220 protein-coding genes, 1 tRNA gene, 4 pseudogenes and 1 riboswitch (1 of these 226 cut by a window edge) are annotated in these 230,686 nt (G+C 38.3%); of the genes and pseudogenes, 130 read left to right on the top strand and 95 right to left on the bottom strand.

What is annotated here, in order from left to right; all coding sequences use genetic code 11:
* Window positions 1-328: 328 nt before the first annotated feature.
* The 8 genes from ggt (at window position 329) to R3F25_05685 (ending at window position 11,365) form a co-directional block, all read left to right on the top strand.
* Window positions 329-2,020, top strand: coding sequence for a gamma-glutamyltransferase (ggt, locus tag R3F25_05650; GenBank protein ID MEZ5496298.1), 1,692 nt, complete (start codon window positions 329-331; stop codon window positions 2,018-2,020).
* 118 nt (window positions 2,021-2,138) lie between these two features.
* Window positions 2,139-3,593 carry an aminomethyl-transferring glycine dehydrogenase subunit GcvPB gene (gene gcvPB, locus R3F25_05655; GenBank protein ID MEZ5496299.1) on the top strand — a complete coding sequence of 485 codons (1,455 nt, stop codon included), beginning with the start codon at window positions 2,139-2,141 and terminating at the stop codon, window positions 3,591-3,593.
* 1 nt (window position 3,594) lies between these two features.
* On the top strand, window positions 3,595-3,969 hold the full coding sequence (locus tag R3F25_05660) for a diacylglycerol kinase (protein MEZ5496300.1): 375 nt from the start codon (window positions 3,595-3,597) through the stop codon (window positions 3,967-3,969).
* Window positions 3,962-4,537, top strand: coding sequence for a DNA-3-methyladenine glycosylase I (locus tag R3F25_05665; GenBank protein MEZ5496301.1), 576 nt, complete (start codon window positions 3,962-3,964; stop codon window positions 4,535-4,537). The genes R3F25_05660 and R3F25_05665 overlap by 8 nt, the downstream gene beginning before the upstream one ends.
* A 220-nt stretch (window positions 4,538-4,757) precedes the next feature.
* Complete coding sequence (trmH, locus tag R3F25_05670) at window positions 4,758-5,402, top strand: tRNA (guanosine(18)-2'-O)-methyltransferase TrmH (protein MEZ5496302.1); 645 nt, start codon at window positions 4,758-4,760, stop codon at window positions 5,400-5,402.
* Between the two features lie 94 nt (window positions 5,403-5,496).
* On the top strand, window positions 5,497-7,278 hold the full coding sequence (argS, locus tag R3F25_05675; GenBank protein ID MEZ5496303.1) for an arginine--tRNA ligase: 1,782 nt from the start codon (window positions 5,497-5,499) through the stop codon (window positions 7,276-7,278).
* Window positions 7,279-7,281: 3 nt separating this feature from the next.
* The gene (locus R3F25_05680; GenBank protein ID MEZ5496304.1) at window positions 7,282-7,863 is read left to right on the top strand and encodes an SPOR domain-containing protein; all 582 of its coding nucleotides are present in this window, start codon (window positions 7,282-7,284) and stop codon (window positions 7,861-7,863) included.
* A gap of 13 nt (window positions 7,864-7,876) precedes the next feature.
* Entirely contained in the window at window positions 7,877-11,365 is a 3,489-nt protein-coding gene (locus R3F25_05685; GenBank protein ID MEZ5496305.1) for a trypsin-like peptidase domain-containing protein, read from the top strand.
* A 21-nt stretch (window positions 11,366-11,386) separates the two neighbouring features.
* Here the strand turns inward: R3F25_05685 and R3F25_05690 are convergent, their stop codons facing one another.
* From R3F25_05690 to R3F25_05725, 8 genes are all read right to left on the bottom strand, one after another.
* Window positions 11,387-13,054: an asparagine synthase C-terminal domain-containing protein gene (locus R3F25_05690; protein MEZ5496306.1), complete on the bottom strand. Its 1,668-nt coding sequence runs from the start codon at window positions 13,052-13,054 to the stop codon at window positions 11,387-11,389.
* On the bottom strand, window positions 13,054-13,881 hold the full coding sequence (locus R3F25_05695) for a septal ring lytic transglycosylase RlpA family protein (protein MEZ5496307.1): 828 nt from the start codon (window positions 13,879-13,881) through the stop codon (window positions 13,054-13,056). Before R3F25_05695 ends, R3F25_05690 begins: the two co-directional genes overlap by 1 nt.
* 51 nt (window positions 13,882-13,932) lie before the next feature.
* Window positions 13,933-15,963 carry a TonB-dependent receptor gene (locus R3F25_05700; protein ID MEZ5496308.1) on the bottom strand — a complete coding sequence of 677 codons (2,031 nt, stop codon included), beginning with the start codon at window positions 15,961-15,963 and terminating at the stop codon, window positions 13,933-13,935.
* Between the two features lie 66 nt (window positions 15,964-16,029).
* Entirely contained in the window at window positions 16,030-18,771 is a 2,742-nt protein-coding gene (locus R3F25_05705) for an ATP-binding protein (GenBank protein MEZ5496309.1), read from the bottom strand.
* A 119-nt stretch (window positions 18,772-18,890) separates the two neighbouring features.
* Window positions 18,891-21,041, bottom strand: coding sequence for a ferrous iron transport protein B (feoB, locus tag R3F25_05710; GenBank protein MEZ5496310.1), 2,151 nt, complete (start codon window positions 21,039-21,041; stop codon window positions 18,891-18,893).
* 55 nt (window positions 21,042-21,096) lie between these two features.
* Window positions 21,097-21,315 (bottom strand): ferrous iron transport protein A, encoded by a 219-nt coding sequence (locus tag R3F25_05715; GenBank protein ID MEZ5496311.1) that lies wholly within the window; start codon window positions 21,313-21,315, stop codon window positions 21,097-21,099.
* 150 nt (window positions 21,316-21,465) lie between these two features.
* Window positions 21,466-21,912: a hypothetical protein gene (locus tag R3F25_05720; GenBank protein MEZ5496312.1), complete on the bottom strand. Its 447-nt coding sequence runs from the start codon at window positions 21,910-21,912 to the stop codon at window positions 21,466-21,468.
* A gap of 13 nt (window positions 21,913-21,925) precedes the next feature.
* Window positions 21,926-22,909 (bottom strand): DUF2202 domain-containing protein, encoded by a 984-nt coding sequence (locus R3F25_05725; protein MEZ5496313.1) that lies wholly within the window; start codon window positions 22,907-22,909, stop codon window positions 21,926-21,928.
* A 258-nt stretch (window positions 22,910-23,167) separates the two neighbouring features.
* Between R3F25_05725 and R3F25_05730 the strand changes: the two genes are divergently transcribed.
* The 4 genes from R3F25_05730 to R3F25_05745 all read left to right on the top strand — a co-directional run bounded on the left by R3F25_05730 (window position 23,168) and on the right by R3F25_05745 (window position 25,806).
* The gene (locus tag R3F25_05730; GenBank protein ID MEZ5496314.1) at window positions 23,168-23,461 is read left to right on the top strand and encodes a hypothetical protein; all 294 of its coding nucleotides are present in this window, start codon (window positions 23,168-23,170) and stop codon (window positions 23,459-23,461) included.
* Between the two features lie 127 nt (window positions 23,462-23,588).
* Window positions 23,589-24,056: a hypothetical protein gene (locus tag R3F25_05735; GenBank protein ID MEZ5496315.1), complete on the top strand. Its 468-nt coding sequence runs from the start codon at window positions 23,589-23,591 to the stop codon at window positions 24,054-24,056.
* Window positions 24,057-24,058: 2 nt separating this feature from the next.
* Window positions 24,059-24,883 (top strand): hypothetical protein, encoded by an 825-nt coding sequence (locus tag R3F25_05740; GenBank protein ID MEZ5496316.1) that lies wholly within the window; start codon window positions 24,059-24,061, stop codon window positions 24,881-24,883.
* On the top strand, window positions 24,883-25,806 hold the full coding sequence (locus tag R3F25_05745) for an ABC transporter ATP-binding protein (GenBank protein MEZ5496317.1): 924 nt from the start codon (window positions 24,883-24,885) through the stop codon (window positions 25,804-25,806). The genes R3F25_05740 and R3F25_05745 overlap by 1 nt, the downstream gene beginning before the upstream one ends.
* A gap of 6 nt (window positions 25,807-25,812) precedes the next feature.
* Here the strand turns inward: R3F25_05745 and plsB are convergent, their stop codons facing one another.
* The 4 genes from plsB to hslV all read right to left on the bottom strand — a co-directional run bounded on the left by plsB (window position 25,813) and on the right by hslV (window position 31,080).
* Window positions 25,813-28,293, bottom strand: coding sequence for a glycerol-3-phosphate 1-O-acyltransferase PlsB (gene plsB / locus R3F25_05750; protein ID MEZ5496318.1), 2,481 nt, complete (start codon window positions 28,291-28,293; stop codon window positions 25,813-25,815).
* Between the two features lie 24 nt (window positions 28,294-28,317).
* Entirely contained in the window at window positions 28,318-29,127 is an 810-nt protein-coding gene (locus tag R3F25_05755) for a hypothetical protein (GenBank protein ID MEZ5496319.1), read from the bottom strand.
* Window positions 29,128-29,203: 76 nt separating this feature from the next.
* Window positions 29,204-30,529 (bottom strand): ATP-dependent protease ATPase subunit HslU, encoded by a 1,326-nt coding sequence (gene hslU / locus R3F25_05760; protein MEZ5496320.1) that lies wholly within the window; start codon window positions 30,527-30,529, stop codon window positions 29,204-29,206.
* Between the two features lie 11 nt (window positions 30,530-30,540).
* The gene (gene hslV, locus R3F25_05765; protein MEZ5496321.1) at window positions 30,541-31,080 is read right to left on the bottom strand and encodes an ATP-dependent protease subunit HslV; all 540 of its coding nucleotides are present in this window, start codon (window positions 31,078-31,080) and stop codon (window positions 30,541-30,543) included.
* A gap of 164 nt (window positions 31,081-31,244) precedes the next feature.
* Between hslV and R3F25_05770 the strand changes: the two genes are divergently transcribed.
* On the top strand, window positions 31,245-35,177 hold the full coding sequence (locus R3F25_05770) for an ATP-binding protein (GenBank protein MEZ5496322.1): 3,933 nt from the start codon (window positions 31,245-31,247) through the stop codon (window positions 35,175-35,177).
* 398 nt (window positions 35,178-35,575) lie between these two features.
* On the opposite strand, the gene R3F25_05775 is transcribed toward R3F25_05770, so the two are convergent.
* The 4 genes from R3F25_05775 to R3F25_05790 all read right to left on the bottom strand — a co-directional run bounded on the left by R3F25_05775 (window position 35,576) and on the right by R3F25_05790 (window position 40,032).
* Window positions 35,576-35,785, bottom strand: coding sequence for a cold-shock protein (locus R3F25_05775; GenBank protein ID MEZ5496323.1), 210 nt, complete (start codon window positions 35,783-35,785; stop codon window positions 35,576-35,578).
* A 260-nt stretch (window positions 35,786-36,045) separates the two neighbouring features.
* Window positions 36,046-38,775, bottom strand: a complete 2,730-nt coding sequence (gene polA / locus R3F25_05780) for a DNA polymerase I (protein MEZ5496324.1) — start codon at window positions 38,773-38,775, stop codon at window positions 36,046-36,048.
* A 227-nt stretch (window positions 38,776-39,002) separates the two neighbouring features.
* A complete protein-coding gene (locus tag R3F25_05785) occupies window positions 39,003-39,155 on the bottom strand; it encodes a hypothetical protein (protein MEZ5496325.1) in 153 nt (50 codons plus the stop codon).
* Window positions 39,156-39,546: 391 nt separating this feature from the next.
* On the bottom strand, window positions 39,547-40,032 hold the full coding sequence (locus R3F25_05790) for a hypothetical protein (protein ID MEZ5496326.1): 486 nt from the start codon (window positions 40,030-40,032) through the stop codon (window positions 39,547-39,549).
* 97 nt (window positions 40,033-40,129) lie between these two features.
* Between R3F25_05790 and R3F25_05795 the strand changes: the two genes are divergently transcribed.
* Both R3F25_05795 and hemN read left to right on the top strand, forming a co-directional pair.
* The gene (locus R3F25_05795; protein MEZ5496327.1) at window positions 40,130-40,804 is read left to right on the top strand and encodes a hypothetical protein; all 675 of its coding nucleotides are present in this window, start codon (window positions 40,130-40,132) and stop codon (window positions 40,802-40,804) included.
* An 80-nt stretch (window positions 40,805-40,884) separates the two neighbouring features.
* On the top strand, window positions 40,885-42,273 hold the full coding sequence (gene hemN / locus R3F25_05800; protein MEZ5496328.1) for an oxygen-independent coproporphyrinogen III oxidase: 1,389 nt from the start codon (window positions 40,885-40,887) through the stop codon (window positions 42,271-42,273).
* 363 nt (window positions 42,274-42,636) lie between these two features.
* Here hemN and R3F25_05805 read toward each other — a convergent pair whose 3' ends face one another.
* The 7 genes from R3F25_05805 to rpmH form a co-directional block, all read right to left on the bottom strand.
* Window positions 42,637-44,424, bottom strand: a complete 1,788-nt coding sequence (locus tag R3F25_05805) for a DUF262 domain-containing protein (protein MEZ5496329.1) — start codon at window positions 44,422-44,424, stop codon at window positions 42,637-42,639.
* 757 nt (window positions 44,425-45,181) lie between these two features.
* Complete coding sequence (locus tag R3F25_05810) at window positions 45,182-45,448, bottom strand: hypothetical protein (GenBank protein MEZ5496330.1); 267 nt, start codon at window positions 45,446-45,448, stop codon at window positions 45,182-45,184.
* 67 nt (window positions 45,449-45,515) lie between these two features.
* Complete coding sequence (locus tag R3F25_05815; protein ID MEZ5496331.1) at window positions 45,516-45,932, bottom strand: DUF1801 domain-containing protein; 417 nt, start codon at window positions 45,930-45,932, stop codon at window positions 45,516-45,518.
* Between the two features lie 41 nt (window positions 45,933-45,973).
* Window positions 45,974-47,305: a tRNA uridine-5-carboxymethylaminomethyl(34) synthesis GTPase MnmE gene (gene mnmE / locus R3F25_05820; protein MEZ5496332.1), complete on the bottom strand. Its 1,332-nt coding sequence runs from the start codon at window positions 47,303-47,305 to the stop codon at window positions 45,974-45,976.
* A gap of 2 nt (window positions 47,306-47,307) precedes the next feature.
* Window positions 47,308-48,981 (bottom strand): membrane protein insertase YidC, encoded by a 1,674-nt coding sequence (gene yidC, locus R3F25_05825; GenBank protein ID MEZ5496333.1) that lies wholly within the window; start codon window positions 48,979-48,981, stop codon window positions 47,308-47,310.
* Entirely contained in the window at window positions 48,981-49,340 is a 360-nt protein-coding gene (gene rnpA / locus R3F25_05830; protein ID MEZ5496334.1) for a ribonuclease P protein component, read from the bottom strand. The genes yidC and rnpA overlap by 1 nt, the downstream gene beginning before the upstream one ends.
* A 26-nt stretch (window positions 49,341-49,366) precedes the next feature.
* Window positions 49,367-49,501 (bottom strand): 50S ribosomal protein L34, encoded by a 135-nt coding sequence (gene rpmH, locus R3F25_05835; GenBank protein MEZ5496335.1) that lies wholly within the window; start codon window positions 49,499-49,501, stop codon window positions 49,367-49,369.
* A gap of 254 nt (window positions 49,502-49,755) precedes the next feature.
* On the opposite strand from rpmH, the gene dnaA reads away from it, so the two are divergent.
* The 12 genes from dnaA (at window position 49,756) to R3F25_05895 (ending at window position 62,466) form a co-directional block, all read left to right on the top strand.
* Window positions 49,756-51,060 carry a chromosomal replication initiator protein DnaA gene (gene dnaA / locus R3F25_05840; protein MEZ5496336.1) on the top strand — a complete coding sequence of 435 codons (1,305 nt, stop codon included), beginning with the start codon at window positions 49,756-49,758 and terminating at the stop codon, window positions 51,058-51,060.
* Between the two features lie 195 nt (window positions 51,061-51,255).
* Window positions 51,256-52,356, top strand: coding sequence for a DNA polymerase III subunit beta (gene dnaN, locus R3F25_05845; GenBank protein MEZ5496337.1), 1,101 nt, complete (start codon window positions 51,256-51,258; stop codon window positions 52,354-52,356).
* A 3-nt stretch (window positions 52,357-52,359) separates the two neighbouring features.
* Window positions 52,360-53,418, top strand: a complete 1,059-nt coding sequence (gene recF, locus R3F25_05850; protein MEZ5496338.1) for a DNA replication and repair protein RecF — start codon at window positions 52,360-52,362, stop codon at window positions 53,416-53,418.
* 96 nt (window positions 53,419-53,514) lie between these two features.
* Window positions 53,515-55,908, top strand: a complete 2,394-nt coding sequence (gene gyrB / locus R3F25_05855; GenBank protein ID MEZ5496339.1) for a DNA topoisomerase (ATP-hydrolyzing) subunit B — start codon at window positions 53,515-53,517, stop codon at window positions 55,906-55,908.
* Window positions 55,909-55,910: 2 nt separating this feature from the next.
* Window positions 55,911-56,807, top strand: a complete 897-nt coding sequence (gene grxD, locus R3F25_05860; protein MEZ5496340.1) for a Grx4 family monothiol glutaredoxin — start codon at window positions 55,911-55,913, stop codon at window positions 56,805-56,807.
* A 3-nt stretch (window positions 56,808-56,810) separates the two neighbouring features.
* Complete coding sequence (locus R3F25_05865) at window positions 56,811-57,251, top strand: DUF3465 domain-containing protein (GenBank protein ID MEZ5496341.1); 441 nt, start codon at window positions 56,811-56,813, stop codon at window positions 57,249-57,251.
* 2 nt (window positions 57,252-57,253) lie between these two features.
* Entirely contained in the window at window positions 57,254-57,682 is a 429-nt protein-coding gene (locus R3F25_05870; GenBank protein ID MEZ5496342.1) for a hotdog fold thioesterase, read from the top strand.
* Entirely contained in the window at window positions 57,669-58,439 is a 771-nt protein-coding gene (locus R3F25_05875; protein ID MEZ5496343.1) for a lysophospholipid acyltransferase family protein, read from the top strand. The genes R3F25_05870 and R3F25_05875 overlap by 14 nt, the downstream gene beginning before the upstream one ends.
* The gene (locus R3F25_05880) at window positions 58,426-59,376 is read left to right on the top strand and encodes an alpha/beta fold hydrolase (GenBank protein MEZ5496344.1); all 951 of its coding nucleotides are present in this window, start codon (window positions 58,426-58,428) and stop codon (window positions 59,374-59,376) included. The genes R3F25_05875 and R3F25_05880 overlap by 14 nt, the downstream gene beginning before the upstream one ends.
* Window positions 59,377-59,378: 2 nt before the next feature.
* A complete protein-coding gene (locus R3F25_05885; protein ID MEZ5496345.1) occupies window positions 59,379-60,143 on the top strand; it encodes an undecaprenyl-diphosphate phosphatase in 765 nt (254 codons plus the stop codon).
* A complete protein-coding gene (locus R3F25_05890) occupies window positions 60,140-60,988 on the top strand; it encodes an alpha/beta hydrolase (protein ID MEZ5496346.1) in 849 nt (282 codons plus the stop codon). The genes R3F25_05885 and R3F25_05890 overlap by 4 nt, the downstream gene beginning before the upstream one ends.
* An 8-nt stretch (window positions 60,989-60,996) precedes the next feature.
* Window positions 60,997-62,466, top strand: coding sequence for a sodium:solute symporter (locus tag R3F25_05895; GenBank protein MEZ5496347.1), 1,470 nt, complete (start codon window positions 60,997-60,999; stop codon window positions 62,464-62,466).
* A gap of 19 nt (window positions 62,467-62,485) precedes the next feature.
* On the opposite strand, the gene R3F25_05900 is transcribed toward R3F25_05895, so the two are convergent.
* On the bottom strand, window positions 62,486-67,891 hold the full coding sequence (locus R3F25_05900; GenBank protein ID MEZ5496348.1) for a C25 family cysteine peptidase: 5,406 nt from the start codon (window positions 67,889-67,891) through the stop codon (window positions 62,486-62,488).
* Window positions 67,892-67,912: 21 nt separating this feature from the next.
* Window positions 67,913-69,997, bottom strand: coding sequence for a hypothetical protein (locus R3F25_05905; GenBank protein ID MEZ5496349.1), 2,085 nt, complete (start codon window positions 69,995-69,997; stop codon window positions 67,913-67,915).
* Window positions 69,998-70,254: 257 nt separating this feature from the next.
* On the opposite strand from R3F25_05905, the gene nhaC reads away from it, so the two are divergent.
* Window positions 70,255-71,643 (top strand): Na+/H+ antiporter NhaC, encoded by a 1,389-nt coding sequence (gene nhaC, locus R3F25_05910; GenBank protein ID MEZ5496350.1) that lies wholly within the window; start codon window positions 70,255-70,257, stop codon window positions 71,641-71,643.
* Here nhaC and R3F25_05915 read toward each other — a convergent pair.
* On the bottom strand, window positions 71,633-72,484 hold the full coding sequence (locus R3F25_05915) for a neutral zinc metallopeptidase (protein MEZ5496351.1): 852 nt from the start codon (window positions 72,482-72,484) through the stop codon (window positions 71,633-71,635). The two genes, nhaC and R3F25_05915, sit on opposite strands and share 11 nt — an antisense overlap.
* 760 nt (window positions 72,485-73,244) lie before the next feature.
* Between R3F25_05915 and R3F25_05920 the strand changes: the two genes are divergently transcribed.
* The 3 genes and pseudogenes from R3F25_05920 to R3F25_05930 all read left to right on the top strand — a co-directional run bounded on the left by R3F25_05920 (window position 73,245) and on the right by R3F25_05930 (window position 75,751).
* On the top strand, window positions 73,245-73,580 hold the full coding sequence (locus R3F25_05920) for a hypothetical protein (protein MEZ5496352.1): 336 nt from the start codon (window positions 73,245-73,247) through the stop codon (window positions 73,578-73,580).
* Window positions 73,581-73,632: 52 nt separating this feature from the next.
* Window positions 73,633-74,815: pseudogene (locus tag R3F25_05925) on the top strand (IS3 family transposase).
* An 81-nt stretch (window positions 74,816-74,896) separates the two neighbouring features.
* On the top strand, window positions 74,897-75,751 hold the full coding sequence (locus R3F25_05930) for a hypothetical protein (protein MEZ5496353.1): 855 nt from the start codon (window positions 74,897-74,899) through the stop codon (window positions 75,749-75,751).
* A 328-nt stretch (window positions 75,752-76,079) separates the two neighbouring features.
* On the opposite strand, the gene R3F25_05935 is transcribed toward R3F25_05930, so the two are convergent.
* The 6 genes from R3F25_05935 to R3F25_05960 all read right to left on the bottom strand — a co-directional run bounded on the left by R3F25_05935 (window position 76,080) and on the right by R3F25_05960 (window position 80,643).
* Window positions 76,080-76,155: transfer RNA gene (locus R3F25_05935), tRNA-Thr, on the bottom strand.
* A 91-nt stretch (window positions 76,156-76,246) separates the two neighbouring features.
* Window positions 76,247-76,924 carry a hypothetical protein gene (locus tag R3F25_05940; protein MEZ5496354.1) on the bottom strand — a complete coding sequence of 226 codons (678 nt, stop codon included), beginning with the start codon at window positions 76,922-76,924 and terminating at the stop codon, window positions 76,247-76,249.
* A gap of 49 nt (window positions 76,925-76,973) precedes the next feature.
* Entirely contained in the window at window positions 76,974-77,741 is a 768-nt protein-coding gene (locus R3F25_05945; protein ID MEZ5496355.1) for a biotin--[acetyl-CoA-carboxylase] ligase, read from the bottom strand.
* Window positions 77,738-78,400 (bottom strand): dienelactone hydrolase family protein, encoded by a 663-nt coding sequence (locus R3F25_05950; protein ID MEZ5496356.1) that lies wholly within the window; start codon window positions 78,398-78,400, stop codon window positions 77,738-77,740. Before R3F25_05950 ends, R3F25_05945 begins: the two co-directional genes overlap by 4 nt.
* A 73-nt stretch (window positions 78,401-78,473) precedes the next feature.
* Complete coding sequence (locus tag R3F25_05955; GenBank protein MEZ5496357.1) at window positions 78,474-79,085, bottom strand: hypothetical protein; 612 nt, start codon at window positions 79,083-79,085, stop codon at window positions 78,474-78,476.
* Window positions 79,086-79,110: 25 nt separating this feature from the next.
* The gene (locus R3F25_05960; GenBank protein MEZ5496358.1) at window positions 79,111-80,643 is read right to left on the bottom strand and encodes an MFS transporter; all 1,533 of its coding nucleotides are present in this window, start codon (window positions 80,641-80,643) and stop codon (window positions 79,111-79,113) included.
* Between the two features lie 444 nt (window positions 80,644-81,087).
* On the opposite strand from R3F25_05960, the gene R3F25_05965 reads away from it, so the two are divergent.
* Both R3F25_05965 and R3F25_05970 read left to right on the top strand, forming a co-directional pair.
* On the top strand, window positions 81,088-83,328 hold the full coding sequence (locus R3F25_05965; GenBank protein MEZ5496359.1) for an oligopeptide:H+ symporter: 2,241 nt from the start codon (window positions 81,088-81,090) through the stop codon (window positions 83,326-83,328).
* A gap of 72 nt (window positions 83,329-83,400) precedes the next feature.
* The gene (locus R3F25_05970) at window positions 83,401-83,685 is read left to right on the top strand and encodes a zinc ribbon domain-containing protein (GenBank protein MEZ5496360.1); all 285 of its coding nucleotides are present in this window, start codon (window positions 83,401-83,403) and stop codon (window positions 83,683-83,685) included.
* 1 nt (window position 83,686) lies between these two features.
* On the opposite strand, the gene R3F25_05975 is transcribed toward R3F25_05970, so the two are convergent.
* Window positions 83,687-84,589, bottom strand: a complete 903-nt coding sequence (locus R3F25_05975; GenBank protein MEZ5496361.1) for an AEC family transporter — start codon at window positions 84,587-84,589, stop codon at window positions 83,687-83,689.
* 123 nt (window positions 84,590-84,712) lie between these two features.
* Between R3F25_05975 and R3F25_05980 the strand changes: the two genes are divergently transcribed.
* Window positions 84,713-85,309 carry a DUF937 domain-containing protein gene (locus R3F25_05980; protein ID MEZ5496362.1) on the top strand — a complete coding sequence of 199 codons (597 nt, stop codon included), beginning with the start codon at window positions 84,713-84,715 and terminating at the stop codon, window positions 85,307-85,309.
* Between the two features lie 58 nt (window positions 85,310-85,367).
* Here the strand turns inward: R3F25_05980 and R3F25_05985 are convergent, their stop codons facing one another.
* Complete coding sequence (locus tag R3F25_05985; GenBank protein MEZ5496363.1) at window positions 85,368-86,864, bottom strand: DUF4080 domain-containing protein; 1,497 nt, start codon at window positions 86,862-86,864, stop codon at window positions 85,368-85,370.
* 102 nt (window positions 86,865-86,966) lie between these two features.
* On the opposite strand from R3F25_05985, the gene R3F25_05990 reads away from it, so the two are divergent.
* The 5 genes from R3F25_05990 to eno all read left to right on the top strand — a co-directional run bounded on the left by R3F25_05990 (window position 86,967) and on the right by eno (window position 92,706).
* Window positions 86,967-88,241, top strand: coding sequence for a dicarboxylate/amino acid:cation symporter (locus R3F25_05990; GenBank protein ID MEZ5496364.1), 1,275 nt, complete (start codon window positions 86,967-86,969; stop codon window positions 88,239-88,241).
* 5 nt (window positions 88,242-88,246) lie between these two features.
* Window positions 88,247-88,846: a GNAT family protein gene (locus tag R3F25_05995; protein MEZ5496365.1), complete on the top strand. Its 600-nt coding sequence runs from the start codon at window positions 88,247-88,249 to the stop codon at window positions 88,844-88,846.
* 110 nt (window positions 88,847-88,956) lie between these two features.
* The gene (locus tag R3F25_06000) at window positions 88,957-90,591 is read left to right on the top strand and encodes a CTP synthase (protein ID MEZ5496366.1); all 1,635 of its coding nucleotides are present in this window, start codon (window positions 88,957-88,959) and stop codon (window positions 90,589-90,591) included.
* Window positions 90,588-91,430 carry a 3-deoxy-8-phosphooctulonate synthase gene (gene kdsA, locus R3F25_06005; protein MEZ5496367.1) on the top strand — a complete coding sequence of 281 codons (843 nt, stop codon included), beginning with the start codon at window positions 90,588-90,590 and terminating at the stop codon, window positions 91,428-91,430. The genes R3F25_06000 and kdsA overlap by 4 nt, the downstream gene beginning before the upstream one ends.
* The gene (gene eno / locus R3F25_06010) at window positions 91,417-92,706 is read left to right on the top strand and encodes a phosphopyruvate hydratase (protein MEZ5496368.1); all 1,290 of its coding nucleotides are present in this window, start codon (window positions 91,417-91,419) and stop codon (window positions 92,704-92,706) included. Before kdsA ends, eno begins: the two co-directional genes overlap by 14 nt.
* A gap of 31 nt (window positions 92,707-92,737) precedes the next feature.
* On the opposite strand, the gene R3F25_06015 is transcribed toward eno, so the two are convergent.
* Window positions 92,738-93,574: a sulfotransferase domain-containing protein gene (locus R3F25_06015; protein ID MEZ5496369.1), complete on the bottom strand. Its 837-nt coding sequence runs from the start codon at window positions 93,572-93,574 to the stop codon at window positions 92,738-92,740.
* Window positions 93,575-93,731: 157 nt separating this feature from the next.
* On the opposite strand from R3F25_06015, the gene R3F25_06020 reads away from it, so the two are divergent.
* Window positions 93,732-94,265, top strand: coding sequence for an SRPBCC family protein (locus R3F25_06020; protein ID MEZ5496370.1), 534 nt, complete (start codon window positions 93,732-93,734; stop codon window positions 94,263-94,265).
* 31 nt (window positions 94,266-94,296) lie between these two features.
* Window positions 94,297-95,022, top strand: coding sequence for a DUF3025 domain-containing protein (locus R3F25_06025; protein MEZ5496371.1), 726 nt, complete (start codon window positions 94,297-94,299; stop codon window positions 95,020-95,022).
* Here R3F25_06025 and R3F25_06030 read toward each other — a convergent pair whose 3' ends face one another.
* Complete coding sequence (locus tag R3F25_06030; protein ID MEZ5496372.1) at window positions 95,023-95,826, bottom strand: peptidyl-prolyl cis-trans isomerase; 804 nt, start codon at window positions 95,824-95,826, stop codon at window positions 95,023-95,025. It abuts the gene before it with no gap.
* 104 nt (window positions 95,827-95,930) lie between these two features.
* Between R3F25_06030 and arsC the strand changes: the two genes are divergently transcribed.
* The gene (arsC, locus tag R3F25_06035) at window positions 95,931-96,281 is read left to right on the top strand and encodes an arsenate reductase (glutaredoxin) (GenBank protein ID MEZ5496373.1); all 351 of its coding nucleotides are present in this window, start codon (window positions 95,931-95,933) and stop codon (window positions 96,279-96,281) included.
* Between the two features lie 3 nt (window positions 96,282-96,284).
* Window positions 96,285-96,866 carry an NAD(P)H:quinone oxidoreductase gene (gene wrbA, locus R3F25_06040; protein MEZ5496374.1) on the top strand — a complete coding sequence of 194 codons (582 nt, stop codon included), beginning with the start codon at window positions 96,285-96,287 and terminating at the stop codon, window positions 96,864-96,866.
* Between the two features lie 35 nt (window positions 96,867-96,901).
* Here the strand turns inward: wrbA and R3F25_06045 are convergent, their stop codons facing one another.
* A complete protein-coding gene (locus R3F25_06045; protein ID MEZ5496375.1) occupies window positions 96,902-98,308 on the bottom strand; it encodes a hypothetical protein in 1,407 nt (468 codons plus the stop codon).
* A 279-nt stretch (window positions 98,309-98,587) separates the two neighbouring features.
* Between R3F25_06045 and hemE the strand changes: the two genes are divergently transcribed.
* Both hemE and R3F25_06055 read left to right on the top strand, forming a co-directional pair.
* Window positions 98,588-99,634 (top strand): uroporphyrinogen decarboxylase, encoded by a 1,047-nt coding sequence (gene hemE, locus R3F25_06050; GenBank protein MEZ5496376.1) that lies wholly within the window; start codon window positions 98,588-98,590, stop codon window positions 99,632-99,634.
* A gap of 3 nt (window positions 99,635-99,637) precedes the next feature.
* Window positions 99,638-99,970: a Rieske 2Fe-2S domain-containing protein gene (locus R3F25_06055; GenBank protein ID MEZ5496377.1), complete on the top strand. Its 333-nt coding sequence runs from the start codon at window positions 99,638-99,640 to the stop codon at window positions 99,968-99,970.
* Between the two features lie 291 nt (window positions 99,971-100,261).
* On the opposite strand, the gene R3F25_06060 is transcribed toward R3F25_06055, so the two are convergent.
* Window positions 100,262-100,456 carry a hypothetical protein gene (locus R3F25_06060; GenBank protein MEZ5496378.1) on the bottom strand — a complete coding sequence of 65 codons (195 nt, stop codon included), beginning with the start codon at window positions 100,454-100,456 and terminating at the stop codon, window positions 100,262-100,264.
* Window positions 100,457-100,605: 149 nt separating this feature from the next.
* Here R3F25_06060 and R3F25_06065 point away from each other — a divergent pair, with 149 nt between their 5' ends.
* Window positions 100,606-100,932, top strand: a complete 327-nt coding sequence (locus R3F25_06065) for a metalloregulator ArsR/SmtB family transcription factor (GenBank protein MEZ5496379.1) — start codon at window positions 100,606-100,608, stop codon at window positions 100,930-100,932.
* A gap of 3 nt (window positions 100,933-100,935) precedes the next feature.
* Here the strand turns inward: R3F25_06065 and R3F25_06070 are convergent, their stop codons facing one another.
* A complete protein-coding gene (locus tag R3F25_06070; protein ID MEZ5496380.1) occupies window positions 100,936-101,373 on the bottom strand; it encodes a MerC domain-containing protein in 438 nt (145 codons plus the stop codon).
* Between the two features lie 87 nt (window positions 101,374-101,460).
* Here R3F25_06070 and R3F25_06075 point away from each other — a divergent pair, with 87 nt between their 5' ends.
* From R3F25_06075 to R3F25_06095, 5 genes are all read left to right on the top strand, one after another.
* The gene (locus tag R3F25_06075) at window positions 101,461-102,336 is read left to right on the top strand and encodes a mechanosensitive ion channel (protein ID MEZ5496381.1); all 876 of its coding nucleotides are present in this window, start codon (window positions 101,461-101,463) and stop codon (window positions 102,334-102,336) included.
* Window positions 102,337-102,481: 145 nt separating this feature from the next.
* Complete coding sequence (locus R3F25_06080) at window positions 102,482-103,039, top strand: hypothetical protein (GenBank protein ID MEZ5496382.1); 558 nt, start codon at window positions 102,482-102,484, stop codon at window positions 103,037-103,039.
* Window positions 103,040-103,053: 14 nt separating this feature from the next.
* Window positions 103,054-104,571: a hypothetical protein gene (locus R3F25_06085; GenBank protein ID MEZ5496383.1), complete on the top strand. Its 1,518-nt coding sequence runs from the start codon at window positions 103,054-103,056 to the stop codon at window positions 104,569-104,571.
* Window positions 104,572-104,645: 74 nt separating this feature from the next.
* Window positions 104,646-106,130 (top strand): hypothetical protein, encoded by a 1,485-nt coding sequence (locus tag R3F25_06090; GenBank protein MEZ5496384.1) that lies wholly within the window; start codon window positions 104,646-104,648, stop codon window positions 106,128-106,130.
* Window positions 106,131-106,239: 109 nt separating this feature from the next.
* A complete protein-coding gene (locus R3F25_06095) occupies window positions 106,240-107,733 on the top strand; it encodes a hypothetical protein (protein MEZ5496385.1) in 1,494 nt (497 codons plus the stop codon).
* Window positions 107,734-107,787: 54 nt separating this feature from the next.
* On the opposite strand, the gene R3F25_06100 is transcribed toward R3F25_06095, so the two are convergent.
* The 12 genes from R3F25_06100 to R3F25_06155 form a co-directional block, all read right to left on the bottom strand.
* A complete protein-coding gene (locus R3F25_06100) occupies window positions 107,788-108,384 on the bottom strand; it encodes a DUF4166 domain-containing protein (GenBank protein MEZ5496386.1) in 597 nt (198 codons plus the stop codon).
* Window positions 108,381-108,860 (bottom strand): DUF2269 domain-containing protein, encoded by a 480-nt coding sequence (locus R3F25_06105; GenBank protein ID MEZ5496387.1) that lies wholly within the window; start codon window positions 108,858-108,860, stop codon window positions 108,381-108,383. The genes R3F25_06100 and R3F25_06105 overlap by 4 nt, the downstream gene beginning before the upstream one ends.
* Window positions 108,857-109,648 carry an NAD(P)H-binding protein gene (locus R3F25_06110; GenBank protein MEZ5496388.1) on the bottom strand — a complete coding sequence of 264 codons (792 nt, stop codon included), beginning with the start codon at window positions 109,646-109,648 and terminating at the stop codon, window positions 108,857-108,859. The genes R3F25_06105 and R3F25_06110 overlap by 4 nt, the downstream gene beginning before the upstream one ends.
* A 95-nt stretch (window positions 109,649-109,743) precedes the next feature.
* Window positions 109,744-110,541 carry a helix-turn-helix domain-containing protein gene (locus R3F25_06115; protein ID MEZ5496389.1) on the bottom strand — a complete coding sequence of 266 codons (798 nt, stop codon included), beginning with the start codon at window positions 110,539-110,541 and terminating at the stop codon, window positions 109,744-109,746.
* A gap of 218 nt (window positions 110,542-110,759) precedes the next feature.
* Complete coding sequence (locus R3F25_06120) at window positions 110,760-111,590, bottom strand: ion transporter (protein MEZ5496390.1); 831 nt, start codon at window positions 111,588-111,590, stop codon at window positions 110,760-110,762.
* Window positions 111,591-111,598: 8 nt separating this feature from the next.
* On the bottom strand, window positions 111,599-112,720 hold the full coding sequence (locus tag R3F25_06125; protein ID MEZ5496391.1) for a PilT/PilU family type 4a pilus ATPase: 1,122 nt from the start codon (window positions 112,718-112,720) through the stop codon (window positions 111,599-111,601).
* A gap of 17 nt (window positions 112,721-112,737) precedes the next feature.
* On the bottom strand, window positions 112,738-113,775 hold the full coding sequence (locus R3F25_06130; protein ID MEZ5496392.1) for a type IV pilus twitching motility protein PilT: 1,038 nt from the start codon (window positions 113,773-113,775) through the stop codon (window positions 112,738-112,740).
* A gap of 49 nt (window positions 113,776-113,824) precedes the next feature.
* Window positions 113,825-114,751 (bottom strand): tyrosine recombinase XerC, encoded by a 927-nt coding sequence (locus R3F25_06135; GenBank protein ID MEZ5496393.1) that lies wholly within the window; start codon window positions 114,749-114,751, stop codon window positions 113,825-113,827.
* Window positions 114,748-115,452 (bottom strand): DUF484 family protein, encoded by a 705-nt coding sequence (locus R3F25_06140; GenBank protein ID MEZ5496394.1) that lies wholly within the window; start codon window positions 115,450-115,452, stop codon window positions 114,748-114,750. Before R3F25_06140 ends, R3F25_06135 begins: the two co-directional genes overlap by 4 nt.
* Window positions 115,449-116,240, bottom strand: a complete 792-nt coding sequence (gene dapF, locus R3F25_06145; protein ID MEZ5496395.1) for a diaminopimelate epimerase — start codon at window positions 116,238-116,240, stop codon at window positions 115,449-115,451. Before dapF ends, R3F25_06140 begins: the two co-directional genes overlap by 4 nt.
* Complete coding sequence (locus tag R3F25_06150; GenBank protein ID MEZ5496396.1) at window positions 116,227-116,352, bottom strand: lipoprotein; 126 nt, start codon at window positions 116,350-116,352, stop codon at window positions 116,227-116,229. Before R3F25_06150 ends, dapF begins: the two co-directional genes overlap by 14 nt.
* A 53-nt stretch (window positions 116,353-116,405) precedes the next feature.
* On the bottom strand, window positions 116,406-116,951 hold the full coding sequence (locus R3F25_06155) for a GNAT family N-acetyltransferase (GenBank protein MEZ5496397.1): 546 nt from the start codon (window positions 116,949-116,951) through the stop codon (window positions 116,406-116,408).
* 61 nt (window positions 116,952-117,012) lie between these two features.
* Between R3F25_06155 and R3F25_06160 the strand changes: the two genes are divergently transcribed.
* Window positions 117,013-117,681: an SDR family NAD(P)-dependent oxidoreductase gene (locus R3F25_06160; GenBank protein MEZ5496398.1), complete on the top strand. Its 669-nt coding sequence runs from the start codon at window positions 117,013-117,015 to the stop codon at window positions 117,679-117,681.
* On the opposite strand, the gene R3F25_06165 is transcribed toward R3F25_06160, so the two are convergent.
* Window positions 117,678-118,853, bottom strand: coding sequence for a hypothetical protein (locus tag R3F25_06165; protein ID MEZ5496399.1), 1,176 nt, complete (start codon window positions 118,851-118,853; stop codon window positions 117,678-117,680). The two genes, R3F25_06160 and R3F25_06165, sit on opposite strands and share 4 nt — an antisense overlap.
* 268 nt (window positions 118,854-119,121) lie before the next feature.
* Here R3F25_06165 and R3F25_06170 point away from each other — a divergent pair, with 268 nt between their 5' ends.
* The 9 genes from R3F25_06170 to R3F25_06210 all read left to right on the top strand — a co-directional run bounded on the left by R3F25_06170 (window position 119,122) and on the right by R3F25_06210 (window position 125,923).
* Window positions 119,122-119,925 carry a winged helix-turn-helix domain-containing protein gene (locus tag R3F25_06170; GenBank protein MEZ5496400.1) on the top strand — a complete coding sequence of 268 codons (804 nt, stop codon included), beginning with the start codon at window positions 119,122-119,124 and terminating at the stop codon, window positions 119,923-119,925.
* A gap of 114 nt (window positions 119,926-120,039) precedes the next feature.
* Window positions 120,040-120,258, top strand: a complete 219-nt coding sequence (tatA, locus tag R3F25_06175) for a Sec-independent protein translocase subunit TatA (GenBank protein ID MEZ5496401.1) — start codon at window positions 120,040-120,042, stop codon at window positions 120,256-120,258.
* A gap of 43 nt (window positions 120,259-120,301) precedes the next feature.
* Window positions 120,302-120,610 carry a Sec-independent protein translocase protein TatB gene (gene tatB, locus R3F25_06180; GenBank protein MEZ5496402.1) on the top strand — a complete coding sequence of 103 codons (309 nt, stop codon included), beginning with the start codon at window positions 120,302-120,304 and terminating at the stop codon, window positions 120,608-120,610.
* A complete protein-coding gene (gene tatC / locus R3F25_06185; protein ID MEZ5496403.1) occupies window positions 120,610-121,347 on the top strand; it encodes a twin-arginine translocase subunit TatC in 738 nt (245 codons plus the stop codon). The genes tatB and tatC overlap by 1 nt, the downstream gene beginning before the upstream one ends.
* 42 nt (window positions 121,348-121,389) lie before the next feature.
* Complete coding sequence (gene pepN, locus R3F25_06190) at window positions 121,390-124,014, top strand: aminopeptidase N (GenBank protein ID MEZ5496404.1); 2,625 nt, start codon at window positions 121,390-121,392, stop codon at window positions 124,012-124,014.
* A 66-nt stretch (window positions 124,015-124,080) separates the two neighbouring features.
* Window positions 124,081-124,248: a lasso RiPP family leader peptide-containing protein gene (locus R3F25_06195; protein ID MEZ5496405.1), complete on the top strand. Its 168-nt coding sequence runs from the start codon at window positions 124,081-124,083 to the stop codon at window positions 124,246-124,248.
* A gap of 7 nt (window positions 124,249-124,255) precedes the next feature.
* Entirely contained in the window at window positions 124,256-125,116 is an 861-nt protein-coding gene (locus R3F25_06200) for a hypothetical protein (protein ID MEZ5496406.1), read from the top strand.
* Window positions 125,103-125,483 carry a lasso peptide biosynthesis B2 protein gene (locus R3F25_06205; GenBank protein MEZ5496407.1) on the top strand — a complete coding sequence of 127 codons (381 nt, stop codon included), beginning with the start codon at window positions 125,103-125,105 and terminating at the stop codon, window positions 125,481-125,483. Before R3F25_06200 ends, R3F25_06205 begins: the two co-directional genes overlap by 14 nt.
* 2 nt (window positions 125,484-125,485) lie before the next feature.
* Window positions 125,486-125,923 carry a GNAT family N-acetyltransferase gene (locus R3F25_06210; protein ID MEZ5496408.1) on the top strand — a complete coding sequence of 146 codons (438 nt, stop codon included), beginning with the start codon at window positions 125,486-125,488 and terminating at the stop codon, window positions 125,921-125,923.
* A 39-nt stretch (window positions 125,924-125,962) separates the two neighbouring features.
* Here the strand turns inward: R3F25_06210 and R3F25_06215 are convergent, their stop codons facing one another.
* Window positions 125,963-127,543 carry a sulfotransferase gene (locus R3F25_06215; GenBank protein MEZ5496409.1) on the bottom strand — a complete coding sequence of 527 codons (1,581 nt, stop codon included), beginning with the start codon at window positions 127,541-127,543 and terminating at the stop codon, window positions 125,963-125,965.
* Between the two features lie 272 nt (window positions 127,544-127,815).
* Here R3F25_06215 and R3F25_06220 point away from each other — a divergent pair, with 272 nt between their 5' ends.
* The gene (locus R3F25_06220) at window positions 127,816-128,994 is read left to right on the top strand and encodes a phosphoglycerate kinase (GenBank protein MEZ5496410.1); all 1,179 of its coding nucleotides are present in this window, start codon (window positions 127,816-127,818) and stop codon (window positions 128,992-128,994) included.
* A 149-nt stretch (window positions 128,995-129,143) separates the two neighbouring features.
* Here the strand turns inward: R3F25_06220 and R3F25_06225 are convergent, their stop codons facing one another.
* The 6 genes from R3F25_06225 to R3F25_06250 form a co-directional block, all read right to left on the bottom strand.
* Window positions 129,144-129,581 carry a hypothetical protein gene (locus R3F25_06225; protein ID MEZ5496411.1) on the bottom strand — a complete coding sequence of 146 codons (438 nt, stop codon included), beginning with the start codon at window positions 129,579-129,581 and terminating at the stop codon, window positions 129,144-129,146.
* Between the two features lie 38 nt (window positions 129,582-129,619).
* On the bottom strand, window positions 129,620-130,387 hold the full coding sequence (locus R3F25_06230; GenBank protein MEZ5496412.1) for a phosphotransferase: 768 nt from the start codon (window positions 130,385-130,387) through the stop codon (window positions 129,620-129,622).
* Entirely contained in the window at window positions 130,366-130,968 is a 603-nt protein-coding gene (gene pnuC / locus R3F25_06235) for a nicotinamide riboside transporter PnuC (protein MEZ5496413.1), read from the bottom strand. Before pnuC ends, R3F25_06230 begins: the two co-directional genes overlap by 22 nt.
* 12 nt (window positions 130,969-130,980) lie before the next feature.
* The gene (locus tag R3F25_06240; protein MEZ5496414.1) at window positions 130,981-132,054 is read right to left on the bottom strand and encodes a GGDEF domain-containing protein; all 1,074 of its coding nucleotides are present in this window, start codon (window positions 132,052-132,054) and stop codon (window positions 130,981-130,983) included.
* Between the two features lie 147 nt (window positions 132,055-132,201).
* On the bottom strand, window positions 132,202-134,268 hold the full coding sequence (locus tag R3F25_06245) for a TonB-dependent receptor (GenBank protein ID MEZ5496415.1): 2,067 nt from the start codon (window positions 134,266-134,268) through the stop codon (window positions 132,202-132,204).
* Between the two features lie 61 nt (window positions 134,269-134,329).
* Window positions 134,330-134,431: riboswitch (TPP riboswitch) on the bottom strand.
* A gap of 114 nt (window positions 134,432-134,545) precedes the next feature.
* Entirely contained in the window at window positions 134,546-138,022 is a 3,477-nt protein-coding gene (locus R3F25_06250) for a S8 family serine peptidase (protein ID MEZ5496416.1), read from the bottom strand.
* Between the two features lie 48 nt (window positions 138,023-138,070).
* Here R3F25_06250 and R3F25_06255 point away from each other — a divergent pair, with 48 nt between their 5' ends.
* Window positions 138,071-138,697 carry an FMN-binding negative transcriptional regulator gene (locus tag R3F25_06255; GenBank protein ID MEZ5496417.1) on the top strand — a complete coding sequence of 209 codons (627 nt, stop codon included), beginning with the start codon at window positions 138,071-138,073 and terminating at the stop codon, window positions 138,695-138,697.
* A gap of 42 nt (window positions 138,698-138,739) precedes the next feature.
* Window positions 138,740-139,291 (top strand): putative Fe-S cluster assembly protein SufT, encoded by a 552-nt coding sequence (gene sufT, locus R3F25_06260; protein MEZ5496418.1) that lies wholly within the window; start codon window positions 138,740-138,742, stop codon window positions 139,289-139,291.
* A 248-nt stretch (window positions 139,292-139,539) separates the two neighbouring features.
* On the opposite strand, the gene rnr is transcribed toward sufT, so the two are convergent.
* Window positions 139,540-141,714 carry a ribonuclease R gene (gene rnr, locus R3F25_06265; GenBank protein MEZ5496419.1) on the bottom strand — a complete coding sequence of 725 codons (2,175 nt, stop codon included), beginning with the start codon at window positions 141,712-141,714 and terminating at the stop codon, window positions 139,540-139,542.
* 517 nt (window positions 141,715-142,231) lie between these two features.
* Window positions 142,232-143,415: pseudogene (locus tag R3F25_06270) on the bottom strand (IS3 family transposase).
* A 103-nt stretch (window positions 143,416-143,518) separates the two neighbouring features.
* Between R3F25_06270 and R3F25_06275 the strand changes: the two are divergent.
* Complete coding sequence (locus R3F25_06275) at window positions 143,519-143,746, top strand: hypothetical protein (GenBank protein MEZ5496420.1); 228 nt, start codon at window positions 143,519-143,521, stop codon at window positions 143,744-143,746.
* An 88-nt stretch (window positions 143,747-143,834) separates the two neighbouring features.
* Complete coding sequence (locus tag R3F25_06280; GenBank protein MEZ5496421.1) at window positions 143,835-144,263, top strand: HNH endonuclease; 429 nt, start codon at window positions 143,835-143,837, stop codon at window positions 144,261-144,263.
* Between the two features lie 6 nt (window positions 144,264-144,269).
* On the opposite strand, the gene R3F25_06285 is transcribed toward R3F25_06280, so the two are convergent.
* Together R3F25_06285 and oppB are read right to left on the bottom strand one after the other, a co-directional pair.
* A complete protein-coding gene (locus R3F25_06285) occupies window positions 144,270-145,178 on the bottom strand; it encodes an ABC transporter permease subunit (protein ID MEZ5496422.1) in 909 nt (302 codons plus the stop codon).
* Window positions 145,175-146,104 (bottom strand): oligopeptide ABC transporter permease OppB, encoded by a 930-nt coding sequence (gene oppB, locus R3F25_06290; GenBank protein ID MEZ5496423.1) that lies wholly within the window; start codon window positions 146,102-146,104, stop codon window positions 145,175-145,177. The genes R3F25_06285 and oppB overlap by 4 nt, the downstream gene beginning before the upstream one ends.
* 133 nt (window positions 146,105-146,237) lie before the next feature.
* Here oppB and R3F25_06295 point away from each other — a divergent pair, with 133 nt between their 5' ends.
* A complete protein-coding gene (locus R3F25_06295; protein MEZ5496424.1) occupies window positions 146,238-148,214 on the top strand; it encodes a UvrD-helicase domain-containing protein in 1,977 nt (658 codons plus the stop codon).
* A 112-nt stretch (window positions 148,215-148,326) separates the two neighbouring features.
* Complete coding sequence (locus tag R3F25_06300; GenBank protein ID MEZ5496425.1) at window positions 148,327-149,832, top strand: YifB family Mg chelatase-like AAA ATPase; 1,506 nt, start codon at window positions 148,327-148,329, stop codon at window positions 149,830-149,832.
* On the opposite strand, the gene ttcA is transcribed toward R3F25_06300, so the two are convergent.
* Window positions 149,829-150,647 (bottom strand): tRNA 2-thiocytidine(32) synthetase TtcA, encoded by an 819-nt coding sequence (gene ttcA / locus R3F25_06305; protein MEZ5496426.1) that lies wholly within the window; start codon window positions 150,645-150,647, stop codon window positions 149,829-149,831. The genes R3F25_06300 and ttcA overlap by 4 nt on opposite strands.
* A gap of 12 nt (window positions 150,648-150,659) precedes the next feature.
* Here ttcA and R3F25_06310 point away from each other — a divergent pair, with 12 nt between their 5' ends.
* Window positions 150,660-150,896 carry a DUF465 domain-containing protein gene (locus tag R3F25_06310; GenBank protein ID MEZ5496427.1) on the top strand — a complete coding sequence of 79 codons (237 nt, stop codon included), beginning with the start codon at window positions 150,660-150,662 and terminating at the stop codon, window positions 150,894-150,896.
* A gap of 1 nt (window position 150,897) precedes the next feature.
* On the opposite strand, the gene R3F25_06315 is transcribed toward R3F25_06310, so the two are convergent.
* Both R3F25_06315 and R3F25_06320 read right to left on the bottom strand, forming a co-directional pair.
* The gene (locus tag R3F25_06315; protein ID MEZ5496428.1) at window positions 150,898-152,130 is read right to left on the bottom strand and encodes a sodium:proton antiporter; all 1,233 of its coding nucleotides are present in this window, start codon (window positions 152,128-152,130) and stop codon (window positions 150,898-150,900) included.
* Between the two features lie 100 nt (window positions 152,131-152,230).
* A complete protein-coding gene (locus R3F25_06320; protein MEZ5496429.1) occupies window positions 152,231-153,250 on the bottom strand; it encodes a GDP-mannose 4,6-dehydratase in 1,020 nt (339 codons plus the stop codon).
* 162 nt (window positions 153,251-153,412) lie between these two features.
* On the opposite strand from R3F25_06320, the gene ppa reads away from it, so the two are divergent.
* Both ppa and tsaB read left to right on the top strand, forming a co-directional pair.
* Window positions 153,413-153,961: an inorganic diphosphatase gene (gene ppa, locus R3F25_06325; protein ID MEZ5496430.1), complete on the top strand. Its 549-nt coding sequence runs from the start codon at window positions 153,413-153,415 to the stop codon at window positions 153,959-153,961.
* Window positions 153,962-153,970: 9 nt separating this feature from the next.
* Complete coding sequence (tsaB, locus tag R3F25_06330) at window positions 153,971-154,627, top strand: tRNA (adenosine(37)-N6)-threonylcarbamoyltransferase complex dimerization subunit type 1 TsaB (protein MEZ5496431.1); 657 nt, start codon at window positions 153,971-153,973, stop codon at window positions 154,625-154,627.
* A gap of 2 nt (window positions 154,628-154,629) precedes the next feature.
* On the opposite strand, the gene R3F25_06335 is transcribed toward tsaB, so the two are convergent.
* Window positions 154,630-155,439, bottom strand: coding sequence for a DUF1338 domain-containing protein (locus R3F25_06335; GenBank protein MEZ5496432.1), 810 nt, complete (start codon window positions 155,437-155,439; stop codon window positions 154,630-154,632).
* A 121-nt stretch (window positions 155,440-155,560) separates the two neighbouring features.
* Between R3F25_06335 and R3F25_06340 the strand changes: the two genes are divergently transcribed.
* A complete protein-coding gene (locus R3F25_06340; GenBank protein MEZ5496433.1) occupies window positions 155,561-156,463 on the top strand; it encodes an LOG family protein in 903 nt (300 codons plus the stop codon).
* A 3-nt stretch (window positions 156,464-156,466) separates the two neighbouring features.
* Here R3F25_06340 and R3F25_06345 read toward each other — a convergent pair whose 3' ends face one another.
* Complete coding sequence (locus R3F25_06345) at window positions 156,467-156,775, bottom strand: DciA family protein (GenBank protein MEZ5496434.1); 309 nt, start codon at window positions 156,773-156,775, stop codon at window positions 156,467-156,469.
* Between the two features lie 43 nt (window positions 156,776-156,818).
* Between R3F25_06345 and R3F25_06350 the strand changes: the two genes are divergently transcribed.
* The 3 genes from R3F25_06350 to mutT all read left to right on the top strand — a co-directional run bounded on the left by R3F25_06350 (window position 156,819) and on the right by mutT (window position 161,007).
* Window positions 156,819-157,751 carry a M23 family metallopeptidase gene (locus tag R3F25_06350; protein ID MEZ5496435.1) on the top strand — a complete coding sequence of 311 codons (933 nt, stop codon included), beginning with the start codon at window positions 156,819-156,821 and terminating at the stop codon, window positions 157,749-157,751.
* A 100-nt stretch (window positions 157,752-157,851) separates the two neighbouring features.
* Window positions 157,852-160,602 carry a preprotein translocase subunit SecA gene (gene secA / locus R3F25_06355; protein ID MEZ5496436.1) on the top strand — a complete coding sequence of 917 codons (2,751 nt, stop codon included), beginning with the start codon at window positions 157,852-157,854 and terminating at the stop codon, window positions 160,600-160,602.
* Window positions 160,603-160,605: 3 nt separating this feature from the next.
* Complete coding sequence (gene mutT / locus R3F25_06360; GenBank protein MEZ5496437.1) at window positions 160,606-161,007, top strand: 8-oxo-dGTP diphosphatase MutT; 402 nt, start codon at window positions 160,606-160,608, stop codon at window positions 161,005-161,007.
* Window positions 161,008-161,187: 180 nt separating this feature from the next.
* Here the strand turns inward: mutT and R3F25_06365 are convergent, their stop codons facing one another.
* Window positions 161,188-161,847 (bottom strand): hypothetical protein, encoded by a 660-nt coding sequence (locus tag R3F25_06365; protein MEZ5496438.1) that lies wholly within the window; start codon window positions 161,845-161,847, stop codon window positions 161,188-161,190.
* Window positions 161,848-161,873: 26 nt separating this feature from the next.
* A complete protein-coding gene (locus R3F25_06370) occupies window positions 161,874-162,548 on the bottom strand; it encodes a ComF family protein (protein MEZ5496439.1) in 675 nt (224 codons plus the stop codon).
* A 27-nt stretch (window positions 162,549-162,575) separates the two neighbouring features.
* Here R3F25_06370 and bioC point away from each other — a divergent pair, with 27 nt between their 5' ends.
* Window positions 162,576-163,385, top strand: a complete 810-nt coding sequence (gene bioC / locus R3F25_06375) for a malonyl-ACP O-methyltransferase BioC (GenBank protein ID MEZ5496440.1) — start codon at window positions 162,576-162,578, stop codon at window positions 163,383-163,385.
* On the opposite strand, the gene R3F25_06380 is transcribed toward bioC, so the two are convergent.
* Window positions 163,372-163,803: a CopD family protein gene (locus R3F25_06380; protein MEZ5496441.1), complete on the bottom strand. Its 432-nt coding sequence runs from the start codon at window positions 163,801-163,803 to the stop codon at window positions 163,372-163,374. The two genes, bioC and R3F25_06380, sit on opposite strands and share 14 nt — an antisense overlap.
* Before the next feature lie 146 nt (window positions 163,804-163,949).
* Here R3F25_06380 and R3F25_06385 point away from each other — a divergent pair, with 146 nt between their 5' ends.
* The 5 genes from R3F25_06385 to mutM are packed head-to-tail and all read left to right on the top strand — an operon-like array spanning window position 163,950 to window position 167,129.
* On the top strand, window positions 163,950-164,663 hold the full coding sequence (locus R3F25_06385) for a DUF6776 family protein (GenBank protein MEZ5496442.1): 714 nt from the start codon (window positions 163,950-163,952) through the stop codon (window positions 164,661-164,663).
* The gene (locus R3F25_06390; GenBank protein MEZ5496443.1) at window positions 164,663-165,088 is read left to right on the top strand and encodes a polymer-forming cytoskeletal protein; all 426 of its coding nucleotides are present in this window, start codon (window positions 164,663-164,665) and stop codon (window positions 165,086-165,088) included. The genes R3F25_06385 and R3F25_06390 overlap by 1 nt, the downstream gene beginning before the upstream one ends.
* A gap of 4 nt (window positions 165,089-165,092) precedes the next feature.
* Window positions 165,093-165,413 (top strand): iron-sulfur cluster insertion protein ErpA, encoded by a 321-nt coding sequence (erpA, locus tag R3F25_06395; protein MEZ5496444.1) that lies wholly within the window; start codon window positions 165,093-165,095, stop codon window positions 165,411-165,413.
* A 21-nt stretch (window positions 165,414-165,434) separates the two neighbouring features.
* A complete protein-coding gene (nudC, locus tag R3F25_06400; protein MEZ5496445.1) occupies window positions 165,435-166,313 on the top strand; it encodes an NAD(+) diphosphatase in 879 nt (292 codons plus the stop codon).
* A complete protein-coding gene (gene mutM, locus R3F25_06405; protein MEZ5496446.1) occupies window positions 166,314-167,129 on the top strand; it encodes a bifunctional DNA-formamidopyrimidine glycosylase/DNA-(apurinic or apyrimidinic site) lyase in 816 nt (271 codons plus the stop codon). It abuts the gene before it with no gap.
* Here the strand turns inward: mutM and R3F25_06410 are convergent.
* A complete protein-coding gene (locus tag R3F25_06410; protein MEZ5496447.1) occupies window positions 167,120-168,010 on the bottom strand; it encodes a DMT family transporter in 891 nt (296 codons plus the stop codon). The genes mutM and R3F25_06410 overlap by 10 nt on opposite strands.
* Window positions 168,011-168,169: 159 nt before the next feature.
* On the opposite strand from R3F25_06410, the gene R3F25_06415 reads away from it, so the two are divergent.
* Window positions 168,170-170,023: a diguanylate cyclase gene (locus R3F25_06415; protein ID MEZ5496448.1), complete on the top strand. Its 1,854-nt coding sequence runs from the start codon at window positions 168,170-168,172 to the stop codon at window positions 170,021-170,023.
* Window positions 170,024-170,037: 14 nt separating this feature from the next.
* Window positions 170,038-171,330, top strand: coding sequence for an NCS2 family permease (locus tag R3F25_06420; protein MEZ5496449.1), 1,293 nt, complete (start codon window positions 170,038-170,040; stop codon window positions 171,328-171,330).
* A gap of 52 nt (window positions 171,331-171,382) precedes the next feature.
* Here R3F25_06420 and R3F25_06425 read toward each other — a convergent pair whose 3' ends face one another.
* Complete coding sequence (locus R3F25_06425; GenBank protein ID MEZ5496450.1) at window positions 171,383-173,854, bottom strand: acyl-CoA dehydrogenase; 2,472 nt, start codon at window positions 173,852-173,854, stop codon at window positions 171,383-171,385.
* Window positions 173,855-173,992: 138 nt separating this feature from the next.
* On the opposite strand from R3F25_06425, the gene R3F25_06430 reads away from it, so the two are divergent.
* Together R3F25_06430 and R3F25_06435 are read left to right on the top strand one after the other, a co-directional pair.
* Window positions 173,993-174,562, top strand: coding sequence for a TetR/AcrR family transcriptional regulator (locus R3F25_06430; GenBank protein ID MEZ5496451.1), 570 nt, complete (start codon window positions 173,993-173,995; stop codon window positions 174,560-174,562).
* Window positions 174,563-174,644: 82 nt separating this feature from the next.
* The gene (locus R3F25_06435; protein MEZ5496452.1) at window positions 174,645-175,469 is read left to right on the top strand and encodes a hypothetical protein; all 825 of its coding nucleotides are present in this window, start codon (window positions 174,645-174,647) and stop codon (window positions 175,467-175,469) included.
* A gap of 25 nt (window positions 175,470-175,494) precedes the next feature.
* On the opposite strand, the gene R3F25_06440 is transcribed toward R3F25_06435, so the two are convergent.
* The gene (locus tag R3F25_06440; GenBank protein MEZ5496453.1) at window positions 175,495-175,848 is read right to left on the bottom strand and encodes a hypothetical protein; all 354 of its coding nucleotides are present in this window, start codon (window positions 175,846-175,848) and stop codon (window positions 175,495-175,497) included.
* Window positions 175,849-176,073: 225 nt separating this feature from the next.
* Between R3F25_06440 and R3F25_06445 the strand changes: the two genes are divergently transcribed.
* The gene (locus R3F25_06445) at window positions 176,074-177,240 is read left to right on the top strand and encodes an IS4 family transposase (protein ID MEZ5496454.1); all 1,167 of its coding nucleotides are present in this window, start codon (window positions 176,074-176,076) and stop codon (window positions 177,238-177,240) included.
* Between the two features lie 12 nt (window positions 177,241-177,252).
* On the opposite strand, the pseudogene R3F25_06450 reads toward R3F25_06445, so the two are convergent.
* From R3F25_06450 to ftsB, 3 genes and pseudogenes are all read right to left on the bottom strand, one after another.
* Window positions 177,253-177,387, bottom strand: a pseudogene (locus R3F25_06450) (cold shock domain-containing protein).
* Window positions 177,388-177,601: 214 nt separating this feature from the next.
* Complete coding sequence (locus tag R3F25_06455) at window positions 177,602-178,021, bottom strand: MAPEG family protein (GenBank protein MEZ5496455.1); 420 nt, start codon at window positions 178,019-178,021, stop codon at window positions 177,602-177,604.
* Entirely contained in the window at window positions 178,018-178,302 is a 285-nt protein-coding gene (ftsB, locus tag R3F25_06460; GenBank protein ID MEZ5496456.1) for a cell division protein FtsB, read from the bottom strand. The genes R3F25_06455 and ftsB overlap by 4 nt, the downstream gene beginning before the upstream one ends.
* A 115-nt stretch (window positions 178,303-178,417) precedes the next feature.
* On the opposite strand from ftsB, the gene R3F25_06465 reads away from it, so the two are divergent.
* The 4 genes from R3F25_06465 to R3F25_06480 all read left to right on the top strand — a co-directional run bounded on the left by R3F25_06465 (window position 178,418) and on the right by R3F25_06480 (window position 182,761).
* Window positions 178,418-179,347 (top strand): ABC transporter ATP-binding protein, encoded by a 930-nt coding sequence (locus R3F25_06465; GenBank protein ID MEZ5496457.1) that lies wholly within the window; start codon window positions 178,418-178,420, stop codon window positions 179,345-179,347.
* The gene (locus tag R3F25_06470; GenBank protein MEZ5496458.1) at window positions 179,344-180,576 is read left to right on the top strand and encodes an ABC transporter permease; all 1,233 of its coding nucleotides are present in this window, start codon (window positions 179,344-179,346) and stop codon (window positions 180,574-180,576) included. The genes R3F25_06465 and R3F25_06470 overlap by 4 nt, the downstream gene beginning before the upstream one ends.
* Before the next feature lies 1 nt (window position 180,577).
* Window positions 180,578-181,750: an ABC transporter permease gene (locus tag R3F25_06475; protein ID MEZ5496459.1), complete on the top strand. Its 1,173-nt coding sequence runs from the start codon at window positions 180,578-180,580 to the stop codon at window positions 181,748-181,750.
* 249 nt (window positions 181,751-181,999) lie between these two features.
* On the top strand, window positions 182,000-182,761 hold the full coding sequence (locus R3F25_06480) for an SGNH/GDSL hydrolase family protein (protein ID MEZ5496460.1): 762 nt from the start codon (window positions 182,000-182,002) through the stop codon (window positions 182,759-182,761).
* A gap of 95 nt (window positions 182,762-182,856) precedes the next feature.
* On the opposite strand, the gene R3F25_06485 is transcribed toward R3F25_06480, so the two are convergent.
* The gene (locus tag R3F25_06485; protein ID MEZ5496461.1) at window positions 182,857-183,834 is read right to left on the bottom strand and encodes a hypothetical protein; all 978 of its coding nucleotides are present in this window, start codon (window positions 183,832-183,834) and stop codon (window positions 182,857-182,859) included.
* A gap of 596 nt (window positions 183,835-184,430) precedes the next feature.
* Here R3F25_06485 and uvrD point away from each other — a divergent pair.
* The 13 genes from uvrD (at window position 184,431) to R3F25_06550 (ending at window position 197,230) form a co-directional block, all read left to right on the top strand.
* Complete coding sequence (uvrD, locus tag R3F25_06490; protein MEZ5496462.1) at window positions 184,431-186,602, top strand: DNA helicase II; 2,172 nt, start codon at window positions 184,431-184,433, stop codon at window positions 186,600-186,602.
* Window positions 186,603-186,680: 78 nt separating this feature from the next.
* Complete coding sequence (rpe, locus tag R3F25_06495) at window positions 186,681-187,349, top strand: ribulose-phosphate 3-epimerase (protein ID MEZ5496463.1); 669 nt, start codon at window positions 186,681-186,683, stop codon at window positions 187,347-187,349.
* Between the two features lie 51 nt (window positions 187,350-187,400).
* Window positions 187,401-187,868, top strand: coding sequence for a hypothetical protein (locus R3F25_06500; protein MEZ5496464.1), 468 nt, complete (start codon window positions 187,401-187,403; stop codon window positions 187,866-187,868).
* Complete coding sequence (locus R3F25_06505) at window positions 187,865-188,548, top strand: response regulator transcription factor (GenBank protein ID MEZ5496465.1); 684 nt, start codon at window positions 187,865-187,867, stop codon at window positions 188,546-188,548. Before R3F25_06500 ends, R3F25_06505 begins: the two co-directional genes overlap by 4 nt.
* 5 nt (window positions 188,549-188,553) lie before the next feature.
* Window positions 188,554-189,906: an ATP-binding protein gene (locus tag R3F25_06510; GenBank protein MEZ5496466.1), complete on the top strand. Its 1,353-nt coding sequence runs from the start codon at window positions 188,554-188,556 to the stop codon at window positions 189,904-189,906.
* Window positions 189,906-190,319, top strand: a complete 414-nt coding sequence (locus R3F25_06515) for a MazG nucleotide pyrophosphohydrolase domain-containing protein (GenBank protein ID MEZ5496467.1) — start codon at window positions 189,906-189,908, stop codon at window positions 190,317-190,319. Before R3F25_06510 ends, R3F25_06515 begins: the two co-directional genes overlap by 1 nt.
* 84 nt (window positions 190,320-190,403) lie before the next feature.
* The gene (gene trxA / locus R3F25_06520) at window positions 190,404-190,730 is read left to right on the top strand and encodes a thioredoxin TrxA (GenBank protein ID MEZ5496468.1); all 327 of its coding nucleotides are present in this window, start codon (window positions 190,404-190,406) and stop codon (window positions 190,728-190,730) included.
* A gap of 268 nt (window positions 190,731-190,998) precedes the next feature.
* Window positions 190,999-192,255 (top strand): transcription termination factor Rho, encoded by a 1,257-nt coding sequence (rho, locus tag R3F25_06525; protein ID MEZ5496469.1) that lies wholly within the window; start codon window positions 190,999-191,001, stop codon window positions 192,253-192,255.
* A gap of 141 nt (window positions 192,256-192,396) precedes the next feature.
* Window positions 192,397-193,944, top strand: a complete 1,548-nt coding sequence (locus R3F25_06530) for a hypothetical protein (GenBank protein ID MEZ5496470.1) — start codon at window positions 192,397-192,399, stop codon at window positions 193,942-193,944.
* Window positions 193,945-193,998: 54 nt separating this feature from the next.
* The gene (locus R3F25_06535; protein ID MEZ5496471.1) at window positions 193,999-195,678 is read left to right on the top strand and encodes a hypothetical protein; all 1,680 of its coding nucleotides are present in this window, start codon (window positions 193,999-194,001) and stop codon (window positions 195,676-195,678) included.
* A 192-nt stretch (window positions 195,679-195,870) separates the two neighbouring features.
* Entirely contained in the window at window positions 195,871-196,305 is a 435-nt protein-coding gene (locus R3F25_06540; GenBank protein MEZ5496472.1) for a GNAT family N-acetyltransferase, read from the top strand.
* Window positions 196,268-196,651 carry a DUF5329 domain-containing protein gene (locus R3F25_06545; GenBank protein MEZ5496473.1) on the top strand — a complete coding sequence of 128 codons (384 nt, stop codon included), beginning with the start codon at window positions 196,268-196,270 and terminating at the stop codon, window positions 196,649-196,651. Before R3F25_06540 ends, R3F25_06545 begins: the two co-directional genes overlap by 38 nt.
* A gap of 3 nt (window positions 196,652-196,654) precedes the next feature.
* A complete protein-coding gene (locus tag R3F25_06550; GenBank protein ID MEZ5496474.1) occupies window positions 196,655-197,230 on the top strand; it encodes a GNAT family acetyltransferase in 576 nt (191 codons plus the stop codon).
* 19 nt (window positions 197,231-197,249) lie between these two features.
* Here R3F25_06550 and def read toward each other — a convergent pair whose 3' ends face one another.
* Complete coding sequence (def, locus tag R3F25_06555) at window positions 197,250-197,744, bottom strand: peptide deformylase (GenBank protein ID MEZ5496475.1); 495 nt, start codon at window positions 197,742-197,744, stop codon at window positions 197,250-197,252.
* Window positions 197,745-197,993: 249 nt separating this feature from the next.
* Between def and R3F25_06560 the strand changes: the two genes are divergently transcribed.
* From R3F25_06560 to R3F25_06590, 7 genes are read left to right on the top strand one after another with little or no spacing between them, the layout of a single operon-like run.
* Complete coding sequence (locus tag R3F25_06560; protein MEZ5496476.1) at window positions 197,994-199,202, top strand: LysM peptidoglycan-binding domain-containing protein; 1,209 nt, start codon at window positions 197,994-197,996, stop codon at window positions 199,200-199,202.
* A gap of 44 nt (window positions 199,203-199,246) precedes the next feature.
* Entirely contained in the window at window positions 199,247-200,374 is a 1,128-nt protein-coding gene (dprA, locus tag R3F25_06565) for a DNA-processing protein DprA (protein MEZ5496477.1), read from the top strand.
* Window positions 200,375-200,431: 57 nt separating this feature from the next.
* A complete protein-coding gene (locus tag R3F25_06570; GenBank protein ID MEZ5496478.1) occupies window positions 200,432-202,858 on the top strand; it encodes a DNA topoisomerase I in 2,427 nt (808 codons plus the stop codon).
* A 2-nt stretch (window positions 202,859-202,860) separates the two neighbouring features.
* Window positions 202,861-203,415 (top strand): Sua5/YciO/YrdC/YwlC family protein, encoded by a 555-nt coding sequence (locus R3F25_06575; protein ID MEZ5496479.1) that lies wholly within the window; start codon window positions 202,861-202,863, stop codon window positions 203,413-203,415.
* Between the two features lie 32 nt (window positions 203,416-203,447).
* Window positions 203,448-204,812, top strand: coding sequence for a lipid IV(A) 3-deoxy-D-manno-octulosonic acid transferase (gene waaA, locus R3F25_06580; GenBank protein MEZ5496480.1), 1,365 nt, complete (start codon window positions 203,448-203,450; stop codon window positions 204,810-204,812).
* Entirely contained in the window at window positions 204,809-204,985 is a 177-nt protein-coding gene (gene ccoS / locus R3F25_06585) for a cbb3-type cytochrome oxidase assembly protein CcoS (GenBank protein MEZ5496481.1), read from the top strand. Before waaA ends, ccoS begins: the two co-directional genes overlap by 4 nt.
* The gene (locus tag R3F25_06590) at window positions 204,985-205,695 is read left to right on the top strand and encodes a sulfite exporter TauE/SafE family protein (protein MEZ5496482.1); all 711 of its coding nucleotides are present in this window, start codon (window positions 204,985-204,987) and stop codon (window positions 205,693-205,695) included. Before ccoS ends, R3F25_06590 begins: the two co-directional genes overlap by 1 nt.
* 9 nt (window positions 205,696-205,704) lie before the next feature.
* Here the strand turns inward: R3F25_06590 and R3F25_06595 are convergent, their stop codons facing one another.
* Both R3F25_06595 and R3F25_06600 read right to left on the bottom strand, forming a co-directional pair.
* Window positions 205,705-206,085, bottom strand: a complete 381-nt coding sequence (locus R3F25_06595; protein ID MEZ5496483.1) for an RNA methyltransferase — start codon at window positions 206,083-206,085, stop codon at window positions 205,705-205,707.
* A gap of 102 nt (window positions 206,086-206,187) precedes the next feature.
* On the bottom strand, window positions 206,188-206,430 hold the full coding sequence (locus R3F25_06600) for an RNA methyltransferase substrate-binding domain-containing protein (GenBank protein ID MEZ5496484.1): 243 nt from the start codon (window positions 206,428-206,430) through the stop codon (window positions 206,188-206,190).
* Between the two features lie 203 nt (window positions 206,431-206,633).
* Here R3F25_06600 and R3F25_06605 point away from each other — a divergent pair, with 203 nt between their 5' ends.
* From R3F25_06605 to R3F25_06645, 9 genes and pseudogenes are all read left to right on the top strand, one after another.
* Window positions 206,634-206,924, top strand: coding sequence for a hypothetical protein (locus tag R3F25_06605; GenBank protein MEZ5496485.1), 291 nt, complete (start codon window positions 206,634-206,636; stop codon window positions 206,922-206,924).
* Window positions 206,925-206,939: 15 nt separating this feature from the next.
* Complete coding sequence (locus R3F25_06610) at window positions 206,940-207,605, top strand: nitroreductase family protein (GenBank protein MEZ5496486.1); 666 nt, start codon at window positions 206,940-206,942, stop codon at window positions 207,603-207,605.
* A 569-nt stretch (window positions 207,606-208,174) separates the two neighbouring features.
* Window positions 208,175-208,654 (top strand): NAD-dependent epimerase/dehydratase family protein, encoded by a 480-nt coding sequence (locus tag R3F25_06615; GenBank protein MEZ5496487.1) that lies wholly within the window; start codon window positions 208,175-208,177, stop codon window positions 208,652-208,654.
* Between the two features lie 194 nt (window positions 208,655-208,848).
* A complete protein-coding gene (locus tag R3F25_06620; protein MEZ5496488.1) occupies window positions 208,849-209,073 on the top strand; it encodes a nucleoside-diphosphate sugar epimerase in 225 nt (74 codons plus the stop codon).
* Window positions 209,057-209,191: an SDR family NAD(P)-dependent oxidoreductase gene (locus R3F25_06625; protein MEZ5496489.1), complete on the top strand. Its 135-nt coding sequence runs from the start codon at window positions 209,057-209,059 to the stop codon at window positions 209,189-209,191. The genes R3F25_06620 and R3F25_06625 overlap by 17 nt, the downstream gene beginning before the upstream one ends.
* A 53-nt stretch (window positions 209,192-209,244) precedes the next feature.
* Window positions 209,245-209,544, top strand: a complete 300-nt coding sequence (locus R3F25_06630) for an SDR family NAD(P)-dependent oxidoreductase (GenBank protein ID MEZ5496490.1) — start codon at window positions 209,245-209,247, stop codon at window positions 209,542-209,544.
* Window positions 209,541-209,681 (top strand): SDR family oxidoreductase, encoded by a 141-nt coding sequence (locus R3F25_06635; protein ID MEZ5496491.1) that lies wholly within the window; start codon window positions 209,541-209,543, stop codon window positions 209,679-209,681. Before R3F25_06630 ends, R3F25_06635 begins: the two co-directional genes overlap by 4 nt.
* Window positions 209,678-209,824 (top strand): hypothetical protein, encoded by a 147-nt coding sequence (locus R3F25_06640; protein ID MEZ5496492.1) that lies wholly within the window; start codon window positions 209,678-209,680, stop codon window positions 209,822-209,824. The genes R3F25_06635 and R3F25_06640 overlap by 4 nt, the downstream gene beginning before the upstream one ends.
* A gap of 44 nt (window positions 209,825-209,868) precedes the next feature.
* A pseudogene (locus R3F25_06645) lies at window positions 209,869-210,807 on the top strand (helix-turn-helix domain-containing protein).
* Window positions 210,808-211,373: 566 nt separating this feature from the next.
* On the opposite strand, the gene R3F25_06650 reads toward R3F25_06645, so the two are convergent.
* From R3F25_06650 to R3F25_06665, 4 genes are read right to left on the bottom strand one after another with little or no spacing between them, the layout of a single operon-like run.
* A complete protein-coding gene (locus R3F25_06650) occupies window positions 211,374-212,147 on the bottom strand; it encodes a tRNA threonylcarbamoyladenosine dehydratase (GenBank protein MEZ5496493.1) in 774 nt (257 codons plus the stop codon).
* Window positions 212,144-212,911 carry a TatD family hydrolase gene (locus R3F25_06655; protein ID MEZ5496494.1) on the bottom strand — a complete coding sequence of 256 codons (768 nt, stop codon included), beginning with the start codon at window positions 212,909-212,911 and terminating at the stop codon, window positions 212,144-212,146. Before R3F25_06655 ends, R3F25_06650 begins: the two co-directional genes overlap by 4 nt.
* A 6-nt stretch (window positions 212,912-212,917) precedes the next feature.
* Complete coding sequence (gene cyoE, locus R3F25_06660; protein MEZ5496495.1) at window positions 212,918-213,829, bottom strand: heme o synthase; 912 nt, start codon at window positions 213,827-213,829, stop codon at window positions 212,918-212,920.
* Window positions 213,829-214,803 carry a COX15/CtaA family protein gene (locus R3F25_06665; protein ID MEZ5496496.1) on the bottom strand — a complete coding sequence of 325 codons (975 nt, stop codon included), beginning with the start codon at window positions 214,801-214,803 and terminating at the stop codon, window positions 213,829-213,831. Before R3F25_06665 ends, cyoE begins: the two co-directional genes overlap by 1 nt.
* Before the next feature lie 88 nt (window positions 214,804-214,891).
* Between R3F25_06665 and R3F25_06670 the strand changes: the two genes are divergently transcribed.
* Together R3F25_06670 and R3F25_06675 are read left to right on the top strand one after the other, a co-directional pair.
* Window positions 214,892-215,704 carry a class II glutamine amidotransferase gene (locus R3F25_06670; protein MEZ5496497.1) on the top strand — a complete coding sequence of 271 codons (813 nt, stop codon included), beginning with the start codon at window positions 214,892-214,894 and terminating at the stop codon, window positions 215,702-215,704.
* Between the two features lie 3 nt (window positions 215,705-215,707).
* Window positions 215,708-216,049 carry a cupin domain-containing protein gene (locus R3F25_06675; protein ID MEZ5496498.1) on the top strand — a complete coding sequence of 114 codons (342 nt, stop codon included), beginning with the start codon at window positions 215,708-215,710 and terminating at the stop codon, window positions 216,047-216,049.
* Between the two features lie 131 nt (window positions 216,050-216,180).
* Here R3F25_06675 and R3F25_06680 read toward each other — a convergent pair whose 3' ends face one another.
* Both R3F25_06680 and R3F25_06685 read right to left on the bottom strand, forming a co-directional pair.
* Entirely contained in the window at window positions 216,181-216,441 is a 261-nt protein-coding gene (locus R3F25_06680) for a type II toxin-antitoxin system RelE/ParE family toxin (GenBank protein MEZ5496499.1), read from the bottom strand.
* Window positions 216,422-216,652 carry a ribbon-helix-helix protein, CopG family gene (locus R3F25_06685; GenBank protein ID MEZ5496500.1) on the bottom strand — a complete coding sequence of 77 codons (231 nt, stop codon included), beginning with the start codon at window positions 216,650-216,652 and terminating at the stop codon, window positions 216,422-216,424. Before R3F25_06685 ends, R3F25_06680 begins: the two co-directional genes overlap by 20 nt.
* Window positions 216,653-217,053: 401 nt before the next feature.
* Between R3F25_06685 and R3F25_06690 the strand changes: the two genes are divergently transcribed.
* Complete coding sequence (locus R3F25_06690) at window positions 217,054-217,560, top strand: hypothetical protein (protein ID MEZ5496501.1); 507 nt, start codon at window positions 217,054-217,056, stop codon at window positions 217,558-217,560.
* Window positions 217,553-218,437, top strand: coding sequence for a hypothetical protein (locus R3F25_06695; protein MEZ5496502.1), 885 nt, complete (start codon window positions 217,553-217,555; stop codon window positions 218,435-218,437). The genes R3F25_06690 and R3F25_06695 overlap by 8 nt, the downstream gene beginning before the upstream one ends.
* A 57-nt stretch (window positions 218,438-218,494) precedes the next feature.
* On the opposite strand, the gene R3F25_06700 is transcribed toward R3F25_06695, so the two are convergent.
* Window positions 218,495-219,061: a hypothetical protein gene (locus tag R3F25_06700; GenBank protein ID MEZ5496503.1), complete on the bottom strand. Its 567-nt coding sequence runs from the start codon at window positions 219,059-219,061 to the stop codon at window positions 218,495-218,497.
* A 150-nt stretch (window positions 219,062-219,211) separates the two neighbouring features.
* Here R3F25_06700 and R3F25_06705 point away from each other — a divergent pair, with 150 nt between their 5' ends.
* Together R3F25_06705 and R3F25_06710 are read left to right on the top strand one after the other, a co-directional pair.
* Window positions 219,212-219,967, top strand: coding sequence for a glycosyltransferase family 2 protein (locus R3F25_06705; GenBank protein ID MEZ5496504.1), 756 nt, complete (start codon window positions 219,212-219,214; stop codon window positions 219,965-219,967).
* On the top strand, window positions 219,964-220,590 hold the full coding sequence (locus R3F25_06710) for a lipid-A-disaccharide synthase N-terminal domain-containing protein (GenBank protein ID MEZ5496505.1): 627 nt from the start codon (window positions 219,964-219,966) through the stop codon (window positions 220,588-220,590). The genes R3F25_06705 and R3F25_06710 overlap by 4 nt, the downstream gene beginning before the upstream one ends.
* A 45-nt stretch (window positions 220,591-220,635) precedes the next feature.
* Here R3F25_06710 and R3F25_06715 read toward each other — a convergent pair whose 3' ends face one another.
* Window positions 220,636-220,836 carry a dodecin family protein gene (locus tag R3F25_06715; GenBank protein ID MEZ5496506.1) on the bottom strand — a complete coding sequence of 67 codons (201 nt, stop codon included), beginning with the start codon at window positions 220,834-220,836 and terminating at the stop codon, window positions 220,636-220,638.
* 10 nt (window positions 220,837-220,846) lie between these two features.
* A complete protein-coding gene (locus R3F25_06720) occupies window positions 220,847-221,050 on the bottom strand; it encodes a dodecin family protein (protein ID MEZ5496507.1) in 204 nt (67 codons plus the stop codon).
* Window positions 221,051-221,231: 181 nt separating this feature from the next.
* Here R3F25_06720 and R3F25_06725 point away from each other — a divergent pair, with 181 nt between their 5' ends.
* The 4 genes from R3F25_06725 to R3F25_06740 all read left to right on the top strand — a co-directional run bounded on the left by R3F25_06725 (window position 221,232) and on the right by R3F25_06740 (window position 226,640).
* Window positions 221,232-222,755: a cytochrome c peroxidase gene (locus tag R3F25_06725; GenBank protein MEZ5496508.1), complete on the top strand. Its 1,524-nt coding sequence runs from the start codon at window positions 221,232-221,234 to the stop codon at window positions 222,753-222,755.
* Window positions 222,756-222,859: 104 nt separating this feature from the next.
* The gene (locus R3F25_06730) at window positions 222,860-223,504 is read left to right on the top strand and encodes an arylesterase (GenBank protein ID MEZ5496509.1); all 645 of its coding nucleotides are present in this window, start codon (window positions 222,860-222,862) and stop codon (window positions 223,502-223,504) included.
* A complete protein-coding gene (locus R3F25_06735; GenBank protein ID MEZ5496510.1) occupies window positions 223,501-224,163 on the top strand; it encodes an ABC transporter ATP-binding protein in 663 nt (220 codons plus the stop codon). Before R3F25_06730 ends, R3F25_06735 begins: the two co-directional genes overlap by 4 nt.
* Window positions 224,160-226,640, top strand: coding sequence for an FtsX-like permease family protein (locus R3F25_06740; protein ID MEZ5496511.1), 2,481 nt, complete (start codon window positions 224,160-224,162; stop codon window positions 226,638-226,640). The genes R3F25_06735 and R3F25_06740 overlap by 4 nt, the downstream gene beginning before the upstream one ends.
* A gap of 96 nt (window positions 226,641-226,736) precedes the next feature.
* On the opposite strand, the gene rnk is transcribed toward R3F25_06740, so the two are convergent.
* The 4 genes from rnk to R3F25_06760 all read right to left on the bottom strand — a co-directional run bounded on the left by rnk (window position 226,737) and on the right by R3F25_06760 (window position 229,553).
* A complete protein-coding gene (gene rnk / locus R3F25_06745; protein MEZ5496512.1) occupies window positions 226,737-227,150 on the bottom strand; it encodes a nucleoside diphosphate kinase regulator in 414 nt (137 codons plus the stop codon).
* A 602-nt stretch (window positions 227,151-227,752) separates the two neighbouring features.
* On the bottom strand, window positions 227,753-227,878 hold the full coding sequence (locus R3F25_06750) for a hypothetical protein (protein MEZ5496513.1): 126 nt from the start codon (window positions 227,876-227,878) through the stop codon (window positions 227,753-227,755).
* Window positions 227,879-228,204: 326 nt separating this feature from the next.
* Window positions 228,205-228,633, bottom strand: coding sequence for a hypothetical protein (locus R3F25_06755; protein ID MEZ5496514.1), 429 nt, complete (start codon window positions 228,631-228,633; stop codon window positions 228,205-228,207).
* Window positions 228,633-229,553, bottom strand: coding sequence for an arginine deiminase-related protein (locus R3F25_06760; protein ID MEZ5496515.1), 921 nt, complete (start codon window positions 229,551-229,553; stop codon window positions 228,633-228,635). Before R3F25_06760 ends, R3F25_06755 begins: the two co-directional genes overlap by 1 nt.
* Before the next feature lie 267 nt (window positions 229,554-229,820).
* Between R3F25_06760 and R3F25_06765 the strand changes: the two genes are divergently transcribed.
* Window positions 229,821-230,084, top strand: a complete 264-nt coding sequence (locus R3F25_06765) for a hypothetical protein (protein ID MEZ5496516.1) — start codon at window positions 229,821-229,823, stop codon at window positions 230,082-230,084.
* A gap of 61 nt (window positions 230,085-230,145) precedes the next feature.
* Here the strand turns inward: R3F25_06765 and R3F25_06770 are convergent, their stop codons facing one another.
* A protein-coding gene (locus R3F25_06770) for a TFIIB-type zinc ribbon-containing protein (GenBank protein MEZ5496517.1) crosses the window boundary here: on the bottom strand, window positions 230,146-230,686 show its 3' portion. Its footprint extends 446 nt past the window's final position; the window shows 541 of its 987 coding nt (coding positions 447-987); its start codon lies off the right edge, out of view — the gene reads right to left on this strand; the stop codon is at window positions 230,146-230,148.

Raw genomic sequence — 230,686 nt, forward strand, 5'->3', positions numbered from 1 at the left:
ACTTTTGGGACACAAAAGACTGGAAACGACCATGGTTTACACCCATGTGGTGCGTGAATTAAGCCAGAAAAACCGTTTTAGTCCGTTGGATTATTTGTAATTTAGAAACAAATCTCTCTCGATAAGGAAGCATTATCGAGTATTGAATTAAATCACGGTGGATTGAGGGGATACTTCGGCTATGCTCAGTATGACAATGTTATTTTTTACCCTTTATATTTCTCTGCACCTCTGCGTCTCTGCGAGAGTCATATATCTGTTGTTAAACAACAATGCTATAAAACTATGTTATCATTACCAATATTCAAGTATTTCTGAGAGTCATAAAATGCAGGTTTCAAGATTTCTAATATTGACAGCTTTAATCGCCCATTCCTTTTGTTTTGCAGGCGATCGGGTGACAGGAAAATCATTCGTCACTCGCTCTCCAGTTATTGCACAAAATGGTATGGCGGCCACATCACAACCTTTAGCAACTCAGGTTGCTCTGGATATTCTGAAATCGGGTGGAAATGCGATTGATGCGGCAATTGCAGCGAATGCCATGTTGGGATTGGTTGAACCCACAGGCAATGGCATCGGTGGAGATTTGTTTGCTATCGTTTGGGATGCGAAAACACAAAAACTTTATGGTCTCAACGGTTCTGGACGGTCGCCAAAATCCTTGTCCAGAGAATGGTTTATTGAAAATGATTATAACAAAATTCCCTCACATGGACCTTTGCCGGTTTCAGTTCCGGGAGCTGTTGACGGTTGGTTTATGTTGCATGATAAATTCGGCAAGTTGCCGATGAAAAAAGTTTTGCAACCTACCATTGATTATGCTGAAAACGGAGCTCCTATTTCTCAGTTGATTGCTTATTACTGGAACTTATCTGTTCCGAAACTAAACAAATATCCCGGCTTTACGGAACAATTCACCATCAATGGCAAAGCCCCAAGAGAAGGAGAAATCTGGAAAAGCCCCAATCTTGCAAACACACTCAAGGCTATTTCAAAAGACGGAAGAGATGCTTTTTACAAAGGCAAAATTGCCAAAACTATTGCAAAATACATGCAGGAAAACGGTGGCTTTCTCAGTTACGAAGACTTATCAAACCATAAAGGAGAATGGGTTGAACCAGTCAGTACCAACTATCGAGGTTATGATGTCTGGGAGTTACCTCCAAACGGTCAAGGAATTGCGGCTTTGCAAATTCTCAATATTCTAGAGCAATCTGATATTGGTAAAATGCAACTGGATTCAGCGGAATATATTCATCTTTTTACCGAAGCCAAGAAACTCGCTTTTGAAGACCGTGCCAAGTTTTATGCAGACCCTGACTTTAGCCAAATACCGGTTCAACAACTAATTTCAAAATCTTATGCCAAGCAAAGAGCCAAATTGATTGATTTAAACAAAGCCGGCAAAAATTATCCTGCTGGTAATCCGGCACTGGAACACGGAGACACTATTTATCTGACAGTTGCAGACAAAGACGGCAATATGGTTTCCTTGATTCAAAGCAATTATCGCGGTATGGGTTCAGGTATGACTCCGCCGGGATTGGGCTTTATTTTACAAGACCGTGGAGAAATGTTTACGCTGGAAGAAAATCATTACAATAGCTTTGAAGGTGGCAAAAGACCTTTTCACACCATTATTCCGGCTTTTATCACAAAAGATGATAAACCGTGGATGAGTTTTGGTTTGATGGGTGGAGCGATGCAGCCTCAAGGTCATGCTCAAATTGTGGTTAATATGATTGATTTTGGCATGGATGTGCAAGAAGCCGGCGATGCTTGGAGAATTCATCACACCGGCTCATCCGAACCAACCGGAGAAAAAATGACTGACGGCGGCATTCTTAACCTTGAGTCCGGTTTTTCATATTCAACCATTCGTCAACTCATGCGAATGGGTCATAATATTCAGTTTGCCAATGGTCCGTACGGCGGTTATCAAGCGATTCAGCTCAAAGATGGCGTTTATTGGGGAGCTTCTGAATCACGAAAAGATGGACAAGCGGCTGGTTATTGATTCTCTCTTAAACCAACTTTACTATTCAAATCTAGTATTTCAATGACAATATCTTTCGCTGAATGTTTATTTCTCAACTTTTGTCGAGTAAAATCCTTCTTTTTTGTTGTATTCAATCATGTTGATATTTGAGCAATCCAGAGTAGGGCGACATGCCTCTGCACAAACACCGGAAACATCATCTAATGCCTTACAAATTCCCGAAGCATTAGAAAGAAAAACAAAACTAGGACTTCCTGAAGCATCCGAGCTTGATGTTATCCGGCATTACACACGATTGAGTCAAAAGAATTTTTCCATTGATACAAACTTTTATCCTTTGGGTTCATGCACCATGAAGTACAACCCAAGGGTTTGTAATTCGCTTGCACTTAACGATGGGTTTTTAAATGCTCATCCGCATACTCCTGATGAACACATTCAGGGAACATTGTCGTGCATGTTTCATTTACAGGAGATTTTACAAGAAGTCACCGGAATGAAGGCGGTTTCTTTAACACCGATGGCGGGGGCTCAAGGTGAGTTTTCTGGAATTGCCATGATAAAAGCCTATCACGATGGCCGACAAGATTTTGAACGCAATGAAATCATTGTTCCCGATGCCGCTCATGGAACCAACCCGGCGACAGCCATCATGTGTGGTTATAAAGTGGTTGAAATCCGAACCAACCGTGACGGAAATATCAACCTACACGATTTAGAACCATTACTGAGTGAAAAAACCGCAGGAATAATGCTAACCAACCCATCCACGCTGGGTGTTTTTGAGCCAAACATTAAAGAAATTGCCAATATGGTTCATGAAGCCGGTGGTTTACTTTATTACGACGGAGCTAATTTGAACGCTATTCTAGGCAAGGTTCGTCCCGGAGATATGGATTTTGATGTGATTCACATGAATTTGCACAAAACATTTTCCACCCCTCACGGCGGCGGTGGTCCGGGTTCCGGAGCCATAGGAGTCGGAAGAAGATTGGTTCCTTATATGCCAACACCTTTTGTTGGCAAATCCGAACATGGTTATCACTATGTTGATGAAAAACAAGCCCCCAAATCCATTGGTAAACTTTCGGCTTTTGCCGGAAATGTCGGAGTGAACTTACGTGCTTATATTTATGCTTTGCTTTTGGGCAAACAAGGAATGCCAAGAATTGCCGAGTTTGCCACTTTGAATGCCAATTATTTGATGAAACAACTGGAAAAGGTTGGTTTTGAGTTAGCCTTCCCAAAACGTCGTGCCAGCCATGAATTTATTGTCACCTTGAAAAAGCAATCCAAAGATTTAAACTTGACGGCTACCGATGTTGCAAAACGCCTGCTAGACTATGGAATGCACGCACCAACGATTTATTTTCCTCTTTTGGTTGCCGAATGTATGTTGATTGAACCAACTGAAACAGAATCGAAACAAACCATTGACCGCTTTGTTGAAGCGATGTCCGACATTCTGAAACAAGCTGAATCAGACATTGAAACCATCAAGCAAGCACCTCATACCGCACCGAACCGTCGTCTGGACGATGCTAAAGCAGTGAAACAACCAAACTTGGTATGGAGGAATCCGGCTCAATAACATGGCGGATAGTCAGCGACGAGGAATTAAGCAAATAATCAATGCCGGCAAGTGGTCCATGCAAGGTTTGCACGCAGCATTTAAACACGAAGCGTCGTTTCGTTTAGAGGTTTATTTAGCTGTTCTATTAATTCCGATAGCGATTTATTTTTCAAAATCTCCGATGCAGTTATTGTTGATGTTAGGGACTGTTCTTGTTGTTTTGTTGGTTGAAATTTTAAACTCGGCAATCGAAGCTGTTGTCGACATGGTGTGTGGAGAAGAACGTCATGAGTTGGCAAAAAGAGCCAAAGATATGGGCTCGGCTGCAGTATTCTTGGCTCAAATGCTGGTTTTGGCAAGTTGGGGAACTATTTTCTACATAAACTATGTCTGATAAAACCATCATTCGATGTCAATGGTGCGAAGGAGATGCTGTTGACGAGCATTATCATGACACTCAATGGGGCGTGCCAATTTATGATGATGTCACCTGGTTTAAATTTCTAACTCTCGAGGGTGCTCAAGCCGGTCTCAGCTGGAGAACCATAGTGCATAAAATCAGTGGTTACGAGATCGCTTTCCATCATTTCGATATTGATAAAGTGGCTCAAATGAGTGATTCTGAATTGGAACTGTTAAGAGAAGACACAAATATTATTCGCAATCGCCTGAAAATATATTCCACCCGCAACAATGCACAACAAATAAAAAAGATTCAAAAGGAGTTTGGCTCTTTTAATCAATACTTATGGAACTTCGTAGGCGGAAGTCCGATTCAGAACAAACATCAAGCGCTTTCCGAGATTCCGGGAAAAACAAACATTTCAGATGCGATGAGCAAAGATTTGAAAAAAAGAGGGTTTAAATTCGTTGGCTCAACCATTTGCTACGCTTTGATGCAAGCCGGAGGATTGGTAAATGATCATGTACAAAATTGTTTTCGTCATAATGATCTGGCATAAAAAAAGCCATGCTTAAAACATGGCTTTTAAGGGAGGTAATATTATTGTTTTTGGTTAAAGGGCAACTTAACCTGCAATAACAATAACATAGAGAATGTTTATAATGCAAAATATTATATTGTTTTTTGTTAAAAAAAACGATTTTTCCCCTTTTTATAAGAAAAACACCTCGTTTTAAGCTATATTGTCGCTCCAAGCTCTCAGTCACAAGTATTTTTTAATGACTCCAGAACGTTTTTCAAAAATCAAAGAAGTCCTCCAAAAAAGACAAACAGATCTCACTGTAATCATGGATCATGTGCACAAGCCACATAATTTTAATGCAATTATCAGAACCTGCGATGCCGTTGGAATTCAGGATGTTCATTATGTTCCGGTCAAAGATGGCTTCAGACAATTAAATTACTTTGCCAAAGGCTCACAAAAGTGGGTTGAAGCGCATAGATATGAATCCTTTTCACAAGCCGCTGAACAATTTCAAAATAAAAACTACCAATTATTAGCCGCTCACTTTTCAGATCAAGCTGTGGATTATCGCACGATTGATTACACGAAGCCGACCGCGATTGTCATGGGAACAGAGTTGGAAGGAATTTCTGAAGAAACCGCTCAAGTTGTTGATAAACACATTATTGTTCCCATGCAAGGAATGGTTGCCTCCTTAAACGTCTCAGTTGCTTCAGCAATCATTCTTTTTGAAGCTCAAAAGCAGCGACAAAATGCCGGAATGTACGAAGACAGGTCTCTTTCAGAGGAAAGGTACAAAAATTTGTTATTCGAGTGGAGTTATCCCAAAATTGCCAAAACCTTTCGAGACAAAAACTCACCTTATCCTGAGCTGGATGAAGACGGTTTTATCATATAAATTTTAAATATCGTTAAAAATAACCTATATTTATGAAACATTAATGCCTGATTTGCTAAAATCTCCCCTCTGCATAAACCATAAAAATCAAGGCATGATTAAACACTTACAAGAATTATTGGAAAAAGCACTTGAAGATTTAAAAAGAAACGGAGAGTTTCCCAAAGATTTATCTCCTGAAATTATCTTTGAGCGTACAAAAAGTAAAGAGCATGGGGATTTTGCCACCAATCTCGCCCTCACTTTAGCAAAACCATTAAAAAAATCTCCCAGAGACATTGCTCAATTACTAACAGATAATCTGATTGAGTCTTTACATGTGAGTAAGGTTGAAGTCGCCGGGCCCGGGTTTATTAATTTTTTCCTGACAGAAAATTGTCGCAGACAAGTTATTAAGCAAATCATCAAACAAGGTGACGAGTTTGGAGACAATGCCTATGGAAAAAACAAAAAAATCACTGTTGAGTTTGTATCTGCCAACCCAACCGGTCCTTTGCATGTCGGTCATGGAAGAGGAGCTGCTTATGGCGCTTCTTTAAGCAACATTTTAGAAAAGTGTGGCTATAATGTTCAGCGCGAATACTATGTCAACGACAATGGCAGACAGATGGATATCCTGGCAACTTCTGTATGGCTGCGATACGTTGAACTCTGCGGACAACCGGTGGTTTTCCCTGACAATGGATATCAGGGAGATTATATTGTCGATATTGCCCGTATTGTCAGAAAAAAATATGGAGATAAATTTTTACACACCAGTCACGAAATTTATGAAGGTGTCCCTGCTGACGAGAAAAGCGGCGGAGACAAAGAAACCCATATTGATGGTTTGATTTCCAATACAAAAAGTTTGCTTGGAAAAAAAGACTACAACAAAGTTTTCCAAATTGCTCTCAACGATATTCTTTCGGGAATCAAACAAGACCTTTCAAAGTTTAATGTCAATTATGATTCCTGGTTTTCAGAAAAACTATTGCACAGTGGTGATACCGTAGATAGAGCCTTGAAAATATTGAAAGATAACAACTATCTCTACGAGAAAGATGGCGCCATCTGGTTTATGGCAACTCACTTCGGTGATGACTTGGATCGGGTTGTCATTCGCGAAAATGGTCAAAAAACCTACTTTGCATCTGATGTGGCTTATTTACTGAATAAGTTTGAGCGTGGTTTTGAGGGAGCTTTATATCTTTTTGGTGCAGATCATCACGGTTATATTGCCCGTATGAAAGCAGCAGCCAAAGGTCTTGGAATCAACCCTGATGATATTGAAATTGTATTAACACAATTTGCGAACCTAATCGAACATGGTGAAAAGGTGCAAATGGGAACTCGTTCAGGCAAGTTTGTGACTTTGTCACAACTAATTGATGATGTTGGCGTTGATGCGGCACGTTTTTTCTATGTCATGCGCAGCCATGATCAGCATCTTGATTTCGATTTGGATTTGGCAAAATCACAAAGTAACGAAAACCCTGTTTATTACATTCAATATGCCCATGCTCGTATATGCCGAGTGTTTGAAAAACTGGAACAGGAAGCTCTACAATACAATCAGGAAATCGGATTGGCAAGCTTAAACCTGCTTGACAACGACTCAGAGCATGACTTAACTCGATTGTTATCATCATATCCGGAAATACTGACGGCTTCAGCCAGAACTCGCTCACCTCATGTGCTGGCAAACTATTTAAGAGAGCTTGCTCAAAGTTTTCATAGTTATTATAACGAACACAAAATCGGCAAACTTGATGATGAGTCCCTCAGAAACGCCCGACTTTGTTTAGCTAAGGCGGTTAAAGTTATCATTGCCAATGGATTGAAAATGCTCGGCGCGTCCGCTCCTGAGTCAATGTTTTCTGAAGACAAAGATTAAATAATGACAACCAAGAAAAAAATAACTAAGAAGAAAACCAAAAAAAGAGTCGCCGGTCGAGCAGCTCCTAAAAAAAGGTTGCCTGTCTGGTCAATTTTGTTGATTGGTATGTTGGGCGGATTAGCGGTAGCAATCACCGCCTATGTCAAAGGCTGGGTTCCGAAAATCGAATCTGTGCAACCGGAAATTACTATAAACACCGGAAAAGAATCAGAAATCGAAGATATTAGCGAACAGGTAACCATCAAGCCTAAACAGGATTATGTATTCTACGAAACACTTCAGGAAATGGAAGTCGTTGTTGATGACAACGAACTGGCTGTTAAAATTGATGAAACGCCAACCAATTATGTTTTGCAGATTGGTGCATTTAAAAACCTTAGCGATGCCGAGGAAATGAAGGCGCAGGTTGCATTTGCAGGAATCAGCACAAACATTCAGGAAACAGAAATAAAAGGAGTCAAATGGCATCGTGTCAGAACAAACCCCTATGCAGGGGCTCGAAAAGCTGATATGGTACTGAAGGAACTCAAGCGAAATGGATTTAAAGCAATCGTATTGGAAGACTCAAAACCGGAAACATAAGAGGATCAAAACCATGAAAAAGATTCTGATATTTTTATTAGCAACGGAATTCTCGCAAGTATTCGCTTTGCCCGAAATTAAACAAGCATACACCTTGCCGGAAACCGACATTTCCCTAGAGGTTGCCAAGGCTTCTCAATATACCGGCAAAGATCAACCTTTTGTTTTTGCCGCACAAACTGAAATTAGTGATTTATATGTTTCCGGCGATAAAGGCTTAGGCGGACAGTGGGATCAGATTGATAATGAAACTTGGGTTTGGAGACTGAAAGTCCAATCTAAAAATGCCAAGTCTCTTGGGTTTGGGTTTTATGATTTCTATTTGCCACCGACAGCAAGTTTGTCATTTTATAACAAAAGTGGTGTTTTGGTCAAAGGGCCATTTGACGAAAAGAAAAACAAAGATCACAAGCAATTCTGGCCCGGGCCAATAATTGGCGATACGGTAACTGTAGAATTAACTGTAGATGACGAATACAGAGATCAGGTTAGTTTTTCTATTGATAAAATTGCCCGTGGATTCCGAGCTATTTGGGAACAACCAGACTTTCTAAAAAAATCAAACACTAATAAATTCTGGGAAACAGAAGATTACAATGTCAAAAGTGGTAGTTGTAATGTCGATGTCGTTTGTAGTGAAGGCGATGAATGGCGAGACCAAATTCGCTCAGTAGCTCGATATGTTATTAATGGATCAGGACTCTGTACTGGTCAGCTTGTGAATAACACAAACAATGATGGAGACCCTTTGTTTTTAACTGCAAATCATTGTGGTTTTAACGCTCAAAATGCTGCTTCCATCAATATCTGGTGGAACTACGAGTCACCAACATGTAGAACTCCCAATTCGATATCTAGTGGAACAGCCATTCCGACATCTGGCTTTAATGACACTCAGTCTGGTGCTACTTTTCTAGCAAGTAGCTCAGCTAGTGACTTTTCACTTTTAAGATTGGATGAGCAACCTGACCCCAGCTATAATGTTTTTTATTCGGGTTGGGACAGGACCAACAATGTACCTACTTCAGCTACAGGAATACATCACCCAAGTGGTCACGCTAAAAGAATAAGTCATGATTATGACTCAACTATCACAAGTGACTATGAACCCTCACCAAGCGGAGACACCTCTACTCATATAAAAGTGGTGGATTGGGATGTTGGTACTACAGAAGGCGGATCATCGGGTTCCGGGTTATGGAACCAAAATAAGCTGTTAGTTGGTCAACTACACGGAGGATGGGCTGCTTGTGGGAATGATGACTCCGACTATTATGGACGACTTTATAGATCATGGACCGGAGGTGGAACATCTTCAACTAGGCTTAAGGACTGGCTGGACCCAGGAAATACCGGAGCTCAAACACTTCAAGGACTAGGTGCTTGTCCGACCATGACGGCAAGTATTTCTCACACATTTGCGGAAGGTGTTGTTGGTGTTGAACAAGAATATATCGCCAATGTTTCCGGTGGTGAAGCACCTTATAGCTACTCTTGGGACATCAATGGCGATGATGTTTCTGATGGTTCCAACTCATCAATTATTGTTACACACGCTCAACCATTTATTGGAGATGTTGTCGTTAATATCACCGATGCCAACGGTTGTCCGGTAGCCGCCAGTATGAATGCCCATATTGTCGCACCTAACCACATCTTATCAGAGACTGGTAACAAGGTTCAGATGTGTGGAAACGGTGATAGCAAAATTGACCCGGGTGAGCGTTGGAAGGTTCCTGTAACCATCGCTAGCAGTGGTTTTTCTCTGGATGCTGAAAGCGTCTATGTCGCTTTTAAGAAGTCATCACCAAATACCGGCTTTGAAGCGGTTGATAGTGATATTTACGGCAACCAGATAGGAGCTTGTGACAGGCAGTTTATTGATATTTCATCCTCTGGAACCTCATTGACTTTTGTACCGGTGACGAGCAACTATTCGGCTAATGACGAAGGTGTTGCATCCGTCAGCCTTTCTCAGTCTTTTAATTTATATGGGAACATTATAAGCAGCCTCTATCTAAGTAGTAATGGTTATATTTCAACCGACTCATCCGAAAGTGGCTTTGATTTTAGCAATGATTGTCCAATACCGGCATTACCCAGCAATATAAGTGAAGGAGTATCAACACGTGCAAGATTAATGCCTCTGCATGACGACTTGGTCGTTGGTGGTTTATATCATCAACATTTTAATGTTTGTCCAAGGCAATCTGAACTTGGAAGTGATTTACCCTGTGATGTCTTTATGTACGATAATGTTGAACTTTGGGAAAACAACACCAGTCCTTTTGCCTTTGAAGCGATACTTTATCCAACAGTCAATCAATGGGTTTATCAATATGAGGGAACTGGTTTTAATCCGGAAACCTCAACTGTTGGACAACAAAGCGATTCAGCAAGTGATGGATTAAGCTACTCTTGTAATAGCAACAACATCAATAATCAACAAGCCGTTTGCACCTATCATAAAAACAACTTGCCCGGAAGTAATAATGATTTAACCTTCTATAATCTTGAAACTCCGGTTCTTTCATTGGGGGATTTAGCCGTTGGAGAAAGCAAAACGGTCGATGTAGAGTTTAGCGTCAATCAAAATACAGAATGTGGCTCTCCATTAGGTATAAAGCTTGATGCGGTTGTTCACAAAAATGGTTTTGCAGAAATTAATGAAAGCATTCTTTCCACAACTGTTGGTAATAATGGCAGTTGTTCAGTTGTAAACAGTTGCTCACCAACGAGCGCAAATACAGTAGAACCTACCAGTGGACACTGGATTAACTATAATCGTGCTGGAAATGGGTTTGATATGTATAAAATTGAAAGAAGCACACATGATGAAATGATTTATATTCATTACACAGGAAAGGATGACGGTTATCCTGTTTGGTACATAACCGGTGGAGACAATCTTATGACCAATAATCAGGCAACCAGTAACATTTTACATGTTAATTATGTTGGTGGCTTTGATAGCGGACAACAAATCGTTCAAACTGTTGGTCAATCCACAACTTCTTATATTGATGAAAACAATGCTGTTATGACTAGAGTTCTCAATGGAAAATATAGTGCTGAACTTATACGTATGTATGGTTTTGGTGGAACACCCACCACACAACATACTGGACACTGGTTTAATCCTTCTGACTCCGGCTGGGGTTTATCAATTGGTACTCAAGGTATTAGCGAAGTAATTCTTTCTTATCTATATGACAATAATGGACAGCCTTACTGGATGATTGGTGCCGGTGAGAATGAACCTATAGAAGATATCGACTTATTATATGTGCGATCATTTTGCCCACATTGTCCAAAAATCGAAACAGAGTTTAGTGAGCAGGGCTCTATCAGAATCAACTATGATGTAGCACCAACTCCACCAAATAAACCAACCGGAACAATTGAAAGCATGCTTATTAACATAGACAACTCTGTTAATCCTAGCCAATGGAACAGAGCTAATGCTCCTATTCGGATGATTACTCCTCCTGTCGATCAATAAACCTAAAAACTCGCAGAAGCATCAAACTTCTGCGAGTTTATTTTTCCATAGTTCATAAGATAAACATTGCCAAAGGAGCAAATATTCGCTTTCTTTGGTATTCTCATCAGGGCTTTTCAATACTTTGTTCAAAGCCTTGGTATCAATAATGTCGCTCCAGGTCGAGTTTTTATCTGTTACGACTTGCTGAACAAAGTCAAATTCTTTTTCCATAACTCCTTTGATAAACAACGGTGAAAGAGTGGAAAGCTTTTTTCGGTTAAGAATGCTATCCGGCAAAAGTCCTTTTCCTGCTTTAGTGATAAGCGCTTTTCTTTTATCTGTTTCTCCCAATAACCAAGCCGGTAATTTCATCATGAAATCTACAATTCTTCGATCTCTGAAAGGATGCCTGATAAATACATTCTCTTTAAAAGCATATTCGTTTTCCAACCATGAAGATTGAGCTGTTGACATTCCATAAACCAATGCGAATTGTTGAGGGTGAGGATGTTGGATTTTTGTATAACTCTCAAATTCTTTTTTCAGTTCACCGTAGCTATCATGTGTCATCCAACGACTTCCTACTATTCCTGTTTTCTTGCTCCATTTTGCCGGAGCTATTTGTTGGAGAGACTTTCTGGCTCCAAAGCCTTTCAGGACTTGATAAAAAGACCTTATCGCCATTATTGGAGAATGTTTAATTTGGTCAATCAACCAATAAATCGAGCCTGAATAAAGATGATCGGCAAAAACACCAGTTAGCAACAACTGAACATTCTGACTTTGGGCTCGTTGATAGATCACTGTTTTCAAATGTCTGTATGGATTGCTGACTGGTGAGTTTAAACTAATATTCCATTCAGGCTTTAATGGCCAGTAGCTTTCTCCCACAAATGTGTTCATATCGAACCCCATGTTTCGCATACTATCAATCCAAGTTTTTTCATCGGCTTGTGGCATATTGGGAAAAAGATAGGAGTAGGTAGTAACTTTTTTTCCTGTTTTAACACTATTGGCTGCGACAAAAGTTGAGTCCATGCCACCGCTGAGTGTAATGCCAATACGCTGATGGTTTTTTGTTTGTAATCGAATGACATCTTGCATCAACTGCAATAAATGATTTGCAGCAATATTTATGTCGCTGTGTTTGAAATCCACATCAACCGAGGGTTGATAATAGTTGACCTCTTGAACTTTGTCATTTTCAACCTCAAGAAGTTTTCTTGGCGACAGTTGTTTAATTTCACTAAAAAAGCTTCCCTCACTTTGTGGCTGTGTGAGTGCAAAATAATGCAATAGGCGTTTATGGTTGATTGAGTTGTTTTGTTTGTTAAGTAATGGTTCGGGGAAATCGCTAAGTCGGATTTCATTCTCTTCAATGACATAATTAACCAGAAAATCACCGAGAATATCACTAAAAGCACAACTCCTTCCCGAATTTAACTCATAGTGGAAGATAATAAATGAACCATATAAGTCAGCCAGTGAATCATATCGCTTACGTTTTATTTTTGAGTTTACAAACTCTGCCGGACTCAAGTTTCCGTTATCCATGTCCAGAAAACCATAAAAAACTGTTATTGAGTTTTCATTAACAAAATAACTCAGTAGCTCTTTGCAATGAACAATAAACTTGAAGCGTTTTTGCGAATTTGTGAGTTTCTTTGAAAAGAGTTCTAATCCATGTTTGTCTGTAATCAGCAGCACTAATCGACAACCATTTTGGTATTGAAAAAGCCCTTGTTTTGAACCTTTTGAATGATATCAATAATGTTTTCTTCTTCAGTCAATGGACCGATGCGAACACGGTAAAGTGGACCTTGTGCTAAAGTATCAGAAACATAAACTGGCAATAGAACCAATTTGCTTAAATCGGATGCAATATCCAGAGCTTTGGTTTTATCTGAAAAGGCACCAACCTGTAAATATTTATACTCTTTGTCTTCCGGCCGGGTTGGTTGTTTCTCCGGTTTGCTTGCAAACTGCACTCCTGGAGATTGCAAAAGTTTTATTCTGACGTTCGCCAGTCCTTTAGTATCGTAATCTAGTGCTTTGGCAGCAGCCCAGGAAAGGTCAATGATTCGCTTGCTTTTGAAAGGCCCTCGATCATTCACTCGAACCACGACTTTTTTGTTATTATCTAGATTGGTGACTTCAACATAGCTGGGAAGCGGAAGAGTTCGGTGTGCCGCTGTGAGTTTGTACATATCAAAGGTTTCCATGTTAGATGTCTTGTGACCATGAAACTTTTTTCCGTACCATGATGCCGTTCCGGTTTGCTCAAACTCATGACTGGCATCTTCAAGATGATATGTTTTTCCAAAAACCACATAAGGCGAATGGTTGCCATAGCGACTTTTAGGTTCGGGTTTGATTTCCCATTGTTGCAAAGATGTTATATCGAGACTTTGATTGCTCGGAGCAGTATCTTGTTTAATTGAATAACGCCCATGATTGGTTTTTTTAACAACCTCTTTCTTTTCAGAACAACCGGTTATTAAAACCAGAATTAGAATCACATAAAACTTTTTCATGCCGAAATTATAATACTTCTGATAAATTGAGCAAGTACAGTCAATTCTTCACTAAAATAAATAATTGAAAGATGCGTGGTAATTTCTTCCGGCAGCTTCCAAACCGGAAGCATGCTCACGATATTTTTTATCGAAAATATTTTCCAGCCCCAGTCTTATATTAGCACCCGAGTTTAACTTCCATGTTGAGTATAAATTGTATGTTACAAAACCGCCGGTTCCAAACGGATTGATTCTTGGATCGCTGATATCTCTGCCGCTCAATCGGTTCTGTGTGTCTGCAAAAATAATTTTAGGGTTAATCGTCCACTTGTTTGAAAGGTGTTTTTTATATCCAATGTAACCATTTAATGGAGGTATTCTATCTGCCGGTTCTGTGAGAAGCTCACTTTTTTCTTCGCCCCAGGTGTAATTTAGTACCGCATCCAATTCAGAGTCATCAGCAAATCTGTAATTAAGATGGCTTTCTAAGCCATAAAGTCGAACATCATTTAAGTTTTGTGACTGAACGATAATCTGACCTGATTCTGTTAATTCACCAGTTTCTACACTAGCTATTTTATCGTCATATTGTGAATAAAAAACAGCTAAGTCAACTGTCCAATCTGTAGAAAAGTGTTTTATACCAAAATCTATTGTGTGTACGGTTTCCGGCTTCACATCGTTGTTAATGACATTAAAACGATTACCTGGGCGATCCCCGACTTGTCCTAAATCAAAAATATTAGGTGGTCGAAAACCTCGTCCTAGATTGGCAAACAACCTGTTTTTGCCATCTAAATAATACAACCACCCCAAATGCCAGGTTAAATCATCTAACTTTAAAACATCTTCGCTAGTAGAACTGCTGTTCAAATCGATTGAATAATCACTGTAACGTAATCCAAAAACGATATCCTGATGCTCGAAGTATCTGGTTGCATCAACAAAAACTCCCCAATGACGCATGTTTGAGTCATCAGGAAATCTTGGCTCTTGAGTTGTTAGTTCGCCTTCTGATAGTTTCTGTTTTGCACTATTTATGGTGTCTGAATAAAAATCTAACCCATAGACAAAATCCAAATGATTTACTTTTTTTGTAAATGCACTCTGAAAAGAAATTTGAGAGCTTTGATTCTGTTCATAGGTTGTTGCGTCAGAACCATAAGAAACCTTTTCTCTATAATCCTTAATTCTTTGCCAGGCAATATTATATGATGCTGTATCATAAACATTGGTAGGACTCAGGTCATCCAGTGTTAAATGTGTAAATTGACGTTCGTTTGGAGAAAACAAAAACAGAGATGAGTCCGGTTCTGCTTGACCAAACCCGGCAACCAGACTATCAACTCTTGGTGTTGATGGTTGATTCAAGTATTGCATGTTTAATTTGATGCTTTTTGAATCATTAATCTTATAAATCCATTTATTATTCAATGCTTTTGAAGTGTAGGCAGTAAAAGGAATAACGCCTCCACCGCCAATTGTTCGACTTCCAACATCCTGATAACTTAAACCGATTGTTGTCGCCAGTTTTTCATTTCCGGAGTCAAAAGTGACGTTGCTGAGTGATTTTTCATCGGCTGTATCATAGGAAACAAAAAAAGAACCCTGATTTTGCCATTCTGTACCTGAGAATGTTGGTGTATGTGAAACAATATTCACCACGCCACCCAAAGCATCTCCACCATATAAAACCGATGATGGACCTCGTACAACCTCTATTTGTTCGGTAACAAACGGGTCAACAAGTGCCAAATATTGATTAGGTGCATTCCTGAAAAAGGCTGTATTCAACCTCATTCCATCAACCATGTGAAGGTTTTCAGACCCCTTTAACCCTCTTATTATTGGTATTCCTTGTCCCGGAGTTGTTTGTTGGATGTAAATCCCTGCTTCTTCCCTGATTAAATCAGGAAGTAGAGCAAAACTTTTTTCTTGCAGTTTTTCTTTGGAGATTACTGATACTGCTGCTGATATATTCTCTTGTTTTTGCTGTTTTTTAGATGCTGTAACTATAACTGTTTCAACACTTTCATCGCTGTTGGTTTCTTCTTGTATTTGTCCAATTAATGCGATTAAGACAATTGCTTTGCTTATCATGGTATACTTTTTTCAAAAGTTGACTATGTTGCAATAACAACACTGAACCTTTGCTGAACAAAACCTTTAGATCATTTGGTTTTTAATATACTTAGCTATTTCCGGACTAGTTAAGGCATAAGCTTTTCTGATTTTGGTGTAAATTTCTTCCAACTGAGAGCCGTTGGATACTTCTGCTGCTAACTCCATTTTTCTGGCAAAAAAGCTAAGACCATTAGCGCCAATGTTTGCACTGGTTGACTTAAGCATGTGTGCCATTTTTTGAATTTCTTCAAACCTTTCACCCTTTAAAGCAATACGCATCTTTTTAATCAAATCAGGGGTTTCTTTTTCGAACATTTCGAGCAATTGTACAACTTCATCTCCCATAAACTCTTTTATATTCGTCAATGATTTTGTGTTTAACCACTTTTGGTTGATCGGTAACTTCTCAGGTTTTGAACCAACTTCTTCGACTGTCTCTTCTTGTTTTTCTTCAGTTTTAACTGATGTATCATCGCTCTTTGACGGAACGCTTTGTAAGACTTCGGCTGCTTTTGCAGCTGATTGATCAAATGGATCCCACTTTTTCAATGTTTTTTCTAGGATATATCGATTGAGAGGCTTGGACATATAATCGTCCATTCCTGCATCCAAACATTTCTCTCTGTCTCCTAACATCGCATTCGCTGTCATTGCCAGAATTGGTGTTCGACTCAAACCCTCTTGCTCTTCCATTTTTCTAATATTTTCGGTACAACGATAACCATCCATTACCGGCATCAAGCAGTCCATTAATATCATTCGATAGCGAGTATCCTTAATTTTTTCCAAAGCTTCTTGACCATTCATCGCAAAATCGTAGTCATAACCGATATACTGAATTAGCTTTTCTGCCACTTTTAAATTGATTTCATTGTCCTCAACCAAAAGAACCTTCTCAGACATTCCGGTCATTGAAACAGAGGCTGACGCTTTCACCGGAGCATCTATCGCTTGTTCAGTTTCTCCTGAGAGATCTTCTGACTGACCTTCAGGTTCTGTAACAATTCCTTCAGAGAGTTTTTCTGCTTCCGCACGGGCATCTCTGGAAGCTTGTAACACTTCAATTTTATTCAGAAGTTCTAATATTGAGTCAGTTTTCGAGACCAGTTTAATATTTGGTAGCTGAGGGACTCCTGCAATACGGCCGCTTTCGGTAATAATGCAAGCATACATTCCTTGCATGTTTTTATCTTCCACTAAATCGTTACACAAGGTTCTGACTTGTTTGCCGGCTGTTTCAAAATCAATAAACAGCAATATGTTTTCTGTAGAGCTCGAAAGTTTCTTTATAGAAGCAAAAATTTCATACGCTTGAGAAAGTCCCAGTGCTTTTTGAAAAGGAACGTTTTCTGACTTTAAGTTTTGACTCAGTTTGTTGAATAGCAATGGATTGGTGTTCACTAAAATTGCCTGATATGTTGGCTTATCATTATCGCCAACACCTGTTTCTCCAACAGATTTTAGAAGTGGCAAGTCAAAATAGAAGTTACTGCCTTTTCCTTTTCCGGACTCAACCCCAATGGTTCCGTTCATTAATTCTACAATTCGTTTACTAATAGCAAGTCCAAGACCAGTACCACCAAATTTTCTTGTACTCGATCCATCTTCTTGCGTAAATGGTTTGAAAATGTTGTCTGCTGTTTCTGTATCTAAACCGACGCCCTGATCAATCACTTCAAACCGAATAATCTCTTTTGTTGGCGAATCTTTTAACTTGGATGTTTTTAGTTTAATTGTTCCTGTATGTGAAAACTTCACTGCATTACTTAACAAATTCGACAATACTTGTCTCAGTCGGGTGGGGTCACCTCTCAATAATGGGCTAACGCCTCTGCCCATTTCAATCTCAATTTTAATTCCTTTTTTATCTGCCGCTTGTTTGTATGATGATTTTACAGCTTCCATGACACGCTGAATTTTTAATCCCTTGGTTTCGATTGTCAGATTTCCGGCCTCTACTTTTGAAAAGTCCAATAAGTCATCAATCAGTTTCTGCATTTGAATAGCAGAAACATGAGCTGTGCTCAAATAGTCTCTCTGAAAGTCTGTAATCTCAGAGTCCAACAATATATCCAAAATAGGAATAATTCCATTTAAAGGGGTGCGGATTTCATGGCTCATTGTTGCCAAAAACTCCATTTTTGCCATTTCTGCTGCAGATAAATCGACTTTTGTTTGTCTGAGCTCTTCGAGCAAGTCTCTGTTTTTTGTCTTTAACTTGTCAATTTCGGCAATCATTTCATATTTGCCGTTATCACCTTTGTCAGTAATAATGGCATCTTTTGTGACTATTTTCTCCTTCTTCTCTGCCGGTTTAAAAAACATGAATAAAACCGTCAAACCGACCAATCCAACTATTAACTCGATAACTGGTTTTGCAAAAGTGAACAGAATCAATCCACAAAGAACGGCAACCATTGGAACAATTATCATCAGACGTTTTTTGATGCTTCTGAAGAAAATCAGTCCGGCAACAATATTTGCAATTGCCGTAAGTGTGTATGCTTGAGGATAGTCCTGTAGGTCTGTCCACATAAACAAGCCCCATACAACCGAAGATATCAACAAAAAGCTGGAGATGATTTGGTCTTTTTGATCATAGGTTAACTTGTTTTCAAAAAAGGGTAATTGAGTTAATACCGGTAAGAAACTTAAACCCAATGCTGAATATAGGAATACGGAGTTATGATGTGTGAGTGAATGAATCAGAGCAATGATAATTCCTGTGAGAAAAAATTTCGCCACACTGTGTTCCTGGAAGAAATCCACAATCTTGTTTAACATGGTTGCTATTTGTGTTTTTTTGATACTACATTCTAGCAAAGAATTTCTACAGAGACAAAATTTTTGTCTTTTTACAATTCTTTACATTGTGCAATATGAGTTTTATGTTTCTTTTGTAATTACAAGGTGTTCAATTTTATTGAGTCGATTGGCTTTTTTGAATACCTTTTTAGAAATTGATAGAAACCTGTAATTACAATGACAAATAAAACCAACCAAAACAGTGCATTGGCGGGGTGCGTTGAAAACCTTGAAAGCTGATAGAAGTTTGTTGCTGAGAGATAAGCCAGTGATGTGCTCCACACAGCAGCAAATACAGCCCAACGTGAACCAGCTTCTTTGCTGATAGCAGCTATCGTAGCAACACAAGGAACGTAGAGTAAAATAAATATTAAATAGGCAAAAACAGCATATCTGTCCTGAAACTTATCTTTGATAACGCCAAATGTTTTGTTACTGACACCTTGTTGTTCTATCACGTCCTCCGTATTTGAGGAAATTGATGACAATCCTAGTGGGTCAAGTATTTGTTCGCCCAAACTGACAAAATTTGTTGCTATTGATTGAACCGATTCCAACAAATCATTTCCTATTCCTGATATGCTGATTTCCGAAGCATCTTCTTTGGCCTCACTGTATAATGAATCGAGCGTTCCAACTACCACCTCTTTAGCTAAAATTCCGGTAATGATTCCAACAACCGCCGGCCAGTTTTCTTCTTCGATACCCATTGGCTCAAAAACCGGAGTCGCTGCCTTAGCAACAACTGACAGCATCGAGTTTTCTGTGTTTGAGTTGTTCCAACTAAAGTCTTTTCCTACTGAGTTTAATATTTGCAAAATTGCAGCCATTATGACGATTATTTTTCCAGCGGAAACCAAAAAGCCTTTCAGTCTTATCCATGTACCAATAAACAAATTTTTTATCCCCGGGTTTTTCCAACTGGGTAGTTCAATCACAAACGGTTCTGCTTTTCCTTTCAACACGGTTTTATGAAGCATAACTCCGGTCAGAATTGCGACCAGAATACCCAGAAAATATAAAGCCATCACAACCAAAGAGCCAACATGTGAGAAAAATGCTGCGACCAATAGTGCATAAACAGACAGGCGAGCTCCGCAAGACATAAAAGGAGCCATCATTATGGTAATCAACCTTTCTCTTTTTGATGATAAGGTTCTTGTTGCCGCAATAGCGGGGACGTTACAACCAAAACTAATAATTAGCGGCACAAAGGTTTGCCCTGAAAGACCAAGTTTTTTCATGTATCCGTTCATAACAAATGCCGCTCTTGCCATGTAACCGGAACCTTCAAACCAACTCAGAGCCAAATATAAGAAACCAATAACCGGAATAAAAGTCGCAACTGTTTGAATTCCGCTACCAAGTCCGTCTGCAAGGATGGCAGTAATGCTTTCAGGCAACCCTATTGAAGACAAAAATAACCGTGTGCCATCAATAAATATCGCTCCGGAAGCGATATCAAAAAAATCAACAAAAACGGCTGAAATATTGATAGCAAAAAAGAACATAATGTACATCGCAACTACAAATGATAACAACCCCCAAATTGGATGTGTGGTGAAATAGTCCAGTTTGGATTTTGCTTTTTTATTGTTTGGCTCTATGGTTTGAACAGCATTTGCAATATTTTCAGCTTTTTTTAAGCGATTATTAAAACACTCTTCCAGAGACTCTTTTGTTTCTTGAGTCGTTTTATGTTGTTTGTTTTGTTTTGTTTTGAAAACTTCTTGAGGACTTCTGAGGTATTTGTTTATTGCTTCTTTTAGCTCTGTAATACCTGTGTTTTTCGTGGCTACCATTTCAATGGCTTGAACCCCGAGTATTTCTTCAAGTTTATCTTTATTGATTTGTATATTGTGCGCTTGCGCTTCATCGGCCATATTTAAGACCAACAACATTGGAATATTCAACTCCAACATTTCAAGTGTTAAGAACAGACTTTTTTTCAAACAAGCAGAGTTGATTACATTTACAATTAAATCCGGTTTGTTATTATTCAGAAAATCGAGAACATGGGCTTCATCCTCACCTTGTGAGTCTAAAGATAGCGCAAAAATACCAGGTAAATCGACCAGACTATAACCTTGTTCCTCATAATTTACTGCACAATATTGTGAGTCAACAGTAACTCCTGACCAGTTACCTGTTTTTTTATTGAGTCCAGATATCTTATTAAAAACTGTTGTCTTTCCGCTGTTCGGATTTCCTGCCAAGACAACCAGTGGCGTGTTTTCAGTATTTTTCATGGATATTTTTGTGTGGCATTGAAAACACCGCTATAGAAAACAGGAGAAAAAGCATTCATGCCATGGTGACACTAATCAGCTCGAGTAAATCTGAGCCTATTGCTATGGCTCCCGAGCCGGTTTGTATAAGTGCACCGTGCTTATAAAGAGCCAAAAGCTCGATTAAAACACCGGTTGTTAAACCGAGTATTGCCATTCGCTGCGCCAAAGAACCTAATATTTTCAGCTCTTCAACCTTATAACTTTTTCCGGTTTGTGCCTGTGACAGTTTCAAATTCTTACATCTAAATAATAATCATTCTCATTATCTGTATGAATTTAAAAAAATCAAGTGCTTTTGATTGATAATAGGATTTTCTTGATAACGGTCAATTTATCTAGGTTGTGAGGGCTGACGTAAACAGCCATCATTGCGGGGATTGTTTTACTCTTTACAAAGATTGTTATAGTTATCCTCTACCATTCTCGCATGATTGTCTTTGTTTCCTTTAGCGATATCATTCGCCCAGTGTGTGCATGGTGGTTCAAATTCTTTTTCATATAAATACGCTGCTATTTGACCCAACACTTCATCCGGTAAAGGCATTGCCGGCATTAAACCAAGCTCTCTGACCGGTCTTCTCATCAAGGCTTTATCCATAGTCGGTTGTATGACCCAATCAACAATTGCTGATATAAACTCTGCCTTATCGGAATACTCTCTGGTATAACGATTTTGTACACCAAAGAATGGTGGCGCCAATGCCGGTGTGAGTTCCGGGTTATGACAGGACATACAAGCAACTACTGCTTGCTCTCCTTTTTCTGCCTCAGGAGTTAAAGCTGTTACACTTGTACTAACAATAGCTATTAAAACTAACAATCTTTTCATAAAACTTTCTCTCTTAAGGTCTGCCGCACTGTTCTTGTTCCGTATTTAATATTGAGTCAACCATTTCAGCCAACTCAGGTATTTGAGCAATATAAGGCAACCCTGTCTCCGACTCATATCTGGCAACAAAGGAACGAAGGTGACTCCTCGAGCCGCACAAAAGGTTATCATAAACAGCAATCACATTTTCTGAAACAGAAATATCTTTATAAATCTCAATATCTCTGATATCGGTTTCTTCAATTAAAGCTCCAACCAAATAGGCTTGAGCCAAACCCTGATCCGCTATTGAAACAAGTAGCTCATATAAAGCTTGTAGCTCCAAGTTGTTATATGTTCCTTCTATACCGGTTGATGAATCAGGAATATTATATTGTTCCATCAAATCTAAAACAGCATCCATGTGAGTTTGTTCACTCGCCGCAATATTGGAAAACACATTAACACCATAATCTCTGAACAGTTTTAAATAAACGTCTCTGGCTAGCTTTTCTTCCTCTCTCATAAATTTCAATCCTTCTTCCTCAGTAACCGCGACGTCTTCATTACACTCCAAACCATCAGTTCGTGTCAACCTTATTAAGTCAACAACTCCCGAGCCGAACGCCTCATCATTAGAATTGTATGTCATTGTTCCAGAATCACAACTTGAGAAACTCAATGCTACAGTTCCCCATTCGGTGACAATCACGTCATCTGAAAGAAAGTCATCACCCCAATTTGCTCCGCTTGTAATATGCATTGGTACAGAAATTTCTGTCACACCATATTCAAAAGGTTGTGAACCCACTAACCATACCTGTTGACCATTTTGATAGGCATACCAAGTTACTACTAAACTTGGACCTGAGCTTAACTTTGCCACCTGAAAAACCGCTCCCTGTCCGGAACTATCGGTAATCCACATTCCATTTAACCCTGATTGAACCTCAACCTCTGCCTTAGCTGTATTAAAAAAAGCAATTGTAGTAATCAAAAAAACATATATCATTCTCATAACATTTCTCCTGTTATATTAGCACCTTCTAATATAATAATCTGGAGTTAAATCTTTGTTAAACAAGTGCGTTTTTTTCGGTAGATAAAAAAATAGTTCGATTTAATGATTAAGGTCAAGATTTTTTTGTGCCAACCTTCTCTAAAGAGAGTGAAGAAAAACTGTGACATTGCTCACATTTCATAACAACTTTCGTTAATTTTGTATTCACCACCTATCTATAAAATGCTCACTATGAATTAATAATTGAGGTGTAATATGAAAATTTTAGTTTTAGTTGGCGGTCTGTTGGTTTCTTCTTTTTCTTTTTCTCAAATCAACGAGCCTTTTCATAAAGAAGTGATTAAGTGTGGAAAAAACGGATGCGAAGTGGTTTGTAATGAACCCGGGCAACGTTGGGCGACCTATTTAGAGTCAAAAGGCGATATTGAGGTGACATACTTTAATAATGGTACCAGACAATTAAAAGCTGATGTGGGAGATGGCGAATATACCATTCTTGATACCAACCCGGCTTATCAAACTTGTAGAGTCACCGGAGTGGCTGAATAGTTGTTAAAAAACATAGTTGACACATTATTGACACATTTTGTCAATTATAATATGATTGTTATCGGTTTGGGATTGAGTCAATCCTGAGTTTTTTTAAATTTAAATTAAGAGAAATAGGGGAAAATTTATGCGTACTGCAGCAGGTGTTATTTTAATTATTGCGGCTGTTTTCAATTTGGTTGCTGGCCTGACTTGGCTTGGTGGTGGTGCTTTAACCCAAGGTGTTTCTACGGGCATGAGCCAAGTGGCAACACAAATGGAAAAAGAATCAGGGTCACAAATGACTGCCGAACAAAAAGCTCAAATGGAAAAATTTCAAGATGAGGTTGGTGGATCTGGTATCGGCTTTATGGCTTTTGGCGTGTTTTTGCTAGTTAGTGTTGGTATTTTAATTGCCGGTGCTGTTTTCTTGTTCCAAAACAAAAAAGCCCAGTTTATTATGATTGCTGGAGGAATTGCTGTGCTAGCCGAGGTGTTGGGTAGCTTAATGTCTAGCTTCGGGGTTACTAATATAATTGGTCTTGTTGGTGGGGTTATGGCGATTCTGGCTGCAAAGTCCATGGGAACAGGTCCGGCTCCTGAACCAGCAGAGTAATTGTGAGTTCATTTCGTCCGGGCGTATTTAACACTTTAGTTCGTCAGGACATATATTATTCATTGAAAAGCGCCAGAGGCTTATTGTTTCTGGTGTTTTTTTCTGTGTTTTGGTTGTGGGTTTTATGGAAACTCAGTAGCGGAAACGCCAAAATGCTTTCCAATGCTGAGACCGGATTTATTCTTTCCTTATTCATTGATCCGAAAGTGATTCAGTCTTTGTTTGTGAACAGAGCTCCGACTTTTTCAGCATATTTTTATCTGGCTATGTCTTCGGTTCCTATGTTTGTTCTCTTAGCTGCCTGTGATCAAACCGCCAATGATATCGGCAGTAAATATTTAAGGTTCTTGACACCAAGATGCAACCGTATCGAGATTTTTGTTGGACGATTTTTTGGAGCAACCATTCTGATATCGTTTGCCTATATTTTGGTGACGATTATTGCAGCATTGATTTCTATGGCTGTTGATAACAATGGCGTTGCTCTGGTGCTTGCAGATTTGCCGTTGGTTTTGGTTTCTTTGGTTCTCTATTTAATTCCTTTTGTTGCCTTTATGTCTTTATGCTCTGTCATTGTTGGTTCTGCCGGCTTGTCGGCTCTTATGGGAGTGAGTGTTTATGTTGTGATGCTTGTCATCATTAGCGTGATAGGAATCAAATCAAAAGATTTTGCAGAAGTCATTTCATACATCATTCCAAACTCTACCAAGTTTCAGTATTTGCAATTGAGCTGGGTGAAAATGATGGGCGCTTCACTGCTTGTTCCGATTTATGTGGTGGCATACGGCTTATTGGGCTGGATGATTTTTTCCAAAAGAGATATATGATGTCTGAAAATATTATTGAAACAAACGGACTTGCCAAAAGTTTTGGAAATCAATGGGCTTTATATAACATCAATGTCAATGTAAAGAAAGATATTACAACAGGTTTGGTAGGACCCAATGGAGCAGGGAAAACAACCTTGTTTTCATTATTTTGTGGCTTTCTAAAACCAACCAAGGGTTCAGTCAAAATTCTTAATTATGAGCCTGATCATCCGCAGCTTCGTGGGCGAATCTCAATCTTGCCACAAGATGCTTCATTATTGAAAACGATTCCTGTCGGTAAGCAACTGGCTATGTTTGCTGAACTCCAGGGCTTCAAAAAAAAATTAGCCGTTGAAGAAGCTGAGAGGGTTTTGGAAATGGTGAATTTGTCATCTTCCAGACATAAAACCGCAGACCAGTTAAGTCATGGAATGCTCAAACGAATTGCTATTGCTCAGGCATTTATCGGAACTCCTGAGTTGATTTTGCTGGATGAACCAACAGCCGGGCTTGATCCCGGAACAACGGATAATATCAAATCAGTGATTCGTTCACTCAGCAAAAGCACATCAATAATAATTACATCCCATAATCTGGAAGTCATCGAGGACTTGTGCCAACAGGTCATTATTCTCAAAGAAGGTCGCTTACACTCCGATGAAAAAGTGTCTGATTTAACGGCACGAACCAAAGCCTTAACTTTCCGATTAGAACAAGATGCGGATGATTCAATCAGGAAATTATTAAAAGCACTCGATATCGTCACAGATGTGAAACTGGGCAAACCGGGTCAACACAGACTGGTTGTTCATTACTCGAGTGACGCCGGGCAAATGGCTGAAATTGAAATTATTAAATGTTTGGCGGAAAACAACATTCCCTATCGAGAAATGATTCGAGGCGAGCGACTCCAAGAGTCTGTCACTGATAGGCTTGGCTAGGACTGTTCAGCCCTCCTTATCTTTTTCAACTGCAATTTCCGGTTCCAGTAAGTTTAAAACACTATGGCGAATTCGTTTGGATAGGAGTTGCTTGGCTCCCAAGTAAAAGGTTTTGAGGTTTTCGGTAAAAATAATTTTTCCTTCAGCATCAGTCTCTATCACTTTTTCGTCTTTCAGGTTTGTTATATAACCTTTAAATAACGACTTATCAAAAAAGTCCGGCGAGTTAAAACCGTATAACAAATTCAACTTGCTTGCGGTTTTATGACAAAGTGTTTCAAGCTGAGGTGCTGTTATTTGTTCCGAACCTTGCCGGCTCAAAACAGCTATGACAATGAAGAAACGCTCATAAGTTTGCATCACAGCATTAGCCAAAACTCGTAATTTTCCGGCCTCCAGACTTCCTCCGGGATGTCTTTCGACGATTCGACCGGCTGATTTCAAAACCTCTAATTGTTTTAGAACTTGTAAAGTTTGTCGTCCATATTCGAGAAACTCATCTGTCGTCCAGTGTAAAAATAGTTCGCTTTTGATATAAGGGTAAACAACACCCATTAACCGTAATATTTGCTTGCGGGGCAATTGTCTTTGGTTCACCAGACTCATAGCAATGAATGAGCTTGCAGCAAACAGGTGCAAAATATTGTTCCGATAATAAGTCATCAGGATTCCTTGCTCTTTTTTAACCCGAATCACATCACCTAAATCATGCGAAACCACTTCTATGAATCCTAACTTTATACCCAAATCAAAAATTTCTTCGGTGGTGAGTGTTGTAACAGTCACTCTGCCGGAGTAGGGCAACAATGTTAATAATTGGCGATAAAGTTCTATTTGTTGGGATAGGTTATCAACTGACGCAGAGTGGTTGGGGGTTGACAAAAGCGTTACAGCCAACAGGTTTATCGGATTCACATGGGATGCCGAGTTAATGCGCTCCATGATTTCTGTGCCACAAGCATCGACAAGATTTTTAAACCACTCCGGTTTTTTATTACTTTTCATTGTAATGCTTTTCCAGTTTGGCTTGAACTGATCCAATAAATCATCCAGCAATATAGGTTCAGAAAAGTTAACTGTTAGGCGTCCATAATCTTGTTTTAAAAGTTTTCTGGCTTTAAATAGTCCGCCGATTGACTCGCTTTTTTTAGATTTTCCACCGAGTTCATTTTGGTAGGAACCTCCTTCCATGAGTTTTTCATAACTCAGATTTGCCGGCTGAAAAATAACCGGCTTATTGCGTTCATTCAAATAGCTTTTTATCGTCATTGCCAGCATCCCTGCTTTTGGTTGTAGCAACCGACCGGTTCTGCTTCGAGTTCCTTCAATGAAATACTCAATGGAAATTCCATGAGTGAGTAAGGCACTCAAATATTCAGAAAAAATGGTTGAATACAATGCAGAATTAAATGAACGACGAATAAAAAAGGCTCCGCTTCGGCGTAAAAATGGACCAACCACAGGCATATTTAAATTAATTCCGGCAGCTATGTGTGGCGGAACAACTCCTCTTTCATGCAACGCATACGACATAATGAGATAATCTATATGGCTGCGGTGGCATGGTGTATAAATCACCTCATATTTTTGCGCGTCAGCTCTGAACTCTTCAAAATGGTTGAAAACCACGCCGTTATAAACCTTGGTCCAAAAGCGTGTCAGCATTTTGGCAAACAAACTAACAATTGAGTATGAGTAATCTGAGGCTATTTCACGAATGATTTTTTTAGCTTCTCTGTGGGCTTTTTCTTTGCTGATTTTTTTCCTCAGCGAGTATTTTTCAATCTCTTCTTTGACAGCAGGGCGGCTTAATATGTTTTTGGCAACTGTTCTTCGGTGCGACAAATCAGGACCAACAACAGATGTTCTGACACGATGAAAGTGAACTTGTAAAACCCTTGATATTTTTTTGGATAAATCTTCAACAGTTGATTCTTTGTCGAGCTCCTTGTTGAGCAATATTGGCTGGCTGAATTGCAGTTTGGTATTTTTTCCATGAATCAGTATGGAAAAAAACTTTCTGAGTCTCCCTCCAATTGCCCAGTTTTCAGAAAATAATATTTTGAAAAAACCACTGTTTTTGTTGGGAGCCATACCAAAAAAAACCGAGACAGGTACTAGTTGCACTTCTCTTTGTTGATTTTCCTTTAAAGCATTCAAAACATTAACAAGGTTATTTTGGAAAACGGAATACGTTGGAACTCGATTCCAAAAACCTTTTAGTCTTTTATGAGCCATCACAGAGTTGACTTTGTTCCAATCGGCTGGAATATTTTTATAAACAAAGCCTTGCTTTTGGCTTTCTGTTTTAAGAACGACTCTCGAAACAAGAGAGTTGTTATCCAAGACATAAATGATGGGCTTTTCATTATCAATTCCAAGTTTTTTTAAATCATCAGGGATGATTTTAACCTTTACTCGAAGTGATAATATTTTTGCTAAAAGAGACATGTAAATACAAAAGTGGCCGGAAGTAACTCCGACCACTTCATATCGAACTAATTCGTGTTGTTATTTTTTAGCTGTCCATTTGTCGTTGAGTTTCACCATTTCCACATTTTGGCTGAATGTTTGACCCAAAAACTCATAGGCAACTTTCATCGTTGCTGAATCACCATTTTCTTGAACATCGCTGACTTCAATTGAGTCAAGCATATCATCAATTGAAATTCCATAAGCTCCAATGACGTTTTTGAACCCGCCTAAAACAACTCCGGCTTTGCCCATTGCCTGATCAAATGACATTGCTTGAAGCTCATCCAGTGATGAAACATTCAGGCTTTTTGCTGTATCAACAGCAGCTGTAACTGCTTTTCTGGTAATTTCTTCACTCAAAACATCATTTTTGCTCAAAAAGTCAATCATTGCATTCGCAACATTAATAACTGTTTCTTTTTGATCTTCCGGAATATCAGCATTAGACTGAACGCCCTGTGCAACCATTCCTTTACCCATCATCAAAGCCATTGAAAGCTGTGGTTTGATTTGTTCCAGTTGCGGAGTTACCATTGCCATGATTTGATCAACGGCTCCCTCACTTGTTAACATTTGCATGGTTTGAGCAAATTGTGCTTTGTCGCTTTCTGACGGGTTGCCTTTTTTGTTCTCAAACTCAGAAACCGCTTTGTTATATTCTTCGTCAGTGAGACTCAGTTTCATAATGGCATTCACATCATTGTTTTTCAAAGACTGAACCATTGACATCAAAGCTCCATCAGGGCTGTTTGTGTTTATCTCTGTTTTAGATGCGTCTTTGTCTCCACAAGCCTGAAGCAAAGCGATTAATGCAACAGCAACAAACAATTGTATTTTTTGTTTCATTTTGTTTTCCTATGTTTCAAATCAATCCGTCTATTATCTCTTATGTTGTTGGTTTAACTCAAACTTTTGGTTTGTTTTATAAAATATAACGAGATAAATCTTCGTTTTGAGCCAGCTCGGCGAGGTTCTTATCAACATGGGCAGCATCAATCACATACTTCTCGCCCGAGTTGTCCGAGCTGATGAATGACACCTCATCTAACAGTCGCTCCAGAACGGTGTGTAACCTGCGAGCTCCAATGTTTTCGGTTTTTTCATTCACGGCGAATGAAACCTCGGCTATTCTTTTAATTCCTGACTCGGTAAATTCAAGCTCAACATTCTCAGTGCTCATCAATGCTACATATTGCTCCGTCAAAGATGCCTCCGGCTCGGTCAGTATTCTGGCAAAATCTTCGGCTGTCAACGCTCTGAGCTCTACTCGAATCGGTAATCGTCCTTGTAGCTCCGGAATCAAATCTGATGGCTTCGCCAAATGAAAAGCTCCTGATGCTATGAAAAGCATGTGGTCTGTTTTAATCGCTCCATAGCGAGTGTTTACAGTGCTCCCTTCAATTAGTGGCAACAAATCTCTTTGTACGCCTTCGCGAGAAACCTCTCCGCCGGTTCCATAAGATTTAGCGACTTTATCAATTTCATCAATAAAAATGATGCCGTTTTGTTCCGCATTCTGAATTGCTGTTTGTTTGATTTCATCATCATTGATTAACTTAGCCGCTTCTTCACTTTCAAGAATTGGCAAGGCTTTTTTTATGGTGAGCTTTTTGGTTTGTTTTTTCTTTCGTCCAATATTTTCAAACATCCCTTGCAATTGGTCTGTCATTTCCTCCATTCCCGGAGGAGCCATAATTTCAACCCCTAAGCTCGTTTTAACCTCGATTTCAATTTCTTTATCGTCCAGCTCTCCGTTTCGGAGTTTATCTAAAAACTTTTGGCGGGTTGAGTTGTTTTTTGATTCGATCTCTTCACCCGGAATAGGGGACGGAGATTTTGGTATTAAATAGTCCAGAACCCTTTGTTCTGCGGCCGCTTCGGCTCGTGCTTTTACCTTTGTGACCGCTTGCTCTCTGCGCATTTTGATAGAGTTCTCAATCAAGTCACGGATAATCGACTCGACATCTTTGCCGACATAACCAACTTCGGTAAATTTGGTTGCCTCAACCTTAATAAAAGGAGCATCTGCCAAAATTGCCAATCTGCGAGCAATTTCGGTTTTACCAACACCTGTGGGACCGATCATTAAAATGTTTTTTGGTGTGATTTCAGCTCGCATTTTTTCCGGAAGCTGCATTCTTCTCCAACGATTTCTCAATGCGATAGCAACGGCTCTTTTTGCAGATGTTTGCCCGACAATATGTTTATCGAGTTCTTGTACAATTTCTCTGGGCGTCATGTTTGACATTATGTTTTTCCTTATGTATTTAATTCTTCAATGGTGTGGTTTTTGTTGGTATAGATACAAATATCCGCAGCAATTTCGAGTGATTTTTCAACAATTTCTCTGGCGGATAAATCTGTATTTCTCATGAGAGCCAGGGCGGCTGATTGGGCAAAAGCACCTCCTGAGCCAATAGCTATCAAACCATGTTCAGGTTCTATCACATCACCGTTACCCGAAATAATCAAAGAGGTTTCTCTATCAGCAACGGCTAGTAAAGCCTCTAAACGTCCAAGCCTTCTGTCGGTTCGCCATTCTTTTGCCATTTCAACGGCTGAGCGAACCAAATGGCCGGAGTGTTTTTCCAGTTTAGCCTCAAAAATTTCAAATAAAGTGAACGCATCTGCGGTTGCTCCGGCAAAGCCGGCAATCACTTCGTTGCGATAGAGTCTTCTGACCTTTCTGGCGTTACTTTTCATCACTGTGTTTCCAAGTGTGACTTGTCCGTCACCGCCGATAACAACTTGATTTCCTTTTCTAAACCCAACAATTGTGGTTCCCCGATAGGCATGCATACTTTGTGACATAATGTTTTCCCGGTTTTTATTTATTTTGGCTCAATCCGCCGTAAAAATGTAATTTTGGGTTTTTGTCAGGGTTTTCAAGTTTTTGTTTTCGTCTCTAGATTATTTTGTTTTTTTTTGATATAAAACATATCTGTGACCAATATTTGATTTCTGTGATTAAAAACATTTCCACTGTTTTTGTGATTCTCTCTCTGTTGTTTGTTTCTCAAACAAAAGCAGAAAGCCTTCCCATCAAAAACATTCCGGCAAAATCTTATAACAGTAAAAGCGGTTTAGCCAACGATAATGTTCAGTATCTGATTCAAGATGATGAAGGTTTTATTTGGGTAGGAACAAAAAATGGTCTCTCCCGTTATGATTCCTCTAAATTTGTAAATTACTTTAAAGACAAGTCTGACCCGAACTCTCTTCCTGAGCCGTATATTGAACAGGTTATGTCAATGCCGGACAATAAAATCTGGTTGTCTGTTAGTTCTGTTGGTATCACAATTTTTGATAAGTTTACCAAAACTTTTAGCAGTAATGTCAATCGTGACTCAGATTTATTCAAGCTGCCTAACTCCAATCTATTCGGCATGGACAATGATCAATCCGGAAATGTCTGGTTTTCTCTTTATGGAGAAGGTATTTATATGTGGGATACCCAAAAACAGACATTCACTAAACATTTGCCATCGAATGAAAATGCTTGGCTAACATCCGATCAAACCTATGAGCTTTTAATTGATAGTCGAAACAGACTTTGGATTTCTACGGTTGATGCGAAAGTCTTTCTATACGAAATTGATACCGGAAGTTCCAAGGTGTTTGATTTTTATATGGGACAAGAGTTCGGAGATGTAACTCCCATCTATGGTTTTACAGAATCTCCTGCCGGAGAAATTTATGCCGGGGGCTTTCCGGGAGCATTTAAATATAATGAAACAACCAAAGAGTTTGATGTGCTGATATCAAAAGCCACTCTCTCCAAGTATCATGACAATACTGCGACATCCGTCCGACGAATCATGATAGACCGGCATAATAATATTTGGATAGGAACGACGTCGTCATTGGTTTTATTCACTAATAATAACCTTTATAAAGTTCAACTCTTTGAGAATGGAGAAAAGATTCGCCTTCAGGGTACGGTGAATGGGTTAGTTGAGGGTGATGACGGCAACATCTGGGTTGGCTCCGAAGATTCCGGGGTTGTAAAATTAGCTTCTGACTGGAACCGATACAACATTTATTTTCCGGCTCAAGTTGCTGATGAACAATCTTACGTTACCACTCAAAGAGCCTTTGCAAGCGATAAAAAACTTTGGATTGGAGAGTTTCCTCAAAAAGTTGAGTTATATGAGTTTATCAAAAATGAACTTAGTTTTGTCAATTCGTACTATTTTGATAGAAGCAAAGAATCTGCAAAAATAGATGCGATTTTTGCAGATAAGGAAGAAGTCGGTTTTCTCTGGGTTAGTACAGTTAGTGGTGTTGATAAAATTAATCTGGAAACAAGTGAAGTTTTCAGTGTTATTGATATAAACGGTAAGCGACTAGACAGCGCACGAAATTTATACCGGGACACTGAGTCCAATCGCTTTTATTTTAACCTGTTTGATGAAGAAACTCTGGGCTATTTTGACAAAGATGAAATGATAGCCCGCTTGATTCCAAACAAAGAGACAAACCAACTCAAAGGACATATTGTCAACCAACTTGATAAAGGTATTGGCGAAACATTATGGCTTGCAACGACCTATGGAATAGAGACCTTAGACCTTAATACGCTTCAAATTAAAGAAGTTTATCGTGACCCTGCCGGCCATCAAATTACCGGTTTCTATATTGAGTCCAATGAAAAAAATGTTTGGGCTATTATAAATGGTAGTCTTGAGCTACTCATTTGGGATGGAGTTAAACTATCAGCTTCAAATCAAAGTTACTCTCATATTTTGCCGACTGTTTCCTTATACCAAATTAAAAGCATTAAAGATGATGTAATGCTCATTCGTACTCTCGACTCAGGCGTTGTCGAGGTGGACATCAAAACAAAAAGTTACAGCGTTTACACAACTGAAAACGGGCTGCCATCAAATGCAATCGTTGACATATTATCCGTTGATGAAACACCGGTGATAGTCACAGAAAAAGGAATTGCTGTCTATAACAGCTCTTTTCAAAAACAAACGCCCAATAAGCCGAACTTAATAATTGATGATATCAAATATAATCAAACTCAAATCAAACTCAACGATGAGTTGATTCTGGACTATAACTATGGTGCCTTGAATATTGATGCAACTTTATTATCTTATACAAGCTCTTCTTCCGTTGAGTATCAGTATTTACTTGAAGGATTGAACAAACAATGGATTAGCACAGGAAATGACGGAAAATATTCGTTTTTGAATCTGGCTTCCGGAGATTATAACTTTAAAGTCCGCGGGCGCGGAAATTATGGAGCCTGGTCTGATCCAAAAGAGTTTTCTTTCAAAGTTAACCCACCTCCTTGGAAAACCACTTGGGCCTATATGCTTTATTTGTTGGCTTTGTTGAGTATTATATTTACAGCGGTTTACCTATATCGAAGAAAACTTTTATACGAAAATGAAATTGTCCGACAACAAACCCAGAAACAATTGGCAGACGACGCCAGCAAAGCAAAAAGCGAGTTTTTAGCTCGCGTCAGCCATGAGGTCAGAACTCCTCTTAATGGTGTATTAGGAATGAGTGAGCTTTTGTTATCAACAGAAATGAATGATGAGCAAAATATTTATGCAGAAACCATTATCACATCCGGTAAACACTTGCTTGATATTATTAATGACATTCTTGATTTATCAAAAATAGAGGCCGGAAAACTAGAGCTGGAAGAAGCGCCTCTTAACCTGCTTTCCTTAATTGATGAAATAGCAAACGCTTTTTCATCACAAGCGAAACAAAAAAACATTGTTTTTACATGTTGTGTTGGTCACAATTTAGACATTAAAAGATCTGGTGATCTTGTTAGAATTAAGCAAATCTTTTTTAATCTCTTAAGCAATGCTTTTAAATTTACCGACAAAGGAGAAATCAATCTTTTTGTTCAATCGGATGAGGACAATCCTAACATCATTATTTTTAGATTGGTTGATACCGGCATCGGTATCAACGCTGAGTTAATCGAAAACCTTTTCAACCCTTTTGTACAGGCCGATTCAAGCATTACCCGGAAATATGGTGGAACCGGTTTAGGACTTGCTATTGTCAAACAACTTGTTGAAAAAATGAACGGGGAAATTAGTCTTGAGAGTGAGGTCAATAAAGGTAGTGTTTTTACCGTGAAGTTGATGATGAATAAAGTAGATACACTGGAAGAGATGCTTTTACCTCAATTAAACAAACACTCCTGTCTTGCAACCAATAACAACAACATTAAACTCTGTTTACAAGAGTATTTACATTTTTGCGGGGTCACCTTTAATGAACACCCTGCTTCTACAGCAGATCTTTTATTTGTCGATTGTGTCTCAAAACTTTCCAACTCACAATCTACAGCCTTGCTAGAGGCGTGTGAAAAACAAACTCCTGTGTGTTTGATTGGTTACAGTTCTGAATATGTTGATGTCGAACTATTGAATAAACTCAATAATTGTCAGTTGCTTTCTCTGCCATTGACTCACAACAAGGTGTTATCTGCTTTTCAACCTCAACGCGTTTATGGAAAAACCTGCGAAAACGCCATACAACCTGTGGGTGTTTCCTACAAAATTCTTGTGGTAGAAGACAATCTTGTTAATCAGCAAGTGTGTATAGAGATGCTGGAGAAACTGAACCATATTGTTGATGTGGTTGATAATGTTGATGAAGCTTTGATCATGCTTCAGCGAAACAGCTATGATTTATTATTAACAGACTATCATTTACCGGGTAAGGATGGGTTGGAGTTAGTCTCGCTTTGGGATAACCCGCAAAACATTCCAATTCTTGTGATTACTGCGGATTTAACCGATGAGGTTCTCATTAGCTGCAACAAACAGGGTGTTGATGACATTGTTACAAAACCTTTTACTAAGAAGCAACTAACAGATGCCATTTCTCATGCCTTCAAGAAACGTCTCTAGTTGTGTTATAGTATAAAGAACTTTTTAGGTTTCCACTTTAATTATTAAAAATAGGAGAGTTCTGATGAATGATGATAAACGCAAAGGTATGAAACCTGTTCCTCCAAATTTAAGCAAATATCTGAATGAAGATCAAATGTATGAGCTTCGTACAATTTAAAACTTTGGTTGGAGTATAAAGTTTATTCGTCGCCCCATGTTTCAAGAACCCATTGTTGTTGTCGTGGGTCCGGATGGAAAATCAATCGGAATTCTTGAAAAAGATGGCCGCTTAAATCTTGAGCCCAATATTGAAATTAGAGATTGAAGTTAAAATATTCTTCCTTTTATGTTTTTTCTGTTTTATAAAAAGAACAGCTGAAAAAACGAGAGCTTCTTCAGCTGTTCTTAAATTTGGTTTATAGACGAACGATATTTTCCGCCTGAGGTCCTTTTTCACCTTTAGCAACTGTAAATTGAACAGCCTGACCTTCTTTCAAAGTCTTGAAACCTGATCCTTGTATTTTGCTAAAGTGAGCAAAAACATCTGCTCCGTTTTCTTGTTGAATAAAACCGAATCCTTTAGATTCATTGAACCACTTCACGGTTCCCTTAACTGTATCTGACATTTTAAATATCCTGTTGTATTAATAAAACTACGCCGATGCCGGCTTTTAAAAAAGGCTGAAATTGGAACTAGAACTTTAAAAGCTGCATGACGAAGTGTTGCAATGAATACAGCGTGATGGAGGTTTAAAAATACAAGACTCACTTTCTTGCCGACACTGATTATACTGATAATATAAAATAATGTCGATTTTTATGTTTTTTCACTGCTTTTTTTAGCAGATATCCCAATAAATAGAGCTGTTTTAGTATTTTTATAATATTAATGAGCCTCGTCCCAATTATCACCGACACCGATATCAACCTTCAACGGAATAGATAACTGAACAGCACTTTCCATCAATTTTTTAACTAACATAGCCAACTCGTCTTGTTTCTTCTTTCTCACCTCAAAAACCAGTTCATCATGCACCTGCATAATCATCCGAATATCAACGTTGTTTTTGATTTCTGCATAAACTTTGAGCATTGCTTGTTTGATAATGTCGGCAGCGGTTCCTTGCATAGGAGCATTGATTGCAGCCCGTTCGGCACCGGCTCGGATGCGCCCGTTGCGATTTTTTATTTCCGGAAAGTACAAACGACGACCAAAAAGAGTATCTACATAAGCGTTTTCTTTGGCTTGCTCTCTAATTTTTTTCATGAACTCAGCGACTTTGGGATATTGATCAAAATAGCGACTCATGTAATCCTGTGCCTCTCCACGCTCAACACCAAGTTGCTTTGCCAAGCCAAATGCTGACATTCCGTACATTAAACCAAAATTGATTGCTTTGGCTGCCCGGCGTTGTTCTTTGTTCACTTCCTCAATTGCAACATCAAAAACCTGTGATGCTGTGCGGCTGTGAACGTCCTGATCTCTGGAAAAAGAGTCCAGCAGTTTTTCATCTTTAGATAAGTGAGCCATAATGCGCAATTCAATCTGTGAATAATCCGCCGCCATGATTTTAAAGCCTTCGGGTGCTACAAAGGCCTGACGGATTTTGCGTCCTTCTTCAGTCCTAATCGGAATGTTTTGCAAATTCGGGTTAGAGCTCGAAAGCCTTCCCGTTGTGGTCACCGCCTGATGATAGGAGGTGTGTATGCGCCCGGTTTTTGGGTTGATTTCCTGTGGAAGTTTATCTGTATATGTCGATTTGAGTTTACTGAGAGAGCGGTTTTCAATAATGATTCGAGGCAACTCATGCTCTTCAGCCAGCTCCTGTAAAACATCTTCTGAGGTCGATGGTTGTCCGGTTGGTGTTTTTTTGATGACCGGAATATTTTGTTCTTCAAACAGTATTTCCTGTAACTGTTTGGGTGAATTGAGATTAAACTCCCGACCAACGAGTTCATAAGCCTGTTGTTCTAACTGTGCGATTTTAATAGAAAGCTCTTCGGATTGTTTTTCTAAAGTTTTTGAATCGACCAACACACCGGTTTGTTCCATCTTAGCCAAAACTTGGATTAACGGCATTTCTATTTCACGAAAGACTTTCAGAAGCTGTTGATGTTCTTGCAATTTTTTACTTAACTCCAAATGCAATTGCAGCGTAATATCTGCATCCTCCGCAGCATATTGGGTTGCAACATCAGCCGGCACTTCAGCAAATGAAATTTGTTTCGCTCCTTTTCCACAAATGTCTTCATACTTAATGGTTTGTTTTTGCAGATACTGCGTTGCCAATGTATCCATATCATGTCTGCCGTTGGTGTCCAGAATATACGATTCCATTAAGCTATCATCACTGAGGTTGTTAATTTCAATGCCATAATTAGACAAAACATTCATGTCATATTTAAAGTGCTGACCAATCAGTTTTATCTCGGGGTTATTTAACAAAGGTTCGATTTGTTTGAGAACGCTTTGTAATTCCAGTTGATTATCAAGTATTTTCAATTGCTCTTCTGTTTTTTCCACATGAGCGATTGGAATATAGGCCGCTTCTCCCGGTTTGCAGGAAAATGACATGCCAACAATTTTGGCTTGCATCGACTCCAGAGAGGTTGTTTCTAAATCGAAAGCCATGATTTTTTCATTGAGTATTTTTTCAAGCCATCGTTCTAAAGTTTTTTCATCACGAATGGTTGTGTAGTTTTTTTCAGGTTGTGCTTCCGCTTCTAGTGCAGGTTCAGAGCTAAGCTGTGAAAACAAGTCAGTTTGTGTTTCCCTTTGTAAAGAACGAATCCCAAACTCTTGTGCCAAAATATTTAATTGTTCGACGTCTTCACCATTTATCGTTAAGTCTTGCACCTTGCAATCAAGAGGAACGCTTGTATCTATTGTTACCAGTTGTTTGGAAAGCGGAATTTGCGGTATCGCTTCACGCAAATATTCGCCAACTTTTCCTTTGACCTGATTTGCATTATCAATAATATTATCCAATGTTTCGTGCTCTTCAAGCCACTTGACGGCGGTTTTTGGTCCAACCTTATTCACTCCGGGAATATTATCTGATGTATCACCAATCAGTGTTAAATAGTCGATGATTTGGTCAGGGCGAACACCAAATTTCTCCTTAACTCCATCAATATCCATTGACGTGTTTCGCATAGTGTCTATCAGTATCACATCATCATTAACCAGTTGTGCCATATCCTTATCGCCCGATGAAATCACCGTTTTAAAACCAGCTTGGCTTGCCATCACTCCCAGTGTTCCCATAACATCGTCAGCTTCAACTCCTTTTATTTCAAGCAACGGCACGCCGAGTGCTTTTATAATGTCTTTGGTTGGCTGAATTTGATTGCGCAAATCATCCGGCATCGGCGGGCGGGTTGCTTTGTATTGGTCATACATATCATGCCGAAAGGTTTTACCAGGAGCATCAAAGACAACCGCCATGTATTCAGGTTGGTACTCTTTAATCATGCGATTAATCATATTAATCACACCATAAATCATTCCTGTTGGTTCGCCTTTATGGTTTTTTAATCGTTGAAGTGCCGGAACAAAGTGAGCTCGGTAAAGATATGCAGATCCGTCGACCAAATAAAGTGTTTTTTCTGACATTGTGGTTGAGTTGTTTATGACATGTCAATTTTACCTGAATATTTCATACTAGAATTGAATTTAGGGATAAAATGGTGAAATAGGTTGTTTACAAATCGCTCAATTCCTAGTTGTTCTTAGGTTGTTAGCGATTTTAGGCAAACTATGAAACCATTTTGTTCATAAAACAATTCAGGTATGTTTGCATTTGCTTTATACCGATTGTATGTAATATTCAGGTAAACACTTTATTCAGCCAACGGGAGGTGGTCGGTTATTGTCCATTCTCCTAATAACGGAGCATAATGCTTGGTTTCCTCAGGAGCATTGGAGTTGATTTTATAGCTCTTTTCAGCGTGAACTGAAATGGTTAAGATTATTAATACTAAAAATGTTTTCATTTCAATCTCAATGTTTGTTTGGTTTGTGCTTAAAGATACCTTTAAATGAAGCTGTTTGCTATCAAAAAATTGCTTGTTTTTGTTATTGAGGAATAATTGTTGATGGAGAAAACCCAAAATGCTTTTTGAAGTTATAACTCAAGTGGCTATGACTGGAAAATCCAAACCTGAAAGCCAAATCCGATAGATCTTCTGTACCCTTTGCTAGTATCGTATATATTTTGTTCAAACGAATTTGGTTGCGGTACTGATTGATTCCCTGTCCTGTTATTTGTTTAAAAATCCTGCAAAGGTGATAAGGTGAGCTAAAGACATCTTTTGCGATTTCTTGCAAAGAGTGGTTTTCATGCAAATGATTGTGTAAGTTGTTTTTTATTTTCTCAACCAGACTTCAGTGTCTTGAGTTTAGGTCTTTTTGCTCAAAAGCGTTAAAAAGACAACCTCTGATTTCTTGAAAAAGCTCAAAGGTTGATTCTGTGATATCGTTTTCCTGTTGAAATCTGATGTTTTTAAGAGTTTCTTGAAAAGTTAAAAAAGTTTGCTTTGTGCATTTGATGTTTTCCGTTTTGAACCTTAGTTTGTCAGTCGACTTGCTTAGCTCACTCCAAAGTGGTTCTTTTGCCTCAACCCAAATACAATCGTCACCATTTTCGTCTATCGCAAAGCGATGATACTCCTGATCCTGGTTGTATAGGTTGATAATTGAGGAGTCCGTGACAAAAGCCTTTTTGTTTTTGTGTTGAATCCAAATGCTGTTTCCGGGAAAAACAATCAGCGGCCTTTCAACAAACCCTTTTTTCGTAAAGCAAGGGTGACTTGGACTTAGCTTGAAGTTGCCAATTTTTACAAATTGATTTTCAAAAAGTGTTTTTTCCATTGGATGACCTTTTTTAATCTCAATAACCGCTAAAAAACCATTATTTTTAATAGGTTGTGTTAGTATGTTAACCTAATTTATTTAAAACACTAAACTTATGAAACAACTTTTTGCGAAATCTTCTATTTTTATTTTCTTTTTTATTTCTTATGTTCAAGCTGAAACATACTCATATACCGGTCCAAATTTTGAAGAGTTTTACGGTGACTATTCAGCTTCTGATTTTATTACCGGCTCTTTTGATACCTCTTCTCCTTTACCAGCAAACGCAAGCTATGGAGACTTCTCGGGACTTGTTACCGGCTGGAGTTTTACAGATGGACAACAAACCCTAACCCAAGCGAACTCCTATCTTGCTTATTTCTTTATGAGCACTAACTCAAGTGGACAACCAGATGAATGGTTGGTTTCAATTTATGAAAACCAAACTGTTCCCATGGGCACTAATGCTCCCAACGGAACAACGGTTTCATTAATTGAAACATCTTTTACTCGTAACAACCTTTTCCAGGAAATAGGCTCTCAAGACTCTAATTGTTCAGAAAACAACGGGCCGAACGGACAGTGCTCTAGTTCCGCAACGACTGATGTCAATTCAGCAAGCAACTTTTTAGCTCCCTCCGGAAACACCCCTCCAGGACCAGGTTGGAGAGGAAGTCGCCCTGTTGTTTCTGTCCCTGTTTTAAGTTTTTGGAACTTAGTGGTGTTTGGTGTTCTGGTTCTATTTGTTGCTTTTTATCAAGTTCGTAGAAGAAAGTCAGAATTAAATTAATCTTATTTTCTTTTTTACCAACTTTAAAACTCCTTTGCTTTTAAAATAGCAAAGGACTTTTTTATTTATACCATTTGCAAATGAACACAGAGCTTGAATTCAATTTAGATCTTATCAAAAAATACGACAAGGCCGGACCAAGATATACATCCTATCCAACAGCAGTTGTGTTTAATGAAGAGTTTACTGCTGAAAACTATATCGAACAGGCAAGGCGGAGCAACGAAACAAACAAAGGACAACCCATTAGTTTGTATTTTCATATCCCTTTTTGTGATACTTTGTGTTTTTTCTGTGCCTGCAACAAAATAGCCACCAAAAAACGCGACAAGGCTGATTTGTATCTGGATTATCTGGAAAAAGAAATGGCAATGGTTTCGGCGCTTTATGATAAAGACCGGATTGTCGAACAAATGCACTTTGGCGGCGGCACACCAACATTTCTCACCGATGCTCAGTTTGAAAGGATGTGGGAACTGATTAAAAAATATTTTCCAATCATCAATACCGAAAACCGTGATTATTCGATAGAAATTGATCCTCGCTCCGTCACCCGTGAAAGTATGGAAAAACTCGCCGGTTATGGTTTTAACCGTTTTTCTCTTGGCGTTCAGGATGTGAACCCGAAAGTTCAACAAGCGGTGAACCGCATTCAACCCACCGAAATGACGCGAGATATCATTCAGGCTTGTCGTGATGTCAATGCCCGTTCGGTCAGTGTCGATTTGATTTATGGTTTGCCTTTTCAAACTCTGGAAAGTTTTTCGCAAACGGTGGATGCGGTGATTGAAATGTCACCGGACAGAATGTCGGTTTTCAACTATGCTCATCTGCCACATTTGTTTTCTCCACAAAAACGCATCAATGCAGAAGACCTGCCACCGGCTGAAGAAAAACTTGCGATATTGCAAATGACGATTGAAAAGCTTAATGCTGCCGGATATGTCTATATCGGCATGGATCACTTCGCCAAACCGGATGACGAACTGGCAATTGCTCAAACCAATGGTTCACTGCAAAGAAACTTTCAAGGCTACACCACACACGCGGAACTGGATTTAGTCGCCCTCGGTGTTTCCTCTATCAGCTCGGTGAATCATTCTTTCAGTCAGAATGTAAAATCTCTGGATCAGTACTACAGTATTTTGGACAACGATAAACTTCCAATTTATCGGGGTTACCAATTGAATGATGATGATTTGCTCAGAAAAAAAGTGATACAGGATATTGCCTGTCAGTTTGAACTGGACTTTAAAAAGATTGAAGACAAATTTGATATTGAGTTTGAAAGCTATTTTGCTAAAGAGTTGGATGATTTAAAAGACATGCAGAAAGATGATTTACTGCAGTTTAACGACAACGGCTTTACCGTCAGCCCTGCCGGCCGGATTTTAGTTCGTCATATTTGTATGGTGTTTGATATTTATTTACGGAAGCAATCAGAGCAGAGGTTTTCTAAGGTAATTTGATATGTTCTCGCACAGCGGGCACAAAGAACACAGAGGGTTTTATCCTCAAATAGCGCGGATTTTTGTGTGTTCGTCATATCGACTAAGCGTTAGCGCATGGAGATATCTCTAGACTTACAAAAATATCTCTGTGAGAGTAAAGGGATTAAAAAAAACATCGTCATTCCTGCGAAGGCAGGTATCTCACCAAACCATCGTGATTTTCTTTGAAAATCAAATAAGGTCTCCTCTAGAGAGGAGATACAGAAGTGTGTTTGGGTTGTTAAAAACAGATACACCTGCTTATAAACTGCCTATAGTTTAGCACTTTTCAGCCAAGCCATCATTTTTACTGAAGCTTAGCTGTTATTAGCAAAATTGGTTTTAATCCCATATGTTCTTGGTTTTTCCTTTAGCTAATTGTTCTCCTGCAGAAATGATCATATTAATATATTCCGACAACTCTTCAAATCTCTCTTTCATAAAATCAAAGTATTCTTTATCGAGAGATCCATCGAGAAGTCTTTCACCACAAGATAGGCCGTGTGACTTTAAAGACGTCAATATTTCAGGATTGGACTTTTCCTTAATTTCATTTAGATAAGTCTTTGGTGACTTGTTACTAATTTTAATATTCGATATTTTATTGATACGAATCTTATTAAGAACGGAATCAACAAAATCATATTCATCCGAATTTTCTTTAAATGTCTCTTTAATATAATTTTCAGGAAATATATGGTGTACATCGACAGCAGCACTCATCGAAACATTGTTGTTGTTCTCAAGATTTTTAAAATTAGATTTGTGCCACATAAAGTATGTTAACCCCATAAATGCTGCACTTTTTGCATTGTCAATACGCTTATAGGATTCGAAATCAGCGGTAATCCGAATCTTTGCCCAATATTCTTTATCTATGTTTTTTCCTTCTGCAAGTTTTTTCAATAGATCGCAGTCTTTTTTTATAACAACATTGGTTGAACCGTGTCCACCTCCGCCGTACCTGTTATCCATTAGGCTACCGTAAAACCAGAATTTAAGTTGATTCATTTGTTCTTGTGTAGCTTGGCTAAATTCTTTATGCTTTAAATTTTTGTAAAAACATAAAAGTGGAAGCAGCATTGTTCTGTATGGCATTTTTGTAACTTGGAACACCCAATTGTTATCTTTAAGCCAACTTTGGATATAATTAATGTCTTCTAAACATTCTTTCCAATATTCTTTGAAATGTTCACCGGATAAATCTCTTAGTATTGAATCTTTTGTTACTTCTCCGTTGGCTAAATAGTTAATATACCTAACAATAGGATCAACTAGCGAATCATCGAAATATGTGTATTTCGATTTTGCTGCACTTATTTCTCTCGACAGTTTAAAGTCTATATAAACCTTTGCATTAACGATGTCAACAAAGGATAAATTCATCCCCTGTGAGTTACTTCTCTCAAAGAAAAGACAGAATTTCTCAAGAGGCATGTTCAAGAGTTGAACAGAAAGCAGCTTTTCTTTCTTGATAATGTCAGTTTTGAAATCACTAAATAGTGCACCGGCAAATTCACGTCCTATGTTTTTTTGTTCTTCAGTCCAGGGAAAACCATCCAATTGTGGTTCAATAAATTCATTTAAAAACCTTGCCTCTCTGTAATCTAATGAAGAAAACAAATCAGAAATTTTAACGCTTAGAGTCTCCTCTTTGGGTGCTTTGATAACGACGTTTGCAATATACCTCTCAAGCCCGACTTTATTGGTTTTTTCATTATAGTCGTAGAACTCATCTGACGATAAAGTTTCAATATTTTCGAACCAGTAATAGACATGGTCGAATCCTTTTAAAGCTCTATAAATTGATGTGGTTCTCTGTTGACCATCAAGTAACGTATAAATGTCATTGTTTTCAAAAACATCGTGAGTAACAGTTTTTGGTTTTGGTTTATGCCTTTTAGATCCTCGCTCCCTTAGGTCGAATCCTTTACATGCTAAATCGAACTTTGGCCGTGAAATAATTAAAGATCCAATAAAAAGATTGCGATTTATTGAGTCGAATAAAGTAACCGTCTTCTCAATGGGCCATTTGAAGTCACGTTGAAACTCAGGTAGTACAAGTTTTTCGCTTTCAATCATCTTTACAAGATCATGAATTGATTTAGTCTCTTGAGTGTTTTCTGCCATTTTTATTTTTTAGTTACCGCCAACATCGTAATATACACTATTGCCCATACCAAGACTTTAAATCACAGATATATTACACTGAATTAAAGAATATACGCCCGGTTTCCCTTACCAGACCTTTTGAATTAAAATTTGAAAAGCGTGGTTGGGATTGTTTTTATTCTAGTACGGGTTTGAGAAAAACACTATAGAATTTTATTGTTTTCTTTTTCTAGATCTATTCGTATCATCCTGATACTCCCCATCATCCCTGATGGCTTGCGTGAAAAAAGTTTAAGGAAAACTTTTTCATGGCAACCCGTAGGGATAAATACAGGGAGGTATTTAGTAAAATTCTTTCCTGAAGAATTTTTCTCCTTGCGCTTCGCGTGGCAAAACGGCTATCCTGCCATTTAGTCCCGATCGGAGTCGGGAATGACAAGGTTCTTTTTTAGAGATACTTACGACTTCGTGTGCTTCGCACACTTCGCTCAGTATGACGGAGTGTTTGTTTTTTAATAACCCCCTTAACTCTCACCCAGATATTTTTGAAGAATTTGGAGTAAAGTTTGCTTATGTTTGAATGTCGCTTGAGACATGAGTTTTAAGCAAACGCCAAATTTAAGAAAATAGGGAGGGAAGCCATCGGCTGAGAGTTCGGGGCACCCTTTTTTGGTTACTTTGTTGGGTGGCAACAAAGTAACACAAAAACTTTCTATTGCTTTTTAAAAGCAATTTATAGATCCCCGGGTCAAGCCCGAGGATGACTGTTGTGGTTTTACATATCCTCCATAAGTTCATCCATCAAATCACAAGCTGCTTGATAATCATTGGATTTAGCCATTTCTTCAAACTTGCTCATCTTGCCAACCAACGACATCATTTTGCCCATGTCTCCGGAAGCTGTCATTTCTTCCATTTTTTTCTGAAATTCTTCGCCTTTTGCCATAACATCAGCTTCACTGCTGCAACTGGAGCCTCCACATGCTGATAGAGATATTGCTGATACCATTACAGTTGCGAGTTTTAGTGATTTTTTAAACATTTCTAACTTCCTCTTTTTTTAATTGTGTTCGGTTATCTTATACTATTTTTATTTCTTTTCCAGTTTTTTATTTTTTATGCTTGGCTCTCATATCGCCTACGGTTTTGTTTAAAAACTTTTCGAGTTTTGTTAGATCCACATCTTCCAGTTTGTTAATGTATAAACAGCTTTTTGCAGTTTTGACTTTACCGAGTTCTTTTAGGTCTTGCTGATAGTCTGCAAAGCCCTGCATGATGTAGAGTGAAAAGTTTTGTTTTCTGGGAGAAAACCCTGTAATCATCCAATCATTTGTACCGCTACTGTTGGTGTATTTATAACTATCGAATCCAATGATGGAGCTTCCCCACATCACTGGCTCGCATTCGGTTACTTTTTTAAATATTCTCAAAAGTTCTTTGGCTTCTTTTTGCTTTTTTTCAGGAGTGATGGTGTTTAAAAAATCATCTGCGCTTTTACTGTTTGCTTGGGTTTTATTTTGTGCCATGGTTATATATCTAAGATTGGTTTCTTAAATATTAGCACATTTTATTTGCCTATGCAGAATGATGAGAAAATTTCTCCCAGCAAATCATCGCTGGTGAATTCTCCGGTGATTTGATTGAGGTGTTCCTGGGCTTGTCTTAAATCCTCGGCCACCAATTCTCCCGCTTGATTGTTGAGGAAGTTATGTTCAGCAACACTTATGTTTTCAAGGGTTTTTTGTAATTGTGTGATATGGCGGGTGCGAGCGGAAAAACTGGTTTCGATTTGGCTTTGATGGCTCAGCGTGTGAATGACTTTTTCTTCCAGTTTTTCAAATCCGGATTGTGTTTTTGCTGAAAGCATCACTTCGTTATCAGCCAAGCCTTTTTCTACTTTTCCGATATCTGACTTGTTATAAATAATGATTTTTCGTTTGTTAAACGGCAGGTCTTGCAGGTTTTCTATTTGTAATTCGACATCTCTTGAGCTATCAATCACTTGTAAAATAATATCGGCTTGTTGCAATATCTCTTTGGCTCTTTTAATGCCTTCTTGTTCAATTTTATCTTCAGTGATGTGAATTCCGGCGGTATCAATAATGGTTACCGGTATTCCTTGGATATGGATGTTTTCTTTGACAATGTCGCGTGTTGTGCCGGCAATATCGGAAACAATAGCGGTTTCGTTACGGGTAAAAAGATTCAAAAGTGATGACTTTCCGACATTGGGTTGTCCGACTATGGCAATCACCACTCCTTTATTTAATAACTGCCCTTGCTGAGCTTTTTGTAAAAGCAAACCCAAATCCTGATGCAGTTGCTTCATTTTTTGCTGTTGTTCTTTATCGGCAAGAAAGTCGATTTCTTCTTCAGGAAAATCTATGGCTGCTTCTATCCAAACACGCAATTCGATGAGTTGGCGTAATATTTGGTTTATTTGTCTGGAAAACTCTCCCTGAAGTGACCTTTGTGCGGCGATGGCAGCTTGTTCCGTTGAGCTGGAAATTAAATCAGCTATGGCTTCTGCTTGTACCAGATCAATTTTTCCGTTCAGAAACGCTCTTTGGGAAAACTCTCCGGGCAAGGCTTGTCTGGCTCCGAGTTTGATAACTGTTTTTAACAGCATGTTCATAATAACAGGTCCGCCGTGAGCTTGTAATTCTATAACATCTTCACCTGTAAATGATTTCGGATTGGGAAAGTAAAGAATAAGACCTTCATCAAGCAGATTTTCACCATCATAAAACTCAGCATAGGTCGCCAGACGTGGTTTGGGTGATTTATGTGATATTTTTTCAGCAATCTCCAAAGCATTTTCACCGGAGATTCTGATGATACCAACACCGCCTGCACCCGGCGCAGTTGCGATGGCGGCGATGGTATCATTTTGTAGCATTATTAACCTTTTGCTTCGATTCGCTTAGTGATAATCCATTGTTGCACCAGCGATAAGGAGCTGTTAACCGCCCAGTACAATACCAAACCGGACTGGAAGAATGCAAACATAATTGAAAATGCAATCGGCATGATTTTCATGATTTTTTCCTGCATTGGATCCATACCAACAGTTGGCGAAAGTCTTTGAGTCATAATCATGGCAAAGGCATTGATTGCCGGCAGAATAAAATACGGATCTGGTGTGCTTAAGTCTTGTAACCACAATATAAAAGGAGCTTGACGTAGCTCTACAGACTCTAATAGTACCCAATACAAAGCAATGAATACCGGAATTTGTACCAGCATTGGCAAACAACCGCCCATTGGATTCACTTTTTCCTGTTTGTACAGCTTCATCATTTCTTCATTGAATTTCTGACGATTATCCTTGTGTCTTTCTTTCAATGTTTTGATGCGCGGTTGCAATTTACGCATTCTTGCCATTGAGTTGTATTGTTTTTCTGTGAGTTTGAAGAAAAGCAATTTAATCAATATGGTTAACACAATGATTGACCAACCCCAATTACCAATCATCGAATGAATTTTATTCAACACCCAAAATAGTGGCTTGGCAATAGCGGTAAACATTCCATAATCAACAGTTAAATCCAAGCCTTTGGATATTTTTGGTAGTTCTTCCTGAATTTTTGGACCTACATAAAGCTGAGTTGAAATTTGACCTTCAGCTCCCGGTTGCACTTCGCTATAACCGGATGTGGCACGAATAATGTATGGTGTTTCCGATGTTGGAAGATATTGTGACGAAATAGCTGAATTCGTTTCACTCATGATAAAGCCACTAAAGAAGTAGTGTTGAACCATAGCTATCCAGCCCGGAGTGTTTATTTTGACATTGATGTTTTCATCCGGATCACTGAAGTCTTCCAGTTTTAGCTTGGTATAGCCTTCATTTGGCTCAAAATAACCTGCTCCTTTGAATGACATTCTTCCTGCATCACTAAAGGAAACTTCGTTATTTAACCAAGGATTGTTTCTTTGCAGTTGCTTGTATTGTTGGCCTTGCCATACAACACTGGAGTTGTTTTGAATATTGTCGGTGATTCCCACTAAATAAGAATCTGCATCAATGCTATAGACTTTGGTTAATTTCACTCCGTTTTTCTCAATTACAAACGGAATGTCTAATTTTCCTGAAGTAACATTATATTGTGATTGGTTCACACTATAGGTTTCAGTATGAACAAATCGTTGTTGTGAGCTCAGCAAACCTGTTTGTGCATAGTAAGAGCTTTCATTGGAGTGATTAAAAAGAATGACGTTTTCTTTTGATTTCTTTGTTACCGGATAATTTAATAACTCAGCATAAATAATTGAAGCACCGACCGTATCAATTTGTAGTTTTAAGACATTGGTGGTTACTGTAACAATAGAGTCTGCGTTTCTTTGTTTTGAAATCTCCGGTGTAGCTGCATTCGGTGTGACCGCTGTTTGTTCAGGAATATCATTTCCATTTGTTAATGGAACGGTATTATCATCGGCTACAGCCTGAGATGGATTCACTCCGGTTATATTTTCAACTTGCGGTTGTGGACCGTAATCTTTTTGCCACTCGGCATAAAGCAAAAAACCTAAAAAAATTAATGCAATTAATAATAAGTTCTTGGGATTATTCATTACTGTTTCCTGATTTGTTGTATTCTACTTTCTGCCTTAATCCACAGACTTTCAAGTGAATTGAATATTTCTGCGTTTTTTTGCTCACTGATTTTTCCTCTTGCCATAACAACAAAATCACAAGCAGTTTGAAATGAGTGGTTTCGAAAACTTTCTCTGACAAGTCTTTTAATTCTGTTTCTCTGAACGGCTCTTTTATCGACTTTCTTTGAAACAATTAAGCCAAGCTTTGAATTTTCTTTTGAATTTATGTGGATCAATATAAGGAAAAATGCATCAGAAACTTTGACCGACTTGTTAAATACCTTGCTATAGTCTGCTTTTGTTAACAAACGAGCTTTTTTAGGAAAGCCAGTCAATGTCCTTTTTGAAAACTTTGAGTGTTTTAAACAGTTAGTTTATGTCTGCCTTTTGCTCTTCTGGCATTAATAACAGCTCGACCACCTTTTGTTTTCATACGTGCTCTAAAACCATGAGTTCTTGCACGCTTTAAATTACTTGGTTGAAAAGTTCTTTTCATGATACACCTTGTATTTTTATATTGAATTCAATTGAAATTTAAGAAAAAACCCAACGCGTTTTAAGTTCTTCCTTAAAAAAGGTTGGCTAGGATACTTATTTTTAACATTTTTTTCAACATTTTTAGGTTTCTTTTTATGTTATTACTAACAATTATCACTAATTTAAAAAGATTTAACAAATTCTGTAGTTATCTATTGTTAATATTGGGTGTATAATGTCCGACTTTCCTCTCAATGTTAAAGTTAATTCAATATGATTTGGAGCAAATGTCTCAAGCGTCTGCAATCCGAAGTTTCCGCGCAGGAAATTGACATTTGGCTACGTCCTTTAAAAGTTATTGAAGAGCTTAATTGTATCAATATCATCGCTCCTAATGACATTATTATGGATCGTATTAATGATAATTATTTGAAGCTATTAAAATTGGCATTAAGTGATATATCTGACATTGATTATGAAATAACAGTTAGTTATCCGATCAGCCCATTTACTCAAAATAATCACAATCAAAAAAAATCGGATGGATTTCCATCACTTCCGTCAAACATTGATAAGACTTTTACTTTTGACAATTTCGTGGAAGGCAGTTCAAACAGTCTGGCAATGGCCTCAGCGATTCGTGTTGCACAAGATGCTTCCACTGATTATAACCCTTTATTGATTTATGGCAGCACCGGATTAGGTAAAACACATTTATTACATGCAATCGGCAATAAAATTAAGGAAATTAATCCTCAAGCAATTGTTTGTTATGTTCATTCTGAACAATTTGTTAATAACATGATTAGCGCAATCAGAAATAATTCAATTGATAAATTTAAAGAGCAATACCGATCTGTAGATGCTTTGTTGATTGATGATATACAATTTTTTGCCGGAAAAGACCGAACACAAGAAGAATTTTTTCACACATTCAACCATTTGCTTGAGTACAAACAAAGAGTTATCATCACTTGCGATCGGTTTCCAAAAGAGGTCAACGGTCTTGAATCTCGCTTGAAGTCTCGATTAGGTTGGGGTGTTATATTATCAATTGATCCACCTGAGTTTGAAACCCGGGTTGCTATTTTACAAAAGAAAGCTTTACAGCAAGGAATTATCTTGGCAGATAATATTGCACATTATATTGCTGATAAAATTAAATCTAATATCAGAGAACTGGAAGGTGCTTTGAAAACTTTACTGGCCTCTGCCAGTTTAAGACATATTGATATTGATTTGGACTTTACAAAAGAGACATTAAAAGAGTTATTTAATGTTCATCAAAAACAAATTTCTGTCGATAATATCATTACTCAAACAGCTAATTATTACAATATTAAAAAGTCGGATTTACTTTCAAAAAAACGGGTTCGTTCCATCGCCAGACCTCGTCAAATGGCAATGTTTTTATCTAAGGAACTCACTGATAAAAGTTTACCTGAAATTGGTGAGGCTTTTGGAGGAAAAGATCACACCACTGTAATTTATGCTTGTCGAAAAATAAAAGAATTGATGGATGAAAACTCTGATTGGATTGAAGATAAACAGAAGCTTATTAATTTATTAACTATTTAAAATTATTTATTGTTATATAATAAGCTGTGAATAAGTTGTGGAAAAAATGTATTTAAATTTAAAAGGAAAATTATCCACAGGAAACTAACAAAAATAAAACAACTACAGATCATTGAAAACTTATTTAAATTCAATAAGTTATAAATATTTTAGTGTTTTATTTAAATACTTACTATTACTAAATTTATAAATATTATGATATTTAATATACAAAGAGAAAATCTTTTACAACCATTAACTGAAATCATTGGTGTTATCGAAAGTAAACAAACTCTAACTATTCTAGGAAATTTTTATATTAAGGCTTATAACAATATTCTTTCATTTACTGCTAGTGATTCAGAAGTTGAAATGATTGGTAGTTGTAACGCTGACGTTATAGAAGAGGGAGAAATAACGATTCCGGCAAAGAAAATGTTTGATATTTGCAAAGCTTTGTCTGATGGGTCTCTGATTAATTTCTCAATTAGTGATAATAAATGCATAATAACAGCCGGACAAAGTAAATTTAGTTTATCGACTTTGCCGGGTTCAGAATATCCATTAATTGAAAATGTTGAAACTTATGAAAACATTGAACTTGAAGCATCTGTTCTTAAGAATTTATTAAACCAATCTGCTTTTTGTATGGCTGTTCAAGATGTCCGATATTTTTTAAACGGTCTTTTATTTGAATTAGATGGAAACAAAATTCGTTGTGTTTCTGCAGACGGACATAGACTTGCTTTATCTGAAACCAATTTTGATAATAATAAACAAATTAATAAGCAGTTTTTAATTCCAAGAAAAGGAGTATTAGAGTTACAAAAATTAATTAGGGATAAAGATCAAAATGTTTCCATAAATATGGGTAAGAATCACATTAACTTTATTTGCGATGGGATTAGTTTAACTTCAAAACTGATAGATGGTAATTTTCCTGATTATCAAACGGTCATTCCGTTGGATATGGAGCAATTTTTCACAGCAGATAAAAACACTTTAAAGTCTGCATTATTAAGGGTTGCTATTTTATCCAATGAAAAATTTAAAGGGGTTAAGCTCAATATTGAGAATAATAGTTTAAATATTATCGGGCATAACCCGGAACAGGAACAAGCTGAGGAAATTGTTAATATTAACTCCAATATAAATGATATAAAAACCGGGTTTAATGTTAATTATTTAGTTGATGCAATTAATGCTATTGATAGCGATCAAATTATGTTCAGTTTTAAAAACGCTTTAAGCAGTTGTTTAATTAAACACCCTGAAGATAATAGTTGTCGATTGATAGTCATGCCCATTAGAATCTAATTTGTGTTTATTAACAAACTCAGAATATTAAACTTTAGAAATATTCTTGATAAAGATTTTAAATTTGAAAACAAAGTAAATATTTTCTACGGTGAGAATGGAGTAGGAAAAACAAGTATTCTCGAAGCAATTAATTATATTTCGTCCGGTAAATCATTCAGGAAAGGTAATTACAAAGATTTTATTAATTATAAATCTAACGAATTTACTATTTATCTCGGTTATAACAAGGATGATTTAGAAAACTCCATTTCTGTTCGTAAAGACAAAAAAGGTCAATGGAAAGCAAAAAAGAACAATACCAACATTTCTCAGCAATCCACTCTTACTGAGTCCTTGCCTGTAATTTCAATTGACCCTGAAGTTTATCGTTTAGTTGACTCAAGCCCACAATACAGAAGATCTTTTATTGATTGGTTAGTGTTTCACGTGAAACATGATTATTTACTATTGTGGAAAAAAACACATAAATGTATTAAACAACTAAATACTTTATATAAACTCAGAGGTAATACAAATGAGATAAATACATGGGAGCAAATATTAGTTAGTTGTACAGAAAAGCTCAATCAAGTCAGAAATCATTACTTTCTACAAATATCACCAATAATCACAAGTATAGTAAGAGAAATTTCACCGGATTTAGATGGTATTGTTTTGAGTTATAAAAGAGGTTGGACCGAAGGATTTTCTTTTATCCAACAACTTGAAAATGACAGGGAGAAAAATTTAAAGTATGGACAGCTTTTAAACGGTCCTCATAAGATGGATATAAAAATAACAATTAATCATACAGATGCTTCTAAAGTTTTATCGCGCGGACAAAAGAAAATGCTTTCTATTGTTTTTTATCTGGCTTATTTAAAAGTACTGGAAGTCAATCAGATTTTTCCAATCCTGTGTTTAGATGATTTTGACGCTGAGATTGATGAACATAAATTAAAAACAACGTCAGAATATTTTAAATCTTATCAGTCACAGATTTTTATAACTTCTGTTCATAAAGAAAAAATTGTTAAAGCATTTCCGAATGCCGATTTGTTTCACGTGAAACATTCATAGTTCTTGTTTTTATTGGTGTAATGAAAATTATATTGTCTTTTAGAGATGATATTAATCTGTTATAATTCCCCGTTGATATTTTAAGAGAAAATTTATATGTCAGATAACTATAATTCTTCCAATATTAAAGTCTTAAAAGGGCTTGATGCGGTTCGTAAAAGACCGGGAATGTATATTGGTGATACGGATGATGGAACCGGTTTACATCACATGGTGTTTGAGGTTGTAGATAATGCCATTGATGAGGCATTGGCTGGTCATTGTGATGATATTCAGGTTGTGATCCATAAAGATGGTTCGGTCAGTGTTTCTGATAATGGTCGTGGAATTCCGGTTGATATTCATAAAGAAGAAGGAGTTTCTGCTGCTCAAGTTATTATGACAGTTCTGCACGCCGGTGGTAAGTTTGATGATAATTCATACAAGGTTTCCGGTGGTTTACATGGTGTAGGTGTGTCTGTTGTAAATGCGCTTTCTATTAAGTTAATTCTTAGAATTAAGAGAGATGGAAAGTTATATTACCAGGAATATAAAATGGGTGAACCTTTAGCACCGCTTGCGGAAATTGGAGAGACAAATGAAAGTGGAACGACTTTGCAATTTTATCCATCAGCGGAAATTTTCTCTGATATTGAGTTTCACTATGATATTCTGGCAAAAAGATTAAGAGAGTTATCGTTTCTAAATTCAGGTGTAAAAATATGTTTGAGTGATGAAAGGGATGATAGAAATGATAAATTTGAGTACGAAGGTGGTATTTCCTCGTTTGTACAACACTTAGGACGTCGTAAGAAACCCCTTCATCAATCAGTTATCCATTTTGATGGTGGAGATGATGCAGGAACTACAGTAGAAGTTTCAATGCAATGGACAGACTCTTACCAAGAAAATGTTTATTGTTTTACCAATAATATTCCTCAGAAAGATGGGGGAACACATCTAGCAGGATTCCGAGGAGCTTTAACTCGAACAATTAATAATTATCTGGCTGGCAACTCTAAAAAAGGTGTTACAGCGTCAGGAGATGACTGTAGAGAAGGGTTGATAGCTGTTGTTTCGGTAAAAACCCCTGATCCGAAATTTTCATCACAAACGAAAGACAAATTGGTTTCATCAGAAGTGAAATCTATTGTTGAAAGTTGTGTGGGTGAAAAACTGGCAGATTTTTTCCTGGAAAACCCTATTGAAGCAAAAATAGTGACTGAAAAAGTCATAGAGGCAAGTAGGGCCAGAGAAGCAGCTAGAAAAGCCAGGGAAATGACGCGTCGCAAAGGAGCTCTTGATATTGCTGGACTTCCTGGTAAATTGGCTGATTGTCAGGAGAAAGATCCATCATTATCTGAAATATTTCTGGTAGAGGGTGATTCTGCGGGTGGATCTGCTAAACAAGGTCGTAATAGAAAATCTCAGGCAATTCTTCCGCTAAAGGGAAAAATTCTCAATGTGGAAAAAGCCCGTTTCGATAAAATGCTTCAATCCGCAGAAGTAGGGACTTTGATTACTGCTTTGGGATGTGGAATAGGTAAAGAAGATTTTGATGCGGATAAATTGCGCTATCATAAAATTATTATTATGACCGATGCTGATGTGGACGGTTCACATATCAGAACATTATTGTTGACTTTTTTCTACAGACAAACACCTGAGTTAATTGAAAGAGGTCATATTTACATTGGTCAACCACCTCTTTATAAGGTTAAATACGGCAAACAGGAAAACTATATTAAAGATGATGAAGAATTAAATAATTATTTACTGGCTCGTGCCATTGAAAACACCAGTCTTCATTATCAAAAAAACACTCCGCCATTGACAGGTCTAGGACTAGAACAGTTAATAAAACAACATTTGGATGTTAAAAGTATCACAAAAAGACTATCAATCATTCATGATAAACAAGTAATGAGATTGTTGCTGAATACGGATGTGATTGGTTCTGAAAAACTATCAAATAAACAGGAATTAAAATCTTGGTGTGAAAAAGCACAACAGTTGTTGAACAAAGAAGTAAAAGCCGGTGTGAGCTGGAGCGTCGATCTTTCAAAAGAATCTGATGCTATAGAGTTTATCGAAAATGCCAATGGATTGGTTAATACCACGACATTGAAGTATTCCTTCTTTGAATCATCGGATTACAAAGCGATTGCTGATTTAACGCAACAAACACTTGATTTAATCACAACCGATTCTTATTTCTTAAAAAATGAAAAAACATTTGAATTCAATAACTTAGAAGATGGAATCAATCAATTATTTGCAATTGCCAAAAAAGGATTGACGATTAGCAGATTTAAAGGTTTGGGTGAAATGAATCCTGAACAACTATGGGAAACCACAATGGATCCGGAAACACGCCGTTTGCTCCAGGTTACCATAGAAGACGCTGTTGGGGCAGATGAAATCTTCTCAACCTTGATGGGTGATGTTGTTGAACCTCGCAGAGAATTTATCGAACAAAACGCTTTATATGTTACCAATCTGGATGTGTAATTATGAATGAACAACTAAGACAAAGAATAGAGAGTTTGGTTAATAGCAACAAATGCATGTTGTTTATGAAGGGAAACCCCAAACAACCACAATGCGGCTTTTCAAGTAATACGGTAAAAATTGTACAAGAGTTGCTAGGCTCTGATTTTGCTACATTTAATGTTTTGGAAGATATGGAAGTCAGAGAAGGAATCAAAGAATACGGAAACTGGCCAACAATTCCTCAGTTATACATTAATGGAGAGCTTGTTGGAGGAAATGACATTGTTACTGAAATGTATAATACCGGGGAGTTGCAATCTTTACTAGGATTACCACAACCGGAAAGAACACCTGCAAAGATAACGATTTCTGAAAAAGCTAAAGAGAATATATTACAAGGAATAGAAAACATTGGCTCGAATGTATTAATGCTTTCAATAGATGGAAATTACAATACCCGTTTTTCAATTGAGCAACCAAAGGGATATGAATTATTTTCAGAAATAGGGGAAATAAAAATCTATATGGATATCGGGACAGCAAAACGTGCTAATGGGATTGAAATTGACTGGGTTGAAGACCTACAAGGTTCAGGTTTAGTCATAAAAAACCCTAATGAACCCAAAGCAGTGAACCAACTTTCTCAACAAGAATTCGCAAAAGGCTTAAAAGACGGCACGTTTAATCATATTTATGATGTTCGTACTGAAGCTGAATTTGCTCAGAAAGCCATTCCTGGTTCAAAGCGATTGGATAAATTAGCAATGCAGGAAATAGAGCAATTGGATAAAACCACACCTTTGGTGTTTGTTTGTAATGTGGGAAACAGCAGTATGGGTGCTTGTGAGTATTATCGAAAACAAGGATTTACCAATGTTAATAATCTTGCAGGCGGAATTTCTAGCTGGAAAGAATAAACATTGAAAAGTAAAAGGAACAAACTTGCCACTCAAATAGTGCCGGCAATAGTTGCTATTGTTTTTCTTTTTTTGTACAACAACTACGTTGATACAGGAAAAAACTCTCAAAAGACTAACAATGGTATTATTGAACAACTATTTAAATCTCGTAAATCCGGACAAGATGTTACAATTTCGGCGGAAGTAATAAAAACATTGTCAGATGATAACGATGGCAGCAGACACCAGAGATTTCTTGTAAAATCCGGAATGCATTCATTGTTAATAGCGCATAATATTGATATTGCTCCGAGAGTCCCAATCGAGAAAGGAAGTATCTTGGAAATAAAGGGGGTTTATGAGTGGAATGAAAAAGGCGGTGTGATTCATTGGACTCACAGAGACCTTAATCAAAAACGGCCCGGTGGCTGGATTAAATATAACAACAAAAAGTATCAATAAACATGAAAAAAATCTGGTATCAAGAGCCACCTCTGGCGAGTCTCAATCAATATAGAGCATCAGGATTAGGAGAGGTTCTTGAAATAAAAATAGTCGGTAGAGGAAAGAACTGGTTATTGGCAGAAATGCCGGTAAAAGAACAACATAAACAGCCTTTCGGTATTGTTCATGGTGGAGCAACTGCTGCATTAGCAGAAACAGTTGCCAGTATTGCCGGTTGGTTGTGCATCAACCCTAAAACGAAAGCATCTGTTGGTTTGGAGTTAAATATTAACCATTTAAAATCAGTGACTCAAGGAGCTCTGTTTGCAAAAGGTACAGCAGTTCATGTTGGAGGAACAACACAGGTTTGGCAAAGTGATATTTTTAACTCAGAGTTAAAACAGGTTTCAACATCAAGATTAACAGTAATGGTGATTGACAGAAAGTAAAATGTTATTTATTCGGTTTTTACTTCGGTTTATTGCTCTTATTCTTTCAGCGTTTGGAATATTCCCTTTTGTGGTTTTATCGTTAAGTGTCTTACAAAAAACAAACCAAAGAAAATTACAAAAAAAAGTATTGAACAATTGGTCAAAACTTTTATGTTTTGTCTGTGGATTAAAACTGGAAACCAGAGGCAACATTCAAGAAAACCCGGTTTTTTTAGTTGCCAATCATGTGAGTTGGCTCGATATTCCTGTTATTCACAGTTATAAACTGGCTGGATTCGTTGCCAAGTATGAAATTTCAAAATGGCCGCTTTTAGGCTGGGCGGTTCGCTCGGGAGAAACAGTTTTTATCAATCGAGGAAAACACGACTCTCGAAAAGTTGTACTTGAAACCATAAAAGGACGATTAAAACAAGGCCGCTCCATTGCGGTTTTTCCCGAAGGAACAGCAACCAACGGAGAGTACCTCGGTCGTTTTCATCGCCAACTCATGCAAGCAGCGATTGAAACCGAAACACCAATGCAAGCCATAGCAATCAAATTTATAAATAAAGATGGAAAAAGAAATAAGAAAATAGCGTTTGTTGAAAACGAAAACTTCTTAAAGAATGTTCTAAGAATTTTGAGTTTACCGACTAGTAAAGTTGAACTGACCTTTTGTGATGTTATCAACACAAAAGACAAAACTGCAAAACAGATAGCAATGCTTTCAGAACAACAGGTTTCAAAGGTTCTAACAGAAAATGATTATCTGTAATCCCGGAATCAAACCAAAAAACAAACACATCCAAACCATACTGGCAAGTTCAAAGGTTCGCTTGCTTCGTCTTAAAAACAAGACCTCTTTTGCAAATACAAAAAAAGAAGTCATTGAAACTCCCGATGCTAAGCTTCTCGGTTTTTATAATCAAAAAGAAAAAGCGGAAAGTTTGTATATTCTAATCCATGGATGGGAAGGCTCATCAAATTCAACATACATACAGCTTTTGGCAAACACCTTATTGACAAAAAAAAATGCCTCTGTCTTTAGGTTGAATCTAAGAGACCATGGAGAAAGTCATCACCTGAACAAGCAGATCTTCCATTCTTGCCGATTGGAGGAGGTATTAGATGCGGTTAAAGCTGTTACCGAAAAGTATAATTATAAAAACTATTTTTTGTGTGGTTTTTCACTAGGCGGAAACTTTTCCTTACGAGTGGCAGCAAATGTTTACGAAAAACAAATAAAACTCAATAAAGTTTTTGCAATTTCACCACCAATCGACCCCAAAAAGAGCATGATAGCGATAGAAGCCAGTAAAATCTATTCACGTTATTTTATGAAAAAATGGAAACGATCATTAATTAAGAAAAGAGAACTGTTCCCTGATTTATTTGAAGAAGAGGGCTTTAATAAAATCAACTCACTCAATGAGCTGACGAAAAAACTCATAGTGGAACACTCAGAATATGAAACAACAGACGAGTATTTTCAGGGATATAGCATTACAAAAGAAATACTAAAAAAAATATCAATACCTTGTGATGTCATAACATCCTGGGATGACCCGGTGATTCCATTTGAGGATTTCAACATTTTAGACAAGCAGGAAAATGTAAAATTAGTCACCTCAAAACACGGAGGCCATTGTGGGTTTATCAACAGCTGGAAAATGACAAGCTGGATTGAACAATACATTCTGGAAAATAGTTAAAAATGCAAACAGAAGAACTTATACAATGGTTGGTTTTAGCAATTGTTCAGGGCATAACTGAATATTTGCCGGTCTCTTCCTCAGCACACTTGATTTTGGTTCCTGCAATTATGGATTGGAAAGATCAAGGTCTAATGATGGATATTGCCGCACATGGAGGTTCTCTGCTGGCAGTCATGTGGTATTTTAAAAAAGAAATTTTAGAGCTTTTAACCGGACAAAAAAACAAATTATTCATTCAGCTTGTTATAGCAACCATTCCTTTGGCATTAGTCGGAGTGCTCGCTGCCGGATATATAGAGGAAAACTTAAGGTCACCAACAATCATCGCTATTTCCAGTATTGTTTTTGGTGTAATTTTGTTTTTAAGTGAAAAACTGGCAAAATCAAACAATGAAATAACAACAAAAAACGCTTTTTTAATTGGTATTGGACAGGTTTTAGCCCTGATTCCGGGAGCGTCAAGGTCAGGAGTGACAATGACAACAGCGATGTTACAAGGTTATAGCAAAACACAGGCAGCAAAGTTTTCTTTTCTGTTGGCGATTCCGGCACTGTTGATGACAACTGCTTATGGGACACTAAAAGTCTATCAAAATCCGGAAGAGTATAACCCAACAGGATTTATAATCATTTTAGTTCTCAGTTTTATCTCCTCATTGATTTCGATTAAGCTATTTTTGAAGCTGATAGAGAAAATTAAAATGTCTTACTTTATGTGGTACAGAATCATACTCGGAGCTTTAATATTGTGGTTGCTGACATGAAAGAGTTATCAATAAAATGTCGATATGGTAATAAAGCAGCGCTGAGCTGGGGAGAAGGAAATCCAAAAAAAATACTGGCGTTGCATGGTTGGTTGGATAATGCCGCCTCGTTCTATCACTTAGCACCTTTGCTTGCTGAAAAAGGCTATGAAGTTGTTGCCGTGGATTTTGCCGGACATGGTCATTCAGATTACAGAGCGCAGGGACACTATGCTCACTTTATAGATTATGTGCTGGATATTCAGGATGTTTTAACTCAACTGAACTGGAAAAAACCAATATTGCTGGGGCATTCAATGGGAGCAGCAATGTCAGTGATGTATAGCGCCGCATTTCCGGAAAAAATTGATAAAAACATAATGATTGAAAATGTTGGACCGGTACCATCTTATGGAAAAGGCGAGGCTGCAAGCAACTTAAGAGAGGCATTATTGCAATGGCAAGCTCATAGTGAAGAGCATACCAGCTTTCATAAAAACATTGATTCAGCACTACAAGCAAGATTGAAGGTAACTCCGATGGAGGCAAAATACCTTAAACCGATGGTCGAAAGAGGACTTAAAAAAACCTCCGAAGGTTATCATTGGAGAACGGATAAACGTCTGAGACTTAGAAGTTTGTTTCGTTTTTCAGAAGAAATAGTACAAGATATTCTCAGCTCACCGAAGCCGGATACTCTGTTAATTCTTGCCAAACCATTCACTTATGCATTAAGTTATCCAACGGCTCAGCAACGCATAGAGAAGTTGTCAGCAAGCAAGGTGGTTTTTATTGAAGGCAATCATCATCTTCACATGGATAAATCTGAACAGGTTTTTTCTGAAATAGAATCTTTTCTGGAATAGATAAAATTATGGGTGTTCAAATTTCACCATCAATATTATTGTTGGTTGTAGCAGCTTATTCAGCGTTATTATTTTTAATTGCGAAAATAACGTCAAAAAACTCAACGAACCTAGATTTTTTTAATGGTTCAAGACAATCTCCATGGCCGGTTGTTGCTTTTGGAATGATTGGTGCGACTTTATCCGGGGTGACGTTTATTTCGATTCCGGGGATTGTAAAAACCACGCAGTTTTCATATTTGCAAATGGTGATTGGTTACGGAATTGGTTATGCCGTCATTGCTTATGTGCTTTTGCCTTTGTATTATCGAAAAAACCTAATTTCAATTTATGGTTATCTTCAGCAAAGATTTGGTCGGCAAACACAAATAACCGGCTCGGCATTCTTTATTCTTTCCAGATTGATTGGAGCATCCTTTCGTCTGTATTTGATGGCTATGGTTTTACAGGATTTTATTTTAGTCCATTTTGGCATTTCATTTTGGCAAACGGTATTAATCAGCTTGGTGTTAATCTGGCTTTACACAGCAAAAGCAGGAATTAAAACCATTGTTTGGACAGACACTTTGCAAACTTTCTTTATGATTTTGGCTGTTGTTGTTGCAATTTTTACCATTACATCAGGAATGAATCAAAGTTTGCTCGATATGTTTTCTGTTGTCAAAAACAGTGATTTGTCGAAAACTTTTTTCTTTGAGAATGGTTGGCAAGATAAAAACAACTTTATTAAACAAGTTTTAGCAGGCGCTTTGATTGCAATTGTAATGACGGGGCTGGATCAAGACATGATGCAAAAAAACATCAGTTGCAAAACTCTTAAAGAGTCTCAAAAAAACATTAAGCTGTTTTATGTAATATTAGTATTCGTCAATATCTTGTTTCTATTTTTAGGAGCCTTGTTATATCTTTATGCGAATCAAAGCGGAATAGAACTCCCGGAACAAACAGATAAAGTTTTTCCTTTTCTGGCGTTTAATTCGATGCCGGCTTATTTCGGGATTATTTTTTTAGTGGGATTACTGGCAGCTGCCTATTCGAGTGCAGACTCAGCTTTAACCTCTTTGACAACCTCTTATTGTTTAGATATTTTAAACAACGAAAATACTTCAAAAACAACCAGAATGTTAATTCACCTCGGCTTTTCAACATTATTATTTTTGATAATACTGGTTTTTAGATATTTTTTGGAAAGTTCAGCAATAACAGGGCTGTTCACATTAGCCGGTTATACTTATGGTCCGTTGTTGGGGTTGTTCGCTTTTGGTATCTTAAGCAAGAAACAAATAAACAACAATTATGTTCCGATACTAGCAATACTTGCTCCTGTCATTACCTTTTTTATGAACAAATATTCAAAAGAATTATTTTTTGGTTATAGCTTTGGTTTTGAGCTTTTGTTGATAAACGGGTTGATAATGTTTTTGGGTTTGTTTTTACTCACAAAAAAGCCGACAGATAAAACATCGCCGGCTTTTTGATTAGCAACAGTCCTTTTAGTTAATTACTGATTTTCATCATTGGGTCTCCCAACAAAGTCCAGCCCAATAAAATATCGTAATAATCCGGATAGTTGGCTGCCATTGTTTGTTTGGAATATAAGATAGACTCACCAACGGTGAATCCCGATGTGGTCATATAAGGCAGCAATAAGTTTCCAAAAATTGCCTCATGACTACTCTCTGCTAATGTGCTGGAACCAAGCACAGCAACCGCACCTTTATTCTCCAAACTCATGAACGAATGAGACATGGTATTAAAGGTCGGAAGAACAAAGTAATTATTCCAACAACCAAACTGATTCACCAAAGTCGGTTTGCCGGCATTATTTAATGCCAAAACATCGTCATTATCAAACAAATGTTCAAACGACCATGTACTAGGGCCGGAGTGACCAAAGTAATTTGTAATGGAAACACCGGAGTTGATATTATTAAACAATGCTTGTTGAGCATCAGTTAATTCAATATCTCCGATATAAGCAGAGGTTGATGACCAACTACCAGGAAGAGAAGAGAGCATTGCATTAGAGTGTTGCTCAAAGGAGGAGTCTCTATCACTAGCGAAAATAGCTGTATTGGTATATGCTCTCGAATTATAGCTAAACATCTTGTTAATCATGTTTTGCAACTCAGAAACAGTTCTCACAGGAAGCCTGCCAATTGCCAAATCCGGAATTAAGTCAGAATCAACATCAGCAAACAGTGAGTCAACAGGAGCATAAGAAATCAGACTGTCTGTTTGATAATACATGGTCGGAATAAAGCTGATTGAACCAAGCCCAAGGTTGTCTTTATAATCATAGCTATCTGAACCCACAAGCATAACAGCACTAATATTGGAGCTGTTATAAGTATCTTTAATAAATGATTGAATGCCACGAGCATCTTTACGGAAGTTTGAATAAAGAGCATATACATCTTCAACATTAACGACCAGAACACTCAAACCGTTATTTTGATGATAACTAATTAAAGGTGCAAGCCCGGCTATAAAGTCTGGATGCGAGATAACCAAGTAGTCGTATTGTTGAGATAGGTCAATAGAAGAGGCTGTACCAAGTTCAATTTCAGGAGCAGAGACATTCGAGTTGCTACCCACATAGTATTTGTTGTTTTCAATAAAAGGAAGCGAAAGATTATAACTGCCATTGTCGAAAGTAATCCCTGCATTAGGGAACTCATACAACTCAGAGCCATTCGTCGAATAAGCAAAAAGGTCATCAACACTGAAGCCTTTGGCAACAAATCCAAGTGATTGTCCAACCTCAAAACCATTTTGGAAAATGATATCAGCAGAAACTCCATTGGTAACGACCGGAACAAAAGCCAAACCATCATTGACTGCGACAATTTCTGAAGGATATTTCAATCTGAAATAATCAAGCAACACAAGATCATAATCAGCTCCGGTATCAGCAGGCATGATAAAGTTCAAAGAACTAGCTCCCTGAATCTGAGAATGAGACAGAATTACACTATCACCCAAAACCTTAACGCCATCTGCATAAAGGTCTGAAACAGTATTGCCGTTGATAGAAACCTGTAAATGATGATCCGGATTAAAACTATCCCAAGCCGTTCCGCCCCATGCTGAGTATTCGAGTTCAGCATCAACACCGTTATTCAGAAGATTAGGTAAAGCCAATGGAAAACTCCAATTGCCGGTTGTTTGATAAACAAGCATTGAAGTGTTATACCAAGGGCTGTTAGCAGGGGATGCGAAAGAGTACTTCAAATCTTCAGTTACAGAAGCCTCAGACATGTAATACGCATCCGGATCAACAGTAACTTGTGAGGTGTTATTCACAGGAGCTTTGGCAAGAGAAGAGTCCAATTTCAAAAGATACACGTTTTCATCGGTATATAATGAATCAGCAGGCTTTCCGATAAAGTCAATGTATGAACCGGGAGCAAAAGTGCTATCAGAAGCTTTACGTGCAACCGCTTTATTCTCAAAAGAAACAGCGATATCACTAGCAGCCACACCATTCCAGTCAACACCGGCAGAAAGCAGGTCTTCATAGGTAACCCTTTGTAGTCCTTCAGAACGAACCTTTAATTTAATAAAATCAAAAGACTGAGCTATCAAAGTTTGTCTACTTTGTTGCAAAGTGTTGGAATCGTTAGAAATTTGAACCCAATCAATCGGTGTGACTTGAGGAACTTTGCCATAAGTTTGATTAACCAGATAGGGTCCGTATTTCGCTTTTGTTCCATCCGTTTTTAGCTCTTCAATTTGGTATTGTTCAACACCTTTCATGGTTGAGGAAACGTTATAACTATGTGGTTTGAGCGAGTTTATACCTTTCGCACCAACAACAGAGTTATTCAATTTTTTCCAACTGTTGTTTACCAAACCATATATGTTAAAACCAACAACCCCTGTTTCAGTAGTTGTTGAAAACTCTACAGATGTACCTGAAGCCAAAGATAAAGCCTTGGTAAAGGATAAAGTTATCGGTGTGAGTTGATTGGCACCGAAACGGTAGTCTTCAACTTCGCCGGAAGTGGCAGTACCAATAGGGCTTTCAGTGGCTAAAACAGGCTCTGAATTATAAAAACGGCAACGAGTTTCGAGAAAATCATCACCATTTTGGCCAAAAGTCGAAGAGCCAGGAATGGAAACATTAATATCAACACCTCCGGAAGCAATACTTTGAGCAACAGATTTTTCACCGGCAGCAAAAGTTCCATCATTGTTCCAGTCAAACCAACAAGCAACATATCCGGCAGCATTAGAGTTAATATTTATATTTGCGGTGAGACTACCAACTTCCCAGTTGCCACTAGCAGTAATTCCGTCATCATCAGCATCATCTCCATCCTGAGCAAAGGTGTTATCCGCTGTCCAGTTTGAACCTAAACGAGCTGTTCCACCACCTTCATGTTTTGCAACTCCGTAAGAGCTGGCTAAATCACCATAATCTGCAGGAAGAAGAGTAGCCCCTGTATCATAGGTAGCAATAACACACCATTGATTCAATGTACCTTGAATGATATTGTCGTTATCCGAAACGTTCATTGTCCAGTTTCCGTTAAGGGCTTCGGAATCAAAAGCAGATAATGGGTTGTTTGGTGAAAATGGGCCGGCTCCAATAGCAGGATTTGGTGGGTTATTTACACACTCGCTTTCCACAGGGTTAACAGCTTCGTCATCAAGAACTGTGTCAATATTGTCTCTACTACACCCATTTCCGGAGCCTGCATAGCCAGGTCTATCGATAACATCAACAGAGGTGTTTGCAGGACTGGTTACACCAACAATAAGATCACCAACCCAAGTGTGAGAGATATCTACGCTAATATTGATATCAGTTATGGTTCCTGTTGTGGCAATATTTAAAATATTATCAACACCGTTCGGGTCGTTATCAGGAATAGTTAGGTTCAAGTTGGCAGCAGAACAAAATGTATCAGTAGCAACCCCTGCTCCTCCAACTGTTTCAAACGCAGCCATAGCATAATCTGTTGAACCACAAGAGTCATTTGCTCTTACCCTCCAGTAATAAACAGTACTGTCTGATAATGAAGCACCAGGCGTGTAGCTGTTTGTACCAACATTAGCCGAAGAAACGATATTTGAGAATGCGGGATCAGTTGCAATATCAATGTCATAACTGCTGGCTCCTGATACAGCTGTCCAAGAAAAAGAAGTGTTGATTGCAACACCTGTACTGCCTTCCGTTGGAGAAGAAAGAGTCGGAGTAGATATTGGAAAAATCACATTCAAGCTTACATCAACAGATTTTGTAACTGCGCCTGTGCCGGATGCTTCAACGGTAATCGTGTTTAAACCTGCAGAAGCTGTATTGTCAACACTAAGATTTAGAATAGAGTCTGTTCCGGGAGCTGCTGCCGGTACAAAATTGTTAAGACTAAAACCACCAGTGATTCCTGTTGGCAATACAGGGTTGAAAGCCAGATTGACTGTGTTGCTATAGCCACCAACAGCGGTTGTTGTTAATGTTACAGGGGTGATGGCTGTTGGTCCTGGGTTGACGCAAACATCCTGGCTTAAATTAGTGCCAGAAAAAGAAATATCAGGGTCTGTCACACAAGTAACAGTAACGTTAGTTACATTATTACCGGAGATACTGCCTGACCCGTTTGTCACAGAGCACGTTTGATTTGGGGAACCTGGTTGAGTTAATACAGTTACTGAAAAAGGGTCTAAATCATCAAGGTAAGTTGAGAAAGTGAATGACCCATCTGCTGCAATCGCTAAATCATCTCCTCCATTGTTTTGAAGAACCAATCCGCTACCAACTAATCCTGTAACATTACCACCAACAGTAAACCCTGGCGGACAATGATTTCCTGTATTTACAAAGTTTTCAAACTCAAGCCCCCATCCGTTTAAAGAGCCGCTACCAGCACCATCGTACGGATCTCTTACGACCAATGTCCAGGTTCCATCCGCATTTTCTCCATCAAACGCACTTAAGGGGTTTGATGGTTGATAGGTTCCTCCGTTCCCTGTGGGGTTACATGGCCAAGCAGCAGCAGAGCCCTCATCATCAAGACTAATGTCAATATTGTTTAAATTCCCGCAAGCGGAGTTGTTGTCAGGCTGACTCATTACTGTTACTGTCGTACCTTGGGGAGAAATCAACTGGACGCTTACAGCGCCAACATATGTGTGTGAAATATTAAGGTCAATTACATTCACATCGTTAATATATCCAACGCCGGCAATAGTAAGTTCTGATAAATTATAAGAAGGAGGTGGAGATAAAGGAATGCTTTTTGGAACATCAACACTAGAAAAAACAGCCGTTGTTTGAGTTCCAGGTGTATAAAACCTAAATGTTGAAGAGGCTGGACCATTGCCACATAGGTTTGATGGAGATACTCTCCAGTAATAACAAGACTCGAGAGCCAGAGTGCCAGATGTGGCACTGGTTAAACCATCAACATTGGCTGTGAAGTCAATGCTTCCAAAGGCTGGGTCATCATCGATTTCAACTGTGTAGCTTTGGGCGTTGACTAATGAAGACCAAGAGACACTTGGTGCCAGTGAGGGAGCATAACTATCATTTGCAGGAGATAATAATGAAGGAGCTGAGACAGGAGTATCAAATAATTTGAGAGTTAAGCTTTCAGTATCTACCTTGCTTCCACCATCAGTTGCTGTAACAGTTAATGGATGGGCTCCTGAAGAAGCAGAATTTAAATTTGTGAATTGCAGTGTGGTTGTGTTAGGAAAAGCAATAGGGTTTGCTGAAAAGCCACAACTCGCACCAGTTGGACAACCTGCAACAGACATGGTTGTTGGAGTATTAAAATCATAGCTTAAGGCCAAGTCATAATTGGTTGTATTATCTGCCTTACAAACATTAATATCGTGTTCTGTAGTGTAATCATCAAAAAGAAGAATGTTATGTTCTTTACAGCCAGGAACCATGAAAGACCCAATATAGGTTCTTCAGTCAGCATTAGTATTGGCATTAATATACTCTGTAGTAAACCAAAAAGTACAATTATCGGCAGGGTCAACATCCATTGAAGCATAATCACCCCAACGCCCCGAGGTGTTTGTTTGAGAACCTCCGCCAGCCCTCATAGTTTGTTCTGCTTCTAACACGCCTAAGTCATCTAAGTCGTTATCATGCACAGAATATTTCATAGAAGGAAAAACAACACTAGATGTTGTAGAATACCCTATACCAATGTTTTGAGACTCATCCATTGAGATACTCGGAGAAAAGCGGTGTGTTGTATCAGGGGCATAAGTGCCCTGTTGCCTAAGAGTCCACTGCAAATCAGCAGTATATTTTCTGAATTCAAACCATCTTGGTGCTGTATGACCACCGGGAACAGCAACAGCATTTACACCCCAAACACCAACCAAAGAGCCGTAAATTCCAAAATTACGATACTGAAACCTTTGTTGCGGCCACCACGAATTACTATCGATCAAGGTAGCAGAGGTAGGTTGTTCCAAGCAATTGCCTTCAAAAAAACCACAAACGGTCCAGTTAAAAGGCTCTAATCCCTCATTTGTTGTGATGGCTTGTAGAGTAAAGGTTGAGTTAGCAGGGGTGTTCCAGTCAACATTAAACGAATAAATATCAATACTATCATTGGCGGGAGAAGGATTAAAATATGAATCACCAGAATCTCGAATAGTATAAAAATAACCAGGCTCATCATCAGGAGGAGGAAGCTCCCCATCATTATCTGCGGGTATAAGTAAGTTTTGAAAGTTTTGAAAAAACTGTGCAGGTCGAGCAGGGTTTCCCAGGAGCATGTTTTCTCGATCTATGGCATAGACATCATACCGGTTTTGTTGTCCTGAGTTTGTTCCCATAAAATAGGCATTATTACTGGCAGCAGGCCATACACCTAGCTTGTAGTAGTCGGGAAAGTCTTGTGTAACTACTTGATATAAATTGTAAGTACCCAAAGGGTCGGCAGAAGTAGAAACGGCAAAACAAACAGACTCAGGTGCTCCGGAAACAGCAAATTGAGTTAAAACCCACCGATCAGCTTGTTCATCATAAAGAGCAATAGGGTCACCATCATTATCGGACTCACAACGACCACCAAAACCGTTCCATAAATCATTAATTGGTCCCGGACCAGCCAAACTATTTCCGACTTTATCAAAAATTTGCATTTGAGAATTGACCATTTGTACAATATGATTTGGACCAACAGCAGCTTCTGTATCTGGTGGTAAAACACCATCAATTCGAGGCATCCCCTCAAAACCACCGGAAGGAGCAGGAGTTCTTAACCCTCCTAACTGAGCCTGCTGTCGGGACTGAATTGCTAATTTATCATTTTGTTTGGATCCAATAGTTCCGAACCTTCGTCCGTGTTCGTCATATAGGTTCTCATGGCGAGGTCTGTTAGTTTCTTGAACCTCATTAAAAGGAATAACAACAGAAGTAGAAAGGCTGCTAAGAGGAGCACTAAGTTTAGGCCCAAGCACTTCAATTTCGAAAGAGTTGGAAACCACATTAAAGGAGTTTGTATAGATTTCAGAAGAAAGTGTTACTGCTTGAAAAGAGGAAATGGTAGAGCGGCGTTTATATCCTTTCCAGTGAGAGCCATCATCACCAGACTTTTTGCCTTGTAAAAGTGCCGAAGACTCCTGAGAATGACCGGCAGGTAAAATCCCAACTTTAGGATATAATGCTTTGCCATCAACAACAATCTGCATTTCAACAGTGGGGTTGTTTGCAAAAAAAGCCTGTAAAGAATCAAACCTAGAGGTTTTATCTCTTTTCCCCAACCCCAAAGAGAGTTTTGCCTTGTTGTCTTGAATCGAAACTTTTTTGAATGACTCAGAATAACTGCTTTCTTCTCTATTCTTTGAAAAATATTTGACGATTACTTTGTGATTTTTCTGGTTTGAAAAGTTCTGTTTTTCAGAAAAAACCGCGTTGTACTCCAGAGTTTTCGGAAAGTGTTTTAATTCATTGAGAACACCCTCATTTTGACTGCTCGCAGCAAAAGAGGTGAAGACCAAAAAGGATAAAAAAAGACGAGTGCTGTGTTTCATAATAATTCTCCCTGACATCCTATGTTGTCAAGCCTAAAAAGTTTTTTGAGTATTTAAGCAGGTTCTAATATGCAAATGATAAATCAAATTTATAGAAAAAAGTTGATTGAAAAGTAAAAAATTGAAACAAAGAGGTATTTAGAGCAGCTTTTTAGTGAAAAAACATTTAGTGACAAATAAAAGTAAGTTCATTTCGTGGTTTATAAAGCTGGAAAGAACACGGGTTTTAATTTATGCTATTGCGAAAAAACAGTCAAATGCAAGCAAAACAAAGCTCTTTACCTCATGCCGTTCTCGTTTTCACCATGCTTGTGGTGATGATTTCGGTTGGCTTCTTCAAGATGCAAATATCTTTGCATATCGTCCTCTATTTTGTGCTGATTTGGGCAGCGTTAAATGCCAGAATGCTGGGATATAGTTTTGGCGACATTCGCCGCATGATGAAAGAAAGCATTTCTCGGTCACTTTCAGCAATCTATGTGTTTTTACTGATTGGAATGGTGATTGCTTCATTTATGAAAAGCGGTACTGTTGTTGCTTTGATTTATTATGGTCTGGATTGGATTACTGCTCAGTGGTTTTTGCCGGTTGGGTTGATTTTATCTTGCTTGATGTCTCTGGCAACAGGAACATCATGGGGAACCGTTGGAACATTGGGTGTGGTGTTTATTGGTATTGGCTCGGTATTGAATATACCGTTGCCCTTGGTTGCCGGGATGATTATTTCCGGAGCGACTTTTGGAGACAAGTTATCGCCGGTTTCTGATACTACCAATCTGGCAGCTATGAGCAGCGATACCGACTTATATGATCATATTCACTCTATGTTGTACACTACAATACCAACATTTATTTTGGTTTTCGTCATTTTTGCCTACATGGGCTATAACTCCGATCAAGCGACCTCTTTTGAACAAATCAAACAAACTCAGGATGTTCTGGCAGCTAACTTTAAATTAAATCCGTTTGTGACATTTTTGCCTTTGCTGATTTTGTTTGTTATGAGCATCAAGCGTTTTGCTCCGGAAGTGACAATGACTGCCAGTATAATAGTCGCTACAATTATTGCCATACTCTATCAACAAAAAGACGTTGTTGAAGTCACCAATGCTTTATGGGAAAACACCAAAGGAAACACGGAATCAGAAATGATTAATGACTTGATTGGCAGAGGCGGTCTTTATTCGATGGCGTGGACGCTTTTATTATCAATCATGGCGATCGCCATGGGTGGAATATTACATGGAGCCGGGTTCTTAACGGTTTTGTTAAAAGGAATCATAAAAACCATCAAACGAACCGGAAGTTTAATCTCTGCAACCATCGCAACCGGATTTGTAGGAAATTTGTCAATGGGCGAAACCTACATTGTGATAATTTTAAACAGCCAACTCTATAAAAAAGCCTATCAAGCGAAAAACATCAAAACTTCAGTGTTATCTCGATCGGTTGAGGAAGGTTCTACCTTAACAACGGCTTTAATTCCTTGGAGTACAACCAGTATTTTTTATGCAAAAACACTGGAAGTAGCAACTATGGACTATGCGCCGTATGCGTTGTTAAATTATCTCAACCCAATTCTGGCAATGGCGTTTGCCTATCTAGGAATCGCCATCTTTAAGGAAAAAGCCTCGACTAAAGACTAGCAAAGGTGTCGCATTGACCAATGTCGCCGGTTTGCATGCCTTTTTTCAACCAATGAACTCGTTGAGCCGAAGAGCCATGTGTGAAGGACTCAACATTCACTCTTTGTCCGGCATTTTTCTGCAAGGTATCGTCACCAATCGAAGCTGCTGCTTGCAAGCCTTCTTCAACATCACCCTCTTCCAACCAGCGTTTTTGATTGTGAGAAAGAGCCGCCCAAACACCAGCATAACAATCAGCTTGTAATTCCAGTTTAACCAGATATTGATTGGCATTTCTGGGGTCTTGTTGCTGCATCTGGCGCATTTTTCGTTCCGTTCCGGTGATGTTTTGAATATGATGTCCCACCTCATGAGCAATCACATAAGCCTGAGCAAAATCACCCGGAGCACCCATGCGTCTCAACTGTTGGAAAAAACTGAGAGCCAAATAAAGTTTATGATCTCCCGGACAATAAAAGGGCCCGGTTCTTTCCGAATTAACCCCGCAAGCAGACTGAACATTCCCATTAAAAATAACCATTGATGGAGTTTGATATTTAGCATTTCTTCTTTGGAATTCTGAGTTCCAGGCATCTTCAGTCGATGCCAGAATGGTTGATGCAAAGTCATAAAGCTCTTTTTCCGCCGCCGATTGCTGAACAGGGCCGCTTGACGTTGAAGCGCTCTGTTGTTGAGAACCACCAACCATTTGCAATAAAGCCAAAGGATTCTTTCCGGTGATTACAGAAATGACGATAACAACCACAATCGTTAAAACGCTCATCTTGCCACCGGCACGAACCATTCCGCCGCCTCTTCTGTCTTCTACATTGCTACTTTGTCTCTGACCTTTCCAACGCATCGCTTTTTCCAAAAAATAAACCGACGATTACTTTATCACAAATTTATAAAAACAAAAATTAACTATTGTTAAAACAGACTCACAAAGAAATTAACAAAAGACCATACTAAGCATGACCGAAGTATCTCATCATTAAAAAACATCGTCATTTTGAATTAATTTTAGTATCTCCTAAATCTTCATTGTTTTTATTTAATACTCGAAAAATTCTCCTCTTGAGAGGAGATACAGAGGTGTGTTTTCAAGTTACTTTGTTGCCACCCAACAAAGTAACCAAAAATTCATTTGGAATGAATTTTCATGCAAACCCGTAGGGCGAATATCATGGAAGATATGAGTAAAAAAGGGCGCCCCGATACACCGACCTGCGGTTTCCCTCGGTACTCGCAAAATTTGATGCTCAACAAAAACTCGCTACGCTCAGACACTTGTTTCGCATTCATCAAAATTTTCTCCGTTCCTCGGCGGTGTATAAGGGGTTTTAAAAAGAGCCCTCGTCATACTGAGCGAATTGTACGAACTCCAAGAAATCGAACTATCTCTTTCGTATAAAAACCACCATCTTTTATATAGCGTTTTTCCCAATCTTATACTAGAATAAATACAAACCCCAACCACGCTTTCAAAATTTATTTCAAAAGCCAGGTTAGGGGAGCTGGGCGTATATTCTTTAATAAATTGTAATGTATGCGTTTTCAAATTCTTTATATAAACGATTGCATGTATTGAGATGTTGTGTGACATATTATAACAATAACCTATGACAGACGAAAAGAATATCAAAGAGAACCCTAACCCATTCGACAAGTCTATTGACTCTTTTTTAAATAACATAGAAAGTTTGAGAAGCACCTTCCCTTTAATCATGGGAATTCTACAAATTCAAAAAAAGAAAACAATTGATGATCATAGTAGGTTCCTAAAAGATAATTGTGAGTTTGTTGAATTGGAAGAACACTACCTAATAAAACCGGAAAACTCCAGGAAGAACTTTAAGCTTAAAAAAGCAACCACTAATTCTCACCTTGCAGAGAAAATATTAGCAAGGAACTTCATTGTTTCATTGGTAAGCCAGTTTGATACTGTAGTGGTCTAATAAACTCGGACACATTTTTAGCCTATATAATACTGAAAACAAAGGTTAGATAATGTCAAAGAAACAAAGATTATCATTTACGGTTGAGCAGCGTCGTGATTATGCCAAATTGATGGTTGAAGAAGGTTATACCTACAAGCAAGTCATGGATATATCAGGTGCAGGTCAAACAGCGGTCAGTCGCTGGAAAAAGCAATATATTGATGAAATTCACGGAAAAACACCCCAAGGAACTCAAGCAATGACAGCTGAGCAACAAGAAATCCAAAGGCTGAAAAGAATTATGGCGTGCCAAAAGAGACAATGAAATACTAAAAAAGGCCGCAGCCATCTTTGTTCGAAAGGATTAAGTCAAATGATTAAAAAAATAAAGATGGCGCACCCAAAATATCAGACCAAAGAACTTTGCGAGAAGTGTTTAGCGTTCCAACCAGTACGTATTACGACCAAGTCAAAGAAAAGCCCATATCTGCGAAAAAGCAACAAATGCTTCGTATCATCAAACAAACGGCTATTGAAACCAATCACAGTTACGGCAAACGCAGAATGAAAAAGCAACTAAACAATGAAGGATTCAATATTGGCAAATACAAAGCAGCCAGTCTCATGAAAGAGGGAAACATTGTAGCAATCAGGCCTAAGAAAAAGCACCAATACCCTGATGGTGGCATCAGTAATACAAAAGTTGGAAACGTCTTAAATCGACAGTTTAATCAGCCACAGGCCAACACTCATTGGGTCACAGACATCACTTATATACGAAACCACCAATGCTGGAGTTACCTGGCTGCCGTACTTGATTTGGGTGCCAAAGAAATTGTAGGCTGGGCACTGTCAAAGACACCAGATGCACAGCTTGCCACCTTGGCATTGAAAAATGCCATCAATCGTAAGCGACCAATGACCAGCAACTTGCTGGTTCATTCAGATCAAGGCACGCAATACACATCAAACATGTTTGATGTGTATTGCGACCAACTCAAAATAATCAGAAGTATGAGCCGCAGAGGTAATTGTTGGGACAATGCAGTTATGGAACGTTTTTTTAGAAATCTGAAAACAGAAGGTTGAACACATTAAGCTTTATTAATCATGAAGCAGTGATTGCTGAAGTTGAGAGTTATATCTACTTTTACAACTACAAAAGGCTGAACTCAGCAATTGGATACACAACACCAAACAAAAAATATAACGAATTAAAAAAGCAGCCTAAAAATGTGTCCGGAAAAACTTGACCATTACATACATATATAGGTGACTTGATGCGGTGTGTCTTTGATATAAAGCCACATATTATTGACGCATCAGAAAGAAAATTGACATATTCTGACTTAAGAGCCTTTGATACGATTGAAAATGCTCAAGAGTATATAGTCGAAAAAGAAATTGAATCAGTTCTTCGAGATAGCCATTCTGAACAATTTAGTTGGTTTGAAAGAAAACTGAGTCTTAAACTTAGAAGTGATTTACCTGCTTGGAAAGGCTTTGTAGAACTTATACAAAGGAGAAACATATTTGTTCATAATGATGGTAAAGTTTCAACTCAATACTTAAATGTTTGCAAAGAGCATAAAGTTGATCTGTCTAAAGATTTAAAGGCTGGAGATAGTTTGCCAGTAAGCCAAAATTACTTTGAAAAAGCGTTTGACTGTTTGTTTGAAATAAGTTTAAAACTGAATCAGGTTCTTAGGAGAAACTTACAACCAGACCAGCTAGAGAAGGCTGATGAGTCATTTATGAATATAACCTTCGAACTTATCCAAAACAAACAATATAAGCTTGCAGAAATCATGTTTGAGTTTGAAGATAAGTATATCAAGAATTACTCGAATCAAGATACTGAATTAAGAATCCTTTTAAATCGAGCACAGACTTATAAGTGGCTAGGGGATTCTGATAAGTGCAATGAAATAATAAAATCTAGAGATTGGTCTGCTTGTGGAGAGATTCTGAAACTAGGAAGTTATGTCCTTCTAGAAGAGTTTGAATTAGCCTCAGAATCAATGAAAATAATTGGCGACAATGAAAAAATCATTCACAAATCTTCATATACGGATTGGCCAATATTTAAGGACTTCATTCATAGAGATGAATTCAAAACAGCATTTAAAGAAATCTACAAAACAAATGTAGAATTAAAAGAAAAAAACGCCACACGACACACTCTATGAGAACGGGCATCTTGCCAAACACTACAATCATAGCCAAACCGCAAAACCAACACTAACTTAGAAAGCAGAGGTGGCTGATTTAAACAACCTAAACACACCCTTGTATCTCCTCTCAAGAGGAGACTTTCAACGAGTTCCAGGTTAAAACAAGGAATATTGAGGAGATGCTGAAATAAATTCAGCATGACGATGTTCTTTAATATTTCTAGTTTGATAAAATGGCTAGTAAAGCAAACGGCTAATAAAAAAACATGAAACAGTGAAATGCTTGTATTTGTTGATTTATAAGGGTCTGAGAACCATCTTGAAACACCCTGAAACAGGTAGATGGTGCCGGCACGCGGAGTCGAACTGCGGACCTACTGATTACAAGTCAGTTGCTCTACCATCTGAGCTATGCCGGCATTTGAGGGGATGCAGTATAGATAAAAGCAAAATTAAATTCAACAGGTTTTTGAAATTTTATAGTGAAAAAACAGGTTTTGAATAATGCAATTACCAGTTGCATTCCACGCGGTTTAATTCGGCCTCGATATTGAGTTCGGCAGGAGTTGGCAGAACACTCACTTGATCAGCAACAACTGTAAAATCAAGCCAAAACTCGGGCCATTGTTCAATTCGTGTTTGTTTTTGGGCGTTAAAGCCATATCTTTGTAGTTCTTGGATACGGGCATCGGCATTCTGCTGTTCTCGATAAAGCCCTAAGGAAATGGCGTTTTCATCATTTCCACCGGTCACTAAATAGAAATCAGAAATGCTGTAATCTGAAAGTTTTCGGACATTTTCCAGTGCGAGTTCACGAGTGCTTGCAGGTGGAAGATAAACCCATACACCGGCTTCTTGTGAGGAAACAATTTTTCGGGTTCTAATTTTTAGCACGCTACTTTTTAGAGAGTCTAATACCGGCAGTGTTTGAGATTGTGCCGGAAATGGTCCGAGTGAAAAACACTCTTGGGAAAAAGGTTTTTCAACAGTTTCGTTTTGAGATTGCTTTTCTTTCTCGCTTTCCCAAATCGTTGATTGGGTGTCTATTTCGTTTAACAGTACAAGTTTTTGCACTCCGTTATCCGTTGCTTTAAAGACTGGTTTTTTAGGCGTGTTTTGTCGGGCATAAAGAAAGATGCCAATATTTGATAATACTGTGAGTAAAAACAAAACTCGAATGAAAAACATGATTTGGATAAAGCCTCATTGATGTCGAGATGTTAACCGATTTTATAAATTAGTCAACCTTTCTCATGCTTACTTCTCCGGCTGAAATGGTTTTAGTTTCGTTGCCTATTTTTACCAGAAGCTCTCCTTTGGAGGTGATATTGAGATATTTTGCTAGGGTATGACTGTCTCCTTGAATGATTTGAACCAGTTGATTCCTGAATTTGTCATACTGATTCCAAACAGACATGAGACGGCTCAGTCTATAGTTGTTAAATTCCTCAAAAGTTTTTTCCAGCTGGATAATTAATTGTGCAACAAAGTTTGTTTTGTCTAAATTATTCGTTGGAATGTTCATATATTTTTGGGAAATATCTTGTTGCAACGATTGATCGACACTCCAGTTTAAACCGATACCGACAATGGCTCGGCTGTTTGTTTGATTCCCGCTGGCTTCAATTAGGATTCCACCAACTTTACCGGTATCACCGTAAATATCGTTAGGCCATTTTAAAAAGAAGCCCTCGATACCAAAATGATTGAAGGTGTTGATAACAGCCACTGCAACTGCAATGTTCAACCCGGCAAGTTCCGCAAGAGGAACTTGAAACCGATGGCTCACGCTTAATGCAATGGATTGTCCACTAGGTGTTATCCAGGTTTTACCACGACGACCCCGACCGTTGGTTTGGTGATCAGCTAGAAAAATTTCATCTGAGTTTGTCTGATTTGCAAGCAGGTTGGTTGATTCAGTGGATGTATAGAAATTTATTTTTTTGTTGATGTTTTGGGCTTTTAGTAATTTTTCCAATCGAGGTAAATCATAAACATCGCTCATGACTTTGGAATAATCTTTTTCTCAATCCAAGTTTTAATATCCATAATTTCATCCATTGATGCACCATGTTGTATCGGATATTCGTGCCAATCAATCGTATAACCGGCATTTTGGAGAGTGTTTCTTGAGGATTGTCCTAATACGAACGGAACAACCGGATCAAAACTTCCGTGAGCCATAAAAATAGGTGTATTTATGTTTGCGCTATTTTTTTTGTCCAATGATTCAGGTATTGGCAAATAGCAGGACAAGGCAATAATTCCGGCTAATTTTTGCGGGTAGTTCGTTCCGATTTGTAAACTCATGGCTCCGCCTTGAGAAAACCCGGCCAGTATGATTTGTTCCTGTTTAAAGCCATCATTAATTTGTTGGTCAATAAGTTCATAAATTAGTTTTTCAGAGGCGAGAATCCCTTGTTTGTCAGGTTGTTTGCCAATATCCATCATTTTAATATCATACCAGGCACGCATAACCATTCCGCCATTGATAGTGACCGGAATCTTGGGGGCATGAGGAAAAATAAATTTGATATCAAAACCGGGGATTTTAAATTGTGGCACAACCGGTGCAAAATCATTTCCATCAGCTCCTAGCCCATGCAACCAAATAACTACGAATTTCGGGTTTTCCCCTGTTTGAGCAATGACGCTTTGTAACATTGTTCTGACCTTAATTGCGAAAAAAGCAGTTTATCTTAAAATAGCTATTTTTACACGTTCAGTATTAGAAGTTTTATTTATAAACCACATACTCGAAATAAAAATAGAGGTTTTCTACAGAGTTTTCTCCCGAAACAAGATTTGCCTTGGCGGTTGTTGGTAAGGCGGTTGAATTATCGAACTTGATTTCATACGCTCCTTCTGCGCCCAAACAGGGGTCGGAAAAATAGCGAACATGGGACTCTTTGAAATCAATTTTGCTATTCAGTTTTTTATCGAGAGACTCTTGAGTTGTGGCTAGTTGTTTTTCAAACTCAGATTGATCTTCGCTCAGCTCCTGAGCAAATGAAGTTTCTTTTTTTGAACTTTTTTCAACCCAACCCCAATCGACAAGTTTATTGTTTTCGTATTTATAAAAAGACGAACTACCCATTCGATTCAAATCATATCCGACCAAACTTCCATTAGTATCAAAAGAACTTAAGGCTTTGTAACATGTTTGAGTTGCCAGATTGGCTGTTGTTATCTCCGTTGATGCAACTGTCATACGAACGCCCAAAATCGCTTGTTCTTTGAGAGTTGCTTTATCAAAATATTGCAACTCATCAAAAGATATTTTTTCTTCAGCTTCTGCAAAAATACTAAAAACAGCAAATATAGTAAGAAAAATCAACCGCTTAATCATTTTTTCCACCTATGAATAACTGAGCCTAAGCCAGATTCTGTTTGTGCATTGAATAAATCCAACGGGCATATAAAAATAGTCCTACGCAAGTAATTATGCCGATTCCTCCCATGATATACCAAACCATACCTATATTATGAGTGTCATATAAGGTTTGTGTGAGTTGTGATGCCGGCAAATTAGTAAACTCAACTAATTTATCAAAGGCTTCGCCTTGAGGTATTTGCTCAATCAAGTTTTGAGCCATTCCTTTCTCGGCTAACAATTCTCTGGAAAAAGAGTCCTTTGAGGCAAAAGCGTGATATAAAGAAGGTCCCAACTTTCCTTCCAAAGTCCAGCCGATTCCCAGAGGCAACTGAGTGAACCCCAAATACATTGCTGTTTTATCCGGAGGAGCGATATTACCGATAAATTCAGAGCTTTTCGGACTAGACAGCATTTCTCCAACAGAAAAGATAAGAATTCCGATTACGCAAAACCATGCCCAGCTGAAAGAACCAATTAAAAATAATGCAGCTGTTGCCAGCATTGTACCAACAAGCATTGAGGTCGGTGCTCGCATTTTTGCACTGAGTGCAGCAAACAAAAAGCATGTAATCATTATTAACCCTGCATTGAGATTTAAAAGACCTTCAGGGCTGATACTTGTACTCGAGTTCATACCCAATAGAAAATTCCATGCTGAGTTTGAAGTTCCGGCTGGCCCAAAAAGATCTTGCACAATGGTACTGGTGTCAACCCAGTCATCAATATGAGCCGGTAATACATCGAACAACGCATTAAACATAAACCAGAACCCAGAAAAAATAATCATATAATAAAACAAAACCGGATTTTTTAACTCGTGAAGAGCTTCTTTCCATAATGGCTCGGACTTTTCACCTGATTGCTTTCTCCTTTTAGCAGCTTCAAGCCTTTCTTCTTTACCCGGCTCTTTGTACATTAACAAAAATAAGAAGTTAATGCTGATGATAGCGGCACAAACAAAAAACACATTTTCCCAAGCCAAAAGTCTTAGCTGAGCAGCAACCAAAGGCCCTAACCAACCACCAATATTAACTGTTTGATAAAAAACACCCCAAGCCATCGAGCTGTTTTTACGGTTGGTTGATTTGACGATGGTACCTTGTATGCCTGGTTTAAAAATACCTGTTCCTGTGGCAAGGACTACAGCACCGGCAAAGAAACCCCAGTATGTAGCGTAGAATCCCATAATAAGATAACCAATTATTTTCAATACTGTTGAAGCAAAAATGGTTTGTTTGTAACCATATCTGTCAGAAAGTCCGCCGGTAAAAACAGGGATAAAACTCTGTAAAAGAGCCCACACCATCAATATAGTACCAAATTCATTGAGGTTTATACCTAACCCTCCGGCAGAAACCGGATCTTTAGCATAAAGCGTTGCTGTTGCTTTAACGCCATAATAAGCCAGTCTTTCGACCAGCTCCATTCCGCCACAAATCCAGAAAACATAACTCAAACTCGCTAATGAAGCAAAAAGCCCCAGTTGTTTGATGTCATTTGTGCTCGTACTATTCTCATTGTGATTAGTCATAATTGGTACTTTATTATTTGAAACGCAAAAGAGGATACCTGCTCAAAAAAGAAAAGTAAATGTTTTTATTATTCAAGACATTTATCAACTCCTTTAACAAATGAAAATGTAACAACTTTCAAGAAAAACACTCAACACAAGTCCTGATGCACCTGAAAACGAGAAAAAACACTTATCGCAATCAGGTGACTACAGCTTTTTCTCGTTTCCTATGCATCAGTTACTTACACTCCTAAACGCATTTCTATATCGAGATTTGGGATTTTGAAAATGTTTCAACTTTCAAGAAAAACACTCAACAGACAAAAGATGAAAGCTGTATTTTCAGATAATCACGCTGATTTATTTATTAAAATTTGTCGCGAAAGCGGTTGATACTGGTATACTGGCTTCTTTTTTAATAAATGCACTTCATGCATTGAATATTAATTTTAGGGGATTTTTATGACTACTGAAACAACGGCAGAAAATGCTTTTGATAAAGGCGACTTGCTTTGGGGACACCCCAAAGGTCTTTATGTGTGTTTTGCTACTGAGCTATGGGAACGTTTTTCATTCTATGGAATGAAGTTTTTGCTTTTACTATATCTCACAAAGTATCACTTGTTTTCCGATGTTGGGGGGCTTGAGGTCGTCGGCTCATATGCCGGTCTGGTTTATGCTCTTCCTCTGATTGGGGGGTTGTTAGCTGACAGATATCTGGGGATGAGAAAAGCTGTGCTTTTTGGCGGCGTTTTACTTGTTCTGGGTCACTTGTTGATGGCGGTAGAAGGAACTCAGGCGTCAATGGTTAATGGCGAAGTGGTCAGAGATCAGTTCGCTATCAATGTTTTTTATTTAGCATTGTCCTTGATTGTAGTTGGCGTTGGGTTTTTAAAACCAAACATTTCGACAATTGTTGGACAACTTTATCCTGAGAATGACCCTAGAAGAGACTCGGGTTTCACTATTTTCTATCAAGGCATCAACATTGGTTCATTTGTCGCAACAATTATTTGTGCTTGGTTAGGAGAGACTTACGGTTGGTCTTATGGTTTTGGTGCTGCCGGTATGGGTATGCTCATTGGTTTAGTCACTTTTATGTGGGGACAAAAGTACCTTTACGGATATGCTGAACCTCATGACCCTGCGATTCTAAAGCAATCATTTCTCGGTCCAATCAATAAGGAATGGGGGATTTATATAGTTTCTATTTTATCTTTAGGCGTTGTTTGGTTGCTTGTACAAAAAATTGCTGTGGTATTTTTTACTCAGAATATCTTCTTAGTTGGCTCAATCGTTGGTTTGGTATTCTACTCAATGTTTTATAAAAATAACGATCACGATCAAGGATTGGCAAAAGTCTTTATGGCAATATTATTGGTATTGGGATTGATTACAATGCTGAGTGTAACAACCGATCATTTTCCAAACTCAATATTTGGAACAGTTGGAGTATTTAATACATTTGCAGAGTATATGGTTCCATTGGCATGGATTCTTTTTGGTGCAGTTGTTGGTTTCATAATTTATGGATTCATGATGACCAATCATGAAGAGTATTCAAGAATGGTTGTTTTGATTATTCTTATAACATCGACAATAGTCTTCTGGGCACTTTTTGAGCAGTCAGCAGGTTCAATGACTCTATTCGCTGATAGGGTTGTAGATAGGAAAATTATCAACTCTTCTTTTGGTTCAGCAGATGTTTGGATTTTTTACTTGGTTGGTGGAGCGTTTGTTTTTCTGGCTGCTCTTGGCTTGTTATCTGCTAATAAACACAGAAAACTTCATAATACCGGGATGAAGCCCATTGTTTTACCGATTGTAATTGTTGGTGGGTTGATTGCTGCTTTAGGTTTAGGGAAATTAGCATATAGTAGTGGTATGACATGGGTTGGTCATTTGTCATATCTTGGTATTTTTATTTTGTTGCTGGTAGCTGTTATTGTGGCGATTTCATTAGCATTTATTTTGATTGGCTTTTTCTTTGAAAAAGATAAAACAAATACAGTTACAGCAGTGGATTCAAGTACATCATCTGCAAGCCTTGGTGTACTTTCAACCACTTTGTTATTTCTTGGTGCAGGAATTATATACTATGGAGTTTCTTCATTTGGCTCTTTACCAGAAGGAGAATTAAAACCATTGGTATTTGAGCCTACAGCGGGACAATTCGGATCATTAAATGCTTTGTTTATTTTCACATTGGCTCCTGTTTTTGCGGCATTATGGATAAAACTTGGTAAAAGAAACATGGATCCTTCAACTCCTGTGAAATTCAGCTTAGGCTTGATTCAGGTTGGTCTGGGATTTGGTGCTCTTTTATTGGGAGCGATGTTCCCCGGCGAGTCTGGTAAAGTAGCGTGGTTATGGTTAGCATTGGCTTATTTGATTCATACGACTGCTGAGTTGAGCTTATCTCCTGTTGGTTTGTCTGCAGTAACAAAATTATCTATTAAGAGCGTTGTGAGTATGGTTATGGGAGTTTGGTTCCTGGCAACAGCATTGTCTGAAGTTGTTGCCGCATTGCTTGCAAAAATTGCTGCGTTAGATACCGAAGAACTCAATACCTTGACAGTCGTTGAGCAACTGGACAAATACAATGAGCTTTGGATGACCTTGATATATCTTGGTGTTGGTCTGGGCTTGTTCATGTTAATTATTTCTCCTTTCTTGAAAAAAGGCATGAAGGGCATACATTAATAAGCAGATAATTTGCTAATAGAAAGCCTGTTAGAGTTATCGTCTAACAGGCTTTATTTTTTAGGTTTTACAATGCCGTTTTATACATATCAAAACGCAACTGAAGAGAGTTGTGAATATTGCCGATTAGGCTTTGAAGTTTTGCAGCGTTTAAATGCAGAACCTGTGCAACTATGTCCAGAGTGTGGAAACAAGGTTAAGAAAGTGATTTCAGTACCGAATGTTGCTATGGGAACTAAACACTTGACAACTGATAAGAAAGCTGAAGAAAAAGGTTTTACCAAATACAAAAGAGCCGGAAAAGGGGTTTATGAAAAAACTGCCGGTAAAGGTCCGAAATATATTTCTTCTGATTAAGTTAACCAATTAAAAAATATAAACTTGGTAAAACAACAAAAGAAACTATCACACCATAAGCAACTAAGGAAGCAGATAATCTAGGCGAAAGTCCGTCCAATATCGCCAAAGCACCGGCTGAAATCATCGGTGGCATGGCTGATTCAAAAACAACGACCTGATACATTTTGCCATTGAAACCCGCAATCCAAAAAATAAAATAAATTAAAAAAGGCACGATAATCATTTTCAGAACCAATCCTGAAATCAGGGGTATAAGATGGCTGCTTTCGGGTTTAAGTTGCATTTGCAACCCAACAGCCAGCATCACGATTGGAACAAGCGTATTGGCAAGTGGAGTCAAAACCGAAAAATAAAGTGAAGATAGCTCGATATTTTGCAAAGCAAAAGCAGTTAATAAACAAAGAAAAGGAGGAAAAGTAATCACCTTTCTCAAAATCCCCTGAAACGAAATCGAGTGATTATCTTTTCCAAACATCACCAAGATAATTGAGCCATAAATGGATAAAGCCAGAAAAGAGCCCAACTGATCATAAATAACCGCATAGGAAACCGCATCCTCTCCAAAAAATGCCTTAACCATCGGTATTCCAAGAAAAGAAGTGTTGCCCAGTGGAACAAGTAGTAGCAACACTCCCTTCGTTTGTCTGTCCCAATTGAAAAAATGAGATAGCAATAGTACCAATAAAACCGATAGCAACAAAGCCAGCCAGGGAGTCAGCGCAACCATTGCAAAATTTTGGGAGAGTTGTAATTTCGGAATTGTTATCAGAATCAATGCGGGCAATGACACATAAATTACAAACTGATTAAGCACCTGAGAACTATTTTCCGGAAATACATTAAAGCGCCGAAAAGTTATTCCTGCGATCAGCATTAAAATTATGATAATAAAATTTTCCAAGAGATTGCTCAGCTAAAAACCTGTATTCTACACCGCAAATCGCGTTAATCATTGTTTACAAATTAAAAATTTATACGGAAAAAAAAGTGTTACAATGTTTGTTTTTTTACTGAGGCAATTACTATGAGCGGAATAATGGATATGATAACCCAACAACTGGGTTCAAGCATGATGCAACAAATGGCATCTAAAATTGGCGGCGACAATGACGGAATCAAACGAGCTGCGGCGGTTGCTGTTCCAATGATCATTTCAGCATTGCAAAAAAATGCAGGTTCCAGACAAGGTGCTGAATCATTGGCAAATGCTCTGGATAAAAAACACAGTGGTGGGATATTGGATAATCTAGGTAGTTTACTTGGTGGAGACTCCATGAGAGATGGTGGAAAAATTTTGGGTCATGTTTTTGGTAATCGTCAGGACAACATCACTCAGCAATTAGGAAGAGCAACAGGTCTAGGCAATCAAGGAGCCGGAGATTTAATGTCAATGTTGGCACCGATGGTGATGGGCGCATTGGGTAAAGCCAAACAACAAAGTGGAGCCGGAGTGAGTGGATTACAGGATTTACTGAGACAAGAACAACAAACCATTCAAAAACGTCAGCCTAAACAAATGGGTATGATTGAAGGAATGCTCGATAGTGACGGTGACGGCGATGTGGACTTAGGTGATATTTTGAAAAAAGGCTCAGGACTTTTGAGTGGATTTTTTAAATAAGCCTAAAACACCCAAAGTGATAAAAAACCCGTGTTTATCGCGGGTTTTTTAATGAAGATTAATGCTGAATTTGCCGTTTGTTTCTAACGCCTGATTTACCTTGTTTGTTTTGAGGGTTGAGTATATTATCCAGCTTGCCTTTTTCTCCGGTATTTTGAAAGTCTTTATTCAAAGCGTCAAAGGCTAGCTCTTCTTCAATTTCCAAAACTTCTGTCATCTGTTGATAAAGTAACACAAAGAGTCTGCGCAGGGAGATTTTCCAGGTGCTTCCTTCGGCTTCATAGAGATTATCGGATAGCTTTAAAAAGTTTTTAAAAGGAGATTCTCCCATAATTAACTCTTTGCTATTTGAAAAACGCCCCGAGTTTCCAATCATATCCCAGTAACGAGCAAAACGATTGACTCTTTGCATGGTTGCAAAGTCAATATCGCGGGTTTTGAGGATGTTGTAAGGCTGAATACGGCTGTAAACCATTTCGTATTCTTCGGTATGTCGGTTGATGGGTGCTCCTCGCAACCTTTTTAGAATGCCGAGTTGGATTTCCTGTGGGTTGAGTGCAATCAGCTTATCGAAGCTTTTGGAAAAGTTTTGCAGGCTGTCTCCAGGAAGTCCGAATATCAAATCAGCATGAATATGAGCCGTAGTGTTTTCACGCAACCACAAAAGATTTTCGACTGTCTTTTCGTTATCTTGCTTGCGAGAAATCAACTCCTGAATTATTGGATCGAATGTCTGAACACCTATTTCAAATTGCAAAACATTTTCAGGGAATTTTTCAAGAATTTTTCGCAGAGGTTCCGGCAAACGATCCGGAATCACTTCAAAATGGATGGACATATCATCTGTCAGACGATGTAGAAAAAACTCTAAAATTGCCACAGTGGTTGAGGCTTTAAGATTGAATGTCCGGTCGATAAACTTGAAATGTCTAGCTCCGCGCTGAATCAGTTTTTCCATTTCCTTCAAAAAATTATCAATGGAAAATGATTTCGAGGTTTTGTCGAGTGCAGAAAGGCAAAACTCACACTTGAATGGACAACCGCGAGAGGCCTCAACATACAAAATACGGTTTTTAATGTCTTGATCCGAATAATAGTCATACGGCATTTGCAATTGTTCCAGAGGCAAATCGATTCCGGTAATGATATTTTCCAACGGTTTTTCGTTATTCAAAAGTTGTCTGCATAAGGTTTTGAATTGTAACTCACCAGCGCCTTTAATCACATAATCGGTGAATTTTAACCAGTACGGTTGATCCGGAACATGACTCACTTCAGGACCACCAACAACGACAATGGTTTCGGGAGAAACTTGTTTCAGTAGTTTGATGCAAGCACCAGTTTCAGCGGCATTCCAGATATACACGCTAAAGCCAACTATCTTTGCTTGTTTTTGCAAAATCTTTTCGACAATATCAATCGGACGTTCATGAATTGTAAATTCAAGGATAGCCGCTTGATTTTGTATCTCTCCAAGGTTGGCAAACAAATAACGCAAGCCAAAAGCCGAGTGAATGTACTTGCTGTTGAGAGTTGTTAGGATGATTTCAGACATAGCGGACAATGATACCCAATTCATTTTGAAAGCAAAAGCTATTTATTTGTAGTTTGAAAGAAAGCACTTTATACTTGTTAATGATTAAAAAGAGTGGAACATATGACATTAACTAAAAAAATAATAATTTATATGATTGTTGGTGCTGTTGTTGGCATCATTATAAATACAACCGGATTAATGGAGAGCCCATTTGTGGGTGGAAAACTTGTTGGAGGTGTTTTTTACGTTGTTGGTAAAGTGTTTTTATACTCTCTGCAGATGTTGGTCGTACCATTGGTCTTTGTTTCACTTTTTTGCGGAACTGCTGCACTTAAAAATCCCGCCATGTTGGGAAAGATAGGTGGTAAAACACTGACTCTATATTTGATTACAACCGGTATTGCGATAACGATTGCTTTGAGTCTGGCATCGGTGATACAGCCAGGAGCGGGCTTTGATTTACCAACAGATGTTCAGTTTAGCGCAAAACAAGCCCCTCCTTTTGTTGAAGTTTTGATTGGACTTGTTCCCAGAAACCCTGTTCAGGCTATGGCGGATGGCAATATGCTGCAAATAATCATTTTTTCTATTCTTTTGGGATTGGCTGCGACTATGGCCGGAGAACCTGGCAAAAGGGTTATTAGCTTCTTTGAGGATTTCAATGTCATTATTATGAAGTTGGTCAAAATCGTTATGGAGCTGGCTCCATATGCCGTATTTGCCCTGATAGCCAAGGTTTTTGCTGAAATTGGAATCGATGCCATCAAGAACCTTTCTAAATATTTCTTCACCTTGTTTTTTATTTTAGTGCTTCATGCATTGGTGGTTTATCCTGTGTTATTGACCACACTGGCAAAGCTCAATCCTCTGACGTTCTTGTCCAAGATGCGAACAGCAATGACGTTTGCATTTGGTACAGCTAGTTCCAATGCCACCATTCCGGTTTCCATGAGAACTGTAACTGAGAGAATGGGTGTTAGTAAGTCAATAGGTTCTTTTTCCATACCCTTTGGAGCAACCATCAATATGGATGGAACTGCTATTATGCAGGGTGTGGCAACCGTTTTTATTGCACAAGCTTATGGAATTGACCTGACATTGTCACAACTGGTGACGGTTGTTATAATGTCAATTATGGCATCTATAGGCACAGCCGGTGTTCCAGGTGTTGGATTGATTATGTTGGCAACAGTTTTGACACAAGTCGGACTCCCTGTTGAAGGCATAGGAATAATTATAGGCGTTGACAGGTTGCTCGACATGACCCGAACAGTGGTCAATATCACAGGCGACTGTGCAGTGACGTGTATCGTGGCGAAATCCGAAGGGAAACTAGATGAAACAATTTTCAATGATCCGGATGCCGGAGTGATTGAAGAGGAACATGTCTATTAGCTCCGATGAATAATACTTGGCTCAAAAAAGTTACGCTCGAGTCTGAAACTGTTTCATTAGTCCCATTGCAAAAAGAGCATGCTGCTTCACTTGTCGAGGCAGCATCTGATGGAGAACTTTGGAATCTTTGGTTTACCACCGTTCCTGACGAAGCAACTATCGACTCATATATTGGTTTTGCATTATCAGAACAACAAAGAGGTCGCTCACTTCCCTTCGTTGTTGTGCATAATGAATCTCAAAAAATTATTGGTTCCACTCGTTTTTGTAATGCAGACGCCAGTAACAAAAGAGTGGAAATCGGATACACCTGGTATTCATCAAGATTTCAGAGGTCATCAGTTAACACCGAATGTAAGTTACTTTTGTTAACTCATGCTTTTGAAGAGTTATCGGCGATTGCAGTCGAGTTTCGAACGCATTGGTTTAATCAGACCTCCCGAACAGCAATAGCTCGTTTGGGAGCCAAACAAGATGGAATTCTGAGAAATCATCAGCTTATGCCGGATGGAAGTTATCGTGATACGGTTGTTTTTTCAATTATTAATAGTGAGTGGTTGGCAGTTAAATCCCATTTGATGAATAAACTGCGAAAGTATAATTAAACTTTTAGGGTTTACTATTTGGTTGATTTTGATTCTTTCAGTTATAATATCCGTCCTTTCAAGGCAGCCATAAAGTTGTTGCTATATTATATTCGGAAGGTTAAATCTCTATGACGGCTTATGTATTTGTAACCGGTGGTGTGGTTTCATCATTGGGTAAAGGAATTGCAGCAGCATCTCTCGCATCATTATTGGAATCCCGAGGATTAAAAGTTTCATTGATGAAGCTGGATCCATATATCAATGTTGATCCCGGCACTATGAGCCCGTTTCAACACGGTGAAGTTTTTGTTACTGATGATGGAGCAGAAACAGACTTGGACTTGGGACATTACGAACGATTTGTTCGTACCAAGATGGGACGCAAGAACAACTTCACCAGTGGTCAGATTTACGAACAGGTGATTCGTAAAGAACGACGTGGAGATTATCTGGGTGGAACGGTTCAGGTTATTCCACATATCACCAATCATATCAAGGAAAAAATCAAGGAAGCAGGAGTCGGATATGATGTTTTGATGGTTGAAATTGGTGGAACTGTCGGCGATATTGAATCTCTGCCTTTTTTGGAAGCCATTCGTCAATTAGGAGTTGAAGAAGGAAAGCGAAACTCAATGTTTGTGCATTTAACCTTGGTTCCTTATATCAAAGCAGCAGGTGAGCTTAAAACCAAGCCAACTCAACATTCTGTCAAAGAGCTTCGTTCGATTGGAATTCAACCGGATGTGCTTTTATGCCGTTCAGAGCTTGAAGTTCCTGAACATGAGCGCAAAAAAATTGCATTATTCACAAACGTCGCTGAAAAAGCCGTTATCAACATGGTTGATGTGGACAATATTTATAAAATTCCGGCAGTTTTGGGTAAAGAAGGCTTTGATGATTTGGTCATCGAACAATTTGGCTTGAGTTGTAACGAAGCCGATTTATCAGAGTGGAAACGAGTGATTGATGCCGAGGAGTCAGCAACTCAAGTGATTCGTGTTGGTATGGTTGGAAAGTATTTGGATCACAGCGATGCCTATAAGTCTCTTTTTGAAGCCTTGCGTCATGCCGGCATACCGAATAATGTTAAAGTCGAAATCACAGAAATTGATTCAGAGTCCTTAGAAAGAGGCAAAGACTTCTCACAGCTAGAAAAAGTCGATGCTATATTAGTTCCCGGAGGATTCGGCGACCGCGGATTTGAAGGTAAAATTAATGCAGTGAGGTATGCTCGTGAGAACAAAATTCCTTATCTGGGAATCTGTTACGGAATGCACGCGGTTGTTATTGAGTTTGCCCGTAATGTTTGTGGATTGGCCGGGGCAAATACCACCGAAAACAACATTGAAGCTGACCACCCGGTGATTGCACTGATTACTCAGTGGGAAGATCATTTAGGAAAGATTGAAACCAGAAACAGAAACTCTGACTTGGGCGGAACTATGCGTTTGGGTGCACAAAAATCGGTTTTGCTGGAGGGAACACTCGCCAGAAAAGTTTACGGAGAGGATATTATCTGTGAGCGCCATCGTCATCGTTATGAATTTAACAATACGTATCGTGAAGTGCTTCAGCAAAACGGACTCACACTGAGTGCCACATCGGAAGATGGTAACTTGATTGAAATGGTGGAACTTCCGCAATCAGAACACCCATGGTTTTTGTCCTGTCAGTTTCATCCTGAATTCACCTCAACCCCAAGAGACGGGCATCCCTTATTTGCAGGTTTTATTGCAGCAGCGAAAGAGAATAAAAAATCATGAAATTATGTAACTTTGAAGCCGGACTAGACAAGCCATTCTTTCTAATCGCCGGACCTTGTGTGATTGAATCTGAACAATTGGCAATAGAAACCTCTGGCAAACTCAAAGAAATTTGTGAAAAACTTGGCATACCATTTATTTACAAATCATCTTTCGATAAAGCCAACCGCACTTCAATCAACAGTTTTCGCGGTTTGGGGATGGAAGAAGGTTTGAGAATTCTTTCAGAAGTGAAAAAACAGGTTGGTGTTCCAGTGTTAACCGATGTGCATGAGGATACACCTATGGATGAAGTGGCATCTGTTGTTGATGTGATTCAAACCCCCGCCTTTCTCGCCAGACAAACTAATTTTTTGCTCAAAGCTTGTAGTGTCGGAATTCCCGTTAATATCAAAAAAGGTCAGTTTATGGCTCCTTGGGATATGAAAAATGTAGTCGAAAAAGCCAAATCAACAGGCAATAATCAAATCATGGTTTGCGAAAGAGGAGCCAGTTTTGGGTACAATAATCTTGTTTCTGATATGCGCTCACTTGCAGCAATGCGGGATACAGATTGTCCAGTTGTTTTTGATGCAACGCACTCGGTGCAACTTCCTGGTGGTCAGGGCGGTTCTTCGGGCGGACAAAGAGAATATATTCCGGTTCTGGCTCGTGCGGCGGTAGCAGCAGGAGTTTCAGGACTGTTCATGGAAACACACCCCAACCCGGAACAAGCAAAAAGCGATGGGCCAAATGCCATTCGTTTAAACATGATTGAACAACTTTTAAGCGTTCTTAAACAAATCGACCAAACAGTAAAATCTCAACCATTTTTGGAGAACAGCAATGACTGGAATTAAAAAAGTTTATGCCCGTGAAGTTTTAGACTCTCGTGGGAATCCTACTTTAGAAGCAGAAGTGGCACTGGATTCCGGTGCGTTTGGTCATGCAATTGTTCCATCGGGAGCTTCTACAGGAGCCAGAGAAGCAATCGAATTGCGTGATGGAGACAAAAGTCGCTATCTGGGTAAAGGTGTTAAAAAAGCTGTAGAAAATGTCAATACAGTTATTTCACAAGAGCTTCTTGGCAAAGATGCATCCAATCAGTCAGAAATCGACAATTTGATGATTGAACTTGATGGCACGGATAATAAAGGCAAATTGGGTGCTAATGCGTTATTAGGTGTTTCTCTGGCTACAGCCAAAGCGGTTGCTAATGATAAAAATCAGCCTTTGTATAAAAGCATAGCAACTGTCGATGAATTTGTTTTGCCTGTTCCAATGATGAATATTATCAATGGCGGTGAACACGCTGATAACAATGTGGACATTCAGGAATTTATGGTGATGCCGGTTGGTTTTGAAAAATTCTCCGAAGCACTTCGTTGTGGAACAGAGATTTTTCATGCCTTGAAATCAGTTCTGAACAAAAAAGGGTTAAGTACGGCGGTTGGTGATGAAGGTGGTTTTGCTCCTGATTTGAGGTCTAATGTTGAAGCTGTTGAAACTATAATGACAGCGATTGATAAGGCGGGATATAAAGCAGGAAAAGATGTTTTTCTCGCTTTGGACTGTGCAGCTTCTGAGTTTTATGAAAACGGAACTTATAACTTAGCCGGAGAAGGTAAAAAATTTGATTCCAATGGTTTTTCGGACTTTTTAGGTGGTTGGGTGAATCAATATCCGATAATCTCCATCGAAGATGGTTTGGACGAGTCTGATTGGGATGGCTGGAAATATCTGACTCAGCAACTCGGTAAGAAAATTCAGATTGTCGGTGATGATTTATTCGTGACGAATCCGAAAATCTTTGCCGAAGGTATCGAAAAAGGCATAGCCAACTCGATTCTGATAAAACTGAATCAAATCGGAACTCTAACGGAAACGCTTAAAGCTATTGATATGGCGTATCAAGCCGGATACACCGCAGTCGTTTCACATCGCTCCGGTGAAACTGAAGACAGCACAATAGCCGATTTAGTAGTAGCAACTTCTGCAACCCAAATCAAAACAGGTTCTCTATGCCGCTCGGATCGTATCGCTAAATACAATCAATTACTACGCATTGAAGATCAGTTGGGTGCTTCTGCAAAATATGCCGGAAAGTCAGCTTTTGATTTGTTGGGAATTTTGTAAAAAGATGTTGGTTTTTAAATAACTTCCGAAATTAAAAACCCGGAGGAATGTATTTAAAACGAGCCATTTGCTCTCTATGAGTATCTACTATTCTTTTGATTTGCTCCTCTGATAGCAGCTCTTTCCATTGGTTAGCTTTGCCTTTTCTGAAGAATGAGGTTGCGTTTTCATGTTTTTCGACGAAACCTTTGGTTTGTTCTTGTTTCTTAAGGTTGCCGAAAGAAGAGTCTTTGATTGCTTTGATTAGTCGTTTAGGGTCCTTTTTTAGTCCAAGTAATGACTCTACTTTTCTGAAATACTTTTTTGGATTGCTTAATAAATCTTCATATCTTAAAACTAATAGGTTACGACTGGCTTCTTGAGTCCAGCTACTAACATTTAAGGACCAGGAAGTGATAACCTGTGGAACATTTTCAGGTTCATTGGGTGTACCGGCCATATCATTTGCCATGTAATCAATGGCTTCATCAATTGTGTACCCAAAATAATTGCTCAACGATATTACAACGTCTAACGGGTTTCTGACAACATATATGGCTCCGGAAGAGACCGACCAATTATGTAAAGGATAGCCTTTATATTGACCCTGAAAATTGTGTGATTTAACAAACACAGTTCCGTTTGCGTGAGCCGCTATATCGGCATGAACGGCCGGACGAATCGAACAAACCTCTTCAAGACTAAGATCTGTGGTTTTTTGGCCATTACTTAAAAACTTTTGATAACGAAAAGCCTTAACTTCATCAATAGATTGTTGATGAATGGTGTTGATATCGACGGGTTTCTTCGCCAGATAATTATGTATAAATGTTCTAATCCAAGTATTTCCTGACTTGGGATAAGAGGCTAGCCATAAAATATTTCCCATTAAGGTTCCAAAATCAATAAAATCAGTTTTGCATTATACTTTAAAAGAACGAAATCTTAATTGTAATCACTATAAGTGCATAAAAAACACTGGTTCCTTATGAAAGCAAATCGATTAATGTAAAATGACAACCTAATCTTTATATGACAAATAGAAAATGAGAATCCTTCGTTACACGGTTTTAGCACTTATATTTTTAATTGTATTAGTGGCTATAGGCGGTTTGTTTTTACCATCTAAAGTTTCTATGTCCCGAAGTGTTTTTATAGAAAAACCGACAGAGATTATATTTAAATTCGTGAATTCGCAAAAAAACTTTAACGATTGGTCTCCTTGGTTTGGACTAGATCCAAAAGCTGTTTATACAATTTCAGGAGCTGAATCCGGTGTTGGCTCCAAAATTTCATGGCAAGGAAATGAAAAGGTTTATAAAGGCTCGAATGAAATTATAGAGTCTGAAGAAAACAAACTGGTTAGATATGAATTTTATTTTGGCAAGTCCGATCAACCGGCATTTTCAAATATGTCATTCAGTCCGGTTGGGAATGGAACAACTGTAGTATGGACATTTGAAAATGATTTTGGCTACAATGTTTTTTATCGATATTTTGGCTTGATTTTGGAAGATATGATTGCCCCTGATTATGAAAAGGGTCTATCAAATCTTAAAGTTCGTTTAGAAAAACAATAATTGCGTGTTTGAAAACTGCCAACAAGGTTTAATGTTTAGTGACATCGGTTTTTTATTACAGAAAAACTTTCCTAATTTTAAAACCACTTTAGAAGAGCAAATCCCGGCTTGTAATATTTTGAATCATGGTTTTACTCACAAGAACTTAAATGATAAAAACCTTCGATTTTTTATTCAGGATGAAACATTACCTTTTGCGGAAATGGGTTATGAGGAAAGAATATTTCTTCATGGTTTGATTGCCACACGAAAACAAAACTGGCATGATTTTTTTAATGCAATGGTTTGGCATAAATACCCTGAAACAAAAAAGGCAATCAATGCGATTCATTATCAAGAAATTCACAAACAAAAGAGTTCTTTGCGCTCTCGAAAGCGAGATTTACTAACATTGTTTGATGAAAGTGGCGTCATCGTTGTTGCCGGTGATAAGTATCTGGATATGATTCGTAATCATCAGTGGGTTGAGTTATTTATCGAAAATAAAGAAAGTTGGCTTGATGGAACTATTCAACTGTACACATTTGGGCATGCAATGTTTGAAAAATATCTGAATCCTTATATTGGTATGACAGCTCAGGCGTTGTTATTATCAAACTTTAAGAGTGAAATTGATGTGAGTTTAGCAAGAGATTTGGAAAACGGAAAAATTTTAAACTCCAAATCCGAGTTGTCTCCTTTGCCGTTATTAGGAGTTCCGGGTTGGCATAAAAATCAAGATCATGATTTTTATGCCAATAAAGACTATTTCAGATAGCTACTCTTTAATCGTTACGTTTGCTTTGGCACGAGCCAATTGTGAAAACTTGGAAAGTTTTTGTTGTTGAACCGTTTTAATAACAGCTTGTTTCACATCTTCTAGTTTTGGAGGTGTAATAGGTCTTTTTGCTTCGAGATAAACCACATGAGCACCAAATGGACTGCTGACAACAGTTTTAATAACTGAGTTTTCTTCAGCATTGGGCAAAACCTCTCTGAACTTTTCCGGCAACCGACCCAGATTGACCCAAGATATATCTCCGACATTTTTCATACCCGGATTTTCAGCCAGAAATTGTTTTTCTTTCTCAAGATAGTCTTCTACAGATTTAATTTCGTCCAAAGCTTTAATGGCTTCAATTTCATCTTTATAAAGCAAATGATGAACATGATACTCAAAGCCTCCAACTTGTTGGTTGGCAGCATCATAAGCCTGCTGAATTTCTTCATCTGTCACCGTGTTATCTTTGAGATAATCTCCTTGAGCTGCACTCACAAGAGCCTTGATTTTGATATATTCAATACCCAACAATTGTTCATCAGTTAATTTCAAACCTTTTTTGGAAGCAACATTTGCAATAGCAATCTCTGTTATTAAATTTTCAAGAGCTTGATTGAGTGTTGGTCCATCGGTTTTACTGATGCCATTAGCATTGAGATAGGCTTTGAGTAAATTGGCTGTTATGGTCTTATCTCCAACAACCGCTATTGTTTCTGAATTATCGGTGAAAGTTGTTTGCTCATCACCTTTCTGACAGGCTGAAAGAACAAAAACCAGGATAAATAAAAAGCGCGTCTTCATAAAAATCTGATTATAAAAAAGAGAGATTATAACCTAAGAAAGCCAATCTCTACGGAATAACACGAGAATACGTTAAAATACGCGCTTTGAAAAAGATATTAGTGATGAAAAAAGTAAAAATATATCATAATCCCAGATGCTCAAAATCCCGGCAAACTCTTCAAATCCTCGAAGAAAATGGTGTTGAACCAGAAATTATTAAATATCTCGAAACACCCCCGACAGTCGCAGAATTGGAAAGAGTTTTAGAGTTGTTGAATAAACAACCCAGAGAAATTATGCGGAAGAATGAAGCGGAATATAAAGAATATGATATGTCCAATGAGAACTTGTCAAAATCTGACTTGATTCGGCTCATGCGCGAGTATCCGAAAGTAATTGAAAGACCAATTGTTTTTACTAAAGACAAGGCCGCAATTGGACGACCTCCTGAGTCTGTTCTCGATATTCTATAAATCATGGCAGAAACTAATGTTTTAATTTTGTATTATTCCAAGCATGGAAATACAGCTAAAATGGCAAAGTTGATTGCTCGGGGTGTTTCATCTTGCCAAGGTGTGAATGCTGTTATTCGTAGTATTTGCCCTGCCGGAAATGAAGACTTTGTCTCAAGTGATATCTTTGTAACCGAGAAAGATTTATACGATTGCGATGCTTTGATTTTAGGCTCGCCGGTGCGTTTCGGAAATATGGCTGCTCCTATGAAAGAGTTTATTGATTCAACAGGAGGTGTTTGGGCTTCGGGAGGTCTTGAAAGCAAACCGGCAGCTGTTTTTACCTCCGGGTCGAGTTTGCATGGAGGGCAAGAATCGACTTTGTTATCAATGATGATACCGCTATTTCATCATGGCATGATTTTGATCGGTTTGCCATATAGTGAAAAACCTTTGTTAAACACCGAAAGTGGTGGAACACCCTATGGCGCCAGTCATTGGTCCGGAAATGGCTCAGACAGGATAATAGATAAGAACGAAAAGGAGCTGTGTTTAGCTTTGGGGAAAAGAGTGGCAGAAATTGCCAAAAAACAAAAAGCCGGCTAAAGCCGGCTTCAAATTTATTCGTTAGTGGATTTTATTTATTTTCCACCAACTTTTTGTTTTTGCTTTTCCAGCTCCTCTTGAAACTTTAATGTTTCTGCTTCCTTATAGTGTTTGTTTGTTGACAAAACAACCATGTGCTCCCAATCTTGACCAGACAATAGTCCTCCATATAGATTGGTTTTTGGTAGTTGCGAATTTGCGATAAAAAACAAACCTTCACCAACAACAGCCCCATAAGAAAGGTTGTTAAACTGTGGATTTGCTGCCTCAATAGGAATAATTCTATTAATTACAAATTTCTTATCATTGAGTTTTAGTCTCATGATTCTTTCCGGTTTGAAACCGTTTTGCAGAATAATCAGACTATTATCATCAAAGAGCATATCCGAAATGCCGGTTAAATTTAGATCCGGCTTATTCGAAAAATTAAATATTTGTTGATCTTTCAGGCTGAGAATAATGATTCCCTCTTCGTTATCACTGACATACAAAATTTCTCCGGTCTCATCAGATGTGATACTTCTCAAGTTTTGATATTTTTGTGTTGCAAAGGCAACAGTAATATCGTTGCTATCTTTACCAATTTTTAGGACCAGGTTTTTAATTCCATCAATAAAAAACAAGTCTCCCTTTGGCGTCAGATGCATGTCACGAATGAAAGTCGGTCTTTTATTTTCAGGAACCAAAATTGAGCTAATGAGTTTACCGGTGTCTAATTCATATTTGAAAATACCGGATAACCCTGAGGACTCTTTATCAACTTTACCGAACTGGCTAATTGCGGCACTTGCAACCCATAGCACATTATTCTTAGAGTCTGCAGCTAGACTCAATGCAGCCCAAGGACCGTTTTTCCCACCGGGAGTCGGTTCAACTAATCGAGAAATATTACCATTACTTTCAATCTTTATGACACTTCCGTCTCTGAGGCTACCCATTAAAAAAGATTGGCTTTTTTCGTCAAAAGTTAAACTTTCAAACAGTAAACCACTAAAGCTTTTATTAATATTAAATGCTTCAACACCCTCTCCATAATGTTGACCGCTGATATCCATGTTTTCTTTGATATAGTTAAAAACATTGTGAACCTTGATGGTTTCTAAATCAGGGTCGTTAGCCAAATCAAAATAAACACCCTGTTTTTGCAAGGCAATAAGAGCATTGTATGCCTCAGATTTTTTCCCCGCTAGTGAGTACGCTTGAGCCAACTTATATTGAAAAACCGGAATGCTAGGCTTCAGTTTGACCACTTTTTCCAGTGCTTTTATTAAATCATCATATTTACCTTCTTTTTTTGCAATCATTGCTACCCTCATTAGGGTTGCAACGTCATTGGCATTGTTGATTTTAAGTTCTCGATCCGTTGGGGGCTTACTTTCTAAAAATTGTGCATTTGCACTTACAAAAAAACATAAACACGCAAGCGTGAAAATCTTATTCATATAAAAATCTCTGAATGTTAAATAATAAAGTCAGGCGTTATGACCTGTAAAATGCAAGATGGTTCATCTTAATTCAAAAGAATATAGCGAACCCGCTTTCTTCAACTCGCCCTAGATTCTAGCCACAAAATTTTTTTTTGCAACTTTCTGGGGTTGATAAGAAAATAACATTGGCGAGTATTGATTGAATCTCCAATAAATCAAGTAAATTCGGTTCATCCATGTACTAAAAAGCAGCTTGAGCATAAAATACCCGTGTTTATAATATATTAGAATAAAATGAAGCTAGAAAACGACCTCTTACTGAGAGCTTTAACCAAGCAAAAAACTGAAAGAACGCCGGTATGGGTGATGCGTCAAGCCGGAAGATATTTGCCTGAATATCGCGAAGTCAGGAAAAAAGCCGGTGATTTTATGACGATGGCTAAAAACCCGGAAATGGTTTGTGAAGTGACTTTACAGCCATTGCGCCGTTTTCCTTTGGATGCAGTGATTATTTTTTCTGATATTTTGACCATTCCTGATGCCATGGGCATGGGTTTGTATTTTGTAACCGGTGAAGGTCCAAAGTTTAAAAAGCCAATATCAACCGCTGAAGATGTTGATAATTTACCTGAAATAGACGTCAATCATGACTTGAAATATGTTATGGACGGTATCTCTTTAACCTCTCAAACATTAAACAGAAAAGTTCCGCTACTTGGATTTTGTGGATCGCCGTGGACATTGATGACATATATGGTTGAAGGTGGAAGTTCGAAAAACTTTTCCAAAGCAAAATCCTTTTTGCTCAATCAACCACAAGCCTCTCATAAACTATTACAAAAAATTACCGACGCCAGTATTAATTACCTGAATGCTCAAATCGCCAGCGGAGCAAATGCTGTACAGGTTTTTGATTCTTGGGGAGGAGCATTATCACCAGAAATGTATCGAGTGTTTTCAATGGATTATATGCAGAAAATCGTACAAGGTGTGAAAAAAGAAAACCCTGAAACACCGGTTATTCTTTTCTCCAAAGGGGTTCAATATAATCTTAAAAACCTCGCAAATACCGGAGCGGATTGTTTAGGTGTGGACTGGACAACGGACTTATCGTTAGCAAGAGAATTAACTCAGGATAAAGTCGCATTACAAGGGAATATGGATCCATGTGTGTTATACGCAAAAGATTCTGTTATTGAGGAAGAAGTTAAAAAAGTTATCGATTCTTTTGGTGAAGGAAACGGACATGTATTTAATTTAGGCCATGGAATGCAGCCTGATATGCAGCCTGAAAAACTCGAGGTTTTGGTCAATGCCGTTAGAAAATTTTCAGAAAAATAGCTGATGATTGAGCTTGCCAAATTAAAGGATATTGAGTCAGGTGTATTGCGAGAATGTTCAATAGACACAGGACAGGGCCAGCTTTCATTGATATTGATTGAAAGAGAAGAAGGTTTCAAAGCATACACAAACTCTTGTCCCCATCAGGGACGAAGACTTGATTTTGCTGAAAATCAGTTCTTAATGACAGAAAACCAAGAATTGGTTTGTCCGGCTCATGGTGCTGTATTTGAGTTGAACAAAGGATATTGTCTCAGCGGCCCATGTAAAGGTCAAAGTCTCAGGCAAATAGATATTAAGGTCGATGAAGAAAGTATTTTTGCGATATTGGAATAATCCGACAACTCAATTGCTTTTTAGGTATGGGATTGTTGGTGTTTTAGCAAGTGTTGTTCATTTCTCTATTGCGCTGTTTTCTTATAAGGTTTTACAAATCAACTTTTTTGTTTCACATTTTTCAGGATTTCTCTTTGGGCTTTTTACAGCGTATTTCGGTCATTATTTTTATTCATTCAATGACAACCAAAAACATCAAAAAAGGTTTCCAAAGTTTGTAATTACCTCGTTGACAGCACTTGTTCTCCACCAAGGAGGTGCTTACACGTTAGTAAATTGGGTAAAGCTCGATTATTCTTCCAGAGTTTTACCGATGTTGGTTGTTATTGTTCCGGTCTTTACTTTTTTGCTCAATAAATTTTGGGTTTTTTCTCCAATCGATGAAGAAATGTGAAACTGATAGGCTTCAATTATCAACGGTTTAAAACTAAACCCTTTGTCAACCCAATCATTGTTAATTTCGTTTGTTGGAATGAATAACTTCATAATCTTTGTTTCATTTTTGCGAATTGAAATTATTCAAAATAAATCTGTCATAAATATGGCAAAGAGGTGATTTTTTCAGATTCTCTAAGCATCCTTTACTATATTAGAATATTTTAATATAATTCACTCATTGCACATCAATTGGCATCATGGTAGAAACTCAAGATAAACAAAAGTCCTATGAGGATTTAAAGGAACACGCATCAAAAGCAGCGAGGATGCTGAAAACTCTTTCCAGCGAGTCCCGTTTAATGATTTTGTGTGCTTTGGAAGTTAGGGAATATTCTGTAACTGAGCTTCATCAACAAATTGGACTCAGCCAATCTGCCTTAAGCCAACATTTAGCAACTTTGAGAAGAGAAGGGATGGTGAAAACCAGACGTGAATCACAAGTGATTTATTATTCTCTGGCACAATCAAACACAACTCGCATTATTGAAGTGCTCAGCGATTTGTATTGTCCGGCGAACGGATAGAGTTTATTTATTGCGAAGTTCACAGGAGCGTTCTAGTCTGAAGTTCTTCCAATGAGCAATAGTTAGCAATAATCCACCACACACGAAAATCACTGACTCAACAAGAATCGAAATCCTTTCTTCCAATAAAGTTCCTGTTACCAATAGCCCGATACCAATTAGTGCATAAATAAGAACCGGTTTTTCTTTATGTTTTAAAAATCCCCTGCCAATACTCCAAACAGCAATAACTATAATCAGGGAAATCCAAATCCAACCGTGACCAAAATGTGCCCATTTCGGGATAATAGGAGCAATACTCAACAATATCGGAGCAATAGCACACTGTATGGCACAAATCAGCGACAAGCTGATGCCAAGAATATCAGAAATGGACCGAGATTTTTTAATGTTTAGAACAGTTGTGTTTAGGAAGTGTATATATAAAGCCGCATCTAGCATTTTGCAAGTCATCATGAATATAAATTAATGTTACAGACAATTATTTTTTCGCTCAGGTTTGTTAAAATGTCACTTTAACAAAAACAAATGAGTCAAATGGAACAAAACCTTGAACAAGACAACGTCGGCATCATTGCCACTCTAAAGCAACAAATAACAGCCTTTATAAACAACCCGGATGCTATTTTAGCAATTCTAACCAAAGTAGCTATCGCACTTGTAATCTTTTGGGTTGGAAAAAGAGTTGCCAAAATAATAGTGCACTTTTTAGTAAAAGGCCTGAAAAAGTCAGGTGCAGCACCGATGCTTGTGAACTTTTTGAGAAACTTTGTTTACTTTCTGCTAATGGCATTTGTCATTTTGACAGCATTGGGTGAGCTTGGAGTGAAAACCACATCTCTGCTGGGAATGTTGGCGGCAGCCGGTTTGGCAATAGGCTTGGCATTGAAAGACTCTCTTTCTAATATTGCCTCAGGAGTGATGATTGTTATTTTCAGACCATTTAGAATCGGGGATTTTGTAGAGGTAGCCGGTCATGCCGGTAAAGTGATGGAGATAAAGATTTTTAATACAGTGTTGAACTCCGGTGATAACAAACAAATTATTATTCCTAATGGACAAATAACCTCGGGTTCAATCGTCAATTATTCTGCCAACGATACAAGACGAATCGACTTTGTAATCGGAGTTAGCTATGACGATGATTTAAAACTGGCAAGAAATACCATGTTGGAAATCATGCAGGAACATCCTTTGGTTCTTGAAGACCCTGCCCCATCAGCAGCTGTAAACAAACTGGGAGCGAGTTCGGTCGATATTAATGTTCGACCTTGGGTCAAGACTGAAGATTACTGGACGGTTCATGCTGAATTGTTAGAACGATTCAAAGTCCGGTTGGAAGAAGTTGGGTGTAGTTTTCCATATCCGCAGACAGATGTGCATTTATACAGGAATGAATCGTAATTTCTAGAAGTTAAGAAAAAAGAAACCAGATGAACCGCTTGTTATTGGTTTCAACAAGCGGTTTTTTTATTTTTTAAACATTGTCCTATCAAAATAGCCATTGTCGTGTTTGCAAATAAGCGAATAAAAAATGCGGAGAGCAAACATGATAAGAAAACTCTTTTTAATACTGATACTGGCAAACACTTCTGCTTTTTCGGCTCCTTATAATAGTGGAGCACAAATTGCAGCGAGTGTGGGATTGCCCGGAATTGATGCCAGTAACCAAATAGCAGGCCCTTTTATTGGTCAGCAAAATACGATTTATTACTTAGGAAACGCAGGGTTGATAACATATTTTCATCCAACGCAGTATTTTGCTTATTTCGGTGAGCTTCAAGGCGATATTGTTAAATACAAATACATGTTGACACCACAAGGTCAATACGTCATTAACGACTACAATCAGTCGCAACAAGTGAATGTTTTACCGAATGATGTTTATCGTTGGCCTCATGCCAATGCTGTTGCTCAGGTATTAGTTCAATATTTGATGGCAATTAAACAAGGAATGATTGCAGCACCATCTCAATCAACTGATTGGAACACTATGTCACAGATTAGTTCTGATATGCACAAATCGACAATGTCTATTCTTGGTCGTATGGGTGATGACGGATGCACACAGTATTACGATGGCGTTTATTATCTGGGTTGTTGGTGATAGTGAGGAAAAAGATGATGAAAAAAATAGTTATTCTCACGTTCTTAATATTTATCAATCAGGTATTTGCTGTGAATTTAGGTTCTTTGGATACAACATTCAGCAATGATGGAGTTAGCGATGGTTGGTTGTTGGATGGAGTCACCGGAGGAAGTGTGAGTGGACAATCAATAGCAGTGGACCGACAAGGAAGAATTCTGGTAGCTGGAGTAGAGGTCATTTTTGGGCAGGGTTTAAGAGTTATGGTCAGAAGATATTTGCCTGACGGAACCTATGATAACACCTTAAACTCAGCAGGATTGGGAAGTGTATTAAATAAGCCTTATTCAAATAATATTGTTAAAGTAGGATTGGAGCTTGATGAGTTTAATAACTTTTTCCTGGCATACTCCTATAACAGTTGTGAAGGAGTAGATACATGCATTGATACTTTTGTCTATCATATTTCAGAGTCGGGGGCTGTTTTAGGAGGAGCATCAATATCCTTTGATGCCGGTTCTGTTGTATCGTCACAAGATGATGACTTTGTAGATATGGTTTATTTCACCGTTGAAAAAAAACTCGCTGTTGCGATTGATGTAAAAGTAGATAACTCGCCTACGTACAATAAAGATTTTGGCGTTGTTCTGCTGAATGTGTTTCTGGGAGGAGGGGTCGTTGCTGATACAGGCTTTGGGAACAATAGTAAGTCCAGTTGCTTTTTTAATCAGGATGGTACAGGTCACAACAATACCGATGAGGCTCGGGCTATTACAGCTAACTTTGATGGTAATACTGTTATTGTAGGCGGTTGGTCATTTGAAGGAAATGGCTCTGCTTCAACGGGGAAAAACATGTCTTTCTGTGAGTTTAACCTGTTTCAACAAGACGGCAACCCGCCGGGAACAGTCATAGAAAAATGGTCAACCGAAACCCTGCCAAACTCTCCTTTTATATATGATGAAGAAATATTATACGATGTTAAATACAAAACTGAATATGTGGATACAGGTTCCGGTTTGGTAGGAGTGAAAACATTGTTCGCAACAGGTTTTACAAATGGTGCAAATAGCGATGACTTTGCTCTAGTTAAGTACGTTTATGACGGAATGGACTGGGTTTTGGATACAAGTTTTGGACCTTTCGGAACAGGATGGGCAATCACCGGTTTCAGTCTTTTGGATAGTAACAGCGGATTCGTTGATACTGAAGATGTTGCTAAAAGTTTATTTATTGAGTCGGAAGATGGAAGTATATTAATCGGAGGTTATTCAGAGTGGTATGACCTATCTGAAAGACGAATTAACGGGGCGTTATTGAAATTTACCAAAAACGGAATCCTGGATAAAAACTGGGGCAATAATAAGTCTGGCAAAACCATGGTTATACTAGATGACATAACTAATATAAAAACCATTAATGCTATTACAGTATCAGGTTCTGCAGAGTCTATTTTCACCACAGGCACTTATCCGTCCAGCAATAATGGAAACGATTCATTATTAATTTCCAAACATGTTAACGATTCGATTTTTGCCGAGTCATTTGATTAAAAAGTTTTAAAAAATGTCCTGATTGGCTTTTTAAGGTCGTGAATCTTAATAGGAATAATCTAACGAGAATAAAAATGAAACATATTATTATCATATTAATTTTAATCAGCACAAACTGTTTTGCTATCAACCTAGGTAGTTTGGATACGACATTTAGCAATGATGGTGTCACCGATGGCTGGGAAAGAACAGGAGCCAACGGCTATGCAACAGGAGGAACGTCTATTGTTGTTGACTCACAAGGCAGGGCACTAATTGCCGGATCCGAGTTCTTTGATAACTCTGGACTCAATGACATAAGAGTTTTTGTAGAAAGGTATTTACCAAGCGGTGTGATTGACCCAACATTTAACTCTCAGTCTATATCCGTTTTCTTAAACAGACCAGATCTTTTGGGTTTGATTCATATTCAAATAGTTCTGGATGAGAATGATGGTTTCTTTCTGGGTTATAGCTATGATAATTGTGCTGGATCAAATTGTAACGACACCATTATTTATCATTTTAATGACAGTGGCTCTATACTTGGAGTACAAAATATCGCCTTTGATTTAGGACCAGATGTGAACTCTAAAAATGATAAGTTTTCAGAAATGGTTTATATACCAACACTGGATAAACTGGTGGTTGCTTTGAGCGTAGATACTTTAGCAATGCCTTATTATGATGTTGATTTTGGTGTCGCTGTTCTTAATGTGGCAACAGATGGTTCTTTGACACTGGATACAAACTTCAATGCAGATGGCCTGAATACTTGTGCGTTTAATCAAGATCCAAACTTTACCAATGAGGTTGATACAGCATCTGCAATAGTCTTTAACTCTCAACAAAATACAGTTATTGTTGCAGGAGAATCCTTTGAGGGTAACGGAGCGTTTTCCAGCGGTTTCAATATGGCATTTTGTGAGTTCAGATTAACTGATATAGTTGGTGAACCCTCAGGAACACTGATTGAGCAATGGTCAACAGAGCCGCTTCCTAATAGTATTTTTGGTGATGATCAGGAGTATCTTAGAGATGTTTTATTTAATAACGATGGAGATTTAATTGTTGCCGGTATGTTAACAAGCGCAAGTGATACCAATGACTTCGCATTAGTTAAGTATCACTTTGACGGCATGGATTGGATCATTGAAAACAGTTTCGGTCCAAATGGTACCGGTTGGACAACAGCAACTTTTACTCTTTTGGATAGTAATTTTAATAGTGTCGATACCAATGATACCGTTTATAAGTTAATTTATGAATCTGAAGATGGGGGGTTGTTAATCGGAGGTTCTTCAAGTTGGGATGATGGAGCAGATTCATATTCTGCCGGCTCATTCGTCAGATTTACAAAAAATGGAATCCTAGATACAAACTGGGGACAAAACAAGTCAGGAAAATCTCTTGTTATATTGGATAGCGTTACTAAAAGGGACGGATTCTTGGATATCGCTGAAAAAGGTGTGGGAGAATCAATTTTTGCTACAGGTGCAAGCAAAGATGGAAGTGATGATAAAAGAATCATTGCTAAGTTTCATAACGATTTAATTTATGGCGGAAACTTTGACTTTTAGTTTACAAAATGAGTACGCATATTCTGACCGGTTTTTTTTATATAAATTTGTCCTATACATAATAAAAACGTCGTTAACAGAGATATTAAAGAAAATAACGAGGTGAAAAATGAAAAAAATAACTTTTCTAATATTGACTTTTGTGACTATTCAGTCCAATGCTTTTGACTTGGGCTCGCTGGACACAACATTTAGTAATGATGGAGTGAGTGATGGTTGGGATATAACAGGAGAGCCCGGTTTTCACAGATACGGAAGTGCCGTATTGGTTGACTCTCAGGGCAGGGTTTATGTTGCAGGAACCTTTGATTATGAAGTGAATGGATATACTGAAAAAGCTGTTCATCTGGATAGATATTTAGCAAATGGGCAACCAGATGCCAGTTTCGGGACAAGCGGAACTAAAAACTTTTATATTCCACCGGCTGCAACAAATCAGTTTGAATACAGTTTGGTTCTAGGTCCTTCAGACAGCATATTTTTAGGGTATTCCAGACTTTATTGTGTAACAGGTAACGAGTGTCACTCTGATATTAGGGTTTATTACTTAGATTCCACAGGTAACGAAATTGATAGCATTACAATTCCTTTTGATTTAGGAGGAACATGGGATCGAAACGATGACAATATCTCTGATATGGTCTATATCCCGACATTAAACAGATTAGCTATTGCAGCTGAAGTTGAAAGAGGAGGTGCGAACGACACAGACTTTGGAGTTGCCGTTGTCGTGGTGGATGGAACAACAGGAGCATTGTCTCTTGATACAGCATTTAGCGCAGATGGAAAAGAAGTTTGTTATTTTGACCAGGGTGCGACAAATGACACTGACAGAGCAAGAGCTATAGTTTATAACTGGTTACAAGGGTCTGTTGTTGTCGGAGGAACTGTTTTTGAAGGGAATGGCATTGGAGGAGATGGTACAAACCTTGCATTCTGTGAGTTCTCACTATCTGATGGGAACTTACTAAGAAAATGGTCAACACAAACAGATCCGGATGTTGCTGATGAAAGAGAGTATTTAAGCGATATGGTTTATGTGGTTGATGCAGTTGACAACGGAGGAATAATTACTTTAACCAGCGGAATCATTGTTGCAGCGACTCTTCCTGGCGCAGGAGATGTACAAATGACAGATTTCGGATTGACAAAATTTACTTTAGGAGCAACAAACTGGGAAAGAAACCCCGATTTTGGTCCCGATAGTACAGGCATAGTTACAACTAATTTTAATTGGTTTTTTACTGATACTGATGATTATGTATCAGAAATGATTCTGGAATCTGAAGGTTCTACCATTCTCTTAGCTGGAACTGCAAACTGGGATAATCAAGGCTTCCCAAACTCTGTTTCTGTCTTGGCAAGATATACTTATTCTGGTATTTTAGACACCAACTGGGGGATTGGGAAATCAGGAAAAGCGGTAAGCCCGTTATCCCCGTATCTTAGCGGTAAATACTGGGAAAGTGCTGAATCAATTGCAGTTGATCCGAATACAGAAGAAATCTATATAGCAGGATGGAGTTACGATGGGCTAAACTTCAAAAGCATCATTGCCAATTTTATAAATGACCAAATCTTTGGTGATAATTTCGATTTTTAGATTTCCTCTTTGATGAGGCCGAAAGCGATTGAGTGCTCTCGGCTTCATTTCAGGTTATGACTCAATGGTTTGAAAAATACCCTTGTAACTAAAAACCTCTCCAAAAATAGGGTGTTTTAATCGAAAATCCATTTCAAAAGAATTTTCATCATTATCATCAACCGGTTTTTCGATAATACAACCATGTCCTAAAGAGAGAAACTCAGGATAAGGAATTCTCAGTTTTCCCAATTTAATTACATATCCGTTGCTTTCGTATCTAAGAGTATTATTTTCAACGTGAACTTTCATCTTCATGCCTAATACTGAGTTGATGAACTCAATGATTTCGTTGTCCTTGTTGTGATAAACAACACTATTAAAAATAACTGGTTTATTATTTGGAAAATCAATTATTCTTTGCCACCTCTGTTCACCATTAACAACAACACGGTAAACATTTGTGGGCAAATTGTTTCCTCGCTTGTTGATGAGTGCTCCAAAAAACCTGAGTATGGATAAGGGAACTTTCATAAACCAAGGAAAGTCAATTGTTAAATGACCTTGAGCTCTGTTTTCTCCTTTATCATTTTCCAGATAATGTTTTTTCAGTGCTTCCGGTAAATGTTGCCATTGCTCACCAAGAGCTTTTTGAATAATGCTTGTTTTCATAAAAACCACCCAAAAGTTTGTTTAAAAACCATAAGAAAGACCACCAATATCATGGAGATAAATGCCGGAATACCCAACCAAAACCAAGCCCTTGCCATCTTCCAATAAGCAACCGGTAATGATTTATTATCGGCCATAGCTTCATGGGAAAGTTGCTTCATCCTGATTTGCAACCAAACCACCGGCAACCAACAAGCACCGGCAATAAAATACAAAATCAAACTAAGCATAATCCAAGGGGTTGTCAGCTCCCATCCTGCAATGTGTGCCATCCAAATACCGGATATGGGCTGGAAAATGACCGTCGGCGTTGTGAACAACCAGTCTGCCAGAACGACATTTTTATTAGTGACGACAATGTGTTGAATATTACCGCTTTTGTCAGCCATCCATTTGTAAAAAGCAGAACCCAAGCCGGTTCCGAATAGCAGAATACAGCTGAGAATATGTAAATATTTGAGAGTGATATATGTCATTTGAGATTCTCCAAAAAGTTTTTGAGAGGAGTAAAATCGGCAATATTATTCCGTTGTAACATGCTTAAATTATCGTTTGTCAAAAATTGCAGATTAAAAGGTTTGAGCATGAAAGCAGCCAATTGAACTATCCAAAGAGGAATTGGTAAAAACCAAGGTTTAGAGCTTTTGGTTCTTAGTTTTTGCATCCATTGTTTGTAAGAAAGAGGATTCTCTCCTACTACGTTAATAGCTTGTCGGGCTTTTTCTGAAGTAAGACAAACCTGAATAGTCTTTATCAAAATATCAATATGGACAGGCTGAATCAATTGTTGCCCATTTCCAACTAAGGGAATCATTGGTAAATTGCTGAGCTTTTTAAAGAATGCAAAGCTCTTGCCGCTTTCTCCATAAACCAATGAAGGGTATAAAATAAACCACTCGAGATTACTTTGGCGAAGAAAATCGTCTGCTTGTTTTTTTGTTTTGTGATAAGAAGTTGTTGCTGATGGATCAGCACCTAATGCAGAAATCTGAATCACTCGTTTAACCCCTTTTTGTTCACATGCCTGAAATAAAGCAACGGGTGCTTTATGGTGAGTGGTTTCAAAGGTTCTGGATTTACTTTCCTTTATGAGTCCAACACAGTTAATTACAGCATCTATATTTTCAAGAAAGGGAAACCAACGTTCAGGCTCAGTCATTTTATTAAAATCCTGATTACAAACATGGATATTGTGATGACTCATAAGAGCATCGGACAAATGACCTCCAATAAAACCACGACTGCCGATAATTAGTACATTCATAATGATTATTCTGAGATTCAATAATTGCCATGAATTTTAAGGTCAAACAAAAACCCAAACTTCCAAAATGATAATTTTGGAAGAATTAACAATGACTATTTAATTGTTTTACGATACTTTGCCGGTGTTGTTCCGGTGATTTCCTTGAATGCTGAATAAAAGTTCGATTGTGTCGAGAACCCTGATTCAAACCCGATTGATAGAACCGATAAGTCATTTTGCTTTAAAAGTTTTTGAGCAGAAGAGACTCTTTTTTCTCGGAGGTAACGAGAAAAACCTTTTCCGAGTTTTGTGTTAACTAATTCTGATAGTTGGTGAGGCGATAAGCCAACTTCAGAAGCCGTAGTAAACAAATCCAGATTGGACTGTTGGAACAGTTTTTGTTTATCCATAACAGACTCTAATTGTTCCAGCTTCTCATCACAATCAATATTGTTTAAGGTTGATTTGTTATAAGCCTCAGACACAACAATGGAAATGGACTCAGTAATTTCCGGAGAAATATGAATCAATAATGAAGTCATTAAGAAAGCAACGCCTATGGATATAGAATACAAAGAGAAGAAAACCTCCTGAGTGAAAGGTTTAATAATTGCGAAAACGGCAACAATGGCAGCAATTAAAAACACAAAGAGCAACAATGCCACCTCTGTTTTAAATTGTTCTCGATAAGCTCTCAAGTGAAAAACAATCACCAGCAACCACAATAAGTAGCAACCACCAATAACAAAAACCAGACTAAAAACGATACTTCTGTCAAAAACAAAAATTAAAAGAATGGGACTTAGATGAAGAATGTTTATCAAGTTCAGTTTTTCTACAGGTTTTAAAATGGTTTTTGCATAATAGTAAAAAACCGGAGCGACAATAAACAAGAGTACTTGGTATGTCATGCTCTCGGATATGATGAAAAGCTGTCGTAAATAGAGGAAATGAAATAGCTGCAAAAGAGCTAAAGCTAAAACCAGTAAAGAGCCAAAATATGCCGAGTATTTATTATAAGCATGTGCTTTTTTAAAATAGGAAGCTATCAATACGAGTGTATAAAACACTGAAAATCCAATAAAAAGAAATGCCAATGATTTCAGTGTGTCAACCGAAGAGATAAAGTCTAAAGCTCGTGACCACATTTGCGACAAAACACCGCACTTTTAGTGTGGCCTTTCAAACCACATGTATGACACTGCCGTAACAACTTGCGAGATTCTCTCTTTATTTTGTTGATCTCGGCAGCAAAGATTCCGGTTGGAATGGCAATGATAGAAAAACCGGTAAGCATGATAAATGAAGCAACAGTTCGTCCCAATATTGTTTGTGGAGCAATATCCCCATAACCAACAGTTGTCATTGTCACAATTGCCCAATAGATTCCATGAGGAATGCTTTCAAACCCATTTTCAGGACCTTCTATGAGATACATGATGGTTCCAAAAATCACCAAGACTGTCAAAATAAAAAAGAAGAAAACAAATATTTTATGGCGACTGCTTTTGACTGCCTCCATCAATATGTCAGCCTGATCAGTATATTGAATGAGTTTTAATATCCGAAAAATTCGTAAAATTCTTAATATTCTTATCACTAATAATTGTTGGGCCCCAACAAAGAACAAAGACAAATATGTCGGCAAAATAGACAGAATATCAACGATTCCGAAAAAAGAAAAAACGTATCTGATAGGTCTTTTTATACTTATCAATCTTAATATGAACTCAAGAGTGAAAACAGCTGTAAAAAACCATTCTAACGCCAACAAGTATTTTCCATATTGAGAGTGAATTTCGTTAACACTGTCTAATATCAGCGAGATAACACTGAGTAAAATAAATATGATAAGTAAAATATCAAACCATTTTCCCAGAGGTGTATCAGCGTGATAAATAATTTTGAAAATTTTAAAACGCCAGCCTTCGCTGTTTTGGGCTTCTTCTTCCCTTCTCATAAGGCTTGCTATTTATCTTCTTGCAGTCCGATTCCATCCAGTCCGGCAGCTAAAGTGTTTGCATCACCACCTTGAGACAATTTAATTGCCAAACGAACCTCATTGGCTGAGTCAGCATGTCTGAGAGCATCTTCGTAAGTAATTTCTCCGGCTTGATAAAGCTCAAACAAAGACTGGTCGAATGTTTTCATGCCCAAGTTAGTTGATTTTTTCATCAAACCTTTCAATTCGTGAATTTCCCCTTTGCGGATGTATTCTTGTGCCAGTGGTGTGTTAATCAAGATTTCTACCGCCGCTCTTCGACCTTTACCATCTGGTGTAGGTATTAATTGCTGAGCAACCATCGCTTTCATATTCAACGACAAATCCATCAGCAACTGATCACGGCGGTCTTCAGGGAAAAAGTGAAGTATCCGATCCAAAGCCTGGTTGGCATTGTTGGCGTGAAGTGTTGCCAAACAAAAGTGTCCGGTTTCCGCAAAAGTAATGGCGTGTTCCATCGTTTCACGGGTACGAATCTCACCAATCATAATCACATCAGGAGCCTGACGAAGTGTGTTTCTCAGTGCAATTTCAAAAGACTCAGTATCAATTCCGACCTCACGTTGTGTAATGACACATCCTTGATGTTCATGTACAAACTCGATAGGATCTTCAATCGTGATAATGTGTCCGGTTGAATTGACATTACGATAACCAATGAGAGCAGCCAATGATGTTGATTTACCGGTTCCGGTTCCACCGACAAAAATCATGATGCCTCTTTTGGTCAGCGATAAGTCTTTTAAAACTTCGGGCAAGTTTAACGATTCAAAAGTAGGAATTTTGGATTCTACTCGACGAATCACCATACCAACGGCCGACCTTTGATAGAAAGCACTCACCCTGAAGCGTCCGACAGCAGCAACACCGATGGCGAAATTACATTCGTGAGTTCTCTCAAAAACCTCTTTTTGAGCGGGAGACATAATTCCCATTACCAAATCCCTTGCCTGAGCTTTGGACAGAGGAGCTTGAGTGATTGGTACAACTCTGCCATGAATTTTAATACTTGGCGGTAGATTTGCTGTAATAAACAAATCCGAGGCTTTTTTATGCGCCATTAATTTCAAATAAGAATTAAAATCCATAGTTGTCTCCTGAAGTTTTAATCAAAATCAGCTTTGTTTGCTGCTTTGGAGCGAGCATCTGCCCGCGTTATTGTTCCTTTATTCACTAAGTCCATCAAACACTGATCCAATGTCTGCATACCGTAACCCTGACCGGTTTGAATGGATGAATACATTTGTGCCACTTTATCTTCACGAATCAAGTTTCTGATCGACGGAACCCCGACCATGATTTCATGAGCGGCAACACGACCACCACCTACGCGTTTCAAAAGTGTCTGAGCAATTACTGCTCTTAATGATTCCGATAACATAGAACGAACCATTGGTTTCTCACCTGCCGGAAACACGTCAATAATACGGTCAATGGTCTTTGCAGCAGAACTGGTATGTAATGTTCCAAACACTAGGTGACCGGTTTCCGCAGCGGTTAATGCGAGTCTGATAGTTTCCAGGTCACGCAACTCACCAACCAGAATAATATCAGGGTCTTCCCTCAAGGCTGAACGCAGCGAATTATCAAAACTTTTGGTATCTCTGTGAACCTCACGTTGATTGACCAGACATTTATTACTCGTGTGTACGAATTCTATCGGATCTTCAATCGTCAAAATGTGACCATGTTCGTGTTTGTTAATGTAGTCAATCATTGCCGCCAAGGTTGTTGACTTACCGGAACCGGTTGGACCCGTCACCAAAATAATTCCTCGAGGAACCTGAATCAGCTCCTTAAAAATTGGCGGACAGTTTAAATCTTCCAAGGTCAGAATTTCAGTTGGAATGGTTCTGAATACCGCTGCGCAACCTCGATTTTGGTTATATGCGTTCACACGGAAACGAGCTAAGCCAGGAATTTCAAATGAGAAGTCAATTTCCCAAACCTCTTCATACTCCTTGCGCTGACCATCATTCATGATGTCATAAATCATGGCATGCAACTCTTTGTGATCTAAGGGAGGGAGATTAATACGGCGAACATCACCATCGACACGAATCATCGGTGGTAATCCGGCAGACAAATGTAAATCCGATGCCTTATTTTTTACAGAAAAAGCAAGTAATTCAGCAATATCCATAACAGAGACCTTTGTTAACTATGTTTTACGAGTTTATCTCTGTTACTCCCTAATTTCCAGAATTTTTCCGAGAAATACTCCTATTTTTTCTCGCTCTTGGATGAGATTTATCATAAACATTTGCCAGATGTTGATAATTCAAATGAGTGTATATTTGAGTTGTAGAAATATCCGCATGACCGAGCATTTCTTGAACGGCTCGAAGATTTCCACTGGACTCGAGCACATGGGACGCAAAGGAATGTCGCAACAAGTGAGGATATACTCGTTCCCACAAACCTTGATTTTGTGCCCAAAACTTAATTCGAGCCTGAATGCTTCTGGATTTTAATTGCGACCCTCGTTTTGAGATAAAAACAAAAGAATCGTTTGTTCGATTCCAGTTTAGCGAAAGTGGCTTCCAGTTTTTTAAAGCTTTCAGTGCATATTGACCAACAGGAATCACTCTTTGTTTATTGCCTTTTCCCGTAACTGTTATTAATGCTTGATTGAAATCGAGATTATGCCATTTAAGTTCGCTCAGTTCACTGAGACGCAAACCTGAAGAGTAAAACAACTCAAGTATGGATTTGTCCCGAATAGCAACTTCAGAGTTTAAAGGAATGTTTAGCAATACAGAAACAGTATCCACATCCAAAACCTCCGGTAATTTGGATCTTATTTTTGGAGTTTTAACCAGTTTCACCGGGTTTGCTACAATGCCTTTGTGTTTAAAAATATATTCAAAAAGATTGTTCAATGAAGAACGAACTCGTGCCAGAGACTTCGGACTTAATTTGTTTTGATACAATTCAATAAAAAACCGACTGATTTCATTATCGGTAATATTTTCAATGCTAACGAAACCATCTTCTTTTTTTAAAAACTCTAAAAAAGCATCAATATCGCGTTGATAGGCTTTCAGTGAATGTTCGGACAGGTTTTTTTGCAGTCGGCAATATTCTAAAAATCGAGTTTGCCATTGCTCTAAATTCATCCCTGGTTGCTACTCAGTAGATTGAAAGAAGAAAAACTGTTTTTGAGTTTGATTTCCAACATATTTGTCAGTTTGCTGAGAATGTCGGTGGACATATCAGGAATGAAACGAGTCTCATCAAAACTGGCAAAGATCAGTATTCCTTTTTTGGCATTTTTGCCGATAGGAAGCATCACACTGGAACCAACTTTTTCGGACTTTTTGTTGAAAATAAATTGGAGTGTTTCCTTTTTTAAACGACCGCAAACAGATGAATTGCCCTCCATGAAATCTTTGAAAATTCGGAAAAACTCTGTTTCATCTTCTACACACAATACATTTTTTGAGGTTTCAAGATTTTCATAAGCTGGAACTACCAGTCTGAAAAGGTCGGCATTAAAATGCTCTTTAACAAAAGCGGAAAAATGTTTGGTGACATTGGCAACATGCGAAATCTGGCTGAGTTGCAAAGATAATTCAAAAACATGAGAAATAGTTTTTTCGTTTTCAGTGGCGTGAAGAATGAGTTTGTTTAGTTTCTCTTTGAGAAAAGAATTTCTTTCCTGAAGAGTATTAACCTGATGATTGACCAAACTGGCAATTTTTCCATCCAAACTGCTAACTTTTAAGTCTGTTAACAAGTCACGATTTCGGATAAAAAAATCCCTGTGTTCTTGCAAATACTGTATTACTTCAGATTCTGAAATATTGCTTTGTGTCATATTTGTATTTCTCCACGAAAAACGGAGACAGCTTCACCGGTTAAAAGAGTGTCGCCATCATCATTGTATTCTACCACCAGTTCTCCGCCGGGAAGCATGACTTTTACTTTATTTGAAACTTTATTCTCCGACATCATTGCCAGTGCAGAGGTACAAGCTCCGCTACCGCAGGCAAGGGTTTCACCGGTTCCTCGTTCATAAACACGAATTTTCATTGAGTCTGCGGAAAGTATCTCAACAATTTCGATATTAATTCCATTCGGATAGCTTTTTATGATTTCATCATTTAATACATTGAGATTAACATCTTCAATATTCTTTTTCTCTAAAACAAAGTGCGGATTTCCAAAATCAACTTGATACCCTTTTTCATGATCATGCTGAGCGGGAATAATACTTTTCGCCTTTCCCAAATTAACGGTGACCAGACCATTATCATAGACATTTGAAAAAACTTTGCCGGCAAGACCATTCACACAAAACTCGGTTTTTTCAGGGTTTTGCGAATGTAAGTATTTGGCAATACATCTTTGTCCATTTCCGCATTGTTCGGCTTCAGAGCCGTCAGGGTTAAAAAACCGGTAAGAGACATCACAATTATCCTCCTTTGAGTTTTCTAGCAATAGCAATTGATCAAAACCGATGCCGGTGTTTCTGTTTGCCAAAGAAACAATTAAATAAGCTGATGGTTTAAAGTTTTGATGGCGGTTATCAATCAGCACAAAATCATTGCCCAAGCCATGCATTTTTTCAAAAACAATCATAACTTTTTTGTTATTTCTGCTCATCAAGCGAAGCATCCTTTTCTTTTTCAGGAAGATACAAATCGCCTTTGTTTCCGCAAGAAGTTAAAAGCGAAACGGCTATAAAACACAAAAACACAAGTCCAAATTTTTTCATAAAAATACTTTTCAATAAATTGAGTAAGAAACTACCATTGAATACTTTTTAAATCAACAACTCGTTGAGTTGGCTATGAAATTTTTGCTATCAAACCCATACCAATTCAGGAGCATGTCTTCATATTTAAAAGCCTCCAAAAACTGAAACCCAACTTTTTTTAGAACCTTATATGAGCCAATGTTTTCGACATGAGCACAGGCGTATATGTGACTTAACTTCATTTCTGAAAAACCATAATTTAATGATAAAAATGCTGTTTCCGTTGCTATACCTTTGCCCCAAAACTTTGGTTTTAAGCGATATCCTAAATCGTAATAATGAAAATCTTTTCGCAATTTGGTCTCATGCTTTAAACCAGACCAACCGATAAATTCTCTGGTTTTTTTGTCAACAACTGCCCAGCGACCAATACCGTTATCATGATATTGTTTTCGAATATAAGAAATAATTTCTTCAATTTCTGCCAAGGTTTTAATCGGTTTGTTGCCTAAATAACGATGAACATCAGGGTTCGAGTCCAGCTCAAATAAATCTTTGGCATCAGATTCAACAATTTCTCTAAGTAATAGGCTGTCGGTTTCTGCAAATATTTTCATGACGGGAGATTCGGTTAAAGGTTTATTGTAAAGTGTCAGTCAAAACATTAAAATTCAACCCATGAAAAAACTCGAAAACAAAACAATATTCCTTACAGGAGCTTGTGGAGGACTGGGGTCGTCGCTGGCTTTAGAGCTCTGCAAACAAGGAGCGGATGTGATAATATCGGACAAAAATCCGCGTTCGTTAAATATCATGTGCGATAAAATCATCGAACAAGGTGGTCGAGAGCCGATAGTTTATCCGATGGATTTAACCGGAACTTCGCCAAATGACTTTATCCAATTGGCAGAAACGATTGGGAATCAGCTTGGGAAACTGGATGTTTTAATTCATACCGCTGCGGAATTTAGTGGTTTAACCCTGTTTGAACACTATGAAGCGACTCGTTGGCTCAAAGAGATGCAAATTAATCTGAATTCGCCGATATTTTTAACACAAGCGTTAATACCTTTGCTGAAAAAGTCAAAAGGTACAATTATTTTTACATTAGAGAATCTGGAAACCCTTGAAAAAGCCTATTGGGGAAATTATGGTGTCAGCAAAGCAGCGTTAAATCATTTTGCTAAGACGCTGCAACAAGAACTGGAAAACTCTGATGTGAAAGTTAAAACAATCACACCACCACCCATGAAAACCCAACTTCGTTCCAAAGCATGGCCGGCGGAAAATGACTCACACCTTGCCATGCCTGATGAAGTTGTTAAGCTCTATCTGAAAACTGTTTAAATTTTAATTTCGCATTTAAAGTTTTTTGTCGGATTAAACAAACACTCAAAACCAAGTGTTTTGTGTTCGTCATCGTAAATAAAAGGTTTGTTGTCATAAGGGTTTAAGTTTTCTGGCTTGTTTAGGATTTCATCAATAAACTCTTCCCCGCCGGCTTGTTTTATTTGAAACTGGAGATTGACTAATCGAATCATATTGTTGGAATCATGAGCTTTGGCGATGTAATCGGTGTATGCCGGTGTTGAATAATCAACCAGTAGTTTACCTAAGTAATTATATAGTTGGTGTATTTTGAAATTTCTTTTTATTGGTCCTGGTTTTTTTTCTTTGTGCTTTTGAATGAATTTAGATAATGGAAGATTGTTGCTGGAGACATTATTTAAAAAGTTTTTAAAATAATAGTTTTTTGTTGCATTTGGCTGAAAGAACAACGTGTCAAAACTAAAACCATCTGTATTAATATCACTTATGAACTTTAATGAATAATTTATTTCATTCATGAATGCTTTTTCAAAACTTATCGCTTCTTTCGAAAGAGGTTCAAGAAGATTCATAATTAGATTTACGTCATCATGTTCTATGTTTTTTTTTCGTATAAATTCTGAAAGATAAAACATATCGTTTTTAATTAAGTCTATTGCAATCATTTTATCGATTAGATAAGAACCATTGCTCGCTAAATTTTCCCAAAAATTCAAATCACTATCGAGTAATAACAAAAATTCACGATTAGATTTAGTTTGATATGTGTTTGTCAAACTAACTTTGCTTAGTCTTGTTATTGATGAATAGCGAGGAAACGGTCCCATCGCTCCATAATTTTCGTATTCTTGAAATATCTCCATTTGCTTAATTTCTTGAAAACGAATAATTAGGGTTTGGTATCGATCACTATCTACGAAATCATTTAGGGTCATAGTTTCAAGACAATCACAAGTATCGACATCACATCTATAGTACTCATTCAAACCTTTATCAATGTCAGAGCTGTTGACTCCAAGAATATCATCTATAATTTCTTTTTTTAAAGCATAGGATACTTTGTCTTTTGCTCTTTTAATATTATCATCATAAGTTTTTATTATTTCATAACCCGCTTGCATAAAGTCTTTCTCATCGGCAGCTGTTAGCCCCATGATTCCAAAATAAGCATTGCCCTCCAGTTTTGGCATAGGCTTTTCCTGCATGAGTTTAATAACTTCAGGGTTGAGTTCTTCATCAAATAATCGGCTATTGATAAGCAGAATAAATGATGCAAATAGCAAAAGCGAAATAAGCAGATATTTGATTGTTTTGATGATTTTAGATTTCATGGTAAACCTTTAATTGTTTGATTCATGTTTTCTATCTTAAGTTTTGAAGCATTAAAAAACATGAGAAAAATATCTGTAAAACCTCCGCAAATGAAAAAAGAGGGTGGATTAAGGTTACAATTTCAACATGGAAAATTTTTCAGACCAAATAATTACCACAGGGGAATTTCAAATCAACCCACAAACCGGCGAAGTATCTTTTGAAGGCAAGAAGGTTCGCTTTGGCCCTGTGAATATGAAAGTTTTATTGATGTTAGTAAAACATGAAGGAGATGTGGTCACTCGAAACGAGTTATTTGATAGTGTTTGGAGAAATCAAATTGTCAATGATGATGTGTTAACTCGCTGTATTTCAGATTTACGACAAAGTCTTGCAAAAATATCACGTAATAAACACCTCATCACAACAGTCCCCAAAAAAGGATATAAGTGGAGCATTCAAAATACCGAAGTTAAGAAAAAAATCGTTCCACATAAAAAGTGGTTTGCTCCCGTTTTAATTATTTTTTCAGGAATGTTGTTCTTTGCTTTTTTATTTGTCTGGATAATCAATATGTTAAACAGCAGGGATTACACTCACTTGATTTTGATGCCGTTAGAATATGAAAAACAATCGGCTCTGATTAAAGATAATATTGAAGAATCTTTGATTAGAAATTCGCTTCAAACAGAAACACTCAGATTTTTTTCCATAGCAGTGTCTCAACAAAAAGAAAACAGCTTTTACTCTCAAGTTACAAAAGAGTTAAGTGCTCGTTGGCTTATTGAAGGAAAAGTTCGGTTTCATAATAACAAATACAAAATTATTTTACGTTTGGTTGATGTAAAAACAATGTTGGTTTTATTTTCCAAAACCACAGTGAGCTCTGGAGATAATGTTGAAATTGATGTGTTTGTTGGCGAGTTTTTGCATTACGTTGAGAGCTTATAATTATTTTTAAAGTGAAATAAAACAAAGGATAAAATTGAATTAACCACTCTACATTCCTTTAAAAAAAGATATAATGCCCAAATTAAACAGATTAAGCATCATTGGAGAATATAAATGGGTGGAATAAGCTGGTATCAGTTATTGATTGTTCTGGTTATTGTGATTTTGGTATTCGGTACTAAAAAGTTAAAAAATGTCGGAAGTGACTTAGGCGAGGCGGTTAAAGGCTTTAAAAAAGGCATAAAAGATGAAGATGACAAGCCGGAATTGACCGAACAAAAAACAGAATCCACGTCAGAAAAGGTGGAATCAAAAGATTCAGAAAAGTCCTGATATTTCTATCTGTTAATTAATCGACCCTTATTCAGGGAATAATATGTTTGATATTGGTTTTTCAGAATTGTTTATGGTTCTGGTGATTGCATTGATTGTGATTGGCCCAGAGCGTTTGCCTGCTGTTGCCAGAACGCTTGGAAAATTTATAGGAAAGGCTAAAAGGTCTTTTGAAAATGTCAAGCAAGAGGTTCAAAGCGAGTTGGAAACCGAAGAACTCAACAAACGACTGGCGGAAAACAATATTCTTTCCGAAACCAAAGAAGCGGTTGATGAGGTTTCCAAAGAGTTAAGGGATATAGCCCAAAAAGGTGGAGAAAAAATTCCTGAAACCAAGGACTGGAAAAGTTAATGTCTGATCAACAAACTTTTGTTTCCCACCTGATAGAGCTTCGCAGTCGGTTGGTTAAATCGGTTGTTGCGATATTGTTGCTGGTAATGATTCAATTGCCGTTCGCCGGACAGATTTATACCATTATGGCAAAACCTGTTTTGGCTTATTTACCCGAAGGATCGGCAATGATTGCGACAGGTGTTTTGTCACCTTTTCTCACGCCTTTAAAAATGGTCTTCATTTTGGGTTTAATTATCGCCATGCCTTATATTTTGTATCAGATTTGGGCATTTGTGGCACCCGGACTTTATAAGCATGAAAAAAGAATTGCGCGTCCTTTGTTGTTTTCCGGGATTACATTGTTTTATTTGGGGTGTTTGTTTGCCTATTTTGTGATTTTCCCGATTTTATTCCAGTTTATTCCCAAAATATTACCTAGTAGTATTTCTTACATGCCTGATATCAACAGTTATTTTGATATTGTGGTGCGTTTGTTTTTTGCTTTCGGTTTTGCTTTTGAAGTGCCGATTGCAGTGATTCTTATGATACTTTTGGGGGTTACAACACCTGAAAAACTATCTAACAGCAGACCTTATGTTATTGTTGGTGTGTTTGTGGTCGGAATGCTGTTAACACCACCGGATATGATTTCTCAGACATTGATGGCGATACCAATGTGGATACTCTTTGAGCTGGGAATTATTATGGGGAAAATTTTGAAAAAAAGAGCAAAGGAAGCAAAACAGCCGGAATAATGGGCTATAATACTTTTTTTATCGGTATTTTTTCTACAGTCCATGAAATCAGAAAACAACCCTGTCATTTATCGCAAAGACTACCAACAACCAAGTTATTGGGTGAAATCATGTAACTTGGGCTTGATGATAGAACCTGATTTCACATTGGTGAAGTCAAAAATTAATTTTGAAATCAATACAAAGCACAATTGCAACACTCTTGAGTTAAATGGAGTTGATATAGACTTGTTGATGGTTTTGATTGATGGTCGTAAATTATCTGAGGACGAATATAGCCTTAGTGATGAAACCATGACTATTGAAAATGTTCCCGATACATTTGAGCTACAAATCGAGAATAAAATATATCCAAGCAAAAATACCGCACTAGAAGGTTTATATCAATCCGGTCAGTTTTTTTTAACACAATGCGAAGCCGAAGGCTTTAGAAAAATCACTTACTATCCCGATCGCCCTGATGTTATGGCTCCGTTTCATGTCACATTGGTAGCTGATAAAGAAAAATATCCGGTTTTGTTGTCAAACGGGAATTTGGTGAGTTCCGGTGATTTAAAGAATGGCAAACATTATGCGGTTTGGTCTGATCCGCATCCAAAACCCAGTTATTTATTCGCAACAGTTGCCGGTGATTTGGAATACATCGAAGATAAATACACGACCATCAACGGTGACGATGTGACATTACGAATTTATGTTGAAAAAGAAAACATAGACTCGTGCCAATATGCGATGGACTCCTTGATTCGCTCAATGAAATGGGATGAGGAAAGATTTGGACTGGCTTATGATTTATCACAATACAATGTTGTTGCCACCAATGATTTCAATATGGGAGCAATGGAAAATAAGGGTTTGAACATTTTTAACTCTAAATACGTTCTTGCTAAACCGGATACGGCAACTGATAGCGACTTCATTGGTGTTGAAGCGGTCATTGGCCATGAATACTTCCACAACTGGACAGGAAACAGAGTGACTTGTCGTGACTGGTTTCAACTCAGTTTAAAAGAAGGGTTAACTGTTTTTCGTGATCAGGAGTTTACCTCTGACATGCAATCCAGAGCAGTTAAGCGAATTGAAGATGTCAGAGTTTTAAGGTCTTTGCAATTTAGTGAAGATGCCGGGCCTATGTCGCATCCGATCCGCCCGGATTCCTTTATCGAAATCAACAACTTTTATACTCTGACTGTTTATGAGAAAGGTGCAGAAGTGGTCGGAATGTATAACACTTTGCTCGGACGGGATGGTTTCAAGAAAGGGATGGATTTGTATTTCAAACGCCATGACGGACAAGCGGTTACATGCGATGATTTTCGTCAGGCGATGGCGGATGCCAATAAAGTGGATTTGGAACAATTTGGACTTTGGTATTCACAAAATGGCACTCCAAGAATCAAAATTAAGGAAAATTATGACCCTGAGTACGGAAAATATATTCTAACAATCAAGCAAAAATCCCCTGAAAATGTTTCCAAGAAGAAATACAAGCCGATGCATATTCCTGTGAGAGTCGCTTTGTTTGATAATAAAGGAAATCAGTTGGCTTTAGATGAAAGCGGAACTAAGGAAAAAGTTCTGGAGCTTAAAGAGAAAAAACAAAAGTTTGTATTCAAAAACTTATTAAGCAAACCGATTGCGTCATTGTTCAGAGGATTTTCTGCCCCAGTGACCGTTAAATTTAAACGCTCTGACGAAGAACTTGCTAAGTTAATGTCATTTGATACTGACTCATTCAATCGTTGGGATGCCGCTCAAATAATTTCAGAAAAAGTTATCACCAATGCTTACAAAGCCATGAAAGATGACAAAGATGCCAAATGCCCGGAAGAGTTCATTGAATCAATGAAGAAAATCCTGATGGATGACCAAACCGATCCGGCATTGCTGGCTGAAGCACTAACATTACCAACCATTAAGTCGTTGATGAATCCAATGCATGACATTGATGTTGGGTTGCTCTATCAGGCAAGGGAGTTTGTAAAAAAAGCATTGGCGAATAGTTTGGAGGTAGAACTGTTATCTGTATACAATCGTAATTTTGTGGAAGGAGATTATCAAGTTCAGTCAGAACATATAGCCAAAAGAAGCATGAAAAACACTTGTTTAAGTTATTTGATGTCTTCTGAAAACCCTGATATAAAAAGATTGTGTAAACAACAATATGAAACTTCAAACAACATGACAGATGCTTTGGCAGCATTGTCGTTGTATGTTCATCATAAGGCTGAGGGACACAACCAAATGCTATTGGACTTTGCGGAAAAATGGCAAAACAATGCCTTGGTCATGGACAAATGGTTTATTCTTCAGGCAACATCTCCTGCAATGGGTGCATTAGAGAATGTTAAGGAGCTGATGAACCATTCGGCATTCAGCTTGGAAAACCCCAACAAGGTGCGTTCGCTTATTGGAGCCTTTGCAGCGAATAATATGTTGCATTTCCATCACACCTCTGGGAAAGGGTATGAGTTCCTTGCTGATCAAGTAATTGCTTTGAATAAACTCAATCCACAAGTTGCATCGAGAATGGCTTCAGTCTTTAACACTTGGAAAAAATTGAACAAAATACGTCAGGAACTCATTGAAAAGCAGTTGCTGCGTATTAAAAATACTGAAAACCTTTCACCTGATGTGTTCGAAATAGTTGATAAGGCATTAAGTTAATTGTTTTACTTTACTTATTATTTTGTTTTGATAATAATAAATCTGGAATGGTTAAAGGATAGGAATATGAAAGACGTTAAAAGTAGCAATCAGAAAAACGAGAAACAAACAAAGAAACAAAAATACACGACACCTAAATTGTTTTCACTCGGTGATATCAGAGATGTGACCATGGGAGGTTCACCGGGTGTGGGTGATAGTGGAGCAGGAGGCTCGGAACTTCCTTTTGCATAGTTGCTATGTGCGTTATTTAAATCTCGCCAACTCAGGCAAAATCTATAACTATAAAATTGCAGACTGTGTTTATCGGTCTGATTTAGAAGTTCAAGAGCTTGAATACTCAATTCAAGCTCTTTCTTTTGCTGAAAACCAAACACCAAACAAACTTTCTCGCCAAATCATAGAATCTGCTACTATTTATAGCGATGACTATACTCCAGTTGGTGAAAATTATTACAACATTCAAGTCAGCTATGCCCGAAACAGCTATCAACTGACGGTAAATCAAAGCACATATTTTATCAATCAGAAATCAATATCTTCACAAAATCAAGAAATTGATAAAACCATCCTTTTAGGTCCGGCATTATGTCTGAATTTGGCAATGAACAATGTTTTTTGTCTTCACTCTTCTGCTTTTAAAATCAAGGAAACTACTTTTGTACTTATGGCTGAGTCCGGTACCGGGAAATCAACGATTGCTCGTCATTTTCACCAACAAAAGAATACTCGTAGAATTGCGGATGACATCCTTCCCTTAAAAGTTGTAAAAGGTGAAGTCATATTGTTTCCACAGTTTCCACAGTTAAAGTTATCAAGTGATGAACAATATCACGGTGAAAACTTAACAGGACGAATCGTATTGTTATTCGCAAATAAAAACTCTGAGAGTGTATCACTTACCAAATTACAAACATTTGATGCTGCTAAGAATTTGATTAAGCACACTGTGGCGTCACGACTTTTCTCTCAGCAAGAACTGGCAAATCACATGGACTTTTGTCACAAAGTTGCCTCTGACTTGCCGGCATTTCAACTGACTTATCCTCATCAGGAAAACAGCCTTAAACAACTTTCGGAGTTGCTCAATGAACAGGCGTGAAAAGTTTCAGGCACTTTTACTTCTGCCAAAAGCCAGAAATCATATCGTGTTGATTAACAAACAACTCCAAAGTAAACCTTATGATGAATTGTTAAATGATACATACAATCAACCGATTAAAAAACAATCAATGGAAACAATTGTGAAAGCCTACTTTTGGGGATCGAGATTATTGAAAAAGGGCAACTGCTTACCCCGTTCGATTGCGCTCTTCCAACACTTAAAAGCTGCCGGATTTGATGTTGAGCATAAGTTCGGAGTCAACAAAAGCTCATCAAAATTTGCTGCTCATGCATGGGTTGAATATAATGGCAGTCCGCTTAATGAGTCAGCTACCTTAAGAAAAAAATTCACTGTTATGGATTGATTATGCACAAGATATCAGTTAAAAAATTCGAGCAATTATCACTTGATGAACTCTATGAAATCATGGCATTGCGCATGCAGGTTTTTTGTGTCGAGCAAGATTGTCCCTATCAGGATTTGGATGGATTAGATCAGCAGTCAATCCATGTCTATTTTAAAGACAAACAGCAAATAGTCGCCTATGCCAGAATCATTGAAAAAGAAAAATCTACATGTTCAATTGGAAGAGTGGTTGTGCACCCTGAATTCCGAAAACAGGGTCTGGCAAAACGAATCATGAACAAGTGTATTGATTACGTTAAACAACAAGGTAAACAAGAAATCATCATCTCTGCTCAATCCTATCTTCAGAATTTTTATTATCAATTAGGATTTAGAACCACAGGAAAATATTATCTCGAAGACGATATTCCACACGAAGAGATGATTTTAAATTTGTGATAAGGTCGAATGAAGATATATTGTCAAATGTTCCTGAAATTAATTGTCTGACAAATCAAGGTGCTTGATTAGTGGTTGCAAGTGTTTTTCATAATGACGCCATAAATCAATAGAGCTGTTATAGAGTTTTTCTCTGACCTGACTGGCACTAGCAGTTGCAGTTGGTTGCTTGTTTTTATGAAAGTCCAAACATTGAGGCTGCCAAGATAAATTTAAGAACTCCAATACATCTCTGGCTTGCGTTTCTAAATCATTAACCAAGTCCTCATACCAAACGGTTTTCACCGAATTCCCACCAATTTTTTGCCAATGCTTAAGAAGCTGATTGTGCTGATTGTAGTATTTTGCCATTTCTTCCAAATTGTATGAAAAAGGATAGGAGTCATTGCTGAAAAGTTGCTTAAATACTGCATAGCAGACAGAGACAGGGTTGCGTTGCATAATGATTATTTTGGCATTGGGCAATGCTTTTAGAATCATTCCGACGAAATAACTGTTCTGAGGAAACTTATCGGTGAATCTTGGCTTATTCCCTGCTATTGGTGCTGATGTTTGTAGATAATTTTGCCCCAACTGATCGAAGTCAAGTTGTTTGGATGCAATCACCATATCAGTACGGGAGACCTTAGAGTTGGTTTTGATGTTTTGCAAACCATGTTGAACGCTTTTATTTAACTGTTTTAATTCGCCGGCTGCTTTTACATCGGAGTGACTGGTGATCACTCGATCCAGCAAGGTCGTTCCTGAGCGGGGAAGTCCAACGATGAAAATTGGCTTATCAGTTAGATTTTGATTCGATTTTTGATTAACAAACTCTTGGCTATATTCAACTTGAATCTGACGCATAAAATCAATATCAGACTGAACGTCATAATTAAAACAGCTTCGAAATAAATCAGCACCTTTATGACGCGCCTCGAAGCTTTCATCATATTGTTGGCAATCTTCTAATTCTTTTGCTAATGCGAAATAAATTTTCGCCTTTTCTTGTTTAGAAAAGCGACGCTTCAAACTAGCAGTATTCAAAACTTCAAGATGGTTGTTTGATTTCGAGTATTTTTTATACTGGCTTTGTAAATAAAGTCCGTCAGGGTTGTATGGTTCTATTTTTAAAACATTTTCTGTTAACCGGATCGCTTCATCAATATTACCAAGATTTTGTAGAACGCTGGCTTGTTTTAAGAGCCAGGCTGTTTTATTCGGTTCGACGGTGCTTAAATGCCGGAAGAGTTTCAAAGCAGCTTCGAAATCCTCATTAGTTTCCAGAATTTCAGCTATTTTTTCATACATTCGGTTGTTATTGAGAGATTTCTCGGCTAGTTTTTGAGCTAATGGAAATGCAATATCAGTTCGATTCAATGCTTCATACATCATTATTTCCTGAAAAGCGTATGAAATGTCATTCGGGTTGATTTCTCTGGCTTTGCTAATGGCTGCGACAGCACCCTCAATATCATTGTTTTGAAATAATAAAAAAGCTCTGCTAAACCAAGCCTGATCAAAATTGGGATACTCTTCGGTGAGTTCTTTTGAAAGAACTAGTGCTTGTATAATTTGTCTTTGTTGAGCGAGGTATTGAACTTGTCTCAGTTTTTGTTGTTTGATGTTGTCGAAAGACATTGGAAATTATGACTCCTGATGTTAAGAGGTGATTTTACAAAACAAAGCAGAAACAGTCAAAGTATCAAAAACGGCAACAAAACAACAATTTCTTGGTGGAAGCTCTTACTTGACAAATAAATGTCTTACTATTCAACATTTAAGCATCTTACATTTATCAATTTTACTTATCCAAAATATAAAAACCTTTGATTGTTGTTTATGAATATTAGCTTGAAGAAACACTAGATATAAGCAAAAATACTCAGGTTAAATATCAGGAAATCTTCATCATGACAATACTACAAATGCAAAACCAAGACTTGAAAAACAAACGTGTACTTATTCGTCAGGATTTGAATGTGCCGATTAGTGATGGTAAGGTCACAAGTGATAAAAGAATTTTAGCATCTCTGCCAACAATTAAGCTGGCGCTTGAACAAGGAGCAGCGGTTATGGTGATGTCGCATTTGGGTCGTCCAACAGAAGGAGAGTATGACGATCAGTTTTCCTTAAAGCCTGTAGCTGATTATTTGACTGATGCGTTAGGACAACCCGTCGAATTGGTCAAGAATTGGCTGAAAGGTGTGGAAGTTGCTCCCGGACAATTGGTCTTGCTGGAAAATGTTCGGTTTAATAAAGGCGAGAAAGCCAATGATGAAGAACTTTCAAAGAAAATGGCAAAACTCTGTGATGTGTTTGTTATGGATGCTTTCGGAACCGCTCACAGGAAACAAGCATCAACTTATGGTGTAGCACAATTTGCTCCGGTAGCAGCAGCCGGACCATTGCTTGCAGGAGAACTGGATGCTTTAGCCAAATCTCTGGATAATCCGGCAAGACCAATGCTGGCGATTGTCGGTGGCTCAAAAGTTTCAACCAAATTAACTGTTCTTGAAAGTTTATCCAAAAAAGTTGATCAGCTAATCGTGGGAGGAGGGATTGCCAACACCTTTATTGCCGCATCCGGTTACGCTGTTGGTAAGTCTTTGTATGAACCTGATTTGCTGGATGTGGCAAGAGAATTGATGCAAAAAGCCAAAGAAGAAGGTCGGGAAATACCGGTTCCAACCGATGTCGTCACAGCTAAAGAGTTTAGTGATACAGCCGAAGCGACAATTAAGATGGTGGATGAAGTTGCTGATGATGACATGATTTTGGACATCGGACCGGAAACAGCCAATAAATTTGCTCAAATGTCCCAACAAGCCGGAACAGTAGTCTGGAACGGACCGGTTGGGGTGTTTGAAATCGACCAATTTGGAAACGGTACAAAAACTTTGGCACAAGGTATTGCTGATGGAGAAGGTTTCTCTATTGCTGGTGGCGGTGATACATTGGCTGCGATTGACAAATACAATATGTCCGATAAAGTTTCCTACATTTCCACCGGTGGCGGAGCATTTCTGGAATTTCTGGAAGGTAAAAAACTACCTGCTGTAGAGATTTTGGAAAAAAGAGCGAAGGGATAATTACAATTAATAATTAGTAATTATTAAAAACTCTAACCATCTTTAGCCATGGCACGGGGATTTAGAAAAAACATGTCAATTATTTTTTAGATAATGCGAACCATAACTTGTTTAAACAAGGAGGAGCTAAAATTAAATTGAGGACACACCTAACCTCTTATCGTTAGAAAAATTATAAGTGAAACAATAATCAAAACAATACTAGTTACAAAGAAAATTAATCCTTGTTTGGAAATCTTCGCTTGCTGCTCGCTAGACATAGATTCAAATTTGGTGATTGTTTTGATGTAAGCAGAGTCTTTATCTAACGTTAATTTTACGATAAGAAAACAAAGCGCCATAATGACACCAACAGAAATTTTAGCTGCCATTCGTCCGGCTCGTCTGCCAAAAACATCTTTAAAAACTCCTTCAATTTCTCTTCCTAAGTCTGGAAAAAGCAGTAAGAGAATAAAAAAAACTGAAAAAAAGTAAAGTAGCAATGCAATTGCAGAAAGAACGGTACCATTTTTCTTGGCTGAGTTTTCTTTGCCTTTGGGTTTCAGTTCAAAATATTGATTGCAGTAAATAGCCTTAAATAAATTCATTCTGGAATTATTCAAAATGTGTAATGCAAATCATGCTATCACAACTCTTGAATTTTTTCCCACATAAAGTTCATTTGCCAAGCGAGTTGTATTGATAAATTCAATATCTTTTCACCGTTTTGAAACTCCTTGCAGTATTGAAGCAATACTGATGATTGATTTATCGGCAAATTGTTGTAATTCATAAACATGGCAATATCGAAAATAGGATGTCCTCTTCCTGCAAATTCCCAATCAATGATTTTCAAAGGTTTCTTGCCAAGCAGGTTATAGCGATTTAAATCATAATGGATTAGATTGATCGCATCAAAGAAGCTCAAATCATTGAGTTTATTGACTGTATTTCTATATTGATACATAAATGAAGATGTCAACAAATGCTTCGATTTGTCGTAATACTGAGTCAATCTTTGCTTAAAATCAGGGAAATTATCATCTAATTCGATTTCGTGATATTGACTGATTGTTTTGATTAGAATTTTGTGATTTCTTTGGCAATCTTCAGCACTCCAGCAATCTTGAGGTTCGTATTCTGAAAGTAAATAATCTGTGTTTGACGAAATAATGTTGGGTGAAATATCGAGGTTTTTAATTTTTTCGAGAATTTTTAGTTCGTTTTCACGCTGGATGCCTGCAACATCGGGAGTATTAATTCTCAGAAAGAATTTTTTGCTTAAACAATGAATGATATAGTTTTGATTGATTGTTCCAAATTGAATTGGCTCATAACTGACAAATCCGGCATGCTGAATTTCATCAATTTTTTCTATCAATTGGCTTATATTTATTGCTGTTGTTTTATCCACAGTTTTTTCCAACTCACAATACCAAAAAATATCAAAACAATATAAATCACGAAAAGTAATGCGGTGAGATACATTTGTTTTGACCAGAATAAATAAATGGAAACGCTATCCACTAACAACCAGTAATACCAGTTTTCAAAAATTTTACGTGCTGTCATAAAGGTTGCGACGACTGCCAAAAGTGCGACCAAAGCATCCAGATAAGGAAAAGACGCTCCTAAAATTTTCATCAAAGAGCCAACTGGGTAAACCAAAAGCAAAGTAACCGAGACTATCGCTAAGTGTCGTTTAACTTTCCATTTATGTATTTTTACGGATTGATGTTGATTGATGTTTTGCCATTGATACCAACCATAAACAGCCATTGCCATGTAATAAATATTAAGAACTGACTCCGAAAGCAAAGCCACATCATAAAAGAGATAAACATAAATGGCTGTACTGACAAAACCAAAAAACCAACACCAAATATTTTCTTTTGCAGCTAGGATTAAATAGAGAATTGCGGTTATGACCGCAACAATTTCTGCTATTGATTGTGTTAAAAATGCCTCTTTGAGACTATAAAGAACCGTTTCCACAAATTTAAAAAATCAATTTTTCTTATTGGCTCTGAAACGTTTCTTTATTTCATACATTTTTTCATCGGCATGTTGCAATAATTTTTCTAGTGTTGCAAACTTTTCCGGATCGGTCTGAGCATAACCGATACTTATGGTAAAACTATGGTCATTTTTATCAAGGTTTTGCAGAAGGCGTTTTTCCCAGAAATTCTTAACAGCCTCCAGCTCTGTATTCGCAAGAAAAATACAAAATTCATCTCCTCCGTGACGGAAACAGAGGTCATCTGGTTTGCATGTTTCTTTTAAAGCCATTGCTATATCACACAAAACCTGATCTCCATATTGATGTCCTTTTGTGTCATTAATTTTTTTGAAATTATTTACATCTATGTATGCAAGAACAATAGTTTCATTCCGGCGTTGTGCTGCTCTTAGTTCTCTTGTTAGAATTTCGTCCATTTGCCTTCTGTTTAACAAACCAGTCAGAGCATCTGTTTTTGATAGTTCTTCAAGTTGTTTAGTTCTTTCACGAACCTTTTCTTCCAATGAGCTTGCATATTGTTCAGAACGTTTTCTGGAAATCTCAATTTCTGAAACCAAACTCCTGATATAAGTATCAAAAACCAGTGAGATATCAAACAGCATTAATTTCTCAACGGCATCCAGGATTTTCTCATGACCCATCTCAGCCGGAATTGATTGGTTAATCAATTGAGTTATCAGTTGCTTAAGTAGTAGATTAGCTGCGAGATAGAGCTTTGGTTCAACGCCTATTCTCTTGTGCACAATACCAATTCTGAGCCTGTTGTTTACATATTCAACATCATAATATCCCGAAAACAAGTCTATGATGTATGACTTTTGAGCTTCTTTCAAACGATTTAAAGTATCCAAGTCACCTATTAATAGTGAGATATCCGGAATAGATGTTTGTATCTCATAGAACTGATCAACCAAAAAATTGAGCTTACTTTCAATAAATGGCTTTGCTTTTCTCAGCAAATAAGCATCTTCTTCAGTAATCATAAAAAGTTCCTTACGATTTTCTATATGGAACTCGCTCATCTTCAACTGTTCAATAAGAGTTTTGTCTGTACTTCTCATTTCAATATAATTCATAGGAAAGCAGTCTTATAATAGATAACACAAATGATTCTCATTTACAATAAAGTTTTTAACAAATATTTACATTTTGAGACTTTCATCTGATTTTTAAATGGCACTAAGTATCAAAAAACAAGTTTTAATTGTTTAGAACTCATAATCAAAACTCACGCCCAAATGTCTCGGCGAGCCCAATTGTGTATAGAGTTTATCTTCATAGTTCGGCGGTTCAAGTCCGAAATAAAATCCACGAGTTGCGTAGCGTTTATCAAAAACATTGTTGCCCCACAATGTTAGCACCCAGCTATTAGATTGATAACCAACTCTTAGGTTGGTTGTAGTGAAAGCTTCTGATTGCTGGTCATGAGAATCTGAAAAATAAAAACTGTCTTTACCGGAAACATCTATTCTGGCAAAAAAACCATTTAAGTGCTGATATTCCGCACCTAAAGAAAAACTATAAGACGGTGCATGGGCTTGTTGCCGACCATTGAAATTACCTTCGCTGGTGACAAAATCATCGAATTCCGCCTTTAATAATCCTAAAGAACCATAAATATTTAAATTGTCAGTTGCCTGAAAAGCAAAGTCTGTCTCAATTCCATAATTACTGCCACTGGCAGCGTTACCAGTGAAATAGACGAAAGTCAAAGGATCATTCGGATCAGTTTGTCGCGAAGTGCTGATTTGCATGTCTTTGCGTTTGGAATAAAATGCCGAAAGATTCCATTGCAATTGATAATCCATCACAAATCCTTTCAGACCAGCTTCGAGATTCCATAAATACTCGGGTTGGTATTCGCGAAGTTCATCTGGAACAGAAAGTGACAAATTAAAGCCGCCGGCTTTATAACCTCTGGATACTGTCGCATAAGAGTTCAGTGATTCTGAAACTTCATGGTTGAGAGAAATCTGTCCGCCCCACATAGAATCACTTGGTGAAACATCAATGCCATTATCGTCATCATATTCAGCATTGCGTTTTTCAACGCGAAAACCAGCTGTGAGAGTGTTATCGAAAGATATTTCAGTGTCAGTTTGTACAAAAAGAGCATAAGAATCAGAGCTGAATTTGCTGTTCAAACTCCGATAAGTTTCACCATTGTATAATTCGATGATTTGATTGTCCTCATCCATATTCAGAAAATAAAATCCTAAAAGCCAGTCAGTTGAGTCATTAAAAATTCGACTGCTTTCATTAGATAAAAAGCGAAACTCCTGAGATGTATGTTTTCTTTGACGTAAATTTTGTGAGGTAAAATCATAGGGAGCGTATTCACCCCAATAATCGTTATTTCCCCAATCCCCATCATAGGAGTAGTCAATATCGGCTTTCATGTAACTACTGATGCTTATAAAGTCAAAGTTATCTGATTGATATTTAGCTTTCATTGCTAAGCCTGTAGAATTCTGAAAGTCTTTTCCGGGTAGGTCACTATGAACGATAAAACCATTTTCAGGGGCAAAGCTGTCGAAACCATTGTCGATTTTGGCTTTGAGCAAATTGAAATTCAATTGCAGATTATCGTTAGCGTTCCATAACAGCTTACCTCTGCCGACAAACTCATCTCTTTGATTGGTATCATCACGATTCAGGTAGTCGTTGGTGCGAAATCCGTTAGCATTATATTGGTGCAACGAAAAACGATATGCCGCATTGTCACTCAACCCACCTGTTGAGCGAAATCCTAATGCTCGGTCTCCGTCATCACCAATCAGTGTTTGAAGTTTGTGTGAAAAATCAAAATCAGGTTCAAAGGTTTTCACATAAATTAAACCTGCCAACCCATTGGCTCCATATCGGGTTCCTTGCGGACCTCTAAGAACTTCAACTTGTTCCACATCAAACAAAGTCGCAACTCCTCCCAATGCTGAAAAATCAATATCATCAACAATAAACCCAACTGACGGATTAGGAGCTCCTTCGTATTGGGAGCGTTCGCCAATTCCCCGAATCTGAAAATATCGGGGACGATTGGTTGCTGAAGACCAATTAAGATTTGGTACTTGTGACATGATATCTTCAAAATGCTGAGTTCCGGCATTTTCTATACTTTCAGAATTCAGGATAGCGATACTTGTTGAAGTTTCTTTTTGAAGTTTTTCACCTCTTAAATCTGCGGTGACTGTAGCTGTGTCGAGTTGTTCTTTGGCATCATCAGCGATAACTGAAAAGCCACATAACAATAAAGCGATAGAAATAATATTTTTCATGGATTTTTACCTTTTTCATTCTATAAATCAAAAATAAAAATCCGGTGACAGACGATTTGAATAGTATTATTTGTTCCATTCCTACGCCGGTACAAACCGGATCAGGTTCTAAGGGTCTTATCTCAGGCTTAAAAAACGATATAAGCCACCCCTTGGAATGGAGCGATTTTAACATTGAAACTCAGGAACTCAATAAAATCCTGTTATATTTTAAGGGTCTTTGCGAAATAAAGGGAAGGTGACAACTCCAACAGAGTTGCCACCTTGTGTGAAAAATTTATTCAAATCCGTTCATAAAAATCAAATCCCCAACAGTATTACAAGATTGAGGAACAGAGATATTATTATATTGAAGTTCATCGAGATAAAAACCCTCTTCCTCTGAACCCGGGTCAGTTGACAGGCTCCATCTGACTTGAACCGTTTGTCCATTATAAGCGGATAAATCATGTGTCACACTTTGAAAACCGGCAGATGATCCATTGAACGCACCTTGTGATGCAATGTACCCGCAAGCGTTGATCGGTGGAGAACCTGTGCTTGAAAAATCATTCGGATAACCGCCATTTGGTGGTAAATCCGTCCAGTTACTACCGCCATCAGTTGAAATTTCAACAACCACTCCGTCCCAATCGGCTTCGATATTGTATCTTGCTTGATAGGTTAGATTAGGAGTTGATGAAGGACTTGCAGGAATTGTAAACTCCTGAGAGTGCATTCTGCCGCAGGTGTTTGGTGTATAAGTGTTACTACCTTCAGCAGCACTCCGATAACTCAGCAAACCATTGGAGGATTGCTCATTACTGACCGACCAAACGGAACCTAATCTCATAACCGCAAGATTATCCACATCATCGGTGAAACTTCCTTCTGTACCCGGCAACCCAAGTGCCGTTGCAACCACTTCAAACACTTCGCCGGTTTCATTTCCTCCGTTTGGACCACTACCATCAGCAGTTGTGTCTTCTGCTTTGACAATATAATAGTAGACTTGGTTAGGTGTCACATTAACATTGTCAATAAAACCTGTGGCATTAGCAGCGGTTGTCGTCAGTAAATTACCCGGTGCGGGTGTGAAGTTATGCGATGTATTACGATAGATATTGTATTTCACATCATTAGCTGCCGGACAATTTGAGGTTGCGGCATTCCATGTCAGACTCACATGGCAGTTGGCTCCACTATTTGATCCTACTAAAACACTTGAAGATTCAAACGAAGGTTGCAGTGAGCAAATTTGAGTTGATGTAGCATCAACACAATTGGTGTAGGAACTCACTAAATCATCCGAATAGGCTCTGACTTTATAAGCGTATTGATAACCACCAACAGTCGTATCATCGGTAAAATTATTTGTTCCTCTGATACCTACAAATCTCATTGCTGTCAAATCAGCTGTTGCGCAACTCCCTTCTGTACGATAAATTTCATAATAGCTATAATCGGCAGAAACATCTGACCAAGCGAGTGAAATTCCCGAAGGTGTATTTGAAGTTACCATCAGGTTGGTTGGGTCGGTTGGGTTCGCAGGAACAGCACCGCCGGATGCCAAGTCTCCGGAAACAACCAAAGCAAATCCCTGTTTGTCTGATCCAAAAGTTCCATCGCCCGGAATATTCGTAGCATCAACATTGATTGTGTATGTTCCTGTTGCCGGTGCAGAAAAACGAATTTGCTCTACAGAGTTAATCGAATCAGCTGAACCTCCGGTTGCCGAATTATTTCCTGAAAAATTATTTGCCAGATAGGTATTTCCACCGGCATCAACAGATAGGTCCAGATTATTCACAAGTGTCACGCCTGATCCAGTCGGGCCGGGAACATCATACCAAACTAAAGTTGCTCTGAACTCTTCACCTGCTTGAACTGTGACTTCAACATTAAATTGCTCCCCTGTGGACAGACCATTTTCATTGGTGAATTCCCAAAATCTGAATCTGCGATTATCACCATCGAAATAGAGAGTATTTTCCAACCAAACACGCCCCCAGCCAATCTGATTGGTAAAGAATCCGCCGTCAGTTCGCGTGCCATTGAGCAGCATCGCTTTCATAAGTGTGCCGCTTGGTTTATGAGCATCTCCAGCATTTGCAGTACCGGTCGGATAAAAGCCATCGGTAAAATATTGCCTTAATAATGCGGTACCACCGGCAGTAATTGGTGTTGACATTGAGGTGCCACTGGTTGTTCTTCTGGATGGTGCGTCAATGACATTGGCTTTATTTGTATCGCCGGCTGCCGACTCAATGCTACTGCCTGTCGCTGAGATATCCGGCTTTAAACGACCATCATCAGTAGGACCTTTATTCGAGAAAGAAGCAACTGAGGTGCTATTGCCATGTAACAATGCACCAACTGAAACCACATTCTTAGCATTGCCTGGAGATGATACAGAGTTGACTTGACCATCATCATTACCTGCCGCAAATAAAATAATCATATCATCCAGTTCTCGCAAGGCTTCATCCGCACGAGCATCCGAACCAATATATTCACCTAAGCTCGAAGAACCATAACTATTTGAGTGAATAAATACGCCGGCTGCATAGGCTTGTTGCCACATTGGAGTGGACCCGGTACCGGTCAGACCGGAATTGCTGCCAATATCATTGAATAAAATTTGTGCATTGGGTGCCATACCATCGTCGTTGTCATAACCATGAGCTGATGGACTCGATGCACTTGCTGGTGGAGTTTCAGTTAAACTACCAACTTGATTGGCGCGATCACCGGCAATTGAACCTGTAGTGTGTGTGCCATGAAAGGTTCCGTTGTCATAGGCGGCTGCACCGGGCATGGTCCAATATGCAAATATTTTATTATTTGGATGTGTTGTGCCAACAGTTGGTGGATCCACATCTTCGGCATCTGTTATCGCAGAAACCACTCCCGAACCTTTATCCAAGTGTACAAACCAGTCTTCATTGCGATCAAGGCCGGAATCAGCAATACCAACAATCTGACCGGTTCCCCAAAGACCCTGATCCCAGATTGGTGTTGGAGATGGTCTGTAAGTATCGTTACTGGAGGTTCCACCTGAAGCTGATGTCGCCTGAATCGCAGAAACAGCTTCGGTATTGAAAAAGGTTTCCTGATAATAGGGAGCAACCCATTGAATATCTTCTAAAGAAGAAAGTGCGTTCAGAGCCTGAGAAATACGGTTTCCGGAAACCTCTATAACGATTTGGTTATAGCCTGAAGGAATATTGCTTGAGACTATTTTTTCATTAGGGAGATATTTTTTTACCAATCCTCTCAGAATGGACTCGTCAACACTTTTAAAACTATGTACTGACAAATGATACACTGATTGCCCGGCTCTCTGAGAATCCCATAAATCTGGAGAAACTTTAAACCCACTTTGATAAGCTCCGTACCAGCGAATGTTATTATTCTGGTCTAAGAGACTCTTATCAGAATTCCTCCAATCAACCACATAAGCATTGTGACTAAGGCTTTGTAAAACCTTAAAACCCTTTTTTTGCAGCCAATTAAAATCTGCCTTTCTATCATTAAATTGAACAATACCATAATTATTCAGCGACAAATTCGACAAACCGGTATTTGAAAAATCCAGTTGATCAAACTTTGGATCAAAAGCACCCACAGCTAAAATCAGATTGTTCTGATTGGACAAAGCATTCTTCACAGACTCTGCTGATTGTTTGGTTGCAACAACCTGTTCTGCATTCGCAGTAGAAAGAACTCCAAGCAATGCCAGAACGACACTACTTTTTAAGAATTTATTAACCATTTACGCACCCTCTAAGTTAAACTGGTCTTAAATTGTATAGGATAAATTATGTTTCAGCCACCATATTTTAAACAAAAAGATAATAACGGAATGCTAGAGTTCATTAGAAATGATCCGCTCGCAACAATCGTTACTCAATCTGAAAACGGCCTGACTGTAAATCACATTCCCCTTTTATTAAAAACAAGACAAAACTCAAATGTTTTACAAGGTCATATTGCTAAAGCAAACAATATGTGGAAAGATTATCAGGCTGAAAAAGAATCGGTCGCTATTTTTACAGGTCCACAGTCTTACATTTCTCCCAATTGGTATCCATCAAAAAAACGGGATCATAAAGCAGTTCCAACCTGGAACTACACAGCTGTCCATGCTCGCGGACTGATAAAGTTTATTCATGATAAAGATTGGCTTTTAGAACATTTGACAAATCTCAGCAATTTTAATGAACAAAATATGCCAAAACCCTGGCATTTATCCGAAGCACCTGAGGATTATATCAAATCCATGTTGCCTGCAATTGTTGGCTTTGAAATGGAGATTACCAACATGAGCGGACAATCTAAAATGAGTCAGAACCATAATGAGGAAAATCGTCAAGGTGTAATTAGCGGTTTGCAATCTCAGAATAAAGAGAATGTGGCAACTTGGGTCAAAAATCCTGACATGAGTTAATAAAGTCAGTTAAAATTCAGCTTTTTTAATCCAAAACCATTCATGTACAGTCTGAACAGCGAACCTTTTAAACTGGAAAGAGATGTTGAAGCCATCATTGTTCCTGATGGGCAATCAATCAACCTGCCAGCCGGAACCGTCGGTTATATCACTCAGTCTTTAGGCGGGAGCTTTACTGTTTTTATTGATGGAAGCATGTTCATGATCCTGGGGCACAATGCGGATGCACTTGGCAAAGAGCCCATGCCATTACCGCAGATTAAGGAAAATGCTAACAAAGATGAAATTGAAGAAGCAGTTTGGGAACAATTGAATAATGTTTATGACCCTGAAATTCCTGTCAGTATTGTGGAATTGGGGCTCGTTTACAAATGTGAAGTAAACGAAAACGAGAAAGGTAAATATGATGCCTTTGTTGAAATGACACTGACAGCACCCGGTTGCGGAATGGGCGATGTTTTATTGACAGACGCCAAAACCAAAATCAAACTCATCCAGAAAATTGATGATGTCGAGTGTAAAATCACATTCGACCCACCCTGGGATAAGTCCATGATGTCAGAAGCTGCCAAACTGGAAACTGGAATGTTTTGATATGAACCATGAAGAACCTGAAGATATGAATGATGTGTCATTCCGAGTAGACGAAGTAATCCGAGGAACTTAGTTTAAGTGGCTTTGGGGTTAGAGATTTCTCCACTCGCTACGCTCGGTCGAAATGACAAGTTTTTTTAGTTTGGCTTGCTCAAGAATTCGCCATCATCCCTATAGTATAGAGACTTTCATCAAACTTCATGACCTTAATGCACTACATGGTAAAAAAATAACTTCTCAATAAATTCTTACAACTTTCCCACAAACTCAAAATCAATTTTTCGTTCATCAACTGAAACACCGGCAACTTTAATCCGAACCTTATCTGCTAATTGAAATTTAGATCCGGAGCGTTGTCCGACCAGTTTGTGTTGAATGCTATCATGATGATAATAGTCATTTGGCAATGATGTGACATGAATCAAGCCATCAACCATCACGTTATCCAGCGTCACAAAAACGCCAAAATGCACCACGCCTGAAATTTTACCGGTAAATTCTTCGCCAATATAATTTTGCATATACATGCATTTGAGACGAGAATCTACATCGCGAGAAGCATTTTCAGCACGTCGCTCATTGTGTGAACATTGAACACACATAGCTTCTGCTTTTTCCGGCGAATAAATAAATCGTTTCGGCTTGCTGGTTTTAACGATGTAATCAATCGCCCGGTGTACCATTAAATCAGGATATCGACGAATCGGCGAGGTAAAGTGAGCATAATGCGTCAATGAAAGCCCAAAATGACCCTTGTTGACTGATTCATAACTGGCAAGGCTTTGAGAACGTAACAGCACGCTTTCAATCAAAGACTTATCGTCACGGTTTTTCACCAGTTCAATAATTCGTTCAAAATCATGCGGAGAAACCGGGTCGCTGAACCCCGGTTTAATTCCCAGCGATAATAAAAATGCTTTTAAATCTGTCAGTTTGTTCAATGGCGGAGCATCATGAACACGATATGCCGAAGGAACTTGGTGCTTTTCAATATATTTTGCTGCACAGATATTGGCAGCAATCATGAATTCCTCAATCAATTTATGCGAATCATTACGTTGATAAGGTTGAATATCAGACACCTGTCCGTCTTCACCAATACTGATTTGCACATCGGTTGAGCTGAAAGTAATCGCTCCGCGCGTTTCTCTGGCAACCGCCATTACTTTGTATAACTCGTACATGGTGTCCAATGCCGGAGAGACTGTTTCGTCCCATTTAGCGGGTTTCTCGCCTTCCGATAAATAATTCCAGCATTGTTTGTAAGTGATTCGTGCATGAGAATGCATCACACCCCGATAGAATTTATACGACTCAATTTGTCCGGCTGAATTGATTTGCATATCACAAACCATACACATGCGATCGACATGGGGATTGAGCGAACAAATGCCATTAGACAACTCAAGTGGCAACATCGGAATCACTTTTCCGGGGAAATACACCGACGTTCCGCGTTTATAAGCCTCTTTATCGATTTCGCTATTCGGCGGAACATATTTCGAAACATCCGCAATCGCCACCAATAAATTCCAGCCTTTATCGTTTTTCTTTGCATAAACCGCATCGTCAAAATCTCTGGCATCTTCTCCATCAATTGTCACCAAAGGTGTTTCTCGCAAATCGACAACATCTTCGGCAATATCTTCTTCGGTGACATGATTAGGTATGTAGGAAACCACATCGTCAAAATTTTCCGGCCATTCATGAGGTAAATTTTGCGACGCAATCGTTAATTGCATCGCTAATTTGGAATCCAGTTTTTGTCCCAAAACCGCTATCACTTCGCCAAAAGCCGGATGTTTTCGATTAGGATATTCGGTAATCATGGCTGTGACATAGTCACCATCATTAGCTGTTGCCTCATAACCGGATGGAATAATAATATCATCAATGGCATTATTATCCGGTTCGACAATTCCCTGACCTTGTTTGTGAAAAAATCGACCGGCAATGGTTGTGTGCGCTCTTTCCAGAATTTCGACAATAAATGCATCCTGCTTATTCTTCCGACGTCCGGATTGCAAGCTGGCAAGCACGGTATCGCCATCCATCACTTTTCGCATCTCACTCGGCAAAATAAAACTGTCTTCCTCAAGCTCCGGAGAAATTAAAAAACCAAACCCATCGGAATGAGCCTGAACAACACCTTTGATTAAATCAGTTTTTTCCCTGACACCATATCCACCCCGGCGATTGATAAACAAAGAACCATCACTAATCATGGCACTAAGCCTTTTATTCAAACCATCCAGTTGCTCTTCATTCTGAATTCCAATGCGGTCGGCAATTTTTTGCAAAGACAAAAGTTTTTTCTTGGTTTTTAAGAAATCCAAAATCGCCGTCCGGCTGGGAATAGGGTTCGGATATTTTTCAACTTGTTCAGCAAATTCAGGATCAGGAATATTAAACGGATTTTTCATAAAAATAGATTTTTCAAACTGATATGGATTGTAGCATATTTGTCGATTGCAGGTTTATTATTGTATCAGTTGTTTCGCACTTCGAATGTATTACAAGGAGATGTTTTGTATCTTTTTCCCAAATTAATAATTTATGAATAGTGGATCACACTAACTGTCATTCTGAAGAGTGTAACGATGAAGAATCTACAAAACAAAGTCTCTATTAAACTATCAAAAGTCACGACAGCCCAAGAAGATCCTTCACATTCGTTCAGGATAACAGAGCAAAGTTGTGAAAATTAATTTTAACCGGACAGTAGCGCTTTTAAGAGAGTGCATGGGGATATTTTAGCAGTTCTGTAATTTAAATCTTTTGTTTGACCGATTGTTTTAATTATCATAAACTGATGATAACTAAATCAAAGCGGAGAAAAATTTGACAAAAAAATCAAAACGGCTGGTCACTTTTCAGCAGTCACAGCACAAGTTAAGCCTTTATATATCTAATCATGACTAAGAGAAATCTATGTAATGGTCAAGTTTTTCCGGACACATTTTTAGGCTGCTTTTTTAATTCGTTATATTTTTTGTTTGGTGTTGTGTATCCAATTGCTGAGTTCAGCCTTTTGTAGTTGTAAAAGTAGATATAACTCTCAACTTCAGCAATCACTGCTTCATGATTAATAAAGCTTAATGTGTTCAACCTTTCTGTTTTCAGATTTCTAAAAAAACGTTCCATAACTGCATTGTCCCAACAATTACCTCTGCGGCTCATACTTCTGATTATTTTGAGTTGGTCGCAATACACATCAAACATGTTTGATGTGTATTGCGTGCCTTGATCTGAATGAACCAGCAAGTTGCTGGTCATTGGTCGCTTACGATTGATGGCATTTTTCAATGCCAAGGTGGCAAGCTGTGCATCTGGTGTCTTTGACAGTGCCCAGCCTACAATTTCTTTGGCACCCAAATCAAGTACGGCAGCCAGGTAACTCCAGCATTGGTGGTTTCGTATATAAGTGATGTCTGTGACCCAATGAGTGTTGGCCTGTGGCTGATTAAACTGTCGATTTAAGACGTTTCCAACTTTTGTATTACTGATGCCACCATCAGGGTATTGGTGCTTTTTCTTAGGCCTGATTGCTACAATGTTTGCCTCTTTCATGAGACTGGCTGCTTTGTATTTGCCAATATTGAATCCTTCATTGTTTAGTTGCTTTTTCATTCTGCGTTTGCCGTAACTGTGATTGGTTTCAATAGCCGTTTGTTTGATGATACGAAGCATTTGTTGCTTTTTCGCAGATATGGGCTTTTCTTTGACTTGGTCGTAATACGTACTGGTTGGAACGCTAAACACTTCGCAAAGTTCTTTGGTCTGATATTTTGGGTGCGCCATCTTTATTTTTTTAATCATTTGACTTAATCCTTTCGAACAAAGATGGCTGCGGCCTTTTTTAGTATTTCATTGTCTCTTTTGGCACGCCATAATTCTTTTTTCAGCCTTTGGATTTCTTGTTGCTCAGCTGTCATTGCTTGAGTTCCTTGGGGTGTTTTTCCGTGAATTTCATCAATATATTGCTTTTTCCAGCGACTGACCGCTGTTTGACCTGCACCTGATATATCCATGACTTGCTTGTAGGTATAACCTTCTTCAACCATCAATTTGGCATAATCACGACGCTGCTCAACCGTAAATGATAATCTTTGTTTCTTTGACATTATCTAACCTCTGTTTTCAGTATTATATAGGCTAAAAATGTGTCCGAGTTTATTAGACCACTACACTAACAGATTAGTCTAGATTATGTGGTAGGAGACAATTTTGAAAATTACTAAAGAGGCAGTACTTCAAGTCTATGATTTAGCCCGTGATGTTTATCATGGAAAAATATCTAGAAAAAAAGCAGTTGAGCTAGCAGTCAAAAATGAAATTATGGGTACTGGATCTGCTCAAGATTATATTCAAAATTTTCGTTACATTATGAATGGTGTTACCTATAAACGTACAATGAATCTACAGGGTACAAAAGTTTACTTAGAACATTTATAAGGATTTTGGTAAACAAAAACTCCTACAGGCTCTTGAAGTAGTTATCTCTCATGTTCAGTACTACAATGCTCTTGGGCGCGGTAAACAGGTGAAAACTCATGAGCTTGTTGGCGAATTTTTGAAAAAACATCAACTAGAATCTCCAGGAATATCCTACCCAGATGAAGTTATAGGTGATGGACTAATAGAAGGAGCCAAAAGACAGGTTACTGTAAATGCATATGAACGCAACTCTAAAGCAAGAACTCAATGCATAGAACATTATGGAAATAATTGTTATATATGTGGCTTCAATTTTCATAAACATTTTGGAGACCTTGGCATTGGCTATATTCACGTACACCATGAGATTGATTTGGCATATATTGGTGAAACTTACGTTGTTAACCCGGTAAAAGATCTCAAGCCTGTATGTCCAAATTGCCACGCTATGCTCCATAAAACTAAACCAGCAATGCCAGTTGAGAAGTTAAAGGCTCTGTGGTTGGCTCGAAAATGTACATCACAAAACGATTAAGAGTGTTCACTTCTCCCTCGGATCTAAAGCATCTCTCAAACCATCACCTATAAAGTTAAAACAGAACAAGGTCACAGCTAGAAAAGATGCGGGAAATATCAACGACCAGGGAGCGATTTCCATGTCTTGGGCGCCTTCGTTGACTAGTGCGCCCCATGATGTGAAGGGTTCCTGAACTCCTAGTCCTAAAAAGCTGAGGAATGATTCCACCAGAATCACCTGTGGCACGGTTAGGGTGACATAAACCACCACGATTCCCAAGAGATTTGGGATGATATGTCGAAAGATAATTGCCGGTGTGGATGCACCAATGGCAATGGCTGATTCGATAAATTCTTTATTCTTGAGAGTGAGAGTTTGCCCTCGAACGATTCGTGCCATATCCAGCCAGATATATCCGCCTATCGCTGCGAATATCAAAAAAATATTCCTGCCAAAAACCACCATTAGCATTATTACCAAAAACATAAAAGGCAACGCATAGAGAATATCCACAATCCGCATCATTACACTATCAACTTTCCCACCAAAATAACCGGCAATCGCACCATAAGTCACGCCAATAACAAGACTCACGGCTGTGGCAACAATTCCCACCAACAACGAAATTCTTCCTCCATGCAAGGTGCGGGCAAACAAATCCCGACCCAGAGCATCAGTGCCAAAATAATGTTGTGTCTCAGAATTTGGTGGAATGGACATGTTTTCCCAATCAATGAATTCAATTTCATAAGGTGAGAAAAAAGGACCAATCAGGACAGCCAAAGTCATCAGAATTAAAACCACAAAACCGGCAACAGCCAGTTTGTTTTTTCTGAGTCTTTGCAATGCATAAAACATTAAACTCTTGCCTTGATTTTCATTCGGCAAAGTTTCAGCAAGCCCTAATAATAGACTTTTTTTACCAAACATCATTGGTTTTGCACTCGTAATTTGGGATCAAGCCAGGCGTATAAAATATCGACGATTAAATTAAACAAAACAACCATTACACCGATAAAAATAACTACGCCCATGACTAATGTGTAATCACGATTCAAAGCCGCTAAAACAAAATATCTGCCAAGTCCCGGAACCCCGAAAATTTTCTCAATTACCACCGATCCGGTTGTGATTCCGGCAGCTGCCGGCCCGAGATAGGAAATAATCGGCATCAAAGATGGTTTCAGAGCATGTTTCAAAATAACTTGTGTCATTGACAGTCCTTTCGCCTTTGCCGTGCGAATGTAATCGCTGGCAAGCACTTCAATCATTGAGCCACGCATCAAACGGGCAATATAGGCGATGTATCGTAATGACAATGCAAAAACCGGCAAAACCAGATATTCAAAGTTTCCATCGCCCCAACCACCGGCAGGAAACACATCAAAATTGATAGCAAACAGTAAAATCAATAACGGTGCAACCACAAAATTTGGGATAGAAACACCCGTCATCGCACTCGACATGAGTAAATAATCCACCCAAGAGTTTTGTTTCACCGCGGCAATAGTACCAATGCTAATTCCGACAAAAAAAGCAAATATCAATGCCAAACCGCCTATTGTGAGTGAAATCGGAAATCCTTGAGCAATCAATTCCGTTACGGTGAAATCTTTATACTGAAATGACGGACCAAAATCACCTTGGATGATATTTCCCAAATAGCGAAAATATTGTTGATGAAGAGATTCATCCAAATGGTACTTGGCTTCCAGTTTTTGTTGAATTTCCGGTGGCAAATCTTTTTCTGAATCAAAAGGACCACCAGGGGCAACCCGTATCAGAAAAAACGTCACTGTAATCAATATCAGCAAGGTTGGAATGGCTCCGCCGATGCGTTTAAGAACAAATTTCAGCATTGAGTTGAGTATGATTGACAGCAAACAAAAGTATATCAAAGTGAATGTTTGAAATCATTATAAACCTGAAAAATACTGTCGCCACTTTTTTGCTGAGTTTGCTATAATCCCCGTCTTTTTTAAAAATCTTTAAATGCTCAATCCACAACAACAATCTGCGGTCAATTATTGTGACGGGCCACTTTTGGTTCTGGCAGGTGCCGGCTGTGGAAAAACACGAGTTATCACCGAAAAAATTGCTTATTTGATTGGTAACAAACAAATAAAACACTTCAACATTTTCGCTATTACGTTCACCAATAAGGCCGCCAAAGAAATGGCTCAACGAGCCGGAAAAATGATTCGTCTATCCGAAGGTGAATCACTAAATATCTCCACATTTCACTCTCTGGGCATGAGAATTATTCGTGAAGAAATCAAACACAGCCACTATCGTCATGGTTTCAGTATTTTTGATAGTTCGGAGACTCATAACATCATCAAGGAGTTATTACCCAAAGGTAGCAACAGAGAACAAATCAACAGGGTTCAGTGGCAAATTTCGGGCTGGAAAAATGAAGGATTGTTAGCCGATGAAGTACAAACTCAGCATTTAGCGATTCAGCAGATTTATCAACAGTACCAGCAAAGGTTGATTGATTTTAACGCTTTGGATTTTGATGATTTAATCTTACAACCTTTAAAACTTTTACAAAGCAATCCTGAGGTTTTATCTCGTTGGCAGGAAAAAATGCAGTTTATTTTGGTCGATGAATATCAGGATACCAACGGCAGCCAATATAACTTGTTGAAAATGCTTGGTGGAAAACACCGGAATATCATTTGCGTTGGCGATGATGATCAATCCATATACGGTTGGCGTGGCGCACAAGCAGAGAACCTCAATCTTTTAAAGCAAGATTTTCCGGATTTAAAAGTAGTGAAACTGGAGCAAAATTATCGTTCCACACAGACAATTCTTTCAGCCGCCCATGATGTGATTAAACATAACCCTCATGAATTTGAGAAAAAATTATGGAGTGATTTGGGCGGCGGCGATTTAATTAAAGTTTCAAATTTTGAATCTCCCGAAGCCGAAGCCGTGCAATTGGCTGCCGATATTGAATATCAGAAAATGCTCAAAAAAAACCGTTATGCCGATTATGCCGTTCTCTATCGTTCCAATCATCAGGCAAAAATTGTGGAACAAATCTTCCGTGGAAATAACATTCCCTATGAGATTAGTGGAGGACGCTCGTTTTTTGATTTTACCGAAATCAGAGACCTGATGGCGTATATCCGGCTTTTATGCAATCCCAAAGACAATGCTGCATTCTTACGGATTGTTAATATTCCGCGTCGCGGAATCGGCTCTTCCTCGCTGGCTTCTTTGGCTCAATCCGCTGAACGTGCAGGTATCGGATATTTCAAAGCAGCTAACAGTGATGAAATTTTGGCAAATATTTCATCAAGAACTGCTTTGAAACTAAAAGAATTTCACCAGCTTATCAATTCTTTGCAAAAGAAAGTGCTTGCAAATACCTCTGCCGATAAAGCGGTTGATGAGCTGGTTGACAAGACCGATTATTTATCATGGATTGAACAAACATCCAAAGATAAAACCAGTCGGCAAAACCGTACCAAGTTGGTCAAGGATTTTCAAAAATGGATACGAGCTTTTTGTCAAAAAGAGCCAATCGGTCTTTTAGAAGTAGCGAACCAACTGAGCTTACAAAGCAATAAGGAAGATACAAATACGGATGATGCCGTGCAAATGATGACTTTACACGCTGCCAAAGGGCTTGAGTTCGGTCACGTCTATCTCATTGGTGTTGAAGAAGGAATTCTTCCGCATCGCAACTCCATTGAAGAAGACACCATCGAAGAAGAACGCCGCCTGATGTATGTCGGCATGACCCGCGCCATGCGAAACCTGCATATCAGTTATGTCAAAAAACGCAAAAATAAATTTGCCCTTGATGAAGATTTCGAAACCGGTCCCAGCCGTTTTTTGGATGAACTCCCAAACTCACATATCCAAGGCTATGGAGTTAAACCCGAAGAAAGCGAAGACGAAAAAAAACAGAAAAAACTGGCAAACCTTGCTGCTTTGAGAGCAATGCTGGACTAACTCCTGATATAAACAATATTGATTTTCCTACAAACAATTAGGAAATCTCCTCTATCTTGAAAACCAATTAAATCAATAAAATACCTGCTGGTTTGATTTAGAGAAAGAAATAATGGCAAAACTGGCTGTGGTTTATTCCCGTGCACAAAACGGTATTGATGCTCCTTTGGTGCGGGTGGAGGTGCATTTATCTCGTGGTTTACCGGGTTTGTCCATTGTTGGTTTGCCCGAAACGGCAGTGAAAGAAAGCAAGGATAGGGTTCGAGCTGCTATTTTAAACAGTAATCTCGAGTTTCCGCAACAACGTATCACTATCAATTTAGCTCCGGCGGATTTACCAAAGGAAGGAGGTCGTTTTGATTTGCCGATTGCAATTGGTATTTTGGTAGCTTCCGGACAAGTGAGTTCAGACCGTTTAACTGAAACTGAGTTTGTTGGCGAGTTATCTTTAGGAGGGCAATTGCGAGCGGTTCGAGGAGTTTTGCCGGTTGCGGTGAAGTCTGCTGAAAATAATCGTGTTTTGGTTGTTCCCAAAGATAATGGAGCTGAGTCCGCTTTGATTTCCGAAGGTGTGAATAAAACAGCGGATAATTTGTTACAGGTTTGTGCCTGGCTCAACCAAATGGATGATTTGCCAAATGCAGTTAAAGCTAAAAAAATTAATATCAAACCAATTGCTGATATTTCCGAGGTCAAAGGACAAAATCAAGCAAAAAGAGCTTTGGAAATTGCAGCGGCAGGCGGACATAACTTGTTGTTTATTGGTCCTCCGGGAACCGGAAAAACCATGCTTGCCAGTCGTATGCAGGGAATCATGCCACCGTTGACCGAACAACAGGCCTTAGAGACAGCGGCTATTGCATCCATCAGTTCCAAAGGTTTTGATATCAATGATTGGTTTGTTCCACCTTATCGTAATCCGCATCACTCCGCATCCGCTGTGGCACTAGTCGGAGGAGGCTCAAATCCTAAGCCGGGTGAAATTTCTTTATCCCATTTTGGGATTTTATTTTTAGATGAACTTCCTGAGTTTTCACGTCAAGTTTTAGAAGTTTTACGAGAGCCCATTGAGTCTGGAAAGGTTACCATATCCAGAGCTGCCAGACAAGCAGAGTTTCCGGCGAACTTTCAATTGATTGCTGCGATGAACCCTTGCCCTTGCGGATATTTTGGCGATAAAGAAAGAGTTTGTTCCTGCTCAGCGATGCAAATTGAACGCTATCGTGCCAAGGTTTCCGGTCCTTTGCTGGATCGGATTGACATGCATGTGGAAGTTGCGAGAATTCCGTATAAAGACCTGAGAAAATCTAGCAAAAGTGTTGAAAACAGCGACACTGTGAGAAAACGAGTGACAGCTGCCAGAAAAATTCAGTTACAAAGAAATCTTGGTCAAACCAACGCTCAGCTTGGCAATAAAGATTTGGAGCGAGTGATTCATATATCAGAAGACAATTTGCAAATGCTGGAAGGAATTGTTGAGAAACTCAAACTCTCGGCTCGGGCTTATCATCGAATTTTGAAATTATCACGAACTATTGCCGATCTGGAACACTCGGAAAATGTCGAAAAGCACCATATACTGGAAGCAGTTTCTTATCGTTGTTTGGACAGAGCTTAGTTTTTAATGATTTGCAGGAACTGATTATTTATTTCGTTAAAATTAAATAACTCTGTATCCGCTAAATGTGATGGAACCACATTGCCGAGTGAACGAGCAATATTTTCAATGCGACCCGGATGGATTTTCTCCCAGTTTTGGAGCATCATTTTTATTGCTTTCCGCTGTAAATTTTCCTGCGAACCGCATAAATTACAGGGAATGATAGGAAAATTAACAGCGTTGGCATACTCCTCAATTTCGCTCTCAGCACAATAGGATAAAGGGCGGATAACGGTGTGTTTGCCGTCATCAGATAACAGTTTTGGTGGCATGGATTTGAGAGTGCTGCCAAAAAACATATTTAAAAACAAAGTTTCAACCCGATCATCACGATGATGCCCAAGTGCAATTTTTGTGCATTGATGTTCTTCAGCAAACGAATACAAAATTCCGCGACGCAATCTGGAACATAATCCGCAGGTGGTTTTGCCTTCGGGGATAATTCCTTTGACAATGCTGTAAGTATCTTGCTCAATTATGTGATACTCAATATCCAATTTCTGAAGATAATTGGGTAAAACATGTTCAGGAAAACCAGGTTGTTTTTGATCCAGATTTACGGCAACAAGGTTGAAATTAACTGGAGCTTTTTTTTGCAACAGCATCAACATATCCAGCATAGCATAAGAATCTTTGCCGCCGGAAAGACATACCATGATTTTATCGCCTTCTTCAATCATGTTGAAATCAGCAATGGCTTGTCCGGTTTTGCGTTGTAGTTTTTGGCGGATTTTATCAAGCGAGTTACTGGGTTGTTGATTTATTGTTTGCATGTGATATATTCTATGCTCGTTGAAAAGATTGTAAATAAAAGAGTGCAAGAGTTTGAAATAAAAAATCTGGAAATACAATTATTGGAACTCAGGAGCGAACATCGTGATTTGGATAAAATCATCCATGAAATGATAGAATCCATGCACCCGGATCAACTCAAAATTCAACGACTAAAAAAGCGCAAACTTCGGGTTAAAGACAGTATCACCAGACTGGAAAGCCTGTTAATTCCCGATTTGGACGCATAAATTATTTGTTTGCCATTGTTGCAACTTTACCAATGGTCAATCCCTGAACCAGAATACTGAAAATCACTACCGCATAAGTCGCTGTTAGTAGCGGGTCACGCCAAGTTCCTGCCGGAAGTGATAATGCCAATGCTACAGATATACCACCTCGCAAACCTCCCCATGTCAGAATTTTTACAGTGTGTGGTGAGTAGGAATTTTTATATTTCAAAATCGCCACAGGCAGTCCGACACTTATAAATCTGGCAACCAACGCAGTTGGGATTATCAATAAAGCAGCAAGAATGTAATTCTGACTAATTTGAATGATTAACAACTCAATACCTATGAGTAAGAACAATACAGCATTGAGTATTTCATCAATCAACTCCCAAAAATCATCCAGTCTTTTACGAGTATTATCACTCATAGCCAGCCTGCGTCCTTTATTCCCAATCATCAAACCGGCAACTACAATCGCAATTGGACCGGAAATATGCAGATGTTGTGCTAGTGAATATCCACCGGTCACCAGAGCCAACGTGATTAATACTTCAACTTGATAATCATCAATTGATTTTAATAACAAATACGCAACATATCCAATAATCAAACCATATATCGTTCCACCAATCGCCTCTTTGACGAAAAGCAAACTAATGTGGCTCAATGAAACCTCACTATGTCCTGTTGCCAGTTCCAGAACGACGATAAATAACACAACCGCAACACCATCGTTAAATAATGATTCACCGGTGATTTTGACTTCTATAGACTTAGGAGCGCCGACTTTTTTCAAAATTCCCATCACTGCAATCGGGTCTGTAGGTGAAATCAAGACGCCAAAAACCAGGCAGTACAAAAATGGCACATCAATTTGTAAAAATGTAAAAATATAATATGACACTACGGCAACTATGGCTGCTGAAATCATAATTCCGATGGTAGCCAGAATAGCTATGGTATCTGCCAGTTCAGCCAGTTTGTTGATATTTACGTGCAATGCACCTGCAAAAAGCAAGAAACTCAACATGCCATTGAGAACTGCCTCGTTAAAATCAATTTGCGCAAAAATATGTTGAACACTTTCTGTACTGTATAAGCCCATTTTGTGTGCGACAATAATTGCCAGCGACATCAACAAACCGATTAGCATAATGCCAATGCCGTTTGGAAGTTTGATGGTTTTATAATTAATCAGGGAAAAAAGGGCAGCCAGCGATAATAAAATCGCAACCATATCAAATAATGACATTTTATATCTCAGTTTCAGGTTTTGTCGCTAGATTAACAAAAAGCGATTTGAAATACAATAAAGCGAAAAATTACGGTTGTATTAAATTTTTTTGCTTTGTTTACGAATCGAGCAATGGCCTTTGATGTTCAAGTTGAACCATTTTCTTTACCCATTTTTCAAAAGGTGTGAATGAATTGACATTGAAAGTCTTTGTTAATTTTTCAGCGTTGCCAATTAAAAAACGATTGTCTAATGGGCGATAAAACCGTGTATCTATAGCAACTACGGTTTCACCCGAAGAGTTAATGGCGATGGTGTCTTCATTTTGACCTTTCCAGCTGATTTTGTAATCCAAGCTGGTAAAGGCGACTTCAACCATGTCTTTAACGCTATGAAGCTTACCACTTGCAAATACAAAATCATCGCCTTTGGGAAGTTTTAACAGTTCCGGGAATAGTTTGACAAAGTCTGGAGCATAGCCCCAATCTTTTTTGGCGTTGATATTTCCAAGCATCAGTGGTTTGCCACCGTGTTTTACAATTCTGGCAACTTCCCGGCATATTTTTTTACTGACAAATTCTTCGCTTCGTAGCTCAGATTCATGATTGAATAATATTGCGATGGAAGCATAAATATCATATCTGTCTCTGAAATATTCAACCAGATTATGTGCCGCTAACTTGGAGATCCCATATGGGTTTGTTGGTTTTTTGATACTATATTCATTCGCACTCTCAAACAAGTTGCTATTAAATATTTCACAGCTGGAAGCGAAAAACAGACGGGTTTCAGGACTGGAATTTTTTATAGATTGTAATATTTCCAAAGTCCAATTGGTATTCACTTCAAAAACCTTTTGAGGATTATCATGGGATTCCCCCACATGACTGAATGCCGCTAAGTGATAAAACTCATCAGGCTGATATTCTGAAATAATTGAGTTGATATCAGCGAGTGTTTGCAAGGCAATAAAGTGAATGTTTCCGTGGTTTTCAATGTTTAGAGCTTTTAAATTGGTTGTATTGTAATTTTCTCTAACCGGTGCAATTATTTGATAGTCACTTTGCAACAAATGTTGAGCGAGTAATGCTCCGTCTTGTCCATTGATACCGGTAATAATTGCTTTTCGAGTCTGCATTGAAACCAAAATTCGTTGAAAGCACCATTATAGTCACAAATTCAGGCGACGAAAATGTTTGTTTTTCCTATTTTCGGAAGTTATAAAGCCTTTGCGGCTATGGTTTTAGGGCTAAAATAAGTATAATCTCGCCCTTTTAATTGATAGCTAACAGGAAAAATTATGGGATTAAGACATGTGGCAGTAGGAAAAGACGTGCCAAATGATATCAATGTGGTCATTGAAATTCCGGTGAATGGAGAAGCCGTCAAATACGAAGTCGATAAAGACTCCGGTTTGATTTTCGTTGATCGAGTATTAAACACTTCGATGCGTTACCCTTGTAATTACGGATTCATTCCGCACACACTTTGTGGAGATGGGGATCCGGCTGATGTTTTAGTGATTATGCCAACACCATTATTGCCGGGCTCGGTGGTGCGTTGCCGTCCGATTGGAATGTTGCAAATGACTGATGAGAGCGGAGAAGATGCTAAAATTGTTGCTGTTCCGGTCAGCGATGTAACCGGGTTGTATCGTAATATAGGCTCAATTCGCGATTTGCCGGAAGTGATGCTGGATCAGATTGCCCATTTCTTTGAACATTACAAAGACCTTGAAAAAGGCAAATGGGTGAAAGTTGAGGGCTGGCGAGACGCTGATGTCGCCAGACAGGAAATTCTTGACTCCATTGCCAATTTTGAAGAGGCTAAGGAAAAACCACGCTTTTAACTTTATTTTATGAATCTACTTGCCATTGATACCGCAACCGAAAGTTGCTCAGCAGCATTGCTGGTCAATGGCAGGCTTTATCAGCGTTTCACCGTTCAGGCTCGTTTGCATGCTGAGTTGATTTTGCCATTTATTGATGAACTGTTGGAAGAGTCGGGAATCACAAAGGCTCAAATTGATGGCTTGGTTGTGGGTCGAGGTCCGGGTGCTTTCACTGGAGTTCGAATTGGTGTGGCAGTTGCTCAGGCTTTGGCATTAGCTTTGGAATTGAAAGTTGTCGAAGTGTCGAATTTAATGGCATTGGCATATCGTGCTATTGATGAATTAAAACAACAAGAACTTTTTAATCTGGTGGTCGCTACAGATGCCAGAATGAATGAGGTTTATTGGACAAAATACCAAATAAAAGGCGATAAAATTATTTCACTGACAGAAGAATATGTCGGTAAAGCCGAAGATGTTGAATTAGCGGATACAGATTATTATATTGGCAATGGCTTTAGTGTTTATCCGCAACTGATTGAGCATGCAAACACACACCCAATGAAATTTCAAACAAACATCAACTCTGATGCCAAAGACATGCTCATGTTGGTTAAAGATGAATTCGAAAAATTGGCAATTTCAGCATCAGAGCTTTCTCCGGTTTATCTTCGAGAGCCTTAATTCTATTTAGCTGTGTGAGTGCTTTCAAAAATTTTGTCAGCCGATGCTGCAATAAACCCTTGATAAAGTTTTCCGGAATCCGGTAAAGGATATCTTTTTGCAAATTCGTAAAAACATCCCGGAATCACATGATTGGCATTGTCAAATTCCATGTTGACAGGAGCTGCCATTGTCGAAGACTGTTCCAAAAGTTGAGCCGGCGTGCCTTTAATCAACCCGGATACTTCATTTAACACAAACCCATTCTCCAACAGGAAGCTATTTAAATCTTCCAGCATAAAAAATGTCGTGAGATGATTCAGTGAAACCGTAAAATGATTGGCTCTGTAGCCAAATGCGGCTGTCCAGGCTGCATATTCGCTTTCGCGCAATAATTGAATGTATTGTTCAAATGACAAATCCCAGCTACGACCCGATGCAACAAACAAATCATCATTAACCGTTTCTTCATCAACTTGATTATCAATATCGGAAATGATTTGCTGAGTTTCATCGGAAAACAGCTCAGACCTCAGTTCAGAAATAAAAACTTTCGGGTAGTTGGGATTTTCAGAATGTTGAAGATGAATTGCATTCAGCTTTTTCTTTTCAAAATCGTACTCGCCGGCTTTTTCGTATCCGAGTTTAAGAAAAACTTTTGCCAGATTTGGTATGCCTAGTTTTTCGGTATTAAATGTCCGTAATGCAATATGGTCATTGACAACCTCTTCACCACGGTTTTGCAACAGGGTTTGGATTTTTTGAGCCTGCGGATTAATTTTAATGTATTGATTCCATAGCGTCTCGAAAATACTTTCAACTGATAAAGCCATACAAATTTCTTTGATAAATTAAACCCCTAAATTCTAACTTTCTATTTTAGAGTTAAATACCTAATAGCAGAAATCTATGTATTGAATTACAATACCTGTCCGAAAATAAATTTATAAAACAATGGATTCAGCACAGTCAGAAATATTCGAAACCATAAAAAAATACTATGATGCAACGGACGAGGAAGTGAAACGAATTATTGAAATTCTAAATTCCGCCAGTTATCAGCGCTCGGACAGAGATTATGATTTCATTAATAGTGACTTGGCAAGACCGATGCGTTTGCAATTGGAGTATTTGAAAGTTCAGAGTATTCTTCAGCAGAAGAACATCAAAAAAACCATTGTGGTATTCGGTGGAACTCGTGTCACTCAACAGAAACGAGCTGAAATTCGTTATCAAAACGCTAAAAATAATTTGCAAAAAGAACCGGACAACGAAGACTATCAATACCAGTTTAAAGTTGCGGAAAGAGTTTTAAGCAAAGTCCCCTATTACGAAGAAGCCAGAAAATTTGCGCAGATTGTTGCAAGGTACAGTAAAAGTTTGAAAAATGATTCTGTCCATATCATGACCGGAGGAGGTCCGGGAGTCATGGAAGCAGCCAATCGGGGTGCTTTTGAAGAAGGAGCAGATAGTATTGGATTAAATATTGATCTTCCCTTTGAGCAGTTTCCAAACCCTTATATCACACCGGATTTGTGTTTTAGCTTCCGCTATTTCGCACTGAGAAAGCTGCATTTTATGCACAGAGCCAGAGCTTTGGTTGCTTTTCCGGGTGGTTTCGGTACTTTTGATGAATTGTTTGAGGCACTCACCGTAATACAAACCAAGACAATTAAGCCAATTCCGATAGTTCTTGTTGGTCATCATTATTGGGAAAATGCCGTCAATTTTGAGTTTTTGGCAGAAGAAGGTGTCATCAATCGAGAAGACTTGGATCTTTTCACTATTGTGGATTCAGCAGATGATGCTTGGAGTCACATATTAAATTGGTATAAAGAAAAAGAAATACCAATTTAATTATTAGTGTTCTGATTCCAGTATTATTTTCAATTTTTTAGCTGTTATTTTGAAATCCTGTTGAATTATTTGTAAAATCACGCGATTGTACATGCGAATTTTACTCGCTTCGAGCCTGGATTTACAGATTAGTACCACGACATCCTGCCGGATATTCGCAATATGGCAGACTTCTTTCAAAGTCGATGGAAGTTTGGACTGAAACTTTTTATCCAGTTCAAACAAATATGAAGCATACTTAAACACTTTCTGCAACTCAGAAGATGAGTTCAGAGAACGACTGACGGGTGAAAATCCTGAGTTGTTTCGCATGGTTTTATTGTCATGAATGACAACTAAAATAACAAGAAAAAATATGAAAAATTTAATAGTTTTAAAACAGAGCAAGACTGGTACCAGCAGTTATCATTTGTCTGATAATGGTCTTCGCAGAAAATTAATCACCTTAGTGGCATTATCATTTTTAACCGTTTTGAGTGCCGGAATTGGCGCCGGTTATTTGTTGTTTAATGGCAATATTGATTCTGACAATGTTTTGAAAAACATGCAGTCTCAAGTCAGCCAAAAACAAAGTGAAGTGCAAGAGTTTAAAGAAAAAGTGAATCGTGAATTAGATTCCCTAGCATTACAAATCGGTGGACTGTATGCCCAAAGTGCTAGAATCAATGCTTTAGGAGATCGTTTGACTCAAGTTGCCAAACTTGAAGATGCTGAGTTCGACTTCACGACTGCTCCCGGTGTTGGCGGAGCGGGATTGGAATTGACCAATGAAGAAAATACTCCGGAAAACTTATTTGAGAGCTTATTTTCTATCAAAGAAAACTTCAAACAACAGGAAGAGCAATTATTATTACTCAGTGATTTGCTAGAAGAAAAGGATTTGGATCAACAAATCAAACCAACCGGAAAGCCAATCAGAAACGGTTGGATTTCTTCCAGTTATGGAACCCGTACCGACCCGTTTACCGGTAAACAAGCATTTCACTCCGGACTTGATTTTTCAGGTAAAAAAGGAGCCATCATCCAAGCAGCAGCAGATGGTGTTGTTATCTGGTCAGGTAAAAGAGGAGATTATGGAAAAATGGTTGAGATTGATCATGGTTCCGGATATATCACTCGTTATGCACACATGAGTGAAACGAAAGTGAATGTGGGCGAAAAAGTTACAAAAACGCAGGAGATTGGTATTATGGGAAAATCAGGAAGAGCAACATCCGAGCATCTTCATTTTGAAGTTTTGAAAAAAAATACCAAAGTCAATCCGTGGCCTTTTATTTCCAAAAAGTAATGGTCTAACGCTTGAAAAGCAAAACAATTGCATCCATTTACTGCTACTGGAATTTGGACGAAATCATTCAGCATAAAGCTACAGAGAACCTATCATCATGATATTAAATAGTGTATTTACTAAAATATTCGGCAGCCGTAATCAAAGGCTGGTCAAACAACTCTATAAAATCGTTGATAAAATTGATGCGTTGGAACCCAAGTATCAAGCGATGCGAGACGGAGATCTTCAACATCAAACACAAGTTCTAAAAGATAAATTAGCAAGCGGTGAGCATTTGGACAATTTGCTCGTAGATGCTTTTGCTGTGGTTCGTGAAGCATCTGTGCGTGTGATGAAGATGCGCCATTATCGCGAACAAATGCTTGGAGGAATGGTTCTTCATAACGGAAAAATTGCTGAAATGAGAACCGGTGAGGGTAAAACTCTGGTAGCAACATTACCGGCTTATCTGAATGCTTTAACCGGCAAAGGTGTTCACATTGTAACGGTTAATGATTATCTGGCAACCCGTGATGCCAAATGGATGGAACCTTTATATAATTTTCTTGGGATGAGTGTTGGGATTGTTGTTCCCGGCATGAATCCGGCCGATAAAAAAGCTGCTTATGCAGCAGATATCACTTATGGTACAAATAACGAATACGGGTTTGATTATTTGCGTGACAACATGGCTTTCTCATTGGAAGATAAAGCTCAAAGAGAACCGCACTTTGCGATTGTGGACGAGGTTGACTCTATTCTTATTGATGAAGCAAGAACACCTTTAATTATTTCCGGACAAACCGACGATTCACCGGAACTGTATCACCGTATTAATCGCCTCACTCCTGCACTCCAACCTTCATCGCAAAAAATTGAAGAAGGTGATGGGAGCATTAAATCCATGCTCGAAGCCAAAAAACAAATGGCTCTCAAGGAACCGGATGGCGATTTTATTATTGATGAAAAAGCCAAGCAGATACACTTGACTGAACAAGGCATGGAAAAAATTGAAGAGCTTTGTGTTAAAGAAGGTTTGATTAAGGAAGGTGAATCACTTTATGACACCAAACATCTGCAATTGACTCATCATGTGAATGCTGCTTTGCGAGCCCAACATTTATTCCAAAAAGATGTCGATTATATTGTCGATAATGGGGAAGTGGTCATTGTTGACGAGTTTACCGGCAGAACGTTGGCTGGAAGACGCTGGAGTGACGGATTGCATCAAGCAGTTGAAGCAAAAGAAAATGTTCCTATTCAAAAAGAAAACCAAACACTGGCATCGGTAACATTTCAGAATTATTTCAGATTGTATCCGAAACTGGCCGGAATGACCGGAACGGCAGATACAGAAGCCTACGAATTTCATACAATTTATGGACTGGAAGTTGTTGTAATTCCAACACATAGACCAATGGTTCGTAACGATCAAGGTGATTTGGTATTCTTGACAATGGAAGGTAAGTTTAAAGCGATTATCGAAGACATTCAGGATTGTTATGAACGCAAACAACCGGTTCTGGTTGGTACAGCATCCATTGAAGTCTCTGAATTAATTTCGGAAAGACTGAAAAAACTTAAAATTCCACATAATGTTCTTAATGCCAAGCAACATGAAAGAGAGGCTCTGATTGTTGCCAAAGCCGGAAAACCGGGAGCTATCACAATTGCAACTAATATGGCAGGTCGTGGAACAGACATTGTGTTGGGTGGAAACTTAGAAATTGAACTCAAAGAACTGGGTGACACTATTCCTGATCACAAAAAGCAAGAAGCCAGAGACAACTGGAAAGAGGTTCATGAAAGTGTATTATCCAAAGGTGGTTTGAGAATCATTGGTACAGAAAGACATGAGTCTCGTCGTATTGATAATCAGCTTCGTGGTCGTGCCGGTCGTCAGGGTGACCCGGGATCATCACGATTCTATATTTCACTGGAAGACAACCTCATGCGTATCTTTGGCGGTAACATCGCCTCAACAATGCGTAAATTTGGCATGAAAGATGATGAGTCCATCGAACATAAATGGATAACCAGAACCATCGAAGGTGCCCAAAGAAAAGTTGAATCCCATAACTTTGATATTCGTAAATCATTGTTGCAATATGATGATGTAGCCAATGACCAAAGATTGGTTATTTATCAACAACGCACTGATTTGCTTGAATCTGAAAATATTAAAGATTTTATATTTGCAATTCGTGAGGATGTTTTTGAAGATATCATTCGATCTTATATTCCATTTGAAAGTCATGAAGAGCAATGGAAAATAGCTGATTTGGAATTTGCTCTGAAATCAGATTATGGCATTGAATTAAACATTCAACGCTGGCTCGATAATGATGAAGAAATGAATGAACATGAATTGGTTGAGAAAATTCATAAAAATGTGGAAAGATTCTTCCGTGAGAAAGAAGCATTAACCGGTTCAGAAACCATGCGACACTTTGAGAAAGCGGTATATTTGAATGTTCTGGATCAACTATGGAAAGAACATTTATTGAGCATGGATCATCTTCGTCAGGGAATCGGTTTGCGTGGCTATGCGCAAAAGCAACCTATTCAAGAATTCAAGAGAGAATCATTCGAGATGTTCTCGGATTTATTGGAAAGAATAAAAACCGAAGTTACCAAGATTATTGCGCGAGTCAAAATCAAGCAAGATGATATTGACGAACTGGAGCAGCATGAACAACAGCAAATGAATTATCAGCATGCTTCAGCAAATAACCCAACTCAACCACAAGCACAAGAAGCTAAAAAAGCAGAAACCTTTGTTCGCGATGGTCGCAAGGTTGGCAGAAATGAGCTTTGCCCATGTGGTTCAGGAAAAAAATATAAACAATGTTGCGGTAAACTCATTTAATTCATGAAACAAAGAATACAAGTTGTCGCCCTGGTTTTAGAAAACAATCAGGGCGAAATTCTTGTAACCAAAAGAGCACCTGATAAACACCTTGCCGGTTTCTGGGAGTTTCCCGGCGGAAAAGTTGAAGCGAATGAAACGCGACAACAAGCATTATCCAGAGAGATTCACGAAGAATTAGCTTACATCATCAAGAATGTTGAGCCACTGATTTGTTTACACCATGACTATACCGAACATCAAATTGAACTGGATGTCTGGTATTCACAAGATATAAATCCTCAGGTGTTTGCTAACGAAAACCAACCCATGAAGTGGGTCAGTAAAACTGAGTTACAGAAACTCAAAATGCCTCCGGCAGACCGACCGATAATTAAGGCCCTGTTAGAAAAAGCTAAAATATAACATAACAGCTTTTAGAGTCCTTTGCACGACTCTATGGCTTTGATAAAACTGATTATAAAATAGTAGATTAAGGCTCGAATCGCAGTCAATAACGTGTTATTGACAAGATTTGTAACGCAAAGATGCTGTTTTAGGGTCATGTTTTTCATGTCGTACGAGTCGAGCAAAGGACTCTTTTATTTAGTTAATTCTCTCCTTGTCTTTGTAGTTATAAATACTAAAACCCGGATTAATCCCCGGTGATTGTCTGAGATTATGTCGTTTGACATACTTATTCATCGCATAATCCCACGCTTGGGCGATTTGATGTTTAGATATTTTATGAACCTCCATTTTTGAATCGACCAACACTTGTAACATATCTTCTCTCTGGCTTTCATAAAAGTTCTTCCATAACATTTTTTTAAAAGATTCTGTGAAATTGGGGATTTGTTCGGGCTTGATACCTTCAACCTGAACCACGTAATTAACAAAAACCTGATGAGTGAGGTCTTCGGACAAAATATTATTAAACCAATATGTAACCTCCCCATCAAGATAATCTCTCTTTGCTTTTTTTCTTTGCTCATCGGTTAAAGGCGTGGTTGGTGCTTTAAGTAAAGGGATTTTTTGCGGAATATATGTAGAGTCTATAATTTGGTCTATCTTTTCGATATTATCGTCAACATCCTTAATCAGTTTATCATGTTCATTGATAAGTTTGTCAGTTCTCTCGATTTCTTTATCAATCTGTTTTAACTCGTTTTCAAGTTCAGCTTTAAGTTTTTCAATCTCTTCCTTGGTTTGTGAGAATGAACTAAAAGAAAACAACAACAGACAAATGAGACTCAATTTTTGCATAAAAAACATCATTACTTTTCATTAAATTATAAAGATTTTCGGGCAAAAACCAATACCTTAACATCACTGGCACCAGCTATTTTCAGTGTTTTAGCACATTCATTGATAGTGTAACCACTGGTCATGACATCATCAACAAGAATAATTTTGCTATGTTTGAGCTCTTTTGTAACCGAAAAAGCTCCTTTTACATTTATTCCTCTTTGGTTGAGTTTGAGTTGAGCCTGCATTTGCGTTTTTTTACTACGTCTTAATGAGTTGAAAAGTTTTCGGTTTGATAATCGAGATAACTCCAAAGCAATTTCATAAGCCTGATTGTAGCCTCTTTTGATGAGTCGGGATTGATGTAATGGAACTGGAAGCAAGACATACTCTTTATCAATCTTATTCAATTCGGGTAATAACAACTCAGCCATTAATTTTGTGACAGCAATGTTTTGACCAAATTTGAGTGATAAAACCCAATCACTAGCGAGAGATTCATATTTACAGGCATAAAGCACCTCGCTGAAGTTTGGAGTTACGGTTTGACAATGACCGCAAAGGTCGTTATCCGTTTGTAATTCGGTTGCACACACCTTACATTGAAACTGAAAACGGGACAGTAACGATTTGCAACCCTCACAAATAGTTTTATTTTGAGAAGTTTTATTCCGACAAACAAAACAGTAATTCATCAGCAGGACGGTTAATGTTAAAATGGCTCGTTTCTATTATGCCATGAACTTATGCCATTAGAGTATCAAGCAATTAAAAATTCATTTAACAGAGTTGCAAAAAATTATTCTGAAAACGCAGTTTTACAGCAAGAAATTCTCAGCCGCTTGCTGGAAAGGTTGAGCGATGAAAAAAAAATAAGTGCTGAATTTCAATCAAAAGCTCTTCTTGAGTTGGGTTGTGGACCCGGATGGTCGTTTGAAGAATTACTCAATGGTTTTGCAATTGAGCAGCTAACTGCTATTGAGTTCTCAAAAAACATGCTGGCTCAGACTCCTGATTATAAGCAGGTAAAGACAATTCTGTCAGATGTTCACGAACTGCCTTTAGAAGATGAAAGTCAGGATGTGGTTTTTTCCAATATGATGTTGCATTGGTGCAATGAATCTGATGTTTTTAAAGAAAGTTTTCGAGTGCTTAAGCCTAATGGATTATTATTGATGAGTTGCTTGGGAGAAACCAGTTTATTTGAGTTGAAGCAAGCCTGGAGTGAGATTGACAGCAAGGTGCATGTACATGATTTTCCGGCATTACATTCACTTGGAGATTTACTGTTAAAAACCGGCTTCACTCAAGTTGTGGTCAACGCAGAGGTGATAACTCTTACCTACGAAAACATTCGTTCTTTAATGAAAGATATTAAAGCCTCAGGAGGTCAAAATGCCATGGAAAACCGCTCAAAAGGTCTTATGAGCAAAGAAAAACTTTATCAATTAAACAGAGTTTATGAGCAATTCCGTGAAGATGGTCGATTGCCCGCAAGTTACGAAATCATATACTTACGAGCAAAAAAGCCGGAACAAGTCATTAAAAAGGTTTAAAAATCACCAAATATAAAATTCCTAGCAGAGCAAAAACCGGCATTTCATTAAACCAGCGAAACCACACATGAGAGTGTATTTCATTATTGGTTTTGAAATTGTTGTGAATTTTAATACACCAGAAATGATAAGCAATTAACAAAGCCACTAAAGTCAGTTTGGCATGAAGCCAACCTTGTTTAAAATAAAAGCCACTAAACCCATTAGACATTTTATACAAAAACAAAGTCCCGGTAATTAAGACGAAAACTAATGTGAAGTTCATCATTTTTATCAGCCTGTGTTCCATCCCTGACAATAATTCATGATGAGCATTTTCTTTGTTGACTGCATGATTGACAAAAAGTCTGGGCAGATAGAAAATTCCTGCGAACCACGAAATTACAAAAAACAGATGAAAGATTTTTATCCAGAGCATTGAGATTGAGCTTAATTAAAATTACATTTTACCGTAAAAAAAGATTCAGACAACCACGCATTTATTAAAAGTCTTATTTCAACTAAATATTTAATACACTTAACCCAACAGTGTTATAATCGAAACAGCTTTATTTCAAGACAATTATGGGCATTAAACTACCACAATACACTATTGAAGAGTATAAAAAACAACCTTCTTTTCTGTTGAAGATGGCAATTCCTATTTTTGTTATTGTGAGTTTTTTTGCCGGATACTTCATTAATGCGTATCTATCAGAACACTCAGTTTCAACTTTAAGTGAGAGGAATATTACCCTCGAAGAAAATATCAGTAAAAAAGATGATAAGATTACACAGTTAGAAACCCAAATTCAGCACTTGATAACCGAACAGCAGGTCAAACAAGAAGCTCTGATTAAATTGCAAATGGACTACAAGGCAGCCATTAATGAGCATAACAGTTTGAAATCTGATATCAATTTCTACGAAAGACTATTGAGCCCTAATGAAGAAAACAAAGGCTTGAGAGTTTTCGAGTCTTCAATCACTGCAATATCCCAAGATTCTTATAGATATAAACTCACACTCGTACAAAAGCTCGAAAGAGCAAATATTGTTTCCGGGAAAGTGGAAATAATGTTAAATGGAACAAAAGATGGAAAGTCAGAAAGTATAAATATTACAGAGAATCAGGATTCAGGGTTTAGTTTTAAGTATTTTAACCATCTAAACTTCACAATTTCGCTTCCGTCAGGTTTTAATGCGCAGGAACTGGTAGTAAAATTATTTCCCCAAAAATCCAAAACAGTCGAATATAAAGTTGACTGGAACACATTGATAAATTCAGGAGCAAAATAATGTTTAATAGTAAAGAAGCAGTTTCATCAAGCAACGCTTCATCTAAATCTTCATCGAAACTCGATACCTTGCTGGGTAAAAACACCCAGATAAATGGCGATATCAATTTTAATGGCATCTTACATTTGGATGGTTTCATTACCGGAAGTGTCAAAGGCTCTCAAACCGACGATCTTTTAACAATCAGTGAAAGTGGTACGATTGAAGGCAAAATTGAAGTTGCCAATGTTGTTGTCAATGGCAAAATCAAAGGTGATATTATCGCCACCGGAAAAATCGAAATTGCAGCAAAAGCGGATATACAAGGAAATATTTATTATCAAAATATCGAAATGGAAGCCGGATCAAAAATTAATGGTCAACTGATTTATCAGGACTCCAATAAAGCTCCTGACAACAAACCCAAGGAAGAAAAAAAGAAATAATTCAATGATTCTATCAGATTCAGCAGCGCAGAAAATTCGGGAGCTTATTCTCGAAGAGCAAAATCCTGATTTAAAACTTCGGGTTTATATCATTGGTGGTGGTTGTTCTGGTTTTCAGTATGGATTTGCATTTGAAGAGGAAACCGAGGAAGGAGACATGCTGTTCACAAATGATAGCATTACAATGATGGTGGATCCTATGAGTTATCCTTATTTATTGGGTTCAACAGTTAATTATATTGAAGACTTGCAAGGTTCCAGATTTGCAATTGAAAACCCCAATGCGAAAACAACTTGCGGTTGTGGAAGTTCTTTTTCGATTTAATGATTCAATGAAATTATGAATATGGCAAAGAAAAACATTTATTTCTCAAGTTATAAGCTCGATCGATTTTCACGCCTGCGTGAACGAGCGGCTCAACTTGAGGAAATGAAAAAAACTCATGATGCTAAATATATTCCTGTTTACCATGGACGCCATATTTACATGGACAAACACTCCAGTTTTTATCGCCGCAGCAATCCGTTTGAATGTGAATCTGAATGTTTTCTCGGTATGGTTGGTGATCAAATGTGGTATTCATGCCCTTTGAACGACCAACAAGCTCATGCACTTGAAAAAGAGGTCGGTAAACAATTCTCTTCATTGAGGCGCTATGCTTTAAAACTGAATGACGAACTGGCTCATATTGCGTTGTACTCGCGAGGCTTGGATTTATGGCAAAGAAACAATAAGTTTTGCCCAAAATGCGGGACAAGAAACCAAATGACATGGTCCGGTCATAAATTACTTTGTGAAAACAATCACGAGCAATTCCCACATATCGAACCGGCAATTATTGTTTTGGTGACAAAAGGTGATAAATGCTTATTGGGTCGAAAAGCGGGATGGCCGACCAATGCATACTCAGTGTTAGCTGGGTTCGTTGAACCCGGTGAAACCATTGAGGAATCCGTCAAGAGAGAAATTCTGGAAGAGTCCAATATCAAAGTTGATAATGTTCGTTACTATGGCTCCCAACCATGGCCTTTTCCGGCAGCATTGATGCTGGCATTCACCGCCGAAGCAGAAAACGAAGATATTCGTGTTGATGATGAGCTGGAAGATGTTCAGTGGTTTACCAGACAACAATTGCAGGAAATGCTCAAAGAAGGCTATGTCACAATTGCACCTCGTTATACCGTTGCACACAATCTCATCGTTGGTTGGCTGGAAAGCAGTTAAATGCCGGAATTACCTGAAGTCGAAACCACCGCCAATGGTATTAAACCTTGGTTGCTGAATAAAACACTCAAGAAAATAAAAGTCCACAACCCTTCTTTAAGATGGCGGGTTCCTGAAAATTTAAGCGATAACTTTAAGGGTGAAAAAATCACCAATGTTTTCAGAAGAGGAAAGTATATTCTGATTGAAACCCAGAAGAATTCCGGGTTAATTATTCATCTGGGAATGTCAGGATCATTAACGGTGATTACTAAAGAGAAACCGCTCTTGAAACACGACCATGTTGAATTGATTATGCAAGATGACACTATCATCAGATACAACGACCCGCGTCGTTTTGGTTGTGTTTTGGACTCAGAAGATTTTTCAAAACATCCTTTAATCAGCAATCTTGGACCAGAACCACTCGGTGATGACTTTACTGCAAAATACCTCAAAGCCAAATCCAAAAACAAATCCCAAGCGGTGAAAAACTTTATTATGGACGGACATATTGTTGTTGGAGTTGGAAATATTTATGCCAGTGAAGCACTTTTTATCGCAGGCATCAATCCTAAAAAAGCAGCCGGAAAAATTTCACTGCAAAAATATAGCACTCTGGTAGATGCTATTAAAAAAGTTCTATCAAATGCAATTGTAGCCGGTGGTACGACACTCAAGGATTTCGTCAATGCTGATGGCAAGCCCGGGTACTTTTCTCAGCAACTGAATGTTTATGGCAGAAAAGATAAAAATTGCCGTCACTGCAATCAACCAATCAAGCAAATAATCCAAGGTCAAAGAAGCACATTCTATTGTCCGAAGTGTCAAAGATGAGATTTTTTGGCTCTCTTTTTAACAGTTGCCAAATAAACACCAAACAGTACCATTCCTAATCCAATAATGTCCATTTTGCTCATGGGTCGATAGAAAAACAGAACATCCCAAAGCATTGACAATGCCGGTTGTAACAGCAGTAAAACCCCGACAATTGATGTCGATAATTTCGGCATGGATTGTGTGATTAGCAACCAACCGATTACTTGACAAAAAACACCAAGAATTAGTAATGAAACCCAAGCCTGTGTATTTGGTAAAACAATATCCAGGCCTTCAATTGTCAATTCTGCAAACAGAATTAGTGCGGTGAAAATTGACGTAATCCCTAAGTTGGCAATAGCAGACAAGCCACTTTCATCAGTTTGCACATGGCGAAGTGAAAGCATAAACCCGGTATAGGCAACCGCAGTGAGAATACCATAAATAACTCCCAACTGATAATCACCAGTCAAGTCTGACCAGTTGATTCCAACCATTAAAAACAACCCTGTCATGGTTGAAATTAAACCAATAAAAAAAGTCAGTCTAATGATTTCACGATAAAACAGATATCCGGCTAGTGCCATGAAAAAAACCTGAAAATTTCCGAGAACTGTTGCTAAACCCGGGCCAACAAAAAAGATGCTGCGATGCCAGAAGAACAAATCACAAGCAAAAAAGAAACCGGCTAAAAACAACCAAAGTAAATGTTTTGTGTTGTGCCAAAGTCTTAAACGTTGAATAAAACATATAGCCAACAATACTGTTCCGCCAATAAACATCCGATAAAAGCCGGAAACACTCGGTGCAACAGCGGCCGTTTTCACCCACACTGACGATGTGCTGATAATAATAGCAGCCACAAGCATTTTGATAGTGTATTGTGATTGGTTTGTCATACTTATTATGTTGTGACTAGATTTTAAAAACTGAATGATACAACAAATGATTAACTAACCAAGTTAAATAATGAGTTTTTGTTTTTTTGTTGTGATTTGATGGAGTTCAATAGTTTTTTCGGTATATTAGCTATCGGATATCGGGAAATTTTTATGAGAGTGATTTATAAATTTGTTTTTGTAGTTGCAATGCTAACACATGGTTTTTTTGTGAATGGAGCACAAAATACACAACTGGCTCCAATTTATAGAGAACTCAATCAGCAAATAGGAAACAATCCAAAAATCGCGTTGGAGCAACTACAGGCAATAGATATTTCCAGAGCTGACAATTTGACTAAGGCCCAGCATTATTACACTTTTAGCCAACTCTATTTGAGTTTAGTTTACCCTCAAAAAGCTCTCGAATATGCCAATCAAGCACTGATTTTAGTTGATGAAATGAGCCAAACATGGTTCTGGCATAGAATCAACCTAGCAAAGTCACAAGCGTTAGATGTTTTAAATCGGGCAGATGAAGGTTTGCCTTTGGCATTAGCAGCATCCGCTTGGATGAAAGAAAATTACAGAGAATACTATGTGGACTCTCTTATTGCTGTCGGCTATTTATATAACACTCAGGGCAAGCACTCTGAGGCACTAAAGTCTTTTATGCTGGCCTATGAACTTGCCCCGGTTTCCGGAGATTTCATGACCAAAGGGTCAATTGCCGGAAGCATTGCTCTTGTTTATGAATATCGAAGCGAGAATGAGTTGAGTATCCCATTCTTTCAGGAGTCAGTTGAATATCAAAGAAAAACCAAGAATTTATTGGAGTTATCTATTTCATTGTATGGTTTGGGACGAGCAAATAACAATATTGGCAATAGGGATTTGGGTCAATCACAATTGCAAGAGTCGTTGGAAATTTCCCGAAAAATCGACGATAGACAAGGAGTTGCCTATGCTTTGAATGAATTGGCTTTGATAGAGCTTCAAAATAAAAACTATGAACAGGCGTTGCAAATGTATTCTGAAGCGTCTGAAATTTTTGCTGATGGGGGAAGTGTTTCCAAGGCTTGGGATTCGTTAGACTCACTTGCTGAAGTTTATATAAAAATAGGCGATGTTGAAAAAGCTGAGAATGCTTTTAAAAGGTCTCTTACATATCTATCGCCTGATAAAATGCCAACTCAATCCATGAAGTCACGAGAACAGAAAGCTATGATATTGGCCGCAAAAGGACAGTATCAGGAGGCCTACGAATTGCTCGAAAGCACTTATGTTTTAAAACAAAAATACCTATCAAAACAAAGTACTGAAAAACTTCATGAACTACGAGCCAGATATGAGCTTGAAAGTAAAGAAAAAGAAAACCTGTTACTAGCAGGAGAAAACGAAAAAAATAAATTTATATTGTTCAGAGAAAAAAAGGAAAACCAAATACTTTGGTTAGGTATCATTATAGCCGGGACGATTGTATTTTTCTTAATCTTGCTGGCTCATAATTCCAGACAACAGAAAAAGGAGCTGCAAAAATTAGCTCACACAGATGGTCTAACAGGATTATCAAACCGCTTACATATTATTGAGTATCTCGAAAAAGAAAAGCAATCGCTAGGCAAAGGAGAAAAACTTTATTTGTGTATGGTTGACTTAGACTACTTCAAGAAAATTAATGATAAATTTGGTCATGTTGTCGGCGATCAAGTTTTAGTAGAGTTTGCGAAATTGTGTCAGCGTTTTATTCAAAAGCCCGATAAAGTTGGAAGACTGGGAGGAGAAGAGTTTTTAATCATTCTGCATCAGTGTAATGAAAAACAAGCCTACGAAAAAGTGCTCTTGCTCCATCAAAATATGTTTCAAATTGCAGATGAGTTAAAGCTAAGCCAAGATGTAATCAGCTTTTCTGCCGGTTTGGGTTTCTGTGAAAAGGATGATGAGCTTGAATTACAGTTGAAAAAATCCGATGATGCGCTCTATCAGGCAAAAAACCAAGGAAGAAATAAAATAATATTGGCTAAAATAAAATAAAGAGAGAGAGCTTCATGCTAGAGAGAATTTTTAAACTCAAACAGAATCACACAAATGTTAAGACTGAAATCATTGCCGGTATCTCCACTTTTTTATCAATGGTTTATATCGTTGCTGTCAACCCACAAATCCTATCACAAGCAGGAATGGATTATGGTGCGGTCTTTGTTGCAACCTGTTTGGCAGCGGCATTTGGAACTGCTCTGATGGGCTTTCTGGCAAACTATCCGATTGCTCTGGCTCCGGGCATGGGTCTGAATGCATTTTTTACCTATGGTGTTGTTTTGGGAATGGGTTATAGCTGGCAAATCGCCTTGGGCTGTATTTTCTGGTCTGGTATTTTGTTTGTATTGTTAAGTGTATTCAAAACCCGTAAATGGATAATTAACAGTATTCCTCGCTCACTCAAATATGCTATTTCCGTAGGTATCGGTTTGTTTCTAGCGATGATTGCTTTGCAGAATTCGGGAATTATAGTTGCCAACCAAGCAACTTTAGTTGGTTTAGGAGATGTCGGTTCAAAGTCATCATTATTAGCATTTGCCGGATTTTTTATCATTGCTTCTCTGTATATTCGCCAAATTCCGGGAGCAATAATTATCGGGATCATTTCAATCACGATGATATCCTTGATATTTGATTTAACTGAATATAAAGGAATTATCTCAATTCCTCCATCAATGGCGCCGACGCTGGCTCAGTTGGACTTTTCAGCAGTTTTGGATTTGGCATTACTGCCAATTATTATAACATTTTTATTTGTCGACTTATTTGATACCAGCGGAACATTGATTGCGGTTGCTGATAAAGCCGATTTGCTGGATAAAAACGGGCAACTTCCGAGGGTTGAAAAGGCAATGCTTGCAGACTCAGGAGCAACAGTTGCAGGTGCTGTATTTGGAACCTCTTCAACCACCAGCTATATTGAAAGCGGAGCCGGAGTGGTATCTGGCGGTAGAACTGGATTAACAGCTTTTACCACCGCTATTTTATTTTTGCTCATGTTATTCTTTTCGCCTTTGGTAGCAATGATACCAAACTTTGCAACTGCTCCGGCTTTATTCTTTGTCGCAGTTCTAATGATTGCCTCGATAAAAAATATTGATTGGAATAATCTGAGTGAAACAGCTCCGGTTGTGATTACATCCGTAATGATGCCCTTAACTTTTTCTATCGCTGAAGGTATAGCAATGGGTTTTATTGCATACACCTTAATCAAATTGTTCTCCGGCAAGGCTAAGGATTTGAATACCAGTGTTTATTTGATTTCATTGTTATTTTTAGCGAAATATTTCTTTTTGAATTGAGAAACCCACAAATACGTTTTAAGAAAAGGGGAGCAATTGCTCCCCTGAGTTTTTATGCAGCTTTTATTTTAGTTATTTTGGCATTCTTTTTGCCAACTCTGTCAAAAGCATCAAACGGAAAATCATCGACAGCAACAATTTCAGAAACTTCTGCTCTGACTTCGGTCAATTTATCAAACTCCGCTTTATTGATAATTTCCTTATCCAGAGCTTGTTGCAATTGACCGGATGGGTTGATTTCATCAACATCACCGGTTTTGATTGCCTTTAAAATACGTCTTTCCAAAGGTTCGGCGTCAATCACCTTAATCAATGTTTCGTTCATTTGAGCAACAACATTGAATTTGCTGACATCTTTGTCGATTCCATCGGTTAAACGAGCTCTGGTTTCATTTGGATTCAACACTAAGCTAGCAGTTTTATGTCCTAAGAGATCTCCCGCCGGAAGTTCATGGTTTCCGAGAGGAAGAACCAAACGACGTAAAATAAAACCAACAACTTTATTGGGATAATTGTAAGTTAGTAATTTAAGAGCTTGTTCAATTCTGTAAAAATGTTGATGTAAAGTCCAGGCAACTAATGATTGGTCCGCTTTTTGCGAGCCTTGATCTCTGTAGCGTTTCAGTACCGCTGAAGCCATGTATAAGTGACTCAACATATCACCTAAACGAGCCGAAGTTTTTTCTTTTTTCTTCAATGCACCACCCAGAGTTAACATCGAAACATCTGCTGCCAAGCTAAATGCAGCACTGTAACGAGTGATTCTTGCATAAAATCTCTTGGTGAATTTATCAGCCGGAGACTTTTCAAATCTCCACAAGCCCAAGCCCATGAAGAATGAACGAACTGCATTACTAAAGCTGTAGCCGATGTGCTTAAACAACAAATCATCGAATTTCTCCAGTCTTTGTTGCGCATCTTCTATATTCGCGGCTTCCATTTCTTTCAGAACATAAGGATGGCAGCGAATCGCGCCTTGTCCAAAGATAATCATGGAACGAGTCAGGATATTCGCACCTTCAACCGTAATCCAGATAGGTGTACCCATCCAGGCTCTGCCCAGATAGTTTTTCGGTCCAAGAATAATACCTTTACCACCATGAATATCCATCGCGTGTGAAATAATTGTACGCGACATATCTGTTGCATGCATTTTGGCTATTGCTGAAGGTACAGCCGGAACTTCACCCTGATCCACCGCTAAAGCTGTCATTGCTGAAGTAGCAGCACTCGAATAAGTTAAACCAGCAATTTCACAAAGTTTTTCCTCAATTCCTTCAAAACGACCAATTGGCATATTGAATTGCTTGCGAATTCGAGCATAGGCACCGGTCGCATAAGTAACCATTTTTGAACCACCAGCCGAACAGGAAGGAAGCGAAATCGCGCGGCCGACTGATAAACACTCAACCAGCATTTTCCACCCTTTACCAATCATTTTTTCGCCGCCAATCAAATAATCCATTGGAATGAAAACATCTTTTCCTCGCACCGGTCCATTCATAAACATAATACCGAGAGGGTTGTGGCGATTGCCAATATCCAGACCTTTGGTATCGCGTGGTATCAATGCCAATGAAATACCTAGTTGTTTTTTATCGCCGAGCAAACCATCCGGATCAAGCATTTGAAAAGCGAGACCAACGACTGTAGCAACGGGTGCTAAAGTGATATATCTTTTGTCAAATGTCAGAGAAATACCCAGTTGTTTCTTACCGTTAAATGTTCTTTCACAAACAACACCTGTATCAGGAATCGAGGTCGCATCTGAACCGGCTGTCGGACCGGTTAAAGCAAAACAGGGTATGTCTTTTCCAGATGCCAAACGAGGTAAATAATGTTTTTTTTGTTCTTCAGTTCCGTAATGGTGCAATAATTCAGCAGGCCCTAATGAATTAGGAACCGCAACTGTTGCTGCAACAGTGACGCTGCGACTGGCAATTTTTTGCAAAACCATCGAATGACCTAAAGCCGAAAATCCTAATCCGCCATGTTTTTTAGAAATTATCATTCCAATAAAGCCATTGTCGCGAATGAATTTCCAAACCTTTTCCGGCATATCACCTCTTTCTTGATTGATTTCGTGTTCATCAATCATACTGCAAAGCTCTGCAACCGGGCCATCCAGAAAGGATTGTTCATCAGAACTCAATTGCGGAGCGGGAATATCATGTAATTTCTTGAAATTCGGTTTTCCGCTGAATAATTCTCCATCCCAGCCAACCGTTCCTGATTCCAACGCAATTTTCTCTGTTTCAGAAAGATGCGGCAGAGCTTTCTTGTAGAATTTTAAAAACGGATCAGTAATCAGCTGTTGACGAATATCTTTCATATTCAGAACTACTGCTGCCGCTATAAAAAGCACCCAAACCAAACCAACTGCAAACCAACCGGTTGTGTAGTTCCATGTTGTGAAAAACATTGTAATAGCCGAAACAGCAGTCCATGTTTTTAAATTTGTTCTTAAATAGGAACACGCAAATGTTGCTAATAAAAGAGCTGAAAACAGGATTAAAAAATTCATTTCTCGTCTCCAAGAGTTATACCATACGCTAAAGTATGGACTGAATTTATTTAAATGTCAATACGCTAGCGTATGGTAATCAGGGAAAATTACAGTTTTTTCTTTAATTCTTTTATTGTTTCGTGTTTAATTAACATTATGAATCAAGTTGCGAAAAAGAAACTATTAACCGCCGAAGACTGGCAAGAAGGAGCTTTAAATGTAATTGCACACCAGGGTGTTTCCAAAGTTGCAATCGAGCCGCTTGCGAAGGAATTGGGAGTGACGAAAGGAAGTTTTTATTGGCACTTTAGTAACAGAGAGGATCTGGTCAAACAAGCACTGAATCGTTGGAGAGAAAAAGACAAGGAACTCATTAATGAAAAAATTTTACCGGTCAAAAATCCGAAAGAAAGGCTCCTTGCCTGGTTTAAACTGAGTGCCGAACCGATTCAGACCCACTTGATTTACAGCACCTTACTGGCAGATCGTTCGGATAATATCATCTCTAAAATCCTCAAAGAAGTGACATTGGAAAGACTTTCCTATTTGCAGGACTCTTATCTGCAAATGGGCTATGATACAGCACAGGCAAAGTCGCAATCGCTGATGGCTTATTCGGTTTATGTAGGCTTTTTGCACATGTCCAAAACACTTTACGGCTCGCTTCCGGATAGTCGAGATGCTGAAGAATATGCTCAATATGTTGCCAAACAGTTAATTCCCTGATTCCAAGCCATTGCGACTCAGGGACAATTACTTCCATCTTTTTTCATGTTACAATTAACAAATTCGGGAATAAGGAATAAAAATGAAAATACTGAGTATAATTTGCTTACTGACAATTTTTTTTGACAGTTCAGCCTTTGAAGAAATCATAATCACTCCAAATCATCCTCAAGGCTGGAATCCAGTCAATATCCGAGAGGATGCAATGGTTGAAATGAATGGAAATGTTCCTCTTTTTGGAGATGGCTCATTAATGTTTGCTACGGATACCATAACAAACGGACAGGATAAAGCGGATTTTCAATTTTTATGGCAAGTATCATCGGATACAATTGATTTCCCCAATCGCACTCTGGGAAATGTATCTGCACTCAATATCGCCTGGTACAGAGATTCTGCGAGTACTACTTCCCCACATTTCATTCCGGCTGTTCGTTTGTTATTTTTCGATGACGGAGGAACAGTGGGGAGTCCGGCTGACGACACCTTTGGTTTGTTGATATGGGAAGGAGTTTATAACGGTATCAACCCGGCTCCTGAAGACAGCTGGGAACTGACTGACATGATAAATGATAATTTCTGGGTTTATGTGCAAAGTAGTCCGGGAGGTTCCGGCGTGATACAGAACTATAATTCGACTCTTGATGACTGGATAAACGGCAACCCTACCGGAATTGGCGGAGACCCTGTCATTTCTATCGGAGCTAATACTTATATCATTGGCATAAATACCGGAGTCGGTTCCGGATGGGGGAACTCATTCATTGGATATATCGATGCCTTTCGCATTAATTTTGGCAATGATGATGACTATCTTTATAATTTTGAACAATGTGACATCTATCAGCCCAACTCCAATCCGGATGTCATCTTCGATGATTCGTTTGAGTGTTTTCAATTCCGATGATCATCAATTTATAGATGTCATATCCTCATATATGAGAATGGATTGCATCCACAGCATTCTGAGGACTCATCACACCAAAACGAAAGGTTAGACTTTCACCGGATTTTAAAGTCAGTTTGAGGTTTTTGAAGATTACCAGTTGCTTAACGATTTCAGCTTTTTCAATTTCGTTATAAGGAACTGCCAAAAATTTCTGGTTATCGACATGAATCAAATGCTTCCTAAATCCCTGTTGAACTTGCTCCAAAGAACCTTGTTGGTTATATCTGAAATATTTGTTGGTGACATATATTTTACCGTAGGACTTAATTCCATCAGTCGATACCGACCAGCTTCCTACAATAGTTTCACCATCTTCTAACCAAATATTGTCTTTCATACACTCCTTCTTTTTAAAGCTCTGTATTAATTTAAAGGAACCACATTTGTAGCTATTTCCCCTCTAGGCCCCTTAACCACCGAATACTCAACAGTTTGTCCTTCTCTCCACTAGTGTCCGGTTAAATTTTTAGAGTATGTTCTGAAAGCATTGCAATGTTTGGTTTTGCGGTATATAACCAAGTTTTCAGACTTAAAAAACACAAACATTGCAACTATGAAGAGTATGACACGATTTTCTCAGTTATTGAACCATTTCCCCAAAAATGCATTTAAAAAAATAATTGCCAACGAAAAAGCAGACAGATACCTAAAATCATTCAAAACCTGGGATTTATTACACATATTGCTTTACGGACAGATTACTCAAACCAAATCACTAAGAAGAGTGATCAGTGGTTTTAATACTCACACAAATAGCCACTATCATATGAACACTTCAAAAGTGAAACGCTCTACATTTTCAGAAGCATTAAGCAAAAGAAGTATCGAGCCTTTTAAACAAATTTGTGAAGTTCTGATGGGTCAGTTCTCATCCAAACATAAAAAGAAATGTAAAGACTTTATTTCGATTATTGATTCCACACCAATAACGCTAAAATCACGGGGCTATGAATGGGCATTAAAGAACAGAACCATAAGGTCGGTTGGCTTAAAAATACATGTGGAATTAAATAGCGCTGATGATGCTCCAATGTATTCCAATATCACACATCCAAATGTTAATGATATTGTTGATGCACGAACAAATATAGAAATCCAAAAAGGTACTACATATGTTGTAGATAAAGGCTATACGGACTATAACTGGTGGCATAAAATCAATGAATCAAAGGCTTTTTTCGTGACTCGTGCAAAAGTTAATATCGCCATGAAAGTTGTTAAAGAAACAGATGTTGAGAAGAAAGATGAGGCCATAATTCAATCAGACCAAATCATTCATCTAACAAACCACAGCCCCGGCGGCGGAAGAAAAAACAAATATGCCAATAAAGACCTGCGTATGGTTACTATTTATCGTGAAGATAAGAAGCCAATGAAGATTCTAACCAATGACTTTGATCGTAGTGCCATTGAAATAGCGAATCTGTACAAACAGCGTTGGCAGATTGAATTATTTTTTAAATGGATAAAGCAAAAGTTGAAACTAAAAACATATTTTGGTCAATCAGAGAATGCCATTAGGATTCAAATTTACACAGCCTTGATAAGTTATTTGCTAATGAAATTGATGCAAAAAGCATCAAAAGGATGGTCAAAGTTAATCGATTTACAAACTTGGCTACAACATGGATTATTCATAAAAGACAGCATAAATACTGACTATTATCGACGGCGAAGGGAAAAACAAATGCTTATTGACAAGCTCCAAACCACTTTGGAATTCGCATGAAATATTTTAACCGGACACTAGTGGTCCTTCTCTCAGATTGCCACCCCCTTGAATCGCAGAAAAATGGACAGTAACTTCACGTCCATCATCTCCCGTAATAAGTCCATACCCTTTGGCTTCCATATACCACTTGATTGTGCCCACAATACGAACGGACTGCTGTGAGTTTTGAGAATTATTTTGACTATAACTGATATTGGGTAAACCACTTGCTACTAAAACAAACAAAAACAATAATGCTTTCATGATACCCTCTTTTGTATTTTTGTATGATTATTCTAACCCAAAAACTCTTCAAGGTCACTTCGAAATGAATCCAGCAAACCGAGATAACCCTTTATTCAGGGCAAAAAGGATTGTTCTATTTAATAAAGCCGATAATCCAATAAATTGCGATTCCACATTGTGAAAGGAAAAAAGTCAGTCGCATATAGGTTGCAATTGGACTTTTTGAAATAATGTGGGTCACTCCTTGTGCCAGACGAAGTGTCAGAAAGTACAGTGCCAAAGAGTTGGTAATTTTACCTTTATACAAAACCAAAGACAAGATGAGTAAACCGCCAAATATCGGAAAGTGTTCATAACCATTGGCATGAACACGGGACATTCTTTCAACTAAAGGTGAAACATCGGTACCATCCGGCCTAAAATGATTCGGTGGTTTTTTGCCGGCAAGCACCAAATAACTTCTTACCAAAATAATGCTTAAAACCAAAACTAACATCCATGCGATATATCCCAGCAACGCCAAAACAGTCTCGTTGATAATTAAATGTTTCATTGATTGCTACCCTCTTCGATGACTTGAATAAATGTTTCATCCGGTTTCACCATACCCATTTCTGAACGAGCTCTTTCTTCTGTTGCTTCCATACCTTGGTCTAAATCTTTGATTTCGGCTTTTAATTGTTCGTTACGGGCTTTTAATTCTTTGTTCTTTTCTAATTGCTGTTGAAACAAATATTCTTTTTCTTGCAAATCTTTGCTTCCTCCATAGCCAAACCATCGCATCCATAGCATGATGACTATCAAAAACAAGAGAATCAGATTAACAACTTTCATAATAATTTAGAGAAAAAACAAATCCGTGCTGCGTAATTTTAAGCGATATTTGCTATGATTGTAACAATAAATCTGCAAGTTCGTTTTTATAAAGAACACTTTATCAGGGGTAAAAATGATAGAAGTTAAGGGTCTCAGTAAAATTTACGGTTCATTTCAAGCTGTTAACAGCGTCAATTTTGTTGCCAAAGCCGGGGAAATATTCGGTTTACTAGGCCCGAACGGTGCCGGAAAATCAACAACCATCAACTGCATTAGCGGTTTGATTTCACCGACAGATGGTTCGGTTTTAATCAATGGATATAATATCACCACAGACTCTGTTAAAGCCAAACAATCATTGGGTCTAGTTCCTCAGGAACTGGCTCTTTATGAAGATTTATCCGCTTATGAAAATTTAGTGTTCTGGGGTTCTGCTTACGGATTATCGGGCAATCAATTACAAGAACGAATTCAACAAGTTCTGAATGAAGTTGGTTTGGAAACCCGGCAAAAAGATGCTGTGAATCAGTTTAGCGGAGGAATGAAACGACGTTTAAACTTTGCCTGTGCAGTTTTACACAAGCCGGCAGCATTATTGCTGGATGAGCCAACGGTTGGAATAGACCCGCAATCACGCGAACATCTGATGCAAGCAATTCTCAAACTCAAAGAACAAGGAACTGCCGTTATCTACACCACGCACTACATGGAAGAAGCCGAACGATTGTGTGACAATCTGGCAATTATCGACAAAGGCGAAATCATCGCTACCGGAACCGTTGATGCCTTGCGTTCGCAATTAGGCGAAAGAGATTTAATTACCTTTCAAGGGCAATTTCATAATCCCGAGAGTTCAGAATTGGAAAGTATGGGTGCAGAAATTTTAGAGCAATCTGAAAATGAAATTAGATTACTTATTAATGACGCTCCTAAAAATCTTTCTTCCGTGATGAAGTCCATTGAATCTCAACATGGAAAAATTAGTAATGTGAATTTAGCACAAGCGAATCTGGAAAGTTTGTTTATCAAACTCACCGGCAGAGCCTTGAGAGATGCCGCATGAAATTTGCACTCTCCGTCGCAAAACTTTCGTTGAGAAAATTGTTTGCTGAAAAGTGGCAATTGCTGATGTTTCTGACAATTCCAATGCTGATTGGCGGCTTATTTTTTCTGATAACTGGTTCCGGTGGGAACGCCAAACCAATTGGGAAACTATTGGTGACTGACCATGATAAAAGCACTTTATCAAAGTTGCTGATTGGTGGTTTCAATCAAGGTCCTCTCGCTGAAATGTTTATCCTCAAAGAAGCAACATCAACAGAAGCACAAAGCCTGATAGATGATGGCGATGCCAGTGTCTGGTTGGAAATTGAAGAAGGATTCTCGGAAAAATTCCTCAATAAACAACCCACCAAAATCAAACTTGTTAAAAATCCCGGACAAAATATTCTTCCTCAGATTGCTGAAACAGCAGTCGGAGTTTTAACAGACGGAGGGCATTACATCCAGGTTTTGTTTGCTGATGAATTGCGACAGTTTAACGACTTACTCAATGGAAAAGATGTCTCCGACGCGCAAATGGCAATGATGAGTATTCAAATTAAAAAGGCCATTGAAAGCATCGAAAAGCAACTGATTCCTCCACAAATCAAGGCGGTCAAGGTTAAAGAAGAAAAGCAATCAACCAATAAAAGTTCTTTCATGCTAAACATGTTCTCCGGAATTTTGTTTATGTCATTGTTATTTGCTGCACAAGGTCTGGCTTTAGAATTTTGGAAAGACAAATCTCAGGGAATCAGCTCAAGGTTGCTTTCATCCCCCGGTGGTCTGGTTCAATACATGAATGGCAAATTACTGGCAGGAATAGTGGTTTTTTCCTTGATAGCGATTGTCATTGGTTTACTCGGATTGTTTATCCTGAAACTATCCCTCAGTAAAATTGTTATCATTATCGGTTGGTTAATGCTCTCGGGACTGGTTCTGACCAATATGATGCTGTTTTTATGCTTACTGATGCCATCGGAAAAATCAGCTTCAATCATCACATCAGCGATGGTTTTTCCGTTACTGATGCTGGGAGGAAGTTTCTTTCCTTTTGAAACCATGCCGAAATGGATGGTCGCCATCGGGCAATATTTACCTAATGGTTATTTGTTACAAAGTTTCAATCAATGGCTGGTAAAAGGCAACCCTCTGTCTATTCTGACTGTTCCGGTACTGATTGCTCTGGCAATGATAGTGTTTTTCTGGTTTTTAAATCGAATTAAATTACCCGGTTTTGCGAGGTCTTAACATGCTGAGAAACATATTATTTATCGCAAAAAAAGACTTCGTTTATTCACTCAAAGAAAAGACATTACTGATTTGGTTATTTGTTATGCCGATTGTGTTTTTTGGTTTTATCGGCTCTACCACTAGTGGTTTTTCAGGCAATTCCACTCAAAAAACGAATATCGCTGTCTGGGAAGTCTTTCCCGGACAAACAGAAGAAAGTCCGATAGCCAAACAAATCGTTTATCGTTTGCAACAGGAAAATTTAAACACCATTGTTTTCAATGAGAAAAATGATGCTGAAGAACGTAAATATCATTTTGAAAACTACACTCGAAAATTATGGCTTCCGAAAAATTTGCAAATAGATTTTGATAGTGGAAAACAAATTCAAATCCAATACAAAAGCACAGCCGGAGGTTTGACTCAGGATAGGGATTCGTTCTTTATTGAAAAAGCTGTTTATCAAACCATTGGCGATTTTTTGGTATTTAAAAAGCTCAACCCTGATGCTGAACAAACCAACTTCGATGAAGTTAATAATTTACCCAAAAATCTCGAATTATATGTTACTTCTGCCGGTGAAAAACTGGATATTCCATCCGGATTCAATCAGGCAGTCCCCGGAATTTTGGTCATGTTCATCATGATGATTGCTCTCTCTAGTGGCGCACAAAGTTTGTTCCTGGAACGACAATCAGGTGTTCTCAAAAGAATGGCAGCATCGCCACTGACTCGAAAAGAAATCATTATGGGCAAATGGTTGGGTAAATGGTTTATCACGTTGCTGCAAATGATTTATGGTATGTTGATTGGCTGGTTGATATTCAAAATCTACTGGGGAAATCACATCGTTTCCATCATTTTGATTCTGCTTTTATGGGCAGCATTTAACTCTGCACTAGCCGTATTGCTCGGAAGTTTTGCCAAATCTGAAGGGCAAGTGAGTGCTATTGCCACCATTTTTTCTCTGCTGATGGCAGCATTGGGCGGTTGCTGGTGGCCGATTGAAATCACACCCGAGTGGATGCAGTCTCTGGCATCCGTTCTTCCAACCGGCTGGGTCATGGACTCTATGCACGAACTCATGTATTTTGGTGGTCAAATTTCTGAAATTCTGCCACAAATTCTGGCTTTGGCTGTGCTATCGGTAATTGCTTTTTTTAGTGCCGTGAAGCGTTTTCGGTTTTTTTAAGGTTATGTAAGTTACGCAAAGATTTTTATATGTTAGGAATACGGAGGTCGCGGAGAAGTCACAGAGTTTCACGGAGGTTTTTTTACTGTCAACTTGTCATTTTCTCAGAATTTCACAAACTCTGTTATTTCTGTAAAAGTTTAATATCTCGACGATAAAATATATACTTTGAATAAAGATATGGAGTGTTGGAAAGTCTGATAATTGTAAGATGGGCTGTGCCCATAATAAGCTGTAACACATAAATTTATGAGCCTTAAATATTTATCACTAACAATTTTATCCTTGCCATTGTTGCCTATTCTTTACTTCGATGCCAAACGGGTTCGTCGGAAGATTCCCCAATTGCCGGAAGCAAGCGACACTGAGGGATTTTACAAGTCCACAGTATCTTCACAAAAACCTTTAAAACTACTGACCATAGGCGAAAGCACCATTGCAGGAGTTGGGGTTGAATCGCATAAGGAAGGTTTCAGCGGAATGCTGGCGAAAGAGCTTTCTGAAAAAACCGGCAGAAGCATCGACTGGAAAGTTTATGCCAAAAGCGGATATACCAGTAAAGATATTATTGAAAAAATCCTGCCAACAATTGATGAAAAAGAAGCTGATATCATCGTCCTTGGAATGGGAGCCAATGATGCTTTTACCCTCAAAACTCCGGGACAATGGAAAAAAAACATAATCAAAATCATCACTCATTTCCAAAACAAATCTCCTCAAACACAAATCTATTTCACCAGCATGCCACCGATAAAGAAATTTCCTGCTTTTTCGTTTTCCATGCGCTTTGTGTTGGGAAATTTGGTCGAAATTCTAGGTCAGGAACTGGCAAGAACGGTTCAATCATTTGAAAACGTCTCCTATCATGACAAACCAATTGATATTGAAAAATGGTGCAGGGAGTTGGGAATAGAGCCAAAACCCGAACTGTTTTTCAGTGATGGAGTTCATCCCTCCGAATTGACTTATCAGATTTGGGCGAAGGAAACCGCTTTAGATATACTCGCATAAGGAACGCAAAGAGCACAAAGAAGACGCAGAGTTTCGCAAAGGCTGTGCAAATATTTCTCCGTGTCTCAGCGAAATGTAAGGGGTTTAAAATCAAATCAATCGACACAATCAACACCATCAATACCTGCAAGCAGTTTGATAGTATGTGTGACAGATGTATTATTATCTTTCGTTAATTTAACAACACCATTCCGACAATCATTAAAAGTAACATCAGCCGTCCCCCAATGGGTCGTTCCTGAGTTGGGAGTATTCGGTTTTGTTGTCAAACTACCACCATTACCCGGAAAACCGGATAACATATCAAGAGTAAATGTTTCATCTTTTGTAATTATTTGAGGACCAATTGATGAAATCAGCCACAAAGCTTCGCCATTGGAGTCTTCTTTATATCCGTAAAAATACATTAGATAACCAATAGGAGTTTGAACGACATTATATCCAGAACCACCATAAGCTGGATCATGCCAAGAACCATTGACAGAAGAGATTGTATTAGTGCTATTCCCTGCTTGAGGGTCGATTTCAAAGAACATATCGGGATTTACAGATGAACAATCTGAAACATTGTCGTAGACGGAGGAGCAAGAAAGAATTAATGTAAATGGTTGTGTTAAATCTAATCCAGATGTAGGTACAGATGTTACAGATCCAGACGGCCAAAAAATTGTTGCCATAGCTAACCAATAATCACTAGACACATATAAATTATCATCAATATAAAATACACCTTCAAATTGCTGATTATTTTGAATGACTGCTATATCATAAACGCCTGTACCTTTTGACTTTCCAAGAATCGTTGGTGTAACAGTTACAACTAAGGAATATTCTTCTTCTCCGTCATCTACACATTTAGATACCCATAACTCAACATCCATTTCATCCGCATAAACATAATTTGAGTTTAATTGATTGACTTCATTCAAATGCACACTTTGAGTTCCAACTATTTTTGTTGCTTCGTCTCCATTGCTAATAGAAGAAACAACAGGACAAGAAATAGCTTGAGCATTCAAGCTATAGAAAATATGAATTAGTAATAAGACTTTGAAAAAATAATTGAATCGCATAAATCCCTCTTTGGTTTTAGTAGAATGAAATTAAATACTAAGCATTTTGCTATTGACTGTCAATAGATTCAAAATTTGTGACGTTTTTCCACGCAGAATTGAAGATTATATTAGATTCTTCGTCACTTCGTTTCTCAGAATGACAATTGGTGTCTTTGCGAACTCTGTGTGTTCTCTGTGCTCTCTGTGTTCCTTATCAATATCTAAAGAAAACTACGATTCCCAATGAGATTAATGACTAGAGTAGAATCGCAATGATGGCTTATGAACTAAAAATCTCCGTGCAACTCTGTGTCTTCTCTGTGCTCTCTGTGTTCCTTATAATATTAAGAGATTCTTCGTCACTTCGTTTCTCAGAATGACAATTGGTGTCTTTGCGATACTTCGCGTCTCCTTTGCGGTCTTTGCGTTCCTATACCGTCTTAAACAAAATCACAGCTCTTAATGAGATATTCGCCTTCGTGGAAATGACAGTTTACAAATAAAAAACCTCCGTGCAACTCCGTGCCTTCTCTGTGCTCTCTGTGTTCCTTATTAAATTCCCATAAAACTCCAAAATCATTTATAATCACTCGCTTTGATAAAAACAACACTCTGTGATAAGCACACACAAACTTCTCATCAATTTGAATGAAGCTCAAGCAGAAGCGGTGACCACCGATGCGTTGCATGCTTTAGTGTTGGCGGGTGCGGGTTCGGGGAAGACGAGGGTGTTGGTTTATCGCATTGCCTGGTTATTGGCTGCGGAGGGCGTTTCGCCGTATTCGGTTTTGGCGGTGACGTTTACCAACAAAGCTGCTGCTGAGATGCGAAATCGGGTGTCGCATTTGCTGGATAAACCAATTTCCGGTATGTGGATTGGGACATTTCATTCGATTGCTTTACGAATGTTGACCATGCATCACGAACAGGCGGAGTTGCCGAAGAACTTTCAGATTCTGGATTCTGAGGATCAGTATCGGTTGATTCGACGTGTCATTTCGGATTTGGATTTGGATGAAAAACAGTGGATTCCGCGTGCGGTTCAGGGTTTTATCAACGATAAGAAAAACGAGGGAATCCGAGCTGAAGAAATTGATGATTTTGGTGATGATAATTCATCAACATTGATTCGAATTTATCAACATTATCAGGATCACTGCGACCGAGGAGGTTTGGTAGATTTTGCCGAGATGTTGTTGCGAACTCACCAGTTACTTTTGAAAAATCCGACTCTGTTACAGCATTATCAGTCACGATTTAATGCCATACTGGTGGATGAGTTTCAGGATACCAATGATATTCAGTCGGCTTTTGTGCGTTTGCTTGCCGGCGATAAAAACCGTGTCATGGTTGTGGGTGATGATGATCAGTCGATTTACGCCTGGCGCGGAGCGAAAATTGATCATATTCTTAATTTTAAGAAGTTTTTCCCAGCGACTTCGATGTATAAACTGGAGCAAAATTATCGTTCCACACAAAACATTCTGAACGCTGCCAATGCGGTGATTAAAAACAACGCCAAACGCTTGGGTAAAGATTTATGGACGGAGCAACCGGGTGGCGAATTGATTCAGTATTATGGTGCTTATTCAGAATATGATGAAGCAGCTTTTGTCGCCGAAGAAGTCCAACGACTGATAGACTCGGGGATTGATGGCGATCAGATTGCTCTTTTATATCGCTCCAATGCTCAATCTCGCTTACTGGAAGAAAATCTACTCAAACATGATATTGCTTATCGGGTTTATGGTGGTTTACGGTTCTTTGAACGTATGGAAATCAAGGATGTGCTGGCGTATGTGCGTTTGGTCAACAATCGCCATGACGATGTGGGTTTTGAACGAATTATCAACACACCGACCAGAGGACTGGGCAATCAAACACTCAACCAGATTCGTAATTGTGCCCAAATTAATCGAGTGAGTTTATGGTCTGCCGTCGAAATATTATTGAAAAATAAAACAGTTTCGGCACGGGCGGCAACCTCGCTGGCTGCCTTTATCAACATGATTGATGAGTTTGACCACAATCACGATAAAGAGCATTTGCATCCTTTGTTTGAAGATGTCATTGAACGAACCGGACTAAAAGATCATTATCAAAAAGAACCACCGGAAAAAGCTTTGACCCGTTTGGAAAATCTGGATGAATTGCTGAATGCCGCAGAGACTTTTGTTAAGTCGCAGGAAGATGATGCCATCGGTATGACCGCTTTGGCTTCTTTTCTCGCACAAGTCAGTTTAGATCAGGGCGAACGTAGCAGCGATAAAGATATTCCCTGTGTGCAATTGATGACTTTACACAGTGCTAAGGGATTGGAGTTCCCTTATGTTTTTCTGGTGGGAATGGAACAAGGATTGTTTCCGCATCAAAATTCGATGGATGACCCTGAGAAATTACAGGAAGAACGCCGCTTGTGTTATGTGGGCATCACTCGCGCTGAAAAACAACTTTACATGACTTATGCAACTTCACGCCGGATTCGAGGACGAACTCAGGGTTGTATGCCGTCCAAATTTCTTCGAGAAATCCCACAAAAACTGGTTCATCAGATTCAGGGAAATATTTTTACAAATCAAAGCAATTATTCATCGGATTTTTCAACTCAGGAAGTCTCACCCTATGCTCAATATTCTCCCGGTGTGATGGTGAGACATAATGTTTTTGGTGACGGAGTGGTTCTGGAACAATCAGGCCAAGGTGATTACACTCAAATCATGGTCGAATTTCAACAACATGGTCCAAAAATTTTGGCGGCCAAATTTGCAAAACTGGAACTTATCTAGTTAACTTCTATAACACTTGCTTGACAATCCGGGTATATTAGTGAAAACTAATAAATGAATTATTAAAGAGTTGTTGTCATGTCTAAATTTATTATTGCTCCGTCTATTTTATCTGCCGATTTTGCTCGTTTGGGTGAAGACACACAGGCTGTTTTGGATGCCGGTGCCGATTGGGTGCATTTTGATGTTATGGATAATCATTATGTTCCAAATCTGACCATTGGACCAATGGTTTGTGAGGCTTTAAGAAACTACGGAATTACGGCTCCTATTGACGTGCATTTAATGGTTAAACCGGTGGATCGAATCATTCCGGATTTTGCCAAAGCAGGTGCTAGCATAATAACATTTCATCCCGAGGCATCAGAGCATGTTGACCGTACATTAGGTTTGATAAAAGACTCCGGTTGTCAGGCAGGGCTGGTTTTGAATCCGGCTACACCTTTGAACATTCTCAATCATGTGATGGATAAACTCGACATGGTTTTACTGATGTCGGTGAATCCGGGCTTTGGAGGGCAGAGTTTTATCTCTGAAACCCTCAACAAAACCAAAGCTGTTCGTAAATTGATTGACGAGAGTGGCAGAGATATTCGTTTGGAAATTGATGGTGGTGTCAAAGTTAATAATATTCGTGAAATCATGCAAGCCGGTGCGGATACTTTTGTTGCCGGTTCGGCAATTTTTAATACCGAGGATTACAAAGCCACTATTGATGCGATGCGTGAACAACTGCACAATTCCTAGAAGCTAATAATTCATGTTCAATTCATAATGTTGTGCTAGAATACACTCACTATGATGATTGATTTCAAATTAAAACCATTGTTTGTTATTTTATTGCTTTTATGTTCTTTTTCGGCATTTTCACAAATAAAAAACAACAATGAAATGAGCTTGGAAGATGCAACTGAATATGTCAGAAGCACATCCAAGGGCAAGGTTTTATCTGCTAAAACAAATGTCAATCAAGGAAAAAAATCACATCGCATTCAGGTTTTGACTCCATCGGGAAGAGTTCGTGTTTATCAAATTGATGCCCAAAAATACGATAATCGAAGAGAACCGGATGCCAGCCAAAGAAGCAATTCTGGAAGTAGTTACAGTCGTTTTAGCAGACAATCTCAGTTCAATTCACAGAACAATAATTACAGAACACCTAGCAACAACAGCAGAGACAGAAGTCGTACAACTGTTCCAAATTATCAACAACCCGTTCCTGAAAGAGTGACACCGCCGACAAGAGGTAATTCCGAAAAGAAATGAAGATTTTATTAGTCGAAGATGATGAAAATCTCAGAGAAGTTTTAGAGAAACGTCTGGGTGATGAAGGATTTATTGTAGAAAGTGCCGACAATGGTGAGGATGGCCTTTATTTAGGTAGAGAATTTGAGTTTGATGTGGCAGTTATTGATTTAGGCCTGCCGAAAATTGCCGGAATGGAGGTCATTCAAACACTCAGAAATGAAGGAAAAACTTTCCCTATTCTGGTACTGACTGCCAGAGGTTCATGGCAGGATAAAGTTATGGGATTGGACGCCGGAGCCGATGATTATTTGGTGAAACCTTTTCATTTTCCCGAACTACTGGCAAGAGTGAATGCCTTGGTCAGACGTTCAGCCGGCTTCTCCTCGCCTGAATTAGTTTGTGGAGAGGTTACATTGAATACAACAACCGGAGAGGTTAAGGTTGCAGATGAGGTCGTCGATTTGACTTCATATGAATACAAGGTATTGGAATATCTCATGTTACATCAGAATGAGGTGATTTCTAAAACAACACTCACAGAACACATATATCATCAGGATTATGATAGAGACAGTAATGTCATAGAAGTATTTGTCGGACGCTTGAGAAAGAAAATACAGCCTGATAACAGTAAACATAAAACCATAGAGACACTAAGAGGACGAGGTTATAGAATGCGTCCACCTGCTGAAGACTAATGTTTTTGAGGAAGTTTTCCTTAACCAACCGATTGCTCACTATTGCAACAGTGGCGTTGTTTGTCGCTTTAGGTTTAATTGGATTTGTCATGGACAAAGCCTTTCAGGAAAAAACCATGAATCTTGTGGAAGAACGACTTGAAGGTTATGTTTTTGCACTGATTTCAGTGGTCGAATCCACACCCGGTGGCAACATTAAGGTTGATGAAATTTTACCAATTCCAAAACTAACACAACCAGTATCCGGCATTTATGCTCATGTTATCAGTGCTGATTATCGTTGGCATTCTGACTCAATGCTTGGTGTTGACTTACCTGAACCTCAGCAGGTCCCGGTCGGCGAAACAACTTTCGATGCTCCTTTGAGACACAAGCAAAATGATTATTTCAGAATGAGTAAAGGGCTGATTTTTGAAACTGAAAACGGAGATGTCCCCTTTATAGTTAGTGTCACTGAAGATGCCAAAAACTATTTTCGTGAGCTGCGTGAGTTTGAAAATAATTTGTGGATGTGGTTGTTACTTACCAGTATTATTTTGCTAGGTATTCAAGGTTTAATTATGTATTGGTCTTTAAACCCGCTCAAACGCCTGACAATTGATGTTGCCGAGTTAGAAAAGGGTCAAATCGACTCTATCAGCGACAATTATCCCTCTGAGCTTGAAGGCTTAACGACCAATCTCAATCGCTTGCTTGAAAATGAAAGAGGTAATTTAAATCGGCAAAGGAAAACTCTGGGTGATTTGGCACACAGCTTAAAAACTCCATTGGCAATCATGAACACGGCAGTAGAAAACAAACAAGGCGTGAATCGGGACTTGGTTAAGGAGCAAATTGCCAATATGAATGAAATTGTTGAGTATCAACTCAAAAGAGCAGCTGTTGCTGGTCATCGAACATTTACGGTCGGTATTCCGGTCATTGACAAACTCGAACAAATTATCAGAACTCTTGATAAAGTTTATCATAACAAAAAAGTTAAAAAACATATTGCCGTAGCACCCGGAGCGGAGTTTTTTGGGGAGCATGGCGATTTAATGGAGCTGCTTGGTAATTTACTGGAAAATGCTTACAAATGGTGTGATCGAAATGTATCTGTGACTATTAAAACGCTCATTCATCAAAATCGAAAAAGAACCGGACTAACTATTGAAATTGCCGATGATGGACCGGGAATTAATCCCGAAAGAAGTAGTGAACTGCTTGGAAGAGGCGTGCGTGGTGATGAAAAAGTAAAAGGTCATGGAATTGGTTTATCAATAGTGAACGATATTGTAGAATCCTATCAAGGCACAATTAAAATCAAATATCACGAGCTACTGAAAGGAGCTCACTTTATTATTACGTTACCACCTTAATGAAAAAAAACCAAAGTATCTTATCGGCAGTTATCAGCAACAACGATTTATCAGAAATGAAAGTTGCTGTTGAACTGACCAAACAAGCCGGCAAAATTGGCTTTGACTGGCCATCCATTGACTTCGTCTTTGATAAAATGCAAGAAGAACTTGAAGAGCTGAGAGAGGCGATGAAAAGCGGAAATCAAAAAGAAATTATTGACGAAACCGGCGATGTACTTTTTGTTGCTTGTAATATTGCCAGACATTTAAATGTGGACCCTCAAGTTGCTCTAAAAGGAACGAATGAAAAATTCATTGAAAGATTCTTGCAGGTTGAAAATCTGGCTCGACAGCGTCATCCGGAACAATCCAAGTATGACTTAGCAACTTTGGATCAACTTTGGAATGATGTAAAAAAGAACAATCAATAAATTTAATCGGTGAAATCATTGAATTTTTCCTGATTTCACCCCATTATTACCGGCTGAATATCTAATTATGGAGAAGCACTGAAAATGAGTGAAAATATTAAACATGCTACTGACGACAGTTTTGAAACCGACATCAATTCCGATGTTCCTGTTTTAGTGGATTATTGGGCAGAATGGTGCGGACCATGCCGCATGATTGCTCCGATTCTTGATGAAGTCGCTGATGAGATGAAAGACAAGGTTAAAGTTGTAAAAGTGGATACAGAATCTTGTCGCAATACAGCGATCAAAATGGGCATCAGAGGCATTCCTACTTTGATGGTTTTTAAAAACGGTGAAGTTGTCGATCAACATGTTGGAGCTTTATCAAAAGGCCAATTGGTTGAAATGCTGAATAAACACACAGCTTAATTCCAAAATCACTGAATACCGAACGTTTGAACGATTCAAGTGTTCGGTATGACATTATCGAAGATAAAACCATAAAAATCACAAAGTCTGTTAAGAATTTAGTTGCGACAGTCTTCCTGACGTGTTAACTTATAGGCGTTCAACATAGAGACAAATTATCTCGTCTCTATTTCAAAATAAAAAAATTACTAAAAAATTACTTCTGCGTTCTTTCGTGGCGCTAACTTACACAACAAATTCAAACAAATTTTCTGCATAAAACTTAACTATGAACCTATCAGAACTAAAACAATATTCAACCAAGAAATTAACCGAAATAGCCGCTGAATCAGGAGTAGAAATCCGCTCCAGGCTTCGCAAACAAGACTTAATTTTCAATATTCTAAAGTCACAAGCCAAACAAGGTGTGGACATTTATGGCGGGGGAGTGCTGGAAGTCTTACCTGACGGTTTTGGCTTTTTAAGAGCTCCTGATAGTAGCTATTTAGCCGGACCAGATGATATCTATGTTTCACCGAGCCAAATCAGACGTTTCGGATTAAGAACCGGTGACACCATTGAAGGCAAAATCAGACCTCCTAAAGAGTCTGAAAGATATTTTGCCATGCTCAAAATTAAATCATTAAACTATGAGCCACCTGAAAACACTCATGGTAAAATTCTGTTTGAAAACCTCACTCCGTTATTTGCGCAAGATCAGCTCAAAATGGAACGCGGAAATGGTTCTAAAGAGGACTTAACTGCCAGAATCATTGACCTGATTTCACCAATTGGTAAAGGACAAAGGGGTTTGATTGTGTCACCTCCGAAAGCTGGTAAAACTCTGATGATGCAGAATATTGCAACAAATATTGCTCTCAATAATCCCGAGTGTAAATTGTTTGTTCTGTTAATTGACGAACGCCCTGAGGAAGTGACTGAAATGCAACGCATGGTTCGTGGCGAAGTAATTGCTTCGACATTTGACGAACCGGCTTCCCGCCATGTTCAGGTTGCCGAAATGGTGATTGAACGAGCTAAAAGACTGGTTGAACATAAACAGGATGTTATTATTTTATTGGACTCTATCACACGTTTGGCACGTGCTTATAACACGGTTGCTCCATCATCCGGAAAGGTGTTAACCGGTGGCGTTGATGCCAATGCATTGCAACGCCCTAAACGATTTTTTGGTGCAGCAAGAAATGTCGAAGAAGGCGGTAGCTTGACAATTATCGCAACCGCATTGATTGATACCGGCTCGAAAATGGATGAAGTTATTTTCGAAGAGTTTAAAGGAACCGGTAATATGGAAGTTCATTTGGACAGAAGAATTGCAGAAAAACGTGTCTGGCCGGCAATCAATATTAACCGTTCAGGTACAAGAAGAGAAGAGCTCATCGTCGATCAGGACTTTCTCACCAAAGCATGGATTTTGCGTAAAATTCTACATCCTATGGATGATGTCCAAGCCATTGAGTTTTTACTGGATAAACTCAAAGACACAAAGACAAACGAAGAGTTTTTCACTTCGATGAAGAGATAATCTCTTTAAACATCTCAATTCAAAGAAGCAGGTTTCATTACCTGCTTTTTTATATTAGCAGTATTTAAAATAACTCTGTTATTTCTGCCAACTATTTGTCATCTCTGTTAAAATTACTGAAGTTTTGAACTTTGAGAAAATATGATGACAAGATTAACTAAAATACTGTTGGTACTTGTAAGTATCTTTATGCTTTCAGCTACCGTCAACGCAAAGAAAAAAAATAAGCAAGGCAAACCAGAGGAAAGTCCGCTTTCCGGAATTCCGTTAAGAAATATCGGTCCGGCATTGATTTCCGGGAGAATTTCCGACTTTGCGTTTCATCCAACAAACAAGCAAGTCTTCTATGTAACTACCGCTGCTGGAAATATGTGGAAAACCACAAATAACACCATAACCTGGGAGCCGATTTTTGATAACGAAGGTTCTTATTCTATTGGTACCGTTGAGATTGACCCTAGTAATCCTTTGGTTCTTTGGGTAGGAACAGGAGAAAATAACGCGCAAAGATCCGTTGCTTTTGGTGATGGTGTTTATAAATCAGTTGATGGCGGAAAATCCTGGAAAAACATGGGTTTGAAAAACTCAGGTCATATTTCTCAAATCTGGATTGACCCTAAAAATTCTGATACTGTTTTAGTTGCAGCTCAAGGTCCGCTCTGGAGTGATGGAGGCGATCGTGGTCTGTATAAAACCACCGATGGAGGTAAAAATTGGGAACGTATCCTCAATGTTGATAAATTCACCGGAGTGAATGAATTTGTGGTTGATCCTCGTAATCCGGATAATATTGTTGCCAGTACCTATCAACGTCGCAGACATGTTTGGGTTTTAATCAATGGAGGCCCCGGAAGCGGAATTCACAAAACCACAGACGGTGGAAAAACATGGAATGAAGTGAAATCATCTTTGCCTAAAGATCACATGGGACGAATTGGTTTGGCCGGAGCTCCGTCTAATCCCGACAGAATCTACGCGATTGTTGAGTCCAATAAAAAAGAACAAGGCGTATTTATGTCTGAAGATTTTGGTGAAAACTTCAGCAAACAATCAGGCTATATGACCACCAGCCCGCAATATTACAATGAATTAATAGTTGATCCGCACAATCCTGACAGAGTCTATTCTCTCAGCACCTTTACACATGTATCTGAAGATGCCGGAAAAACCTGGACCAAACTGTCCGATACTTTCCGCCATGTAGATGATCATGCATTATGGATAGACCCTGACAACACTGAGCATTTATTCATCGGCGGTGATGGTGGCGTTTATGAAACCTATGATCGTGGGCAAACATGGAGACACATTCGCAATCTGCCTTTGGCACAATTTTATCGCATCACTCCTGATAATGCCGAACCTTTCTACAATGTTTGTGGTGGCACACAAGACAACAATTCGTTGTGTGGTCCATCAAGAACCACTCGTATTCATGGCGTAACTAATGCGGATTGGGATATTATTTTGGGTGGAGATGGTTATAAAGCTCAAATTGACCCCAATGATCCGAATTTGGTTTATGCACAATACCAATACGGTGGGTTGGCGAGAGTCGATCGTCGTACTGATGAAAGAATTTATATCACACCACATCCACAAAAAGGTGAGAATGCCTACAAATGGAACTGGAACACGCCATTAATCATCAGTCCGCATCAAAGCACACGTTTATTCTATGGTGCATAAAAACTATTTCAATCAGATGATAGAGGTGACTCATGGAAAGTCATTAGCCCTGATTTGACACAACAAATCGACAGAAATAAACTCAAAGTCATGGATCGTGTCTGGAGTGTCGATTCGGTTGCAAAAAATGTTTCCACATCCATGTATGGCAGTTTGATTGGAATTTCTGAAAGTCCACTTGCTGAAGGGCGAATTATCGTTGGTTCTGATGATGGTGTTGTTAGCATCACAACCAATGGTGGAAATGACTGGAGTAAAATCAAATCATTCCCGAAAGTTCCTGACATGTCTTATATTTCAGACGTCTTGTTTTCATCACATGATAAAAATACCGCATACATCACGATTGATAACCATAAGCGTGGAGACTTCAAACCTTATGTTCTGAAAACAACCGACTTAGGTAAAAGCTGGAAAATGATTTCAGGAAATCTTCCTGAAAGAGGTTTTGCTCACACAATTGTAGAGGATCATGTGGACTCCAATCTATTATTTGTCGGAACAGAATTTGGATTATTTTTCACTCAAAACGGTGGAAGCAGTTGGAATAAATTTTCTAGTCTTCCAACCACAGCCGTTCGCGATCTGGAAATCCAACGCCGTGAAAACGACTTGGTTGTCGCATCTTTCGGACGTGGTGTTTACATCCTTGATGATTACTCTCCTTTGAGATTTAAAACCTCAGATTTGGAAAAATCAGCAGCCACATTGTTCCCTGTTAAAGACTCTTGGTTGTATATCGAAGGCGATCGAATTGATGATCGCGAAAAAGGTTCTTCAGGAAGCGACTATTTTACCGCGAAAAATCCGGCGTATGGTGTGACGTTTTCATACTATCTGAAAGATGGTTATAAATCTCTTAAAGAAACTCGACGTAAAAAAGAAATCGACCTTGAAAAAGACAACAAGGACACATTCTATCCTTCGTGGGATCAGTTGAGAAAAGAGGACACTGAAAAAGTCGTAATGCTCTATTTGGAAATTCGTGATAATCAACAAAAAGTCGTGAGCCGGGTTCCTGTCAGTGATAAAAAAGGCTTCCACCGTGAGCAATGGAACATGCGTTTGCCGTCTCCTAATCCGGTGAAACTGCAACAGCCGGCATGGATTCCTTATTGGGCTACAGCACCAATGGGACCATTAGCCACACCGGGAACATACACAGCGACTTTAATGAAACGCCATAATGGTCAAACCGAGGCTATTTCACAACCACAAGCATTTAATCTTAAGAGACTGGAAAACTCTCCGGAGTTGAGTAAAAATCCGCTAGAAGTTCAAGCCTTTCACAAGCAATTGGCGGATTTAAGCAGAGCTGTTGATGGTGCTAATAAAAAATTCGGTGAAATAAACAATCGCGTTGAACACTTGTACAAAGCACTCGAATTGACACCACAAGCAACCAACCAACTCACAGAAAAGCTGGAAAGCCTCAGACTTCGCCTTGTTGATTTTGATACCAAAATGAATGGCGACTCAACCATTGCTTCCAGACAAGAGCCCGTGCCATGGTCGGTTTCAACTCGTATTGGCACCTTGTTTGGTAGCATCATCGAATCACAATCCAATGTTCCTCAAGGATTCAGAGAATCATACGAAATCGCTAACTCCGAGTTCTCAGAACTTCTGCAAGAACTCAGCAAGATTAACGATGACGTGAAAGCATTTGAAGATGAAATGGAATCTCTTGGAGCTCCTTGGACACCCGGTAGAATGCCAAAATGGAATAATTAGGAACTCTTTGAAGTATAGAAAACAAAACCCCGAAAAATACTTCGGGGTTTTTATGTCTTCTATCTAGAGTGAATCAGGGTTGAGTATGCTTAGTCTTTGTTGTGACTATTATATAGAAGCAACAATCATTTTTATTTAATTTTTATTCAAAGTTGTACCAGTAATACATATAAACTACATCACCAGACATTAATGAACTTAAAACTAGTCGAACACAAAAAAAGCAACATTTTCTATCTTTGGTTCACTTACCAAAAGGCTATGAAAGGTCATATTGAAAACATCTGGGGTTGGGATGATGAGTGGCAGATTAACGATTTCAATAAAAGTCTCAAAACCTATAAATCTTTTTTAATCACATTGGATTCAGAGCTTGTCGGGTACGTCCAGTTTAAAGATAATAACACAAGTATTTATATCAATATGTTAATTCTGGAGCCTCAATATCAAGGACAAGGATTGGGCAAAAAATTGCTTGGATTACTGATGCAAGATTATTCCGGGCGAGGAATTGAATTAAAGTGTTTCAAAATAAACACAAGTGCTTATAATTTCTATTTGTCTAATGGTTTTGAAGTAACTGATGAAGATGAAAATTTTTATTTTCTTTCCAAAATTGAAAGGTAGTTGGTTACTTTTCTTACTCTTTTTAACAATTTCAGTACTTGCCGATGTTCCACAGGAACAACAAGCGGAGGTTCAGCATTTACTCAATTTTGTAAAAACCACATCCTGCGAAATGATTCGAAATGGTAAGCATCATAACGGTGAGAAAGCCGCATCACATATTCAAAGAAAATATGATTATTTCAGGAATAAAATCAAAACCACGGAAGATTTTATTGAATATTCAGCTAGCAAAAGCACCATGAGTGGCAAGGATTATTATGTCCAGTGCGGTGATGAACTGATTAAAACCAGAGACTGGTTGCTGACAGAACTTAGCAGTTTTCGAAAACAGACAGCTAAATAATTTATGCAAAACAATCTCAAGTTAAAAATCGCCGAAGTTTCGGATATAGAAAGCGCGTTGAAATTACATTACCGTTATCAGGTGGATAGTATTTCTGATGAAGATAAAAAAAACGGCTTTGTCACCACGCCGTTTACACCAGAAGAGCTCAAAGCACTGATTGAGCAGGAGCAGGGTTTGTTTATCGCGGTGGATGAAAACAACGAAGTGGTCGCTTATGTAATGTCGGCTTCTTGGCAGTTTTGGTCGGCTTGGCCGATTTTTGCTTACATGATAGAACAACTGCCAAATCTCAATTACAAAGGCTATCAATTGAGTGTCGATAACTCCTATCAGTATGGTCCTGTTTGCATCGACAAACGCTATCGCGGAACAACTCTATTGCCCGATTTATTCGATTTTGCATTGAAAGAAATGTCCAAACGCTATCCTGTTTTAGTCACTTTCGTGAATAAAGCCAACCCTCGTTCTTATGCTGCACATTCCCGCAAACTCAAACTAGATACTATTTGTGAATTTGAATTTAATAAAAACCAATACTACGAAATGGTGTGTTTGACTAAAGAAGCCAGTGGGTGACTTTTGTTAGGAAACATATTTATTCTTCAGCTTTTTCCAGTTTTTTCAAAGCCATTTTTCTTTTTAATGGTGAGAGGTGGTCCAGAAAAACAATGCCTTTCAGATGATCGAGTTCGTGTTGGATACAAACAGCTAAAAGCTCTTCAGCTTCGATGCAGAACTTTTCTCCATTGACATCTTGAGCTTCTATCTCAACTTTTCCGGCACGCTTCACTTTGGCATAAATGTTAGGTACAGACAAACATCCTTCTTCATAAGTTTGTACACCTTCTTTGCTGATAATTTTCGGATTAATGAGACAAAGCGGTTGATCTTTTTCTTCAGAGACATCAATAACGACAACCTGTTTATGAACATTGACCTGAGTTGCTGCTAAACCCACACCCGGAGCATCATACATGGTTTCAAGCATGTCGCTGGTTAGTTTTTTTAATTCATCATCAAAAACGGTCACAGGTTCAGCTATCGTTTTTAATCGTTTGTCCGGTAAGGTCAGTATGTCTAAAATTGCCATAGTTGTTTTGTAAATTTGTATTTTCCAATAATATTGGGACTAATTTGCTAAAGGCAATATTATCAATAAAATCGAGGCTGGATGATGATAAATCCCGCAAATATAAGAAAATAATACAATTTTTTGTGTTCCTGTGGCGTTGAAATTGAGGATTTTTACAAGAAATGCAGTCTGTTTCACATTTTTTAGTTTAACTTGCTGTATAAAATAGCTAAACTAAACACTAATGAAATCAAGGATTTGTCGGAAATGCTTAAAAAATTACATTTACTTTTTATTGCGGTTACATTAATCAGTGTTCAGGCTTTTGCTGAAATTGAGTTAAACCCGGAGCACCCTGATACCTATGTTGTACAGAAAGGCGACACGCTTTGGGATATTTCCGCAATGTTTCTTAAGTCACCTTGGCTGTGGCCGGAAATTTGGCATGCAAATCCACAGGTCGAAAATCCGCATTTGATTTATCCGGGTGATGTTTTGTCTTTGGTTTATCTGGATGGCAAGCCGGCAATTCAATTAACCAGAAATCATCCGACATTAAAACTTTCACCGAAAACTCGAGAAATTTCACACGAGAATGCAATCAAAACCATTCCGCTAAGTGAAATAGAATCGTTCCTGAAGAATTTACGCATTCTTAGTAAGGAAGAGGTTGATTTAGCTCCTTATGTCGTGTCGATGGAAGATGAGCATTTAAGAGGAACTAAGCCTAATCATCTTTATGTCAGAAACCTGAATAACGTCAAACAGGGAGATGTTTTTGCAGTGGTTCGCCCGACTTTGATATATCGGGATGTCCCAACGGATTATCCTTGGGAGTCATCTCCGTATAACGAAAGAAAAACAGAAACGGTAGAGTGGTCAAAAGGAAGTGAATACACCGGAAAAGCAATAATGACCCGTTTCTGGAAAAAGTATATGGACAGAACCTATTGGGAAAATGTTGATATTCTTGGATATGAAGTTGAAGAAATCGGTACAGCCATGGTTGCTAGAGTTGGTACCGGTGACATTACTACTATGAAAGTGAGTAAAAATATACTTGAAATAAAAGAAGGTGACTTGGTTCTTCCATTAGATAATGGAAGTTTCGATGCTTTCTTCCAACCCAAAGCAGGAGCAGCAACAGATAGTAATATCAGAGTGATTGCATTAAATAATGCTGCATATTCCGCAGCAAAAAGACAAATCGTTGCTATTAGCAGAGGTTCAGCCGATGGAATTAATGTTGGTGATGTTTATGATGTGAATCGCCCTGAAAAAGAAATTCGAGACAATGTGATGTTCCCTGAAGATGATGTAAGAACATTATTTAAACCATCAAAATCAAAGGTAACCTTACCAGAAGAGAATGTTGCAAATATTATGATTTTCAGAACCTATGATCATATTTCTTATGGCATGATAATGGGTGGAACTCGCCCCGTTCATATGTATGACTATGTGAGGGTGCCATAGTTATATAATTTTTTTATGGGTTAATACAGAAAAGGGACTTTAAAATGTTAGATTCATACCAAGCCTGGTTATTGTTGACCCGATGCCCGGGCTTGGGAAGTTCTCGTATCCTGAAGTTGATCAATCATTTTGGTAACGCAGAAGCCGTATTTTCTCAAAAAACTCTTCCTACAGAGTTTAAAATCCCTGCAAAATCTCTTGATTGGGTTAAACATCCAGATTTGGAAAGTATTCAACCTGATCTCGAGTGGCTTGAAAAAGAACACAATCACATCATTACAATTGATGATGATTTATATCCGACCTTATTAAAAAAGGCAGAATCTCCTCCCCCTGTATTGTTTGTAACCGGCAAGCCTGAAGTCTTGTTTCAACCACAAATTGCTGTTGTAGGGAGCAGAAATGCCAGTCAAGTTGGTCTGGAAAACACAAGATCGTTTTGCTATGACTTAGCGTCTAAAGGGTTAACCATTACCAGTGGATTGGCAATAGGTGTTGATGGTACCGCTCACAAAGCAGCACTTCAGGCAGGTGGAACTACGATAGCTGTTACCGGAACCGGTCTTGATGTAGTTTATCCTTCACAAAACAGAGAATTAGCGCATGAAATTGCAAAAACAGGCGCACTGGTTTCGGAGTTTCCAATCGGAACAAAACCCCACGCCAAGAATTTTCCGAGAAGAAACAGAATTATTTGCGGATTATCGCTGGGAACACTTGTTATTGAAGCCGGAATTCAAAGTGGAACATTAATCACAGCCAGACAAACTATGGAAATCAATCGACCTGTTATGGCGATTCCGGGTTCGATTCATAACCCTAATGCTAAAGGATGTAATTATTTAATCAAACAAGGAGCAAAATTGGTAGAATCAGCTCCGGAAATTGTTGAAGAACTCACTCCTTTAGCCCATTCTTTATCATTTCAAATCAAAGAAAAACTCGAATTACTTAAAAATAAAACTGTACAAACCGAAAATAAACCTTATATTAATGCAGGCGAAAGTGAAAATAATGAGCTATTAAGCCACATCATGTATGAACCAACGGCGATAGATGACATTATTATCAATAGCGGATTGACAGCTCGGGAAGTTGCATCCACTCTGCTGATATTGGAACTGGAAGATAAAATAAGAGCTTTGCCCGGTGCACAATACATTAGAATTTAAAAACGAAAAGAATAGATAAACTGACTAATAACTCGGAAGATTTTTTTACATTCAACTATGGCGAAAAACCTCTTAATTGTCGAATCACCGGCAAAATCAAAAACAATTGAGAAATATCTAGGCAAGGATTACAAGGTTCTGGCATCTTACGGTCACATTCGAGATTTGCAAGCAAAAACCGGTGCCGTTGATCCGGATAACAATTTTGAAATGAAATATGTTGAGGTTGACCGCAATAAAAAACATATTGACAATATCGTTAGGGAAGCAAAAAAAGCAGACTCCATCTATCTTGCAACCGATTTGGATAGAGAGGGAGAAGCGATATCCTGGCATGTTTCTGAAATTCTGAAAAAGCGAAAAGTTCTGAAAGACAAAAACATCTATCGAATTGTTTTTAGTGAAATCACTAAATCAGCGATTCAAAATGCAGTCGCCCACCCAAGAGAACTATCATTTGATTTGATTGATGCTCAACAAGCGCGTCGAGCCTTGGATTATTTGGTAGGTTTTAATTTATCTCCACTACTTTGGAAAAAAGTCAAACGTGGTTTGTCTGCCGGTCGGGTTCAGTCTCCGGCACTAAGAATGATTGTTAACAGAGAAGAGGAAATTGATGCTTTTGTTGCGCAGGAATACTGGAGTGTTTCGGCATTAATGCAAAAAGGCTCGGAAGATTTTAGTGCAAGCCTGATTCAGTTCAATGGTGATAAACTTAAAAAGTTTGACTTAAACAACCAAAAACAAGTTGAAGACGCTCTTGATAAACTCAAAAAGCAATCAGGAAACAGTTTAACAGTTACCAAGCTGACAGAGAAACAACGAAAAAGAAGAGCAGCACCTCCCTTTATCACTTCAACTTTACAGCAAGAAGCTGCCAGAAAACTGGGGTTTTCGACAAGAAAAACCATGCAAGTGGCTCAACAACTGTATGAAGGATTAGATATTGGTGGTAACACGCAAGGTTTGATAACTTACATGCGTACCGATTCGGTTCAATTGTCTCAGGATGCCTTAAATAGCATTCGCTTTTCGATTGAAAAAAACTTCGGAAAGGAAAATGTGCCTGAAAAACCGAATTATTACAAAGGTAAATCAAAAAATGCACAAGAGGCTCACGAGGCTATCAGACCGGTTGATGCCTTATTAACGCCGGCTCAAATAAAATCGAAAGTCAATAAAGACCAATATGTACTGTATGATTTGATTTGGAAAAGAGCTCTGGCATCTCAAATGGTTGATGCCTTAATTGGAACAGTGTCAGCTGACTTCGAGTTTGGAGATGGTCATGTATTAAGGGCAACTGGTTCCACAATTATTAAGAAAGGTTTTCTGAGTGTTTATGAAGAGGGTAAAGATGATCAGAAAAAAACAGACTCCAACAATTTACCACGACTTGCAGAAGGTGATGTGTGCACTCTAAAAGACATTAGTGGAAAACAACACTTTACCGAACCACCTCCGAGGTATTCGGAAGCAAGCCTGGTAAAAGCGCTTGAAGAGTACGGAATCGGCAGACCATCAACTTATGCTTCCATTATCAGCACATTATTAAACAGGGATTATGTCGAACTGGATAATAAAAGATTCATTCCAACAGACATAGGAAAAGTTGTTGCTCGGTTTTTACAAAGCTACTTTGCAAAATATGTTGATTATGACTTTACGGCAAACCTCGAAGATGCACTGGATGCAGTGTCAAGGGGAGAAACACAATGGATACCTTTATTGAAACAGTTTTGGAGTCCGTTCAAAGAATTAATTGATGAAACTGAAAACTCAGTTAGCCGAGACGAGGCTCAATACAAACGAGAATTAGGTAATGACCCTGTTTCAGGAAAACCGGTCACTGCCAGAGTTGGAAAATATGGCTCCTTTGTGCAAATCGGCACCAAAGACGATGAAGAAAAGCCGCGTTTTGCAGGACTTTTACCCGGACAAAAGCTCGACACCATTACCTTTGAAGAAGCAATGGATTTATTCAAACTACCAAGAACCCTTGGAGAAACTCCGGAAGGTGAAAAGGTCAGCACTAATATTGGTCGTTTTGGACCTTATGTCAGATACAACAACAAATTCGTTTCTATCAAAAAAGATACCTATTCACCTTACGATATCACATTAGAACAGGCACTGGAGTTGATTAAGGAGAAGAAAATTGCAGATGCCAATAAAATTATTAAAACTTTCGATGATGGAATTCAGATTCTAAATGGTCGATGGGGGCCTTATGTCACTGATGGCAGTAAGAATGGCAAAATTCCAAAAGACGTTGAAGCCAATACATTAACACACGAAGAGTGTTTGGAAATATTGGCTAATACACCTGACAAGAAGTCACGAACAACTAAAAAAGCAACGACAAAAAAGAAAACGACCAAGAAAAAAGCCGCAAAGAAAAAGACGGCGAAGAAAAAAGTCAGTAAGAAAACAAGTAAGAAAGTTGCCAAGAAAACCACAAAAAAGAAAGTTGTTAAGAGTTAAAAATGAGCTCGTTCTCTCAACTTGAAAAAGCTAAAGAAGCTTTTGTTTCCGGCGGATTGATAGCTTATCCCACTGAGTCTGTTTTTGGTTTGGGTTGCAATCCATTTAATCAGCAAGCCGTTCTTAAACTTTTAACCTTAAAGCAAAGAGCGGTTGAAAAAGGTTTGATACTGATAGCCTCTCACATCAGACAAATATTACCGCTGATAAAACCGAAACATGCCGATGATTTAGCCAGAGCCTTAAAAACGTGGCCGGGACACAATACCTGGATATTTCCAAAATCATCAAAAGTACCTGAGTGGGTTTCAGGAAGTTTTGAAACCATAGCTGTAAGGGTCAGTAAACATGAAGCCGTCGTACAACTTTGTAATTACTTAAACTCACCTTTAGTCTCAACCTCTGCAAACCTTGCAAATCAACCAGTTTTAAACTCAATTAAGGATATAAAAGATGTATTTGGTGATAAAATACTCTGCTATTTTGATGCTCCTTTAGGAAAAGAGCAGAAACCAAGTACTATCAGAGATGCGAGTACAAACCAAGTCATTCGTTAAAAACCATTGCACCAAACAAGAGGTTGTCAAATTTGGATTTAGAAATAAAAAGCCGGCTTTATTCATTGCTTACAGCTTTGTTAACTCCAATTGTTTTATTGCGTTTGGCAATTCGGGGAATTAAATCACCGGCATACTTTCGTCGTTGGAAGGAGCGGTTCGGTGTTTTTACCAATCCACAGTTTAAAAAGTCCATTCTTATTCATGCGGTTTCGGTTGGAGAAGTGAATGCGGCGATTCCATTAATTCGAGCTTTAATGGAAACCTATAAGGATTACAGTTTTGTCATCACGACAGTGACACCAACCGGGTCTGATCGCGTTCAGCAAATTTTTGGGAATAGTGTTTTTCATCTCTATCTTCCTTATGACTTACCCGGAGCAGTTAAGCGTTTTCTTAGAAAAATAAAACCGGAACTAGCAGTTGTTATGGAAACCGAAATCTGGCCGAATCTTTTCCGCTTCTGTAAAAAAAGAGATATCCCCATCGTTGTTGCGAATGCGCGTTTATCAGAATTATCACTCAAAGGTTATAAATGGGTGCAATCATTGGCAAGAATGGCTGTCAATAACACCAAATTTGTCGCTGCTCAAACCAAAACGGATGCTGATCGTATGATTCGTCTGGGTTGTGACATTGATAAAATTTATGTGGTTGGAAGTTTAAAATTTGACATTATCATTGAAGATGACATCATTCAAAAAGGCAAAACCATTCACGAACACTGTTCCAAAAACAATTTAATCTGGATTGCAGCAAGTACACATCATGAAGATGAGGTGCATGTTCTGGATGCTTATAAAACGCTTAAAAGCAAATATCCACAGTTGTTATTAATCATTGTTCCAAGACATCCTGAGAGGTTTCAAGTCACTGCACAGTTAAGTATCAACAAAGGCTTTGACACACAATTACGAAGCAAGTGCGGTTTGTATGATGAAGAAGCAGAAGTGTTTATTGTCGATACCATGGGAGAAATGCTGGAATTTTATGCGGCATCTGATATTGCTTTTGTCGGTGGTTCGATAGCCAATATTGGTGGACATAATGTACTCGAAGCAGCAGTATTTAAGTTGCCGGTATTAGTCGGCCCCAATACACATAATTTTGCTGAAATAACGCAACTTCTGCATGATTGTGGGGGTTCAAAGTTAGTCACAAATAAAGATGATATTGTTGAAAATATGGAAAAACTCATTGGCAATGCCAATGAGAGAAAAAAAATGGGAGACGCGGCTTACAAACTAGTTCAGGAAAATCGCGGAGCCGTAGCCCTGACGATGGAGCTTGTTGCAAATGCGTTGAAAGATAAACAATTGAACGAAGAGCTGCAGGTAAGAAAGTATGAAAGAATACTTGAAAAAGACAAAGTGCCTCGCGAGGAGAATGTAGCATGAGCATGGTTTTTGTATTAGTGGTACTCAGTTTGATGCTGGCAGGATTTGCTGTTTGGGCTTTTTTCTGGGCTGTTAAAAACAATCAATTTGATGACTTAGACACTCCCGCTTACTCCATATTGGATGACGAAGACGAAAAAAAAGAGGAACAAGAAAAAAAGGAAAGTAATTAATGGATTTACTCACACCCTTTTTAATCGGTCTTTTCTCCAGCATCCATTGTCTTGCTATGTGTGGAGGTCTTTGCGGAGTCTTTTGCAGAAACGGTATAAAAATTCAATCCGTACTTTTGATAAATTTCGGCAGAATTATAACTTATTCCATTTTAGGAATGTTGGTGGCAGGAATTATTCAGGGACTGGTTTTAAGGATAAAAATTGCAGAAATAGGCTTTTGGATTCGATTGGTTCTGGGATTGGTTTTAATTTACCTTGGCATCAGAATCATGCTAAAAAAGTCAGGCTTGCACAGCTTCATTGAAAACAATTTCCTTTGGAAAAAAGCCAAAAACACACTTCATCTCATTTCACAAAAAAACGAAAGCTTCACCCAGGTTTTCAAAGGAATGCTTTGGGGATTGATTCCTTGTGGATTGTTATATGGTGTTTTAATCGCCGCCGCCGCGACACAAAATTTCTGGCAAGGAGGTTTGTTCATGTTTGTTTTTGGGTTGGGAACGATTCCATCCATGCTTGCAGCCTCGGGGTTGATGAAAACCTGGCAAAACAAACTTCAAAACAACTATGTCAGAATAGGTGCCGGGTTATTTATTGTAATTGTTGGGGTTTGGAGCATTGCATCGCCCTGGATAAGCCACAAGTTCATTCCTGAACATTCTGTTTTTACATCAATTGCCGCATTTCTGGATAGTTGTACACCCTGATGGATTTGGTTAACTTTGGGTTCTTTGCCTGAGAGCCTCAAACAACGTGATTCCGGTTGCCACTGAGATATTGAGGCTTTGCACCGTTCCAGACATGGGAATATGCACTAAAAAATCACAATGCTTTTTCACCAAAGGGCGAATTCCTTTGCCTTCATTACCCATGACCAATGCCAAAGCACCGGTCAAATCGCTTTGATAAATGCTTTTCGAGTCCGCATCACAATCAGTACCGGCAACCCAAATGCCATTATTTTTTAGAATTTCCAAAGCAGAAACTATGTTAGTGACTTGATAAATTCGCAGAGTTTCAGCAGCTCCGGCGGCGGTTTTTCTCGCAGTTGCGGTTAATCCTGCGGCTTTATGTTTGGGAAAAATTACCAAATCCACACCGGCAGCATCTGCACTGCGCAGACATGCTCCAACATTTTCGGATCTTCAATATTATCCAAAAAACAAGAATCAATGGTGCTTCATATTGGGAATGTCCCTTTAAATCTGACTCATTCGCAAACGGGAAACCTTGATTAAAGCGATCACTCCCTGATGTCTGTCCTTGCATTGACTGTTGAGTTTATTGACTGATTCTTTCGTCAGTTTTAAACCCAGATCACGTGCTAAAGAAATAATTTTTTGCAAGCGCGGATTGTTGCTGTTTCCAGCAACCATAATATGTATGATATTTTCCGGAGACTGTTCTAAAACACTCTCCATGCATGGATACCAAAGACCCATTCTGTTTGATTCTTATTCATGCGCGAATTATACCCCAAGCATTGTGTGATTAAATATTTTCAATAAAAAAACGAATAAACATAAAAAAAATTCAAGTAAAATGTATTTAATTGGCTGTACACAAAAAAATGCAAAGCAAACAGAAAAATATTTGATGAACTCAAGAAGTTGGGATAAGCCGACATGCGCCATTATTGGTTTGTGTGCAAGATACAGTGGATGCCTGTCATCTCTATACCAAATATCAAATGAAGAATGGACAACCTCTGTATTTTGGCGGAATTAAAATCAACAAGTCCTTTGTTAGTTATTATTTGATGCCAATTTATGTAAACCCTGAATTGCTCAAAGATATTGATGCGAAATTGAAAAAGCACCTTAAGGGAAAGTCCTGCTTCAATTTCAAACAACTAGATGACGATGTACTGACTCAACTACAAGAGTTGACTGATAAGGGTCTGCAAGACTATCATCGACAAGGATATTTAGAATAAAACACAGACTAAATTATGGCAAAATTTATACCACTTCCTCACAAAATCAACTATTCCGAAGAAGAAATGTTGAAATATTCTGAGGAGTTTAATCAGTTACTGCAAAAACGCCGAACGGTGAGAGATTATTCAAATAAACCAGTGGCAAAAGAGGTCATAGAAAACTGTATCAAAGCCGCAGGTTCAGCACCCAGCGGAGCCAATATGCAACCCTGGCATTTTGTCGCAATCAGCAATGCCGAAATCAAATCCAAAATTCGCCAAGCGGCTGAAAAAGAAGAACAGGAGTTTTATGAGCGCCGCGCCAGCGAAGAATGGTTAAAAGCACTCGAACCTCTGGGAACAGACACCAACAAACCATTTCTGGAAACTGCTCCCTGGCTGATTGCCGTGTTTCTGGAACGCTATGGACTGGGTGAAAACGGCAACCGAATCAAACATTATTACACGCCCGAATCCGTCGGGTTAGCCTGTGGAATGCTAATTACAGCTTTGCACAATTGCGGACTGGCAACTTTAACGCATACACCAAGCCCCATGGGATTTCTCAAGGAAATTCTCAACCGCCCGGATAACGAAAGACCTTATCTGTTGACGGTCTGCGGCCATCCAGTTGAAGATGCCAAAGTGCCCGATATTCACCGAAAACCTTTGGAGGGTATTGTTACGTTTTTTGAGTGAAACACCAACCTGCGATAAATTTGAAGCTCAACAATAACTCGCTACGCTCAAAAAGTTTCTGGAAAACTTTTTCACGCAAGCCCTCATGGATGAGGGTATCAGGACAATACGAATAAACACTTGTTTCGCTTTCATCAAAATTTACTCCGTTCCTCAGTGGTGTAAAAAGGATTTTAAAAAGAACTCTGTCATATTGAGCGAAAAATGGAATGAGCCCTGAAAAAATATATTTACAATAGTTTTTTTATTAATCTCATACTAGAATAAATACAAACCCTAACTACACTTTCAAAATTTAACTCATAAGCCTAGCCAGGAAGCCGAGCATATATTCTTCTAAAACTTGTGATGTATGTGTGTTTTTATACCCTGATATATGCAATAGAGTGCATTTTCATGATGTTGTGCACATGCATAGAGTAACTTAATCAACCAAGAAAAACTGACGGCAACCGAAACTCTTTTACGATTAGCATTTACTTTTGGCTACATTTATATGAATTTTGGCTACATCTGTTTTGGGTGTTTTTGTTATAATTTTACAATATCAAAATTAAACAAGAAAAAAGATGAAAGTATTTGTAACAGGAGCTTCGGGATTTGTAGGCTCTGTTATAGTAAAGGAGTTACTTGGTGCAGGACACCAGGTAATTGGTTTGCCTGTTTGTGAAAAATCGGCGAACGTAATCAGCCAAATAGGTGCAGAAGTATTAAAAGGAGACCTTGAAGATTTGGAAATATTAAGACAAGGTTCTAAAAATGCTGATGGTGTTATTCATGCAGGTTTTTTCCACGACTTTACTCAATTTGCAAAAGCAGTAGAAATAGACAAGAACGCAATAAATGCAATGGGCGAAGTTTTAATTGGAACCAACAAACCAATTGTAGTAACAGCAGGAATTTTGGGCTTTCACTTATCAATGGAAAAGTTACGGAAGAAAGTAAATCATCAGGTATTCCGCGTTCTTCAGAAACAACTGCTTTGGTGCTTGCAGAAAAAAGGTGTAAATGCTTCTGTGGTTCGTTTGTCCCTTAATTGTTCACGATAAAGGTGACAAAGGTTTTATCACGTTTATCATTGAGCAGGCACGCAAAATGGTGTTTCGGCTTATCCCGAAAATCTGGTCTGCGGTTCATCGTTTGATGCAGCAAAAATTTTTCGTTTAGCCCTAGAAAAATCGGCAAAAGGAGCATTGTACAATGCAGTAGGAGACACAGGAGTTAAAATAAAAGTATTGCAGAAGTGATTGGCGAAAAACTAAATTTACCAGTTGTTTCGTTATCCACAGATGAAATCGAAAAACATTTTGAATGGATGAGCCGTTTTATTTCAATTGACAGCCCTGCATCAAACTTAATAACACAAGAACAACTAAGTTGGAAACCAACGCATATTGATTTGTTGGAAGATATGCGTAAAAATTATTTTTTAATCAATAAAAAAACAGAAAATGAGTATAAAAAATAAAATAGCATTAGTAACAGGCGGAAGTCGTGGATTAGGCAGAAATATGGCGCTCTCAATTGCTAAAAAAGGTCTTGATATTGTTCTGACCTACAACAACAATAAAGAAAAAAGCCAATGAAGTAATTAAAGAAATTGAAAGCTTAGGACAAAAAGCCATTGCCATTCAATTGAATGTTGCTAGATTTTGAAAAATTCAAAGAGTTTTTTGATGATGTTCAGCATTCAATTCAATCTCAATTTGGAGCTGATAAAATTGATTACCTCATAAACAACGCAGGAATTGGTTCATACTTCTTTTTTCGGAAACAACTGAAGAACAATTGGATACGCTTTATAATATTCAATTTAAAAGGAACCTATTTATTAACACAAAATGCGTTGAAAATATTAAACAACGGAAGCGGCATTATTAATGTTTCTACCGGTCTTACACGGTTTTGTTTGAATGGATTTCGGCATATGCTTCAATGAAAGGAGCCATTGAAATTATGACAAAATACCAAGCCAAAGAGTTAGGCGAAAGGCAAATCAGAGCCAATGTAATTGCGCCCGGAGCTATTGAAACAGATTTTGGTGGTGGAGTTGTAAGAGATAACAAAGATATATGAACAAATTTATAGCATCCAATACGGCATTAGGACGAGTTGGACTTCCTGACGATATTGGGAGCGTGGTTGCTTTTCTTGCACCGAAGATGCATATTGGGGTAAATGGGCAGCGCATTGAAATTTCGGGCGGACAATCTTTATAATTAAAATTATCTTTGCAAGATGGCAAATCAAAAAACTCATTCGTATAAAAACAATCAGTGAATTTCATCAGTTGAATGGTTTGCCAAACCCGGAACATCCGCTTATCAGTATTGTGGATTATGCAAAATTGCATCGCACGACAAACGAAGATTCAACAACCTTGTTTTTTGGTTATTACATCATTTCATTAAAAGCGTGGTGTGAGTAAGATGTTTTACGGACAACAGCAATACGATTTTGATGAAGGGGTTTTATATTTTATAGCTCCAAATCAGATATTAAGAACAAACAGCAGTCCGAATGAGAATCGTTCGGGTTGGCTGTTACTGGTACATCCCGATTTTTTGTGGAACACGTCATTGGCAACAAAAATTAAGAAATACGAATACTTTGATTATTCGGTCAATGAAGCCCTTTTTCTTTCCGAAAAAGAAGAAGATGTTTTAAATAATATTGTTCAAAATATCAAACAGGAATACCATAGTAACATTGATAAATTCAGTCATAATATTATCATTTCACAAATTGAAACCTTGCTAAATTATTCCGAGCGGTTTTATCAACGCCAATTCATTACCCGCAATTTCAAATCACGAAATTCTTCACCGATTAGTAAATACTGCTGACTATCAATCAGGAAGAATTAATAATCAAAGGTTTGCCCAAAGTACAAGATATTGCCGACTCGTTACATATATCACCAAAGTATTTAAGTGGATTGTTAAAAATGTTGACGGGACAAAGTACACAGCAACACATTCACAATAAACTGATTGAAGTGGCTAAAGAAAACTATCTACAAATAAATCTTTCTGTGAGCGAGATTGCTTAAGATTTAGGTTTTGAACACTCACAATCATTCAGTAAACTATTTAAAACAAAAACAAAACTTTCTCCTTTAGAGTTCAGACGATCATTTAATTGGGGTAGTCTTTTCTTTCTTTTTTTATTTTTTATTCTTTGCAAAGCGGGAAATAACTAATAACAACGAAAGACAAAACGCCAGAGCATAGCAATGTGTATAGACAATAGCTGTTAGAGTGCCAAATCGAAAGTTATTACTTTTAATATATCTGTACTTAGCTGAAAAGTAAGTGCATAAAACCCGCAACTTTTCATACACGTATCCGCTAATAAAACAACACACCTCTGTATCTCAAGAGGAAAGCTTGGGTTGTGTTTTATAGGAAAACACGGAATATTTATAGAAGCTGAAATAAGTTCTGAACTGCAATTGTTTTTCATAGATATTTATGACTTCCGTGTGTTTCACACTTAGCTCGGTATGACGGAGTTTCGGTTTACATCCTCCTTTACTCTCACCGAGATATTTATGTTTGAGCGAAGCGAGTTCAAATACCTCGCCAAATTTGAGAAAAAATATCGAGGGAAACCGTAAGCTGAGAGTTTGGGCGTATTTTACGAGCAAAAAAATGAATAAAGGTCATGTTGGGTGGCAACAAAGTAACAAGAAATCACGGACACTAGTGCGTTGCTCCTCAGAATGACAGAGTTTTTTATTACTGATTTACAATTACTAATTATTAATTACCCATTACTCATTACTAATTGATTTATCACATAATGTGCAGCTGTGATTCCAAACAGACTAATCACTGTCATATCAGTTCCAAAGCCGTTGTTGCAGTCAAGTTTGAGGCTGGTTTTTGGTTGGTTTTCGGGGAATCCACACCATGGCATTTTGACCGATTCAGGCGAGAAGACACTCATGATTTTGAATTTTTTACCGGCATGTTTGGGGAAACCGTAATCTTTACGAAGAGTGGCTCGAAGTTTACTCAGCAATTTATCTCCATGAGTTAACCCTAAGTCACAAACCTGTATTCCTGAAATCTGAGTTTTGCCACCGGCTCCGCCAACGGTGATGATATTGATGTTTTTCTCTTTGCATAAAGAAATCAACAAAGCCTTGTGTTTCAGGCTATCAATCGCATCAATAACGAAATCATAGTGTGTCTCAAGAAGTTTTTCGGCGGTGGATTGCATAAAGAAAGCGGGTTTTTGATGAACTTTACAATCAGGGTTGATGCTTTGGATACGATTAGCCATCGCTAAGATTTTTTCCTGTCCGATGGTTTCGGTGATGGCATGAATCTGACGGTTGATATTGGTCACGCAAACATCGTCAGCGTCAATTAAAGTAATTTCACCAACACCACTTCGTGCAAGTGCTTCCACAGCCCAGGAACCGACTCCGCCAACTCCGATGACACAGACATGTGCATTTTGTAAGCGTGTAAAACCGTCTTTTCCATGCAGGCGTTCGACACCACCAAACCTTTGTTTCTTTTGTTCATTCATGATGCAGATTTTAACTGAAAAAACGTCTGTGTCACTTCCGTTGTTTCATCTTCTACCTGTTGCAAGGTTTTTCCTTTTAATTCAGCATAACATTGAGCGATTTTTAATAAATTGACAGGAAGATTGCGCAATTTAAAGTCCGGATAAAGATTTTGATCGGGCGCATCGGTTTCCAGCATGATGCTTTCTGAAGGGCAAAACTTCACTAGTTCATGAATTTTCGTCGCCTTTGGATTACACAGAACTCCGCCAAAACTGAATTTGATACCGTGTTCCAAAAGTTTTTTGGTTTGTTCAATACTACCGTTATAACTGTGAATCATGGCATTGTAATAATCTGCGTTTTTTAAGCTGCTATAAACGGCATCCACAGCATTTCGTGCATGAAGAATCAAGGGCAGATTATATTTTTTCGCCAGTTCAATCTGTGCATCGAAATAATATTGCTGTAAGTCTTGTTCCAAGTCCTTTACGAAATAATCCAGACCGCATTCACCAACGGCATAACAATCGTTTGTTTGCAACCAGTCATCCAGTCTTTGTATGTCTGATTTTTGGTGCTGATTCAAAAAATACGGATGCAAGCCATAAGCAGGGATAATAGCTTTGTTTTCTTCTGAAAGTTTTTTTAGCTTTTCAAAACCATTCACACCAACTGCCGGAACAATGAACTTCTGCACACCGGCATCCTGCGCTTGTTTGATGAGTGCCTCACGATCGTCATCAAAGCGGGAGTCGTCCAGATGAATATGTGCATCAATCACAATTTGTTACAGCAATGGCGTATGAAAGACTTTTTGATTGAGATTGTGAACCGGTAGATAGTGGTCAATCAGCAAGATGGCGAATAGAATCATCAAATACCAGATGGAATATTTAAACACTTTCCACGGTAACATTGGGTCTTTGGAGGTTCTCATTTGCAGGACCAATTGCAAAAATCTCCCACCCAGAACCACTGCGCCAATCAGATAAACCCAACCGGACATGCCGACAAGATAAGGAAAAATAGTCACAATTATCAATAAAATAGTGTAAAGAATGATGTGCAACAATGTGTGTTGAATTCCATGAGTTACCGGTAGCATGGGTATTTTGGCTTTGGCATAATCATCCACCCTGTGCACAGCCAGAGCCCAGAAATGCGGTGGTGTCCAGGTAAAGATAATAGCAAAAAGCAACAAAGCATCACCGGTGAGATTTCCGGTGATTGCCGTCCAGCCTAGCACCGGAGGGGCGGCTCCGGCGGCTCCTCCAATCACAATATTTTGTGGAGTGATTCTTTTTAGGAAAAATGTATAAATAAAAGCATATCCGATTAACGAGAAAAACGTCAGAACCGCTGTCAGTACGTTGATTTTCAGAACCAAAACCGTCATGGAAATCAAACATAAGAGTAAGGCAAAAATAATCACTTGCCAGTCTTTGAGTTCTCCTTGAGGAAGCGGTCGATGCTGCGTTCGTAACATAATTGCATCAATTTTTTGATCTGCCCAATGGTTAATGGCAGCAGCCGAACTGGCCGCAAAACCAATGCCAATAAGTCCATAAATCATCGTCACTACAGGCGGTAAGCCTTTATCAACCGATAAAAGCATTCCTACAAAAGCGGTAAACACAATCAACAAAACCACTTTAGGTTTTGTCAATTCCAGAAATTGACTGAATTTAGAACTACTCATCAGGACTTGCGGGTTTTATAAAGCAAAGCAACCAGAGATAACAGCAACAAAGCAGCAACACCGTTATGTGCTGTCGCTACCGCTAATGGTAAGCTAAAGGTCACGTTGACAATCCCTAGAGCGATTTGTAACAACAACAATCCTGCAACTGTAACACCTAATGGCATGAGCTCACGGTTTTTCATTAAACGCGTGGTTAACCATGCCAGATACAAAGTCACCACCACAAAACCCAAACGGTGAGCCATTTGAATCGCAACCCGACTTGGAGCATCAAGCACACCAAATTCATAGTTCACACCCAAACCACGCCACATCACAAAGGCTTCGGAAAAATTCATGTCCGGCCATAATTGGCCATTACAAAGCGGAAAACCAACACAAGATAATGCGGCATAATTGGAACTGGTCCAGCCACCGAGCATGATTTGTAAAATAACTAAGAACAAGGCCAAACCAACCATCCATTGTTTCACATGACCGGCATAACGGTAAGGCTGTATTTTTTGAGAAGACGATAAAGCTAACCAGAATAGAAGCGACAAAGTCAACATGCCACCCATTAAATGACCCATGACTATAATCGGCTTCAGTTGCAATGTGACTGTCCACATTCCTAATGCCGCTTGAAAAACTATAACAAAACCCAAAACCAAAGGCAGCGAATACGACATTTCCCGTCTTTTTGAAAACGCCCAAAGGAATAAAGCTAAAACAACAAGCCCCAATGTTCCGGCAAAATAGCGATGAACCATTTCTTTCCATGCTTTATGAGGTTCGACGGCTCTTTCAGGAAACGCATCATTAGCTTTTGTAATTTCATGAGTCTCTGTTGGCCAGTCCAAATGCCCGTAACAACCCGGCCAGTCAGGACAACCCAATCCGGCATCAGAAAGGCGAACAAAAGCTCCCAGAACCACGACAAATAATGCCAAAGCCACGCCAAACCATGCCAGTTTTGAATAATTTTTCATGTTATTGAAGATTTTCGATATAATCAAACTCAAAGGACGTACGATTTTACTGCATTCAACTTTATTTTTCTTTGCATTCAGGTATTTTATGTGTGAATTATTTGCATTATCCGCATCATCAGCAACAGAAGTCAGCTTCTCCCTGAATGAATTTTCCAAACACGGAGGATTAACCAATCATCACAGACATGGCTGGGGAATTGCCTATTACCAGCAAAATGCGGCCAATATCATCAAGGAAGCCGGACAGGCAAGTGACAGTCCCTATATGGAGTTTGTAAAGAATTATCGGATAAAAAGCAAAAATATCATGTCACATATTCGCTATGCCACGCAAGGTGATGTCAGTTTCAGAAACACTCAACCGTTCTCCCGTGAACTTGCCGGACAACAACATGTTTTTATTCATAACGGCAACATTAAAGGCATTGTAAATAATCCCAATTATCACAATCCACATTTCCAACCAATGGGCGATACCGATTCCGAAACGGCATTTTGTTATTTAATGTTTCAAATGTCAGAGTTATGGAAACGTAAGAATAACCCGGAATTATCAGAACGCTTTGAAGTATTTAATCAATTCGCTAATGAAATGAAAACTATGGGACTAGCAAATTTTATTTATAGCGACAGCGAATACATTTATTTATTCAGCCATATTCGGGAAGTCAAAGACGATAAAGGCAATGATGTGGTCTTACCAGGACTTTATGTTTTATTACGTCAATGTGACATTGGTATTTTTGATACCGAAATTAAGGGTCTGAAAATGCCAGAATCTCAATCCTTAAATGTAGCTTTGGCATCCAGTGTGCCATTGAATAACGAAAACTGGGTGGCTTTGGAATCCGGTCAATCCATGGTTTTTAAAAATGGTGAAATTGTTTTAGGAGCATAGATTATGAAAAAAAGATTACTAATTGTTTTATCCATAGTTTCAACAAATATTCTGGCTCAAAATGCAGCTAGCAAAGAAGTTCTGTTGGATAATGAATCTGTCCAAATGCTACGCTTAACTTATCCGGTCGGAACAGAATCCGGTTTTCACACTCATATTGCACCTTTCCGAACTGTTTATGTGGTTCAGGGAGGAAAACTGGAATTGATTCCCGAAGGTCAAACCAACGGCAAAGTGATCGAAGCAAAAACCGGCACAGCGATGTATTTACCGGCAGCCACACACAACATTCGTAACGCCGGAGAAACTGATATTGTACTGATTGAAACGGAGTTGAAGGAATAATATGAAATGACGAGTTATTCAGCAATAAACTCTGTCATACCTGCGAAGGCAGGTATCTCATTGGTGATTTTGGAATTGTCATTCTAAGCGAGTGAAACGAGGAGAAGAATCTATTAACTATCAGCTAGAATTTAACCATAAACATTTCGACGATGCCCTGCTCTGACGACAAGGATAATTTGAATGTCATCTTTTATTTCTGAAATGACTCTATAATCTCCAACTCTGTAGCGCCATAACTTCCTGAACTTTCCTTTCAGCTCTTTGCCTTTGGAACGAGAATCAATATTATTCTGTTCCATCTCTTCCAGAAAATCTAAAATCTTTGCTGATGCCACATGTCCAAGTTTTGCGATTTCTTTCAGAGCTTTTTCAGCTATTATGATTTTCATTCAGAATTTTTCGGGCTTCTTCAAGAGTAAAAGTTTTGCTTTTACCGAGTTCAACCTCTTCGGCTCTGGACTCAGCAAGATAAATGCCTTCGACTTCTTCTATATACCTCGATAAAGCTTCTTTCACATAATAAGACTTTGTTCTCCCCGTTTCTTTAGATAGTCTGTTAAGACGAGTTTCTAAATCCTCATCAATTCTTACGTTTATCATTTGTTTGAGTATAATTGTATTGTAAGTATCTAATGTATTACAAAGAACACATAAAATCAAGATATCTTAGTGCTCTGATTAAAAGAGCAATGTGGAACACAAAGTTTTGCAAAGATAATCATGTCATTCTGAACGAGTGAAATGAGCCGAAGAATCTATTAACTTATCAGATAGCATAAAATTTTCATTGACAACTAATATTTAAGTAAATAACATTGGACTGTGCCACTTGCAGCTTGACCAGTTGAACCGCTAGCAAACAGTTGACCATCCTGCGAGTGTTACATAAATTTTTTAAATATAGGAGATATAATTTATGACAACACAACACAACACAACACAACACAAGTGACTTTCTAGCTGTAAAGAAGTTCCATTTTTTCAGTTTTATAGCATTTCTATTGTTATTCTCAATATCAACCTCACAAGCTATTTGTGTTAACGACCCACAAAGCACTCAACCGATTGATTCAGATAATGCCTTATTAGCTAACTCAAGTCTTTCAGCAGACTCAGAGAAAGAAGATGAGTCCTTAAGTTGCACTTTACCAACCGTTACAGTTATCGGGTACATGATTAAAAATCCTTGGCAACCTTTTAGTTTCTTTTTAAGCTGGGTGTTAGATACTCATGTTAGTGGTGGTACTAATACCGGTGTACAAATCCCACAGAACTTTGGGTGTAGCAATGGTGATCGAGATGGGAGAATAGCTGAAGCAAATGCTTTATTTACAGCAGAAAGGCTTATGGTGAAAGCTATATCACAAGCAGCTTATTCTACATGGATAGCTTTTTATGGTGAAAACGATTACACGATTAATTGGCCTGATGGTACAACTGGCACTTATCCAGTTTCTGGACCTGAAATACACTCAAACCCTATTTTGGCAGAAAGTAGCTGTGGATAAACCTATTGGTTCCAAAATGAAAAAACTAATAATAATTTCAATTGTTATAGTTTCTACCCTTCTTTATAGCATTTATATAAGGAAGGGTAGAGATATTGACTTTGAAGACCCGAATAACAAGATTCCAAACCAAGAAACTAAAAAGAGCATTTCAAAACCTTTGTCTTCAGAAATTGAAATTGATACACAAGGAGAAACCCATAATAATTTCAGAATTGATTTAGAAATACAAAAACTTAATACAAAACTAAATTATCATGGTGTTTGTGGTTTTGATGCTAGCTCATTTTTTAACAAATTCGAGTATCTTAAAGAAGACTTATCTCTAAAACAAATTAAAATTAAGGAGAATATGATTGACAGGTGTAATCAATGGTTTAATTATTTAGATTCACTATCAATCGATGAGCGAAATGTTTATAAAAAAAATATAGAAGATTTCAAAAAGACAAATCTATATTTTGATGGAATTGATAGATATGATGAGGCCAAAATTAAAACAGCAAAACAAATTCTTGATGTCGATGGAGATGGAACAATATTAACATATGATGCTATCAACTACTTGTTGTTTAACGATAGGAATTTGAGATCTGAATTAGCAAAAAAGATAAGGACAAAAGATCATGGATATATTAAAAATGCTGGAAAAGATATTGCAATGCAATATCTGTGTGAAACTGATCCGCCTGCATGTTTACCTGATGCAATAGATATGATGTACTTGTGCCTATCAGATGAGTCTTATTGTGGCTTATCTTACAGTCAGTACTTGTCATCAACAAGAACACCTGGGCAGTACAATGATATCTTATCGATGACTGCAATACTGAGAAAGCTAATTGCCGATGGTTATTTTAGTGAAGAACTTGATTGAATTAGTGAACTTACAGCAATAATCTTAACAAACAAGGATAGCAGAACAACTGTTCTGTTATCCTTCATTCTTCCTTGCTCTGAGCAACAATCCCAAGTCATCCATTACATCATCGGGTTTGAAGTCTTTTGCATAGGCCATCATTAAAAAACCTTCGGGTGCGAGTATGTATAGCCCATTTCCGTCAGCAAATGATTGTTTGGATAATTCGGCAAGGGTTTTAGCTAATTCTCCATCGGCTGGATAATTGGCTTTCTCAATGGTTGAAAATTCTTCAGGAAAGGTGATTTCATCAGTTTCCGGAGTTAATATCAGAAGTTTAATGCGTTTCATTTTATGACCTTTTGTGAGGCGAATGGTGTAAATGGTTTTAAGCATTTCCATGCATTCTTTTTCACAACTACCGTTATGGTTGTAAACCAAAGTCCAGTATTCTTCAAAATCTTTTAAGAATTCATCCGATGTGATTTTGACAGGTGGTTTTATCAGAGCGCCTTTGTTTTTGAAAGATTCAGGATGAAACTCAACCAAGCTGGAGTTAAGTACAATTGCCACAATCACCGGTGTAAAAAATAACACCGCAATTAACAGTAAAGTCAGTTTATTCTTGGTATTTGGTTTCATACTCAATCAGAAAAATTAAAGACGAGAATTCTACCACAATCGCACTTCAACAATCATAGATTTATGCCAGCTAACTCATGGCTAGTAAAAATAACTAACTTATTACGAGCCAGTTTGTTAAAATACTGATTTTTGCATGTTTTACTAATGATGAAGAAACCAGACTTATCGGTTGTTGTTCCGGTTTTTAACGAGCGGGATAATATTGTTCCGTTAATTGATGAGATTGTTGAGGCTTTGGACAGTCGTCTAGAGTTTGAAATTATCTATGTCAATGATGGCAGCACCGATGATTCGTTGGATGTTCTGATTGAAAAACAACAATCATGTCCTCAGTTGAGAATTATCAAACATGCAAAAAGTTGCGGGCAAAGCACGGCGGTTCGAACCGGTGTCAAACATGCTACAGCCGATTGGGTTGCAACTTTGGATGGCGACGGACAAAATGTTCCTGCGGACATTCCTAACCTTTACGAAAAAGCTATGAGCTCAAAAACTGAAGATAAAATTTGGTTGATTGCGGGTTGGCGAAAAAAACGTAAGGATTCATGGCTGAAAAGAGTTTCTTCCAAATGGGCCAATGGTATTCGCCAATGGATGTTGAAAGATAAAACTCCGGATACCGGTTGTGGTTTGAAAGTGTTTCGCCGCGATGTGTTTTTAGATTTTCCTTACTTTAATCATATGCATCGCTATCTCCCGGCATTGTGCCAACGAGCCGGCGGCAATGTAGAAAATGTTGAAGTTCAACATCGCCCTCGTGAAAGAGGTGTGAGTAAATACGGTTTTCACAATCGCTTATGGGTTGGGATTGTTGATTTATTCGGTGTCAGTTGGTTGATTCGCCGGAGTAAACATCCGCAAATTTCAGAACACAACTCTGAAAACCAAGCAGAAAATAAATGACAACTCAGTTTTGGTTGATAGTTGGCTTTATTGGTCAAGGATTGTTCTCTGCCCGATTTGTAATTCAATGGCTGGCAACAGAAAAAAATCGCAAAAGTGTAGTGCCATTAGCTTTTTGGTACTTTTCAATTGCAGGAAGTCTGACTTTGCTGGCTTATGCGTTATTTCGTAAAGATCCGGTTTTTGTTTTAGGACAAACATTTGGGGTTTTTATTTATCTACGAAACTTGTATTTCATAAAACCGGAAGTTGTTAAAAAACTCATTGCAGCCATTTCATTGGTTGTGGTTGCAATACTATCGTATTTATTTACATCTGGATACGTGAGCCCTGAACAAATCAAGGAGTTACGGAGCAATAACACCACCAAAGACACCATTTGGCAAGTGATTGGATTTGTCGGGCAGATCATGTTTTCCATGCGATTCATTTTGCAATGGCTGGCATCAGAAAAGCAAAAACAAAGCGTGATGCCGGTTTCTTTCTGGTATTTCAGTATGATCGGAAGCGTGACCTTGCTTTCTTATGCAATCTACCAAAAAGACCCCGTTTTTATTTTGGGTCAGAGCTTTGGCATGATTGTTTATCTTAGAAATCTCTTTTTTATTTTTAAATCCAAATAAAAAGGCGACTGAAAAGCCGCCTTTAATAAATCATTATTGAGTGATTTAATTCAACTCAAAAGAAACCTTCATAATGACACGATACTGGTCTATTTGACCGTCTTTAACTGTGACTTTCTGGCTTTCAACCCAAGCACCACGAACATTTTGTAATGTTTTTGAGGCTCTTTCGATGCCATTTTTCATCGCTTTTTCAAAACTTTTAGATGAAGAAGCACTAATTTCTGTGATTTTTACAACGCTCATATTTTTCCCCTTATGATTTTAAAACAAATGTGATTTTCAAATTAACGCGATATTCAGTAATTTCACCATCTTCGACAAGCACTTTCTGTGACTCAACCCAAGCACCTGAAATACCTTGTATGGTTTTTGAAGCTCTTGCAATTCCTTGTTCGATGGCATCCTCAAAACTTTTCTCTGAAGATGCGATGATTTCTGTGACTTTAGCTATACTCATAGGTTTTCCCCTTTGTTTTAGTTCCCAGCTAGCATACAACGATAAGTGATAAATTTCTAGTAAACTTTTGTAACTTTATTTTCAAGATTGAAGAATTTTTTGAGCGGGTTTACATTTGTTTACATTTGTTTGAAATGTTGTGTTAGTATTTCTTAAGTTCACTTCAATAAACGAGAGAGAGATGAAAATAATAAAAACAACCATTCTGTCTGCGTTTGTTCTTGCTAGCCTCAACAGCAATGCAGAAAGAACAGTCGTAGATGTTCAAGCAAAGGAAAACCATCAACAAAAAGTTCTTGAAACTGTAAATCAAGCCAAACAAATGTACTCAAGTTGCAAAAGTCTTGGTTCAAATGAGGAAGTTAACTCCAACTGTGAAGAGAAATCTTTTCCTGTTAGAGCACAACTGACGTCATCTATTGATTTGCCTGAAGCTATCACAGAGGATGACTTTTTTAATTTTCCACAGAACAAAGTAGAATTGGGGAAATTTCTATTCTTTGATAAAATTCTCAGCGGCAATATGAATATCTCCTGTGCGTCCTGTCATCATCCAATGGCAGGAACCGGTGATGGATTGGCATTACCTGTAGGCGAAGGTGGAAACGGATTAGGAATTACCAGAGATACCGGATATATGGAAGATGCCGTTCATGAAAGAGTACCCAGAAATGCTCCGCATATTTTTAATTTGGGTGCGAAACACTTTGATGTGATGTTTCATGATGGACGAGTGATGGAGGATGCATCACAACCAAGTGGTTTTATTTCTCCGGCAGGAGATGATTTACCAATGGGTTTAGACAATGCATTAGCTGTTCAGGCGATGTTCCCGGTGACTTCAGCAACCGAAATGGCAGGACAAGAAGGAGAAAACCCTGTGGCGAGTGCAACAGCTGTTGGTAACCTTGCCGGTACGGGTGGAGTCTGGGAAATATTAGCCGGAAGAATAAAAGGAATCGATGAATATGTTGATATGTTCAAAGATGTTTATGCAGATGTGAACTCAAAAGAAGATATCACAATGGTGCATATTGCCAATGCAATAGGAGCTTTTGAAGGTGCTGTCTGGAGAGCTTTCAACTCACCATTTGATCAATATTTAAATGGCGACGAAGGAGCTATGAGTCCGAATCAGATTGAAGGAATGAATTTGTTTTTTGGAGAAGCGGGCTGTTCAAGCTGTCATGGCGGAAAGTTCCTTACCGACAATAGCTTCCAATCAATTGGAATGCCACAGATTGGCCCCGGGAAAGGCGACAACCTCCCTGGCTTTAACGATGGTTTGGATGATTTTGGACGCGAAAGAGAAACCGGAAGCTCAGAAGACAGGTATCGTTTCAGAGTTCCGACCGCAAGAAATGCTTTGCTAACAGGTCCTTGGGGGCATGCAGGAGCATATAATGATTTGCGTCAGGCCGTTGTTCATCACTTAAACCCGCAAGAGGCTTTGAACAATTACGATGAGACTCAAAACATTATGCCTTATCGCAGAGATTTAAGTTCTCTTGATTATGCAGTTATGAATGATGAATACTCTAGGAATGCGTTGCTATCCAATCTGGATATTGAAAACGTCAATCTGTCAGAACAACAAATTGACCGTATTATGGACTTTTTGGATGCAGCTACCGATCGTAACAGCATTGATTTAAGAAATAATTTTCCGATGACTGTTCCAAGCGGACTGCCGGTATTTGATTAGTTTTAAAATGAATTTGCTCTCTGACATCAATATCAGAGAGCAAATTGTCTGTTTTTTTTATTGTAATTGATTGAATCTTTCAAAATAACCACTATAAACTTACAATGAAAAAAATCTTTATTCTGATTCTTTTTGTTCTGTCTGCTTGCAATAATGAACAACAAGTCCAACAAAATCAATCCGGTCAAACAGAACCACAGTTTGTAATTCTGGCGTTAGGAGATTCTTTAACCGAAGGTTTGGGAGTGGATGAGAAAGATAACTACCCCTCAATTCTGCAATCCCGGCTCTCTGAAAAAAGTATTAAAGTGATCAATGCCGGACTCAGTGGTGAAACTACGAGTGGTTTAAAAAATCGTTTGAACTGGGTTTTACAGCAAAAACCGAATCTGACAATTTTAACTATCGGAGCCAACGATGCCATGCGCGGCATTCCGTTGGATATTGTTGAGCAAAACCTACATGAAATCATTCAGGAAATAAAAAACTCAGGCTCTGATGTTATTCTTGCAGGAATGCAGATTTATGAGAATCTGGGAAAAGATTATGTGTCAGGCTTCAAAGACATCTATCCCCGAGTTGCAAAAAAACAGAAAATCCCATTGATTCCTTTCTTTTTGGAGCACATTGCAGGAATTCCCAAATACAATCAATCCGATTTATTACATCCAAATGCCGAAGGTTACCAAATCATTGTTGAACAAAATATTCTGCCAATCGTCGAACAATACTTGAAAGATAAACTATGAAAGCCATACTGCAAGCCTCCAACATCAATAAACAATTTAAAATTGAAAATCAATCCATAGAAATTCTCAAGAATGTTTCCTTTCAAATCAATCAAGGCGAATTTGTGGCAATTATGGGTAAGTCCGGCTCCGGCAAATCAACTTTATTGAGCATCCTAGCCGGTCTGGATCAACCGGATAGTGGCAGTGTAAAACTGGACCAACTTGAACTCACCAATTTAACAGAAAACCAATTGGCACAAAGCAGGCAACAAGACATTGGCTTTGTGTTTCAATCCTTTTATCTCATTCCAACTCTGACAGTTGAGGAGAACATTGCTTTTCCTTTGCAAATCAACCGAAGTTTTGATGCGAAGCGAGTGGATGAATTGATTGAAAAAGTGGGTTTGCGCGACCGTAAAAAATCATTTCCACATCAGCTTTCCGGTGGTGAAAAACAAAGAACCGCCATTGCCAGAGCATTAATTAACCAACCAAAAATTTTGTTTGCTGATGAACCCACTGGCAATCTGGATGAAAAGAATGCCGAAAGTGTGCTGAACTTGTTGATCGAACTTCAAAAAGAATTTCAGACATCCTTGGTTGTTGTCACTCACGATGCCGGAATTGCCAATCGGGCAGATAGAGTGATTGAAATTCATGATGGAAAGATTCTGTGAACAAAATAATTTTTCGGGAATGGTTCGGTCATAAAATTTATCCGATACTTTTTGGTCTATGTATCATCGTCTCATTGGGAGCCTATCTCACGCTTGATACCTTGCAACAATCTGTTGATGATTATATTGAAGAAAATCAAAAGCAAATCGTCGGCGGTGATATTGTCATCACCGACAATCGTCCTTTGCCAAAAGAATTAACAGATAAAATTGCCGAACTTAATCCCGATGATCTGGTTTTTGATTATCAATTCAACACCATTGCTTTCACCGAGAACAAATCTATTCTATCCCGAATCAAAGCTGTTAGCTCAGCCTATCCGCTTTATGGAAAACTTGTCCTTAAGAATAATTCTACCAACTGGAAATCCGGATCTGTATTAGTTGAAAGACAAATTCTCACCGGTTTAGAGGTTGAAGTTGGTGATTCGATAAAAATTGGAGATTCTGAATTTATCATTCATGATGAAATTATCACCGAACCGGATCGTCCGCTCACTGCCTTTGGATTTGGTGCGAGAGTGATTATGCACGATGCTGATTTAGAAGCCACAGGGCTCATGGGACAGAAAAGCCGTGTGAACTATCGGGTTGAAATTAAACTCCCTGAAGAAAAAAGCGAAGTTTACGCCTCTGAGCTCAAAGAGTTGGTAAAAAATACTAAAGTAACAATTAATACAGCCGAACAATCCGACACCAGTGTATCTAACCTCAGCCAAAACTTTTTGGTGTTTTTAAAACTATTAGTCATCGGTGTGATAATTCTTTCCGGTGTTGGAATCATGAGTGTTGTCAAAGCCTTTGTCAACCGACAAAGAAACACCAATGCCATTCGAATCGCACTTGGAGAACAAAGTGGCTCGGTCATTGGCTCTTATCGATTGCTGTTTTTCTGGATGTCTGTGTTATCAGTCTTATTGGCGTGGCTTGCAAGTTATGGCGTATTATTGATTTTTAATGATATTTTTACCGCAATATTGCCAAACGACATTGATTTGAGAATTAGTTATCTCAGTCTATTGAAAGCCTTTCTTATCTCTCTGTCCATTACTGCAATGATGAGCTATTTCAGCTTACAAAGTATTTCAAAGATCAAACCAATTGCAGTGTTGCACAAACACAGCAGACAAAACCAAATCAGAAAACTCCCGTGGTTATGGATAACTGTTTCGATTGGCTTACTGTTTTTGCTTTTGTATTCAGAACTTGACAGTGTAATGAAAAGTTTACAAATTCTGCTGGCTTTTGCGGTGATTTGGCTTGTTTTTGCAGGATTTACAAAGTTTCTTTCAGCTATCTTAAAACTTTTGCTGAATAAAAGAATAATTAAAAACTGGCTTGCGGTTCTGGCTTTGCAAAATATTTTTCGCAAAGGCAATCAATCCAATCTGTTTATTACGGCATTATCCATGAGCACCATGATTCTTGGTTCGGTCACAATTATGGATTACGCCATTCAACAACAACTGATAGCCACTTATCCCGAAGATGCTCCTAATTTTTTCTTGCTGGATGTTCAAACTAATCAGCAACAACCTTTGAATGATTTTTTTGGTAAAGAATTGACCTATTATCCGGTGGTTCGGGCTCGCATTGATTCGGTCAATGGAGTCAAGTCGGAAATGCTAAAAAATCAACTTGGTCGTTATGACAATATCAGCCGGGTATTTAATTTGAGTTACGCAACCGAAATGTTGAATACTGAATATTTACAAAAGTCGGTGATAGATAAAGAACTATTCGCCCCGGTGCAAGGTGATGCCAAACCGGTTTCCATTCTCAGTAGTTTTGCTGAGTTTTTGCAAGTGGATTTAGGAGACGAGGTGGTCTTTAATGTTCAAGGTATAAAAATCAAAACTGAAATTACCAGTATCAGAAAACGCTTAAAACGCGGACCGAGTCCTTTTTTCTACTTTATTTTTCAACCAGAAGTTCTGGAAAAAGCACCGCAAATCCGTTTTGCAACCATCAAATTCGAAGGACAAGACCGAGCCCAAATTCAAACCGAACTGGCGAAAATGTTTCCGGCAATAACTGTTTTGGATGGAGAAAAAATTGCTTTAAAACTCAAAGAATTTGTCGATCAGCTCAAACAATTAATTCAAATTTTTACGGCATTGGGTTTAATTGCCGGATTCTTAATATTTGCAACATCCTTAGTTTCAACCTCGCACGATCGTATGCGGGAAAGTTTTTACTACCGAATGATGGGAATGTTTAATAAAGATATATTGAAGCTGACATTACTTGAATTTATCACCCTCGGCCTGTTTGCCTTTGTGCTTGGTGTAGCTGTCGCAACCGTCATATCGTATATGATTATTGAATACTGGTTTTCCTTATCATTTATATTTCCGTGGGTTCTATTTTCTCAATCTCTGGGAGTTATATTGCTGATATTGATTGTTTTAGGAGTGGTTTTTAATCGTCACACACTATCTGCAAATTTAATAGAATTCCTGAAAACTGAGAGTTGAATGAGATATTGTTTTTTCTTTAATGCCACGCTCACCGGAAAAATGAAGCGTAGCGTAAATTTGTCCGAGTGCAGCGCCTTGTTAGGCGCTTTCACATTATCGTTGATAATCGCCAGATCTCTCTGGTTGATAGAGAATTTCTGTGATTCTAACTTTCAGAATACCCCCGCCAGGCTTGGGCCACTCGATTTCATCACCAATAGCAAGGCCGAGCATTGCACTCCCAACCGGGGCAAGAATAGAAATATTTTTTCCGTTTGAATCCATGTCTTTTGGATATACCAATGTCAATTCAAATTCTTGCTTCGTTGATTCAACGAAAAATCGAACTATTGAGTTCATAGTAACGATATCCTGAGGCATTTTCGTTGGCTCTACGATCTCCGCTCGATTTAGCTCCTGCTCTAACTCTTCAATGCCTGGCACACTTTTTTTCGGTAATGACTCAAGAAGAGCATACAATCTATCAGCGTCTAGTGAAGACAAAATAATTTCGGGCTTCTTTTTCATTGGTTTCTCACAAAAAATTAGATTTATTTGTCAATTTATTATATGTGCATCAAAGCAAGATATTAAATATCTTGCGTATTTTAATGCGCTCGTTTTCATGGTTTTTGATACTAACATACTGATTTTTTTATGTAAAGAGATGTTTTAGTGCACATATAATCGCTATGAGCAGGATATTATTGCACAGATGCATTTATATCAGTAAATAACTGGTAAAATATGCATTTATACGTAGTTTAACTTCCTGTGTTTGCATTGTTAATCGAATAAACACACCCCATAATCCCCTCTCAAGAGGGGAATTTGTCGAGATTCATTTTCAAACATGGAATATTCAGAAAATGTTTCGACTTCGCTCAGTATGATGGTGTTCTTTTAAACCCCCTTTACGCTCACCGAAATATTTTTGAAAAATTTGGAGCAAAGTTTGCAAGTGTCTGAACATTGCTTGCAATGTGAGTTTTTGCAAACACTAAATTTTCAGAAATATTAAGGGAAGCCGCAGGCTGAGAGTTTAGGGCGTGTTTTGAGTTACTTTTCGCACGAGCAAAAGTAACAAAGGGAAAGTCCATTTTAATTCATTAACAATTTATTATATGCCATTAGTACTTACCTTTGGCTTTAAATTGATTAATGCTTTTATTTTCAGGTTTCTTACGAATTTCACACCAGTACTCTTCTAGAGCATCATCGTCTATTATGACATCGGTACCATATAGAGCATCCATACCATCTTTACGGCAACAACTAATCCATTAGTGATTACCTGTCTCAGTGTCAAAATAGTTTGATTTAAAACCTTGGCCAGAAAGTGTTTCAAAAGTTTTACCGTTGTAATGTATAGATTTACCAGACTTAGAAAACTTTACACGATCAATTCTGGCATTTCCTACGATACCATCATCACCCTTGTACTCTATGTACATTACTCGTTCTTTAGGTCTCATAATTTTGATGGCATATAAAGTAAAGATAACCGGCTAGTATTTTCATGGTCAGAATTGGTCATAGAAAAGCCTGTCGCCACTAGCCAAATGAACTCTGTTATAAAAAACTAAACTGATTTGACTTCATCCTCACGTCTTCTTTCGCACATTGTTCTGTCATTGGGATTTTCAACAGCGGTGGCAATGTCGTTGATGAGAATATTTAATTCATTAAAGGTTAGTACGGAGAGGATTTTTCCCATGATTTTCTGATCGGTTTCAGCATAAGTTTTCTCACCGTTTTTTAAAGTGATTTCGATAGCAGCTCCCTGAAATTCAGTATCTGAATGTTCAGTTTCATATAACTCCTGATCTTCGTCAAAGAGCTCATCGTAGTAATCGCTTAACTTATCATCGACATCTTCAGAAATATCTTCAGGCAAGATCACTTCCCATGAGAGCTCTTCCTGATTCAGTTGAGTTGAAACACCTAAGGATTTGGCTTTTGCTTCAAATTTTTGTGCCAGTTGTTTGTGAAAAAAAACATATTCATACATCAGAAAATTTCTCCAATCATACAACGAAGGGAGCCGCCTGCTTTTTCCAACTCAGAGACATCAACACCGTGAATATCTAATCCCCAATTCGTGAGAGTTTTTTTGGATGAAGTCGATAAAGTATTGTATGCATTTTTGCTGAACAACACATCTCTCTCTGTAATTGAAATACAGTTCCCGCAGAATGCCATTTTTTCCTCATCTGAAAGATAAAGAATCTTTCCTTGATAGAAATCGTCGATTGCTTTTACTACTTCAGGATCTGCAAATGAATCTTTGTGCAAAACACAGCCGACACTCGCCAAACATGCCATTACTACATTCGTGTGATATTCGCCCTCAGCTAAGTCAAACTGAAAAGTTAAATCAAGCTGGAATCCCTCATCAAGTTCTACGGCTCCTTCTTCATCGACTCGTTCAGTCATTCCAACAAATCCAATATTTCTACCTCGATCCGGAACAAGAACACCTGTCAGTTCTGCTATCGCTCTATGGTGTTCTATAACATACTCTTCATAGCCCAGTACGTTATTGAAAAATTTTCTGATATCTCGCCTTTCAGTTTCTAACTGCCTGTTGGGATAGCGCATTGAGCCTATGATGTATCTACGGTTATGATTTGTTGCAAAGGCATTATTAGGAAAAACAGCGTCAGGAGAGTCTTCGGAACCTGGAAAAGTGATTACGGGAATGCCAAAGTCAGTTAATACTCTTGCAAGATGCATTTGTTGATAAATAGCTAATTTTTCATCAACCTCCTGATTCATTTGCATATACTCATTATCCTGAGCGGTTTGCTCATTGAGTGCAAAGCCAATTGGGCTAACCATAAAAGCCCCTTTCATCGAAACATCTTGTTTGATTTTAAAATTTTTGAGCTCTTGAACTTTCTTAAAGTCCGCAACATTTTTAACTAACATATCTTGAATAAACCAAAAAATGTTATTATCCATAAATACAGATAAACATAAAAGTCTATCAAACATATTTTTCGGTTCTAAACTCAATATTTGATTTCCAAAAAAAATTAAAGCAAAGATATACTCATACATACAGGAGCTTTCCTGGATAATAACAAAAAAGAAGGGTTAATAATTATGAAAACAATAATAAAAATAACAGCACTGGCGGGGTTTCTTTTTTCAGCTTCATCATTTGCATGATTCAGTTGTGATGATTTAGATGATATGGCGGCATCACTTGACGACATGGCTTATGAGTTTGAAAGAGTGGATGAACAAGATATAGATAGAATAACTGATCGTGCTTTAAGAGAGTTGGTTGAAGCACTGAACTTGGTCGCACAAGTTGAGAATGATATGAGACTGACAACATGGATTCGTAATTTGCAAATTGCCTTTGAAGATAAAGATAAGGAAGATTTTGAAGAGGCTCTTGGTGATATCATCGACCGTATGGATGATTTATACGAGAGAGATTGCGAGAGATAGTTTTTATCTTATTAAAAAATCTTAACAATGCTCCGTGATAAATTTGAGGAGCATTTTTCAATTATTGATCATTATTGATAAGATTTTTGTGTTTTTTACCAATAGCAAACACAGACCATTTGGACGGTTTCTGAGTTACAAATGTACCGGCGGTCACTTTAAAACCACTTGATCCACCCGGTTTTATATGAGTTGTGGATACAAAAGCATTGGCAATTCCGATGGTCTTATCTGATTGATTTTTAGCTAATGCAATGACCGTCACATAGTCAAGCTGATAATCTTTTGTATTTTTAACCTCACCAATTATATCAGCCCTTAAGAGGCGTTCGTCTTTTGTTTTGACAGTAAAATCTGAAACTTCCAGTGATTCCTGAGGTACGTCATACATTCCGGGGTTTTGAGCAAATGCAGAAATTTCAACATTGTATTTTTGTTTCGGTGGTTTGCTGATGAACACCAAAACTTCTGTTTGTTGTTGTGGTTGAAGATGTTCCATTTTTGACCAGCCTTTTTGTTCTTCCAGTCTTCTACCATTCAAATCAAAAACGCTGACTAAGGCTCCTGGGCGAGCTACCAAGTTTTGTCCATTGTTTATTACG

The organism is Gammaproteobacteria bacterium (assembly GCA_041395445.1).
Classification (GTDB): Bacteria; Pseudomonadota; Gammaproteobacteria; order Xanthomonadales; family Marinicellaceae; genus NORP309.

What these genes read in the sequence shown, in the direction of transcription:
- ggt (MEZ5496298.1), top strand. Translation starts at nt 329, where the DNA reads ATGCAGGTTTCAAGATTTCTAATATTGACAGCTTTAATCGCCCATTCC.
- gcvPB (MEZ5496299.1), top strand. Translation starts at nt 2,139, where the DNA reads ATGTTGATATTTGAGCAATCCAGAGTAGGGCGACATGCCTCTGCACAA.
- R3F25_05660 (MEZ5496300.1), top strand. Translation starts at nt 3,595, where the DNA reads ATGGCGGATAGTCAGCGACGAGGAATTAAGCAAATAATCAATGCCGGC.
- R3F25_05665 (MEZ5496301.1), top strand. Translation starts at nt 3,962, where the DNA reads ATGTCTGATAAAACCATCATTCGATGTCAATGGTGCGAAGGAGATGCT.
- trmH (MEZ5496302.1), top strand. Translation starts at nt 4,758, where the DNA reads ATGACTCCAGAACGTTTTTCAAAAATCAAAGAAGTCCTCCAAAAAAGA.
- argS (MEZ5496303.1), top strand. Translation starts at nt 5,497, where the DNA reads ATGATTAAACACTTACAAGAATTATTGGAAAAAGCACTTGAAGATTTA.
- R3F25_05680 (MEZ5496304.1), top strand. Translation starts at nt 7,282, where the DNA reads ATGACAACCAAGAAAAAAATAACTAAGAAGAAAACCAAAAAAAGAGTC.
- R3F25_05685 (MEZ5496305.1), top strand. Translation starts at nt 7,877, where the DNA reads ATGAAAAAGATTCTGATATTTTTATTAGCAACGGAATTCTCGCAAGTA.
- R3F25_05695 (MEZ5496307.1), bottom strand. Translation starts at nt 13,881, where the DNA reads ATGAAAAAGTTTTATGTGATTCTAATTCTGGTTTTAATAACCGGTTGT.
- R3F25_05700 (MEZ5496308.1), bottom strand. Translation starts at nt 15,963, where the DNA reads ATGATAAGCAAAGCAATTGTCTTAATCGCATTAATTGGACAAATACAA.
- R3F25_05705 (MEZ5496309.1), bottom strand. Translation starts at nt 18,771, where the DNA reads ATGTTAAACAAGATTGTGGATTTCTTCCAGGAACACAGTGTGGCGAAA.
- feoB (MEZ5496310.1), bottom strand. Translation starts at nt 21,041, where the DNA reads ATGAAAAATACTGAAAACACGCCACTGGTTGTCTTGGCAGGAAATCCG.
- R3F25_05720 (MEZ5496312.1), bottom strand. Translation starts at nt 21,912, where the DNA reads ATGAAAAGATTGTTAGTTTTAATAGCTATTGTTAGTACAAGTGTAACA.
- R3F25_05725 (MEZ5496313.1), bottom strand. Translation starts at nt 22,909, where the DNA reads ATGAGAATGATATATGTTTTTTTGATTACTACAATTGCTTTTTTTAAT.
- R3F25_05730 (MEZ5496314.1), top strand. Translation starts at nt 23,168, where the DNA reads ATGAAAATTTTAGTTTTAGTTGGCGGTCTGTTGGTTTCTTCTTTTTCT.
- R3F25_05735 (MEZ5496315.1), top strand. Translation starts at nt 23,589, where the DNA reads ATGCGTACTGCAGCAGGTGTTATTTTAATTATTGCGGCTGTTTTCAAT.
- R3F25_05745 (MEZ5496317.1), top strand. Translation starts at nt 24,883, where the DNA reads ATGTCTGAAAATATTATTGAAACAAACGGACTTGCCAAAAGTTTTGGA.
- R3F25_05755 (MEZ5496319.1), bottom strand. Translation starts at nt 29,127, where the DNA reads ATGAAACAAAAAATACAATTGTTTGTTGCTGTTGCATTAATCGCTTTG.
- hslU (MEZ5496320.1), bottom strand. Translation starts at nt 30,529, where the DNA reads ATGTCAAACATGACGCCCAGAGAAATTGTACAAGAACTCGATAAACAT.
- hslV (MEZ5496321.1), bottom strand. Translation starts at nt 31,080, where the DNA reads ATGCATGCCTATCGGGGAACCACAATTGTTGGGTTTAGAAAAGGAAAT.
- R3F25_05775 (MEZ5496323.1), bottom strand. Translation starts at nt 35,785, where the DNA reads ATGTCAGATACAGTTAAGGGAACCGTGAAGTGGTTCAATGAATCTAAA.
- polA (MEZ5496324.1), bottom strand. Translation starts at nt 38,775, where the DNA reads ATGTCAGAAAAAACACTTTATTTGGTCGACGGATCTGCATATCTTTAC.
- R3F25_05785 (MEZ5496325.1), bottom strand. Translation starts at nt 39,155, where the DNA reads ATGAAAACATTTTTAGTATTAATAATCTTAACCATTTCAGTTCACGCT.
- R3F25_05790 (MEZ5496326.1), bottom strand. Translation starts at nt 40,032, where the DNA reads ATGGAAAAAACACTTTTTGAAAATCAATTTGTAAAAATTGGCAACTTC.
- R3F25_05795 (MEZ5496327.1), top strand. Translation starts at nt 40,130, where the DNA reads ATGAAACAACTTTTTGCGAAATCTTCTATTTTTATTTTCTTTTTTATT.
- hemN (MEZ5496328.1), top strand. Translation starts at nt 40,885, where the DNA reads ATGAACACAGAGCTTGAATTCAATTTAGATCTTATCAAAAAATACGAC.
- R3F25_05805 (MEZ5496329.1), bottom strand. Translation starts at nt 44,424, where the DNA reads ATGGCAGAAAACACTCAAGAGACTAAATCAATTCATGATCTTGTAAAG.
- R3F25_05810 (MEZ5496330.1), bottom strand. Translation starts at nt 45,448, where the DNA reads ATGTTTAAAAAATCACTAAAACTCGCAACTGTAATGGTATCAGCAATA.
- R3F25_05815 (MEZ5496331.1), bottom strand. Translation starts at nt 45,932, where the DNA reads ATGGCACAAAATAAAACCCAAGCAAACAGTAAAAGCGCAGATGATTTT.
- mnmE (MEZ5496332.1), bottom strand. Translation starts at nt 47,305, where the DNA reads ATGCTACAAAATGATACCATCGCCGCCATCGCAACTGCGCCGGGTGCA.
- yidC (MEZ5496333.1), bottom strand. Translation starts at nt 48,981, where the DNA reads ATGAATAATCCCAAGAACTTATTATTAATTGCATTAATTTTTTTAGGT.
- rpmH (MEZ5496335.1), bottom strand. Translation starts at nt 49,501, where the DNA reads ATGAAAAGAACTTTTCAACCAAGTAATTTAAAGCGTGCAAGAACTCAT.
- dnaA (MEZ5496336.1), top strand. Translation starts at nt 49,756, where the DNA reads ATGATTTGGAGCAAATGTCTCAAGCGTCTGCAATCCGAAGTTTCCGCG.
- dnaN (MEZ5496337.1), top strand. Translation starts at nt 51,256, where the DNA reads ATGATATTTAATATACAAAGAGAAAATCTTTTACAACCATTAACTGAA.
- gyrB (MEZ5496339.1), top strand. Translation starts at nt 53,515, where the DNA reads ATGTCAGATAACTATAATTCTTCCAATATTAAAGTCTTAAAAGGGCTT.
- grxD (MEZ5496340.1), top strand. Translation starts at nt 55,911, where the DNA reads ATGAATGAACAACTAAGACAAAGAATAGAGAGTTTGGTTAATAGCAAC.
- R3F25_05870 (MEZ5496342.1), top strand. Translation starts at nt 57,254, where the DNA reads ATGAAAAAAATCTGGTATCAAGAGCCACCTCTGGCGAGTCTCAATCAA.
- R3F25_05880 (MEZ5496344.1), top strand. Translation starts at nt 58,426, where the DNA reads ATGATTATCTGTAATCCCGGAATCAAACCAAAAAACAAACACATCCAA.
- R3F25_05885 (MEZ5496345.1), top strand. Translation starts at nt 59,379, where the DNA reads ATGCAAACAGAAGAACTTATACAATGGTTGGTTTTAGCAATTGTTCAG.
- R3F25_05890 (MEZ5496346.1), top strand. Translation starts at nt 60,140, where the DNA reads ATGAAAGAGTTATCAATAAAATGTCGATATGGTAATAAAGCAGCGCTG.
- R3F25_05895 (MEZ5496347.1), top strand. Translation starts at nt 60,997, where the DNA reads ATGGGTGTTCAAATTTCACCATCAATATTATTGTTGGTTGTAGCAGCT.
- R3F25_05900 (MEZ5496348.1), bottom strand. Translation starts at nt 67,891, where the DNA reads ATGGTTCCTGGCTGTAAAGAACATAACATTCTTCTTTTTGATGATTAC.
- R3F25_05905 (MEZ5496349.1), bottom strand. Translation starts at nt 69,997, where the DNA reads ATGAAACACAGCACTCGTCTTTTTTTATCCTTTTTGGTCTTCACCTCT.
- nhaC (MEZ5496350.1), top strand. Translation starts at nt 70,255, where the DNA reads ATGCAAGCAAAACAAAGCTCTTTACCTCATGCCGTTCTCGTTTTCACC.
- R3F25_05915 (MEZ5496351.1), bottom strand. Translation starts at nt 72,484, where the DNA reads ATGCGTTGGAAAGGTCAGAGACAAAGTAGCAATGTAGAAGACAGAAGA.
- R3F25_05920 (MEZ5496352.1), top strand. Translation starts at nt 73,245, where the DNA reads ATGACAGACGAAAAGAATATCAAAGAGAACCCTAACCCATTCGACAAG.
- R3F25_05940 (MEZ5496354.1), bottom strand. Translation starts at nt 76,924, where the DNA reads ATGTTTTTCATTCGAGTTTTGTTTTTACTCACAGTATTATCAAATATT.
- R3F25_05945 (MEZ5496355.1), bottom strand. Translation starts at nt 77,741, where the DNA reads ATGAGCGATGTTTATGATTTACCTCGATTGGAAAAATTACTAAAAGCC.
- R3F25_05950 (MEZ5496356.1), bottom strand. Translation starts at nt 78,400, where the DNA reads ATGTTACAAAGCGTCATTGCTCAAACAGGGGAAAACCCGAAATTCGTA.
- R3F25_05955 (MEZ5496357.1), bottom strand. Translation starts at nt 79,085, where the DNA reads ATGATTAAGCGGTTGATTTTTCTTACTATATTTGCTGTTTTTAGTATT.
- R3F25_05960 (MEZ5496358.1), bottom strand. Translation starts at nt 80,643, where the DNA reads ATGACTAATCACAATGAGAATAGTACGAGCACAAATGACATCAAACAA.
- R3F25_05965 (MEZ5496359.1), top strand. Translation starts at nt 81,088, where the DNA reads ATGACTACTGAAACAACGGCAGAAAATGCTTTTGATAAAGGCGACTTG.
- R3F25_05970 (MEZ5496360.1), top strand. Translation starts at nt 83,401, where the DNA reads ATGCCGTTTTATACATATCAAAACGCAACTGAAGAGAGTTGTGAATAT.
- R3F25_05980 (MEZ5496362.1), top strand. Translation starts at nt 84,713, where the DNA reads ATGAGCGGAATAATGGATATGATAACCCAACAACTGGGTTCAAGCATG.
- R3F25_05985 (MEZ5496363.1), bottom strand. Translation starts at nt 86,864, where the DNA reads ATGTCTGAAATCATCCTAACAACTCTCAACAGCAAGTACATTCACTCG.
- R3F25_05990 (MEZ5496364.1), top strand. Translation starts at nt 86,967, where the DNA reads ATGACATTAACTAAAAAAATAATAATTTATATGATTGTTGGTGCTGTT.
- R3F25_05995 (MEZ5496365.1), top strand. Translation starts at nt 88,247, where the DNA reads ATGAATAATACTTGGCTCAAAAAAGTTACGCTCGAGTCTGAAACTGTT.
- R3F25_06000 (MEZ5496366.1), top strand. Translation starts at nt 88,957, where the DNA reads ATGACGGCTTATGTATTTGTAACCGGTGGTGTGGTTTCATCATTGGGT.
- kdsA (MEZ5496367.1), top strand. Translation starts at nt 90,588, where the DNA reads ATGAAATTATGTAACTTTGAAGCCGGACTAGACAAGCCATTCTTTCTA.
- eno (MEZ5496368.1), top strand. Translation starts at nt 91,417, where the DNA reads ATGACTGGAATTAAAAAAGTTTATGCCCGTGAAGTTTTAGACTCTCGT.
- R3F25_06015 (MEZ5496369.1), bottom strand. Translation starts at nt 93,574, where the DNA reads ATGGGAAATATTTTATGGCTAGCCTCTTATCCCAAGTCAGGAAATACT.
- R3F25_06020 (MEZ5496370.1), top strand. Translation starts at nt 93,732, where the DNA reads ATGAGAATCCTTCGTTACACGGTTTTAGCACTTATATTTTTAATTGTA.
- R3F25_06025 (MEZ5496371.1), top strand. Translation starts at nt 94,297, where the DNA reads ATGTTTAGTGACATCGGTTTTTTATTACAGAAAAACTTTCCTAATTTT.
- R3F25_06030 (MEZ5496372.1), bottom strand. Translation starts at nt 95,826, where the DNA reads ATGAAGACGCGCTTTTTATTTATCCTGGTTTTTGTTCTTTCAGCCTGT.
- arsC (MEZ5496373.1), top strand. Translation starts at nt 95,931, where the DNA reads ATGAAAAAAGTAAAAATATATCATAATCCCAGATGCTCAAAATCCCGG.
- wrbA (MEZ5496374.1), top strand. Translation starts at nt 96,285, where the DNA reads ATGGCAGAAACTAATGTTTTAATTTTGTATTATTCCAAGCATGGAAAT.
- R3F25_06045 (MEZ5496375.1), bottom strand. Translation starts at nt 98,308, where the DNA reads ATGAATAAGATTTTCACGCTTGCGTGTTTATGTTTTTTTGTAAGTGCA.
- hemE (MEZ5496376.1), top strand. Translation starts at nt 98,588, where the DNA reads ATGAAGCTAGAAAACGACCTCTTACTGAGAGCTTTAACCAAGCAAAAA.
- R3F25_06055 (MEZ5496377.1), top strand. Translation starts at nt 99,638, where the DNA reads ATGATTGAGCTTGCCAAATTAAAGGATATTGAGTCAGGTGTATTGCGA.
- R3F25_06060 (MEZ5496378.1), bottom strand. Translation starts at nt 100,456, where the DNA reads ATGAAGTTATTCATTCCAACAAACGAAATTAACAATGATTGGGTTGAC.
- R3F25_06065 (MEZ5496379.1), top strand. Translation starts at nt 100,606, where the DNA reads ATGGTAGAAACTCAAGATAAACAAAAGTCCTATGAGGATTTAAAGGAA.
- R3F25_06070 (MEZ5496380.1), bottom strand. Translation starts at nt 101,373, where the DNA reads ATGCTAGATGCGGCTTTATATATACACTTCCTAAACACAACTGTTCTA.
- R3F25_06075 (MEZ5496381.1), top strand. Translation starts at nt 101,461, where the DNA reads ATGAGTCAAATGGAACAAAACCTTGAACAAGACAACGTCGGCATCATT.
- R3F25_06080 (MEZ5496382.1), top strand. Translation starts at nt 102,482, where the DNA reads ATGATAAGAAAACTCTTTTTAATACTGATACTGGCAAACACTTCTGCT.
- R3F25_06085 (MEZ5496383.1), top strand. Translation starts at nt 103,054, where the DNA reads ATGATGAAAAAAATAGTTATTCTCACGTTCTTAATATTTATCAATCAG.
- R3F25_06090 (MEZ5496384.1), top strand. Translation starts at nt 104,646, where the DNA reads ATGAAACATATTATTATCATATTAATTTTAATCAGCACAAACTGTTTT.
- R3F25_06095 (MEZ5496385.1), top strand. Translation starts at nt 106,240, where the DNA reads ATGAAAAAAATAACTTTTCTAATATTGACTTTTGTGACTATTCAGTCC.
- R3F25_06100 (MEZ5496386.1), bottom strand. Translation starts at nt 108,384, where the DNA reads ATGAAAACAAGCATTATTCAAAAAGCTCTTGGTGAGCAATGGCAACAT.
- R3F25_06105 (MEZ5496387.1), bottom strand. Translation starts at nt 108,860, where the DNA reads ATGACATATATCACTCTCAAATATTTACATATTCTCAGCTGTATTCTG.
- R3F25_06110 (MEZ5496388.1), bottom strand. Translation starts at nt 109,648, where the DNA reads ATGAATGTACTAATTATCGGCAGTCGTGGTTTTATTGGAGGTCATTTG.
- R3F25_06115 (MEZ5496389.1), bottom strand. Translation starts at nt 110,541, where the DNA reads ATGACATACCAAGTACTCTTGTTTATTGTCGCTCCGGTTTTTTACTAT.
- R3F25_06120 (MEZ5496390.1), bottom strand. Translation starts at nt 111,590, where the DNA reads ATGAGAAGGGAAGAAGAAGCCCAAAACAGCGAAGGCTGGCGTTTTAAA.
- R3F25_06125 (MEZ5496391.1), bottom strand. Translation starts at nt 112,720, where the DNA reads ATGGATTTTAATTCTTATTTGAAATTAATGGCGCATAAAAAAGCCTCG.
- R3F25_06130 (MEZ5496392.1), bottom strand. Translation starts at nt 113,775, where the DNA reads ATGGATATTGCTGAATTACTTGCTTTTTCTGTAAAAAATAAGGCATCG.
- R3F25_06135 (MEZ5496393.1), bottom strand. Translation starts at nt 114,751, where the DNA reads ATGAATTTAGAGCAATGGCAAACTCGATTTTTAGAATATTGCCGACTG.
- R3F25_06140 (MEZ5496394.1), bottom strand. Translation starts at nt 115,452, where the DNA reads ATGACACAAAGCAATATTTCAGAATCTGAAGTAATACAGTATTTGCAA.
- dapF (MEZ5496395.1), bottom strand. Translation starts at nt 116,240, where the DNA reads ATGAGCAGAAATAACAAAAAAGTTATGATTGTTTTTGAAAAAATGCAT.
- R3F25_06150 (MEZ5496396.1), bottom strand. Translation starts at nt 116,352, where the DNA reads ATGAAAAAATTTGGACTTGTGTTTTTGTGTTTTATAGCCGTTTCGCTT.
- R3F25_06155 (MEZ5496397.1), bottom strand. Translation starts at nt 116,951, where the DNA reads ATGAAAATATTTGCAGAAACCGACAGCCTATTACTTAGAGAAATTGTT.
- R3F25_06160 (MEZ5496398.1), top strand. Translation starts at nt 117,013, where the DNA reads ATGAAAAAACTCGAAAACAAAACAATATTCCTTACAGGAGCTTGTGGA.
- R3F25_06165 (MEZ5496399.1), bottom strand. Translation starts at nt 118,853, where the DNA reads ATGCCAAAACTGGAGGGCAATGCTTATTTTGGAATCATGGGGCTAACA.
- R3F25_06170 (MEZ5496400.1), top strand. Translation starts at nt 119,122, where the DNA reads ATGGAAAATTTTTCAGACCAAATAATTACCACAGGGGAATTTCAAATC.
- tatA (MEZ5496401.1), top strand. Translation starts at nt 120,040, where the DNA reads ATGGGTGGAATAAGCTGGTATCAGTTATTGATTGTTCTGGTTATTGTG.
- tatB (MEZ5496402.1), top strand. Translation starts at nt 120,302, where the DNA reads ATGTTTGATATTGGTTTTTCAGAATTGTTTATGGTTCTGGTGATTGCA.
- tatC (MEZ5496403.1), top strand. Translation starts at nt 120,610, where the DNA reads ATGTCTGATCAACAAACTTTTGTTTCCCACCTGATAGAGCTTCGCAGT.
- pepN (MEZ5496404.1), top strand. Translation starts at nt 121,390, where the DNA reads ATGAAATCAGAAAACAACCCTGTCATTTATCGCAAAGACTACCAACAA.
- R3F25_06195 (MEZ5496405.1), top strand. Translation starts at nt 124,081, where the DNA reads ATGAAAGACGTTAAAAGTAGCAATCAGAAAAACGAGAAACAAACAAAG.
- R3F25_06205 (MEZ5496407.1), top strand. Translation starts at nt 125,103, where the DNA reads ATGAACAGGCGTGAAAAGTTTCAGGCACTTTTACTTCTGCCAAAAGCC.
- R3F25_06210 (MEZ5496408.1), top strand. Translation starts at nt 125,486, where the DNA reads ATGCACAAGATATCAGTTAAAAAATTCGAGCAATTATCACTTGATGAA.
- R3F25_06215 (MEZ5496409.1), bottom strand. Translation starts at nt 127,543, where the DNA reads ATGTCTTTCGACAACATCAAACAACAAAAACTGAGACAAGTTCAATAC.
- R3F25_06220 (MEZ5496410.1), top strand. Translation starts at nt 127,816, where the DNA reads ATGACAATACTACAAATGCAAAACCAAGACTTGAAAAACAAACGTGTA.
- R3F25_06225 (MEZ5496411.1), bottom strand. Translation starts at nt 129,581, where the DNA reads ATGAATTTATTTAAGGCTATTTACTGCAATCAATATTTTGAACTGAAA.
- R3F25_06240 (MEZ5496414.1), bottom strand. Translation starts at nt 132,054, where the DNA reads ATGAGAAGTACAGACAAAACTCTTATTGAACAGTTGAAGATGAGCGAG.
- R3F25_06245 (MEZ5496415.1), bottom strand. Translation starts at nt 134,268, where the DNA reads ATGAAAAATATTATTTCTATCGCTTTATTGTTATGTGGCTTTTCAGTT.
- R3F25_06250 (MEZ5496416.1), bottom strand. Translation starts at nt 138,022, where the DNA reads ATGGTTAATAAATTCTTAAAAAGTAGTGTCGTTCTGGCATTGCTTGGA.
- R3F25_06255 (MEZ5496417.1), top strand. Translation starts at nt 138,071, where the DNA reads ATGTTTCAGCCACCATATTTTAAACAAAAAGATAATAACGGAATGCTA.
- sufT (MEZ5496418.1), top strand. Translation starts at nt 138,740, where the DNA reads ATGTACAGTCTGAACAGCGAACCTTTTAAACTGGAAAGAGATGTTGAA.
- rnr (MEZ5496419.1), bottom strand. Translation starts at nt 141,714, where the DNA reads ATGAAAAATCCGTTTAATATTCCTGATCCTGAATTTGCTGAACAAGTT.
- R3F25_06285 (MEZ5496422.1), bottom strand. Translation starts at nt 145,178, where the DNA reads ATGATGTTTGGTAAAAAAAGTCTATTATTAGGGCTTGCTGAAACTTTG.
- oppB (MEZ5496423.1), bottom strand. Translation starts at nt 146,104, where the DNA reads ATGCTGAAATTTGTTCTTAAACGCATCGGCGGAGCCATTCCAACCTTG.
- R3F25_06295 (MEZ5496424.1), top strand. Translation starts at nt 146,238, where the DNA reads ATGCTCAATCCACAACAACAATCTGCGGTCAATTATTGTGACGGGCCA.
- R3F25_06300 (MEZ5496425.1), top strand. Translation starts at nt 148,327, where the DNA reads ATGGCAAAACTGGCTGTGGTTTATTCCCGTGCACAAAACGGTATTGAT.
- ttcA (MEZ5496426.1), bottom strand. Translation starts at nt 150,647, where the DNA reads ATGCAAACAATAAATCAACAACCCAGTAACTCGCTTGATAAAATCCGC.
- R3F25_06310 (MEZ5496427.1), top strand. Translation starts at nt 150,660, where the DNA reads ATGCTCGTTGAAAAGATTGTAAATAAAAGAGTGCAAGAGTTTGAAATA.
- R3F25_06315 (MEZ5496428.1), bottom strand. Translation starts at nt 152,130, where the DNA reads ATGTCATTATTTGATATGGTTGCGATTTTATTATCGCTGGCTGCCCTT.
- R3F25_06320 (MEZ5496429.1), bottom strand. Translation starts at nt 153,250, where the DNA reads ATGCAGACTCGAAAAGCAATTATTACCGGTATCAATGGACAAGACGGA.
- ppa (MEZ5496430.1), top strand. Translation starts at nt 153,413, where the DNA reads ATGGGATTAAGACATGTGGCAGTAGGAAAAGACGTGCCAAATGATATC.
- tsaB (MEZ5496431.1), top strand. Translation starts at nt 153,971, where the DNA reads ATGAATCTACTTGCCATTGATACCGCAACCGAAAGTTGCTCAGCAGCA.
- R3F25_06335 (MEZ5496432.1), bottom strand. Translation starts at nt 155,439, where the DNA reads ATGGCTTTATCAGTTGAAAGTATTTTCGAGACGCTATGGAATCAATAC.
- R3F25_06340 (MEZ5496433.1), top strand. Translation starts at nt 155,561, where the DNA reads ATGGATTCAGCACAGTCAGAAATATTCGAAACCATAAAAAAATACTAT.
- R3F25_06345 (MEZ5496434.1), bottom strand. Translation starts at nt 156,775, where the DNA reads ATGCGAAACAACTCAGGATTTTCACCCGTCAGTCGTTCTCTGAACTCA.
- R3F25_06350 (MEZ5496435.1), top strand. Translation starts at nt 156,819, where the DNA reads ATGAAAAATTTAATAGTTTTAAAACAGAGCAAGACTGGTACCAGCAGT.
- mutT (MEZ5496437.1), top strand. Translation starts at nt 160,606, where the DNA reads ATGAAACAAAGAATACAAGTTGTCGCCCTGGTTTTAGAAAACAATCAG.
- R3F25_06365 (MEZ5496438.1), bottom strand. Translation starts at nt 161,847, where the DNA reads ATGCAAAAATTGAGTCTCATTTGTCTGTTGTTGTTTTCTTTTAGTTCA.
- bioC (MEZ5496440.1), top strand. Translation starts at nt 162,576, where the DNA reads ATGCCATTAGAGTATCAAGCAATTAAAAATTCATTTAACAGAGTTGCA.
- R3F25_06380 (MEZ5496441.1), bottom strand. Translation starts at nt 163,803, where the DNA reads ATGCTCTGGATAAAAATCTTTCATCTGTTTTTTGTAATTTCGTGGTTC.
- R3F25_06385 (MEZ5496442.1), top strand. Translation starts at nt 163,950, where the DNA reads ATGGGCATTAAACTACCACAATACACTATTGAAGAGTATAAAAAACAA.
- R3F25_06390 (MEZ5496443.1), top strand. Translation starts at nt 164,663, where the DNA reads ATGTTTAATAGTAAAGAAGCAGTTTCATCAAGCAACGCTTCATCTAAA.
- erpA (MEZ5496444.1), top strand. Translation starts at nt 165,093, where the DNA reads ATGATTCTATCAGATTCAGCAGCGCAGAAAATTCGGGAGCTTATTCTC.
- nudC (MEZ5496445.1), top strand. Translation starts at nt 165,435, where the DNA reads ATGGCAAAGAAAAACATTTATTTCTCAAGTTATAAGCTCGATCGATTT.
- mutM (MEZ5496446.1), top strand. Translation starts at nt 166,314, where the DNA reads ATGCCGGAATTACCTGAAGTCGAAACCACCGCCAATGGTATTAAACCT.
- R3F25_06410 (MEZ5496447.1), bottom strand. Translation starts at nt 168,010, where the DNA reads ATGACAAACCAATCACAATACACTATCAAAATGCTTGTGGCTGCTATT.
- R3F25_06420 (MEZ5496449.1), top strand. Translation starts at nt 170,038, where the DNA reads ATGCTAGAGAGAATTTTTAAACTCAAACAGAATCACACAAATGTTAAG.
- R3F25_06425 (MEZ5496450.1), bottom strand. Translation starts at nt 173,854, where the DNA reads ATGAATTTTTTAATCCTGTTTTCAGCTCTTTTATTAGCAACATTTGCG.
- R3F25_06430 (MEZ5496451.1), top strand. Translation starts at nt 173,993, where the DNA reads ATGAATCAAGTTGCGAAAAAGAAACTATTAACCGCCGAAGACTGGCAA.
- R3F25_06435 (MEZ5496452.1), top strand. Translation starts at nt 174,645, where the DNA reads ATGAAAATACTGAGTATAATTTGCTTACTGACAATTTTTTTTGACAGT.
- R3F25_06440 (MEZ5496453.1), bottom strand. Translation starts at nt 175,848, where the DNA reads ATGAAAGACAATATTTGGTTAGAAGATGGTGAAACTATTGTAGGAAGC.
- R3F25_06445 (MEZ5496454.1), top strand. Translation starts at nt 176,074, where the DNA reads ATGACACGATTTTCTCAGTTATTGAACCATTTCCCCAAAAATGCATTT.
- R3F25_06455 (MEZ5496455.1), bottom strand. Translation starts at nt 178,021, where the DNA reads ATGAAACATTTAATTATCAACGAGACTGTTTTGGCGTTGCTGGGATAT.
- ftsB (MEZ5496456.1), bottom strand. Translation starts at nt 178,302, where the DNA reads ATGAAAGTTGTTAATCTGATTCTCTTGTTTTTGATAGTCATCATGCTA.
- R3F25_06465 (MEZ5496457.1), top strand. Translation starts at nt 178,418, where the DNA reads ATGATAGAAGTTAAGGGTCTCAGTAAAATTTACGGTTCATTTCAAGCT.
- R3F25_06470 (MEZ5496458.1), top strand. Translation starts at nt 179,344, where the DNA reads ATGAAATTTGCACTCTCCGTCGCAAAACTTTCGTTGAGAAAATTGTTT.
- R3F25_06475 (MEZ5496459.1), top strand. Translation starts at nt 180,578, where the DNA reads ATGCTGAGAAACATATTATTTATCGCAAAAAAAGACTTCGTTTATTCA.
- R3F25_06480 (MEZ5496460.1), top strand. Translation starts at nt 182,000, where the DNA reads ATGAGCCTTAAATATTTATCACTAACAATTTTATCCTTGCCATTGTTG.
- R3F25_06485 (MEZ5496461.1), bottom strand. Translation starts at nt 183,834, where the DNA reads ATGCGATTCAATTATTTTTTCAAAGTCTTATTACTAATTCATATTTTC.
- rpe (MEZ5496463.1), top strand. Translation starts at nt 186,681, where the DNA reads ATGTCTAAATTTATTATTGCTCCGTCTATTTTATCTGCCGATTTTGCT.
- R3F25_06500 (MEZ5496464.1), top strand. Translation starts at nt 187,401, where the DNA reads ATGATGATTGATTTCAAATTAAAACCATTGTTTGTTATTTTATTGCTT.
- R3F25_06505 (MEZ5496465.1), top strand. Translation starts at nt 187,865, where the DNA reads ATGAAGATTTTATTAGTCGAAGATGATGAAAATCTCAGAGAAGTTTTA.
- R3F25_06515 (MEZ5496467.1), top strand. Translation starts at nt 189,906, where the DNA reads ATGAAAAAAAACCAAAGTATCTTATCGGCAGTTATCAGCAACAACGAT.
- trxA (MEZ5496468.1), top strand. Translation starts at nt 190,404, where the DNA reads ATGAGTGAAAATATTAAACATGCTACTGACGACAGTTTTGAAACCGAC.
- rho (MEZ5496469.1), top strand. Translation starts at nt 190,999, where the DNA reads ATGAACCTATCAGAACTAAAACAATATTCAACCAAGAAATTAACCGAA.
- R3F25_06530 (MEZ5496470.1), top strand. Translation starts at nt 192,397, where the DNA reads ATGATGACAAGATTAACTAAAATACTGTTGGTACTTGTAAGTATCTTT.
- R3F25_06540 (MEZ5496472.1), top strand. Translation starts at nt 195,871, where the DNA reads ATGAACTTAAAACTAGTCGAACACAAAAAAAGCAACATTTTCTATCTT.
- R3F25_06545 (MEZ5496473.1), top strand. Translation starts at nt 196,268, where the DNA reads ATGAAAATTTTTATTTTCTTTCCAAAATTGAAAGGTAGTTGGTTACTT.
- R3F25_06550 (MEZ5496474.1), top strand. Translation starts at nt 196,655, where the DNA reads ATGCAAAACAATCTCAAGTTAAAAATCGCCGAAGTTTCGGATATAGAA.
- def (MEZ5496475.1), bottom strand. Translation starts at nt 197,744, where the DNA reads ATGGCAATTTTAGACATACTGACCTTACCGGACAAACGATTAAAAACG.
- R3F25_06560 (MEZ5496476.1), top strand. Translation starts at nt 197,994, where the DNA reads ATGCTTAAAAAATTACATTTACTTTTTATTGCGGTTACATTAATCAGT.
- dprA (MEZ5496477.1), top strand. Translation starts at nt 199,247, where the DNA reads ATGTTAGATTCATACCAAGCCTGGTTATTGTTGACCCGATGCCCGGGC.
- R3F25_06570 (MEZ5496478.1), top strand. Translation starts at nt 200,432, where the DNA reads ATGGCGAAAAACCTCTTAATTGTCGAATCACCGGCAAAATCAAAAACA.
- R3F25_06575 (MEZ5496479.1), top strand. Translation starts at nt 202,861, where the DNA reads ATGAGCTCGTTCTCTCAACTTGAAAAAGCTAAAGAAGCTTTTGTTTCC.
- ccoS (MEZ5496481.1), top strand. Translation starts at nt 204,809, where the DNA reads ATGAGCATGGTTTTTGTATTAGTGGTACTCAGTTTGATGCTGGCAGGA.
- R3F25_06590 (MEZ5496482.1), top strand. Translation starts at nt 204,985, where the DNA reads ATGGATTTACTCACACCCTTTTTAATCGGTCTTTTCTCCAGCATCCAT.
- R3F25_06600 (MEZ5496484.1), bottom strand. Translation starts at nt 206,430, where the DNA reads ATGGGTCTTTGGTATCCATGCATGGAGAGTGTTTTAGAACAGTCTCCG.
- R3F25_06610 (MEZ5496486.1), top strand. Translation starts at nt 206,940, where the DNA reads ATGGCAAAATTTATACCACTTCCTCACAAAATCAACTATTCCGAAGAA.
- R3F25_06615 (MEZ5496487.1), top strand. Translation starts at nt 208,175, where the DNA reads ATGAAAGTATTTGTAACAGGAGCTTCGGGATTTGTAGGCTCTGTTATA.
- R3F25_06625 (MEZ5496489.1), top strand. Translation starts at nt 209,057, where the DNA reads ATGAGTATAAAAAATAAAATAGCATTAGTAACAGGCGGAAGTCGTGGA.
- R3F25_06630 (MEZ5496490.1), top strand. Translation starts at nt 209,245, where the DNA reads ATGTTGCTAGATTTTGAAAAATTCAAAGAGTTTTTTGATGATGTTCAG.
- R3F25_06635 (MEZ5496491.1), top strand. Translation starts at nt 209,541, where the DNA reads ATGAAAGGAGCCATTGAAATTATGACAAAATACCAAGCCAAAGAGTTA.
- R3F25_06640 (MEZ5496492.1), top strand. Translation starts at nt 209,678, where the DNA reads ATGAACAAATTTATAGCATCCAATACGGCATTAGGACGAGTTGGACTT.
- R3F25_06650 (MEZ5496493.1), bottom strand. Translation starts at nt 212,147, where the DNA reads ATGAATGAACAAAAGAAACAAAGGTTTGGTGGTGTCGAACGCCTGCAT.
- cyoE (MEZ5496495.1), bottom strand. Translation starts at nt 213,829, where the DNA reads ATGAGTAGTTCTAAATTCAGTCAATTTCTGGAATTGACAAAACCTAAA.
- R3F25_06665 (MEZ5496496.1), bottom strand. Translation starts at nt 214,803, where the DNA reads ATGAAAAATTATTCAAAACTGGCATGGTTTGGCGTGGCTTTGGCATTA.
- R3F25_06670 (MEZ5496497.1), top strand. Translation starts at nt 214,892, where the DNA reads ATGTGTGAATTATTTGCATTATCCGCATCATCAGCAACAGAAGTCAGC.
- R3F25_06675 (MEZ5496498.1), top strand. Translation starts at nt 215,708, where the DNA reads ATGAAAAAAAGATTACTAATTGTTTTATCCATAGTTTCAACAAATATT.
- R3F25_06680 (MEZ5496499.1), bottom strand. Translation starts at nt 216,441, where the DNA reads ATGAAAATCATAATAGCTGAAAAAGCTCTGAAAGAAATCGCAAAACTT.
- R3F25_06685 (MEZ5496500.1), bottom strand. Translation starts at nt 216,652, where the DNA reads ATGATAAACGTAAGAATTGATGAGGATTTAGAAACTCGTCTTAACAGA.
- R3F25_06700 (MEZ5496503.1), bottom strand. Translation starts at nt 219,061, where the DNA reads ATGAAACCAAATACCAAGAATAAACTGACTTTACTGTTAATTGCGGTG.
- R3F25_06705 (MEZ5496504.1), top strand. Translation starts at nt 219,212, where the DNA reads ATGAAGAAACCAGACTTATCGGTTGTTGTTCCGGTTTTTAACGAGCGG.
- R3F25_06710 (MEZ5496505.1), top strand. Translation starts at nt 219,964, where the DNA reads ATGACAACTCAGTTTTGGTTGATAGTTGGCTTTATTGGTCAAGGATTG.
- R3F25_06715 (MEZ5496506.1), bottom strand. Translation starts at nt 220,836, where the DNA reads ATGAGCGTTGTAAAAATCACAGAAATTAGTGCTTCTTCATCTAAAAGT.
- R3F25_06720 (MEZ5496507.1), bottom strand. Translation starts at nt 221,050, where the DNA reads ATGAGTATAGCTAAAGTCACAGAAATCATCGCATCTTCAGAGAAAAGT.
- R3F25_06725 (MEZ5496508.1), top strand. Translation starts at nt 221,232, where the DNA reads ATGAAAATAATAAAAACAACCATTCTGTCTGCGTTTGTTCTTGCTAGC.
- R3F25_06730 (MEZ5496509.1), top strand. Translation starts at nt 222,860, where the DNA reads ATGAAAAAAATCTTTATTCTGATTCTTTTTGTTCTGTCTGCTTGCAAT.
- R3F25_06735 (MEZ5496510.1), top strand. Translation starts at nt 223,501, where the DNA reads ATGAAAGCCATACTGCAAGCCTCCAACATCAATAAACAATTTAAAATT.
- rnk (MEZ5496512.1), bottom strand. Translation starts at nt 227,150, where the DNA reads ATGAAAAAGAAGCCCGAAATTATTTTGTCTTCACTAGACGCTGATAGA.
- R3F25_06750 (MEZ5496513.1), bottom strand. Translation starts at nt 227,878, where the DNA reads ATGGATGCTCTATATGGTACCGATGTCATAATAGACGATGATGCTCTA.
- R3F25_06755 (MEZ5496514.1), bottom strand. Translation starts at nt 228,633, where the DNA reads ATGTATGAATATGTTTTTTTTCACAAACAACTGGCACAAAAATTTGAA.
- R3F25_06760 (MEZ5496515.1), bottom strand. Translation starts at nt 229,553, where the DNA reads ATGTTAGTTAAAAATGTTGCGGACTTTAAGAAAGTTCAAGAGCTCAAA.
- R3F25_06765 (MEZ5496516.1), top strand. Translation starts at nt 229,821, where the DNA reads ATGGCGGCATCACTTGACGACATGGCTTATGAGTTTGAAAGAGTGGAT.